Source organism: Janibacter terrae NBRC 107853, assembly GCF_001591405.1.
GTDB classification, from domain to species: Bacteria; Actinomycetota; Actinomycetes; order Actinomycetales; family Dermatophilaceae; genus Janibacter; species Janibacter terrae.
The window spans coordinates 456040-673184 of sequence record NZ_BCUV01000006.1 but is presented as its reverse complement, the minus strand read 5'-3'; the positions used below and the strand labels follow the sequence as shown (position 1 = coordinate 673184).

Below are 217145 nucleotides of genomic sequence, written 5' to 3'. Positions count from 1 at the left end.
TCTGGTCACCCGCCCACCTCTGGCAGAATCGGACATCGCGCTCATGGACACCGCCCCTGCCACAGGGGGAGTGCCCGGGACGAGGCCTTGGCCCCGACCCGACGGCACGCGGCGGTGGGTGCGACTCCTCATACATCACTGACGAGGGCGGACGGCCTGTGGCGTCCGCAGGAAAGCGACAGCGCCATGCAGCGTTTCGACGAGATCGACAAGGCGTCCCTGCGGGACGACATCCCCGAGTTCCGGGCCGGTGACACCCTCAAGGTGCACGTGAAGGTCATCGAGGGCAGCCGCTCCCGTGTCCAGGTCTTCCAGGGCGTCGTGATCCGTCGTCACGGCGGCGGCATCGGTGAGACCTTCACCGTCCGCAAGGTCTCCTTCGGTGTCGGCGTGGAGCGGACCTTCCCGATCCACACCCCGGTCATCGAGAAGATCGAGGTCGCCACCCGCGGTGACGTCCGCCGCGCCAAGCTCTACTACCTGCGCAACCTCCGCGGCAAGGCCGCTCGCATCCGCGAGCGTCGCGACACCCCCGCGAGCTGATCTGCCGCAGATCGCGACCCGCGCGGGTCGTAGGCTGACCCCGATGTCGACCGATCCCGCCCCGGACGCAGCTGCGTCGACCCCCGCCGGTGACCCGGCGGGGGTCGATGTGCGTCCGGCCCGGCGGCTGATGCTCGAGATCGCGGTCGCGGTCCTGCTCGTCATGCTGGTGCGGGCCTTCGTCATGCAGTCCTTCCACGTCCCGAGCTCCTCGATGGAGCCGACGATCGCCCCCGGCGACCGGGTCGTGGTCACCAAGATCGGTGCCTCGCGCGTCGAGCGCGGCGACGTCATCGTCTTCGACGGCACGGACACCTTCGCGGCCGCCGACCGCACCCCCTTCGTCTCCGACGGGTTCGTCGGGCGCACGCTCTCCGCGGTCGCCTCCACCCTCTCGATCGACCTGGGCGAGCAGGACTTCCTCAAGCGCGTCGCCGGGGTCGGCGGCGACCGGGTCGCGTGCACCCCGGAGCGGGGGCTCGTGGTCAACGGCGAGGTCGTGCCCGAGCCGTACCTGGCGCCGGGGACGAGGGCGTGCGGGACCCCCTTCGACGTCGAGGTCCCCCCGGGTCGGCTCTTCGTGCTCGGCGACAACCGGGGCGACTCGGTCGACTCGCGCAGCCACCTCGGCGACCCCGGCGGTGGCATGGTGCCGGTCGACGACGTCGTCGGGCACGTCGCCTGGCGCTACTGGCCGATGGACCGCATCGGCGGCACCGGGTCCTGAGCGACCCGACCCCGACATGGCCGGGGTGCTTGGCGCCGATGGGTCGCCCGAGCAGCGATACTGGAGAGCGATGTCGCCCGAGCGGTTTGGGCGCGGAGTAGAGATGAGACCTGTGGCACACGATCCTGACTCGGCCCATGCGGAGGCCGAGGACGCCGAGCGCGAGAGCGCCCGCACCGACCGCGAACGTCGCGGTGCCGGCGCCCGACTCGGGGCCGCGGTCCGTGAGGTCGTGGTGGTCCTGGCGATGGCCCTGGCCCTGTCCTTCGTCGTCAAGACCTTCTTCGTGCAGGCCTTCTTCATCCCGAGCCAGTCGATGGAGGACACCCTGCTCGTCGGCGACCGGATCGTCGTCTCCAAGCTCACGCCCGGGCCCTTCGAGATCAAGCGCGGTGACATCGTCGTCTTCGAGGACCCGGGTGACTGGCTGAGCCCCACGCCCGAGGCCAACCGCGGGGCGGTGCTCAACGGCCTGCGCGACGCCCTGATGTTCGTCGGGCTGCTGCCCGACACCTCCGAGGGCCACCTCATCAAGCGCGTCATCGGCATGCCGGGCGACCACGTCCAGTGCTGCGACGCCGAGGGGCGCCTCCTCGTCAACGGCGAGCCGATCGAGGAGGCGACGTACCTCAAGCAGGGCGCCGAGCCGAGCCAGCAGGAGTTCGACATCACCGTCCCGAGCGGTCGTCTGTGGGTCATGGGCGACAACCGCGGCGACTCCTCCGACTCCCGCTTCCACGACCCCAGCGGCGACGGGCGGACCGGGTCGGTGCCCGAGGACCTCGTCGTCGGCAAGGCGGTGGTCACCGTGTGGCCCTTCGACCGGATGGGTGGGCTGTCCGGTCACCACGACGTCTTCTCCCAGGTCCCTGAGGCGGGGAGCAACCGCTCGCTCGGCCCGCCGCCGGGCGAGCCGCACACGTCGTGACCGCACCCGGCCGCGCACCCCGGTCCGGGCGGCCCAGCCTGCGCGTCGAGCGTGAGCTGCAGCGCGCGGGTCACCGCGTGCTCGCGGGCATGGACGAGGTCGGTCGCGGTGCGCTCGCGGGCCCGGTGAGCGTCGGCGTCGTCGTCATCGACGAGACCTGCCGCAGCGCCCCCGCCGGCGTGCGCGACTCCAAGCTGCTGACCCCTGCAGCGCGGGGCGCGATGGTCCCCCGGCTGCAGCGGTGGGCGCTGGCGCACGCGGTGGGCCACGCCCTGCCGGCCGAGATCGACCAGGTCGGGATCATCGCGGCCCTGCGCCTGGCCGGACGCCGCGCCCTGGCGCAGCTGCCCGTCGTGCCCGACCTCGTCCTGCTCGACGGCAACCACGACTGGCTGACCGACCCCGAGGAGGTCGGGCTGCTCGCCGAGATCGCCGGTGGGGCGTCGACGCCGCCGGTGCGCACGATGATCAAGGCCGACCTGCGGTGCAGCTCGGTCGCGGCCGCGAGCGTGCTCGCCAAGGTCGAGCGGGACGCCCGCATGGTCGAGCTGGACCGCGAGCACCCGCAGTACGGGTGGGCCGACAACAAGGGGTACTCCGCGTCGGCGCACCTCGACGCGCTGACGGCCCACGGGGCCTGCGTGCAGCACCGCCGCTCGTGGGCGCTGCCGGGGGTGGGCGTCATCGCGCCCCGCCTCGTGGGAGATGATGATGGGGCCTGCGGCGACGACGCGCTCGTGGCCGGCACGACGAGCGGAGGGAGGCCCCGGTGAGCTCGGAGGACCTGGAGAAGTACGAGACCGAGATGGAGCTCGCGCTCTACCGCGAGTACCGCGACGTGGTGCACCTCTTCAGCCACGTCGTCGAGACCGAGCGTCGCTTCTACCTCGCCAACAGCGTCGACGTGAAGGTCCGCGGCGAGGGGGCCGAGGTCTACTTCGAGGTGACGATGCAGGACGCGTGGGTGTGGGACATCTACCGTCCGGCGCGCTTCGCCAAGCAGGTGCGTGTCGTGACCTTCAAGGACGTCAACGTCGAGGAGCTGGCCAAGTCGGAGCTGGCGATGCCGCAGGACGGCTTCTAGCCGTATCCGCAGACCCCTCTCGCCCCGCGCGTCGATCCACAGGTCGGTGAGGACCGCGGCGAAGGGGGACCACCCACCGTTGACTGGCGGTGGAGGTGGTCGTCATGACCCAGCAGAGACCCGCACGTGTGCGCGTGGGAGCAGCGGGCGAGGAGTTCGCAGAGGAGTACCTGACCGGCCGGGGGATGCAGGTCCTGGACCGCAACTGGCGCTGTCGCGAGGGGGAGATCGACCTCGTCCTGCGCGACGGCGACGTGATCGTCGTGTGCGAGGTGAAGACCCGCCGCACGACCACCTACGGGTACCCGGTCGAGGCGATCACCCGGGCCAAGCTGGGACGCCTGCGCCGGCTCGCCGGGCGGTGGCTCGCCGAGCACGAGGTCGACCACCACGGGGTCCGCCTGGACGTCGTGGGGCTGCTCGGAGAGCAGGGTCGCTACGAGGTGCAGCACATCCCGGGGGTCGGGCGATGAGCATCGCCGTGACGCGCGGCGTGGCGCTGCGCGGGGTCACCGGGCACCTCGTCGAGATCGAGTGCCATGCCGGGCAGGGGCTGCCGACCTTCGACGTGGGCGGCCTGCCCGACCGGGCGCTGCGCCAGGCGCCGCAGCGGGTGCGCTCTGCGGCCATCTCCGCCGGCGTCTCGCTCAACACGGCCCACCTGTCGGTGAACCTCTCCCCGGCATCGATCCCCAAGCACGGCACCGGGTTCGACCTCGGCATCGCCGTCGTCGCGCTCGCCGCCTGCGGCGAGCTGCCGGCAGCGAGCGCTCGGCCGGTCGTGCACCTGGCCGAGCTCGGGCTCGACGGTCGCCTGCGGCACGTCGCCGGGGTCCTGCCCGCGGTGCTGGCCGCCCAGGCTGCCGGGTGCGAGCAGGTCGTCGTGGCACCCGAGGACGTCGCCGAGGCCCGGCTGGTCGAGGGCATGCGGGTCTCCACCGCCGCGACCCTCGAGGACCTCGTCATGGCCTACCGCCGGTTGCCCCGCGGAGGCGTCCTGCCGCTCGCGGAGGACCCGCCCGTCCCGGAGTCGACGGAGCGCGAGCGACCGATCGACCTCGCCGACGTGTCCGGGCAGCACGAGGCGCGCACCGCGCTGCTCCTCGCCGCGGCCGGTGGTCACCACCTCCTGCTCAACGGACCGCCCGGCTCGGGCAAGACGATGCTCGCCGAGCGGCTGGTGACGATCCTGCCGCCCCTCACCCGCGACCAGGCGCTCGAGACGCTCGCGATCAGGTCGCTCGTCGGGGCCGTGCCGGACTCGGGGATCGACCTCGTCCCGCCCTTCGTCGCCCCGCACCACTCGGCGAGCGTCGCCGCCCTCGTCGGTGGTGGGTCCGGGGCCGTCCTGCCGGGCGCGGTGTCCCAGGCGCACCACGGCGTCCTCTTCCTCGACGAGGCCGCCGAGTTCGGTGGGGCGGTCCTCCAAGCACTGCGCCAACCCCTGGAGTCCGGTGAGGTCGTCATCGCCCGCGCCCGGGAACGTGTCTCGTACCCGGCGCGCGTGCAGCTCGTGCTCGCCGCCAACCCCTGCCCCTGCGGGGAGGGGCACGGCAAGGGGCTCAGCTGCCGCTGCCGACCCACCGAGCGACGCGCCTATGCCGCACGCCTCAGCGGGCCGCTGCTCGACCGGGTCGACATCCAGGTGCAGGTGCCCAAGGTGAGCCTGGCCGACCTCAACGAGGCCGCGCCCGACACGAGCGCGGCCGTCGCCACCCGCGTCGTCGAGGCGCGCTCGGCGCAGGCACGCCGCTGGTCGACCCACGGGTGGGTGCTCAACAGCCAGGTGCCCGGACCGGTGCTGCGGCGGCGCCCCTTCCGCCTGTCGTCCCAGACGACCTCCACCCTGGACCGGGCTCTGGACCTGGGGCAGGTCACGCTCCGCGGCTACGACCGCGTCCTGCGGCTGGCGTGGACCTCGGCCGACCTCAACGGCCGGACCACACCGAGCCGCGTCGACGTCGGGCTGGCGCTGATGTACCGCACGCAGGGCGCGGTGGCGGCATGAGCCGGACGGGAGGCAGCGCCCCGACGCGGGCGGAGACGGCTCGAGCCCACGCCCAGGTCGGCACGGACGAGCGGCGTGCGCGCATCGCCTGGTCACGGGTGCTGGAGAGCCGGCGGGAGCGGCCGAGCGACTCGCGACCGGCGCTCTTCGACGACATCTGGTCGCTGGGCCACGTCGAGGCGTGGCACCGGCTCGTCGACGGTGACCTGCCCCGCTGCGCCAGCGCTCGGGTGCACGTCGCCGGTGTCGACGTCGACGCCGAGCTCGACCGGGTGGCGAGGACCCGGTCCCGGGTGGTCGTCCCCGGGGACGCGGACTGGCCAGCGGCCCTGTCCGACACCGACATCCAGCCGCACCTGCTGCACGTGCGGGGCGGGGGCTGCCTCGCCGACCTCACCCGCAGGGCCGTGGCCGTCGTCGGGTCGCGTGCCAGCACCGGCTACGGCGAGGCGGTCTCGCGCGAGCTGGGGGCCGGCCTCGCCGGTCGTGGCTGGACGGTCGTGTCGGGGGCGGCGTTCGGCATCGACGCCGCCGCCCACCAGGGATCGCTCGCGGTCGACGGTCCGTGCGTCGCCGTGCTCCCGTGCGGGCCCGAGCGGGTCTACCCCGAGGGCAACCGCCGGCTCGTCGAGGCGGTCGCCGAGGGCGGCGCGGTCGTCACCGAGCTGGCGACGGGGACCGTGGCCATGCGACACCGCTTCCTCGCTCGCAACCGGATCATCGCGGCGCTGTCCTCGGTGACCGTCGTCGTCGAGGCGGGGCTGCGGTCGGGCTCGCTCAACACCGCCAACTGGGCGCAGCACCTCGGGCGACAGGTCGGGGCAGTGCCCGGCCCCGTCACGCAGATGTCCTCGGCGGGGTGCCACGAGTCGATCCGCAAGGGCCAGGCCGGGATCGTCACCGACACCGATGACGTCCTCGCCCTGGCCCGCCCCATCGGCGAGGGGCTCGACGAGGAGGAGGTCGAGCTGCTCGGCCCGGCCCGCGCGCTCGACGTCCTGACGTCGACGCAGCGCCGGGTCCACGACCTGCTCCAGGTGCGCCGGGCCACCCGGGCCGACGAGATCGCGACCGAGCTCGTGGTGCCCCTCGAGGAGGTCTTCGCCGACCTCGCGGCCATGGAGCTCGACGCGTGGGCCGTCCAGGACGGCGTCGGCGGCTGGCGGCGCGGCCCCGGACCCGAGCGCGGGGGGTGAGGGCGCGGGCTGCCGCAGCCTCCGCGCCGGCGCCGCCCCGTCGTGGCACCGTGGGGGAGTGAGCCCGACACCGACACCCCAGCCGACCCCCTCGTGGGTGGCCGACGCGGTCGAGGCCTTCGTCGCGCACCTCGAGCGCGAGCGCGACCGGTCGGGGCACACCGTGCGGGCCTACGCCGGCGACGTGCGGGGCTGCCTGGCCTGGTGCGCCGCCGACGGGGCGGGCGCACCGGCCGACGTCACGCTGGCCCAGCTGCGGGCCTGGCTCGGCACCCTCGCGGCCGAGGGGGCCGCCCGGTCGACGCTGTCGCGGCGCTCGGCGGCCGTCCGCACCTTCTTCGCCTGGGCCCGGCGCACCGGTCGCGTCGACGTCGACCCGGCGCTGCGACTCGCCTCGCCGAAGCGGCAGCGCACCCTGCCCGACGTGCTCAGCCGGGAGAGCGCCACCGCGGTCCTCGACATCGCCGCGGTGGCCGCGGACGACGACGACCCGATCCATCTGCGCAACCGAGCCGTACTGGAGCTGCTGTACGCGACCGGCATCCGGGTCAGCGAGCTCACGGGCCTCGACGTCGACGACGCCGACCGGGACCGGCGCGTCGTCCGCGTGCTCGGCAAGGGCCGCAAGGAGCGGGTCGTGCCCTTCGGGCTCCCCGCCGACGAGGCGCTGGGCGAGTGGCTCGTGCGCGGCCGTCCCCGGGTGGCGACGGCCGCGTCCGGGCCGGCGCTCTTCCTCGGCCGCCGGGGTCGCAGGGTCGACCCCCGGCAGGTGCGCGAGGTCGTCCACGCGCTGCTCGCGCACGTGCCCGACGCCCCCGACGTGGGCCCGCACGGCCTGCGCCACTCCGCGGCCACCCACCTCCTCGAGGGCGGCGCCGACCTGCGGATGGTGCAGGAGCTGCTCGGCCACTCGTCCCTGGCGACGACGCAGATCTACACCCACGTCTCCCTCGACCGGCTGCGGCGCAGCTACGAGCAGGCCCACCCGCGCGCCTGAGCGATCACCTGGCGTCGAGGGGGAGGAGCACGACCCGGCGGGCGCCGAAGAAGGTCATCGGGTCGAGGTAGTCGTCCCCGCGCCTGGCGCCCAGGTGCAGGCAGGCGGCAGGCACGCAGTGGCCCGGCTCCACGCCGAGCCGCCCGAGGCCCTGACCGCGACGGACCCGCTGGCCCACCCTCAGGGCCGAGTCGACGGGCTCGTAGGTGCTGCGCACGCCGTCGGCGTGGGTGACGCTCACCGTCCCGCGCCCGGCGATCCGTCCGCGGTGCGACACGACGCCGTCCGTCACCGCGGTGACCCGGTCGCCACGGCGCGCGGCCAGGTCGATGCCGCGATGGCCCGCCCCCCACCGCTGCGCAGGGGCATCGAAGGCAGCGACGACCGCTGGTCGCGCACCACCCCCCACCGGCCAGGACCACCGGGCAGCCGCCGGGGGCGGGGGAGGTCCGACGAGGGCTCCGGCGAGGGCCAGGGCGACGAGGGGGACGGTGCTCATGGTCCGAGGGTGGCCCCCTTCGCCCGACGCGCGCGGGGCCGGGCGCGGGCTGGGGACGGGCGCGCGGGCCGCGACCGGTCTGTGGATCAGGCGGTGTGGGCGACGAGGCGCCGGCAGGCCTCCTCGAGCACCGGCTCCTGCTTGCAGAACGCGAAGCGCACGAGGGAGGCGGTCGGGCCAGGGTCGTCGCAGAAGACGGACACCGGCACGGCGGCCACGCCCGCGGCGGCAGGCAGCCCCAGGCACCACGTGGCCGCGTCGGTGACGCCGAGCGGCGCGGCGTCGGCGACGACGAAGTAGGTGCCGTCGCTGGGCCGCACGTCGAAGCCCGCCTCGCGCAGGCCGCCCACGAGCAGGTCGCGGCGCGACCGGAGCGAGAGCGTCAGCTCGTCGAGGAGCGCGGGGCCGAGGTCGAGGGCGTGGGCGACCGCGTGCTGCAGGGGGGAGGCCGTCGTGAAGGTGAGGAACTGCTTGACGACGCGCGCCGCCCGCACGAGGGGCGCCGGGCCGCTCACCCAGCCGACCTTCCACCCGGTGACGGAGAAGAACTTGCCCGCCGAGCCGATCGTGAGCGTCCGCTCGGCCATGCCCGGCAGGGTCGCGATCGGCACGTGCGGGACGTCGTAGGTCAGGTGCTCGTACACCTCGTCGCTGATGACGACCACGTCGTGGCGCCGGGCGAGCTCGGCGACGACCTCGAGCTCGGCGCGGGTGAAGACCTTGCCGGTCGGGTTGTGCGGGGAGTTGAGCAGGACCGCACGGGTCCGGTCGGAGAAGGCGGCGGCCAGCCCGGCCGGGTCGAAGGAGAGGTCCGGGACGTCCAGCGGGACCGCCCGCTTGACCCCGCCGGCGAGGGCGATGCCCGCCGAGTAGCAGTCGTACGAGGGCTCGAAGGTCACGACCTCGTCGCCCGGCTCGACCAGCCCGAGCAGGCACGCGACGATCGCCTCGGTCGCGCCCGAGGTCACGAGCACCTCGCTGCCCGGATCGGGGCGGAGGGAGTGGTGCCGCTCCTGGTGGCGGGCGATCGCCTCCCGCAGGGCAGGGATCCCGATCGAGGGCGGGTACTGGTTGTGGCCGGCGGCGATCGCCGCGCGGGCAGCCTCGAGGACCTGGGGAGGGCCGTCGGTGTCGGGGAAGCCCTGCCCGAGGTTGACCGCGTCGTGCTCGAGGGCGAGCGCCGACATCGTCGCGAAGATCGTCTCGGCGTGCGGGCGCATCCGGGCCACGAGGGGGTCGCTCATGCACCCGACCCTAGGGGAGCGGGCGATTTCTCCCCTTCGTCCGGCGGCCGTAGGATGGGGGGCACATCCAGTCTGTCTGGATGAATTCGCGTGTTCCTCACCGTGTGACGAGATCTCTCTCCGAACCCGGGGCGCACCACGGCAGTCCCCTCCGACCACCCGGTCGGATCGGGCGGGGTGGGTCGGGACACCAGGCACACAACTGACAACCCTTCGACGAGAGGACTTCGGCATGGCCGTCGTCACCATGCGCCAGCTCCTGGAGAGCGGCGTCCACTTCGGGCACCAGACCCGACGCTGGAACCCCAAGATGAAGCGCTTCATCATGACCGAGCGCAACGGCATCTACATCATCGACCTGCAGCAGTCGCTGACCTACATCAACGACGCCTACGAGTTCGTCAAGCAGACGGTGTCCCACGGCGGGACCATCCTGTTCGTCGGCACCAAGAAGCAGGCGCAGGAGCCGATCGCCGAGCAGGCGACGCGCGTCGGGATGCCCTACGTCAACCACCGCTGGCTCGGTGGCATGCTCACCAACTTCCAGACGATCTCCAAGCGCCTCACGCGTCTGAAGGAGCTCGAGGAGCTCGACTTCGACACCGTGGCCGGCTCCGGCTACACCAAGAAGGAGCTCCTCATCCTTCGCCGTGAGAAGGACAAGCTGGAGAAGACCCTCGGTGGCATCCGCAACATGGCCAAGGTCCCCTCGGCCGTGTGGATCGTCGACACCAAGAAGGAGCACCTCGCCGTCGACGAGGCGCGCAAGCTGGGCCTGCCGGTCATCGCGATCCTCGACACCAACTGCGACCCCGACGAGGTCGACTACAAGATCCCCGGCAACGACGACGCCATCCGCTCCGTCACCCTGCTGACCCGCGTCGTCGCCGACGCGGTCGCCGACGGCCTGATGTCGCGTGGTGGCGGCAACGCCAACGCCGGTGCTGCCGCCGAGGCCGAGCCGATGGCCGAGTGGGAGCGTGAGCTCCTGGCCGGTGAGGCCGCGACCGCTGAGGCCCCCGCCGAGGCGGCCCCCGCCGAGGCCGCGACCGAGACCGCGATCGCCGAGGCCCCCGCCGAGACCGCGACCGAGGGCGTCGACGCCCCGGCCGCCACCGAGGCGCCGGCCGTGGACGTGCCGTCCGCCGAGCCGACCCCCGAGGCCTGAGCACCACCTCACCGACCACCGTCACACCTCACATAGGAGAACGGGACACACATGGCGAACTACACCGCCGCTGACATCAAGGAGCTGCGCGAGCGCACCGGCGCCGGCATGCTCGACGTGAAGAAGGCGCTCGACGAGGCCGATGGCGACAAGTCCAAGGCGCAGGAGCTGCTCCGGATCAAGGGCCTGAAGGGCGTCACCAAGCGCGAGGGTCGCACGACCTCCAACGGGCTCGTCGTCGCCCAGGCCGAGGCCGGCGTCGGCACCCTCGTCGAGGTCCTCTGCGAGACCGACTTCGTCGCCAAGGGCGAGAAGTTCGGCGCCCTCGCGGACGAGGTCCTCGCCGCGGCCGTCGCGGCCAAGGCCACCGACGCGGACAGCCTCCTGGCTGCCCCCGCCGGCGACAAGACCGTCAAGGACCTCCTCGACGACGCCAACGCCACCATCGGCGAGAAGATCGAGGTCAAGCGGGTCGCCCGCGTCGAGGCCCCCCGGGTCTCGGCCTACCTGCACAAGACCAGCCCCGACCTGCCGGCCCAGATCGGTGTCCTGGTGGGCACCGAGGGCGGCGACGACAAGGTGGCGCGGGACGTCGCGATGCACATCGCGGCCTTCAGCCCCACCGTCCTCACCCGCGACGAGATCGACGCCGACGTCGTCGCCAACGAGCGTCGCATCGCCGAGGAGACGGCCAAGGAGGAGGGCAAGCCCGAGGCGGCCCTGCCCAAGATCGTCGAGGGTCGCGTGGGGGGCTTCTTCAAGGAGAACGTCCTGCTCGACCAGCCCTTCGCCAAGGACTCCAAGAAGTCCGTCGGCAAGGTCCTCGAGGAGGCCGGCGCGAGCGCCACGCAGTTCGCGCGCTTCCGCGTCGGTTCCTGACCGCGCAGCACCCCATGAAGGGGGCCGCACCCGATCACCGGGTGCGGCCCCCTTCGTCGTGGGTGGTCATGGGCACCATCTCGACTGTGGAAGGATCGGGTGACCCAGCACGCGATCCACCAGGGAGCAGCACGTGACCGACCAGACGACCCCCCCGGCCTATCGCAGGGTCCTCCTCAAGCTCTCGGGTGAGGTCTTCGGAGGCGGCAAGGTGGGCGTGGCCCCGGACGTCGTCCGCGGGGTGGCCGACCAGATCGCCGCGGCGGTGCACGAGGGCGTCCAGGTCGCCATCGTCGTGGGTGGCGGCAACTTCTTCCGCGGCGCCCAGCTCCAGGAGCAGGGCATGGACCGCACCCGCGCCGACTACATGGGGATGCTCGGCACGGTCATGAACTGCCTCGCGCTGCAGGACTTCCTCGAGGACGCCGGCGTCGACACCCGCGTCCAGACGGCCATCACCATGGGCCAGGTGGCCGAGCCGTACATCCCGCGTCGCGCGATCCGCCACCTCGAGAAGGGGCGCGTCGTGATCTTCGGCGCCGGCGCCGGCATGCCCTTCTTCTCCACCGACACGGTGAGCGCCCAGCGCGCCCTCGAGATCAAGTGCGATGTCGTGCTGATGTCCAAGAACGGCGTCGACGGCGTCTACGACTCCGACCCGCGCACCAACCCCGAGGCCCGCAAGCTCCACTCGGTGACCTTCGAGCAGGCGCTGCAGCAGGACCTCAAGGTCGTCGACGCGGCTGCCTTCAGCCTCTGCCGCGAGAACGGCCTGCCGATGGTCGTCTTCGGCATGGAGGGCGAGGGCAATGTCACCCGGGCGCTGCTCGGCGAGCCCATCGGCACCTTCGTCCACGCCTGAGTGACAGACTGACCCCCAGACCCAACTCGCGGCGAGAGCCGCAGCCGTGACGGCCGTGAGGCCGAGGAGGAGAGCCATGATCGAGGACGCACTGCTCGAGGCCGAGGACAAGATGGACAAGGCCGTCGAGGTGGCGAAGGAGAACTTCGCCGGGATCCGCACCGGCCGGGTCAACCCCGGCCTCTTCAGCAAGGTGACGGTCGACTACTACGGCTCGCCGACCCCTCTGCAGCAGCTGGCCTCCTTCCAGTCGCCCGAGGCCCGCACGCTGCTCATCAGCCCCTTCGACAAGTCGTCGCTGCAGGCCATCGAGAGCGCGCTGCGCGAGTCCGACCTCGGCGCCAACCCGAGCAACGACGGCAACGTCATCCGCGTGACGATGCCCGAGCTGACCGCAGAGCGCCGCAAGGAGTACATCAAGCTGGCGCACACGCAGGGTGAGGACGCCAAGGTCTCCATCCGCCACATCCGTCGCGCCGCCAAGGACACGATCGACAAGCTCGTCAAGGACGGCGAGGTCGGCGAGGACGACGGCACCCGCGGTGAGAAGGAGCTCGACGCCCTCACGAAGAAGTACGTCGACAACGTGGACACGATCCTCAAGGCCAAGGAAGCAGAGCTCTCCGAGGTCTGACATGTCCGAGCCCGAGTTCGCGTCCCGCCGGGCGATCCGGGCGGCCGCGCCCGCGCCCGCCGGGCCCTCGAGCCGGGCGGGCCGCAACCTGCCGGTCGCCATCGCGACGGGGGTCGCCCTGGCCGGCCTCGTCGTCGCCTCGCTCGTGGCGCACCCCGTCGTCTTCGTCGTCCTCATCTGCCTCGCCATGGTCGTGGCGGTGTGGGAGATGCGTCAGGCCCTGAGCGAAGGGGGGCTGTACGCCCCCTTCGTCCCGGTCGCCGTCGGCGCGGTGAGCATGACGGTCGCGGCCTACCTGCGCGGTGCCGAGGGCCTCGTCTTCGCCGCGTCGCTCACCCTCGTGGCCACCCTCGTCTGGCGCGTCGCGGACGGGCTGGGCGGCGCCCTGCCGGACGTCGGCGCCGGTGCGCTGATCCTGCTCTACCCGTGCCTGCTCGCGGGTTTCGCGGCGATGATGCTCGCCGAGCCGCAGGGCCAGTGGCGCATCTTCGTCTTCATCATCGTCACGGTCTTCTCCGACATCGGCGGCTATGCCTTCGGGGTGGTCCTCGGCAAGCACCCGATGGCACCACGGCTCTCGCCCAAGAAGTCCTGGGAGGGCTTCGCCGGCTCGGTCCTGTCCTGCGCGGTCGTGGGCGCGATCGTCATCCCGCTCACCCTCGACGGCCAGTGGTGGCAGGGCGCGGTCCTCGGCGTGCTCGTCGCCCCGGTCGCGACGATCGGTGACCTCATCGAGTCCAGCCTCAAGCGCAACCTCGGGATCAAGGACATGTCCAACATCATCCCGGGGCACGGGGGCCTGATGGACCGCCTCGACTCGCTCGTCCTGGTCGTCCCGCTCGCGTGGGTGGCGCTGCGCATCATCGCCCCGGTGTGACCCCCGGGGTCGCCGACGACCCCGCCGCGGGCGGCTTTGGCGTCAGCGCGCTCCTGACCTGAGACACTGGGGGTGATGACCGACCTGCCCACGCCCTCGACCACCCGCCCGGTGCCCGGCCAGCTGACGATGACCGCGCCCCGGCGCGGCAAGCCGCCGCGCCACCTCGCCGACCTCGACCTCGCCGGTCGCGTCGAGTGGGCCAAGGAGCTCGGCCTGCCGGGCTTCCGCGCCAAGCAGCTGTCGACGCACTACTTCACCCACCACACCGACGACCCCGAGCAGATGTCGGACCTGCCCAAGGCGGCCCGCGAGGAGCTCGTCACGGCGATGCTCCCGCGCCTGCTCACCCCGGTGCGCACCATCACGGCCGACCGGGGCGCGACGTTGAAGTCCGTGTGGCGCCTGCACGACGGCGCGCTCGTGGAGTCCGTCCTCATGCGCTACCCGCGCCGCGCGACGATCTGCGTCTCCAGCCAGGCCGGCTGCGGCATGAACTGCCCCTTCTGCGCCACCGGCCAGGAGGGCCTGACGCGCAACATGTCGACCGGCGAGATCGTCGACCAGGTCGTCGCCGCCAACCGCCTGCTCGCGCAGGCCGGTGACCTGGCGCTCGGGGACGACACGGGCGTCGCGCTGGGCGCCGAGGCCGACGACGAAGGGGAGTCCCTCCCTTCGTCGGGGGGCCGGCGCGTCACCAACGTCGTCTTCATGGGCATGGGGGAGGCCCTGGCCAACTACACGGCGGCGATCGGCGCGATCCGCCGCATGGTCGACCCCTCGCCCGAGGGGCTCGGGATGAGCGCGCGGGGGATCACGATGTCCTCCGTCGGGCTGGTGACGGGCATCGACCGGCTCACCGAGGAGGGCATCCCGGTGACCCTCGCGCTGTCGCTGCACGCGCCCGACGACGAGCTGCGCGACGAGCTGGTGCCGATCAACACCCGCTTCAAGGTCGACGAGGCGATCGACGCGGCCCACCGCTACTACCTGAGGACCGGGCGCCGGGTGAGCATCGAGTACGCGCTCATCAAGGACGTCAACGACCAGGCCTGGCGGGCGGACCTGCTCGGCAAGAAGCTCACCCAGCGCGGCAGGGGCTGGGTGCACGTCAACCCGATCCCGCTCAACCCGACCCCCGGCTCGAGGTGGACCGCCTCGCGGCCCGGCGTCGAGCAGCAGTTCGTCGAGCGGCTGCGCGCCCACGGCATCCCGACGACCGTGCGCGACACCCGGGGCAGCGACATCGACGGGGCCTGCGGGCAGCTCGCCGCGGCCACCTCGGGCGCAGCGTGAGCGCGGCCGTCCCGGGCGGCCTCGGCCGCGAGGTCGTCCTGACCCTGAGCGGTCCCGACCGGCGAGGCATCGTCCACGCGGTGACCGGGGCGATGGTGGGCCTGGACCTCAACATCCTCGACAGCCAGCAGTTCGGCGACGACTCGACCGGCGAGTTCCACCTGCGGATGCACCTGCAGGGGCAGGGCCCGATCGACACGGAGCGCCTGGAGGTCGCGCGCGGGCGGCTGGCGGCCGAGCTCGGAGCCGACGTCGACATCCACGACCCGCACGAGCCGCACCGCCTGCTCATCATGGTGAGCCGCCAGGGCCACGTGCTCAACGACCTGCTCTTCCGGGTGCGCACCGGTCAGCTCAACGTCGTCGTCCCCGCGGTCGTCTCCAACCACGAGGACTTCCGGGCGGAGGTCGAGTGGCACGGCATCCCCTTCCACCACGTCCCGGTGACCGCAGCGACCAAACCGCAGGCCGAGGCCAGGCTCCGCGAGATCATCGCGGCCGAGCGGGTCGAGACCGTGGCGCTGGCGCGCTACATGCAGGTGCTCTCCGAGCGGATGTGCGCGGACTTCCCCGGGCGGGTCATCAACATCCACCACTCGCTGCTGCCCTCGTTCAAGGGCGCGCGTCCCTACTCCCAGGCGCACGACCGCGGCGTCAAGGTCATCGGCGCGACCGCGCACTACGTGACGGCCGACCTCGACGAGGGACCGATCATCGAGCAGGACTTCCGCCGCGTCGACCACCGGATGAGCCCCGCGCAGCTCGCGGCCACCGGCGCGGAGCTCGAGGCGATGGCCTTCGGCCGCGCCCTGCGCTGGCACGTCGAGCGACGGGTGGTCCTGCGCGGGCGGCGCACGATCGTCTTCGACTGACCCCGGGGCGGACCCCCTTCGTCAGGCCAGGACGATCGCGGCGGCCTCCTCGGGGGTCGCCACGAGGTGGAGGACGTCGGCGAGCGGGCGCCCCGTGGCCAGGGCCCGCAGGGCCGGCCACACCGGCACGGTCTCGGTCCAGTGCTCGAGACCGACGAGCACGAGCGGGGGCAGGGCGTCGCCCGGCGGCGCGTAGTACAGCGGCGTGCACGCCTGGAAGACCTCCTGCACGGTGCCGGCCGCGCCCGGCAGGACGACGAGGCCGCCGGTGCTCCGCGCGAGCAGCACGTCCTCGCGCAGCGCGTTGGAGAAGTACTTGGCGATGCCCCCGCAGAAGACATTGGGCGGCTCGTGCCCGTAGAACCACGTCGGGATGCCGAAGCTGCGCGCCCCGCCGTCCGCGACGTCGAGGTCCGCCCGTACCGACAGCGCCAGGCTCGCCCAGGCGTCGATCGACGGGCGGAAGGAGGGCACCTGCGTCAGGCGCTCCAGGGCGGCCTCCACGGCCTCGGGCGAGGGGGCGATCGCCCCGAGGTTGGCCGCCTCCATCGCGCCCGGGCCGCCGCCGGTGAGCACCGCCCGGCCGGCGCCCGCGAGGGCCTGGCCGAGTCGGGCCGCGTCCGCGTAGTCGCTGCTGCCGCGCCCGAGGGCGTGCCCGCCCATCACGCCGACGACGTCGAGCCCGTGGAGGGCCTCGACAAGGGCGTCGTTCACCGCGTCGTCGTGCACGGCCCGCAGGAGGGTGGCGTAGGCGTCGTGCTGCGTGCGGGTCTCCCGGCTCCACGCGTACGCCCGCGCGTCGACCGTGCTCGGGTAGCCGTCGACCTCGAGCCCGCCGTACAGGTCGAAGGGGGAGTACAGCCGGGCGCGGAAGGTCTCGACCGGGCACGTCGGGTCGGGCGGGATGATCACCGCGCCGCGGGCGACGAGGCTCTGCGCCAGCGCGTCGGGGACCGTACCGCCGAGGACGACGAGCCCGCGGACGTCGCTGCGGGAGAGCGGCTCGGCGTGCGGCTCCAGGTCGAGGCCCTGCAGCCGCCAGCCGGCGAGCGACTCGCCGGTGGCGGTCAGCCGGCGCAGCTCGTCGGCGTCGTGGACCTCGTGGTAGGTCGGGTCGCTGCGGCGGCGACCGAGCAGGTCGCGCAGGGGGTGCAGCCGGATCTCTCTCGTCACGCGGCCAACCTAGCCTCAGAGGTGGTTCTCGGCCTCCGTCAGCACCGAGCGCAGGCGCGACTCGATCTCGTCGAACTCGGGCTGGCCGATGGTGAGCGGCGGGGCGAGCTGGACCACCGGGTCGCCGCGGTCGTCGGCGCGGCAGTACAGGCCCGCGTCGAAGAGCGCCTTGGACAGGAACCCGCGCAGCATCGACTCGGACTCGGCGGCGTCGAAGGTCTCGCGCGTCGCCTTGTCCTTGACCAGCTCGATCCCGTAGAAGTACCCCTCGCCGCGGACGTCCCCGACGAGGGGGAGGTCGAGCAGCTTCTCCAGCGTGGCGCGGAAGGCGGGGGCATTCGTCTTGACGTGCTCGTTGAGGCCCTCGCGCTCGAAGATGTCGAGGTTGGCCAGCGCCACCGCCGAGCTCACCGGGTGCCCACCGAAGGTGTAGCCGTGGGTGAAGCTCGTCGCCCCCTTCTTGTAGGGCTCGAAGAGGCGGTCGCTCGCGATCATCGCTCCGATGGGGGAGTAGCCGGAGGTCATCCCCTTCGCGCAGGTGATGATGTCGGGGACGTACCCGAAGTCCTGGCACGCGAACATCGAGCCGATCCGGCCGAAGGCGCAGATGACCTCGTCGGAGACGAGCAGGACGTCGTACTCGTCGCAGATCTCGCGGACCCGCTCGAAGTAGCCCGGGGGCGGCGGGAAGCAGCCGCCGGCGTTCTGCACCGGCTCGAGGAAGACGGCCGCGACCGTGTCCGGGCCCTCGAACTCGATGGCCTCGGCGATCCGGTCGGCGGCCCAGCGGCCGAAGGCCTTGGGGTCCTCGCGCAGCTCGTCCGAGGCGCGGTAGATGTTGGTGTTGGGGACCTTGTGGGCGCCGGGGACCAGCGGCTCGAAGTCCTCCTTGAGCGGCGGCAGCCCGGTGATCGACAGGGCGCCGTGCGGGGTGCCGTGGTAGGCGATCGCGCGCGAGATGACCTTGTGCTTCTTCGGCTTGCCGGTGAGCTTGAAGTACTGCTTGGCCAGCTTCCACGCGGACTCGACGGCCTCGCCGCCACCGGTGGTGAAGAAGACGCGGTTGAGGTCGCCGGGGGCGCCCTGGGCAAGCCGCTCGGCGAGCTCGATCGCGGCGGGGTGCGCGTAGGACCAGATGGGGAAGAAGGCGAGCTTCTCCGCCTGCCGCATCGCGGTCTCGGCGAGCTCGGTGCGGCCGTGCCCGACCTGGACGACGAAGAGGCCGGACAGGCCGTCGATGTACTCGCGGCCGGCGTCGTCCCAGATCTTGTGGCCCTCGCCGCGCACGATCGTCGGGATGTGCCCGCCCTGCTCGTAGACGGAGTGGCGGGTGAAGTGCATCCACAGGTGGTCGCGGGCCGCCTGCTGCATGTCGGTGCCGAGGGCGGTGGTGGGCGGTCGGGTCATCTGGTCCCCCAGTTGTAGTGCTGCTTGTTGAGCTTGAGATAGACGAAGGTCTCGGTCGAGCGCACGCCCGGCAGGGTGCGGATGCGCTCGGTGAGCAGGACGAGCAGCTCCTCGTCGTCCTCGCAGACGATCTCGGCGAGGACGTCGAAGCTGCCCGCCGTGGTGACCACGTAGGACACCTCGTGCATGTCCGTCAGGGCGTCGGCGACGGGTCGCAGGTCGCCCTCGACGGTGATCCCGATCATCGCCTGCCGGTGGAAGCCCACCTGGAGCGGATCGGTGACCGCGACGATCTGCATGACCTCTGCGTCGAGCAGACGCTGGACGCGCTGGCGCACGGCGGCCTCGGAGAGACCCACGGAACGCCCGATCGTCGCGTAGGACTGACGGCCGTCCTCCTGCAGGTGCTCGATGATCTGCTTGCTCATCTCGTCGAGCTGGACGGCGGCGGACATGTCGCCATCGTGACGCGATCCAGGACGGATGGCAAGCCGAGAGCGACGAAATCCGTGTCTATGTGAGCCATGGGCTGATGTTTTCCGAATTGATGTCGCCGAGACCTGTCGATATCGACACGACAAGCACTATGGTCGGGGTCACATTCCCGATCGGAAGGACCCTGTCGTGACCCAGCCCCGGACCCTGCGCAACTTCGTCGGTGGCGCGTACGTCGACGCCTCGGGCGACGCGAGCACCGAGCTGGTCAACCCGGCCACCGGCCAGGTCGTCGCCCACGCGCCCGTCTCGACGCAGGCCGATGTCGACGCCGCGTACGCGAGTGCCGAGTCCGCCTTCGCGCGGTGGGGCGAGACGACGCCGGGGGAGCGCCAGACAGCGCTGCTGAAGTTCGCCGACGCCCTCGAGGCGCGCGCCGAGGACCTCATCCGGCTCGAAGGGGAGAACACCGGCAAGCCGCACGCCCTCACCGCCTCCGAGGAGGTGCCCGTGATGTGCGACCAGATCCGCTTCTTCGCCGGTGCCGCCCGGGTGCTCGAGGGGAGGGCCTCGGCCGAGTACATGCAGGGGCACACGAGCTGGATCCGTCGCGAGCCGATCGGTGTCGTCGGCCAGGTCACCCCGTGGAACTACCCGATGATGATGGCCGCGTGGAAGATCGCCCCCGCCCTGGCCGCCGGCAACACGGTCGTCCTCAAGCCGAGCGACACCACGCCCGAGACGACCTTGCTCATGGCCGAGATCGCCGCCGAGTTCCTGCCGGCCGGCACCTTCAACGTCATCACGGGCGACCGCGACACCGGCCGCGCCCTCGTCGAGCACCTGACCCCCGGGCTCGTCGCGATCACCGGCTCGGTCCGCGCGGGCCTCGAGGTCGCCGCCTCCGCGGCCAAGAACCTCAAGCGCGCCCACCTCGAGCTCGGGGGCAAGGCGCCCGTCGTCGTCTTCGACGACGCCGACATCGAGGCCGCGGTCGAGGGCATCGCCACGGCCGGCTACTTCAACGCCGGCCAGGACTGCACCGCCGCGACCCGGGTCCTCGCCGCCCCCGGCATCCACGACGACTTCGTCGCCGCGCTCGCCGAGTACGCCCGCGACAACGCCAAGGTCGGCATGCCCGACGACGACGACGCGCTGCTCGGCCCGGTCAACAACAAGGACCAGCTGGCCAAGGTCGCCGGCTTCATCGACCGGCTGCCCGACCACGCCCACCTCGCGCAGGGCGGCGAGCGGCTGAGCGCGATGGGCGAGGGCTTCTTCTACGCGCCGACCGTCGTCTCCGGGCTCCACCAGGACGACGAGGCGATCCAGGACGAGATCTTCGGTCCGGTCATCACGGTCCAGCGGTTCACCGACGAGGACCAGGCCGTCGCCTGGGCCAACGGCGTGGAGTACGGCCTCGCCTCCTCGGTGTGGACCAAGGACTTCGGGCGGGCGATGCGCATGAGCAAGCGCCTGGACTTCGGCTGCGTGTGGATCAACACCCACATCCCGCTCGTCGCCGAGATGCCGCACGGCGGGTTCAAGCACTCGGGCTACGGCAAGGACCTGTCCATGTACGGCTTCGAGGACTACACCCGCATCAAGCACGTCATGGCCAACATCGAGAGCTGACGCTCACCCCCTTCGTCCCTCCTCACGGAAGCGAGGTCCGCGATGGACCCCTTTCGGCAGCCAGCCGATCCCGAAATCGCTGCTCTCGTGCGCGCCGCGCAGGCCTCGGCCCGTGGCCGTCGCCGGCACGGACCGAGCCGGCGGGACGTCCTGGGCCTCGCGGCGCTGGGGATCGGCGGCAGCGCGCTCGCCGCGTGCGCCCCGCCGGAGCCCCCGACCGCGGGCGTGGCCGCGGTCGAGCTCCCGCAGGACCGCTCGGACACCGAGAAGACCGTCGGGTGGGCCAACTGGACGGCCTACCTCGACATGGACGACGCCGGCAAGACGTACCCGACGCTGACCGCCTTCGAGAAGCAGACCGGCATCAAGGTCAGCTACACCGAGGACATCGACGACAACGACACGTACTTCAACAAGATCGCCCCGCAGCTGCGGGCCAAGCAGGACATCAACCGCGACATCTTCACCTTCACCGACTGGATGGCCAACCGGATCATCCGGGAGGGGCTGTGCCAGCCGCTGGAGCTGATCCAGATGGCCAATGCCGGCAACCTGCTCGCCCCGCTGCGCGAGGTCTCCTTCGACCCGGGACGCCAGCACTCGCTCACCTGGCAGTCCGGCTTCGCCGGGATCGGCTACCACAAGAAGAAGGTGGGTCGGGAGCTGAAGTCGCTCGAGGACCTGTGGGCCGACGACCTCAAGGGCCGCATCTCGGTGCTCAGCGAGTTCCGCGACACGCTCGGCCTGATCATGCAGCAGCAGGGGGTCGACCCCTCCGGTGACTTCACCCGGGAACAGTTCGAGGCCGCGATCGGCGAGCTCGACAAGCGCGTGAACGACGGCTACATCCGCCGGATCAAGGGCAACAGCTACCTCAACGACCTCAAGAGCGGCAACGCCGTCGCGGGCATCGTGTGGTCCGGCGACCTGTTCATCCTGCGCGCCGAGACCGAGGACGAGGACTGGGAGTTCGTCATCCCCGAGAGCGGCGGGATGCTCTGGAGCGACAACCTCATGGTCCCGATCACGAGCCACCACCGCCGCAACGCGCAGCGCGTCATGGACTACTACTACGAGCCGAAGGTGGCCGCCGAGGTCGCCGCCTGGGTCAACTACATCTGCCCCGTGGAGGGTGCCCGCGAGGAGATGGAGAAGATCGACCCGGATCTCGCGGAGTCGCCCTTCATCTTCCCCGGTGAGGACTACATCGCCGAGCACGACATCGTCGGCTTCCGGGCGCTCTCGGCCCAGGAGGACGCGGACTACTCGGCCCTGTGGGCGAAGGCGGTGGGCAACTGATGGGCATCTTCTCGCGCACCTCGTCCGGCGGTTTCCGGGAGGCGAAGGGGGACCTGCGCCTGGACGCGGTGACCAAGACCTTCGGGGACTTCACCGCCGTCGACGACCTGCACCTGCAGGTGCCGCAGGGCTCCTTCTTCGCCCTGCTCGGTCCCTCCGGGTGCGGCAAGACGACGACGCTGCGGATGGTCGCGGGTCTCGAGCAGCCGACCGGCGGCCGGGTGCTCATCGGCGACACCGACCTCACCGGTTCGCGCCCCTACGAGCGGCCGGTCAACACCGTCTTCCAGAGCTACGCGCTCTTCCCGCACCTGAGCGTCCGCGACAACGTGGCCTTCGGCCCCAGGCGACGCGGCCTCTCGGACGCGCCGCAGCTCGCCGAGGACGCCCTCGAGCTCGTCCAGATGGGGCACCTGGCGGGGCGTCGCCCCGGGCAGCTCTCCGGTGGTCAGCAGCAACGCGTCGCCCTCGCCCGGGCCATCGTCAACCGGCCGGAGGTGCTGCTGCTCGACGAGCCGCTCGGTGCCCTCGACCTCAAGCTGCGCCGCCAGATGCAGGTGGAGCTCAAGCGGATCCAGACCGAGGTCGGGCTGACCTTCATCCACGTCACCCACGACCAGGAGGAGGCCATGACGATGGCCGACACGGTCGCGGTGATGAACAAGGGGCACATCGAGCAGATGGGCGCTCCCGAGGCCCTGTACGACCTGCCCGGCACGGCCTTCGTCGCCGGGTTCGTCGGCCAGTCCAACCTCGTCCCGGCGACGATCACCGGCAGCGACGGCGACCACCTCGTGGCCGACGCGGCGGGCACGACGGTGCGGGTGCCGCGCTCGCGCGCCGCGGTCACCGAGGGCAAGGTGCTCTTCGGCGTGCGGCCCGAGAAGGTGCGGCTGCACCCCCTTCGTCACGGGGGTACGGGGGGCGAGGTGCGGGCGACGGTCGCCGACGTCTCCTTCACCGGTGTCGCGACGCAGTACCTCGTCACCGTGCCCTCGGGCGGCCAGTGGCAGGTCTACGAGCAGAACCTCGACGTCGAGCCGCAGGCCACCCGCCCGGGCGACGAGGTGTCGATCTCGTGGGACCCGGCGCACGCCTTCGTCGTCGCCGCCGACGGGCTCCCCGAGGGAGCGCAGGACAAGGCCTTCATCGCCACGGGGGAGGCGTCGTGACCACCACCACGGCGACGCGGGGGGTGGAACCCGACCCAGACGTCGTCGTCGCCCGCCGCTCGCAGCGGTACGCCTACCTGCTCCTGCTGCCCGGCATCCTCTGGCTCGTCGTCTTCTTCGTCGTGCCCGTCGTGCAGCTGTTCACCGTCTCGCTGCAGAGCGACTACCCCGGAGCCCCGGGCTACTACTACCGCGACGTCAACGTCGGCAACTACGTCGACGCGCTCACCGAGTTCTGGCCGCACATGGTCCGCTCGCTCGTCTTCGGGGCGCTCGCGACCTTCTTCGCCTTCGTCCTAGCCTACCCGCTCGCCTACGCCATGGCCTTCAAGGCGGGGGCGTGGCGACCGGTCATGCTCATCTGCGTCATCGCCCCCTTCTTCACCTCCTTCATCCTGCGCACGATCGCGTGGCGCCAGATCCTCGCCGACGACGGCATCGTCGCCAACGTGCTCACCACCCTGCACATGTTGCCGGGCGGGCGGATCACCGAGACCTGGGTGGCGGTCGTCGCGGGCCTGACCTACAACTTCCTGCCGTTCATGGTCCTGCCGATCTACGCCTCGCTCGAGCGCGCCGACGCCCGGGTCATCGAGGCCGGTGGGGACCTCTACGGCAACGGCCTGACGACCTTCGCGCGGGTGACGCTCCCGATCTCCATGCCGGGCGTGCTCGCGGGGACGCTGCTCACCTTCATCCCCGCCTCCGGCGACTACGTCAACGCCGAGCTCCTCGGGTCCGACCGCAGCACCAAGATGGTCGGCAACGTCATCGAGAGCCAGTTCTTCCGGGTGCCGGGCGGCTACGACACGGCCGCGGCGCTGAGTTTCACGCTCATGGCGATGATCCTCGTGCTCGTCTTCCTCTACGTGCGCCGCTTCGGCACCGAGGAGCTGGTCTGAGATGCGCTCCGTGACCCGCTGGGTCGGCGACCGCTTCGCGATGATCGCAGCGATCCTCGTGCTCTTCTACCTCTTCCTGCCGGTGCTCTACACCTTCATCTTCAGCTTCAACGACTACCGCAAGTCCAACATCACGTGGAACTCCAACGCCGGGCCGACGCTCAAGCACTGGCAGAACCCCTGCGGCGCGCCCGGCATCTGCGACTCGCTCGTCACCTCGCTCCAGGTGGGGCTGCTCGCGACCTTCGTCGCGACCGTCCTGGGGACGATGATCGCCTTCGCCCTCGTGCGGCACCGGTTCCGCGGGAGGTCCGCCGGCAACCTGCTCGTCTTCGTGCCGATGGCCACGCCCGAGATCGTCCTCGGCGCGAGCCTGCTGACGATCTTCGTCCAGGGCTTCTCCCGGATCGGCCTGCAGCTGGGCTTCTGGACGATCGTCATCGCGCACATCATGTTCTGCCTGAGCTTCGTCGTCGTCACCGTGCGCGCGCGCCTGGAGAGCCTCGACCCCCGGATGGAGGAGGCCGCCCAGGACCTCTACGCCGGGACGGCCGGGACCTTCTGGCGGGTGACGCTGCCGCTCGTCATGCCGGGCGTCGTCGGCGCCGCGATGCTCGCCTTCAGCCTGAGCTTCGACGACTTCATCATCACCAACTTCGTCTCGGGCGACACGAGCACCTTCCCCAAGTTCGTCTACGTCAGCTACCTGCGCGGCATCCCCGCCCAGGCCAATGTCATCGGCTTCTCACTCTTCGTCATCGCCGTCCTGCTCGTCGTGGTCGGTCAGCGCGTGGTGAGCAGCCGCACCTCGAAGTGAGTCAGGAGAGTCGGATGCGCGTGCTGATGATCGGCGCCGGGGGCGTCGGTGACGCCGCGGCCAAGATCGCCGCCGAGCGGGACTTCTACGAGCTGTGGGTGGTCGCGGACTACTCGCTCGAGCGGGCGCAGGCCAGCGTCGCGGCCGCCGAGGCACGAAGGGAGGGGCGCCCGGGCCGTCATGGAACCGCAGTCTTCGTCGCCGCCCAGGTGGACGCGTCGGACGCCGCAGCGGTCACCGCCCTGGCGCGGCAGCACCGTGCCACCCATGTCTTCAACGCGGTCGACCCGCGCTTCGTCATGCCGATCTTCGAGGGCGCGCTCGCGGCCGGCGCTGACTACCTCGACATGGCGATGTCGCTGTCGACGCCGCACCCGGAGCGGCCGCACGAGCTGCCGGGCGTCAAGCTCGGGGACCTGCAGCTGGCCAGGGCGGGGGAGTGGGAGGCCGCGGACCGGCTCGCGCTGCTCGGCATCGGCGTGGAGCCGGGGCTGTCCGACGTCTTCGCCCGGTACGCGGCCGACGAGCTCTTCGACGAGATCGACGAGCTCGGCACCCGCGACGGGGCCGACCTCGTCGTCCACGACGAGCACGGCAACGAGGTCTTCGCCCCCGGCTTCTCGATGTGGACGATCATCGAGGAGTGCCTCAACCCGCCCGTCGTGTGGGAGAGCGAGCGGGCCGGCGGGGACGTGGAGGCGGGCTTCGCGACGATGCCGCCCTTCGCCGAGCCGGAGGTCTTCGACTTCCCCGAGGGGATCGGGCCGGTCGAGTGCGTGCACGTCGAGCACGAGGAGGTGCTCCTCATGCCGCGGTGGGTCGACGCGCGGCGGGTGACCTTCAAGTACGGGCTCGGCGAGCAGATGATCTCGATGCTGAGGAACCTCCACGAGCTCGGCCTGGACTCGACCGAGCCGGTCGACGTCAAGGGCGTGCGGGTCAGCCCGCGCGACGTCGTCGCGGCCGTGCTGCCGGACCCGTCGACGATCGGTCCGCGGATGGTCGGCAGGACGTGCGCCGGCCTGCTCGTCACCGGCACCAAGGACGGCGAGCCGCGGGCGGTGTACCTCTACCACGTCGCCGACAACGAGGTCTCGATGCGTGAGTACGACGCCCAGGCGGTCGTGTGGCAGACCGCGCTCAACCCGGTCATCGCACTGGAGCTGCTCGGGAGCGGGGTGTGGTCCGGCTCGGGGGCCAAGGGCCCGGAGGCCTTCGACGCCCGCCCCTTCCTGGAGCTGCTCGCCGCGCCGGCGCCGTACGGCTACGGCTCGCCGTGGGGGATGGAGGAGCGCGACCCGGCGGCCCCCAACCGCGCGGGAAGACCTGCATTGCCCTAGGGCAATGCACTCTCTCGACGTCGAGACGCTGCATTGCCCTAGGGCAATGCAGCGTCTCAGTGGAGCTGGAGCTCCCGGTCGGGTCGCGGGCGGGGGTGCTGGGCGCCGGGGATGGGGACCGACCAGGCGGCCGTGAGCGGCCGGATCGAGTGGACCGGGCGGGGCAGCGGCGCGCGCAGCCAGACCGCGGCGGGCACGGGCACGGGCTGGGGGCGTTGGGCCGGCTCGGGCTCGGGGCGCCGGATCTCGTGGCTCCAGCCGAAGGGGAGGCCCCGCCGCGCGAGCGCCCGGTCGCCGTCGACGAGCAGGCGCAGGACGAGCCCGCCGGCGAGCAGACCGGCGACGAGGTCCGTGGGCCAGTGGAACCCGAGGTAGAAGGCGACGATGATCGCGTTGAGCGCGATGAGCCCGACGAGCCAGGTCAGACGGCGCCGCAGACGGTGGTCGGGACCGGCGTAGGTGAGCACCAGGTAGGCGGCCGCCCCGTAGATCAGCACGGCCTCGGCGGCGTGCCCCGAGGGGTAGGCGATGCCGTACCACCCGTGGGCGAGCGGCCCCCCCTGCCAGAACCCCCCTTCGCCGGCCGCGGGCGCGGTGCGCCCGAGCAGCACCTTCATCCCCCCGATGCCGACGTAGAACCCGGCCTCTGCCGCCGCGACGACGGCGAGAGGGTGCCACGTGCGGTGGCGCCAGGCGAGACGGATCGCCACTGCCGCGAGGACCGGCAGGCAGACCGCCTGACCGGCGACGGCGTTGGGCACCTTGTCGAGGAAGGTCGCCCAGTTGGGGGTGTAGTGCTTGGCCCAGTAGCCCTGGAACATCTCGTCGTAGGGCTGCAGGGGACCGGCCGCCAGGAGGGTGAACACGACGAGCGCACCGGCGAGAACCGGTGCGCTGGTCAGTCGGGGGAGGCGGGCCACCCTTCAGGTCTAGTCGACGAGGCTGGGTACCGCCTGAATGAACACACCTTTGTGAGGGATCCCACAGGCGGGATCAGCCCAGCTCGGCCCGCACCGCCTCGACGAAACGGTCGACGTCACCCTCCGTCGTGTCCCACGCGCACATCCACCGGACCTGCCCGCTCGCCTCGTCCCAGAAGTAGAACCGGAAGCTCTCCATGAGCCGCTCGCTGGACTCCCGCGGCAGGATCGGGAAGACGGCGTTGGCCTCGACCTCGTGCGGCAGCTCCAGGCCCTCGATGCCCGCGACGCCGTCAGCGAGTCGCCGAGCCATCGCGTTGGCGTGCTCGGCGTTGCGCCGCCACAGGTCACCCTCGAAGAGCGCGAGCAGCTGGGCGGAGACGAACCGCATCTTGCTCGCGAGCTGCATCGACTGCTTGCGCAGGAAGGTGGTGCCGTGGACCCGCTCGGGGGAGAGGACGACGACGGCCTCGGCGAGCATCGCGCCGCACTTGGTCCCGCCGAGGGAGAGGATGTCGACGCCCGCGTCGGTCGTCAGCTCCCGCAGCCCGACGCCGAGCGCGGCCGCTGCGTTGGACAGGCGGGAGCCGTCCAGGTGCAGGACCCAGCCGAGGTCGTGGACGAGGTCGGCGATCGCCCGGATCTCGGCGGGGGTGTAGACCGTCCCCACCTCGGTCGAGTTGGTGATCGAGACGACCCCCACCTGGGCGAAGTGCTCGTCCTCGACCCGGGCCGGGTAGGCGCGGATGAGCTCGGGCGTCAGCTTGCCGTCCGGGGTGTCGATGACGTTGACCTTGAACCCGCCGACCCGCTCGGGGGCGGCGGCCTCGTCGACGTGGATGTGGGCGCTGCTCGTCGTGAGCACCGAGGACCAGCGCGGCGTGCAGGCCTGCAGCGCCAGGACATTGGCCCCCGTGCCGTTGAAGACCGGGAAGACCCCGACCCCGGTCCCGAAGACCTCACCGAGCACCTCGGTGAGCCGTGCGGTGTAGACGTCCTCGCCGTAGGCGACCTGGTGTCCGCCGTTGGCCGCGACGAGCGCCGCGAGGACCTCGGGGTGGATGCCGGCGTAGTTGTCGCTGGCGAAGCCCCGGGTCGACGGGTCGTGGAGCGGTGCGAAGGGGGTGGCGGTGCCGGTCTGGGTGCTCGTGTCGGTCACGCGGAGATCCTCTCAACCGCGGCGGCGTCCTCGGCGCGCGGGTCGCGGCTGCCGGTGATCCCGCGGGTCGACTCGATGACGGGCGCCAGCTTCTTGCGCAGCGCCTCGTAGAAGACGTTGAGCGGGAACTCGTCCTGCTGGACGAGGTCGGTCAGGCCCCTGGGCGGGCCGTCGAGGGGGAGGTGCTCGGCCCCCTTCGCCCACACCGAGGCGGGGTGCGGCGCGACGTAGCCGGCGATGAAGTCGTGCGCGGCCATCCAGTGCCCGACGCGGGAGCGGTCGATGCCCTCGCGGTAGAGCGCCTCGACCTCGTCGGCGAGGGCGAGCACCGCGGCGGGCACCTGCGACCAGTCGAGGGTCAGCGTGTTGTCCGTCCACCGCAGGACGCCGCGCTTGTGCAGCCAGGCGAAGAGCAGCTGACCGCCGAGGCCGTCGTAGTTGCGCACCCGGTCGCCCGTGACGGGGAAGCGGAAGAGCCGGTCGAAGAGGATCGCCAGCTGGACGGAGCGGGCGTACGGGTGACCCTGCTCCGCCAGCCGCACGCTCTGCCGGAAGGTGCCCAGGTCGCAGCGCAGCTCTTCGAGCGCGTACATCCAGAAGGGCATCCGCTGCTTGATCATGAAGGGGTCGAAGGGGAGGTCCCCGTGGCTGTGCGTGCGGTCGTGGATGAGGTCCCACATCGCGAAGGTCGCCTGCGCGACGTCCTGCGAGGCGAGCAGCCGCTCGCCCTCCGGCGGCAGGTCGAGCCCGAGCACCTCGGCCGACGCGGCGCTGACGCGACGGAAGCGGGCGGCCTCGCGGTCGCAGAAGATCGCGCCCCAGCTGAAGCTCGGGACCTCGCGCACCGAGACGGTCTCGGGGAAGAGCACGGCCGAGTTGGTGTCGTAGCCGGGGGTGAAGTCGAGGAAGCGGACCGGCAGGAACATCGGGTTGTCGTAGGTCGCCTCGACGTCGGCGAGCCACTGCGGCCACATGACGTCCAGGAGGACGGCCTCGAAGACGCGGTCGAGGTTGCCGTTCTGCGTGTACATCGGGAAGACGACGAGGTGCTCGGCGCCGTCGACGCGGTGCCGGTCGGGGCGGAAGGCGAGCAGCGAGTCGAGGAAGTCGGGCACGCCGAAGCCGCCGTCGACCCAGCGCTGCAGGTCCACGGGCAGTGCGGCCAGGTAGTCCGCGTCGTGCGGGAACCGCGGCGCCAGCTCGGCGATCCGCACGATCATCGCGGCGACGAGCGCGGTGGCACGCCCGCGGTCGGCGTCCGCGCGCAGTGACCCGTCCTCGGCCTGCATGAGGCGCAGCTCCTCGACCGCTGCCTTGAGCCCGAGCCAGGCCGTGCTCGTGGCCACCGACCCTCCGAGGCTCGGCGCCAGGGCGCCTGGCACCTCGGGGAGCGTGTGGCCGGCCCGGTTCCCCGCCCAGGTCACGACATTGACCCAGAGCTCCTCGTGGTCGAGCTCGCCGATCGAGTCGTCCCCGACGAGGTCGGAGTCGGCGAGGACGACGACGCGCCCCCGCCCGTGCTCGACGGTGACGGCCAGCGGCTGGCCGGCGGGGTGCGCGGTCGCCGAGGTGCGGGCGAGGACCCGGGCGCCGGGGGCGCGGGAGACGTCGATCGTGCCGGCGCGGTAGAAGCACAGCTCGCCGATGCCGGCCATGACGCCCTGCCCGGGACCCGTGCCCATCTCGCCGAGGACCCAGGTCGCGTTGCCGAGGTGGCGGCGGCCGCCGTCGGCGCGCTCGTGCACGAGCGTGGAGACGACCGCCAGGCCGAAGGGGGCGAGCAGCTCGTTCAGGTTGTTGCCGTGGGCGTCGTGGTCGCACTCGGCGAGGACGACGAGGCCGCCCCCCTTCGTCACGTGGTCGGTGACGGCGGAGATCTCGGCGGGGGTGAGGACCGGTGGGAGGTCGCCGGCGACCCGTTCACTGGCGGCGGCTGCGGGGTGGGCGATGACGAGGACGTCGACACCCTCGAGGGCCGCGCCCGTCAGCTCGCCGTGGGTGTGCGCGAGGACCTCGGTGCCGCGCTCGCGCAGGACCGCTGCGGCCCGGGCGAGGCTCGCGTCACCGGGGTTGGCGGGGTTCATCCGGGCGGCGACGTCGGCGTCGAGGGACCACGCGCTGCTGTGCGCCTGGTCGAGCAGGACCCGGGCGAAGGGGGTGGTGGCAGTCATGGCGCTCTCCGGGGGCGAGGACGGGAAGTTCATCGGTACAAGCGTGTCAAAGCCGGAGGATTTTCGCCAGTCGCTCGACGGGGCCGTTGGTCGTAACGTAACCCCATGGCAACCGTGACGCAGAAGTCAGCCCTCGAGTACGCCCCCACCCAGCTGTGGATCGCCGGTGCGTGGCGCGACGCCGGCGACGGGGCCACCTTCGCCGTCTCCGACCCCGCCACCGCCGCGACCCTCGTCGAGGTCGCCGACGCGACCGTCGCCGACGGGCGGGCCGCGCTCGACGCCGCCGTGGCCGCGCAGGCCGAGTGGGCGGCGACCGACCCGCGGGTGCGCTCGGAGATCCTGCGCTCGGCCTTCGAGCTGCTCACCGAGCGGGCCGACACCTTCGCCATGCTGATGACCCTCGAGATGGGCAAGCCGTTGGCCGAGGCGCGCGGCGAGGTCACCTACGGGGCCGAGTTCTTCCGGTGGTTCGCCGAGGAGGCCGTGCGCATCCACGGCCGCTACGCCGTCGCGCCCTCGGGCGGAACCCGCCTGATGACGATGAAGCAGCCCGTCGGCCCGGTCTTCGCCATCACCCCGTGGAACTTCCCGCTCGCCATGGGCACGCGCAAGATCGGCCCCGCGATCGCCGCCGGCTGCACGACCGTCGTCAAGCCCGCCCACGAGACGCCGCTCACGATGCTCGCGCTCGCCCGCCTGCTCGACGAGGTCGGCCTGCCCGCCGGCGTGCTCAACGTCGTGCCGACGACCTCTTCCGGCGAGGTGAGCGAGCCGATCATCCGGGACCCGCGCCTGCGCAAGCTGACCTTCACCGGCTCCACCCCGGTCGGCAAGAAGCTCGTCGAGCAGTCCTCCGCGCAGCTCCTGCGCACGTCGATGGAGCTCGGGGGCAACGCCCCCTTCGTCGTCTTCGAGGACGCCGACCTCGAGCGCGCCGTCGAGGGCGCGATGCTCGCCAAGATGCGCAACATCGGCGAGGCGTGCACGGCCGCCAACCGGTTCATCGTCCACGAGTCGGTCGCCGAGGACTTCGCCGCCGCGCTCGCCGACCGGATGGGCGCGCTGACCATGGGCAAGGGCACGACGAAGGGGGTCGACGTCGGCCCCCTCATCACGGAGAAGGCACGCACGGGCGTCGCCGAGCTCGTCGACGACGCGCTCGCGCAGGGCGCCCGCGCGCTCGTCGGCGGCGAGGTCCCCTCCGGCAAGGGGTGGTTCTACCCGCCGACGGTCCTCACCGATGTCCCCGCGGAAGCGCGCGTGCTCACCGAGGAGATCTTCGGACCGGTCGCGCCGATCACGACCTTCCGCACCGAGGAGGAGGCGGTCCGCCTGGCCAACTCGACCGAGTACGGCCTCGTCGCGTACGTCTTCACCGAGCACACCGCGCGGACCATTCGGGTGGCCGAGGCGCTGGAGTTCGGCATGGTCGGCATCAACCAGGGCATCGTCTCCAACCCGTCCGCCCCCTTCGGCGGGGTCAAGCACTCCGGCTTCGGGCGCGAAGGGGGCTTCGAGGGCATCGAGGAGTACCTCGAGACCAAGTACGTCGGCCTGGCCCTCTGACATGACCGGCGTCCTGCGATGACCCGGACCTGGCGCACCCGGCTGCAGCTGGTCGGGGGAGTGCTGCTGATCCTGCTCGCGCTGTGGATCGTCGTCCAGGGCGGCGCCGAGGGCACGAAGGGGGCGCCGCCGTCGACCCCGCCGTCGACCCCGGCGGCGACCTCGACCCCCGACTCGGGCCTGGAGACGGTCGCGGAGTCCGCGCTGCCGCCGCAGGGTCGCGAGACGCTGGAGCTGGTCCGCTCAGGCGGGCCCTTCCCGTACGCCCGCGACGGGATCACCTTCTCCAACCGGGAGGGGATCCTCCCGTCGCAGCGCCGTGGCTACTACCGCGAGTACACGGTGCCCACGCCCGGCGAGGACGACCGCGGCGCCCGCCGCATCGTCGGCGGCGAGCGGGGCGACCGGTACTACACGGACGACCACTACGACAGCTTCCGCCAGATCGAGGAGGGCCGATGATCCACATCGAGGCCGCGGGGGTCGACGGGCTGCTCGCCCGCGCCGTCGCCGGGACCGACCACGTGCACCTCGTCGACGGGGGAGCCGACCGTGAGGAGATCTACGACCGGTTCGCCGAGAGCCTGCTCTTCCCGGAGCACTTCGGGCGCAACCTCGACGCGCTCATGGACTGCCTGCGCGACGTCGCCGACAGGCACGACCACCCGTGGACGCTCGTGTGGCGACCGGACCACCACGACGCCCCCGACCCGCACCTGGCGACGGAGAGCACCGGCACCGACGCCGGGGTACTCGCGGTCCTCGCCGACCTCGACGCCGAGTACCCCGACCTGAGCATCGTCGTCGCCGACCGGTGACGAGCTGCACTGCCGCAGAGCAGTGCGGCGAGGACGCCCCACATGAGTGCCGTGGTCACGCTGCCATGATGGCCCCGTGACGACTCCCACCGACACCTGCATCACCCTCTCGCGCGTCATGTCGCAGGCCGAGGCCAACCTCCTGGGCAATGTGCACGGCGGCAACATCATGAAGATGGTCGACGACACCGCCGGTGTCTCCGCCAACCGCTTCGCGCAGGGCCCGGCGGTGACGGCCGCGATGGACGAGATGGCCTTCCACAACCCGGTCCGCGTCGGCGACGTCCTGCACGTCAGCGCGCAGGTCAACTGGGCGGGCACCTCGTCGATGGAGGTCGGCGTGCGGGCGGAGGTCGACCGCTGGGACGCCGTCACCGACCGCGTCCACGTCGCGAGCGCCTACCTCGTCTTCGTCGCCGTCGATGCCGAAGGGGGGACCCGTCACGTCCCGATGCTGACGATCGAGACGCCCGAGGAGCGGCGCCGGTTCCGCGAGGCGGAGATCCGCCGGGCCAACCGGCTCGCCCGGCGCCAGGCCATCGACTCCAGCCGCCGGGCGGGGACCGGCGCATGACCCGCACGCGCGTCACCCTCATCGGCTCGACCGGGTCGATCGGCACGCAGGGGCTGCAGGTCATCGAGGCCCACCCGGGGCGCTTCGAGGTGACGGCCATCGCGGGCGGGGCCAACATCGGGCTGCTCGCCACGCAGGCCGCGCGTCATCTCCCTTCGCTCGTGGGCGCTGCGGCCGGGAGCCGCGAGGAGCTCACCGCCGCCATCGCGGTCGCCGCGCAGGAGGCCGGCGTCACCGGCTACGCGCCCGAGGTCGTCGTGGGGGAGGAAGCGGCCACCGAGGTCGCCGGCGCCCCCACCGACGTCGTGCTCAACGGCATCACCGGGGCGATCGGCCTGCGGCCGACCCTGGCGGCCCTGCGATCGGGTGCCCGCCTCGCCCTGGCCAACAAGGAGTCGCTGATCATCGGCGGCCCGATCGTGCGGGACGTCGCGGCGCCCGACCAGATCGTGCCCGTCGACTCCGAGCACTCGGCGATCGCGCAGGCGCTGCGGGCCGGCCGGGCCGAGGAGGTCCGCAGGCTCGTCGTCACCGCGAGCGGCGGGCCCTTCCGCAGGATGGACCGGGCCGCGCTGCGCGAGGTGACGCCGGCGCAGGCGCTCAAGCACCCCAACTTCGCGATGGGGCGGGTCATCACGACCAACAGCGCGACGCTCGTCAACAAGGGCCTCGAGCTCATCGAGGCCCACCTGCTCTTCGACGTGCCGATGGACCGGATCGAGGCGGTCGTCCACCCGCAGCAGATCATCCACTCGATGGTGGAGTTCCACGACGGCGCGGTCATCGCCCAGCTCGGGCTGCCGACGATGCTCGCCCCGATCGCCCTGGGGCTCTCGTGGCCCGAGCGGCTCACCGACGTCGAGACACCCGTCGACTGGACGCAGGCGCAGGACTGGCGCTTCGAGCCCCTCGACGACGAGGCCTTCCCCGCCGTGCGGCTGGCCCAGCAGGTCGGCGCGGCCGGCGGGACCCACCCGGCCGTGTACAACGCGGCCAACGAGGTGGGGGTCGACGCCTTCCACGAGGGGGCCTGCCGGTTCACCGACATCGTCGACACGATCGGCGAGGTCGTGGGGCGCCACGACGACAGCCGCTTCGACGCCCACACGGTCGAGGGCGTGCTCGCCGCGGACGCCTGGGCGCGTGCCGAAGCCAGGTCGGTCCTGCGGCTGGCGTGAGACGATCAGGGCATGCTCTACGTCCTGGGGATCGTCCTTGCCGTGCTCGGCATCGGCCTGTCGATCGCGCTGCACGAGATCGGCCACCTCGTCCCCGCCAAGAAGTTCGGTGTCCGCGTGCCGCAGTACATGGTCGGCTTCGGCCCGACCGTCTGGTCGCGACGCCGCGGCGAGACCGAGTACGGCGTCAAGGCGATCCCCCTCGGTGGCTACATCCGGATGATCGGCATGTTCCCGCCGGCCAAGGGGCAGGCGCCCGGGACGATGCGCACCGCGAGCACGGGGCGTGTGAGCCAGCTCGTCGACGAGGCGCGCCAGCAGAGCTTCGAGGAGGTCCAGCCCGGCGACGACGGCCGCATGTTCTACCAGCTGCCGATCTGGAAGCGGGTCGTCATCATGATGGGCGGCCCGGTGATGAACCTCGTCATCGCGCTCGTGCTCTTCACCGGCATCTTCACCCTCAACGGCGTGGCCGTCACGACGACGACGATCTCGTCGGTCAACGAGTGCGTCGACATCCAGCAGTCCGGACGGAGCGCCGCGAGCGAGTGCACCTCCGACATGCCCGTCGCTCCGGCCAACGCCGCCGGCGTCAAGCCCGGCGACACGATCACCGCGATCAACGGCACCCCGGTGAGCACGTGGGACGACGTGCGCGGCTCGATCCGCGCCAACCTCGACAAGCCCCTCGCGGTGACCGTCGACCGCGACGGCACGAGCCGGACCCTCACGGCCGACCCGATCGTCCTCGACCTGCCCGTGTACACGCCGGACGGTCGCGTCGAGCGGGACGCGAAGGGGGAGATCGTCACCGAGCGCGCCGGGTTCCTCGGGGCCACCGGCAGCCAGGAGATGCAGAAGCAGCCGATCACCGCGGTGCCCGGTCTCTTCGGCGGCATGCTCGGCGACACCTACGGCCTGCTCGTGAAGATCCCGCAGAAGCTCGTCGGCGTGGCCGAGGCGGCCTTCGCCGGGGGCGAGCGCGACCCCGAGGGGCCGATGTCCGTCGTCGGCGTCGGCCGCGTAGCCGGCGAGGTCGCGAGCTCCGACATCTTCGGTGACGCCCGGGACAAGTCGATCCTGCTGCTCAGCCTGCTCGGCTCGCTCAACCTCGTCCTCTTCGCCTTCAACACCATCCCGCTGCTGCCGCTCGACGGCGGCCACGTCGCCGGCGCCCTGTGGGAGGCGGTCAAGAAGGGCTGGGCGAGGGTACGCGGTCTGCCCGACCCCGGTCCGGTCGACGTGGCCAAGGCGCTCCCGCTCGCGTACGGCGTCGCCATCGCCTTCATCGCGATGACCTTGCTGCTCGTCTACGCGGACCTCGTCAACCCGATCCGCCTGACCTAGCGGGTCCCACAGGGGACACCCAGAGACCAGGTCGCATAATGGGTGCATGAGCGTCTCCCTCGGCATGCCCAAGGCCCCGGCCCCCGTGCTCGCCCCCCGCCGCCCGACCCGCCAGATCAAGGTCGGCTCGGTCGGCGTCGGCAGCGAGTCGCCGATCTCGGTGCAGTCGATGACGACGACGCTGACGTCCGACGTCAACACGACCCTGCAGCAGATCGCCGAGCTGACGGCCGCGGGCTGCGACATCGTGCGCGTGGCCTGCCCCAGCCAGGACGACGCCGACGCGCTCGCCGAGATCGCCCGGCACAGCCAGATCCCGGTCATCGCCGACATCCACTTCCAGCCGAAGTACGTCTTCCAGGCCATCGAGGCCGGGTGCGCCGCCGTGCGGGTCAACCCGGGCAACATCCGCAAGTTCGACGACCAGGTCAAGGAGATCGCCAGGGCGGCCAAGGACCACGGCACCTCGATCCGCATCGGCGTCAACGCCGGCAGCCTCGACAAGCGGCTGCTCGAGAAGTACGGCCGGGCCACCCCCGAGGCGCTCGTCGAGTCGGCGGTCTGGGAGGCGGGCCTCTTCGAGGAGCACGACTTCCACGACTTCAAGATCTCGGTCAAGCACAACGACCCGGTGACGATGGTGCGCGCCTACGAGCTGCTCGCCGAGGCCGGTGACTGGCCGCTGCACCTCGGCGTCACCGAGGCCGGCCCCGCCTTCCAGGGCACGATCAAGTCCGCGACCGCCTTCGGTGCGTTGCTCTCCCGGGGCATCGGCGACACCATCCGCGTCTCCCTCTCGGCCCCCCCGGTCGAGGAGGTCAAGGTCGGCCAGCAGATCCTGCAGTCCCTGGGCCTGCGCCCGCGCAAGCTCGAGATCGTCTCCTGCCCGAGCTGCGGCCGCGCGCAGGTCGACGTCTACAAGCTCGCCGACGAGGTGACCGCCGGCCTCGAGGGCATGACGGTCCCCCTGCGGGTGGCCGTCATGGGCTGCGTCGTCAACGGCCCGGGGGAGGCCCGTGAGGCCGACCTGGGCGTCGCCTCCGGCAACGGCAAGGGCCAGATCTTCGTCAAGGGCGAGGTCATCAAGACCGTCCCCGAGAGCCAGATCGTCGAGACCCTCATCGAGGAGGCCATGCGCATCGCCGAGGAGATGGGCGAGCCCCTCGACGGCGAGGAGTCGGGCGCGACCGTGACGGTCAGCTGACCTCTCCGCCACGCACGGCGCCCGCGGGATCACTAGGCTGACGAGGTGCTGCGCACCCGCCAACCCACCCGGCTCCTCGGCCCCGACGACGTCGATGCGGCCCTGGACCTGTGCGCGCGGGACCCCGCGTCCCACGTCTTCGTGGCCAGCCGCATCCTCGACGGTGGCCTCGGCTCCGGCTCGACCTCCGCGTACGGCTGGTTCGACGAAGGGCGTCTGTCCGCCCTCGTGTGGAGCGTCGCCAATGTCGTGCCCGTCGGCACGAGCGCGCAGAGCTGGCCCGCGCTGGCCGCCCACGTGCGCAAGGTGCGGCGCCGCTGCGCCTCCTTCCTCGGACCGCGCGACGAGGTGGCCGGCCTGTGGCGCGAGGCCGGTGCGGCCTTCCCCCAGCCCCGCGCCATCCGGGGCGAGCAGCCGCTCATGGCGACGCGGACACCCCCTTCGTCCCTCGGCGTGGAGCTGGACCCTCGGGTGCGGCCGGCCCGCGTCGACGAGGTCGACCTCGTGCTGCCCGCAGCCGAGCACATGTTCACCCAGGAGATCGGCTACCGGCCCTACACGGGCAGCCCCGCGTTCTACCGCGACTCGATCTGGCGCCTGGTCCGCGCGGGCCGGACCTATGTCGTCGTCGAGGGCGGACGGGTGATCTTCAAGGCCGACGTCGGCTCGGTGGCGCTCGGGGCCAGCCAGATCCAGGGCGTGTGGCTCGCGCCCGAGCTGCGCGGGCAGGGGCTCGCCGCCCCCATGATGGCTGCCGCCCTCGAGCAGGCGATGAGCGACCACGCGCCCCTGGGCACGCTCTACGTCAACGACTACAACGCCCCGGCGATCGCCACCTACCGACGGATCGGCATGGAGCGGATCGGGACCTTCTCGACGATCCTCTTCTGAGGCGGCGGTCAGAGGGTGAAGACGATCTTGCCCATGATCTCGCCGGACTCCATCGCGGCGAACCCGTCGCGGGCCTGCTCGAGCGGCAGCTCGGAGTGGATGAGCGGACGCGAGCCGGTGGACTCCAGCAGCTGCACGAGCTGACCCAGCTCGTCACGGGTGCCCATGGTGGAGCCGATGACGCTCAGCTGCAGGAAGAAGATGCGGGTCAGCTCCGCGTCGTCGGGCCGCGGCCCGCTCGTCGTGCCCGAGATGACGATGCGGCCACCCGGACGCAGCGAGCGGATCGAGTGCGACCACGTCGCCCGCCCGACCGTCTCCATGACCGCATCGACCTTGACCGGTAGCCGCTCGCCTGACGCGAAGACCTCGTGGGCGCCGATCTGCAGGGCGTGCGCCCGCTTGGCCTCGTCGCGCGAGGTGGCGTACACGCGCAGCCCGGCCGCGCGGGCGAGGATGATCAGCGCCGTCGCGACGCCACCACCGCTGCCCTGGACCAGCACGCTCTCACCGGGGCGCAGACCGCCACGGACGAAGAGCATGCGGTAGGCGGTCAGCCATGCCGTGGGCAGGCAGGCGGCCTCGGTCATCGACAGCCCGGCCGGCTTCGGCACGAGGTTGCGACGCGGGACGACGACGGTGTCGGCGAAGGTGCCCTGATGGCGCTCGGAGAGCAGCGAGCGGCGCGGGTCGGTCGTCTCGTCGGCGCCGGTGAAGTGCGGGTCGTTGATGATCGCGTGGACGACGACCTCGTTGCCGTCCTCGTCGGTGCCCGCGGCGTCGCAGCCGAGGATCATCGGCAGCGCGTCCTCCTTCAGCCCCACCCCGCGCAGCGACCACAGGTCGTGGTGGTTGAGCGCGGCCGCCTTGACGGCGACCCGCGTCCAGCCCTCGGGGACCTGCGGGTCGGGGCGCTCGCCGACCACCAGTCCGGACAGCGGGTCGGCGGTGCTGAAGCTCTCGGCGTACACGGCGCGCATCGGTGCGCTCCTCTCGGGTCGGGTCGCTCGTCCCCACTCTGTCACTGCGGGTGGTCGGGGTCCACGGGGGTGCAGGTCGCGCAGCGACCGTGAGCCCCCGTGCGTCGGGATAGCGTGGTGGCCACGATCCTCGTCGAGCACAGGAGGCGCCATGGGCACCATCGCCGACAACGTCATCGCGACCCTGCGGGCCAACGGCGTCACCCGCGCCTACGGGGTGCCGGGTGACTCCCTCAACGGGTTCACCGAGGCGATGCGACGGGACGGGGGGATGGACTGGCGGCTGGTGCGCCACGAGGAGGCCGGCGCCTTCGCCGCGGCCGCCGACGCCGAGCTGACCGGGGAGCTCGCGGTCGTCCTCGGCTCCTGCGGCCCGGGCAACCTCCACCTCGTCAACGGACTCTTCGACGCCCACCGCAGCCGGGTCCCGGTCCTGGCGATCGCCGCGCAGATCCCGAGCGCCGAGATCGGCAGCGGGTACTTCCAGGAGACCCACCCGCAGCACCTCTTCCAGGAGTGCAGCGTCTGGTGCGAGATGGTCTCCGAGCCCTCGCAGATGCCCCGGATGCTCGAGACCGCGATGCGCGCGGCGATCCAGGAGCGCGGGGTCGCCGTGCTCGTGGTCCCCGGCGACGTCGCCCAGGCCGAGGCCACCGACGAGCGCGTGACGGTCCTCGAGCGCGCCCGCGCGCAGGTCGTCCCCGACGCGGCCCAGCTGCAGCGCGCCGCCGACCTCCTCGGGGGCTCCCGGCGCACGACCCTGCTCGTCGGCGCCGGCGCGGCCGGCGCCAAGGACGACGTCCTCGCACTCGCGGACCTGCTCGCGGCCCCGGTGGTGCACACCCTTCGCTCCAAGCAGGACATCGAGGGGGACAACCCCTTCGACGTCGGGCTCACCGGGCTCCTCGGGTTCGCCTCGGGGTACCGGGCGATGGAGGAGGCCGAGACCGTGCTCATGCTCGGGACGGACTTCCCGTACCGGCAGTTCTACCCGCAGGGCGCGCGGTTCATCCAGGTCGACCTGCGCGGCGAGCGCCTCGGTCGCCGCGTCCCGCTCGAGCTGGGTCTCGTCGGGGACGTCGGCGACACGGTCCGCGCGCTGCTGCCGCTGCTCGACCGCGCCACCGACCGACGCCACCTCGAGGACTCGCTCGAGCACTACGGCAGGACCCGCGACAGGCTCGACGAGCTCGCCGAGCCGCCCAGGAAGGGGCTCTTCGGCAAGAGGTCCCAGCCGATCCACCCCCAGTACCTCGCCCGGCTCGTCGACGAGATCGCCGCGGACGACGCGGTCTTCATCCCCGACGTCGGCTCGCCCGTCGTCTACGCGGCCCGGTACCTCCAGTGCCGAGGCGACCGCCGGCTCATCGGTTCCTTCATCCACGGGTCGATGGCCAACGCGGTGCCGCACGCGATCGGCGCGCAGCTGGCCTGCCCTGGGCGCCAGGTCGTCACCCTGAGCGGCGACGGGGGCCTGGCGATGATGCTCGGCGAGCTGCTCACGGTGCGCCAGCACGACCTGCCGATCAAGATCGTCGTGCTTAACAACTCCTCGCTCAACTTCGTCGAGCTCGAGATGAAGGCCGCCGGGCTCCCCGGCTTCGGGACCGACCTGGACAACCCCGACTTCGCCCAGGTCGCGCAGGCCTGCGGGATCAGGGGCTGGCGGGTCACCGAGACGAGCGACCTCGAGACCAGCCTGCGCGAGGCCTTCGCGCACGACGGTCCCGCGCTCGTCGACGTGGTCACCGAGCGGCAGGAGCTGACGATCCCGCCGGCGATCTCCGCCGAGCAGGTCAAGGGCTTCACCCTGTACGCGCTGCGGACCGTCATGTCCGGGCGTGGCGACGAGCTGCTCGACCTCTCCCGTGCCAACCTGCGTCAGATCTTCTGAGGGGGCCCGGGTCCATGGGCACGCTGCAGTGGTCGCCGACCACGGAGGCCGACCTCGACGCGCTCGTGCGGCTGGGCACGGCCTGCCTCGCGAGGGACGGCGGGTTGCCCGACCTCGCGGACCGCGACCACCTGCGCGACAGCCTCGTCACCGACGTCGCGATCTGCGGGCGGGACGAGCTCGGTGACGTCGTCGCCGCGGCGGCGATCGGCCTGAGTGCCGCGGACGGACGCACGGCGACCGGGCTCGTCGACCCGGCGGTGATGGGGCAGGGGATCGGGGGCGAGCTCGCCGAGTGGGTCCTGGCCCACTCGGTCGGGCCGGTCCGGTTCGTCCTCGACTCGGTGAGCCCCGAGGCCGAGACGCTCCTCGCCGACCTCGGGCTGCACCGGGTCTTCGCGGAGACGATCATGCGCCACAGCCTGCGCAGCATCCCCGTCGTGCGTCGACCCGACGACGTCGTGACGCTGCCCTTCACCGACGACACCTCCGAGGCCTTCCGGCACGCGTACGCGGCGTCCTTCGCCGACCAGCCCGGGTACGACGAGGGCAGCTCGCGGGCCTGGGGCCGCTGGCTGCGCGAGCAGCGGGGGTTCCAGCCCGAGGACTCCCGTGTCGCCATGGACCGAGCGGGCCACGTCGCCGGCTTCGTCACCCTCTCCGACGGGTGGATCGAGGAGGTCGGCGTCGTGCCCGAGTGGCGCGGCAAGGGCCTGGGTGCCCACCTCGTCGCGCGCTCCCTGACCGCCGTGCAGCGCCGCGGGGCCGAGGTGGTCTGGTTGGCCGTCGGCTGCCAGAACCCGGCGCGCGCCCTGTACGAACGCCTCGGCTTCCGTCACCGCGGCACCCGCGCCCTCTACGAGCAACCCGCGATCCCGGAGGACTCATGACCGACACCGACCCGCACCAGGTCCCTGACGCCGTGGTCGAGGCCGTGCGCGGCGCCCGCCGCGTCCTCGTGCTCTCCGGGGCCGGGATGAGCGCCGAGTCCGGCGTGCCGACCTTCCGCGACGCGCAGACCGGGCTGTGGGAGGCCTTCGACCCGAGCCAGCTGGCGACGGCCGAGGCCTTCCGGCTGGATCCTCCCTTCGTCTGGGCCTGGTACGCGTGGCGGATGCGGCTCGTGCGCGACGTCGAGCCCAACGCCGGCCACCGCGCGCTCGCCGAGCTCGCCGGGCTGCGCGAGGTGACGATCTCGACGCAGAACGTCGACGACCTGCACGAGCGCGCCGGGTCGCCGGTGGCGGCGCACCTCCACGGCTCGCTGCTCGCCCTGCGGTGCGCGGACTGCGAGAGCCCGTACCCGGGGGAGCCGGCGCTGCCGTCGGAGCCGACCGAGCGGATCGACCCGCCGACCTGCCCCGAGTGCGCAGGGGACGTGCGTCCCGGCGTCGTGTGGTTCGGCGAGCTGCTGCCGCCCGAGGCGGTCGAGGCGACCGAGGCGGCGATCGAGGCCCTCGAGCCGGGCGACGTCGTCCTCGTCGTCGGCACCTCGGGCATCGTCTACCCGGCCGCGGGCTACCCCGCCATGGCGCGGGCCGAGGGGGCGACCGTCATCGAGATCAACCCGCTCGAGACCGAGATCAGCGACATGTGCCACCACCACGTGCGCGGCCCGGCCGCGCAGGTCCTGGCGCAGATCGTCAGCGCGATCCGCTGACCGGTGTGCACCCGAGGTCGTCCTCGTGCACCTCGTGGCGGATCCGGCCACCGGATGCACCAGGACGACCTCGCGTGCTCGGCCGCGAGGCCCACAGCACCCCGCCGACGACGAGGACGCCGCCGAGCAGCTCGAGCGGAGCGGGCACCTCGTCCAGGAGCAGCCAGGCCAGACCGAGCCCGGTGACCGGGACGAGCATCGAGAACGGCGCGACCGTCCCCGAGGGGTGGCGCGCCATGAGCCAGGTCCAGATGCCCGAACCGACGACCGTCGCGAGGAGCGTCGTGTAGACCATGCCGAGCCAGGCCGGGATCGCCGCCGCGGTCATCGAGTCGGCGAGGGCCGCGCCGATGCGCTCGGGGCCCTCGACGGCCAGCGACACCGCGAGCAGGGGGAGCGGCGGGATCACCGTCATCCACATCGTCAGGTGGAGCGGCTCGGGGGCGGCGGCCAGGCGGGAGGCGAGGTTGCCGAAGGCCCAGCCCAGGCCGGCGAGCAGGGTGAGGACGAAGGGGAGGAGCCCCGCCTGCGCGTCGAGGCGCTGCGACCCGACGACGGCCATGCCGAGCGCGGCGACGCCGACCCCGGCCGCCGCGCGGGCAGAGAGGCGCTCGCCGAGAAGTGCCGCGCCGAGGACGACGGTGAAGGGCGCGGAGCTCTGCAGCACGAGGGACGCGAGGCCGGCCGGCATGCCGACGTCCATCGCGAGGTAGAGGAAGGCGAACTGCAGGATGCCGAAGCCGATGCCGTACCCGACGAGCCAGCGCGTGGGGACCTGCGGGCGGGGGACGAGGGCGATGGTCGGGATCGCCAGCAGCAGGAAGCGCAGCGCCGAGCAGAAGAAGGGCGGGAAGATCTCGAGCGAGGCGTGGATGGCGATGAAGTTGGCGCCCCAGAGGACGGCGACGACGACGGCGAGGAGGCGGTGGCGGACGGGCACGAGTTGATGGTGCGCTGACCCGACCATGCAGGACAAGCGAATCATTGTGCACGGTCCACGTAGGCTCCCTGCATGGATATCCGGCACCTCGAGCTGCTGCGGGACCTGCGCGAGCGCGGGAGCCTGGCGGCCGTTGCCGCGGCCACGCACCGCACTCCGTCGGCGCTGTCGCAGCAGCTGCGCACCGCGCAGCGATCTGCCGGCGTGCCGCTCGTGGAACCGGACGGTCGCGGGCTGCGGCTCACCGAGGCGGGGGCGCTGCTCGCGGACGGCGCCGACGAGGTGAGCGCGGCCATGGCCCGGGTCGCCGCGCGGCTCGAGGAGCACCGGGGCGCGCCCGTGGGGAGCGTGCGGATCGCCGGTCTGCCGAGCGGTCTGACGGCCCTGCTGCCCGGGGCACTGACGATGCTGGCCGCCAGCTCGGTGAGCATCGAGATCGACGACCTGGACCTCGCCGAGCACGACTACGCCGCCGCGGCCGCGGACGCCGACATCGTCGTGGCCCACTCCCTGACGGGAGAGGTCCCCGCCGGGGGCGAGGGTCTGCGCAGCACCGTCCTCGTGCGTGAGCCGCTCGACGTCGCCGTGCCAGCGGACCACGCGCTCGCCGGACGGTCCGAGCTGCGACCGCGCGACGTCGTCGACGAGACGTGGATCGCCGTCCCCGAGCACTACCCCTTCGACACCGTGCTCGAGCGGATCGAAGCAGCCTGTGGACGCCGCATCGACCGGCGCCTGCGCGTCCGCGACAACCAGCTCGTCGCCGCCCTGGTCGCCTCCGGGCTGGGCCTGGCGCTCCTGCCGCGGTACACGACCCGCACGACCGACGAGCTCGCCCTCGTCCCGCTCACCGGGGTGCGGTCCGCCCGGTGGATCGTCGCGCTGTCCCGGCCCGACCGGGCCGAGCGGGCCGCGGTCCGGCTCGTCACCGCCCGGTTGGTCTCTGCCGGGGCGGCGCTCGTGGGTGAGCGGATACCCTGATCGGGCACACCCCTTCGTCCCACCAGGAGCAGCTCTCGTGGTCACCCGCATGTCGTCCTTCTTCCTGCGTACCCTCCGGGAGGACCCGGCGGACGCGGAGCTGCCGGGCCACAAGCTGCTCGTCCGGGCCGGCTACATCCGCCGCGCGGCGCCGGGCGTCTACACGTGGCTGCCGCTCGGTCTGCGGGTCCTGCGCAAGGTCGAGGCGATCGTCCGCGAGGAGATGGAGGCCATCGGCGGCCAGGAGCTCTCCTTCCCGGCGCTGCTGCCCAAGGAGCCGTACGAGGCGACCAACCGCTGGACCGAGTACGGCGACAACCTCTTCCGGCTCGTCGACCGCAAGGACGCGCAGATGCTCCTCGGCCCGACGCACGAGGAGATGTTCTGCCTCGCGGTCAAGGACATGTACACCTCGTACAAGGACCTGCCGCTCACCCTCTTCCAGATCCAGACGAAGTACCGCGACGAGGCCCGCCCGCGCGCCGGCGTGCTGCGCGGGCGCGAGTTCATCATGAAGGACAGCTACTCCTTCGACATCGACCAGGCCGGGCTGCAGAAGGCCTATGACGCCCACCGTGACGCGTACATCAAGATCTTCGACCGGCTCGGGTTCGAGTACGTCATCGTCCACGCCGACTCCGGCGCCATGGGCGGCAGTGCGAGCGAGGAGTTCCTCGCGGTGAGCCCGAACGGCGAGGACACCTTCGTGCGGGACGCCTCCGGCTACGCGGCCAACGTCGAGGCCGTCGAGGTCCCGCAAGCGCCGCCCGTCGAGGTGACCGTCGGTCCCGCCCACGTCGAGGACACCCCCGACACCCCCACCATCGAGACGCTCGTCGCGGCGCTCAACGCGAACCACCCCCGGACCGACGGGCGCGCGTGGACGGCCGCGGACACGCTCAAGAACGTCATCGTCATGCTGGTCCACCCCGCCGACGCCGAGCACGACGAGCCGTGGCGCGAGCCGCTGGCGATCGGTGTCCCCGGCGACCGGGAGGTCGACGCCAAGCGGCTCGAGGCGCAGGTCTCCCCGGCGGAGGTCGAGGCCTTCGAGGAGAAGGACTTCGCCGACCACCCGACGCTCGCCAAGGGCTACATCGGGCCCGGCGTGCTCGGCTCCGAGCGCCCGAGCGGCATCCGGTACCTCCTCGACCCGTCGATCGCCGAGGGCTCCGCCTGGGTCACCGGCGCGGACGAGCACGGCAGGCACGTCATCGACCTGGTCCACGGTCGCGACTTCACCGCCGACGGCACGATCCAGGCCGCCGAGATCCGGGAGGGCGACCCGAGCCCCACGGGCACGGGGACACTGACCCTCGCGCGGGGCGTCGAGATGGGCCACATCTTCCAGCTCGGCACCAAGTACGCCGAGGCGCTGGGGCTGAAGGTCCTCGACGAGAACGGCAAGCTCGTCACCGTCACGATGGGCTCGTACGGCGTCGGCGTCACGCGCGCCGTCGGTGTCATCGCCGAGGACAACCACGACGAGTCCGGTCTCGTGTGGCCACGGGCGCTGGCCCCCTTCGACGTGCACGTGGTCGCTGCGGGCAAGACGGACGAGATCTTCACCACGGCCGCCGACCTGTCCGCCCGGCTCGAGGCGAAGGGGGTCAGCGTCCTGTACGACGACCGCGCCGGCAAGGTGAGCCCCGGCGTGAAGTTCAAGGACGCCGAGCTCGTCGGGGTCCCGACGATCCTCGTCGTCGGCAAGGGGCTGGCCGAGGGCGTCGTCGAGATCAAGGACCGCCGCAGCGGTGAGCGCCGCGAGGTGCCGGTGGGGGAGGCCGTCGAGGCCGTGCTCGCCGAGGTGCGTGGCGGCGCGTGAGCGTCGACGAGATGCGCCACCCGCTCACCGTGCGTGAGCGGCCCGAGGCCGGGCCCGTCGAGGCGGTGATCTTCGACTGGGGCGGCACGCTCACCCCGTGGCACACGATCGACCTGGGCCAGCAGTGGCGCGTCTTCGCGCGGGAGGTCCACGGCATCCCGATCGAGTCCGACGAGGTGCCGCAGGAGGACCTCGACCGCGCACACGAGCTCGCCGAGCGGATCCACGCCGTCGAGGCCGATGCCTGGCAGCAGGTGCGCGACGAGCAGCGTGGCGCGCACCTCGACGACATCCTGCGCAAGGCCGGCATCGACCCACAGCACGACCGGCACCACGTCGCGCTCGCGGCCTACCGTCGCTTCTGGGAGCCGCACACCCACACCGACCCGCAGGTGCGGCCGCTCTGGGAGGGGCTGCGCGCTCGGGGTCTCAAGGTCGGGGTGCTGTCCAACACCATCTGGAGCGGGGACTACCACCGCGAGATCTTCGAGCGTGACGGTGTGCTCGACCTCATCGACGGCGACGTCTACTCGTCGGAGATCCAGGTGGTCAAGCCGCACCGGGAGGCCTTCGAGGCCGCGGCCGCGGCCGTCGGCGTGCCGATGGCCAATGCCGTCTACGTCGGCGACCGGCTCTTTGAGGACGTGCTCGGCTCCCAGGAGGTCGGGATGCGCGCGATCTGGGTGCCGCACAGCGACATCCCGGCCGACCAGCAGGTGACCGTCGACGTCGAGCCCGATGGCGTCGCGCACGAGCTGATCGACGTCCTCGAGATCGTCGACGGCTGGCTCGCCCCCTAGGGGTGCTGCTCGGGCGGGGGCACCCGACGCCGGTGCCACCAGCGCCAGGCGCCGGTGCTCCACACCGCCCCCACGACGAGCACCGGCTGGAAGACGAGCCGGACCGCCCGTGAGGTGTCGCTCGTCAGCCCGAAGGCGTCGCGGTGCTCGGTGAGCTGCGCGATGTTGCCGGGGAAGACCGCGACGAAGAGCGCTGCCGTCACCAGGCCGACCACGGCTCGAGCGGGATGGCGCCAGACGAGGAGCAAGGCCGCGCCGACAGCGATCTCGACGACACCCGAGACGAGGACGACGAGGTCGGCGTCAGCGGGGAACCACGGCGGCACCTGGGCCCGGAACTCGGTGCGGGCAAAGGTCAGGTGGGCCACGCCCGCGAGGACGAGGAAGGAACCGAGCAGCGCCTGCCCGACGGCACGCAGTGGTGAGGACATGTCTCAGACTCCCACGGCACCGAGGAGGCGGCTGGCGGCGAGCCAGGTCGCGCCGGCGAGGACCAGGGCGAAGCTCGCGACCCACAGCACCGCAGGCACGCCCGTCGTTCGGGCGAGCGAGCCCGGGTCGCTGCGGGGCTCGATGCCGCCGAGCATCGTCGCCAGGTGGCGCCAGGCTCCCACGAGGAGCAGCAGGCCCACACCGACGAGGACCTGCTGCTGCAGGGCATCGTCGCGCCACCACCACAGGGCGGCGCACGCCGCGAGCACCGCGACGACGACGAGTCCGGTGAGCGCCGAGCGCACCCGGGTCAGGGTGGTGAGCAGCCCCACGAGCAGGAGGGTGAGCGTCGGGGCCGCCCACCCGGCCGTCGCGAGCCCCACGAGCAGGGCGCCGACGATCCCCGGAGCCGGGTAGCCGGCCCAGGTCGTCGCGACCACGCCCGCACCGCTGGCGGGGCCCACGGTCACGGCGTGGCCGGACATGTCCGAGCGCAGGACGAAGCCGGTGAAGCGTCGCCCGCACGCCACGCCCACGAGGGCGTGACCGAGCTCGTGGACGAGGGTGACGACGAGCCGCAGCACCCGCCACGCCGGCCACCACGTCGCCGCGACGCAGCCGAACGCGAGGACGGCGACGAGGGTCCACCCGGCGAGCTCGGGTGCGGGGCTCGCGGGGGAGAGGCGGTCGAGGAGGTGCTGCACGGGGTGACCGTATGCGGGCAACCTGTGCGTGGGAGGGTGAGCCCATGTCGCACGTGCTGATCCTCGGAGGGACCGCCGAGGCGAGGGATCTCGCCGCTCGCCTGGACGCCCAGGGGGTGCCCCTCACCTCCTCCCTCGCCGGCCGGGTGTCGCAGCCCCGACTGCCGGTCGGGCCCGTGCGGATCGGCGGGTTCGGTGGGGTCGCTGGCTTGACCGACTGGCTCCGTGAGCACGAGGTGAGCGCGGTCGTCGACGCCACCCACCCCTTCGCCGCGACGATGGGCGCCCATGCGGCACAGGCTTGCTCGTCGCTCGGCCTGCCCCTCCTCCGACTGGCGCGGCCGGGCTGGGCCGCACACCCCGACGCCGCGTCCTGGACCTGGGTCGAGGACCACGTGGCTGCCCGGGAGGCGGCGGACGAGGTGGGCGGGATCCCCTTCGTCACGACGGGGCGGCAGACCCTGCACCACCACATCGACGCCTGGGCCGACCGGCCGGTGCTCGTCCGGCTCGTCGAGCCTGCGGAGCGGCCACTGCCGGCGGCCTGGACCGTGCTGCGCTCGCGGGGGCCCTTCGCCGTCGCCGACGAGGAGGCGATCATGCGCGAGCACGGCGTCACCGTGCTGCTCACCAAGGACTCGGGTGGTCGCTACACCGAGGCCAAGCTCGACGCGTCCCGACACGTCGGGGTGCCGGTCGTCGTCGTGTCGCGCCCGGCGCGGGCGCCGGGCGTCGCGGAGGCGAGCGATGCCGACGCCGCCACGACGTGGGTCCTGGGCCAGATCAGCGACTGACCCGCCTCAGCGGCGGGCGAGCAAGCGGGCCCCGACGACCGCGACCAGCGTGACGACACCCACCCGGCGGGCGAGGAGCACGGCGCGCGGCAGGTCCGCGACGGTGGGCGCCGGCCCCGAGCCCATGACGACCCGGTCCTCGGCGCCGCTCGCGTAGACCGTCCGCCCACCGAGGCACAGGCCCAGGGCCGCGGCGAAGCCGGCCTCGACCGGACCGGCATTGGGGCTGGGGTGGTCGCGCCCGTCCCGCACCGCCGTGCGCACCACCTCACCGGCACGAAGGGGGGAGGCCGCAGCGGTCGCGAGGACGGTGGCCCGGGCGGGGACCCAGCCCAGCAGGTCGTCGAGTCGGGCTGCGGCCCAACCAAATCGGGCATAGCGGGCCGTGCGGTGGCCGTGCATCGCGTCGAGGGTGTTGGCCGTCCGGTGGAGGACGACGCCGAGCGGGCCGAGCGCGGCGCCCCAGACGAGCGTGCCCACGACGGCGTCGGAGGTGTTCTCCGCGACGGACTCGACGGCGGCCCGGGCGACCTCGTCGGCGGTGAGGTCGTCGGTGACCCGACCGACGAGGTTGCGGACCCGGGTGCGCGCTCCGGGGAGGTCGTCGGAGGCGAGCAGGTCGTGCACCGCCAGCCCTTCGCGACCCAGGCTCGTGCCACCGAGTGCCGCCCAGGTCAGGGCCGCGGTCGCAAGGGCACGCGCCGGCCCGGGCAGGCGCGTGGCGGCGACCCCCAGGGCGAGCGGCGGCGCGAGCACGAACGCCTCGGTGAGGACACCGGCGGCCCGGGAGTCGCGATGGGTGCGCGTCTCGACCCAGCCGGCCCACGTGCCGAAGAGCGCGACGGGGTGCCCTCGTCGTGGGTCGCCGAGCGCCCGGTCGGCCGCCCACCCGAGGAGGAGGCCGATGGCGACGGGGTCGCTCACCCGGCCCCCTTGATCGTCAGCACCTGCCCCGAGACCACGAGGTCGACCCGGTCGGCGGACGCGGCAAGGCGCTGGTTGAGCCAGCCGAGACGGTCGGCGAAGATCCGCCCGGAGCGGTGCTCCGAGACCAGCCCCCAGCCGACCTCGTTGGTCACGGCCACGACGAAGGGGGCTGCGCGCCAGGCCGCCTCGAGGTCGTCCACCCGCTGCTCGAGCGTGGGGCCCCAGTGGTGCTCGGGTGCCTCCCAGGCCTCGATCTCGTCGAGCTGGGCGGTCAGCCAGGTGCCGAGGCAGTCGAGCAGGACCGGGTCCTCGGCCTCCCACAGGCCACTCGCCGCGTCCGTGCTCTCGACGGTCGACCAGGTCGCCGGTCGCCGCTGCCGGTGCGCGGCCACGCGAGCCGCCCAGTCGGCGTCGTCGCGCTGCGGGCCGGCCGCGAGATAGGTGACGGGCGTGCCCTCGGGCACGTGCGGGGGCAGCAGGAGGGCCTCGGCGTGCCGGGACTTGCCCGAGCGGACGCCACCGGTGACGAGGACGCGCATGCTCACCACGCCACCGTCAGCAGCACGAGCAGCACGGTGAGAGCCACCTCGACACCGGCCCCGATGACGTCGCCACCCACACCGCCGAAGGTGCGAACAGCCTTGTCCCGGAGCGAGATCGCCGCCCAGACGGCCACGGGCGCGGCCACTGCCGCCACGAGCACGGCCCGCGCTACCATCCACAAGGGGGCCGCGGAGCTCCCGTCACCCAGACCCGCCAGCAGCAGGGCGACCGGCAGCACCGATGCCACGACGAGCGCACCGACGGCGAGCACCACGAGCGCGGCGCCGACGAGGGGCACGGTGCCGACGAAGGCCGCCCCGAGCCTCGAGCCCGGCGCGGCCTGCTGCCCGCGACCGCAGACGGCGGGGGCAGCCGCCCGGGACGCCACGACGGCGGCCCCGACGACGAGGGCCCCGCGCCAGCCGGACCCGAGCAGAGCGGCGATCGCCCCGGCCTGCACGAGCAGCACGACGACGAGCGCGACCGCCCCCATCGGGCCGACGTCGCCGCGCCGCATGATCTCGAGCGCCCGCTCGCGGTCCCAGCCGGCGCCGAGGCCGTCGACCGTGTCGGCCAGGCCGTCGAGGTGCATGCCCCGTGAGCCGTGGGCGAGCACGCCGAGCGCGAGGCCCGCGGCGACGAGCGGTGGCACGCCGATCTCGACGGTGAGTCCGACGAGGACGACCTGGAGCGCGAGGGGGAGGACCGCGAGCGGCGCGAGGAGCAGCGCGGTGCGCGCGGTGTCGGGGGTGATCGTCACCCGGCCACTCGGCGACCGGGTGAAGGTCCCGACGGCCAGGCGCAGCCCCTCGGACGCGCTCACGGCGAGGTGGGGGCCGGTGAGTCGAGGGCGCCGACGACGTCACCGACGACCGTGATGGCCGGGGGAGCGAAGCCCCCTTCGTCGGCCGCGGAGGCGATCTGCGACAGGGGCGCCCGCACCGAGCGCTGCTGCGGGGTGGCCCCGTCGGCGATGCACGCGGCGGGGGTGTCGGGGGACAGGCCGGCCGCGACGAGCGCCTCGGCGATCGCCCCGAGGGTGGCGACCCCCATGAGGATGACGATCGTCAGACGCGAGGTGGCCAGCGCCGCCCAGTCGACCTCGCTGCGCGGGTCGTCGGGGGCGACGTGCCCGGAGACGACCGCGACGCCCTGGGACAGGCCGCGGTGGGTCACCGGGATGCCGGCGAGGGCCGGCACGGAGAAGGCGGAGGAGACGCCCGGCACGGCCTCGACGGGCACGCCGGCGGCGACGCAGTGGTTCCACTCCTCGCCGCCGCGGCCGAAGAGGTAACCGTCACCGCCCTTGAGCCGCACCACGGTCCGGCCGGCGCGGGCGTGCTCGACGAGCAGTTCGTTGATCCGCTCCTGGGGGGTGAACTTGCCGCGGGGGATCTTGCCGACGTGGACGATCTCGGCCTGCGGGGCGATCTCGTCGAGCGCCGCGACCGGACCGAGGCGGTCGGTGACGACGATGTCGGCCGCCGCAAGCGCGTCGTGTCCGGCGACGGTGAGCAGGCCGGGGTCGCCCGGCCCTCCGCCGACGAGGATGACCCGCCCGGTGGCGGTGGTGGCGTCGGTCATGCGGTCCTCCGGTGGTGCAGGTGGGTCAGCTCTCTCAGCAACCCGTCGATGGTGTGGGGGTCACGGACGGCGATCCGCACCCATGCGGTGTCGAGCCCCGGGAACGTATCGCCTCGCCGCACGGCCCACCCGGCATCGCGCAGCGCCTCGCGGACACCCGTGCCGACCCGGGCCAGGACGAAGGGGGCGTCCCCGCCGGCGGTCGGGATGCCCAGCGTGTGCAGCCCCCGCGTGAGGTGGGCCCGCCACCCGGCGATCTCCTCGGCGGCCCGGTCGGCCTCGACGAGTGCGGCTTGGGTGGCGGTCTCGATCATGACGCGCAGCGCGAGGGAGCCCACGGACCAGTGCGGTTGGTGCTCGGCCAGGGCCGCGACGAGCTCGGCGTCTCCGACGACGTAGCCGGCGCGGATGCCGGCGACGGCCCAGGTCTTGGTCAGCGAGCGCACGACGAGCAGGCCGGTGAGGTCGCCCCCCAGGAGCGTCTCGCGCTCGCCGGGGACGGAGTCGATGAAGGCCTCGTCGACGAGGACCACCCGGCCGGGCCGCACGAGCGAGCGCAGCGTAGCTGCCGGGTGGAGCACGCCCGTCGGGTTGGTCGGGTTGCCGACGACGACGAGGTCGGCGTCGCCGATCTGCCCGAGCGCCTGGGCCGTGAGCGCAAAGTCGTCCTCCGGCCGCAGCAGGACGCGCCGCACCTCGTGCCCCGCGGCGCGCAGCGCGGCCTCGGGCTCGGTGAACTGCGGGTGCACGACGACCGCGTCGCGCGGTGTCAGCGCCCGCGCGAGCAGCGTGAAGGCCTCGGCCCCACCACTCGTCGGCAGCACCTGGTCGCGGGCCACACCGTGCCGCGCGGCGATCGCATCCCGAGCACGGGTGGGGTCGGGGTAGGCCGCGACGGTCGACAGCTCCTCGGCGAGGGCCTGCGCGAGCCACCCCGGCGGCTGGGTGAGCCGCACGTTGACGGCGAGGTCCACCAGCTCGCTCGACACCTCGGCGTCCCCGTGATGACGAAGGGGGTCTGCCAAGGACGTGGATCGGGCTGGGGTGGCGCGACTCAAGGGCTGAGCCGGTTGCGGGGCGTCAGGTGAGTGCTCCGCGGACGTGGGGTGCACGGGCGAAGCCCCCAGCGCCACCCCACCCGATCCACGGACGCCCCGAGGGACTTCGTCCGAGGTGACCGTGCGGGCTTGGCCCCAGCCACGAGCGGCCTCGACGAAGGACCCCGCCACGGAGGGCGAGCCGGCCCAGTGCGTGTGCAGGTAGGAGGCGACGAGGGTCGCGCGACCGGTGCCGGCGGGGTCGAGGGCGAAGCCCTCGGTGCGGCCACCGAGGTCCCATGCCGCACTCGTGCCGAAGGGGGGATCGGTCACCGTGCGGTGGAACTCGTGGCCGGCGACCCGGGTCCCGGCCGGGCCGAGGACGGAGTCGACGAGCGAGGTCGCCTCGCGGTAGCCGAGGGTGAGGCGGCGGCCCATCGCGGCCCGGGCGGGCAGGGCGCCGACCATCGGGTGGTCGTCGAGGGTCTCGGCGAGGTAGAGCATGCCGGCGCACTCGGCGATCGTCGGCATGCCGGCCGCGATGGCGGTGCGGATCTGGTGCACGAGAGGGCGGTTGGTCGCCAGGGTGCGCGCGTGCACCTCGGGGAAGCCGCCGCCGAGGTAGAGCCCGCTCGTGTCCTCCGGCAGCGCGGCGTCGCGGGCCGGGTCGAGCTCGACGACCCGGGCGCCGGCGGCCTCGAGCAGCTCGACCGTCTCGGGGTAGCGGAAGGTGAAGGCGCGGCCCCCGGCGACGGCCACGACGACCTCCCGTCGGGACGAATGCACAGCACGCTCCTCGGGGAGCGGGGACTGGAGCGAAGGAAGGGCGGCGCCAGGGGCCCACGGCTCGAGATCGAGGTCGGGGGCCGTGCGGGAGGCCGCGAGCAGCGCGTCGAGGTCGAGGTGCTCCTCGGCGACGGCGGCGATGTGGTCGAGGGTCGCTGCGGCCTCGCCGCGCTCGGCGGCGGGGACGAGCCCGAGGTGGCGCGAGGGCACGTGCATCGCGGCGTCGCGGGGCAGCACGCCCCACACGGGGACGCCGACGGCCTCGACCGCCCGGCGGGCCTCCTCGCCGTGGCGCGGGGTGCCGGCCTTGTTGAGCACGACACCCACGACGTCGAGCTCGGGGTCGATCGTCGCGAGGCCGTGCACGGTGGCGGCGACGGTCCGTGAGGTCGAGCTGATGTCGACGACGAGGACGACGGGCGTGCGCGTCAGGGTGGCGACGTGCGCGCTGGAGGCGAAGCCGTCGCCCCCGAGCCGTCCGTCCATGAGGCCCATGACGCCCTCGAGGACCGCGACGTCCGCGAGGGTCGGGTGGGTGGCGCCGCGGGCGAGGAGGGGAGCGACCCTCCCTTCGCCCACGAGCCACGGGTCGAGGGTGCGGCTCGGGCGGCCGGTCGCCAGGGCGTGGTAGCCGGGGTCGATGTAGTCCGGGCCGACCTTGGCCGGCGCGACGGTCAGACCGCGGCGGGCGAGGGCGGCCATGATCCCCACGGCGATCGTCGTCTTGCCGTGGCCCGACGCTGGCGCCGCGACGAGCACCCGGGGGAGGGTCGTCACCACTCGATGCCCTTCTGGCCCTTCTGCCCCTGGTCGAAGGGGTGCTTGACCTTGGTCATCTCGGTCGCGACGTCGGCGATCTCGAGCAGGCGCGGGTGCGGGTCGCGGCCGGTGATGATCACGTGCTGGTAGCCGGGCCGGTTGGTCAGCGTGTCGATGACGTCGTCGAGCTCGACCCAACCCCACTTCATGACATAGGTGAACTCGTCGAGGATGTAAACGGTGTGCGTCTCGGCGGCGAGTCGCCGCTTGATCTCCGCCCAGCCCTCACGGGCGTCGGCCGCGTGGTCCTCCTCGGTCCCCGCCTTGCGCGACCAGGACCAGCCGGAGCCCATCTTGTGCCACTCGACGGGGCCCCCTTCGCCGGTCTCCTCGTGGACCCGGCCGAGGGTCGTGTAGACCTCCTCCTCGCCGATGCGCCACTTCGCGGACTTGACGAACTGGAAGACGCCGATCGACCAGCCCTGGTTCCACCCGCGCAGGCCGAGGCCGAAGGCCGCCGTCGACTTGCCCTTGCCGACGCCGCCGTGGACGACGACGAGCGGGCGGTTGCGGCGCTGCCGCGTGGTCAGCCCGTCCTTCGGGGTGACGGGGGTCTGTCCCTGGGCCATCAGGCGGCGCTCCTTCGGGAGGCGGTGCGGTCGGTGACGATCTCGACGAGGCCGCTCGCGGCGACCTGCTCGAGGGCGATGTGCTCGGCGCCCATGCGGTGGGCGAGGTCGGCGGCCAGGCCCATGCGGAAGCGGCCCGACTCGCAGTCGACGACGACGGTCTCCGCCGTGTGCCCCCAGGCGTCGGCGATGGCCTGGGCCCGGGCGAGGGCATCGGGGCCCGCGGTGGCCCGGCCATCAGTGACGAGGACGACGAGGGCGCGCTGGTTGCGGTCGCGGATGCGCTCTCTCGCAACGACCCTGGCGATCTCGGTCAGGCCCTCGGCGAGCGGGGTCCGTCCGCCGTGCGGCATCTCGGCGAGGCGCGCGGCGGCGGCGTCGACGGACGAGGTGGGCGGCAGCGCCAGCTCCGCGCCGGTCCCGCGGAAGGTCACCAGACCCACCCGGTCGCGCCGCTGGTAGGCGTCGAGCAGGAGCGAGAGGACGGCGGTCTTGACCTCGCCCATCCGCTTGCGCGCGGCCATCGAGCCGGAGGCGTCGACGGCGAGGAGGACGAGGTTGGCCTCGCGGCCGCGGGTCATGGCGTGGCGCAGGTCGTCGCCGGTCACCCGGGCGGGCCCGGTGCGGGCCGCGCGGCGGGCGGCGGAGGCACGAAGGGTGGCGGTCAGGTGCACCGGCGACCCGGCGGGCTCGTGCCCGGCCGGGTGGGTGCCGACGACCCGCCCGCGGGGGGTGAGCGCGGGGGAGCGGCGACCGCTCGGGCCGGCGCCGACGCCGGTGAGCTCGAGGCGACGGGCCCGGTAGGGCTCGGTGGCCGCGGCGGTGCCGGTGGGGGTCGGCTGGGCACCCGCAGGGGGCGAAGGGGGTGCCTCGGGGTCCTCCGCCGACTCGTCCGGGGAGTCGGGGGTCGGGTCGGCGGACGACTGGGGCCCGGTCGGGGGCTGGTCGTCGGACGACGTCGAGCTCGGGGCCGGGCCCGAGGGGTCGGCGTCGGGCGCCTCGCCCGGGCCCTCGTCGGGCTGGTCGCCGCCGTCGGGCTCTTCCTCGCCGCCGCCCGGCGGGTCGTCCTCGGGCTCGTCGTCGAGCAGCCGGTCGAGCAGGTCCTCGTCGAGACCCGGCGCGTCGAAGGGAGCACGACGGCGGCGGTGGGGCAGGGAGAGCAGCGCCGCGGCCCGGATGTCCTCGCGGGTCACGTGGTCGCGCCCCTCCCACGCGGCGTGCGCCGCGGCGGTGCGGGCGGTGACGATGTCGGCGCGCATGCCGTCGACGTCGAATCCGGCGCACACCCGCGCGATGGTCCGCAGGGTCCGCTCGTCGAGCGCGACCCGGCGCACCGCCTCGCGGGCGGCGGCCAGGCGCGCGGTGAGCTCGGCCTCGGCGTCGGTGAAGCGGGCCGCGAAGCCTGCCGGGTCGAGGTCGGCCTCGAGCCGGCGACGCACGACCTCGGCGCGCACGTGCGGGTCGCGGCTCGCGGCGACGTGGACGGTCAGGCCGAAGCGGTCGAGCAGCTGCGGGCGCAGCTCGCCCTCCTCGGGGTTCATCGTGCCGACGAGGGTGATCCGCGCCGGGTGCGAGATCGAGACACCGTCGCGCTCGACGGTGTTGCGCCCCATCGCGGCAGCGTCGAGCAGCACGTCGACGAGGTGGTCGTGCAGGAGGTTGACCTCGTCGACGTAGAGGATGCCGCGGTGCGCGTCGGCGAGCAGACCGGGCTGGTAGGCGGCCTCGCCGTCGCCCAGGGCTCGGCGCAGGTCGAGGGAGCCGACGACGCGGTCCTCGGTCGCACCGACGGGCAGCTCGACGAGGCGGGCCGGGCGGGTCGTGGCCGCGCCCTCGTGGGGGCCGTCGGGGCAGTCCTCGTCGCGGTCGGGGTCGCAGCCGAAGCGGCACTCGCTCGCCACCCGCTGCTCGGGCAGGACCGAGGCGAGGGCGCGGACGGCGGTCGACTTGGCGGTGCCCTTCTCACCCCGGACGAGGACCCCGCCGATCTCGGGCGAGATCGCGCTCAGCAGCAGCGCCGACGTCAGCTCGTCGGCACCGACGAGCGCGGTGAAGGGGAAGGTGGGGGTCCGGGACCCGGTGCGGCTCACAGTGGCGGCCTCCTGGCGAGTGTCCACGCTCGCCGTCCGACGACATCGACGCGGGTTCGCGACGACGGGCACCGACCGAGTGTCTGGCTCGGGCCGCGTGGGCCGTGACAGTGGCGGGACCGCTCCGGAGTTGCACCGGATTCCTCGGGGGAGTGCCTAGGCGCGATCCTCTCACAGGAGGGCAAGGCCCTAGGGTGGGCGTCCGTGATCGAGGTCGTGGGTATCGGGGACGACGGGTGGTCCGGTCTGGACGAGGCCCGACGCGCCCTCATCAGCGGTGCCGCGACCCTCGTCGGGGGCGGCCGTCACCTCGACCTCGTCGCCCCCCACGCACCCGAGGCGCAGCTCGTGCCCTGGCCCAGCCCCCTTCGCCCGGCGTTGCCCGCCCTCGTCGAGGCGCACCCCGACGCCGTCGTCCTCGCCAGCGGTGACCCGCTGCGTTCCGGCATCGCCACGACCCTCGTCGAGCTCGTCGGCGGCGACCGCGTGCGCGTCCACCCCGCCATCGGCAGCGATGCCCTCGCCCGGGCCCGTCAGGGGTGGTCCGCCGAGGAGACCGTCGTCGTCACGACCGTCGGGCGCGACCTGCGCGCGGTCCTGCCCCACCTGGCCCCCGGCGCGCGACTCGTCGTCCTCCTCTCCGGGGGCGGCGACCCGGCTCGGCTCGGCGCACTGCTCACCGAGCACGGTTGGGGCGCAAGCATGCTCACCGCCCGCTGGCACCTTGGCAGCCCCGACGAGGGCGCTCGCTCCGAGCGCGCCGACGGCTTCGCCGAGGCCACCCCCGACCTCGTGCTCGCCTGCCTCGACGTGCGCGCCGACGACCCCGCGGCGACTGCCGCGACCGCCGGACCGGTCCCGGGGCGCCCCGAGGACTTCATCGACCACGACGGCCAGCTGACCAAGCGCGACGTGCGCGCGAGCGGTCTGGCCCGACTGCGGCCCACACCCGGCGCGCACCTGTGGGACCTCGGCGCCGGCAACGGCTCCGTGGCCCTCGAGTGGTGCCTCGCCGCCGACCGCGCGACCGTCACCTGCGTCGAGCGCGACGCGACCCGCGCCCAGCGCATCCGCGACAACGCCGCTGCCCTCGGCCTCGCTGCTCGGGTCGACGTCGTCGTCGGCGACACCGGCAGCACCGACCTGGCAATGCTGCCGACGCCCGACGCGATCTTCGTCGGCGGCGGGCTCGACCCCGACCTGCTCGACCGTGCCTGGTCCTCCCTTCGCCCCGGCGGACGCCTCGTCGCGCACGCCGTGACGCTCGAGGGGGACGCCGCGCTCATCGGCCGGCACGCCCGCACCGGCGGCGAGCTCACCCGCCTGTCCGTGGAGCGGGCCGTCCCGCTCGGGCGCTTCCTGTCGTGGACCCCCGCCCGCACCGTCACCCAGCTCGCCGCGATCCGCACCGACTCCGAGGACCCGACATGACCGTTCACTTCATCGGCGCCGGCCCCGGTGCCGCCGACCTGCTGACGATCCGCGCGACCCGACTGCTCGCGGCGAGCCCGGTCTGCCTCTACGCCGGGACCTACCTCGACGCCGCCGTCCTCGAGCACTGCCCCGACGGCGCGCGGCTCGTCGACACCCAGGACCTCGACCTCGACGGGATCACCGCCGAGCTCGTCGCCGCGCACGAGCGGGGCGAGGACGTCGCCCGGCTGTGCTCCGGCGACCCGAGCGTCTACTCCGCGATCGCCGAGCAGACCCGCCGGCTCGACGCCGCCGGCGTGCCGTGGGACATCACGCCCGGCATCGCCGCCTACGCCGCGACCGCCGCCCGGCTCGGCCGCGAGCTCACCGTGCCCGAGGTCGCCCAGTCGGTCGTGCTCACCCGCGCCCAGCGGGACTCGACGGCCATGCCGTCGGGGGAATCGCTCGAGGCCTTCGCCGCGACCGGTGCGACCCTCGTGCTGCACCTGGCGATCCGCCGCGCCCGCGAGCTCGCCGACCGGCTCGCCGAGCACTACGGCGCCGACTGCCCCGTCGCCGTGGCCTACCGGGTCGAGCAGCCCGAGGAGATCGTCCTGCGCGGCACCCTCGCCGACATCGCCGACCAGGTCGAGGCGCACGACCTGCGGCAGGCCGCGATCATCGTCGTCGGGTGGGCCCTGCGGGCCGAGGGCTTCGTCGAGTCGCACCTCTACTCCTGCCGCCGCGCGGCCGAGCGCGAGGAGCGGACGGCAGCAGACATCCCGGGCGGGCTTCGCTAGTCTCGGCCCCAGCCATCGCCTCCACCTGGAGGAACCCGGTGAGAGTCCGGGACGGTCGCGCCACTGTGAGCGGGTCTTCCGCGAGTCAGGAACTCCGGGGCGAGGGCTGCAGCGGCCGGACGCGTCATCCGGCCAGAGAGAGAGTGCGCTGATGCACATCGCCGAGGGCTTCCTGCCACCGGTCCACGCCGCCGCGTGGACTGCTGTCGCCGCTCCCTTCGTCATCCACGGCACCCGCAGTGCCGCCCGCATCGTGCGGGACAACCCGAGTGCCCGCCTGCTGCTCGGCGCCGCCGGCGCCTTCACCTTCGTCATGTCGGCGATCAAGCTGCCGTCGGTCACCGGCTCGAGCTCGCACCCGACGGGCACCGGCGTCGGCGCGATCATCTTCCGTCCGCCGGTCATGGCCCTGCTCGGCACGATCGTGCTGCTCTTCCAGGCGCTGCTGCTCGCCCATGGCGGGCTGACGACGCTCGGCGCCAACGTCGTCTCCATGGCGGTCGTCGGGCCCTGGGTCGGCTACGGGCTCTTCCGGCTGCTGGCCGCGGCCCCCTTCGTCGTGCGGGTCTTCGTCGGCATCGCGATGGCCAACCTCGCCACCTACGTCACGACCGCCACCCAGCTCGCCCTGGCCTACCCCGAGGGCGGTTTCGTCGAGGCGTGGGGTCGCTTCCTCGGGATCTTCGCCGTGACCCAGGTGCCGCTCGCCGTCGTCGAGGGGCTCGTCGGCGTGCTGCTCCTCAACGCGCTCATCACGTGGGCGCGGCCCGAACTGGAGGACCTCCAGGTCGTGCCCGCCGACACCGTCGAGACCACGGAGGCCGCTCGTGCGTGAGTCCACCCAGACCCTCGGTCGGCGCGGCGTCGCGCTCGTCGTCGCCGCCATCGTCCTCGTCCTCGTCGTCGCGCTCTACCTCGGCGGCCGGGCCGCAGCGGGCGACGAGGAGGCCTTCGGCGGGTCCGACGCCGCCGCGACCGCCCAGCTCGAGGAGGCCGGCCACGAGCCGTGGTTCGAGCCGCTCATGCCCCCCGCCGGCGGCGAGATCGAGTCCGGGCTCTTCGCCCTGCAGGCGGGCCTCGGCGGTCTCGCGCTCGGCTACGTCTTCGGTCGGCTCAAGGGACGGCGCACCCGGACCGAGACGGTCGACCCCAGCGCATGAGGCCCACCCTCGACGACGCGGCGTGGTCCTCCCGGTGGCGGTCCCGCTCGACGCTGGAGAAGTCCCTCCTCTGCCTGGGCCTGCTCCTCGTCGCCGCGACGACGACCTCGCTGGTCGTCGCCGGCCTCGTCGGGGTGTGTGCCGTCGGCCTCGCGGCCCTCGCCCGGGTCCCGGTCGGCGTCTGGCTGCGGGCGATGCTCGGGCCGGCGGTCTTCGTCGGCATCGGAGCAGTGACGATCGCGGTGACCCTCGGTCCCGGTGACCTGTGGTCCCTCGGTCCGATCGGCGTGGGCGAAGGGAGTGTCTCCCGGGCCGTGCTCGTCGCCGCCCGGGCGCTCGCGGCCACGAGCGCGATGGTCCTGCTGGCGGCGACCACCCCGATGGTCGACCTGCTCGCCGGGCTGCGCCGGGCGCGGGTGCCGGAGGTGGCGGTCGACATCGCCGCCGTCACCTACCGGATGATCTTCGCCCTGCTCGACGCCGCGTCGGCGATCCGTGCCGCGCAGGCCGGGCGGTTGGGCTACGCGAGCGGTCGGGCCGCGCGACGGTCGGTCGGTCAGCTGTGCGCCGCGGTGCTCGTCGCCGCGTGGGACAAGGCCCGCCGGCTCGAGGACGGACTGGCCGGTCGTGGGGGAGTCGCCGCCGTGCCGCTCGTCCCTGCCCGGTCCGTGTCGACCCCCTTCGTCCTGGCGGCCGGGGGCCTCGTCCTCGGGCTCGCCGGGCTGTCGCTGCGGGCGGGGCTGGCATGACGCACCGCCTCGGCTCCTGGACCCCGCCCGACGACGCGGCCACCGTCCTCGCACTGCGCGGGGTGCACGCGGGCTACCCGGGCGCACCGGGCGTCCTCGACTGCGTCAGCCTGACGATCGGCACCGGCCGGCGCATCGCGATCCTCGGGGCCAACGGCTCCGGCAAGACGACGCTGCTGCGCGTGCTGTCCGGTGCCCACGAGCCGGCCGAGGGGGCCGTCGTCTCCGGCGGCGAGGTGCTGCGGCACACCCGACGCGGTCTCACCGCCCACCGGCAGCGGGTGCAGCTGGTCCTGCAGGACCCGGACGACCAGCTCTTCAGCGCCGACGTGCGCAGCGACATCGGCTACGGGCCGACCAACCTGGGGCTGCCCGCGGCCGAGGTCTCCGCCCGGGTCGACGAGGCGCTCGCGGTGCTCTCGCTCGAGGCACTCGCCGAGCGCCCGGTGCACCGGCTCTCCTTCGGTCAGCGCAAGCGGGTCGCGGTGGCCGGTGCGCTCGCGATGCACCCCCGGGTGCTGCTGCTCGACGAGCCGACGGCGGGGCTCGACCCGGCCGGGGTCGAGGAGATGCTCGCCGCTGTCGCGGCGCTCGAGGCGCACGGCACGACCGTCGTGCTGTCGACCCACGACGTCGACCTCGCGTGGAGCTGGGCCGACGAGGTGGCGCTCGTCGTCGACCACGTCGTCCACCAGGGCGAGGTGACCGACGCACTGACCGACGGTGCGCTCGTCGAGGCGGCCCGGCTGCGCCCGCCGTGGTCGGTGCAGCTGCTGCGCGAGATGGGGATCGACCCCTCCGCCGCCGGCTGGCCCCGCACGCCCGCCGATGTGGCGGTGGCACTCGCGTCGTCCCATTTGTCCCAAGATTCTCGGGTCACCCGATAAACCGCCACTTCGCAGGAGTTACGAACTCTTGCGAAGCGGCAGTTTCTCTTGCTGAGTGGTGGGTCAGCCCTGGCGGGAGGCGAGGATCTGCTCGCGCAGGATGTCGGCGTGGCCCGCGTGCTGGGCGAGCTCGCGCAGCACGTGCAGCAGGACCCAGCGAAGGGGGAGCGGCCCCCGTCGGTTGCCGGTCACCACGTCGTCGAGGTCGAGCCCGGCGATCGCCGCCCGGCTGTCCTCGCACGCCCGGCGGTGCGCGGCCCGGACCGAGGCGATGGTGTCGTGCGGGCTCAGCTCGAAGGACTCGTCAGGGGTCGCGGGGATCCCGATCTCGGTGCGCGAGCGGCCGCGGACCCCTTCGTCGAACCACACCCGCTCGACGAAGGTCACGTGCTTGAGCAGCCCGAGCAGGGTCGTGCGCGAGGGCACGAGGCCGCGTCGCGCCTCGTCCTCGGTCAGGTCGTCGAGGCACCGGCCGAGCACCGCCCGGTGCTCGTCGACGAACTCGAGCAGCTGCTCGCGGGCCGGCGCGGCGAAGGAGACCTCGTGCTCGAAGGGGTGCGGGTTCACCCCTCGACCGTAGCCCCGGCTCAGCCCTCGGCGTAGACCTCGGCGGCGCCGTCGACCTCGCCCGCCCGCCGCGGCTCCGGGCCGACGACCTCGAAGAGCATCGCGGTGAACTGGCCGTCGCGCTCGACCCGCTCGCGCCGCAGCCGCAGCCGCCGGGGGAGCAGGGGAGCGCCCGCCCCCAGGACGACGGGCGTCTGGTGGACCCACACCTTGTCGAGCAGCCCCGCGTCGGCGAACTGCCCGGCGAGGTCACCGCCCCCGACGATCCACACGTCCTTGCCGTCGGCCGCTTCCGTCGCGGCCGCGTGCACCTCGCGCACGTCACCCGCGTGGGCCCGCACGCCGTCGGGCAGGTCGAGGTCGCGGTGCGTGACGATCCACGACGGCTGCTCGTAGGGCCACGCGAAGTCCTGCCCGTCGTGGGTCAGCTCGCGGTGGACCCACGCATAGGTGTTGGCACCGCACACGACCGCGCCGACCGTCGGGAGGAACTGGTCGAAGTCGAGGCTGTCGCCGTCGCCGTACCTCCCGCCGGGGTCCTTGTCGTGGGCCGGCGTCGCGAAGAGCCACGACAGGCTCTCCTCGTCGTCGGCGATGTAGCCGTCCAGACTCGTCGCGGTGCAGTAGATCGTCGCCATCGACCCAGCGTGGCAGGTGCCACCGACAGCCGTCAGCGGATCCAGGCGATGCGGCTGAGGTCCAGGTGGGCGGTGCGCCCCGGGCGCACGGTGAGGGTCACCTCGACGCGCCGCGCCCCGGTGAGGTCGGCGCTCCGCGGGGCGGCGAAGGGGGTGATGCTCCGCCCCGGGCGCAGCGAGAAGGTCCGCCGCCGGTGGCTCTGCACGTCCCGTCGCGAGGGCGTCCAGGTCCACGTGGCGGAGCGGCCCGACGCGGCGCCGGGGAAGGTGACGGTGACCGCCGCGACGTCGGCGAGGGAGTCGACCTCGAGCTCGAGGCGCACGCCCTGCACCGGGTCGACGTCGGCGAGGGAGATGGCGAGCCCTCCGGTGGCTCGGCGCCACGGGAGCGGCGAGCCCGCCGCGGTGACGGTGGCGGCGGCGCTCCCTTCGTCAGGGGTCGGTGGGGTGACCTCGACGGCGGCCCGCGAGGAGCTCACGGCGGAGACGTCGCGCGAGCCCAGCGGCACGTTGTCGAACCGCGTGGGCTGCGGCGGGGTGGCCGGCGGCGCCTCGTCGCGCGTGACCTCGGGGTGCCGGCTGCCGGCGGCGAGGAGCTGCTCGACGCGGGCGGTGCGCCGCTGCGACCCGCCCGGGTGGCCCACGACGAGGACCCAGCGGTCGGCGAGCGGCTCGACATGCAGGGCCTCGAGCCCGGCCCGCTCGAGCATCGACTGGAGTCGCTCGGCGGTGAAGATCGACAGGTGGCCCCAGACCTGCTCGAGCCGGCCGAGCAGGGGCACGGTGAAGAGCAGGTCGGCGTCCTCGGGCAGCGCCCGGCCGAGGGTCTCAAGAGCGAGCTCGGGGTCGGGGACGTGCTCGACCACCTCGGAGCAGATGACGAGCGAGGCGTCGTCGAGGTCACCGGGCTCGAGGGTGTAGAGGTCCTTCTCGACGATCGAGCGGGCCCGGTCCTCGTGGCCGAGCGCGTCGAGCAGCCGTCCGGTGCGCCGCACGCAGCTGGCCTCGAGGTCCATGGCCCGGTACGACGCGGCACCGGCCGCCAGGGCGCGGGCGGCGACGAACCCGGCGCCGCACCCCACCTCGACGAGCTCCTCGCCGGGCAGGACGACGTCGGCGATCCGCTCGAGCCGGGCCCGGTTGTAGGCGTCCTCCTGGACGCGGCGCACCTTGTCGCTCACGACGTCGCTGCCGACCTCGGGCGGCGCGTAGTCGCGGCGGCCGCGTTCGAGCTCGCTGGCGACCCGGTCGGCGAGCGGGGCGCGGGGGCCCTCGGCACGGCGGACGAGGTCCCAGTCAGGGCTGGTGGGCATCGTGGAGGCGCTCACGGCTGGCACGCTAGCAGCGGTTCCCGCCCGGGTTAGGCTGCCTCGGCCCTGCTCCGGACACCCACCGAGGACCCCGATGAACCGCGTCCCCCGCATCCTGTGGACCGTCGCCACCGCGAGGCGGCGCGGCCCGGTCGCCCCCGGCGAGGTCGCCGTCCTGCCGCTGCGGGTGCTGCCCAACGACATCGACTTCGCGTGGCACATGAACAACGGCGTCTACTTCACGATGGCCGACCTCGGGCGCATCGACCTGGCGATCCGCTCCGGGTGGGGCCTGGCGCAGGTGCGCCGGCGAGTGGCGCCGGTCGTCATGCAGGAGACAATGACCTTCCGCAGCTCGCTGCAGCCGCTGCAGGCCTACGAGCTGCACACCGTGATCGCCGGGTGGGACCGCGTCAGCGTCTTCTTCGAGCAGCGCTTCGTCACCGACGGCCAGGTGAGCGCGCAAGCGCTGGTGCGCATGCGCTTCCTCCAGCGTGGCCGCGGCGTCGACACCGACCGGCTGTGGCCGATGCTCGGCATCGACCCGCCGCCGAGCCGGGTGCCGGAGTGGGCGAAGGGGTGGGGAGACGGCACCCGGCTGCCGTCACCGCGCGAGGACGCGCCGGCAGGGCCACCGCCCTTCTGGGGGTGAGCACAAGAGGTCGCCCTGGTGCATCTCGTGGCGTTGACCGCCCAGATCGCCCTCAGCGGGACCTCTTGTGCACGGGGAGTCAGCCGACCGAGCGCGGCGTCCACACCCGGCCGTCGTCGGTGACCCGGGTCGTCGAGGCGCCGATGACGACGAGACAGCCCATGTCGACGGCCTCGACGTCGAGCTCGCCGAGCGTCGTCACCCACGACGACTCCTCGTCGCGGCCCACGTGACGGGCCACGACGACGACCCGGTCCGGGCCGACGGCGTCGACGAGCAGGTCGAGGGCCGCTCCGAGGGTGTCCGGCCGCGAGCGGGAGCGCGGGTTGTAGAGGGCGACCGAGATGTCGTTCGTCGCCAGCGCGGTCAGCCGTGCCGCGAGGACCTCCCACGGCTTGAGGTTGTCGCTGAGGTTGACCAGGGCATGGTCGCCGCCGAGGACGGCGCCGACGAGGGCGCTCGCCGCGTGCGCTGCGGTGACGCCCGGCACGACCTCGACCGGCACGTCGGCGTAGCCGGGGTCGTCGGACAGGGCCGCCTCGCGCGACTCGAAGAGCGCCGTCGCCATGCCGAAGACGCCAGCGTCACCGCCCGAGACGAGTGCGACGTCCGCCCCCTCGCGGGCCAGGTCGAGCGCCAGGCGCCCGCGGTCGAGCTCGACCGAGTTGCCGGAGGCATGGCGGGTCAGGCCCTCGCGCTGCGGCACCCGCGCGATGTAGGGCGCGTAGCCGACCACGTGGTCGACCCGGGCGAGCACCTCGCTCGCCTGCGGCGTGAGCCAGTGGTTCGGCCCCGGCCCCAGCCCGACGACGTGCACCGTGCCCACCTCCCGCTGATCGAGGTGGGAGGCCGCCCGCGGCCGACCCTCGAGATCAGGGGACTCCGTACCACCCGTCAGCCGCGCGAAGTCCGCGGCCCGCCCGGCGGCATCGTCACGCAGCCCCTCGCCGGGGACGACGACGAGCGACATGTAGGGCACCCGGCCCTCGTCGACTTCGGCAGCCGGCATGACGAGCTCGCCCGGGTAGGACGCGCGCTCGACGTAGACGGCACGCTCGAGCATCCCTGCCTGGCGCAGGGCCTCGCGGACACCGGCGAAGGTGCGGCCGAGCTTCATGATGATCGCCGCATCGGTGTCGGCGAGACGCCGAGCCAGCTCGGGTACGGGCAAGGTGCCGGGCAGGACGGTGAGGGTGTCCTCGTGACGGCACAGGCCGGTCGCGACCGCGGCGGTGGCGGCGGACAGCGAGGTGATCCCGGGGACGACCTCGGTGGCGTAGCGCGGACTCAGCCGGTCATGGACGTACATGAAGGAGCCGAAGAAGAGCGGGTCGCCGATGGCGAGGACGACGACGCTGCGGCCGGCAGCAAGGTGGGTCTCGAGCCGGTCGCAGCACTCGTCGTAGAAGTCGGCGAGGGCCCCGTAGTAGCCGCGAGGGTGGTCGGTGAAGCCGGTCGTCACCGGGTAGCGCAGCTCTTCCTCGATGGCGCCCTCGGGGATGAGGTCGGCGGCGATGGAGCGCGCGAGCGACTGCTTGCCGGTGCCCGCGTGGTAGGCGATGACATCGGCGTCACGGATGAGCCGGGCGGCTTTGAGAGTGATGAGCTCGGGGTCGCCGGGGCCGATGCCGACGCCGTAGAAGCGGCCGCCGCTCATGCCAGCTCGTCCCGGTGGGCGAGGGCGTTGAGCGCGGCAGCGGCCATCGCGGACCCGCCGCGGCGGCCGTGGACGACGAGCCAGGGGACCGGGCCGCCGGGCAGGTCGTGCTCGGCGAGGGCGACCTTGGACTCCGCGGACCCGACGAAGCCGACGGGCATCCCGATGATCGCGGCGGGACGCGGGGCGCCGTCGTGGAGCAGCTCGAGCAGGTGGAAGAGGGCGGTCGGCGCATTGCCGATCGCGACGACGGCACCCTCGAGCCGCTCGCCCCAGAGGGAGACGGCGGCGGCCGCGCGGGTCGTGCCCCACTGGGCGGCGAGGTCGGGCACCTGCGGCTCGCGCAGGGTGCAGACCACCTCGTTGTCGGCGGGCAGGCGGCGGCGGGTGACGCCCTGCGCGAGCATGTTGCTGTCGGTGAGGATCGGCGCCCCGGCGACGAGCGCAGCGTGGGCGGAAGCGGCGACCTCGGGGTGGCCGGCGATCTCGCTCGTGATGCCGACGTCACCAGCGGCGTGGATGATCCGCACGGCAGCACCGTGGAGGTCGGCGGGCAGACCGCTGAGGTCGGCCTCGTCGCGGATCATCCCGAAGGAGCGGCGGTAGATCTCCTGCCCGTCGGTGACGTAGTCGTACCGGCGAGGCGGTTGGCGAAGGGGGTTCATCAAGCCTTCTCGTGTTGTGCCGCAACGACATCCGCTGCGTTGGTGGGGTTGAGGGCGGTCGCGTGGGCGCGGGCGGGGTGGCCGCACGAGCGCTCGCAGCCGATGACGTGCACATCCGGTCCGGCGACGTCGACGAAGGGGGCGGCCTCCCGGGCGAGGTCGCGCGTGCGGGTCGTCGTCCGCCCGCACGAGGGGGCTCCGGCGCAGGCGGTGAGGACGGTCCAGGGGGAGTCGGCGGCCGTGGCGAAGCCGGCCGCCGCGAGCTCCTCGGCCCGCCCCGCCCCACCCGGCACGACGACCGAGCGCCAGGGCGTGACGACGATCCGCTGGTCGAGGTGTGAGGAGCCCTGCGACGACCCTCGAGACCCGGCGACCTCTCGAAGCCCCTCCACCATCGCCGGAGTCAGCAGCCCCAGCGGCACGAGCGCCACGAGGTCGTCTCCCGCCGGCCCCGGCGCCGGCGGGTCGCCCGCCACCACCTCGAGGGGGGCGACCCCCGTCAGCAGGTCGGCCCGGGCGTCGTCAGGCAGGTCGCGCAGGTTCCACGTGCGGGTGTCGGTCCGGGCGGCGAGGAAGCGCCGGGCGACGTCGAGCGCAGCCCGCGTGGCCTCGTCGCGGGGGACGCTGATCGCCCGGTCAGCGGCGAGGATGGTGGCTTCGAGGCTCGTTCCTCGCACCTCAGCCAGCGGGGAGGTGACGATCGCGACGTCCCAGGGCTCCCCGAGGACAGCACCGCCGGGCTCGGCGACGGCGAGCAGGAAGCGCCCCGGCAGCTCCGCCAGCCCGGGGTCCGCGAGCAGCCCCTCGTCGAGGGCGGTCACGAGGTCGTCGAGTCCGGCATGTGGATCGGCGACGATGTTGCGCGCCTTGTCGTGCGGCCCGGAGGGGACGAGCCCGAGGTCGTCGATCGCCGTGATGAGCGCGCCAGGGAGCGGGTCGGGCAGGCCGCGCAACTGCAGGCTCCCGCGTGAGGTGAGCGTGATGTCGGGGTTGCCGAACCGGCCTGCGAGAGAAGAGATCTCGAGCAGGGTGGCGGCGTCCACCCGGCCTCCCGGCACCCGCAGGCGCACCATCGCCCCGTCCGCCGAGACGAAGGGGGTGAGCAGCCCCGGGCAGCGGTCGGCCCCGCTGCGGGAGGGCGTCGGTGTGCTCACGGCAGGGCAGCCTACGCGGCGGTGTACTCACAGCGCTGCCGCGCGACTCCGGGCCCCCGGTAGGCTGCCCGCAACCGAGCAGCGCGGAACCCGGTGCAAGTCCGGGACGGTCCCGCCACTGTGAGCGAAACCCCCTTCGCGAGTCAGACACGCCCTGTCGGCCGGCTCGCACGAGACCGTGCGAGTCCCTCCCTTCGACCGCGGGGCGCGGACCCCCGCCAAGGAGTCAGACGTGACCACCGTCGCCCTGCTGTCCACCTCCGACACCGACCTGCTGAGCGCGCGCAGCGCTGGCGTCGACTACGTCGTCGGCAACCCGGCCCGCCTCACCGACGAGCAGATCGCCGAGCGCGTCGCCGGTGCCGACATCGTCGTCGTGCGCTACCTCGGCTCCCCGCAGGGGCTGTGGGAGGGCTTCGCCGACCTGCGCTCGGCCAGGGCCCCGCTCGTCGTCCTCGGCGGCACCCAGGAGCCCGACGCCGCGCTCATGGAGCTGTCGACGGTCCCGCCCGGCACCGCCGCGGAGGCCCACCGCTACCTGGCCGAAGGGGGACCGGCCAACCTCGCGCAGCTGCACGCCTTCCTCGGCGACACCCTCCTGCTCACCGGCGAGGGCTTCGAGGCGCCGCAGGCGCTGCCCCAGTGGGGCGTCCTCGACCGCGACGAGCCCGCCGCCCTCGACACCTCCGGCAGCGACACCCGTCGTCCCCGCGTCGGCGTCCTCATCTACCGGGCCCAGTACGCCGCCGGCAACACCGACTACGCGCACGCGCTCGCCGACGCGATCGACGCGGCCGGCGGCCAGGGCGTCGTCATCCACTCCGCCTCGCTGCGCGACGCCCCCGACGGTCTGCTCGAGCACCTCGGCACCCTCGACGCGCTCGTCACGACGGTCCTCGCGGCCGGCGGCACCAAGCCCGCCACCGCCGGCGCCGGCGAGGACGACGAGGCTTGGGACGTGGAGAAGCTCGCCGCCCTCGACATCCCGATCCTCCAGGGTCTGTGCCTCACCTGGGGCCGCGCCGACTGGGAGGAGTCCGACGACGGCATGAGCCCGCTCGACGTCGCGACCCAGGTCGCCGTCCCCGAGTTCGACGGCCGCCTCATCACGGTCGCCTTCTCCTTCAAGGAGTTCGACGACGAGGGCCTGCCGCACTACGTCGCCGACCCCGAGCGCGCCGCCCGCGTCGCCGGCATCGCGGTCAACCACGCGCGCCTGCGCTCGACGCCCGTCGCCGAGCGCAAGATCGCCGTCGTCCTCTCGGCCTACCCGACGAAGCACTCCCGCCTGGGCAATGCCGTCGGCCTCGACACCCCGGTCTCGACGATCCGCCTGCTGCGCGCGATGCGCGAGGCAGGCTACGACCTCGGTGACGGCTTCGTCGGGATGGACCCGCTCCCTCCGGTCGAGGGCGAGGCCGCCGACACGACGTCGGGCAATGCCCTCATCCACGAGCTCATCGCCGCCGGTGGGCAGGACGAGGAGTGGCTCACCCAGGAGCAGGTCGAGGGCGCGCAGGTGCGCATCCCGGCCGCGCGCTACCGGGAGTGGTTCGACGCCTTCCCTGCCGACCTGCGCGAGGCGATGACCGAGCACTGGGGCGAGGCGCCCGGCGAGGTCTTCGTCCGGGACGTGGGTCGAGGTGCGACGGAGGAGCCTCGAGACCAGGAGATCGTCACCGCGGCCCTCGTCCGCGGCAATGTCGCCCTGCTCGTCCAGCCGCCGCGCGGCTTCGGGGAGAACCCGATCGCGATCTACCACGACCCCGACCTGCCGCCGACCCACCACTACCTCGCGACCTACCGGTGGATCGAGGAGGAGTTCGGCGCGCACGCGGTCGTCCACGTCGGCAAGCACGGCAACCTCGAGTGGCTCTCCGGCAAGAACCTCGCGATGTCCGCGTCGTGCGGCACCGACGCGGCCCTCGGCGACCTGCCGCTCGTCTACCCCTTCCTCGTCAACGACCCCGGCGAGGGCACGCAGGCCAAGCGCCGCGCCCACGCGACGATCGTCGACCACCTCGTCCCGCCGATGGCCCGCGCCGAGTCCTACGGCGACATCGCCCGGCTCGAGCAGCTGCTCGACGAGTACGGCAACGTCTCGGTCATGGACCCGGCCAAGGCGCCGGCCCTGCGCGGGGAGATCTGGCAGCTCATCCACGCCGCGCAGATGCACGTCGACCTCGGTCTCGAGGACGTCGACCTCGACGACGCAGACGGCTTCGACGACCTCGTCATGCACGTCGACGGGTGGCTCTGCGAGATCAAGGACGTGCAGATCCGCGACGGCCTGCACGTGCTCGGCCAGGCACCGCAGGGGGAGGAGCTGGTCAACCTCGTGCTCGCCGTCCTGCGTGCCGCCCAGGTCTTCTCCGGGCAGGTCGGGTCGGTCCCCGGCCTGCGCGCCGCGCTCGGCCTCGTCGAGGACGCCTCCTCGACCGAGACCGACGAGGTCGAAGGGAGGGCCCGTCGCCTCGTCGAGGCGCTCGCCGCCCGTGGCTGGCAGGCCCGCGCCGCAACGGATCTGGTCGCCGAGCTCGAGCCGGGCCTGTCGGCGGAGGCGGCCGCCGGGGTGGCCGCGGTGCTCGAGTTCGCCGCCACCCAGGTCGTGCCGCGCCTCGCCGCGACCGAGCGCGAGCTGCCGATGGTCCTGCACGCCCTCGACGGCGGGTACGTGCCCGCGGGGCCGAGCGGGTCCCCCCTTCGTGGCCTGGTCAACGTGCTGCCGACCGGGCGCAACTTCTACTCGGTCGACCCCAAGGCGATCCCGTCGCGGCTGGCCTACCAGACCGGCACCGCGATGGCCGACTCCCTGCTCGAGCGCTACCGCGAGGAGACCGGCGAGCTGCCGACCTCCGTCGGGCTGTCGATGTGGGGCACCTCCGCGATGCGCACCTCCGGCGACGACATCGGCGAGGTGCTCGCCCTGCTCGGCGTCACGCCGGTGTGGGACGAGCAGTCGCGCCGCGTGGTCGGCCTCGAGCCGATACCGCTGGCCGAGCTCGGCCGCCCGCGGATCGACGTCACCGTGCGCATCTCGGGATTCTTCCGCGACGCGTTCCCGCACGTCATCGCGCTCATCGACGACGCGGTCGCCCTCGTCGCCGGCCTGGACGAGCGCGAGGAGGACAACCACGTCCGCGCCCACGCGAGCGCCGACCTCGCCGACCACGGTGACGAGCGCCGTTCCCGCACGAGGATCTTCGGCTCCAAGCCCGGGTCCTACGGCGCGGGCATCCTGCAGGTCGTGGAGTCCGGCAGCTGGCGCAGCGATGACGACCTCGCGCAGGTCTACACGGCCTGGGGCGGCTACGCCTACGGCCGCGACCTCGACGGCCGGCCCGCTGCGGAGGACATGGAGCGCACCTACCGCCGCATCCAGGTCGCCGCGAAGAACGTCGACAACCGCGAGTCCGACATCCTCGACTCCGACGACTACTTCCAGTACCACGGCGGCATGGTCGCGACCGTGCGCGCGCTCACCGGGAGCGAGCCGAAGGCCTACGTCGGCGACTCGACCTCGCCCGACGCGGTGCGCACCCGGACGCTGCAGGAGGAGACCAACCGCGTCTTCCGCTCGCGCGTGGTCAACCCCAGGTGGATCTCGGCGATGCAGCGCCACGGGTACAAGGGCGCCTTCGAGCTGGCGGCCACGGTCGACTACCTCTTCGGCTTCGACGCGACCGCCGGCGTCGTCCACGACTGGATGTACGACCGCATCGCCCAGGACTACGTCCTCGACGAGACCAACCAGGAGTTCATGCGCCGGGCCAACCCCTGGGCCCTGCGCGGCATCGTCGAGAAGCTCACCGAGGCCGCCGACCGCGGCCTGTGGGAGGAGCCGGACCCGCAGGTCGTGGCCGCGATGCAGCAGGTCTACCTCGACGTCGAGGGCGACATGGAGGACGAGTGAGCGACGCAGGGGAGTCCCCCCGCTACGCCCGGCCCGTCCCGACCATCGGCGACGCCAGCAGTGCCGCGCAGCGGCGCGAGGACCCCGCCGGGTGGGCGATGGGCGAGACCGTGACGCAGGCCCTGGCCGCGGTCGTCGCCGGGAGGCGCGACATCCGCCGGTTCCGGCCCGACGCCGTGCCGGAGCACCTCGTCACCGCGGTGCTCGAGGCCGGCCACCGCGCGCCGAGCGTCGGCCACTCCCAGCCCTGGCGGTTCCTCGTCGTCACCGACCCCACGACCCGCGACCGCGCCGCGGCGCTGGCTGACCGGGCGCGGGTCGAGCAGGCCGCGCACCTGGCCTCGGAGCGCGCAGCGCGCATGCTCGACCTCAAGCTGGAGGGCCTGCGCGAGGCGCCCGTCGGCGTCGTCGTCGCGTGCGACCGGCGCACTCCCGCGGTGGGGGTGCTCGGGCGCGCGACCTTCCCCGACGCCGACCTGTGGTCCTGCGCCGCGGCGATCGAGAACATGTGGCTCACCGCCCGCGCCCACGGGCTCGGGATGGGCTGGGTAACACTCTTCGACCCGGACGAGCTCGCCGGCCTGCTCGGCCTGCCCGAGGACGTCGTCACGCTCGGGTGGCTGTGCCTCGGCTGGCCCGACGAGCGGCCTCCGTCGCCGGGTCTCGAGCGCGCCGCGTGGTCGCGGAAGGCACCTCTCGAGGAGGTCGTCCTGCGCGACCGCTGGCCTGCTGACGAGTCGGCCCCGCAGCAGCCGGTCTCGCACCTGCGCGGACCCGAGCCGGAGCGCCTCGTCGGGGCCACCGACGCGGCCGACGAGCTGCTCTCGCCCCCGGACTCGCTCGGTGTCCTCGACCGCACGCTCAACCGGGTGCTGGCCGTCGGCGCCCAGGACATCACCGGTGGCACGCTGGTGCTCGCCGGCGCGGACCACCCCGTGACCGAGCTCGGGGTCAGTGCCTTCCCGGGCTCGACGACCGCGGACGTGCTGTCCGCCACGGTGGCCGGGACGTCTCTGGGCGCGGCCACGGCCAAGGGCGCCGGTCTGGCCGTCATCGCCGTGGACGCCGGTGTGGCGCAGCCTGTCCCGGACGCGCGCGCCGCGCGTGCGAGGGGGGAGCGGGGCGACCTGGCGACCACCGACGCGATGTCTCCGGCCGACGTCGAGGCCCTCGTGGCTGCCGGTCACGGCATCGGTCGTGAGGCCTCGCGCGGGGGTCTCGTCTGCCTCGGCGAGGTCGGCGTCGGCAACACGACCGTCGCCGCCGCCCTGGCCTGCGCCCTCCTCGACCTCGAGCCCCAGGACGCGGTCGGCCTCGGCTCGGGGTCCGACGCGGACATGGTCGCGCGCAAGCGCGAGGTCGTCGCGGCGGCACTCGCCCGGACGAAGGGGGAGTCGGACCCCCTTCGCCTCCTCGCGGCCGTGGGTGGTCCGGAGATCGCGCTGCTCACGGGGGTCGTGCTCGGAGCCGCGGCCGCCGGTGCGCCGGTCGTCCTCGACGGCCTCGCGGGGTCCCTGCCGGGCGTCGTCGCGAGCCGCATCGAGCCGGCGGTGCAGGCCTACCTGCTCGCCGGCCAGGTCTCCCGCGAGCGTGCCCACGCGCTCGTGCTGCGCGAGCTCGGCCTCGAGCCGCTGCTCGACCTGCGCCTGCGTGCCGGCGAGGGTGTCGGCGCCTGCCTCGCGGCGTCGATGGTCCTGCAGGGCCTGGCCGTCCGCCGCGCCGCGGCCCGCACCCGGTGACCCTCAGGCGGGCGTCAGCGCGTAGACGTCCATGACCCAGCCGTGCTGCGCGCGCAGCCGCGCGCGCAGCTCGACGATCTCGTCGATGACATCGGCCAGGCGCCCGGACCGCAGCGCCTGCTGGGGCATGCCGACGTAGGCGCCCCAGTGGATGACGGTGTCCGGGTGCGTGGCCGCGAGCTCGCGGCAGTGCAGGTGCCCGTCGAGCATGACGACGACGGTCCCGAGCTCCAGCCCCGCGTCGTCGGCACGTGCCCAGTCCTCGACGAGCCGCCGGCCGGTCGTGACGTGGACCGGCTCGCCGACGCGGTGCAGCACGATCCCGTGCGCAGCGGCCAGGGTCTGGAACGCCGAGATCCCCGGCAGCACCCGGACCGTCGTCGGGATCCGCCCGCCGATCGCGTCGACCACGCGGATCGTGCTGTCGTAGAAGGCGGGGTCTCCCCACACGAGGAAGCCCACGACCGCGTCCTCCGGCAGCCCCTCGATGATCCGCACGTACGCGTCGGTCCGCGCGGCGTGCCAGTCGCGCACCCCTCGCGCGTACTCGGCGGGGTCGCGCTCGGCGTCGGGTCCGCGCTGCGGGTCGGGCACGGTGACGAGCTCGTAGGCGTGGTCGGCAGGGATGTAGCGCTCGCAGATCGCGCGGCGCACCGCGACCAGCTCGTCCTTGGCGCCACCCTTGTCGGCGACGAGGAAGACGTCGACCTCGCCCAGCGCGGCGGCGGCCTCGGCGGTCACGTGCTCGGGGGACCCGGCGCCGATGCCGATGACGTGGATGCGACGGGCAGCGCTGGGGCTCAACGGGAGTCCTTCGTCAGGGCGAGCAGGGCGTCGATGTTGACGTGGGTCTCGAGGGCGTCGGCGAGGGTGTCGATCATCCGCTCCCGCCGTGAGGCGAAGGGGGTCCCGCCCGCCTCCGCGGACCAGGCCGCGCCGCTCGCCCGCGCGACGTCGGCCAGGAGGGCGCGCCGGAAGCCGTCGCCCTCGAGCGTCCCGTGCCAGATCGACCCACGCACCGGGCCCACCGCGTGGCCGCCGGGGAAGTCCTCGCCGCCGGTCGGCTCGACGACGCCGTGGTGGATCTCGTACCCCTCCACCGGCACGCCCCGCCACGACCCGCTCGGTCTCGCGAGCACCTTGTCGTGGTGGAAGACGACGCGTCCGGGGAGCAGTCCGAGGCCGGGGACCGTTGGGGGAGAGGGGGATTCGCTCCCTTCGTCGTCGTCGTCGTCGGACTCGACGTCGTCGACGACCTCGTCGAGCAGCATCTGGTACCCGCCGCAGATCCCGAGGACCGGTGCACCGCGGCGCGCGCGGTCCACCACCACCTCGGCCAAGCCGGACCGGCGCAACCACGCGAGGTCGGACACCGTGGCCCGCGAGCCCGGCAGCACGACGAGGTCGGCCTCTCGCACGTGGTCCGTGTCCACCGTGACGCGCACGTCGACACCCGGCTCGGCGGCCAGCGCGTCGACGTCGGTGCCGTTGGACGTGCGTGGCAGTCGGACGACGGCCACGGACAGGCGGCGGTCGGCCGGGACGTCGTCCTCGGCCTCGCCCCAGGCGCCCATCGACAGCGAGTCCTCGGAGTCGAGCCACACGTCGGTGAGCCACGGCAGCACCCCGAGGGAGGGCATCCCGGTGCGGCGGGTGACCTCGTCGAGCCCCGGCTCGAGGACCGACGCGTCGCCGCGGAACTTGTTGATCAGGTAGGCGCGCAGCAACGGCCGGTCCTCGTCCGCGACGAGCGCCCACGTCCCGTACAGGGCCGCGAGCACGCCGCCACGGTCGATGTCGCCGACGAGCACGGTGGGCAGCGAGAACCGTTGGGCCAGACCGAGGTTGACGTAGTCGCCCGCGCGTAGGTTGACCTCGGCCGGGGAGCCCGCGCCCTCGCAGACGATGACGTCGTGCGCCGCGGCCAGCTCCTCGTACGCGGCGAACGCGGCGTCTGCCAGGTGCCCCCGCCCGGTGGCGTACTCACCCGCGCGCAGCTCGCCCGCCGGCCGCCCCCGCACGACGACGTGGGCGCGCCGGTCGCTGCCCGGCTTGAGCAGCACCGGGTTCATCGCCGACGTCGCCTCGACCCCGGCGGCCTGCGCCTGCAGGTACTGGGCGCGGCCGATCTCGGACCCGTCGCGGCAGACCATCGAGTGGTTGGACATGTTCTGCGCCTTGTACGGGGCGACGGACACGCCCCGCCGGGCGAGGACGCGGCACAGTCCCGTCACGACGAGGGACTTGCCCGCGTCGGAGGAGGTACCGGTGATGAGGAGTCCGCTCACGAGCCGCAACTCTACGGAGCACCGATAGCGTGGCCTCGTGAGCCCCACGCGCGTGCACCTCGTCCGTCACGGGGAGTCCACATGGAACCGTGACGGCCTCGTCCAGGGTGCCCACCGGGGGCCCGGCCAGTCCGTGCTCACCGACGCGGGACGCGCCGACGCCGCCCGGGCCGGGCTCGCCCTGGGCGCGGTGCTGGGTCCGCCCCGCTCGGAGCGCGCCCTCGCCCTGTGGTCCAGCGACCTCATGCGTGCCCTGCAGACCGCCGAGATCATCTCGGTGGCCCTGCGCCCCGCCGGGTGGCACGCCTCGGTCCGCAACGAGGCCGGCCTGCGCGAGCAGGCCCTCGGCCGGCTCGAGGGGGAGCGCAGCGACCTCCTGCGTGCCGAGGAGGTCCCGCAGGACCGCCACATCAGCGAGGTCCGCTGGGGCGGGGGCGAGTCCATGCAGGACGTCTTCGAGCGGGTCGGCGAGTGGTTCGCCCCCGCCCTCATCGAGCAGCCCGAGCACCTCGTCGTCGTCAGCCACGAGCACACGATCCGGGCCGCTCTGGCGTGGTTGCGGTCGCACTCGCACCGCGACATCGACTGGGACGAGCCGATCGATCCCGGGTCCGTCACGAGCGTCGACGTCGTCGACTGATCACAGCAGTCGGCGCAGCGCCTCGGGGTCGGTCACCGGCGCGTCGCAGACGAAGCCGCGGCACACGTACGCGGTCGCCCGCCCGTCGACGAGTGGTCGGTCCGCGAGCAGCGGCTCGCCGGGGGCATCGGGCTCGCCGCTGACGATGACGAGCCCCGGTGCGGGGGAGGCCTCCGCCACGGCACGAAGGGGGCCGCCCGGGCCCTCGCCGACGATCGCCACCTGGAGCGGTCCGGCGAGCATCGCCTCGGCCACCGCCAGCGCCCAGCCGGCGAAGCGCGGGTCGTGGGTGATGATCCGCGACTGCGCGGCGACGGCCTCCTCGGCGAGCGCTCGGTGGTCGGTGCGATCGGTGAGGGCCGAGTGGGTGAGCAGGGCGCCCGCGATGGCCGAGACCCCCGCCGGCTCGGCGTTGTCGGTGCGCCCGCGCGGACGGGTGATGAGGGCCTCGCCGTCATGGGCCGTGTCGTGCCAGCCGTCCTCGTCGTGGAAGAGGCTCGTCGCGAGCTCCAGGACCTCGCCGGCGCGCGTCAGCCAGGTCGTCTCGCCGGTGGCGCGGTGGAGCGAGAGCAGCCCCTCGGCGAGGTTGCCGTGGTCGTCGAGCACTGCCGGCGCCGGGCCGACCACGCCACCGAGCGAGGTGCGGCGCAGGCGCCCGTCGACGAGGTGGTGCTCCAGGACGAGCCGCGCCGCGGCAGCGGCGGCCTCGACGAGGTCGGGGCGGCGCAGGGTGACGCCGGCGTCGGCGAGGGCGGCGATGGCCAGGCCGTTCCAGCTCGTGACCACCTTGGCGTCGAGCGCGGGCTGGGGGCGCTCGTCGCGGGCCGTGAGGAGGCGGACTCGAACCGACTCCCACCACCCCGCGTCGGCTGAGTCCTCGACGTCGTGGAGCAGCTGCAGCGTCGAGGTCCCGTGCTCGAAGGTCCCCTCGGGGGTCACCTCAAGCAGCTCGGCGGCCCGGCGCCCGTCCTCCTCGCCGAGGACCTCGACGAGCTGCGCCGGGGTCCACACGTAGGTGGCGCCCTCGACGGACCGGCCGTCGACGATCGTGTCGGCGTCGAGGGCCGAGGCGAACCCCCCTTCGTCCGTGCGCAGGTCGCGCACGAGGAAGTCTGCGGTCGACCCGGCCACCCGACCCGCGAGCTCGTCGCCCGTCGCGCGGTGCCAGTGCGTGTACACGCGCAGCAGCTGGGCGTTGTCGTAGAGCATCTTCTCGAAGTGGGGCACGACCCACTCCGCGTCGACGCTGTACCGCGCGAAGCCGCCCGCGAGCTGGTCGTGGATGCCGCCGCGGGCCATCGCCTCGAGGGTCCGCTCGGCCATGGCGAGCGCGTCGGCGTCACCGGTGCGCGCGTGGTGCCGCAGCAGGTGCTCGAGGGTCATCGACGGGGGGAACTTCGGCGCCCCGCCGAAACCCGCCCGGGCGTCGTCGAAGACCTTGCGCAGCGTGTGGACCGCCAGCGCGACCTGCTCGTCCTCGATCGGTGAGCCCGGACCCGGGTCGGCGATGCCGGCCAGCTGCGCGGCGATGCTCGTCGCGCTCGCGGTGAGCCGCTCACGGTCCTCCCGCCACGCGGTGCCGGCGGCATCGAGCAGCTGCAGCAGCTGCGGCCTGGGCAGGTAGGTCCCGGCGAAGAAGGGCTCGCCGTCCGGCGTGATGAGCACGGTCATCGGCCACCCGCCGTGACCCGTCATCGCCTGCGTGGCGAGCATGTAGACCGCGTCGACGTCGGGCCGCTCCTCGCGGTCGACCTTGACGCTCACCCACCCGGCGGACAGGGCCGCGGCCACCCCTTCGTCCTCGAAGCTCTCGTGCGCCATGACGTGGCACCAGTGGCAGGCCGCGTACCCGACGCTCAGGAAGATCGGGACGTCCCGTCGCCGCGCCTCCGCGAAGGCCTCCTCGCCCCACTCCCACCAGTCGACGGGGTTGTCGGCGTGCTGGCGCAGGTAGGGGGAGAGGCTGGCGGCGAGTCGGTGGCCCATGCCCCCACCGTCTCACCCCCAGGAAGGCCGGGGCAGCCCTGTGGATGACCATCCACCTCGGACCGCGATCCGGAGCACCATCGACGTATGGACACACGTCTCGCAGTGGCGCTCGAGCGTACCCACGGGACCACCACCTCCACCGCCCTGCTGGCCCAGGGTGTCAGCAGCAGGGAGATCACCGCGGCGGTGCGCTCGGGGCAGCTCGTGAGGGTCCGTCGCGGGGCCTTCGTCGACGGGGACCTGTGGCGGTCGGCCACACCTTGGGACCGGCACGGTCTCCGCGCGCTCGCTGTCTACCGCAGCCGCCCCGACGACGTCAGCGCCCTGAGCCACCACAGCGCCCTCGCCATCCGGCTGATCGCGGTGCACGGCGTCGACGACCGGGTGCACCTGGTGCACACCGATGGTCGCAGGGGGCGCACCGATGCCGTCCTGCGCGTGCACCGGCAGGTACCCGCAGAGCTCATCGAGGTGCATCGGTCGGTGCGGACGGTGACCCCGGCCACCGCCTGCCTCCAGGTAGCGGTGCAGTTCGGGGCCGAGGCCGGGCTGGTGAGCGCCGACAACGCTCTCCACCGCGCGGTGATGACCCGGGAGGACCTTGTCGGCGCGATGACGCTGCTTCGACCGGACAGGTGGTCCCGAGAGCCGGCTCGGGTCGTGGCGCTGGCCGACCCACGGATCGAGTCGGCCGCCGAGTCGCGGGCGCGGTGGGCCTTCCACCTCGCCGGCATCCCGCAGCCGACGCCGCAGGTCGAGCTGCGTGACGAGCGGGGCGAGGTCTGGGCGCGGCTCGACTTCCTGATGGAGCTCGAGGGCGTCATCATCGAGGTCGACGGGATGGGCAAGTACCAGGACCCTCGAGCCCTACGGGCCGAGAAGGTCCGGGAGGACCGGCTGCGGGAGCTCGGGTACGAGGTCGTGAGGCTCGTCTGGGCGGATCTCTCGGACCCGATGGTGGTGCTGCGCAAGGTGACGGCAGCCGTGGACCGGGCGCGCCGTCGTCGGTCTGTCCCCGGGTTGACGTCGTTGGTCCCACCCGTGTGACGAAATTGCGTGACACAGGTGCGCGTCAGGACGACAGGGACCGCGACCCGGCCCCCCTTCGCTCAGTCGCCGAGCGCCTTGACGAGCGCGACCGCCCGGGACACTCGTTCGGCGTGGCCGTCCTCGAGCGCCCGGACGGCGCCCACCAGCTCGCGCAGCGCGCTCACTGAGCGCACGAGTCCCTCGTCCAGGCCGGCCACGTCGCAGACGACCTCCACGCGGCGTCGCACGGACCAGCGCAGCGACGCGCCCGTGCCCATCTCCGACCAGCGGTTGCAGAGCAGCGGAGCGACCTCCCAGGCAGGGTGCCCGACGACCGGCTCGGGGTCGATCGCGACCCAGTCGGTGCCGTCGGACAGCACGTTGCCGTAGTGCAGGTCGCCGTGGAGGAGCCGGTGCCCGTCGAGCGTCGAGAGCGCGCGAAGGGAGCCCCGCGCCTGCTCGACGTACCTGCGCGGCAGCCCCGCGGCCGCCGGCCGCGACAGGACCTCCCGGACCCACGGCTCGAGCTGCGGCAGCTGCGGCAGGGGAGCGACGTGCAGGTCCGCGTAGAGACCCGCGACGACCGCCACGGCTTCCTCGTCCCACACCCCCGTGAGGTCCTCGGTCGTGAGGCGTTCGAGCAGCAGGACCGAACGGCGCGGGTCGGCCCGCAGCAGCCGCACGGCCCCGCGACCGTCCCACGTCCGCAGCGCCAGGTGCTCGACGTCGGCGTCCGTGTGCGGCCAGCCGAGCTTGAGCACGGCGCGCCCCTCGGGCCCGCGCACGGGCAGCACGAGCGCGCAGCGGCCGGTCATCGCCGGCCCGTCGACGGTCAGGTCCCACGCGTCGAGCACGTCGGCGACCAGGTGGGGGAGGGCGGCCACCCAGTCGGCGCCCGAGGGACCTCCGTCGGCCCCGAGCGAGGAGACGTGCGTGACGAAGGCCGACGGGACGAGCGCCGCCGCGTCCGCGACCCTCACGTCGTGGGCTGGGCGTCGCCGTAGAGCTCGGGGACCGGCCGGCCGAACCGCGGTCGGGAGATCCGCTCGGCCGCGACCATCCACTGCACGAGCTCGAGGGCCGCGTCGCGGTCGTCGGCGAGCCCGTCGAAGCCCGCGGCGTGGACGGCGAGCAGCCGCTCGCACGCGTCCTTGCCCCACTCCAGCGCCTTGGACCCGGTGAGGCCGGCGGGGCGCTCGTAGCCGAGGGTGACCTCGGCCGCCTGCTCACCGGCCGCAGTGGTCTGCCGGATCTCCAGGCGCTGCAGGGCCCGGGCTGCGGTCAGCGCGTCCTCGGCGACCGCGCCGGTGGCCTTGGCGGCGATGACGTCGAGGGCGTAGACCGCGGCCCGGGTGCCCGCGAGGACATCCGCGGCGACGGAGCCCGCGGTCCACGGCTGCGTGCCGGCCGGCGTCCACAGCCCGCTCCTCCGGCCGAGGGGGGTGGCGATGCGGTGGGTCGCCGTGAGCTGCCCGACGAGCCGCAGCATCCCGGGCGCGCACTCGCGCACCGCCGCCTCGAAGGCCGCGGCCGTCTCGCCGTCGGACGTCGGCGCGGTCGCGTCGTCGAGCACGGTGGCCGGGACCTGGGCCCCCTCGAGCGCCGTCCGCAGCCGCTCGGCGCGGGCCGCGGCGTGCTCGGCGTCGGAGTCACGCAGGGTCCCGAGGACCGCGAGCAGCGCGGACTCGGCGGGGACCGGCTCCCGCCGCGGGACGAAGGGGAGGTCCGGCGCGTCGTCCTCGAGCCGAACCCCGCAGCCGGTCAGGACGGCGGCGGCGAGTGTCGCGGCACCGGCGAGCACGAGACGACGGCTGGGCGGGACGGGCACCGGTCGATCTTCGCATGTCTCGCGGGGCGCGGATCATGACTAGAGTGTCGGGCCAGCACGTCAACTCCACACGGAAGGCGCTCTCCCATGGCTCTCGACCAGGACATCCACACCCAGGTGTCCGGCGCGTTGGGTGGTGACTTCAGCGTGGCCGGGGTGGTCGTGACACCCGCTGGCAAGCGCCGGGTCGCCCGGATCACCGTCGAGCGGACGGTCGTCGACGCGGTCGGGGACACGCCGGTGGAGCAGCTCACCCTCGACGAGATCGCCGATGCGACCCGTCTGGTGAGCGATGCCCTGGACAGCTCCGACGTCATGGGCAGCCAGCCGTACACCCTCGAGGTGAGCACCCCCGGCACGGACCGACCGCTCACCGAGCCGATGCACTTCCGCCGCACCGTCGGCCGCCTCGTGGAGCTCACGCTCGCCGAGGGCAGGGGCGAGGGCACGGTCACCGGCCGCGTCCTCGCGACGACGGCCGACGGCGTCGAGCTGCACCTCGCCGGCACCAAGCGGCAGGCGCCCCGCACCGAGCACTTCCCCTTCGCCGACATCACCAAGGGCGTCGCCCAGGTGGAGTTCACCCGACCGAGCGCGCCCGACGGCGACGACGACAAGGACTGACATGGACATCGACATCCACGCCCTCAAGGCCCTCGAGCGCGAGCGGGAGATCCCCTTCGACATCCTCGTCGACGCCATCGAGGCGGCGCTCCTCGGCGCGTACCACCGCACCGAGGGCGCGTACAAGAACGCGCGCGCCGAGCTCGGTCGCAAGGACGGGCACGTCGTCGTGTGGGCCCGCGAGGAGCACGTCCTCGAGGAGGAGGTCCCGGTCGAGGCGGTCGAGGGCGAGCCCGCCCCCGTCGACGACGAGGGCAACCCCCTCATGCGTACCCGCACCCGGCGCGAGCTGGGGCCCGAGTTCGACGACACCCCCGACAACTTCGGTCGGGTCGCGGCCGCCACCGCTCGTCAGGTCATCACCCAGCGCATGCGCGACCTCGAGGACGAGGCGATCATGGGCGACTTCCGCGGCCGCGAGGGCGACATCGTCGCCGGGGTCATCCAGCAGAGCTCCAACCCGCGCAACGTCCTGGTCGACTTCGGCACGGTGGAGGGCGTCCTCCCTTCGGCCGAGCAGGTCCCCGGCGAGGTCTACAAGCACGGCGACCGCATCCGCGTCTACGTCGTCTCGGTGAAGCGCGGCATGCGTGGACCCGAGATCGGTCTCTCGCGCACCCACCCCAACCTCGTGCGCAAGCTCTTCGCCATGGAGGTCCCGGAGATCGCCGACGGGTCCGTCGAGATCGCGGCGCTGGCCCGCGAGGCCGGCCACCGCACCAAGATCGCCGTGCACTCCAAGATCCCCGGCCTCAACGCCAAGGGGGCGTGCATCGGCGCCATGGGTGCCCGCGTCCGCGCGGTCATGGCCCACCTGCAGGGCGAGAAGATCGACATCGTCGACTACTCGGAGGACCCGCAGAAGTTCATCGCCGCTGCCCTCTCGCCCTCCAAGGTGCAGTCGGTGACGATCGTCGACCCGAGGCTGCGCTCGGCGCGCGTCGTCGTCCCCGACTACCAGCTCTCCCTGGCCATCGGCAAGGAGGGCCAGAACGCCCGGCTGGCGGCCAAGCTCACCGGCTGGCGCATCGACATCCGTCCCGACACCGCGGCCGACCCGAGCGGGGACGCCTCCGCCCCCGGTCCGTCGGCCGGGTGACGGACGGGACGCGGCAGGGGCTAGACTGATGGAGGTCGATCGGTCTGGACTCCAGTCCGGCCCACCCGTCGCGGGTCCCATCCGGACCTGCATCGGGTGTCGAGGACGGGATAGCCGGTCGACCCTGCTGCGCATCGTCGTGGAGACGGATGACCTGGGTCGCACCACGGTCGTGCCGGACCCGCGTCGGCGGCTGCCGGGTCGTGGGGCATGGCTCCACGCCGACATCGCCTGCTTGGACCTCGCCGTCCGGCGGCGGGCCTTCTCCCGCGCCTTCCGGCGCCGGGTGGATGGCTCCGACGCCGTCCGCCGCTGGCTCGAGCACCTGGGCAGCAACCTGTCATGACCAACACAGTTCAGCACCGAGAGCGGGTTTGACGCTGATGAGCACCCGATGAGTACTCAGCAATGAGCATTCACCTCAACTGACGACGGTCCGCGCCTCCTTCCGGTACGGACCAGAGAAGGAGAAACGTGGCCAAGGTCCGTGTCCACGAGCTCGCGAAGGAGCTCGGGGTTTCCAGCAAGACCCTCCTCGCCCACCTGGGTGACATGGGGGAGTTCGTGAAGTCTGCGAGCTCGACGATCGAGGCGCCTGTCGTGCGCCGGGTGAAGAACAACCCCCCGCCGACCGAGGGTGGCGCCAAGAAGGCGGCCGCCAAGCCCGCGGCGAAGCCCGGCCCCAAGGCTCCCGCCCCCACCACCCCTGAGCAGGCTGCCCCCAAGGCACCGGCGGCGACGCCGGGTCCCAAGGCGCCCACCCCCGGTCCCGCACCCGCGGCGCCTGCCCCCGCGACACCCGCGCCGGCTGCTCCGACCCCTGCCGCTCCGGCGGCTCCCCAGGCACCTGCGGCCAGGGCCGCGGAGGCTCCCGCCGCTGCAGCTCCGGCGGCCCCGACCGCCGAGCAGCCCGCGACGCAGGACAAGCCGGCCGCGGCGACCCCCGGTCCCAAGGCCCCGGCTCCCGGCCCGCGTCCCGCGCCGGCCAAGCCGGCCGGTCGTCCGGGTCCGCGTCCCGGCAACAACCCCTTCGCCTCCAGCCAGGGCATGGGCACCCGTCGCGAAGGGGGTGGCTCCGGCGCCCCGCGCCCGGGCAACAACCCCTTCGCCTCCAGCCAGGGCATGCCGCGCCCCGGCCAGCGTCCCGGCGGCCAGCGTCCCGGTGGGCAGCGCCCCGCCGCGGGTGCCGGTGCCGGTGGCCCTCGTCCGGCCGGTGCCGGTGCGGGTGCCGCTGGTCCCCGTCCCGGTGGTCCGCGTCCGTCGCCCGGCATGATGCCGGCCAGCTCGGCCGTCCCGCGGCCGGGTGAGCGTCCCGGTGGACGTGGTGGCGCCGGTGGTCGCGGTCGTCCCGGGGCCGGTGGCCCCGGCGCCCGTCCCGGCGGCGGCGGTCCCGGTGGGTACCGCGGTGGCCCCGGTGGCCGTGGCGGCACCCAGGGTGCCTTCGGTCGCGGTGGCGGCCGGAGCAAGCAGCGCAAGTCCAAGCGCGCGAAGCGGGCCGAGTTCGAGCAGATGTCCGCGCCGTCGATCGGCGGTGTGGTCGTCCCCCGTGGTGACGGCACGACCGTCATCCGCATCCGTCAGGGTGCCTCGATGAGCGACTTCGCCGACAAGATCAACGCCAACCCGGCGTCGCTCGTCACCGTGCTGTTCAACCTCGGCGAGATGGCCACGGCGACCCAGTCCCTGGACGAGGTCACCTTCCAGCTGCTCGGGGCCGAGCTCGGCTACGACATCCAGATGGTCTCGCCCGAGGAGGAGGAGCGCGCGCTCTTCGACGCCTACAACGTCAACCTCGACATCGGCCTCGAGCACGAGGACGACGAGGACCTGGTGGCTCGTCCGCCGGTCATCACCGTCATGGGTCACGTCGACCACGGCAAGACGCGTCTGCTCGACGCGATCCGCCAGGCCGACGTGGGCTCGGGGGAGACCGGTGGCATCACCCAGCACATCGGTGCCTACCAGATCCGCACCGAGCACGAGGGCGTCGAGCGGGCGCTGACCTTCATCGACACCCCGGGTCACGAGGCGTTCACCGCCATGCGTGCCCGTGGTGCCAAGGTCACCGACATCGCGGTCCTCGTGGTCGCTGCCGACGACGGCGTCATGCCGCAGACCATCGAGGCGCTCAACCACGCCCAGGCTGCGGACGTGCCGATCGTCGTCGCGGTCAACAAGATCGACGTCGAGGGCGCCGACCCGGCCAAGATCCGCGGTCAGCTCACCGAGTACAACCTCGTGGCCGAGGAGTACGGCGGCGACACGATGTTCGTCGACGTCTCCGCCAAGCAGGGTCAGAACATCGACTCCCTGCTCGACGCCGTCCTGCTCACGGTCGACGCCGAGCTGGACATGCGGGCCAACCCCGAGCGCGATGCCCGCGGTGTCGCGATCGAGGCCAACCTCGACAAGGGCCGCGGTGCGACCGCGACCGTCCTCGTCCAGTCCGGCACGCTGCGCGTCGGTGACGCGATCGTCACCGGCTCGGCCTTCGGTCGCGTCCGCGCCATGCTCGACGAGCACGGCAACAACCTCGACGAGGCGGGCCCGTCCCGTCCCGTGCAGGTGCTCGGGCTGTCGTCCGTGCCCCGCGCCGGTGACACCTTCGTGGTGGCCCCGGACGACCGCACCGCGCGCCAGATCGCCGAGAAGCGTGAGGCGGCGGACCGTCAGGCCAGCCTGGCCAAGGCCCGCAAGCGGATCAGCCTCGAGGACCTCGACCAGGTCATCGCGGCCGGCAAGATCGACACCCTCAACCTCATCCTCAAGGGTGACGTGTCCGGTTCCGTCGAGGCCCTGGAGGATGCGCTCCTGCAGATCGACGTCGGCGACGACGTGGACCTGCGGATCATCGACCGTGGCGTCGGCGCGATCACGCTGAACAACATCAACCTGGCCATGGCCTCGGACGCGATCATCATCGGCTTCAACGTCCGCGCCGAGGGCCAGAACGCCGAGGTCGCCGAGCGCGAGGGCGTGGAGATCCGCTACTACGGCGTGATCTACCAGGCCATCGAGGAGATCGAGCAGGCGCTCAAGGGCATGCTCAAGCCGGAGTACGAGGAGGTCGAGCTCGGCTCGGCGGAGATCCGCGAGATCTTCCGCTCCAGCAAGTTCGGCAACATCGCCGGTTCCATCGTCCGCAGCGGCGTCATCAAGCGCGGCTCCAAGGCGCGGATCACCCGCAACGGCGTGGTCGTCACCGAGGGCCTCGAGCTCACCGGTCTGCGTCGCTTCAAGGACGACGTCACCGAGGTCCGCGAGGGCTTCGAGTGCGGCATCAACCTCGGCAGCTTCAACGACGTGCAGGACGGTGACCTCATCACCACGTACGAGATGCAGGAGAAGCCCCGCAGCTGATCCTCGCCCGTGCGAGCGAAGGGGGGAGGCCCGGCGAGAGCCGGACCTCCCCCCTTCGTCGTGCCCGCTGGGAGCAGGGGAGTCCTCCCCACCGACATGCCCGCCCCAATGCCGCGACGGGCCGGGCCCGGACACTAGGGTGTGCCTGACCGCATGACATCTATCAGGGGAGCGACATGACGACGCCACCTCCTCCGCCCGGCAGCGGGGGCAACCAGCCCTACGACCCCACGGGGAGCAACCCGTACCCCTCCTCCGAGGGCTCCGGCTCCACCCCCTCCGGCTCCACCCCGGCGGGCTCCTTCCCGGGCGCCACCCCGCCCCCGCCCCCCGGCGCACCGAGCTACGGCTCGCCGTCCGGCGGCATGCCCCCGCAGGCGCCCCCGCCGGGCGGTGGCTTCCCGCAGCAGGGCCAGAGCAACAACGGCAAGATCATGTCGATCATCTCGATCGTCACCGGCGTCATCGGCCTGTGCTGCTGCTCGTGGTTCGTCTTCTCCATCGCGGCCGTCGTCCTCGGCTACCTCGGTGGCAAGGAGTTCGACAAGACCGGCGAGAAGAAGACCCTCGCGCAGGTCGGCCTCGGTCTCGGTGTCCTGGGCATCGTCCTGGGCATCATCGTGTGGATCCTCACCGCCACAGGTGTGATCGACGCGAACTTCTACAGCGACCTCTCCTGAGAGATCGCTCGGTGACGCCCTCGGCCCTCTCGGGCCGGGGGCGTCCGTGTCTCCCGGGCACACCGACCGCGTCACGACCTCGAGGAGGACCATGAGCACGCCCCCTCCGCCCCCCGGCTACGGGACCCTGCCGCCGCCTCCCGGCGGGCACGGACCGCCGCCCCCGATGCCCTACCCGCAGGGCGGCCCCCCGCGGGGTGGCGGCTCGACCAGGACGCTCGGGATCATCGCGCTCGTCGCGGGCATCATCGCGCTCCCGGCCTCGTGCTGCTGGTTCCTCGGGTGGATCCCGGCGCTCACCGCGATCGCCTGCGGTGGCGTCGGCCTGACCCAGCTGCGGCACGAGCCCGGCAGCGACGCCAAGCCGTACCTGGTGAGCGGGCTCGTCCTCGGTCTCCTCGCCCTCGCCCTCGTGGCGCTCTGGTTCTTCCTGGGCATCGCCTCCTCCCTCGTGGACAACCAGTACTACTGATCGACCGTGGTTCGCATACCGTGGACCCGTCCCCACCCAGCCCCTCACGGAGGTGTGCCATGGCCGACCCGGCCCGCGCCCGCAAGATCGCCGACCGCATCCAGGAGCTCATCGCGGCCAACCTGCAGCAGGTCGTCAAGGACCCCGACCTCGGGTTCGTGACGATCACCGACGTGCGGGTGACCGGCGACCTGCAGCACGCCTCCGTCTTCTACACCGTCTTCGGTGACGACGCGCAGCGAGAGCGCAGCGCGGAGGTCCTCGAGGCCAACCGCGGCAAGCTGCGTTCCTTCGTCGGCAAGCAGCTGGGCATCCGGCTGACCCCGACGCTCGAGATCATCCCGGACGCGGTCCCCGAGAACGCCTCCCACATCGACGACCTGCTGCGCTCCGCGCGCGAGCGTGACGCGGACCTCGCGCGTTCCCGCAGCGACGCCCGCCCCGCCGGCGAGGCCGACCCCTACCGCTCCAAGGACGGCGAAGGGGAGGACACGCCCCCTCCGTCCCGGGCGTGAGCGAGGGCCTGGTCGTCGTCGACAAGCCGTCCGGCTGGTCGAGCCACGACGTCGTCGCGCGGTGCCGGCGGCTGTACCGGACCAAGAAGGTCGGCCACGCGGGCACCCTCGACCCGATGGCCACCGGTGTCCTCGTCCTCGGGGTCGGTCGCGGCACCAAGCTGCTCACCTTCCTCGTCGGCGCGGACAAGGAGTACACGGCGACCATCCGCCTCGGCCAGGCGACGGTCACGGATGACGCCGAAGGGGAGGTCACGAGCGTCGGCGAGGTGGCCGGCATCGACCGGGCCGCCCTCGACGCGGCGGTCGCGCGCCTCACCGGCGACATCGAGCAGGTCCCGAGCTCGGTGAGCGCGATCAAGGTCAAGGGGGAGCGCTCCTACGCCCGCGTGCGCGCCGGCGAGGACGTGCAGCTCCCGGCCCGCCCGGTGACGGTCTCGCGCTTCGACGTCCTCGACGTGCGCCAGGGCGAGGCCGACGGTCACCCGGTGCTCGACGTCGACGTCGTCGTCGAGGTCTCCTCGGGGACCTACGTGCGCGCGCTGGCCCGCGACCTCGGTGAGGATCTCGGCAGCCGGGGCCACCTCACGGCCCTGCGGCGCACCCGCGTCGGCGGGCTCACGCTGGAGCACGGCCACTCGCTCGACGCGCTGACGGCGCTGCGCGAGGCGGGCGGCGACGAGGCGATCATGCCGCTCACCCCCCTGGAGGAGGCGGCCCGCGCGGCACTCGTGGCGCGTGAGCTCACCGAGGGCGAGGCCCGCGCCCTCGGCTACGGGCAACGCATCGAGAGCGCCGAGCCGGGCCGCTCGCAGCCCGTCGCGGCCTTCTCCCCGGCGGGCGTCCTCGTGGCCGTCCTGGACGAGAGTCGCGCCACAGCGCGTGCCCACGTCGTCTTCGCGCCGGCCAGTTCGTAGAGTGTCGCCCGTGCAGCAATGGTCATCCCCGAGTGCCACCCCGCCGCAGCTGCGGCCGTGCGTGGCGACCTTCGGCAACTTCGACGGTGTGCACCGCGGGCACCGCGCGATCCTCGACGAGCTGGCCCGGCAGGCGCGCGCGCGTGACGTGCCGGCCGTGGCGGTGACGTTCGACCCGCACCCGGTGGAGGTCATGCACCCCGAGCGGGCCCCGCAGATCATCTCCCCCGGGGTCCTGCGCGACGACCTGCTCGAGCAGGCGGGCGTCGACGGGTTGCTCGTGCTGCCGTACACGCTCGAGTTCGCCCGCACGAGCGCCGTGGACTACATCGTCGACACCTTCGTCACCGGGCTGCACGCCGAGGCCCTCGTCGTCGGCGCGGACACCCGCGGCTTCGGTGCCGGGTACACCGGTGACGTGGAGCTCCTGCGCGAGCTGGGGGAGCAGCACGGCTTCGAGGTCGTCGTCATCGAGGACCAGGGGGACACCGCGCGGTGGTCCTCCTCGGCGGTGCGCAACCACCTCGCCATCGGCGAGGTCGAGGACGCCGCCGCGATCCTCGGTCGGCCGCACCGCGTGACCGGCACCGTCGTCCACGGCCACCACCGCGGACGCGAGCTCGGCTACCCGACCGCCAACCTCGGCACCGACAGCCTCGGGCTCATCCCCGCCGACGGTGTCTACGCCGGGTGGCTCACCCGGCTCGACCTCGACACCGACGGCCCCGACGGCACCGACCGGCGCCTGCCCGCGGCGATCTCGGTCGGGACCAACCCGACCTTCGACGGGCAGGTGCGCGTCGTCGAGTCCTACGTCCTCGACCGCACGGACCTCGACCTCTACGGCGAGCAGGTCGCGGTCGACTTCGTCGGGCACGTGCGCCCGACCCTGCGCTTCGACACCATCGACGAGCTCCTCGAGGCCATGGCCGACGACGTCCGGCAGACCCGGGCGGTCCTCGGCCTGCCGCCGTCCGCATCCGCCTAGTCCGTGCACCGGCTGCTGCGGTCCGACCTCGTCCTCGTCGCGGCCGCCCTCACCGCCTCCGGGCTCGGTGCGCTGCTCGTCCACTCGGCGACCCGGGCGGAGGCCGGGTCGGTCTACCTCGTGCGGCACCTGCTCAACCTGGGCATCGGGCTCGTCCTGGCGCTCCTGGTGCTCCGGCTCGACCGCGCGGTGCTGCGGGCGCTCGCCCCCTTCGTCTACGCCGTGGGCATCCTCGGGCTGGCGCTCGTGCTCACCCCGCTGGGGTCCGAGATCAACGGCTCGCGCTCGTGGATCCAGCTGCCCGGCGGGTTCTCGATCCAGCCGAGCGAGCTGGCCAAGGTCGGGTTGTGCGTCGCCCTGCCCATGCTGCTCGCACCGGCCGCCGAGCGCCGCCAGCGGCCACGTCCCCGTGAGGTCCTGCTCGCCGGCGTCGTCACCGCCGTCCCGGTGCTGCTCGTCATGGCCCAGCCCGACCTCGGGTCCGCGCTGGTCCTCGTGGCCCTCGCGCTCGGGGTGCTCGTCGTCTCCGGCGCCGCGTGGCCCTGGCTCGTCGGTGTCCTCGTCGCCGTCGTGACGGCGGTGACCGCTGCCTTCACCACGCCGCTCCTCAGCCCGTACCAGCGCGACCGGCTCACCGCCTTCCTCGACCCGTCGGCCGACCCGCTCGGGATCGGCTACCAGACGCAGCAGGTGCGGGCCGCGATCGCCGGTGGCGGCTGGGGCGGACAGGGGCTGCACGCCGGCGAGCTCACCGGGTCCGGCGCGATCCCTTTCCAGGAGACCGACTTCGTCTTCTCCGTCGCGGGGGAGGAGCTCGGCTTCGTCGGCGCGGCCTTCGTCGTCGTCCTGCTCGGGCTCGTCGTCGGCCGCGTCGCCCTCGCCGGGACCCGGACCGATGACCCCTTCGTCCGGCTCGTCTGCTGGGCGGTGTCGGCCTGGTTCGCCGTGCAGTCGGTGGAGAACATCGGGATGAACCTCGGGCTGCTGCCCGTCACCGGCCTGCCGCTGCCCTTCCTCTCGTACGGCGGGTCCTCGATGTTCGCCTGCTGGGCCGCGATGGGGCTCGTGGTCGCGGTGAGCCACGAGGGCCACCGGGGCGTTCATTACCGATCGGTCACCTTGTGGACCACCCGGTGACAGCCGAGCCCTCCGTGGGGGATGATGCGCGCATCACCCGCAGCCCACGAAGGAGTGGACTCACGTGCCCGACCCTCGCCCCACCCGCGCCTCCGACGAGGTCTTCGACGCCAGCGTCTTCGAGGACCGTGCTCCATCCGTCGGCCACCTGCTCCGGCAGCGCATCGCCGACACGCCCGACAACATCGCCTACTCCTACCCCGCCGGCATCGCCTGGGACGAGCTGACCTGGGCCCAGCTGGGGGAACGGGTGTGGACCCTGGCCGCCGGACTCGTCGACCTCGGGATCCAGCCCGAGGACCGGGTCGCGCTGGCCTCGAGCACCCGCATCGAGTGGGTCCTCGCGGACTACGCGATCATGGCCGCCGGTGCCGCCACGACGACGATCTACCCGACGTCGATCAGCGACGACGTCGCCTTCATCACCGATGACTCCGGGTCCAAGGTCGTCGTCGCCGAGGACGCCGAGCAGGTGGCCAAGCTGCGCGAGGTCCGCGACGCGATCCCAGGGGTCACGACGGTCGTCGTCATGGACACCGAGGGCGTCGACCTCGACGACTGGGTCGTCTCCCTCGAGGACGTCGAGGAGCGCGGCCGCGCGCTCCTCGCCTCGGAGCCGGGGGTCGTCGACTCCCGCATCGACGGCACCGGGCCGAGCTCGCTCGCCACGATCATCTACACCTCCGGCACCACCGGGCGGCCCAAGGGCGTGCGCCTGCGGCACGCGACGTGGACCTACCAGGGCGCGGCCACCCGGGCGACCGGGATGCTCTCCGAGGACGACGTCCACTACCTGTGGCTGCCCCTGTCGCACGTCTTCGCCAAGGTGCTGCTGCTCATCAGCACCGACGTCGGCATGCAGACGGCCGTCGACGGCCGGATCGACAAGATCGTCGACAACCTCGGTGAGGTCCGCCCGACCTTCATGGCCGCGGCCCCGCGCATCTTCGAGAAGGTCTACGGCCGCATCTCGCTCGGGATGGAGGAGGAAGGGGGAGCGAAGGCCAAGATCTTCGCCTTCGCCTCCGAGGCCGCCCGGGAGTACTCGCGGACGCTGTCCGACAACCGCCGGCCCGGGCTGCTCCTGGGCCTGAAGCACACGATCGGCGACAAGCTCGTCTTCGGCAAGGTGCGTGAGCGCTTCGGCGGCCGCGTCCGGTTCTTCATCTCCGGCTCCGCGGCCCTCAACCAGGACATCGCCCACTGGTTCAACGGCGCCGGCCTGCCGATCCTCGAGGGCTACGGCCTCACCGAGACCTCGGCGGCCGCGACGGTCAACCGGCCCTACGCCCTGCGGGTCGGCTCCGTCGGCTGGCCCACGCCGCAGACGGACATCAAGATCGCCGAGGACGGGGAGATCCTCATCCGCGGCGAGCACGTCATGGAGGGCTACCACAACAACCCCGAGGCCACCGCCGAGGTGCTCTCCGAGGACGGGTGGTTCCACTCCGGGGACATCGGCGAGATCGACGCCGACGGGTTCGTCAAGGTCACCGACCGCAAGAAGGACCTGTTCAAGACGAGCAACGGCAAGTACGTGGCGCCCTCGCTCATCGAGTCGACCTTCAAGGGGCTGTGCCCCTACGTCGGACAGCTGCTCGTCCACGGTGAGAGCCGGCAGTTCGTCACGGCTCTCATCACCCTCGACGAGGAGGCCATCAAGCCGTGGGCCGAGGCCAACGGGCTCGAGGGCGCGAGCTACACCGAGATCGTCTCCTCGCTGCAGGCGCGCGAGATGGTCCAGGGCTACGTCGACCAGCTCAACGCCGGGCTCAACCGGCACGAGCAGATCAAGAAGTTCCACATCCTGGGCCGGGACCTCACCGTCGAGGACGGCGAGCTGACCCCCAGCCTGAAGCTGCGCCGCAAGGTCGTCGCGGAGAAGTTCAAGGGCGACATCGAGGAGATGTACCCGAGCTGACAGCGGGGTCCGGTGCGCGGCGTTTGGGTACCCCGCGCACCGGACCTACCCTTGTCCCATGTCCGGTGAGTCGATCTTCCCTGCCCTCGAGCCCCTGCTCGAGCAGGTCAGCAAGCCCATCCAGTACGTCGGGGGCGAGCTCAACTCGACCGTCAAGGACTGGGACGTCGGTGGCCACGGGCCCCAGGGCCAGGACCTGACGGTGCGCTGGGCCCTCATGTACCCCGACGCGTACGAGGTCGGCGTGCCCAACCAGGGCGTCATGATCCTCTACGAGGTGCTCAACGAGCGTCCCGACGCGCTGGCTGAGCGCACCTACGCCGTGTGGCCCGACATGGAGGCCCTGCTCCGCGAGGCAGGCCTGCCGCAGTTCACCGTCGACGGGCATCGCCCCGTGGGTGACTTCGACGTCCTCGGCCTGAGCCTGTCCACCGAACTCGGCTACACCAACGTGCTCACGGCGCTCGACCTCGCCGGCATCCCGCTGCACGCCGCCGACCGCACCGACGAGCACCCGATCGTCGTCATGGGCGGCCACGCCTCCTTCAACCCCGAGCCGGTCGCCGACTTCATCGACGCCGCCATCATCGGTGACGGCGAGGAGGCGGTGCTCACCGCGACCGACATCATCGGGGAGTGGAAGGCCCAGGGCCGCCCGGGCGGCCGCATCGAGGTCCTGAGGCGCCTCGCCGCGACCGGTGGCGTCTACGTCCCGGCCTTCTACGACGTCCACTACCTGCCCGACGGGCGCATCCAGCGCGTCGTGCCCGCCGAGTCCGGCGTGCCCTGGCGCGTGGACAAGCACACCGTCATGGACCTCGACGCGTGGCCCTACCCCAAGAAGCCGCTCGTCCCGCTCGCCGAGTCCGTCCACGAGCGGATGAGCGTCGAGATCTTTCGCGGCTGCACCCGCGGCTGCCGCTTCTGCCAGGCCGGCATGATCACCCGCCCCGTGCGCGAGCGCTCGATCACCGGCATCGGCGAGATGGTCGAGGCGGGCCTGGCGGCGACCGGCTTCGAGGAGGTCGGCCTGCTCTCCCTGAGCAGCGCCGACCACAGCGAGATCGGGGACATCGCCAAGGGCCTGGCCGACCGCTACGAGGGCACCAACACGGGCCTGTCGCTGCCGAGCACCCGCGTCGACGCCTTCAACATCGACCTGGCCAACGAGCTGACCCGCAACGGTCGCCGCTCCGGGCTGACCTTCGCCCCCGAGGGCGGCTCCGAGCGGATCCGCAAGGTCATCAACAAGATGGTGACCGAGGAGGACCTCATCCGCACCGTCTCGGCGGCGTACGGCGCCGGCTGGCGGCAGGTCAAGCTCTACTTCATGTGCGGCCTGCCGACCGAGACCGACGACGACGTCCTCCAGATCGCCGAGGTCGCCAAGCGGGTCATCGAGACCGGGCGCCAGGTCGCCGGCCACAACGACATCCGCTGCACCGTCTCCATCGGCGGCTTCGTGCCCAAGCCGCACACCCCCTTCCAGTGGGCCGGCCAGCTCGGCGCGGAGGAGACCGACGCGCGCCTGCACAAGCTGCGTGAGGCGATCCGCTCCGACAAGCGCTACGGCCGCTCGATCGGCTTCCGCTACCACGACGGCAAGCCGGGCATCGTCGAGGGACTGCTCTCGCGCGGCGACCGCCGCGTGGGCCGGGTCATCGAGCAGGTCTGGCGCGAGGGTGGCCGCTTCGACGGCTGGAGCGAGCACTTCTCCTACGACCGCTGGATGACCGCGGCGCAGACCGCGCTGGCGGGCACCGGCGTCGACGTCGCCTGGTACACCACCCGCGAGCGCGAGGAGGCCGAGGTCCTGCCCTGGGACCACATCGACTCCGGCCTCGACAAGGAGTGGCTGTGGCAGGACTGGCTCGACGCGGTCGACGAGACCGAGGTCGAGGACTGCCGCTGGACCCCGTGCTTCGACTGCGGCGTCTGCCCGCAGATGGGTACCGACATCGAGATCGGCCCCACCGGCAAGACACTGCTCCCGCTCACCGTGCTCGGGGCCGGCAAGCAGGACATGGTGAGCGGCTGACCCGCCTCTGGCGCACGCGTCGGCCCGTCCGTGGCAGGCTGAGCGGGTCACCACGGTCCAGCGGGGGAGCAGGGACATGTCGATCGAGCTCGGGGCGGTCATCGTCGGGGTCGTGGCCGTGGCGTACGGCCTCGGGTTCGCCGTCGTGCCGGATGACGGATGGAGCCCGTCGGCCCGGTCGCGGTACGTCCTGGGCGGGGCCGGACTCGTCGCCCTCCTCTTCTTCGTCCTCGTCGTCGTGCCCTGGTTCATCGGCCGGGGCTGAGCCCGCAGCGCGGACCCGTCGACGGCACGGCGGGACGAAGGGGGACAATCGCGCCATGACCGCGACCTCCTCCGAGCTGACCCGGGCCCTGCGTCACGCCGGCATCGCCGACGCCCGCGACGACGCGCTCACCGTGGGCATGTACGCCACGGACGCCGGCCTCTACCGGGTGCCGCCGCGTGCGGTCGTCTTCCCGCGGCACACCGACGAGATCGACGCCACCCTCGAGGTGGCCCGCGGGCTCGGGGTGCCGATCACCGCCCGAGGCGCGGGCACCTCGTGCGCCGGCAACGCGGTGGGGCCGGGCATCGTCATCGACACCGCCCGTCACCTGGGCCGGGTGCTCGAGGTCGACCGGGACAGCGCCACCGCCCTCGTCGAGGCGGGCACGGTGCACGCCACGCTGCAGGCCCGCGCTCGTGAGGTCGGCCTGCGCTTCGGTCCCGACCCCAGCAGCCACACCCGGTGCACGATCGGCGGGATGATCGGCAACAACGCCTGCGGCAACCGGGCGCTCGGGTACGGCCGCACGAGCGACAACGTCGTGGCCATGGACCTGCTCACCGCCGCGGGCCGACGGCTGTCCGCGACCACCTCGGTGGCGGGGGGCCCCCCTTCGCTCACGGGTGACGACGCCCTCGTCGGCGAGCTGACGCGCCTGGCCGACGACCACCTCGAGACCCTGCGCACGGAGTTCGCCACCTTCGGCCGGCAGGTCTCCGGCTACGCGCTCGAGCACCTCGCGCCAGAGCGCGGCCGCGACATCGGCCGCATGCTCGTCGGCTCCGAGGGCACGCTGGCGATCGTGACGCAGGCGCGCGTGCGCCTCGTCACCGACCCGCCGGCCACCTGCCTCGCGGTCCTGGGCTTCGAGGACATCTACGCCGCCGGTGACGTCGCCCACCTGCTCAAGGGCCTGGGTGCCGTCGCGGCCGAGGGGATCGACTCGCGCATCGTCGACGTCGTGCGCACCCGACGCGGGCCGCGCGCCGTGCCCGACCTGCCACGGGGGGCCGCGTGGATGCTCGTCGAGGTGCCCGGTGAGGACGCCGCGACGGCCCGCGCCGCCGCGGAGCGGGTCTGCCGCGAGATCGCGAGCACCGACTCCCTGGTCGTCACCGACCCCGCCCACGCCCGGGCGCTGTGGAAGATCCGCGAGGACGGTGCCGGTCTCTCGGCGCGCTCGCAGCGGGACCGGCCGGCCCACGCCGGCTGGGAGGACGCCGCGGTCCCGCCGGCGCGGCTCGGTGACTACCTGCGTGCCTTCGACGCGTTGCTCGAGGAGCACGACGTCCAGGGCCTGCCGTACGGCCACTTCGGCGACGGCTGCCTGCACATCCGGCTCGACATCGACCTCACCGCCCCCGACGCGACCGAGCGCTACCGCCGCCTCGTCGAGGAGGCCGCCGACCTCGTCGCGGCCCACGGCGGCTCGCTCTCCGGTGAGCACGGGGACGGGCGGGCCCGCTCGGCCCTGCTGCCGCGCATGTACCGCCCGGAGACGATGGCCCTCTTCGGGGCCGTCAAGCACGCCTTCGACCCCGACAACCTGCTCAACCCCGGCGTGCTCGTCGACCCCGCGCCCGTCGAGGCCGACCTGCGCATCCCCGCCGCCCGCCGCGTCGCCGTGCCGCTGGCCTTCGGCTACCCCGAGGACGACGGTGACTTCAGCCAGGCCGTGCACCGCTGCACCGGCGTCGGCAAGTGCCGCGCCGCGGGCACCTCGAGCACCGTCATGTGCCCGAGCTACCTCGCGACAGGGGAGGAGAAGGACTCCACCCGCGGCCGCGCCCGCGCCCTGCAGGAGATGCTCAACGGCACGACGATCACCGGCGGGTGGGCCGCGCCGGAGGTCCACGACGCCCTCGACCTGTGTCTGTCGTGCAAGGGCTGCTCGAGCGACTGCCCGACCGGTGTCGACATGGCGACCTACAAGTCCGAGGCGCTGCACCAGACCTACCGGGGCCGGTTGCGTCCGCGCAGCCACTACTCGCTGGGTCGCCTGCCGCAGATGGCCCGACTGGCCTCGCGGGCACCGCGGCTCGTCAACGCGATGACCTCGTTGCCGGGGCTGAGGCGGATCACCCTGCCCGCGGCGGGGGTCGACCCGCGCCGGAGCATCCCGAGCTTCGCGCGGCAGACCTTCCGCACGTGGGCGCAGGGCGAAGGGATGATCGCCTCCGCCGCGCAGGCCGCCGGCACCGACCACCCGGTCGCGATCTTCGTCGACTCCTTCACCGACCACTTCTCGCCCCAGGTCGGGCGGTCCACGGTGGCGCTGCTGCGGGAGGCGGGGTTCACCCCCTTCGTCCCGGCGGAGGCGCTGTGCTGCGGCCTGACCTTCATCTCCACCGGCCAGCTCGACGCGGCGAAGAAGACCCTCACCGACGCCGCCCGCGTCCTCGCCCCCGTCGTCGCCGCCGGGATCCCGGTCCTCGGCATCGAGCCGAGCTGCACCGCAGCCCTGCGCCACGACCTGCCGCGGCTCGTCGACTCCGGCGCGGCGCGGCAGGTGGCCGGGGGAGTGCGCACAGTCGCCGAGCTGCTCGCCGTGGCCATCGACGAGGGCCGCTGGGCCGCCCCCGACCTCACCGGCACCGAGGTCGTCGCGCAGCCGCACTGCCACCACCACGCGGTGATGAGCTGGGCCGCCGACGAGGCGCTGCTCGCCCGCACCGGCGCGACGGTGACGCGCCTCGGCGGCTGCTGCGGCCTCGCCGGCAACTTCGGCGTCGAGCTCGGCCACTACGAGGTGTCGGTCAAGGTCGCCGAGCAGCAGCTGCTGCCGGCCATCGAGGCGGCCTCGCCCGACGCGGTCGTGCTCGCCGACGGCTTCTCCTGCCAGACGCAGATCGCCGACCTGTCCGAGCGCACGGGCGTGCACCTGGTCGAGCTGCTCGCGCGCGGCACCTAGGCTTGACCCCCATGGCCAAGCAACGCACCCCCGACGGTCCGCCACCACCCCCGGCGGTCCAGAAGCTGCGCATCCAGTACGCCCGGCGCGGGCGGCTGCGCTACTCCTCGACCCGTGACTTCGGGCGGGCGCTCGAGCGGGCCCTGCGTCGCTCGGGTGTGCCGATGGCCTACTCCGCGGGGTTCCACCCGCACCCGAAGATCTCCTACGCCAACGGTGCGCCGACCGGTGCGGCGAGCGAGGCGGAGTACTTCGAGATCTCGGTGACCGAGCGGGTCGACCCCGCCGCGGTGGCGCGCGCGCTCGACGAGGCGCTGCCCGACGGGCTGGACATCGTGTCCGTCGTCGAGGCGCAGCCGGGGGCCCTCGCCGACCGGCTCGAGGCGAGCCACTGGCGGCTCACCTTCCCCGGCGTCGCCCCGGCCGACCTCGAGCGCGCCGTGGCCGGATTCCTCGCGGAGGAGTCGGTCGAGGTCTCGCGGATGTTCAAACGGGGCATGAAGTCCTTCGACGCGCGCGGACCCGTGCTGTCGGCGCGGACCGACGTCGATGCGCAGGGCTGTGCGATACTGACGATGGTCGTGCGGCACACCACACCTGCCGTTCGCCCCGACGACGTCCTCAGCGCGATCACCGCTGCCACATCGTTCGCGCCGCCGCGATCGCCCCAGGCGACCCGGCTGGCGCAGGGCCTGTGGAGCAGCGAGACCGAGAGCGTGGCCGACCCACTGGCCACCGACTGAGCCGCCGCCGGCCCCGAGGGGGTGCCGCGCTCAGCGCGAGCTCCCACGAGGCAACACGGACCTTTCCGCGGGCGAGTGCCCGCCACGCCGCACAGCGGTCGGACTGCACCCCCAGGGTGCCGGTGTCGGGGTCGGGCCCTCGTGCAGGAGGTGCCACATGGCCACCGACGACATGCCGTTCGACGAGACCGTCGAGACCACCGAGGAAGAGACCCTGCTGAGCGCCCCGGAGGCGGCTCCCGAGCCGGCTGCGGTCGTGCCGAGCTTCGGTCTGCTCTTCCAGCCGCCGGCGCCCGTCGCCGCCCCGACCCGACGCCGGGCTCCCGAGCCGGAGCCCGAGGACGTCGACGAGGACGAGGACGAGGACGAGCAGGACACCGAGGACCAAGGCCGGAGGGACACCTCCGACTCCACGGATTCAACGGACTCCACGGACTCCACGGATTCCTCCGACGCCGACGACGACGGCCGGGGCGAAGGGGGCCGACGTCGCCGCCGTCGTGGCGGCCGTGGCCGCAACAACCGCTCGGGCGAGGGCTCCGACGCGAGCGACTCCTCGGGTGATGACGCCCAGGACGAGGCCGGGGACGTGTCCGACGCCTCCGACGACGTGGACGACTCTGCCAGGGACGAGCGCACCAGGGGCCGTGGCCGCGGTCGTGGTCGTGGCCGCGGCAAGCCCCAGCAGGACGACTCCACCGACGGCGACGACTCCGACGAGTCCGACGACAGCGCCTCCGAGGACGACTCCTCGGACGACTCCGACGACGACGGCTCGGGCAGCTCCCGCCGGCGTCGTCGCCGTCGTCGCGGGGGCGGTGGCAACGGTGGCCAGGAGGACCCGCCCGGCACCGTGACCAAGGTCCGCGACTCCCGGCGCGACGAGCCGCAGGCCATCAAGGGCAGCACGCGCCTGGAGGCCAAGAAGCAGCGTCGCCGAGAGGGCCGCGAGGCCGGTCGTCGCCGCACGATCATCACCGAGGCCGAGTTCCTCGCCCGCCGAGAGAGCGTCGAGCGGGTCATGGTCGTGCGCCAGCAGGGCGATCGCACGCAGATCGGTGTCCTCGAGGACGGGGTGCTCGCCGAGCACTACGTCTCCCGCGAGACCACCTCGACGATGGTCGGCAACGTCTACCTCGGCCGTGTGCAGAACGTGCTGCCGAGCATGGAGGCGGCCTTCATCGACATCGGCAAGGGCCGCAACGCGGTGCTCTACGCCGGAGAGGTCAACTGGGAGGCCCAGGGCGTCGGCAACGGCCAGGCCCGCCGCATCGAGAACGCGCTGAGCTCCGGCGACTCCGTCCTCGTCCAGGTCACCAAGGACCCGGTCGGCCACAAGGGCGCGCGCCTCACCTCGCAGATCTCGCTGCCCGGCCGCTACGTCGTCTACGTGCCCGAGGGCAGCATGACGGGCATCTCGCGCAAGCTGCCCGACACCGAGCGCGCCCGCCTCAAGGGCATCCTCAAGCAGGTCGTGCCGGACAGCGCCGGCGTCATCGTGCGCACCGCCGCCGAGGGGGCCTCGGAGGCCGAGCTGACCGCCGACGTCGAGCGCCTCACCAAGGCGTGGGACAAGGTCGCCGACAAGGCCGAGGCCAAGAAGGGCAAGAAGGGTTCCGCCGGCGGCGCCCCCGTCCTCCTGCACGCCGAGCCCGACATGACCGTGCGCGTCATCCGCGACATCTTCAACGAGGACTTCGCGCGGATGGTCGTCTCCGGTGAGGACGCCTGGCGCGAGATCAAGGGCTACGTCGACGACGTGGCGCCCGACCTGTCCGAGCGCCTCGAGCAGTGGACCGGTGAGGGCGACGTCTTCGCCGCGCACCGCATCGACGAGGCGATCGCCAAGGCGATGGACCGCAAGGTCTGGCTGCCCTCCGGCGGTTCGCTCGTCATCGACCGCACCGAGGCGATGACCGTCGTCGACGTCAACACCGGCAAGTTCACCGGCTCAGGGGGCAACCTCGAGGAGACGGTCACCAAGAACAACCTCGAGGCCGCCGAGGAGATCGTCCGCCAGCTGCGCCTGCGCGACATCGGCGGCATCATCGTCGTCGACTTCATCGACATGGTCCTGGAGTCCAACCGCGACCTCGTCGTGCGCCGGCTCCTCGAGTGCCTCGGCCGGGACCGCACCAAGCACCAGGTCGCCGAGGTCACCTCGCTCGGCCTGGTCCAGATGACCCGCAAGCGGGTCGGCGCCGGTCTCATCGAGGTCTTCTCGCAGGAGTGCGAGCACTGCCACGGCCGCGGGATCATCGTCCACAGCGAGCCGGTCGCGCACGACCCGGGCGGTCACGCCGGGGGCAACCACGGTGGCGGCAGCGGCGGCTCGTCGCGTCGCGGTCGCTCGAAGGGGGAGAAGGACTCCTCCGTGCAGCGGCACGAGCCGGTCGAGGAGCCGACCGACGCCCACGGCCGCACCCCGGCCCAGATCGCGGCGGCCGCCCACGCCGCGGCGATCAAGAACATCGCCGGTGAGCCCGGCGAGGACGACGTCGCGGAGCTCGCGCCCGAGCAGTCGGCGCCCGAGGTCCAGGCCGAGCAGGCCGAGCAGGCCGAGCAGCCCGAGCCGAAGCGTCGCCGCGGTGGCCGCCGCGCCGCCTCCAGCGCCGGGGCACCCGTGGCCCTCGAGCCGGTGGACCTCACCGGTGCCGGCTCCTCGAGCCCGGACGAGCAGTCCTCGGCTCCCGAGGTGCTCGCCGTCGAGCCCGTCGACGACGTGCAGCCCGTGCCGGCCGTCGAGCCCGAGCCCGAGCCCGAGCCCGCCGACGAGCCCGCCGACGAGCCGAAGCGCCGCCGCGGTGGCCGCCGTGCAGCCTCCAGCGCCGGTGCGCCCGTTGCGCTGCAGCCCGTCGACCTGACCGCCCCGGTCGATTCGGCGCCGATCACCAAGATCGCGGGGGAGAGCGGCGAGCCGCCGACCACCCCGGTCGCCGACCCTGAGCCGGCCGCCCCGGCCCGTCGCAAGCGCAAGCGGGTCACCTCGGAGGCCGGGCCGCCCAAGGCCTGACCCGCCCCGCGCGCGGACCCGGGTGCCCCCCTTCGCCGGTTTGTCGGTCGGAGGGGGGCACGGGTAGTCTTGACCCTTGGTGCGCCCACCGAGCGGACGCTCCGCGCTTGCGCGTGGGGACTGTTGGCCGGTCAGACAGAGCGAGTGCGCCATGACGAAAGTGAGTTCCACTGATGTACGCGATCGTTCGCGCGGGTGGCCGCCAGGAGAAGGTCTCCGTCGGCGACACCATCCTCATCAACTCGATCAAGGGTGAGGCCGGCGACAGCATCGACCTCCAGCCGATCCTCGTCGTCGACGGGTCCACCGTGACCAGCGACGCCGACAAGCTGGCCAAGGTCAGCGTCACGGCCGAGATCCTGGGTGCCGCCAAGGGCCCCAAGATCACGATCATGAAGTACAAGAACAAGACCGGCTACCGCAAGCGCCAGGGTCACCGCCAGCCGCTCACGCAGCTGAAGATCACCGACATCAAGGCCTGAGCCTTCTTCTTCAACAGTTAGGAACCCACTGACATGTCTTCCAAGAAGGGTGTGTCCTCGTCCAAGAACGGACGCGACTCCAACTCCCAGCGCCTCGGCGTCAAGCGGTACGGCGGCGAGATCGTCGGCACCGGCCAGATCATCGTGCGCCAGCGCGGCACCCACTTCCACCCCGGTGACAACGTCGGCCGTGGCGGCGACGACACGCTGTTCGCCCTCGCGGACGGCGCGGTGACCTTCGGCGCCAAGCGCGGCCGCAAGGTCGTCAGCGTCCTGCCGGTGGACTCCGCCAGCTGACGCGGTACCACGCATGAGCGAAGGGGGCGGGTCACCTGGACCGGCCCCCTTCGCCGTACCTGCACCACCACGAGACATCAAGAAGAGGTGAGGTCGTGACGACCTTCGTCGATCGCGTCACCCTGCACGTCGAGGCCGGCAAGGGCGGCCACGGCGTCGCCTCCGTGCACCGCGAGAAGTTCAAGCCGCTCGGCGGACCCGACGGCGGCAACGGCGGCAACGGCGGCGACGTCGTGCTGCTCGTCGACCCGCAGGTCACGACCCTCCTCGACTACCACCGCAGTCCCCACCGGCGCGCCACCAACGGCGCGCCCGGAGCCGGCGACGAGAAGAACGGCGCGAACGGCGAGGACCTCGTCCTGCCCGTGCCCGCGGGCACGGTCGTCACCGACCGCCACGGCGACGTCCTCGCCGACCTCGTCACCCCCGGCACGCGCTTCGTCGCGGCGCAGGGCGGTCGCGGCGGACTGGGCAACAAGGCCCTGTCGAGCCAGCGGCGCCGCGCGCCCGGCTTCGCCCTGCTCGGCGAGCCGGGGGAGTCCACGGAGGTCGTCCTGGAGCTGAAGTCGCTCGCCGACGTCGCGCTCATCGGCTTCCCGAGCGCCGGCAAGTCCTCGCTCGTCTCGGTCCTCTCGGCGGCCCGCCCGAAGATCGCCGACTACCCCTTCACCACCCTCGTGCCCAACCTCGGTGTCGTCACCGCCGGCGACGCGCGCTTCACCGTCGCCGACGTCCCGGGCCTGATCCCCGGCGCGAGCGAGGGGAAGGGGCTGGGCCTGGAGTTCCTCCGCCACGTCGAGCGCTGCTCCGTCCTCGTCCACGTCATCGACTGCGCGACCCTCGAGCCCGGTCGCGACCCGATGAGCGACCTCGAGGCGATCGAGGCCGAGCTGTCGGCGTACGTCGCCGACGACACCCTCGGCGGCAAGCCGCTGTCCGAGCGCACCCGCATCGTCGTGCTCAACAAGTCCGACGTGCCGGACGCCCTCGACCTCGCCGAGATGGTCAAGAGCGACCTGCAGGAGCGCGGCCTGGAGGTCTTCATCGTCTCCGCCGTCGCGCACACCGGGCTCAAGGAGCTGACCTTCGCGATGGCCCGCTACGTGCAGGCCGCCCGCGCCGAGATCGCGGTCGAGCTCGTCCCCCAGCGGGTCGTGCTGCGCCCCAAGGGCGTCGACGACGCGGGCTTCGTCGTGCGCCGCGAGAGCACCGCCGACGGCGAGGTCTTCCGGGTGCTCGGCGACAAGATCACCCGCTGGGTGCACCAGACCGACTTCTCCAACGACGAGGCCGTCGGCTACCTCGCCGACCGGCTGAACCGGGCCGGGGTCGAGGAGCAGCTGACCAAGGTCGGCGCGGTCGGCGGCTCGACCGTGCTCATCGGCCCCGAGGAGGACGCGGTCGTCTTCGACTGGGAGCCGACCCTCGTCGGTGGCGCCGAGCTGCTCGGCCACCGCGGCCAGGACCTGCGCTTCGACGACAACTCGCGTCGCACGACCAAGGAGCGCCGCGAGGAGTTCCACGCGCGCAAGGACGCCCAGACCGCCGCCCGCGAGGGGCTGTGGACCGAGCGCAAGGCGGGCCACTGGACCGAGGACGACTGATGGCCGGTGGCCGTCGGGCCGTCGCCGATGCGCGCCGCGTCGTCGTCAAGGTCGGGTCCTCGTCCCTGACGAGCGCCGCCGGCGGGGAGCTCGACGTCGCCCGGCTCACCGCCCTGGTCAACGCGCTGTCGGTGCGCCGCAGCGCAGGGACCGAGATCGTCCTCGTCTCCTCGGGTGCCATCGCCGCGGGGATCGGTCCCCTGGGCATGGAGACCCGTCCGCGTGACCTGGCCCGCCAGCAGGCGGCCGCGAGCGTGGGCCAGGGCGTGCTGCTCTCGGCCTACGACGCAGCCTTCGGCAGGCACGGCCACACCATCGGGCAGGTGCTGCTCACCGTCGACGACGTCACCCGGCGCACCCACTACACCAACGCCAAGCGCACCCTGGACTCCCTGCTCGACCTCGGCGTCATCCCGATCGTCAACGAGAACGACACCGTCGCCACGGACGAGATCCGCTTCGGCGACAACGACCGCCTCGCGGCGCTCGTCGCCCACCTCGTGCGCGCCGACGCGCTCGTGCTGCTCACGGACGTCGACGCCCTCTACACGGCGGCCCCCGGCACGGCCGGCGCCGAGCGGGTCCCGGTCGTCGGCGACGCCGCCGAGCTGGCGGAGATCTCGATCGGCGGCACCGGCTCGGCCGTCGGCTCCGGCGGCATGACGACCAAGGTCGAGGCCGCGACGATCGCCGGCGCCGCCGGCATCCCCACCGTGCTCACCTCGTCCGACCGTGTCGTGGACGCGCTCGCGGGGGCGGACGTCGGCACGTGGTTCGTGCCGCAGGAGCGCAGCCGCGGCTCGCGCGCGCTCTGGCTGGCGCACGCCACCACCCCCCGCGGCTCGGTCCAGATCGACGCCGGTGCCGTGACCGCGCTGCGCGACCGCGGCCGCTCGCTGCTGCCTGCCGGGATCACCGGCGTCAGCGGGTCCTTCGTCGACGGCGACCCCGTCGACGTCATCGGTCCCGACGGCGTCGTCATCGCCCGCGGGCTCGTCAACTACACCTCCGGCGAGCTGCCTCACCTCATGGGGCGCAGCACCAAGGACCTCGAGCAGGAGATCGGCCCGCGGTACGAGCGCGAGGTCATCCACCGGGACCACCTCGCGCTGCTCTGACGCGGCTCAGCGCACCCGGGTGACCTCGAACTGCAGCTGCGGGTGGGCGTAGGCCTCCTGCGCCTGGACGAGCTGCAGCTCGCGCTGGCCGGACTCGTGGGTGAGCTGCAGCAGGTCGAAGACGGAGGAGACGGTGCGCCCGAGCGACTCCTGCAGCGAGCGGGTACGCAGCCAGTGGCTCGTGAAGAGCGCGGCGGTCACGTCGCCGGAGCCGTTGGCCTTGAGCGGCAGGTGCGGGGTCTGCACGATCCACGCCTCGTCGTCGTGGGCGGCGATCATCTCGATCGTCCCCTCGGGGCGGTCGGGTCGCAGGACCGAGGTGACGAGCACGGTGCTCGGGCCCATCGCGCGGGCGGCGTCGATCGAGGCGAGCGTCTCCTCGAGGGTCCGCGGCTCGGTACCGGTGAGGAAGCCGAGCTCGAACTGGTTGGGCGTGATGAGGTCGGCGTGCGGGACGACCTGCTCGCGCAGCAGCACCGGGATCGACTCGTGGACGAAGCACCCGGACGCGGCATTGCCCATGACCGGGTCGCACGCGTAGATGGCCCCGGGGTTGGCCGCCTTGACCTGCTCCACCGCCCCCAGGATCGTCGCGCCGATGCCCTCGCCGCCCTGGTAGCCCGAGAGGACCGCGTCGACCTGCGCGAAGGCGTCGCGCTCGCCGATGCCCGTCACGACGTCGGCGACGTCCGCGGGGTCCATGAGCGGGCCGCGCCAGGCGCCGTAGCCGGTGTGGTTGGAGAAGTTCACCGTGTGCACGGGCCACACCTCGACCCCGAGGCGCTGCATCGGGAAGACGGAGGCGGAGTTGCCGACGTGGCCGTAGGCGACGTGGGACTGGATGGAGAGGATCGTGGTCACCACGGCATCCTGCCACTGCCCGTCCCCCGGACCGCATCGGACGGGGCGCCGCCGGGCTCCTAGTCTGGAGGCATGACCGACAGCACCGCCGTGGTCCGGGAGCTCGCGGAGCGCGCCCGGGTCGCCTCGCGCCGCCTCGCCCTGCTGACCCGCGCCGAGAAGGACTCCGCCCTCCTCGCGCTCGCCGACGCCGTGGACGCGGCCTCGGAGCGCATCGTCGCCGCCAACGCCGAGGACCTGCGACGCGGACGCGAAGGGGGGATGGCCCCCGGCCTGCTCGACCGGCTGTCCCTCGACGCGGCCCGCGTGGCCGCGGTCGCGCAGGCACTGCGGGACCTCGCGGCCCTGCCCGACCCTGTCGGCGAGGTCGTGCGCGGCTCGACCCTGGCCAACGGCCTGCAGATCCGTCAGGTGCGGGTGCCGATGGGTGTCATCGGGATGATCTACGAGGCCCGGCCCAATGTCACGGTGGACGCCGCCGGCCTGGGGCTGAAGTCCGGCAACGCGATGATCCTGCGCGGCGGCTCGGCCGCTGCGAGCACCAACCGGGCCCTCGCCGACTCCCTTCGCTCGGCGCTGGCCGACCACGGGCTGCCGCAGGACGCCGTGCAGCTCCTCGAGGGCGACCACGACGCGGTCCGGGCGCTGATGACCGCGCGCGGGCTCGTCGACCTGCTCATCCCGCGCGGGGGAGCAGGCCTGATCCAGACCGTCGTCCTCGAGTCCACCGTGCCCGTCATCGAGACCGGCGTCGGCAACTGCCACGTCTACGTCGACGCGGCCGCCGACCTCGGCAAGGCCCTGGCGATCACCCTCAACGCCAAGACGCACCGGCCGAGCGTGTGCAACGCCGCCGAGTCCCTGCTCGTCCACCGCGAGATCGCCGGCGAGTTCCTCCCCAAGGCGCTCGCCGACCTCGCCGGCGCCGGCGTCGTCCTGCACGGTGACGCGGCGACGCGCGAGCTCGCCCCGGCTGGCGTCGACGTGCTGGCGGCGACCGACGAGGACTTCGCGCAGGAGTACCTCGCGCTGGAGATGTCGGTCGCGGTCGTCGACGACGTCGACGCGGCGATGGAGCACGTGCGGCGCCACGGCTCCGGCCACACCGAGGCGATCGTCACCGAGGACCGGGCCGCCGCCCGCCGCTGGACCGCCGAGGTGGACGCCGCGGCGGTGCTCGTCAACGCGTCGACGCGGTTCACCGACGGTGGCGAGTTCGGCTTCGGTGCGGAGATCGGCATCTCGACGCAGAAGCTGCACGCCCGCGGGCCGATGGCCCTGCCCGAGCTGACGACGACCAAGTGGGTCGTCGAGGGTGACGGCCAGGTCCGCGGCTGACCCTGCAGTCACCTGACGCAGGTCGAGGGCCCCCTCCACTCCCGTGGAAGGGGCCCCTCGACCGCTGTCCGTGCACGCACCCTCTCGGGCCCTGCGGCGACTGCAGCACGTCGTCGGGGCAGGGGCCACGACGACGTGGTGACACGTGGACCAGGAGGCGCCGACGCCGCTCGCGTCGCCGATGACCCCCACGGTGGCGCCGTGATGGTCGTGCGTGCGTCGTTATCCCTGTGGTCCTGACGGCCGTCGTGCGGCCGCGGTGTGAGGACTGTTCTACGCGTCTTCGGGCACCCGGGGCAACAGGAGAGCGGATCCATCGCCGAGCGGACACCGCCCACAGGCGTGTCCACAGGCGCAGGGCGCTCCCCACGTCCTCGCCCACAGGGCTGTGGACGACGCCCGTGGACAACCCACCGCTCGGCTGCGGCGCCCCCGCGGCCTTGTAGCATGGCCCCATGCTGAGCACCCTTGCCTCCCTCGCCGCCGAGAGCGAGCACCACGTCGAGCTGCCGATCCCGCCCTCCGCGTACGGCCTGATCGCCCTCCTCTTCTTCGCCATCATGCTGGGCGCCCTCTTCGCCTTCCGCCAGGCCGCCACCAAGGTCGCCACCGCGGACAACACCGTGGTGCACGAGGACCACGGGCACCACGGCGCCGGGGACCACCACTGAGCAAGCGCCTCGGCGTGATGGGTGGGACCTTCGACCCGATCCACCACGGGCACCTCGTCGCTGCGAGCGAGGTGCAGTCCCTCTTCGACCTCGACGAGGTCGTCTTCGTGCCCACGGGGGAGCCCTGGCAGAAGGCGGACAAGCAGGTCAGCCCGGCCGAGCACCGCTACCTCATGACGGTCGTCGCGACGGCGTCCAACCCGCGCTTCACCGTCAGCCGCGTGGACATCGACCGCAAGGGCCCGACGTTCACCAGCGACACCCTGCGCGACCTGCGGGCCCAGCGCCCCGACGACGAGCTCTTCTTCATCACCGGCGCCGACGCCCTCGCGCAGATCCTGTCGTGGAAGGACGTCGACGAGCTGTGGGGCCTCGCCCACTTCATCGGCGTCACCCGGCCCGGCTACGTGCTCAGCGAGTCGGGCCTGCCGCAGGACAACGTGACGCTCCAGGAGGTGCCCGCCATGGCGATCTCCTCCACGGACTGCCGCGAGCGGGTCGCCGACGGCGAACCCGTCTGGTACCTCGTCCCCGACGGCGTCGTCCAGTACATCAACAAGTACGAGCTCTACACCGACCCCCGGGAGTGACCCAGACCGTGGCAGCCACCCAGCACGCCCTCGACCTCGCGAAGATCGCCGCCCGCGCGGCGGCCGACAAGCTCGCGACCACCATCACCGGGCTCGACGTGTCCGGCCAGATGCCCCTCACCGACATCTTCGTCATCGTCTCGGCGGACAACGAGCGCCAGGTCCAGGCGGTCTCCGAGGCGATCGAGGACACCCTGCGCGAGGAGGCCGGCGTCAAGACGCTGCGCCGAGAGGGCCACGGCCCCGGGCGCTGGGTCCTCCTCGACTTCGGCGACATCGTCGTGCACGCCCAGCACGACGACGAGCTGGACTTCTACGACCTCGAGCGCCTGTGGCGCGACTGCCCCCACCTGGACCTCGGGGTGGTGGGCTCCCAGCAGACCGCCGGCGAGCAGTGACCGAGGCCACCCGCCGCGTCTCCGCGGAGGCCGTAGGGGGGACGAAGGGGGACCCCCGTCGCCTCGTCGTCCTGCGGCACGGCCAGACCGGCTCCAACCTCAAGGGCATCTGGCAGGGACAGCTCGACCACGAGCTGACCGACCTGGGCCGTGAGCAGGCCCGCGCTGCGGCGGCGGCGATCGCCTCCCTTCGTCCCACGCGGGTCGTCTCCTCCGACCTCGTGCGGGCCCGGGACACGGCCGAGGAGGTCGCCGCGGCCTGCGGTGGCCTCCCGGTGAGCACCGACGAGCGCTGGCGCGAGATCCACGCCGGTGGCTGGCAGGGCCTCACGGCCGCCCAGGTGTACTCGCAGTACCCGCAGGACGCCGACAAGCTCATCTCCGGCGAGGACTTCAAGCGGGGCGGTCACGGCGAGTCGCTCGCCGACGTCGGCGAGCGCACGCGCGCTGCCCTCGACGACCTGCTCGCGTCCATGGACGCGGCCGAGTGCGTCGTCATCGCCACCCACGGGGTCACCGGTCGCTCGCTCGTCGCCGAGCTCGTCGGTCTGGACCAGACCACCGCGTGGCGGGTGCTCGGCGGCTTCGGCAACTGCCACTGGGCGAGCCTCGAGGAGGGGCGCGCCGGCTGGCGGATCACCCAGTGGAACGCGTCCGCGGCCGGCCTCTGACCCCTCCGGCGCCGCCGATTTGGTGAGGAAGGGGGGCATGTGGGTATGCTTCCGCAGTCCCCTTCACGGGGAACCCACTCGGGGCTGTAGCGCAGTTGGTAGCGCACCTCCATGGCATGGAGGGGGTCAGGGGTTCGAATCCCCTCAGCTCCACCCAGTGGCACGAAGGCCCGGACCGTCAGGTCCGGGCCTTCGGACGTTCCCGTACCGTGACGCCATGCGCGAGCCGACCCTCCAACCCGTGGGTGCAGGGGTGGTCACGGCACTCGTCGGGTTCACGAGCGCGTTCGTCATCGTCCTCGCGGGTCTGGAGGCGGTCGGCGCCAGCCGGGCGCAGGCGGCCAGCGGGCTCATGGCCCTCACGGTGCTCATGGCCCTGGGCTCGATCGTCCTGTCGCTCTCCACGCGGCTGCCGGTGACCATCGCGTGGTCGACGCCGGGGGCCGCACTGCTCGCCTCCACCGGCGCGGTCGCCGGTGGGTGGTCGGCAGCGGTCGGCGCCTTCGTCGTCACCGGTGCCCTCGTCGTGCTCACCGGGCTCGTCCCGGCGCTCGGTGCCCTCATCGCCAGGATCCCTGCCTCCGTCGCCCAGGCGATGCTCGCGGGCATCGTCCTGCAGCTGTGCCTCGGGGCGGTGACCGGGATGGCGGCCAACCCATGGGCGGTCGGACCCGTCGTCCTGGTCTGGCTGCTCACGCTGCGCCTCCTGCCCCGCTGGGCCTCGCCGCTCGCCTTCGTCGCGGCCGCGGTCGTCATCGGGGTCCACCTCGCGCGCTCGGGCACGCCCCTCGAGGCGTCGGCGCTCGTGCCGCGGCTGGAGCTGACGACGCCGACCTTCACCATCGGCGGGCTCGTCGGCATCGCCCTGCCGCTGTACCTCGTGACGATGGCCTCGCAGAACGTCCCGGGCCTGGCGGTGATGCGTGGCTACGGCTACGAGGTCCCGTGGCAGCGCGCGATGCTCGTCACCGGGGCCGGCACGCTGCTCGGCGCCCCGGCCGGCGGCCACGGGATCAACCTGGCCGCGATCAGCGCCGCGCTCGCGGCCGGCCCGGAGGCGGGGGAGGACCGCTCCCGACGCTGGATCGCCAGCGTGACCTCCGGCACGCTCCTCCTCCCGATCGGCATCGCCTCGGCCGCCCTGGCCACCCTCGTCGCGCTGGCCCCCGGGGGCGTCGTCCCGGCGGTGGCCGGGCTCGCCCTGGTGGGCACCCTCGCCGGCTCGCTGCGGGCGGCCCTCGCCGACCCGGCGGACCACGTCCCCGCCGTCACCACCTTCGTCGTCGCGGCCTCCGGTGTCGCCGTCGCCGGGATCAGCGCCGCCTTCTGGGCCATCGTCGTCGGGGTCGGGATGAGGCTCCTGCTGGTGAGGGTCCGCGTGCAGGCATGATGGGCCGATGAGCACCATCCACACGATCGGCCACTCGACCCGGCCCGTCGAGGAGTTCATCGAGATGCTGACCGCCCGGGGCGTGACCCGGGTCGTCGACATCCGCACGGTGCCCAAGTCGCGTCGCAACCCGCAGTACTGGGGGGACGCACTCGCGGACTCCCTGGCCGGGGTCGGGCTCGGGTACTCCTACGTCGCCGAGCTCGGCGGGCTGCGCAAGCGCCGTCCCGACTCACCCAACGGCGCCTGGCGCAATGCCTCCTTCCAGGGCTACGCGGATCACATGCTCACCGAGGAGTTCGAGCGGGGGCTGGAGACGCTGCTGGCGCTCGCGGAGGAGGACTCCTGCGCGATCATGTGCGCCGAGGCGGTGCCGTGGCGCTGTCACCGGCGACTCGTCGCCGACGCCCTCGTGGCGCGCGGTCACACCGCCCTGGAGATCATCTCGGCCGCAGCGCCCAAGGCGCACGAGCTGACCCCCTTCGCCGTCGTCGACGGCACGACCGTGACCTACCCGCCGACGGGCGACGAGGACGCGGACGAGGGCTGAGCGTCAGCGCGCCTGCCCGTGGTACTCGTGGTTGGGCACCAGGCCGATCGCGCTGGACACGCGGTTGGTCATGTTGAACATCCCGATGACCTGGACGGCCTCGAGGATCTCGTGCTCGTCGAGGCCGGCGGCCCGCAGCGGCTCCATGTCGCCCTCCTCCACCGACCCGGGCGAGACCGTGAGCAGCTCGGCATACTCCGCGATCGTCCGCTGGCGCTCGGTCAGCTCCGCCTGGCGCCAGTTGACCGCGACGAGGTCGGCCATGACCGGGTCACCGGAGTGCTCGCGCAGGGCCGCGCCGTGGGAGACGGCGCAGTAGGTGCACTGGTTGATCCACGTCCTCGACGTCCGGGACACGGAGGCAGGAGATCCGGCGCTGCTGCTCACCCATGGGGGCACCGTACCGGCTGCCGGTGGAGCAGGATGGGGGGACATGTCACCGCACGGAGGAGTCGTCATGGAGTCGATGTCACTGACTGCGCTCGCGCAGGAGCACCTGGCCAAGGCCCGGGAGGGATCGGCCGGGCGCAGCGCCGTGACGGTCCACGGCCGCCACGACTACGTCCTGCGCCAGACCCTCATCGCCCTGCTGCAGGGCCAGGAGCTCGGCGAGCACGAGAGCCCGCCGGAGGCGACGCTGCAGGTGCTGCAGGGCAGGGTGCGCCTGGCCGCGGGCGAGGAGACGTGGGAGGGCGGCGCCGGTGAGCTGCTCGTCGTACCCGGCGTGCGCCACGACCTGCAGGCCCTCGAGGACGCGGTCGTGCTGCTCAGCGTTGGGACGGCGGGCTAGGCACGTCCGACCCCCCGGGCCTCAGCCCAGGTGCGCCAGGGCGGCCACGACGAGCGCCCGCACACCGACGTCGAGGGTCGGGCGGATCACGGGCGCGAAGGCGGGGGAGTGGTTGGCCGGGATGTCCTCGTCGACCCGGCCGGCCGCCTCCGCCGCGGCGTACCGCTCCGGGTCGATGCCACCGATGGCCCAGTAGGTGTACGGGACGCCGAGCGCGGTCGGGATGTCGCTGAAGTCCTCGCTCGCGGACTGCAGCGGCAGCTCGCGCGAGTCCGCGCCGAAGTGCTCGTCGAAGGCCGCGCGCACCCTCGCCGTCGTCGCCTCGTCGTTGACCGTCGCCGGGAAGCGGTCGTACAGCTCCAGCTGCGGCTCGTGGGGGCTGCCCGAGGCCTGGCACTCGGCCCGCACGATGCGTTCGATCGCTTCGAGCACGCGCCGGCGGGTCCCGTCGGAGTAGGTCCGCGTGTTGACCTCGAGCACGGCGTGGTCGCCGATGACATTGCTCTTGGTGCCGGCGTGGATCGAGCCCACGGTGACGACCGCCGGGTCGGTCGGGCCGATCTCGCGGGAGACGATCGTCTGCAGCCGCAGCACGATCATCGCGGCGAGGACGACGGGGTCGACGGCGGTCTGCGGCATGGACCCGTGCGACCCGCGGCCGTGGACGGTGATCCGGATGCTGTCGGCGGCCGAGAGCACCGGTCCGGGGCGCGTGGCCACCGTGCCGGCGGGGAAGGCGAGCACGTGCTGCGCCATCGCGACGTCCACCGGCCCGACGACCTCGGCCAGACCGTCCTCGACCATGCGTCCGGCTCCGTCGCCCCGCTCCTCGCCCGGCTGGAAGAGGGCGATCACCGTGCCGCTCCACGCGCCCTCGGGGGCGGAGGCGAGCAGGTCCGCCGCCTCGAGCAGGCACGTGACGTGCACGTCGTGGCCGCAGGCGTGTGCGACCGGGACCTCTTCCCCCTTCGTGTCCCGGGTGGTGACGGTGCTCGCGTAGTCCAGCCGGGTGGCCTCGGGCACGGGGAGTGCGTCCATGTCGGCGCGCAGCAGCACGCGCCCGCCCTCGCCCCGGGTGAGGACGCCGACGACCCCGGTCCCGCCGATCCCGGTGCGCACGTCGTACCCGGACCCCGTGAGGCGCTGCGCGACGAGCGCGGCCGTCTCGCTCTCCTCGTGCGACAGCTCGGGGTGGGAGTGGAGGTGGCGGTAGAGCTCCTCGCGGCGTTCTCGCGTCTCGTCGAGCCGGGCCAGGACGTCGGTGGTGCGCTCGTCGTCGCTCATGGTCCACACTCTCGCAGAGGGATGGTCGACTGTCAGGGGGCACGGATGAGGCGCAGGTGGCGCTGGTTGGTCGGCGGCGTGGTGCTGCTCGTGGTCCTCGTGGTCGCCGGCCCCAACATCTGGGTGGCCCGGGCGAGCGAGGACCACGTGTACACGGCCGAGGACGCACCGCACCGCTCGGTGGCGATCGTCCTCGGGGCCGGGCTGGACGCGGAGGGTGAGCCCACCCCCTTCCTCGCCGCGCGGCTGGACATCGCCCGTGACCTCTACCTCGACGGCACGGTGGACGCGGTCCTCGTGAGCGGCGACAACCGCACGCACTCCTACGACGAGCCCACCGCGATGCGTGACCACCTCGTCGACGCCGGGGTGCCGCGGGAGCGGGTCGTGCGGGACTTCGCCGGTCGCGACACCTATGACACGTGCGTGCGGGCCCGGCGGATCTTCGAGGTGCCCGACGCGGTCATCGTCTCGCAGGGCTACCACGTGCCCCGGGCCGTCGCGGTCTGCCGGGCCGTCGGCCTGGCCACCGTCGGTGTCGGCGACGAGACGATGCGCCGGTACTCCGGACCGTGGCGGTCGGGGCAGCAGCGCGAGTACCTCGCCAACGTCAAGGCGGCCCTCGACGTCGTCACCGGCCGCGACCCCGTGCTCGGCCCCGTCGAGCCCGGGATCACCGAGGCGCTGGAGCAGGCGGCGGTGGACGACAAGTAGTCTGGCTCCCGACCTCAACACCCCGGGAGACCTGCACTGATGAGCGAGACGCCGTACCGCTACACCGCGGAGATGGCCGGCCGGATCGAGACCGGCTGGCAGGACCGTTGGGAGGAGCTCGGGACCTTCCGCGCGCCCAACCCGGCCGGTCCGTGGGCCGAGCCCGAGCGGGTGCGGCAGCTCGACGGCCACATGCTCGTCCTCGACATGTTCCCCTACCCCTCCGGCGCGGGGCTGCACGTCGGCCACCCCCTGGGGTACATCGCGACGGACGTCTACGCCCGCTACCAGCGGATGCTCGGCAAGAACGTCCTGCACTGCCTCGGCTACGACGCCTTCGGCCTGCCGGCGGAGCAGTTCGCCGTGCAGACCGGGCAGCACCCGCGGGTGACGACTGAGGCCAACATGGACGTCATGCGACGCCAGCTGCGGCGCCTCGGCCTCGGCCACGACGACCGCCGCGCCTTCGCGACGATCGACCCGGACTACTACCGCTGGACGCAGTGGATCTTCCTGCAGATCTTCAATGCCTGGTACGACGAGGACGCCGAGCGGCCCGACGGCGGGCGTGGGCGCGCCCGGCCGATCAGCGAGCTCGTCGAGTCCTTCGCCTCCGGTGCCCGCGAGCTGCCGAAGGGGGAGACCCGCGCCTGGGCGGACCTGTCGCCCAAGGAGCGCTCCGACGTCCTCGACGGCTACCGCCTGGCCTACTCCGCCGAGGCACCGGTCAACTGGGCGCCCGGTCTGGGCTCGGTCGTGGCCAACGAGGAGGTCACCGCCGACGGTCGCTCCGAGCGGGGCAACTACCCGGTCTTCAAGACCAACCTGCGCCAGTGGATGATGCGCATCACCGCCTACGCCGACCGCCTGGCCGACGACCTCGACCGCGTCGAGTGGCCGGCCAAGGTCAAGGCCATGCAGCGCAACTGGATCGGCCGCAGCGAGGGCGCGCAGGTCACCTTCACCGCGACCGGCGCGGACGGCTCCGAGCACCCGGTCGAGGTCTTCACGACCCGGCCGGACACGCTCTTCGGTGCCACCTTCATGGTCCTGGCGCCCGAGCACCCGCTCGTGGACTCCCTCGTCCCGCAGGGCGGTTGGCCCGAGGGGACCAAGTCCATGTGGACGGGCGGGGCGGAGACCCCCTTCGCCGCGGTCTCGGGGTACCGGGCCGCCGCGGGCCGCAAGAGCGACGTCGAGCGCCAGATCGAGACCAAGGACAAGACCGGCGTCTTCACCGGCGGCTGGGCGACCAACCCGGTGAGCGGCGAGCGCATCCCGGTCTTCGTCGCCGACTACGTCCTCATGGGCTACGGCACCGGCGCGATCATGGCCGTGCCGTCCGGCGACCAGCGTGACTTCGAGTACGCGACCGCCTTCGACCTGCCGATCATCCCCACGGTCACCGCGCCCGAGGGGCACGAGGGCGCATGGGCCGGCGACGGCACGATCATCAACTCCACGAGCGCGTCGGTCTCGCTCGACGGCCTGTCCGTCGCCGAGGGCAAGGCCGCGATCACCGCGTGGCTGGAGGAGCAGGGCGTCGGCCGCGGCACGGTCAACTACAAGCTGCGCGACTGGCTCTTCTCCCGCCAGCGCTACTGGGGCGAGCCCTTCCCGATCCTCTTCGACGAGGACGGCGTCGCGCACGCCGTGCCCGAGTCGATGCTGCCGGTCGAGCTGCCCGAGGTCGACGACTACAGCCCCCGGACCTTCGACCCCGACGACGCCGGCAGCACGCCCGAGCCGCCGCTCGGGCGCGCGACGGAGTGGGTCGAGGTCGAGCTCGACCTCGGCGACGGACCCAGGCGGTACCGCCGCGAGACCAACACGATGCCCAACTGGGCCGGGTCGTGCTGGTACTACCTGCGCTATCTCGACCCCGCCAACGACGAGGCGCTCGTCGACCCGGCCAACGAGGCCTACTGGGTCGGGCCGCGCGAGACGCCGGTCCCCGGCGCACCCGCCGGCACGCGCGACCCGGGCGGCGTCGACCTCTACATCGGCGGCGTCGAGCACGCCGTGCTGCACCTGCTCTACGCGCGTTTCTGGCACAAGGTCCTCTTCGACCTGGGCCACGTGAGCAGCGAGGAGCCCTTCCGTCGGTACTTCTCGCAGGGCTACATCCAGGCCCACGCCTACCGCGACCACCGCGGCCAGCCGGTGCCGGCCGCCGAGGTCGAGGAGGACGCGAGCGTCGCGACGGGGTTCACCTGGCAGGGCCGACCGGTCACGCAGGAGTACGGCAAGATCGGCAAGTCGCTGAAGAACGCCGTCAGCCCCGACGAGATGTACGAGCAGTTCGGCGCCGACACCTTCCGCGTCTACGAGATGTCGCTCGGCCCGCTCGACCAGTCGAAGCCCTGGGAGACGCGCGCGGTCGTCGGCAGCCAGCGGTTCCTGCAGCGGCTGTGGCGCAACGTCGTCGACGAGGAGAACGGTGAGGTGCACGTCACCGACGACGCCCTCGACGCGGACACCGAGCGCCTGCTGCACCAGACGATCGCCGCCGTCACCGAGGACTACGCGACCCTGGGCTTCAACACCGCCATCGCACGCCTCATCGAGCTCAACAACGCGCTGACCAAGTTGGCCTCCGTGCCGCGCGCAGCGATCGAGCCGCTCGTGCTCATGGCCGCGCCGGTCGCCCCCCATCTCGCCGAGGAGCTGTGGTCGCGGCTGGGGCACTCCGCCTCCCTCAGCGCGGAGCCCTTCCCTGTGGCCGACCCGAGCAAGATGGTCGAGTCGAGCGTCACCTGCGTCATCCAGGTCAAGGGCAAGGTGCGCGACCGCGTCGAGGTCCCGGCCGACATCTCCGAGGACGAGCTGCGCGAGCTGGCGCTGGGGCGCGACAAGATCAAGGCGACGACGGAGGGCGGCATCCGCACGGTCATCGTGCGGGCACCCAAGCTCGTCAACGTCGTCCCGCTCTAGTCCCGCCGGCGGACCGGGTGCTCGGAGAGGATCGAGACCCGGTTGAAGGCATTCATCGTCACGGCCGCCCACTCGACCGCGGCGAAGGTCTCGTCGCCGAGCAGGCGCCGGGCGGCGACGAGGGCCTCGCCGCGCTGCTGCGGGTCGGGCAGGGTGGTCGTCACCTCGGCGACGTCGAGCACGGCGCACTCGACGCTGTCGAAGAGCGTGGACTCGCGCCAGGCCGGCAGCAGCGCGAGGCGCTGCTGGCTCGCGCCGGCATCGAGCGCCTTGCGCGTGTGCAGGTCGAGGCAGAACGCGCAGCCGTTGATCTGCGAGATGCGCACGTTCATCAGCTCGAGGGTCTCGCGCTCGAGGCCGGCAGCCTCCGCGGCGGCGGAGACCTTGAGCGCGAGGGCGTTGAGGGACTTCCACGCCTCCGGCAGGGACGCGTCGAGGTAGGGCAGTCGCTCGCTGGTGGACATGGGGCGAGGCTAGCCGCGGACGGACGCTCGTGCCCGTGACGGGTCTCGATACGCTTCGACCCGTGAGCACCGTCGTCGTCACCGACTCCACCTCGGGCCTGTCGGCCGCGGAGCGGACCGAGCACGGCATCCGCGTCGTGCCGCTCGTGCTCGTCGTCGACGGCCGGGAGCGGATCGAGGGCGACGAGGTCGACTCGCGCGCGGTCGTCGACGCCCTGCGGCGCAAGGCCGAGATCAGCACCTCGCGCCCTGCTCCCGCGACCTTCCTGCGTGCCTACGAGGCGGCGGCGAAGGGGGGAGCCACCCAGATCGTCTCCGTCCACCTGAGCGGTGACCTGTCGGGGACGATCGAGGCGGCCCGCTCGGCCGCCCCCGAGTCGCCGGTGCCGGTGCACGTCGTCGACTCGCGACTCATCGGCATGGCCCTGGGCTTCGCCGCGATCGGCGCGGCGCGGGACGGGGCGCGCGGCCTGCCGGTCGAGGAGGTCGTGGCCCGGCTGGAGCAGTGCTGCGCCGCGTCGACCGTGCGCATGGTCGTGCACAGCCTGGAGCAGCTGCGCCGGGGCGGACGGATCGGTGGTGCCCGGGCGCTGCTCGGCTCGGCGCTGGCCCTCAAGCCGGTGCTCCACATCGCCGACGGCCACGTCGAGCCGCTCGAGCGGGTCCGCACGGCCGGCAAGGCGATCGCGCGCCTGCAGGCCCTGACCCTCCAGGACTGCCGCGACCTGCCCGAGTGGGCGGGAGGTGTCGACGTCGCCGTGCACCACCTGGACGCCGAGGAGCGGGCGAGCGCGCTCGCCACGGCCCTGCGCGAGGAGCTGGACGTGCGCGTCTCCCTCTCACCCCTCACCCCGGTCATCGGCGCGCACGTCGGGCTCGGCACCATCGGCGTCGGCGTGACCCCCCGGCAGCGCGACTGAGCGGGCCGCAGGTCGTCCCCAGCCCCGGAGGCGCCGGTCTGACGGTCCACAGGAGCGCGCGACGCGACCGCGGCGGGGACGGGCCTGCCTAGCGTCGTCGGCATGAGCCCACGCACGAGCGAGCCCTCCGAGCGCGTCGCCCGGATCCTCGAGGAGGACCGCGAGCCGCGGCCCCTCGAGCTGCCCTCCACGCTGGCGCGGGGACGCTACGGGGTGAGCCGGCAGGCGGTGATCGGGGTGGCGCTCGTCGTCGCGGTCGCCGTGGCCATGCTCGTCGGTCGGTACGTCATGGCGCGCGAGGACGCGGCACCCCAGCCCGCCGTCGTGCAGGAGGAGGGCGCGGCGGCGGCGCCGGACGGGACGGAGCCGCCCTTCGCTCCGGCCACGGGTCCGGCGACGACGGTGACCGTGCACGTCGTCGGCCGGGTCGAGCGCCCCGGCGTGGTCACCCTGCCGGGGGGCTCTCGAGTCGGCGAGGCCCTCGACGAGGCGGGCGGCACCACCGGCCGCGCGGACCTCACGAGCGTCAACCTCGCCCGACCACTCGTGGACGGCGAGCAGGTGGTCGTGCCGGGGCGGGGGGAGACCCCGGCCGCTGCGCCTGCTCCGGCGGGTGCCCCGGCGGCGGGCGCTCCGCCCCCCGGTGGCGCAGCTGCTCCCGGGGCGGCCGCGGCACCGGTCGACCTCAACACCGCCGACCTCGCCACCCTCGAGACGCTGCCGGGCGTCGGGCCGGTGCTCGCGCAGCGCATCCTCGAGTGGCGCACCGAGCACGGGCGGTTCACCGCGGTCGAGGAGCTCGGCGAGGTGAGCGGGATCGGCGACAAGATCTACGCCCAGCTCTCGACCAGGGTCACGGTCTGAGCTCGTGGCCGAGGAGCCCGCGGGCGCACCGCTGCTCGACCTGCGGTTGCTGCTGCCGTGCCTCGCCGCGTGGGCCCTCGGCGCGTGGGCGTTGTCGTGGTCCGGGGCGGTGCGTGCCCAGGTCGCGACGCTCGCGCTCCTGCTCGTGCTGGGCCTGTGGGTGGGGGGTGTGCGCTACCGGGGCCGGCACGCCCGGGCGTCGTGGCGACGCGACGGGCCGGCGGTGCTCGGTCTCGCCCTCGTCGCCGCGGGGCTCGTCCTCGGGTCGTCGGCCGTGCACGAGGCGACCCGTCGGGTGGGCCCCGTGGACCGCCTCGTCGCCGAGCGCGCGATGGTGCGGGCGGAGGGCGTCGTGCTCACCGAGCCGATCGTCCGCGCCGGCCGTGCCTCGGGAGACGAAGGGAGCCCCGCCCCCGACCAGGTCCTGCTGCGGGTGCGGCTGGAATCGGTCACCGCCCGCGGGGTGACGACGCGGGTGCGCGCACCGGTCCTCGTCCGGGCGGGGCAGCCCTGGGGCGAGGTCGGCTGGCACGACCGGATCGCCCTGACGGGCCGGCTCGCCCCCGCCGAGCCCGCCGACCCGGAGATCGCCGTGCTCAGCCCCCGCGGCCCACCCCGGCCGCTGGGCGAGCGCTCCCCGGTGCGGGCTGCCGCCGAGCACCTGCGGTCGGGGATGCGCGAGGCGATGGAGCCGCTGCCGGCCGACGCCCGCGGCCTGCTGCCGGCGCTCGTCATCGGCGACACCTCGATGACCCCCCAGGACCTCACCGACGACATGCTCCTCGTCGGCATGTCGCACCTGAGCGCGGTCAGCGGGGCGATAGTTCCACAGGGGTTGTACTGACGTCGAGGAGGGGCGTGGCCGGCGCCGTGGCGGCTGGCGTCAGCGTTCGGTGATCGGGGTCAGGCGTGCTGCCCACCAGCGGAGCATCCGGGCCCGCTGAAGGTACTCCTGGCGGGGAATGCCCTGCTTGTGCTTGGTTTCGTCCAGGGTTTCCTCGAGGAGCTCGAGCTCGTCGGTGATGAGGGTCCGCAGGTAGGAGGTGCGGTTGCGGCAGGTGGTGGAGCAGTAGAGCGTGAGATGGCCGGTGCCGACGTAGTCGACGGGGCCGGCGCACTCCGGGTTCATGCACGGCGCGGTCGCCCCGACGGGATGAGCGTCCATCTCGAGAGCCATCCGCGCGGCCCGGACTCGGACGTCGTCCACGTGCTCGCCGAGCAGGGGTGTGATGCCGGAGGGGTAGCGCGCCATGACCGTAACTCTAGGACTCGCAGCCCACGCCGTCGCCGTCACGGTCCAGGTGGTCGCCGTAGCCGGGCTGGCCACGGTAGACGGGCGCGGCGCCCGCGGCCTTCGCGGCGCTGCAGTTGTCGTAGTAGGCGGCCGGCGGTGCCGCCGGCGGAGGCGGCGGGGGCGCCTGCGTGGTCGTCTTCGGGGCTTGGGTCGTCAGGGGCTGCGGCGCCCGGGCGGTCGACGACGAGGTCGGCTTCGGCTTCGGTGAGCTCGACGTCGTGCGGCTGGGCTGCGTCGACGACTTGGACGAGCTCGAGCTCTTCGTCGTGGTGGTCGTGCTCGTCGTCGTCGACCTGGTCGTCGTGCTCGAGGTGCGGGTCGTCGTGGTCGTGCTGGTCGACACCAGCGGCCGGCGCTGGTCCGTGTCCTCCTCGTCGCCGAACACACTGCCGATGGCGCCGAAGCAGCAGCAGATCAGGATGACGAACCCGACGATGCCGCCGCCGATCGCCAGGAGCTTGTTCTGGGCCTTGCTGCGACGACGCTGGGTCGTGGTGATGCGAGCCATGATCTTCCTCCCCGAAGATGCCTAGCGGGTCGGCAGTGGCGTGCCCCCACAGCCGGAGAGTATCCGGTTCAGAGCTTCCTTTTCGGGCGGGGTGACCCACAGGTTGTGCTTCTTCTTCACGGCCACCTGGCGGGCGGCATAGTCGCACCGGTAGGGCTTGCGGGGTGGGAGCCAGGTCGCGGCGTCCCCGTCGCCCTTCTGCGCGTTCGTCGGCCCGTCGACCGCGAGCAGGTTCAGGGGGTCGTTCGCGAAGTTCTGCCGCTGCTCCGGCGTGAGCTGTTGCGCGCCGGTCTGCCAGGCGTTGGACAGCGCGACAACGTGGTCGATCTGCACCGCGCTCGAGGTGGCTTGGCCACGGACGAAGGGGATACTGCGGCCGGTGTAGGGGTCGCGGAGGGTGCCGGAGAGGGCCACGCAGTCGTTGGTGCCGGGCTTGATGACGACGTCGGTGAGGTCGCGCCGGAGGATGTCGTTGCGGGTGTCGCAGCCGTTGTGGCCGTACTGCTCGGTGACGTCGTCGGACCAGGCTTGCCCGAACATGGCGCGGTCGTACCTGGTCTTCGGGGCCCGGCCCTTCACCGGCAGCTGCGCGAGCACGGTCAGCGTGGCGGACGTGCCCGACGGTGTGGTGGTGGGCTTCGGCGTGTTGCTGGTCCTCGAGGGCTCGGGTGTGGCCGTGGCGGTGACCGTCTCGGTCTTGGTGACGGGCGGCTCTTCCACGACGACCACGACTTCTTCGTGCGTGGCGGTGACCGTGGTGGTGATCGCCTCGGGCTCGCTCCCGGCCGGGACGGCGCACCCGCTGAGCGCGAGCATCGCGACTGCCGCCCCCACGATCCCCTTCGTCATGCGGTCAGGATGCCACTGCGCGGTGACAGTCCCAGTCGTTGGGTGGCGGGTCGCCGGGTCCGGTCCACTTGCGGAGGCTGTAGCGGCGCACCGCGCGGCCGTTGATGACCGTGTCGGCGCCGGTGTTGCCGGGGATCCACAGGCGCCACCCTTCGTCGGCGAGCTCGCAGGCCCAGGCTTCGGGGTCGTCGCCGGGGTGGAGGTCGCGGAGGGTGTAGCGCCACATGAGGCGGGATCGTGGCACGCAGGTACGACAAGAGCGCCCCCTTCACCGTGGTGGCGAAGGGGGCGCTCAGTGGTGTGAGTAGGGGCGCAGCACCCCCGCCATCGGGGGGGAGGCGACGGGGGTGCTGCTGGCGGTCGGGTCCCCTCTGCCTGTGCTCGACCGCCGCGACCCGTTCGAAGGGCAGGGTCGCGGCACAGCGTAGGGCACCGGTGTCAGGGTGTGTCGTCGGGCTCGCCCGGGTCGGCCGGCGGCAGCGGCGTGGGCAGGGCGGACCCGTCGAGCTTGGCTCGCATGATCCACGACGCGGCCGTGGTGAGTGCGGTCTTGGCGAGGGTGACGCCGATGACGGCCCACGCCTCACCGCTGGTGATGTCGGCGTCGGGGAGCCACGCGAGGAGCGCGGCGGCGAGCGCAACGAGGACGTCGGTGGCGAGCCCCTGCAGGAGGGTGCGCCACGCCCGGTTGCGGGCGTCGGTCTTGAGGGCGTGCCGGGAGGCGCGAGTGGGGGCGGTCATGACGTGGCTCCGATCTTGGGCGGGTATCCGTAGTTGAGGGCGACGGGCTCGAAGTCGAGGCCGCCCTTGACGCAGCCGAGTTCCTGCTCGATGAGCCGGACCGCGTCCCCCTCGTACTCGCGGCGCACGTAGGCGAGGGTGACGTGGGGCTTGTACTCGGGGTGGGTGTCGATGTGCGGCAGGAGCGAGAGGCGGGCGTGCGCGTCGCGCAGCTGCTCGGTGAGTGCGAGGTGGGCGACGATGCAGGAGTAGGGCTCGTCGTCGAAGGGGGAGGGGAAGACGCCGACGTGGGCGGTCTCGATCGTGCCCGGATCCCACCCGTCGAGGGCCTCGTCGATGTCCTCGCGGATGGTGTGGGCGTTGTCGAGGAGGCCGTAGAGCAGGGTGACGTGCCCTTCGTCCTGCGCGCCGCTGATCCATCGCCGGTCCGGGTGCGGCGAGGAGTAGAGCCACGTCGCGGGCAGGAGACGGCTGATGGGCGGGCTGGTGACGTCGAGCATGACGCAGCCGAGCGCTGAGACGGTGATGCCGCGGCGCTGCAGGGCCTTGAGCTCGTAGGCGTTCATGCGGAGGCTCCGATCTTCTTGGGCAGGAGGCGCAGGGCGCCGTACAGCGCGAGGAAGGCGCCGGCGGCGAGCAGGCCGAGGGCCTGGACGATCACGGCGTCGTGGTCCGGCACCGAGAGGTAGTCGGCGACGTGGTCGAAGAGGCCGCGCTTCACGACTCGGTCCGGTCGATGAGCCGGTCGACCTTGTCCTCGATGTCGTCGAGTTGGTCGTCGGTGAGGCCCTGCCGGCGGGCGACGGCGCGAGCGACCGCGAGTGCCTTCTGCGAGTCGCGGGCCGCGGCGCCGGCGCGGGTGTAGCCCCAGATGAGGATCTGGTTGCGGGTGCGGGGCTTGGTCTCGCCGGGGATGCTGACGGACTCGGACCAGTGGGCGGTGATGCCGTCGCGGACGGCGGCGGCGATGTCGGAGAGGGAGGCCATGTCGGTGTCGTCTTCCTGTGAGGTGGTGGTGGTCGTGCCGCCGAGGTGGCGGAGCAGGGTGTCGATGGGGAAGTTGCCGGGGTCGCCGTGGTCGTTCTCGGGCGCGTGCTGGTGGCCGCAGATGCCGCGGAAGGTCATCCACCTGGTGTGGGACATCCGCACCCCGTTGGACAGCCCGTAGGACGAGGGGATGCGGCCGGCGTTGTAGTCCTTCCACGTCACGTCGGAGGTGTGCGGGATGCCGTACTGGCGCATGATCGGTCGCAGGTAGTCGGCGAGGGCGGCGAGCACCTGGTCGTCGGCGTTGGGCCAGAAGTACAGGCCGCTGCGGGACTCGTCGCAGGTGCCCATGAGCTCGAACTGCAGGACGCCGGTGGTGTTGGTTTGCACCCCGCCCGCGCGGTTCGCCAGGGCCTTGCCGAACTGGCCGAAGGGGATGTGCTCGCGGACCTCGATGCCGACGCCGGGCAGCGGCTTGATCGTGGCGTGCGGCGCGGACCCGCCGCCGCCGTAGGACGGCCAGCCCCACCCTTCGGTGGTGTGCAGCAGGACCATGCGTGGCGCGTCCTGCTCCCCGGACGAGTACCGCTGCGTGGTGCGGTCGACGGTGACGCTCATGGGTGGACTCCTTCGGGCAAGACGAAACCCCCGGACCGGGATGGCGCGGGGGCGAAGGGCGAACGGGGGTCAGGCGTCGAGCGTGGGAGGCATGGGCGGCGCGGGCTGCTCCCGGTGGATGTGCCAGCGGTCGACGAGGCCTTGGTACCAGTCGGCCCACGCGGTGCGGATGGTGCGGACCTCGCGTCGCAGGGCCTGCACCTCGGTGTCGAGTGCGTCGAGTCGGGCCCGGTCGGCGTCGCGGTCGGCACGGTGCTTCCTGCGGTCCTCGTCGGCCTCGCGTCGCACCCGGGTCAGGTCCTCACCGAGAGAGCGCTGCACGATGTCGAGGGCGTCGGTCATGGACTGCGCGGCCTGCGCGGTCGCGGCCTGGCTGCGGGGCACGGCGGAGCGGCGCTTGTCCCAGCGCACGATCAGCCATGACGCGCCGGAGCCGAGAGCGACGAGGAGCCCGGTCAGGGCGGTGATCTGCCCGCCGTCCATCACAGGTCTCCGTGGGTGCGGATGGCGGTGCGGGTCGTGGACTCCTCGCGCAGGGTCGCCACGAATCTCACGGCGTGCGCGCCGGCGACGAAGAGGGTGACGGCGTAGGAGATCGCGGCGCCGGGGTGGATGACGGCGACGGCGAGCGAGTAGGCGCCCCACGAGGTGATGGCGGCGACGAGCCCGACGCGCTCGATCATCCAGCCGCGCATCAGGTCCTCACCGTCGTCGAAGACGCCGGCGATGACGAGCGTGTTGCCGACGACGCCGGACGCGCCGACGAGCCACGCGACGGTCGAGGGCAGGTCCCGCATGGTCGGCGAGATGGTGATGGGCGCCCCGAGCTCGGCTGCTAGGAGGGCCGCGCACGCGATCAGGCCAGCGGCGGCCATGAGGACCTCGTAGGGGTGTGCCAGGACGTGGTCGATCTTCCGTGGCGGGTGGGAGCCCCGATAGATGCGGTTGGGCATGTCGCTCCTCATCGTCGGCGCTCCTGGTGCAGCAGGCGCCGTGAGCAGGAATGCTCAGGCGGCGGCCTGGGTGGGGTGGGAGGGTGGTGCTTGGCCGCCCCGGGTCCTGCACGACTCGGGGCGGTCCTGTCAGGTCAGGGCGTCTTCGACGGCGGCGCGGAGGGTGTCGGGGTCGGCGCCGGACTCGACGGCTGAGCGGGTCAGGTCGGCGAGCTGCTCGGGTGCGGCGGTCACGCGGGCGCGGCGTTCCTGTTCGGTGAGCACGTCGCGGCGGAGGGTGTCGAGGTCGTCGTCGGTGAGGGCGGTCAGGTCGGGCATGGGGTGTCCTCTCGGGTCAGGCTGGGGTGCCGGGCAGGGTGGTGGGCCACGCGTCGGGGGTCGCGTAGGCGACGGTCAGGGTGACGAAGGCTCCCGAGGCGGTGATGCCGTAGAAGCGGACCTGCCCGGTGGTGAGGACGAGGGCCTTGGCGAGCGACGTCGGGCCGATGTGGTAGGCGGCGGCGGCGTGCCACTTGGGCCGGAAACCGACGGGGAGGGTGTCGGCGTCGATGTCCCCGGTGCCAGCGGGCAGGCTCCCGTAGTACTGGACGAAGACGGTCGAGCCGACCCTTTGCACCTTCGTGCCGCCGGTCAGGGCGCGCCAGCCGGTGTCGCGCTGCTCGGCCGCGCCTATCGCTGTGCGTGCGGCGGCGGCGTCCGTGGCGGTCATCACGGCACGGCCCGTGGTCGTGGCGTCGCTGACCTGCGCGGCCGCGACGGTCGGGGCGGGTGCCATGACGGTCGCCTTCGACACGGTCCCTGCGGCGGCCGTCGACCCGGCCGTGGTCAGGTGGATGCCGTCGGACGTCATCGCGGGCGTGAGCGTCTCGTCATCCGTGGACACGGCCGCGCTGACCTCGGACACCGACCGGGCCGCGAGAGGACGCCCGCGCAGCCACGTGTTGTAGTCGCGGCGCACGGTCTCCATCGCCCCGGTGACGCCATCGCGGGGGGTGATAGTGCCCAGGTGCAGCGGCGCGCCCAACACGAGCTTGGCGGCGTCGGCGACCTTGCCCGCGTTGGTCTGCAGCGTCGCGAGAGTCGCGCCGCCGAAGATGTCGTTGGAGCCGAGGACGAGGACGGCCGCGTCGGGCCTGCCCGCGCCGGGGTACATCGACCACTTGTAGGCGGTCGAGTCACCCCACGCGGACAGCGCATCACCGGACGCGCTGTAGTGCGAGACGAGGACGCCGTTGGTGCGTCCCCAGATCGCGGGCCACGAGTCGGCCACGCCACGGGTGGAGCCGACACCGGAGGCGATGGAGTCGCCGATGACGGCGAGGGTGGGCGTTGCGGCGGGCACCTCGGCCTCCACCCACCAGTGCAGCGGCACCGACGACGACGCGGTGACGGCGGCGGCGTTGTTGCCCGCGTCGGTCTGCGTCGTGGTGTGCCCGACCGCGAAGGTCTGCTGGACCGTGGACGTGCCCGAGACGGACCATGCGGCGCCGATGAGCGTGGACGACGACGCGGGGATGGGGGTGCTGATCCACTCCGAGACCCACTCGCCGGCCGATGCGCCCGCGCTGCCGTTGGAGACCTTCGTCGGTGCGGACGCCCACGTGCCGGCGGTCGCACCCGCAGCGCCGACCCACACGCCAGACACGGTGACCGTGCCGGAGGGGGAGCCGAAGCGCGGGTTGACGTTGGTCGCGTGCAGGCGCCAGCGGGAGACGGCCACGCCGGGGTGCACGGGCAAGCGCACCCCACCCGTGGTGCCCGTCTGCGTGGCCGCGCCCTGCCCGACCGTCAGAGCCAGCGGCACCCGCCGCCACCCGGCAGGGGAGCCGCCAGACCCCGCGGCCGCGATCTGCGGCTGCAGGGCCTCCACGGCCGCGCCCTGATCCATGCGGGACCATGCCGTCCACGACACCGACCCCTTGAAGCGAGACCACTGCTCGCTCGCGAGACCGATGGCGGTCGCGACCTGCAGGATCGCCGACGACGCGAGCACCGTGGTGTCGATGCGCCACGACACTCCCGCCCGGGGGGTGTTGGCGACGCCGTGCACGGCCCACGCCATGCGCGAGCCCATCGACGTCCAGGTGTCGGCGTTGTCCCCGGAGATCGACGCGACGGGCACCGCGGCAGCCTTGGCCTCGCCAGCGGTCTGCGCGACACGACCGATCGCCGCGTCCGTCGAGTCAGCCGAGGCCATCCCATTGTTGATGACCGCGCCCGGGTCGCCGGAGTCGAAGACCTGCAGGCCCTGCGGTGTGGTCCGGTCTGCCATCAGGAAGCCTCCAAGGTCCATGCGGGGGTGTGCCCGGCGTCGTCAGGTGTCAGTGCGGACGGCAGCGCCCAGCCGATCTCGCGGCCGGACAGGCTCATCGACAGGCCCGAGCCCACAGAGAAGTCCTCGTCGATGCCGGTGGTGAGCATCACCACGCGCACCCCGGTCCGGTCGGCGTCCTCGATGGTGATGACGTCGCCGAGCTCCACGCGCAGGTCCGGGGCGACCGAGACGTCCGTGGGGCACGGCTGCTGCTCACCCATCTGGTAGCGCAGGAAGGTGTGCAGGAGGGTGCGGCGGTCCCCGTTCTGCACCCACCAGCCCGCGTCGTGCTCGTACATCTGCACCGTCGCGTAGTCGCCGGGCACCGTGTCGACGATGGTCTCCCGCTCGAGGCGGTAGACCCGCGCCTTCGCCTTCACGTCCGGCAGCGGGAGGCCGCGGTAGCGCTTGGGGACGCTGGTCAGTTCCTCGGGGACCATCGTCACGACCGACTGCGACGGGTCGAGCGTGGCCCACGGGGCGACGCGCACCTCCCACGCGCGCGGCCCGTCGACCGTCATGGACGTGTCCAGGAACGCGGCGGGCACGTTGGTCGAGTCGGCCGTGTCGCTGATCTGCATCCCGCCGATGACGGTGTTGCGGAGGATGTCGAGGCGGTTCGTCGTGGTCGTCACCCGGTGCGGGGACGCGTCGAGCGAGATCCAGTCCTCGTCGTCGGGGATCTCCACCGTCGTGATGTCCTCCTCGCCCGCGGAGAGGGTCTGCGCGCGTCCCTGCCACACCCGCCACTGCGCGTACCGGCCGCGCTGGATCTTCGGGTGCTGGTGCAGCACGCGCACCTGCCGGGCGACGTGCATCCCGTCGTCCTCCCAGTCCACGTCCAGCAGCGCGTCACGAGAGGACAGGGTCAGCACGGACCCGACCGCCTCGAGCACGCCACGGGCCGCGATCTGCAGGCGGCCGTCCATGTCGATCCACACCTGCCCGCACGTCGCGCGCGCCCACGACGAGAGCAGGTCCACGGCGGTCGAGTCCCACACCTGCGGGGCCGCGTCCCACCGCTCAGGGGTCTCACCGACGCGCTGCACCGCGTTGGTCGGCGACGTCGGGACGTCCAGGAGCATCCACTGCGTGCCCGGGTTGGCGAGCACCTGCACCCACCCGAGGATGCCGGTCCCGTACACCCGCACCCGCGAGAAGGTCAGTGACGCGTAGGTCGGGTCAGACGGGGGCGTGGCCGTGGCCTGAGCGCCCGTGTCCGTGCGGACCGTGATGCCCATCGTGCCGCCGGCCGTGGTCGTCACCCGCAGCCCCACCCGGGTCGCCGCCCCCTTCGCGAGGGTGCCGCGCTCCGTGATCGTGCCGCCGTCGACCGTCCCGAAACGGATCGATCCGCCCGAGTCCGTCAGCACGTAGGCGCCGTAGCCAGCCTCCGACGTGACCTGCACTCGCATCGACGTGCCCGCCGCCTGCGTGTGCAGCGCCATCGTCAGCTCGGGGATGCTCGTCGTGCCCGTCGTGTCCCAGATCGCGGAGGCGTCCTTGATGGCCTGCCACTGCGACGTCCACGCGATCGTGGGCCCGCCGTCGCCCGCCGAGTTGGTGGACGACTGCAGCGACCCGCGCTCGGGCCACAGCGACCCGACCATCGGTGCGGAGAAGATCGCTTCCCACCGCATCTGCGGGGTGGCGTACCACCCGGCGGCGCGGGCGGCCCGGTCCAGCAGCCACTCAGCGCACGCGCGGGGGCGGCGGTACTCGCCGCCGTCGGCCAGCGGCGGGTGAATGTCCAGCATCGGACCGGACGAGACGACCACGCCCAGCTTGTCGACCTGGTCCCGCACGGGGATCGTCACCGAGCGCGACGAGAAGGACCCGGTGGCGCGCTCCGTGATCCCGGTCAGGCGGCGCCACGACTGGCCCTCGCCGTCGGTGATGTCGATGGTGACCGGGGTGCCCGAGCGCGGGGGGAAGTCGCCCTGGCGGCCCCACGGCTCGGGGCTGAGCGACGAGGCGACCGCGTCCCGCAAGATCGTGATGGACCCCGACGTGGACATGCCGCCGCCGTGACCCGAGGGGTGCCCGTCGATCATCGAGTGCGACAGGCGCATCGACTCCACGAGCACGGGAGGGCCGCCGTTGAAGCGGGCGACCACATCGAAGTGCCGGACGTCGCGGTCCGGCCAGTTCCCGGGCCGCATCAGGGAGCGCCGATCTCGGTCACGGTGAACGCGACGGACGCGCGGCGACCGTGCGCGAAGCCCGGGTCAGGGACAGCCCACGTCGTGTCCAGGGACTCGTCGGTGACGACGACCGTGGACGCGCCACCGCCGATGGACCAGTCCACGGGCCCGGACGTCCACGTCACCTGCGCGCGCGCCGCGACGCTGGCGTTGGTCGTGAAGAGGCGGACCGCGACAGCGTTGGACGGCACCTCGGCGGGCGTGAACGTCTTGTGCGACCGGCGCAGCACGTCCACGCCGGTCACGGTGTTGCCCGCGAACTGACTGATCGCGACCCGGTTGGAGTCGAGGAACTGTCCGTTGACGCGCGCGGACGTGCCAGCCACCCACGCGGCGACCGTCACCGGCAGCCCCTGCACGACCGGGGCCGCACCCGAGATCATCGACTGCGCGACGTTCGACTGCACCACCGTCGCCGCCGCGTACCCGCCACCATCCAGTGGGTAGCGGCCAGCCATCGACACCGAGAACTGCGCGGCCACCGTGTCCTGCCACAGGCTCGAGCGCGGAGTCAGAAGGTTCGTCACCTGCGCCCACGGCTCCACCCACACATACGGCGGGCGCAGACCCGCGAGCACCTCACCGAGGGCCGCGACGTCCTTCACCAGCTCGTCCGGGCCACCGATCGACCACGACCGCGGGGCGGTGCGACGCGGCGACAGCTGCGCCAGGACACGCCCAGACAGGGTCTCCGACAGGCTCACCCGCGGCTGCGACGTGCGCTTGTGCTCGCCGACGTGCAGCAGGATCGGGTGCAGGCTTCCGACGTGCCCGATCCAGTAGAGGCCGCACAGGTCATCCGCCATTGAGTGCTCCTGTCCGTGCCGAGCCGTGCCGGCGGTTCGCAACCGAATTGGCGCGGGCCAGCTTCACGCCGTCGATCTCGATCTCGACCGGGCGTCGCGCCACTCGCGCGATGAGAGCCGCGTCCTGGGGGTGCAGACGCGCGATGACCTGCGAGTTGCTCGACCGGCCGGACGCGCCGCCGTAGGACTGCGCGGGTGTGACGTAGGTGCGGCCCAGGTGCTTGCTGGGGGAGCGCACGAACGCGCCCCGGCCGTTGAGCGACCCGGAGCTCGTGCCGCCTTCGGCGGTGCGGCCGTTCAGGCCACCTGAGCTCGTGCCGCCCTCGGCGCCGCTGGCGCGGAGCGCCTCCCACTCGGCCTGCTTGCGCAGGTAGTACGCCGAGTGGTGCCACACGCCACCAGCGGCCATCTGAGTGATCTGGTCGAGCGGCACGACGGCCTTGCCGAAGCGCCGCGCGGTCTCCGCGAGGATCGCCTCCGCGCGGCCCCGCAAGTCCGGCCGCTCTGGAATATAGGACTCCCACTTGGAGCGGGTGTCCTCGGCCATGAGGATCCCGCGCGTGGACGTCGGGTAGATCCCGGGCCGCACGGACCCGCCGGGGCGCATCCCGCCGGCCGCCATCGGCTCGACACCTACGATGCCGCCCGCGGCCTTGAGGCCGACGTTGCGGTGCTGCGTAGTGACCGTGACTGTCTTCGGCTGGATCGCGTTCATCGCGGCCTGCACGCCCGCCAGGGCCGCCAGGGCCGCGCCCGTGTTCGCCTCGATCGTGACCGTCCGTGAGGGCGGCACCTCGTAGATTTTGTTCTTGAACTGGACGACCCGGCCGCCGGCGGCGGTCGACCCGAGCTCGGTGACGGTGACCCACTTGCCGTCGACCTCGGCGATGGACGTACGGAATTGGTCGACGCGGCCCTTCGCCGCCCACGAGGACCCGGCCTCCGTGACGGTCACCGTCTTGCCGGTGGTGTCGCGGATCATTTCGTTGAAGGCCATGACGCGCGCCTTCGCTGGCGTCGCGCCGTGCTCCGTGACAGCCACGTCCTTGCCCTTGGGCAAGCCGAACAGAGTGCTCGTGAAGTCCAGGACCTTGCTTCGGGCCTCGGTCGAACCGGTCTCCTTGACCTGTGCCTGCGCGACCTGCCCGTCGATGTCCTTGATCTTGCGCTGCAGCTCCTGCGTGTCCGCGGACGCCTTCGTCGTGTCGACCTTGACCTTCGCGGCGACGTCGACGCCCTCGAGCTTGAACAGTTCGTCGGCGAGCGCCTTGGCTTCCTTCTTCGGGATACCGAGCGCGGTCGCGTACTCCATCCACCGCTTGCGGCCCTGCGACAGGATGCCCTGCGCCTTGTCGACGTCGCCCGTGGCGGTGAAGACAGCCGCAGCCCACTCCTGCGTGGAGTTCGCCAGATCGTCCAGCGCCGCCTCGTTCGCGCGGCCGGCCTCCGTCGAGATGTCGAGGGTGTGCCCGTTCTCCTCGATGGACTTGCCGACCGCGTCAAGGGCCGCCTGGTACTCGCGCGCGGACCCGCGCTCTCCAAGCGTCGCGTCGCCGAGGCCCTTGATGGCCTTCGTGAGCTCCTCGGCGTCCTCCGCGGCCTGGTCCATGTCGGCGCCCAGGGCGTCCACGTCGTCACCGAGCCCGGCCGTGTCGTCGCCGGTCAGCTTCGCCTGGTTGCCGGCGGCTGCCTGCGCCTCCGTGAGCAGCGGCAGCTTCGACCGGAGCTCGTCCGTCGACACGCCAGCAGCGTTGGCCTTCGCCGCGAACTGCCCGAACAGCTCCTCCGCGACGTCACCGCGGCCCTGGGACACCAGCCCGGAGAGGACCGTGTCGAGCTGCGTCAGGGTCTTGTTGGACTCGTCGACGGTCGTCTGCATGTCCGCGGCACCGAACGAGATGGCCTTGAAGACGCCGTCGAATCCGCTGGACGTGGAGTCCATCCAGTCGGGGTTGAAGGCCACGCGCAGGGCATCGTCGAAGGACGAGACGTTGTCCTGCATGTAGCCCATCTCGGCAGCGTTCGCCGCGATGGAGTTGTTGAAGACGGCCACCGCGTCGTCGGCGTCCAGGACGTTCTTCGTCAGCTCCTCGACGCCGACGGCGCTGCCCTTGTCCTGCAGGAGCGACCCGACGGTGCCGACGGCCGCGGAGATCGCCAGGGTGGTAGCGAACCCGCGGGCGGCCTTGGCTGCCCCGTCCAGGCCCCGCTCGACCTTGGGGGTGAGCATCCCGATCTCGTCGAGGCGGTTGCGGAAGTCGTGGGTGGCGCCGACGGCCTTGACCGCTGCTCCACCGAGCAGCCCCACGCCGGCTGTCACACCGGCGACGCCAGTGATGGTGGACTGAACGGGCTCGGGCAGGCTCACGAAGGCGTTGGCGAGGCCGGCGACCTTCTCGGCGCCGGCCGCGAACATCGGCCCGATCACGGAGCCGGCGTCGATCGCGGCGTCCCGCATCGTGTTCTTGGCGATCTGCAGCCGCGACTCGGTCGTGGCGTACCGCTTGCCGGCCTCCTCGGCCAGGGCCGCGTTCTCCTCCCACGCGGTCGCGCCGAGCTTGAGGGACTCGGTGACCAGGTCGGACGCGCCGGCCGCGCGGAGCAGCACCTGAGCGTTCTGGGTGCCGCCGAGGCCGACCGCGTCGAGCGCCGCTGCCGCGTCGCCGCCGGACTCTCCGATGCGGCCCAGGCCCGTCACGAACAGGTTCGTGGCCTCGATGGGGTCCTTGCGCCACGCGGTGGCGAACTCGGACGCGGACACGCCCGCGATCTCCGCGAAGGCGTCCAGCTCCTCGCCGCCGGAGATGACGGCGGAGTTCATCTCGAGCAGCGCGCGGGACATGGCGCCGCCGCCGAGCTCGGCCTCGATGCCCACAGAGGACAGGGCGTTGGACAGGGCGAGGATGTCGGCTTCGGTCGCGCCGATCTGCTTGCCTGCGCCGGACAGCCGCAGCGCCATCGACATGATGTCGGCCTCGGTCGAGGCGCCGTCGTTGCCGAGCGCGACCAGCGTGGCGCCCAGCCGCTCGTAGCCCTGCACGCCTTCGCGGGACGTGGTGCCCATCACGTTGGAGAACTTGGCGAGGGACGTGGCGGCTTCGTCGGCGGTCAGGTTCGTGGACTCGCCGAGCGCGACCGCGGTCTCGGTGAATCCGAGGATGTCCTCGCGGGCCACGCCGAGCTGGCCGGCGGCCTCGGCGACGGCGGCGAGCTCCTCGTGGGTGGCGGGCAGCTCCTTGGCCAGCCCGCGCAGGCCTTCCTCGAGCTGGGCCATCTGCTCGGGGGTGCCGTCCGTGGTCTTGGTGACGCCCGCCCACGCGGACTCCCACCCGATCGCGGCCTTCGTCGCGAGCCCCAGGCCGCCGGCGACGACAGCCCCACCGAGCATGGCCTTGGACGAGAGGTCGTCCCACGCGGCCCGGTTGGCGTGGATGGACGTCGTCAGCCGGTCCAGGCCACCGCCGGACCCGGACATGCCCCGCTCGGCGGCGGTGACGCCCTTGACGGCCTTCTCGTACCCGTGGACGGCTTGCTCGCCCTGCTTGAATCCGGCGACGGCCTTGGTCGCGTCGACTTCGAGGCGGGTGCGGATGACCTGCGTCACGGGCCCTCCCTTCCGGGGGTGGTTCGGTCAGGCGTGGAAGGGCGGTACGTGGATCGGGTATGTCATCGCGTGCTCGAGGACCTTGTCGGGCGTGACGTACTGGCGGTGCCCAGGAGGTGCCGGCCGGTCACCGCGGCGCTTGTCCTCCCGCTCCAGGGCCGCGCACCCTTGGCAGGTGGCGCCGTGGACGTGGAGGTGGCCGGCCGCGTCGGGGTCCATCGCGTAGGTGCGGGGCGTGCCGCAGGAGGGGCACAGGTCGTCTTCGTAGGCCTGCAAGGCGAGGAGGAGGAGCCGGTCGCGGCGCCGCCACTTCGCTCCGGGGCGCCGCTGCCCGCGCAGGACGGACAGCGGCTGCCCGATGGAGCGGGCTGCTCTCAGCTCTTGGAGGAGGTGTCTCCAGCGGGGGAGGCAGAGGGCGGCTGCGAGAAATCCGGCTCCACCCCGGCGGCGGTCGCATCGTTGAGGGCGTCGATGATCGCCTCCCACTGCAGGGCGCCGATCTTCTCGGCCATGACGCCCCACTGCTCGAGGGTCAGCACCTGCCCGGGGGCGTCCGGGTGGACGCGGGGGTCGAGCTTGTAGACCTGCGCGCAGTGCGCGATCGCGGACTGGTTGTACTCGTCGAGCTCGCCGTTGCCGGCCTTCGCGTCGGCGGCGGCCTGCCGGCGGGTCGCGCGGGTCAGGCCCTCCACGCGCACGTAGACGAACGTGGACTTGGCCTGCTCCTCCAGGTCGACCAGGCGGGCGCGGGCCTCTTCCAGCTCGGGGGACTCCGTGGTGGCCGCGCGACGCTTCGCGGGACGGCCCTCGGCCTTGGCGTCGACCTGCTCACGCTCCAGGACGAGGATCTCGCGGAGCTGCTCCTGGATCTGCTGGCCGAGGGCGCGGTTCTGGGCGATGGCGACGGTCTTGGTGGGGTTGACGACGCCGGCGATGAACGCGTCGAAGTCGAACTGGTCGAGGTCGGCGGGCTTGGGCTTGGCGGCCTGGGGGGTGGTGGTGTCGGGCACGACGGATCTCCTTGGTGAGGGTGGGGCACGGGGCGGGCACGAAGGGAAGATGCTTGGACCGGTGGCTGCCGCCGTGCCCAACGGCAGCCACCGGCGTTCAAGGGAGCGGTCAGACGCCGCCGGCGACGATGGCCTTGTCCCGGGCGGGGGAGCCGGTGGAGCGGAACTGGGCGTAGAACTCGAGCTCGCCCTCACCGCCGGGCACCAGGCCCTCCTTGATGGACAGGCGCACCGGGTACGCGGAGTAGATGTCGCCGGTGACGAGCTCCTGCTTGCCGGAGATGCCGAACCGTTCGATCAGGACGTACTCCTCGCCCTCGGTGAGCGCGGCGTAGGCGATGGACACGGCGGCGATGGGGTCCTGCGGGTCGTACACGAACCGGGTCTGGTCGAACTCGGTCTTCTTCGTGCCGGGGATGTCGTACTCGTACTCCTCGCAGGCGCGGCGGCCGGTGCCGGTGGACTCGCTGGTGGAGCGGCCGTACCCGTCGCCCTGCAGGACGCAGGAGACGTTGACGGCGCCGACCGCGTTGACCTCGGTCTGGGTGATCGCGGCGAGGTTGGCGATGCCGGCGCGGGGCACGATGGTCAGGGACAGCTTGCCGGCTGCGGTGATGCCGGAGGGGACGTTGAGGACCATGGTCAGTTCTCCTTCGTGGCGGAGGTGATGGCGGCGACCTTGTCGGCCTTGGTCGTGGCACCGGTCAGGTCCACGCCGCGCTCGGCGGCGGCAGCGTCGAGCTCCTCGTGCGTGGACTTCTCGCTGATGACGGTCTGGCCGGCGAGGTCGGTGCGGGCCTTGCCCGGCGCGGGGTGCGAGGCGCGGGGGCGGCCGTGCTTGTCGACGACCGGTTCCCCCTCGAGGACCTTGGCGTGGATGTTGCTGGCGTGCGCGCGGGTGGCGTTGTACTCGGCCCCGGTGCTGGGGTCCTTGACGCGCACCACCTCGAGCGGGTGCTTGGTGTCGCTCATGCGTGGGCCCTCCTCAGGGCGAGATTCGGATGGGTGGGGTCAGGACGCCTGGGTGGCGTACTGGATGGGCACGTACCAGCGCGGAGGGCTGGGGTCTTGGTCCAGCCGCAGCGGGCCGGGGTCGTAGTCGTCGAAGGCGGTGAAGCCTTCGTGGAGGGGCGCGGTGAGTTCGCGGCCGTCGACGGTGGTGAGGGTGAGACCGTCGAGGAGGGGGCGGGCGTGGTCGATGCCCCACCGGGTCTTGGCGGGGGTGCCGCCGGCGAACGTGAGGATGGGCCGCCATCGGGTGAGGGTGGTGGCGGCGACGGCGCGGGTGTGGTTGCGGCCGCCGGGGGAGGTCTGGAGGAACAGGTAGGCGTGGGCGGTGCCGTCGGGGTCGATGCGGGCGTCGCCGACGTGGTTCTCCCACACGTCGAGCCCGACCTCGTTGACGCGCACCGGGGGCCCGTCGCCCGGTGCTGGGTGGCGCCACCGTGTGACGGGCTCGAGGGCGCGGACGAGGGCGTCGTGGAGTTCGCGGCTTGAGGTCACGTGAGGCCACCTCCCGCGATGCGTTCGAGGGCAGCGGTCCACCCGGGCACGTGCCGGTCGGTGGCGGGCGCGAGGAACGGTTGCGCGGCCGCGCGGGAGGTGCCCTGCTCGACGTACATCGCGTAGCTGGCGGTGAACCCCACGGAGGCGGTCATGACGCCGTGGCGGCCGTCGCCGGCGTACTCGGTGCCGCCGCTGGCCCGCAGGTTGCCGGTGTCCACGGGCGCGAGGGTCTTCGCGTCCCGCTCGATCGCTGCGGCGGTCCGCCTGGTGGCAGCGGCAGCGCGGGCGCCGACGGTCGCGGACGCCAGACGCATCGCGGCCTGGTACTCGAGGATGCCGGTCGTGGTCGCCACGATGGACCCCTCCTCAGCTGGTGGGTGGCTGCTGGTTGTGGGTGCAGACAAGGTCGCGGGTGAACCGCTCGGAGCCGTGCTGCACGTCCTCCACGACGAGGTCCAGGCCGGTCAGGTGCGGGTCGTTGATGGCGGTGACGATCGTGACGACGTGGCCCTGCTCGAGGTCGGGGAGCGTGGTCAGGTCAGGGTCGTGGAGCTGCACGAGGTAGCGGCGGGTGGTGGAGGCCTGGCCGGCCTGCTCGGCGTCTTGGTCGGACTGGATGGCTTGCACGCGGCAGGGCCACCCGTCCTCCTCGGGGCCGTCGGGGGGCGGCAGGAGGACGAAGGGGGCGGACGGGGCGTAGGTGCCGGTGGTGTCGTCCCACGCGCCGGGGGTGGCGTGGGCGGGGTCGGTGATGACGCAGGCGGCGTTCATGCCGCCGGAGGCGACGGGCTGGTGATGGCGGGACCACCCGGTGGGCACGACGCGAGTGCCGGGGAAGGGCATGGCTACAGGCCCCACACGGTGTCGTTCGTGTGCTCGGGACGTCGCCCGTCACGCACCACCGGCGCCAGGTCGAACCCATCGAAGCCCCCCAGGTCGGGGTCCTCGTCGCGGGCCCGGGCGCGCAGCGCGGCGGCCTGCTCCCGCAGCTCCCGCGCGACGGCCACGCCGTCGGTCTGCAGGTCCTGCGTGCGGATCTTCTTGCCGACGAGCACCTCGGACACGGCGATCGCGTCGAGGCAGCGGGCCGCGGCGAGCAGGACTGACCCGCCCTCCGCGGTGAGCGCGGCCTGGAGCTGCGAGTCGGGCAGGAGCTGGTCGGTCGGGTCGAGGTCGGCGATCAGGAAGCGGACGTCGTCGATGTCAGCCACGGCGAGGCTCCTCTCGTGGTGGAAGGGGTTGGCGCGCAGGAACGTTCATGGCAGGGCGGAAAGGAAGCGCCCCGAACGGACCTTCACGAGTCGGTGATGTCCAGTCGGGCGGGGGTCCCGTGTTGACGCGCCACCCCCACCCCCCGACCGGTCAGGCCGAGGGGCGAGAGAAGCGCGTCAGCTGGACTGCGGCCCGTACTGCTCGCGGAGCTCGTCACGGGACTTGCCCTTGACGTCCTCCTCCTTGGCGCCGCGGTGCTCGACGGCCCACGCCGCCCACACCTCAGTCGACGCGTTGCCGGCAGGCACGTCCACCTGGCCCTGGTCCTCGAGCTGCGCGCGCAGGGACGCGTTCTCGGCCTCGAGGTCCGCCACGCGCGCGGTGAGCTCGTCGACGTTGGTGGACTGCTCGTGGACCTCGGGCGCCGGGGCCTCCTTCGTGCCCTCGGGGAGCAGGTCGGAGTCGATCCAGTGCGAGGGCACCGGGTCGGTGAAGCCATCGATCGGGTGGCCCTCGGCGTCGACGACGTGAACGAACTTCACGGTCTTCGCCATGCTCACCACCCGGCCTTGGCCAGCGTCGTGCCCGTGCCGTCGGACGCGAAGGTGAACTTCGGGTCGCCGGGGGCACCGCCGGTGATGTGACGCACCCGGTAGTAGATGGTGTCGTCGTCGAACGACCCACCCTCGACCGGGACGTCGCCACCGCTGGTGGACACGCCCTGGTCCTTCTTGACCCGCAGGTCCGGCGTCTCCTCGCCCGCGAGGAACGCGGTGAAGAGCGCCGGGCGGGCGGCGGTCGGCTTCGGCAGGATGAACCACGCCGTGCCCGGCAGGTTGTCCATGACCGTCCACGACGTGCCCGCCAGCGGGTTGGCCTCGACGACCTCCACGCCACCGGTGGTGGTGCGGATCTGCTGCGCGCCGAAGATGCGCCGTGCCGTGAACTCGAGCGCGGGGCCGACGACGACGTGCAGTTCGCCCGGGTAGAGCAGGTTGCCGTCGGTGTCGCGCTGGGTGCGCAGCGCGGTCAGGCCGGCCTGCACGTTCTCCGCGGTGAGCGCGCCGGTCCAGATGTTGCGGTTGGCGGGCTTGAAGAACGCCGTGCTCGGGGCGCCGGTGACGGGGTTGGCCAGCGCGGAGAGCGTGGCGTAGTCCTCGGTGGCGCGGGCCTTCGCGGCGAACCCGGAGGGGATGCGCTGCAGCTCGTTGAGGCGGTCGTTCTTGCGGGCCTCGAAGGTGTAGCCGTACTGCTCGCCGTACTTCTCGACCCGGATCTCGGACTCCGCGGACGACTGGGAGGCCTCCGGGTAGTTCGTGTGCTCCGGGACGCGGGAGAGGACGCCGCGGCCACCGATGAGGTCGACGAGCTTCTTCGGGCGGAAGTCGTTGACGGTGGTGCGCGAGCTGATCTTCGACCACTGCACGGGCATCCGCTCGTACTCGGCCATGAGGGCGCGGTCGAAGACCTCCCCGGAGGCGGAGACGAACAGGTCGCTCGTGGTGAGGGCCTCGTTGACGGCCGTGCGGGCGCGGTGGTCGCCGTTCCAGGCGAGCCCGAGGAGCCGCGCGGTGTCGTCGATGTCGGACTCGGACAGGCCGAGGCGCCGCAGGGGGGTGGCGAGGTCGGCGATGCCGAAGGACTCGGCCAGGGCCTTGATGTGGTTGGTCATGGTGGTCCTCCTCAGACCTGGGCGGGACGGACGACGGCGACGCCGGAGGTCCCGGCGCGCTGACCGGTCTCGCCGACCTTGGGGACGGTGTAGCCCCACGGTGCGCCGGTTCCGGTGGTGGACAGCACCGGGGCGGTCGCGCCGGCGCGTGCGGTCAGGTAGACCGGGGTGAACGGGCCGGCGATGGCGCCGCCGACCTCGTACGTGTAGGAGCGGGCGTCGGTGATGACGGACGCGTTGCCGGCGGCGTTGCCGCCCTCGCCGATGTTGGTGGCGGCGACGCCGTTGATTGCGCCGACACGGACGGGGTCACCGGACTTGGTGCCGGCGACGACCGGGAGGGACAGCTCGGCGGCGGGGCGCATGTACTCGTTCTTCATGGGTCAGCCCTCCTGGGTGGCGGGGATGCGGAACGCGGACAGGACGCTCCGGGTGGACTCGGTGGCGGTGATCTTGTCGCCGGTGGACTCGGTGGCGCCGAAGCCGGTGATGCGGCCGGCGCCCTGGGCGGCGGCGCGGTCAGCGACGGCGGACTCGACGGCGGTACGCAGGGCGTCCTCGTCGAGCTCGTCGGCCTGGAGGGCGTCGGCGGTGATGCCGCGACGCTCGAGCGCGTTGAGGGTGTCGTGTCCCTCGACGCTGTTGACGACGCGGTCGATGGCCTCGCGGCGCTCGAACGCGGCGACGCGGGCCTCGGCGGCCTCGGCGCGGGCGGTGGCGGTGTCGCGCTCGGACTCGAGCGTGGGCACCCGCTCGGCGTCCTGACGGAGGGCCGCGAGCTGCGACTCCTCGATCTGGGTGGTAGCCATGTTCATCTCCTCAGATTCGGTGGCTGTGGACTGTCCGGCGGGTGCCGGGACATCTGTGGGGGCGCCGTTGTCGGCGCCCACGGGCACGTAGCTGGTGGAGACGCGAACCTCGACGGGCTCACCGGTCAGGGACGCGGTGCCGTCGTCGGCGAGCTCGTAGGGCTGCTGGTAGGTGCGCATCTGCTCGTCGTCCTCGACCTCGAAGTAGACGAGGCCGGCGTCGGGGTCGAAGTCGCGGACCCACGTCCACGTCTCGTCGCCGCCGTGCGCGGCCTTGACGGCGCCGTGCAGCGCGTCGCGGGTGTCGTTGGCGCGGGCCTCGCGGACCTGCGCGCGAGCGGACTCGACCGCGGCCAGGATCCGCCCGCCGCGGCCGGCGCGGGTGACGAGATCCACGGACACGCCCTCGATGAGCTGGGTGACGATCGTGCCCTTGCGGCCTTCGGCCTCACCGACGGTGGTGTCGGCGGCGGCGCGGATGCTCATGCCGACGGCTTCCATGAACACCGGGTCGGTGACGAGGTCGCGGTAGGGGCCGATGACCTTCGCTTCGGCGACGAGGGCCGTGGTCGCCGGGTCGTAGGTGGCGTCCTCGTCGAGGACCATCGCGAGGTCGCGCACGGACCGCTCGGGGCGGTCGTGACGCTCGGACTCGGAGGGGTGGTCGAAGAAAATGTGGGTGCCGGCGGGGAAGACCTGCTCGTTGGCGGCGTTCTCGAGGACCTGAGGGGAGTAGTAGCCCGAGGAGCCCCATCCGGCGTCGATCAGCTGGAGCCTGATGCGTCCGGGGGTGGGGGACTCGGTGACGGTCAGGGTGGACGCCTCGGTGATGCGCTTGGGCATGGCGGTCGCCTCCTCGGCGTGGGATCGTGTTGGGCATGACTGTCGAAGAGGGACCCGCCCAGCGGGATGGCTGGTCGGCGCGGACTTGGCTGCTGTTGATCCTGGGGTTCTGGGTGCTGCGTGCCGTCGCAGTAGCTGCAGGTCAGGACAACGTCGGCGCCGCGTTCCTGCTGCTCGCGATCGTGTGCGTGGCGGGCCTGGTGTGGCGGCTGTTGCGTGGGCGCTGACGACCGCAACGAAGGCGACGCACCCCGCGAGTGCCCCGGCCACGACTGGCGAGTCGTCGAGTCCGTGCTCACGGACAATGGGGCCTACGTCGAGCAGGTGTGCCGGCTCTGCGAGACCGTCACGATGGTGACGCCACGCGAGCTCGGCGGCTGGGTCTAAGACGCGAGGTCCCGCACCGGCGTCGGCACAATGCTCGGCCTCCACCCGTCGGTGTCGCGACGCTTCGCCAGATCCGCCCACCCGACCCTCCCGGAGTCGAGCAGCTGCAGCCGCTGCGCGCCCATGATCTGCACACGCTGCGACTGGGGCAGCCCGTCGAACCACGCCCGCGCGTCCGGCAGGATCGGCTCCGGCTCGGGGATGTCGAAGCCGAGGTCCTTCCACGACGCTGCGACCGGGAGCCGGTCGCACCTGCCTTGCTGGTGGTCCAGGGGGCCGGCCACGGCCGGCGGGTGCTGCGTGCCGTGCATCGACAGGCAGGACGGGCAGGTGCGCTGGTCGAGGGTGGCGATCCATTGCCAGCCGGTGACGACGCCCTGACCGGCGAGGCGGTCCTGCTGCGCGCGGGATGCTGCACGGTGCGCGTCGAGCAGCTCGGTGCGGGCGATGACCTTCGCCCGGTCCAGCCCGCCGTCGAACGCGCCGTGCACGCGGGCGACCATCTCGCGGGCCGCGGTCTCCGGGTGGTCACCCACGGCGACGCCCTTGACGAGGGTGGAGCGCATCGCGGCCTCGGCCTGCGCGGACAGCGGCCGCGACCGGGCGACGACCTCGCTCGAGGTGCGGTCCACGATCACGTGGATCGCGTCCTTGTCGACCAGGTCGAACCCGGACGCGACCACCGCGGTCCCACCAGCCTGCGGCGGGAACTGCGACGCGGTCAGGCGCCGCTGCCACTCCGTGACGTCCTCGAGGAGCACGTCCACGTCCTGCACGACCCGCACCGGCACGAGGCCTTGCAGGTCCTTGAGGAGCTCACGCGTCGCGTCGCGAGCACGCAGCGCCCGGCGAGCACGACGCACCTTCGATGCGGGCGGCCACTTCCCGTCCTTGCTGGCGGCGACGAGGTCCGCGATCGCTGCCTCCCACTCAGCGGCGACCTCGTTCCATGCCCTCGACCAGGCGAGGGTGAGGTCTTGGGTGACCTGGTCGACGTGCGTGCCGACACCGGTCCGCATCCCGTCGAGCAGGACGAGGGTCTCCTCGTTGATTGCCACGACAATCAACCTTGGGGGTTGCCGGCGCCGTCATAGCCCGGGTCCTGCGAGGCCAGCGCGGTGCCCGCGGACGGAGGCACGAAGTTCCCGTCGTCGTCCTTCACGAGCTCCAGCTCCCCGTCCACGTCGTCGATGCCGAGCGCGACGAGCACCAGACGCGCGATCGTCAGCGGGTCGACAACGTCAAGGCCGTCGGCGATCTCCAGGGACTCCATGACGGTCTTGACGTCGACCTTCTCCAGCGACGGCCAGTCCACGGTGACGTCGTGCTGCTGGTCGCCTGCCAGGTCGATGACCTCACGCTGCGACCCGGGGTCGCGCAGGATCGTGCCGCGAAGGGGGCCGCCGGGCGCGCGGACCGCTTCGCGGATGACGTGCCCGAGGACAGTGCGGATCAGGTCGGAGTCGACAGCGCGGCGCAGCATCCGCTCCAGCTCGAGGGGACGGTCGAGGGTCTCCGCGGTGGCGCGGGCACCGGTGACGCCCGGGTCGGACAGGAGCATGGTGACGGGCAGGTCGAGAGCGGCCGCGACCATCCCGGCCAAGGGCTTGGACGAGCCGGCGTCGATGGTCGCGCCCGACTTGGACACGGCCTCGAACGTCTGGCCCTCGCCGGTGACGGCGACTTGGCCGACACCGGTGCCGTCGGTGGGGACGCTCGCGAACTTCTCGCGGACCTGCGCGGCCCCACGGCGGGTCTTCGCGGTCGCACGGAACGCGACGGTCGCGAGGGCCTTGTGGAGTTTCGCCCAGTCCTGCAGGAAGTCCTTGTACCCGGCGGCCCAGGGCAGGGCGGCGAGGACGTCGGGGATGCCCCACCGGGACTCGCTCGGGCGGTTGACGGCGGTGTGGACGACGGGCTTGTCCCACTCGACGGGGTGCCCGTCGATCGACCTGGCGCGGGTGGCTGGGCGGAAGTTCACGTCGGGGTAGTACACCGTCCGTGCCTCGGTCACGGTGCTCGTGGTGCCGAGGGCGTTCTGCGTGACGCGCTTGGCCGTGTAGGTCCGCTTGTACAGCCACGGCGTGGCCGCGTCCTCCGGGTCGGTGATGATGTCGGTGACCTGCGACGGCGGGATGACCCGCACCCGCACGCGGCCGGTGCGGGGGTCGGTCGGCAGCGCGTGGAACGTGTTGCCGTCGGTGTTGCGGGCGCGCTCACGTTCGGCGCAGGCCTGCACGCTGGTGAAGGTCTCGGCGTTCTCCGGGTCGTCCCAGAAGGCCTGGACGACGGCGTTGAGGTCCTGCCCGTCATCGCTGCTGGGCGCGGACACGGACGGGGAACCGAGGTACGCGATGCGCAGGTTCACGCCGCGCTTGATGAGGGGGTCGGCGGCCACGTTGATGCGGGCGACGGCGGCGACCTGCATGATCGACGCGCGGTCGATGACGTCTGTGCCGTCGCCGGCGGTGAGGCGCGCCCAGCCGCGGTCCTCGGCGGACAGGAGGCGTTGCGCGTCGAGGGCGGCCTCTTCGAGGGATTCGACGAGGTGCTCGAGTTGGGCGAGTTCGTGGCGGGGGAGGGTCACGGTGTCGGTCACGTCGCCCCCTTCGAGGTTGCTAGTAGCTGGGTGCCCAGTCGAGGGCGTCGTCGGTGTCGTCGAGCAGCTCGGTCCAGTCGTGGGTGTCGCCGTCACCCAAGAGGGGCACGAGCAGGAGGCGGTGTACGGCTTGGGACATGGCGTCGACGGTGTCGTCGTTCGCGCCGGCGGGGAACTCCCGCGCTTCCTCCGTCAGGGCGGTGACCCACGCGGTGCCGTCGACCTTGAGCGGGTCGGGCAGGACCACGTTCTGTGACTCCACGAACGGGGTGACCGCGGCCGCGCGAGCGTACTTCGACCCTTCGGGTTCGACGGGGATGAGGCCACCGACCCGCGAGCGGAGCGCGTTCAAGATGGCGGGCCCGTTGGCCTTGTCCTCCACGAGCTTCGCGATCGCCTGCGGCCACCGCGCGGACAGGTCGAGCATCATCTGCACGGACTCGGTGAAGCCGGCCCGGCGACGGACCTGGTCGAGGAGGTACGCGTGGACGCCGCGGCGGAGCCAGACCTGCCCTACGACGTAGTCGCTGGCCTTGGTGTCCTTGAACGTGAAGTCCCAGGACTGCACGAGCTCGAGGTTGGGGTCGCGCCCGACCTCGGGCACGATCCGGGACCCGTCCTCGCGTTCGACCCACATGGGCAGCTCGTAGCGGGCCCAGGCGTCGACGGGGAAGAGGTTGCCCTCGTCGGGTGTCGGGTTGCCCTGGTAGAGGCTGGCCCAGGTGCGGGAGCCGACGCGGACCTTGACTGCGGCCCACTGCGCGAGGGTGCGGCCACGGGCTGAGGCCATGAACTCGTCGAGCTCACGGTCGAGGGGGTCGGTGTCGGGGTCGACGCACTGGGCGGGGATGTTGACCACGCGCCAGAGGTGTCCGTCTTCGGCTGCGAGGAGTCGGCCGGCGAGGTCGTCGTGGTGCCAGCGGGTCAGGATGAGGACGACTGGGGCACCGGGCGCGAGGCGGGTGGACGCGACGTCGGTCCACCAGTCCCAGGCTCGGTCGCGGTAGACCTTCGAGTCGGCCTGCTCGCGGTTGCTGATCGGGTCGTCGATGACCATGAGGTCAGCGGGCCGGCCGGTGAGGCCGGAGCCGATGCCTACCGAGAGGACGCCGCCGGTGTGGCTGTCGAGGGTCCAGTCGCTGACGGCGCCGTTGTCGGGCGCGATGGTCAGGCCGAGGTCGGGGTGTTCGGTGATGCGGCGGCGGATGGCGCGGCCGTTGCGGTTGGCGAGGGACTGCGCGTAGGACGCGGTGACGATCCGCAGGTCGGGGTTCTGGGTGAGTGCCCAGACGGGGAAGTCGCCGGCGGCGCGGGTGCTCTTGCCCTCCTGTGGGGGCATGGTGATGATGAGCCGGCCGTCGGGGGTGTCGAGGAGCCGCGCGAGTTCGGTGTCGATGAGGTCGAGTGCGGGGGTTTGGACGGTGCGGGGGTCGAGGTGTTGGGCGAGGTCGCCGGGGGTGGCCCAGGCACGGGTGGGGGGCTCGAACAGGCGGGCGGCGAACTCGAAGGCGCTGTCGGTGGTGCCGTGGACGATGTTTGTCATGATGCCTCCTCACCGGAGGGGGCGCTGATGAAGGGGAGTTCTCATGGTCGACGCTGAGGGGCACGAGCAGTGGGTCCGGTCAGTCTGGGAGAAGACGCAGGCCATGGGCCTGTCCGGCCCTCACCGCCACGTGTGGAGCCGTATCGCTGTCCTGCTACAGCACGCTGACGTCGTCTGGGCTGACGGCGATCTCACGGAGGAAGGGATGCGTACGTCTGGCCAGGTCATCGTCTTCACGGAGCGCCACGTCGCGGTGGCCACGCTCACGAACGAGTTCCGCTGGCAGGACTACACGGAAGGGGCTCCGAGCGGCAGCACTGACGTGAAGGTGATCTCGCGAGGCGACCTGGAGCAGATATCTGTGCTGTCGGATGCCGAGGGAGATGACCCGCGCGCGAACGCCCCGTACGTGTGGATCAGCCAGGACTTCCTCGATGGCGAGCCCTGGCCGCGGTTCAATGCCCCGATCAAGCTCCGTTATCGCGGGGGGATGGTCGTGACGGTCAACGGCCGCTTGTCCGAGAAGTTCAGCACCAGCGAGGGACCGAAGTTCATGGCGTCGCTGCTGGAGGACCTCACGACGTAGCGAGAGCGACCCGGCCTGCCTGAGGGCATGACGAATCGCTGAGCCCATTATGCACTCGCCCGCGCGGCCACGTCCACACCGGCCGCGTGGGCGAGTCGCCACTCCGCCCACGCCACCCGGAACGCCAAGCACTCGACGCACTCCGTCGGGTAGCCCTGGTCGTCGATGTCCCAGTGGCGGGCCTTCGTGACCTCGTGCTCAGCGCACCACGCCACGTGCTGCCCCAGCACGTCCAGGCTGCCGTGGTCCGGTTCGCCGGTGCGGTCCCACGTCTCGCCGCAACCGGTGCAGGTGGCGAGCTCGTCGTCTATGCGGATGCGGAGGGTGTCGGTGTCCCAGCAGTGGGGGCACGGCACGCCGTGGGGCCGGTAGGCGGGGGTGTCGTGCTGGGTGAGGAGCCGCGCGGTGGCCCACCAGGAGCGGACGCGGCGGTGGGGTTCGTGTCCGAGGGCGCCGGACAGGCGGGACAGGACGGCGGGGAGGGGGCCGGTGTTGTCGACGCCGTGGTCGTCGGCGAGGGCGCGTGCTTGGCGGTCGATGCGGGTGAGGGCGTCGGTGGCGCCGAGGTGGGCGGCGGGCTTGGACGCGTACCCGCCCTTGGCGGCGTCGGTGTCGGAGAGGCCGGTCGTTCCGGTAACGCCGGCGAGCTGCTCGAGGAGCGGGGGCTCGGTGACATGGTGCAGTTCCTGGCGGGTGGCGCCGGTCGGCTCCCAACGTGGGTAGAGGCGGGGGTTGCCGGTTGAGGGGATGGGTCGCATGACCGGTCGGGTGACGACGCTGGTGGTGGTGTGGGTGCGGATCAGTTCGCGGATGTGGTCGGCGGCGAGCATGGGTGGACGAGTCGAGTGCTGGTGCATGGGTCAGGCTCCTTCGGGCGTGGGGGTGTCGGTGGGGGCGAGGCGGTGGTGGCCGATGTGCCAGACGTCGCCGCGCCCCGTCATCTGCAGGCGCGTCGCGGGCCCGCAGGGGCAGTCGTCGCTGCGGTCGTGGGGCGTGAGCGGCGGGCGGCCGGTCATGACGCGTCTCCGGCGAGGAGCCGCAGCTGCGCGGGCACGACCTGCGGCACGAGCTCGGCCTGCTCGGGCGTGAGGTTGAGCGCGTCGAGGATCGCGCGGATCGCGCCGGCGATCGCGGCGCCCTGGGACTCCGCGATGCGCACTCGCCGCTCGTCAATGCCAGCCTTCAACGCGGCGGCGGCGTAGGCGGCGAGCTTGTCCTGGGCTTCGGTGAGGAGCCGGTAGGCGACGTGCGGGCCGGCCTCGCGGGTCTTCTTGTCGATGGGGCCCTCGGCGCCGAACCCGTCCTCGTGCTTCGTCACGCCCCACACGAGGTCGTCGTCGGTGACGTCCTCGACCCTGGCGCGCCAGTACGTGACGATCCCGGCCTGGTAGTGGACGAGCTCGAGGAGCGCGTCAGCGGGATGGATGTCCGTGCGGGCGGCGAACCGGTGCGCGTCGGCGCGGGCCTGCGCTTCCTGCTCACGCTTGGCGGCAGCCTGCAGCGCCTGGGGGGACTTCGCGCCGTGGATCGCGCAGACTTCCTGCCCCGGCGCGGCGTTGCGTTTGCACTGCTCGCGGGACTGCTTGGAGGTGGCGGTGCACTGGGCCATTTCAGGGTCCTTCCATGAGGTCGGGGGCGGTCGAGAACGTCCTTGGGGTGCGCCGTGGCAGGTGCCCTCCGTCACGGGTCAGGGCGGGTGCTGGCGGGCGCGCACGGGCCGGGGCGGGTGTGTGTGCGTCGCGCGTGGTTGCTCGCGGCTGGAGCGCGGGACGGGGTGCGGGAGGGGGCGCTGGTGGGGTCGTCTGCGCTTCGATGACGGCGACGGCCGACAGGACGGCGACGGTCAGGGTTGTGCCGTCTGGGGGCAGGTCCCGTCCGAGGTGTTCGGGGGCGTGCCAGCCGCGGCAGGTGGGGCAGGACTGGGCGTGCCAGGTGGCGCGGGCGGCGAGCTCGTCGGTGTCGGTGTGGGCGGGCAGGGTGGCGCGTTCGGCGGCCCAGCGGGGGCAGTCGCTCACGACGACGCGCCCTTCTCGACCTCGTCCAGGATCCGGTTCAGGTCGTTGGCGAGCGACCGGAGGAGCTCGCTCAGCTCGGTGCTGGCGACCTGCGCGGAGAGGTTGACCTTCTGCCGGGCGTAGTCGCGGAGGGGGCGGAGGGCCGCGCGGATGGTGGCCGCGTCGTGCTCGGGCGTGACGATCAGGTCGTCGGGGTCGAGGGCGCGGACCATCACCGCGACGTGATCCCGGGTCGAGGCCGTGACGCCGCAGCGCCTGATCCACGCCTCGTGCATCACGTCGGCGGCGCGGTCGGTGATCGGCTGGGGGTTGGGCACGGGCCGGCGGCAGGTCGCGCACCGGGACATGAGTACCGGGGGGCCGTCGAGGGGGTACCGGAGATCGGTGGTGGGGGGCTGCTCGTGGGTGCAGTCGGTGGTGTCGGGTGTGGGGTGTCTGTCCCCCGGGTGGTTGAGCGTGTCCCGGGGGACGGTCGGACTGTGTCCGTCCCCCGTAGGGGAGGGGGACGGGACACAGTCGTCCGGGACCCGGTCCGGGGGGACAGTCGGGGGGACGGTGGGGGGACAGTCGGTCGCGTTGTTGTGCACAGGGTTTTCCACAGGGATCAGTCCTCGTCTCGGTCGTCGGTGAAGGGGGTCACGAGGTAGTGGAAAGAGCCACCTCGGGGTGCGTCTTCGAGTCGGATGTGGCCTTCGGCGACGAGTGCGGCGATGGCGTCGTCGATGGAGTCCTTCTTGCCGCGAACCCCGGTGCGGATCGCGTTGCCGGAGACGCCGTTGGACTTGGCGAGGAAGTCGCTGACGCGGACCATGAGGGTGGTGGGCCGGAAGTGGCCGTCGTCGTCGACGGACTGGGTGGGGTGATCGAGCCAGGCGCGGATAGGGGCGTTTTCGCGGAGGTCGGTGGCGTCCATGTGGAGCTCGGCGACGGTGGTGCCGTTGGGGCCGATGTCGCCGTGGCGGTCTTTGTCGATGACGAGCTTGGCGTGGCCGTGGGCTTGCTTGCCGAAGGACTTGACGGTGAGGAGCTTGTAGGCGGCGCCGGTGATGCCGGCGAGCTTGTGTTGGCCGCCGATGGCGTAGCGGCCGCGGGAATCGCTGTTCTTGACGACGTGGTCGATCTGGAGGACGGCGGGGCCGTGGGCGGCGAGGCGGTGGGGGATGAGCGCGAGCCAGCGGGCGACGTCTTCGTTGTCCATGAGGGAGAGGCCGTGGAGGGTCATCGCTTCGGTGATTCCGTCGACGACGGCGAGGGTGGTGCCGGAGGCGTGGGCGTCGAGGCGGGTGGCTGCTGCTGGGTCGAGGGCGACGTGGGGGCGGATGTAGCGGACGTGGCGGGTGATGAGGTGGTCGGGGCATTTGAGTGAGCGGAGGCGGGCGATGAGGGTCTGTGGTCGGTCTTCGAAGTCGACGTACAGCACGTCGTGGCCGTTGGTGATCTCTTGGGCGACGGCGACGAGCGCGAACCATGACTTGCCGGAGCCTGGCTCGCCGCTGATGGAGTGGATGGCGCCGGGGTAGAGGAGGTTCTTGCCGTCGCGGCGGGTGACGAGGGTGGCGGTGGGGCCGGCCATGTCGCCGTGGGCGATGAGGTCGGCGAGGTCGATGGGCGCCCAGGGGTCGTCGGGGGTGTCGGCGTCGACGCCTGGGATGCGTGGTGGTAGGTGGGCGAGCTCGGTGGTGGTGCGGGTGGTGAGGTCGTCGAGGTCGAGGTCGCCGGGGGTCAGGGCGGTGGCGCGGAGGCGGTCGGCGAGCTTGAGGACTCGGCGTCGGGTGGCGTGCTCGGCGACGATGCGGGCGTGGTAGCCGGCGGTTTCGGGGACGGGGGCGTTGGTGAGGAGCTCGGCGAGGTAGGCGCGTCCGCCGGCGCGGTCGAGCTGTTGGGTGCGCTGGAGGTGGTCGCCGATGGTGATGGTGTCGACGGGTTCGCCGCGTGACCAGAGGTGCTCGATGGCGTCGTGGATGAGCTCGTGGCTGGGTCGGTAGTGGTCGTGGGCGGCGATGGTGGTGGTGACGTCGGTGAGGGCGGTGTGGTTGCCGGTGAGGAGGGCGCCGAGGACGGCGCGTTCGGCGTCTTGGTTGTTGGGTGGGGTGAGGTCGCGCGTGGTCCCGTTGTCGGGGACGGGGGTGAGGTGTCGGCGGTCGCTCACGGTGGTCATGGCTCCTGCTGGGGGTGTGGCGGGCGTGGGTGGTTGTGGTGCTGGCTGCCTCTCGGCGACCCGGGCCGGGTGGTGGGGTCCGGGTCGCCTGGGGGCGGTCAGGTCTCGGGTCGGGGCTCGTGCTTGAAGCAGCCGGGCCACTCGGGCTCTACGGCCGTGAACGTGTCGACGAAGGTGCACGTGTAGTCGCGGACGGTGCGGCCCTCGTAGGCGAGGTCGAGGTGCACGCAGGTCTCGCAGCGGGGCTTCTCGCTGTAGGTGAGCCCGTCGGTGGGGGCGAGGGGAATCCGGGTGACGGGGTGGATGCCGGTGGCGATAGCGGTGTTGGGACGGAGCGCCTTCTTGGGCCGCTTTGGTCGCTCGGTCTTCGTGTCGTCGGTCATGGCTTCCTCTTCTCGGTGATCTGCTCGAGCAGCTGCTGGGCGCGGGCCTTCTCAGGTCCGTCGGGTGCGTGGTCGATGTAGTGCCGCAGGGCGGCGCGTTCGGCGGACTTCATGGAGGCGTGGACGGCGAGGCGCAGGTCGCTGCAGGTGCACTCGACGTGGGCGCGGGCGCATGGCATCCGGGTGACGGAGAGCGCGTGCCCGGGCAGCGGGGCGAGGAGAGGGCGCTTGAGCGTGCTCATGCGGCATTCCTGCGGCCTCGGTCGCGCACGCGTGCGGGCAGGCCGTCGCGGGTGGGCTGGTCGTGGCCTTGGGCGATGGCGTTGCGGCGGAAGGCGGCGCGCAGCTCGTTGGCGAGGTCGGGGTCGTCGTCGTTGAGGCGGGCCAGGGCTCGGCTGATGGCGGCGTTGGTGACGTGGAGTCGGTGCGCGGCCTGGGCGAGGGTGAGGCCCCAGTCGACGGCGCAGTCTCGGAGGGCGTCGGCGTTGGTGGCGCCGGTTCCGCGGCCGGACTTGCGGTCGCGTGCGTCGCGGTCGTCGACGTGGGGGGTCGCGGTGGGGTCGTCGATGGTCTCGTCGTCCCACGCCAGCGGCGGCACCCATCTGGCTGCTTCGGCGCGCTTCTTCGCCCGGGTGGCCGCGAGGCGTTCACCCTTCGTCGCGGTGGGGGCCGGGGTGTCCCACAGCTGCTCGTACAGGTCGGTGACGGCGCGGCGGGTGCCCATGACGATGTTGCCGCCGTGGATGGCGTTGTCGAGGCGCTGCCGGTCGAGGCCGGTCTGGCGGGCGATGGCGTTGATACCCCACCCGAGGGTGTGCAGGGCCTGCAGTCGGCGGGCGGTGCCGGTGGAGTCGGTGCGGGCGCCGTCGGCGAGGAGGGTGGTGTCGCGGGGGTTGAGCGCGAGGATCTTGCTGGCGGTGTCGGTGCGGACTCGCTGCGATGGCGGGCGTTGCCCGGGGATGCCGTAGACAAGCTTGGACAGGACGCCGCCGTTGATGCCGGTGTGGTGGGTGATCTGCTTGAGCCCGATGCCGGCGGTCATGAGGGTGGCGATGTGCTCGCGGACGGGGTCGGCGTCGGTGAAGTTGGATCGGCCGTAGGCGTTGCGGCGCACCCGGCCGCGTTCGTAGTCGGCGGATGCCTGGCTGCAGGGGGTGCAGCGGCAGTGGTCGAGGGTGTAGGCCACGTAGGTGCCGTGCTGGTGGCGGGGCTGGCCGTGCTCGTCGGGGTGGGTGCAGGGCTTGGGGTTGCGGTCGATCTGAGCGATTCGGGCGAGGCGTGCCTGGTTGCGCGCCGCGGCGGCGAGGCGGGTGCGGTGCGCTTCGCAGGAGTGCAGGCGCAGGGCGTAGGCGGCGACTGCTTCGCTCTTGTAGGGCCCGCCGGTCCATCCGCAGTCGCAGGACGCGACGTGCTTCGTGCTCATGCGGCACCTGCTGGGGTGTGGCAGGGGCAGGCGCAGCAACCGGGCACGGCGACGAGCAGGGGCGCCTGCGGGCAGTCGTGGTGCCAGCCGGACTCGCAGAGGCCGTAGACGCGGGCGGGGAGGTCTGCGTCCCAGGGCTGTTCGACGGCGCCTGCGGTGCCCTTGCGTGACGACCATCCGGGGGCGTGGCCGGGCAGGAGGGGTGCCTGGGTGCTCATGCTGCGATCCCTGGTCGGGCCACCTTGGCGAGGGCTCGGGTGTGGGTGGCGGGCAGTTCGTCGATGGCGTGGCCGACGAGGCGGGCGCCGATCGCGGCGAGCACGAGCGCGTCGGCTTCGTCGTTACTGGTGACGTCGACGTGTGGGTATCGGCGGGCGACGGCCAGGAGGACGGCGTCCTTGGACGCGTTGCCCTTGCCGGTGGCGTAGGTCTTCAGCTGCCCGGCGCCGACCTCGACGACGTCGATACCGGCGCCGACCAGGCGGGCGACGAGCATCCACCACAGCCCGTTGAGCATGGACGTGCCCGTGTTGGCCTTGGACAGGGCGGGGGTTTCGATGACGGCGAGCTCGGTGCCGTGGTCGATCGCCTTCCCGACGATGATGTCGACGAGCCGCTCGAGCCGCTGGCGGCGTGCGGTGAGGGTCGCGCCGGCGGCACCCTTCGTCGTGATCGTCTCGGTGGGGATGACGAGGTGGTCGTCGGTGTCGAGGAGCGCGAGGCCGGTGCCGGTCAGGGACGGGTCGATGCCGAGGATGCGGGTCATGCCGTCATCTCACGGACTGTGGTGATGCCGAGCTTCGCGGCGAGGCCCTTGGCGGCGCGGCGGGCGTTGGAGCGCGACACGTAGTTCTCGGAGTGCATGACGGTCTCGCCGTTGCGACCGGCCAGGCGCAGGAAGTGAGGGGCGCCGTTCCACGACATGTCGGGGTCCGTCTGCACGATCTCGAGGCGCAGACCGTGGCGGGGGTCGGTGCCCTCGGGTGGGGTCCAGCCGGCGGCCGTGAGCGCAGCCCGCACCTGTTCGGGGACGTTCACGGTGACCGTCGCGTCGCCGTCGAAGGTGAAGTCGTCGGCGACGACGCGGACGCGCAGGCTCGCTGGCGCGCCCGGGTCGGGCACGTGGATCGAGAAGCCGGCCTCCATCGCGTGGGTGACATCGACGCCGTCGATGGTCAGCGCGGGGCTGCTGTGCTGCGGGTGGCGGTAGGTGACGTGGCTGGTGGTCGGGGTGCTCATCGGGGTCCTCCGGGGTGGCGCTCGTGGATGGTCAGGGTGGTGACGTCGTGGTGGGCGAGGACGCCGGTGTCGAGCTCGACGGCCCGCACGATGTCGCGGGAGACGGTGACGACGCGCCACAGGCGCCCCGCGGGGGTGCGGACGATGTCGCCCGGGCGTGGACCGGTGGCGGGCACCTCGTGCGCGGCGGTCACGGGAGGAGCCCGAGGGCGCGGGCGGCGACGCCGATGACCGCGAGGAAGGTGGTGGCCGCGGCGATCCCGGCGGCTGCGGCGGCGATGAGCCCGAGCGTGGAGCCCGGGTTGTCCTCGGCTCGGGGCTGTGTGGGGTGGTGCATCTCGGTCGTCTCCTCGTGAGTGAGTGGGTGGGTGGTGTGCCCCGGACCCGTGGCGGGTGTCGTGTCCTGCACCGTCGTGGGGTCCGGGTGCTCGAGGGGTGGCCGGTCAGGCGTTGGCCTTGCGTGCGGCCCAGACGAGGTCGATGACGACGGGGTAGGACTTGCCGGCGGGGTCGATGACGTCCATCGCGTCGTCGAAGGACCACCCGAACGGGCTGGCCTTGCCGCGGGCCGCGGTGACGATGCGACGCCCCTCCTCGTGACCGGGGATGCCCTCGCCCTCCCACGAGGCAAGCAACCGGAGGCTGTTCCACGCATCAGCGCGTGCGGCGTCTAGCGCCGCGGCGCGGGGCGTGTCAGAACGGGGGCTCGTCGTAGGAGACATCGCCACCACCTCCCCAACCCTGCTGCGGCGCGGAAGCGGCCTGCTGCTTGGCGGCCGGAGGGCGAGCCTGCTGCGCGGGGGGCCGCGACTGCTGACCGCCGCCCCACGCGTCGCCCTGCTCACGCGGCGCACGCGGCACCACGCCCACGACCGCGCCCTTGATCTCGAACGCGACCCGTTCGGTTCCGTCGTTGCCCTGGAAGGTGCGCTGGGTCAGCCGACCGGACGCGGTGACCTTCGACCCCTTGGTCAGGACCTTGGCCAGCTCGAGCGCGTCGTCGCCCCACACGGCCGCACCGACCCACATGGTCTCGCCGGCGTCCTCCCACTCGCCCTGGTCGTTCTTGCGGCGCGGGGTGTCTGCGATGCGCAGGTTCAGGACGGGCTTGCCGTCGCTGCCGGTGCCCTTGTTGGGCTCGGCGATGTTGCCGGTGATCGTGAAGTGGTTGCTCATGCTGCGGTGTCCTCTCGGGGAGCGGGGAGCTGGTCCGGTGACCAGTCCGCGGGTGGGTTCTGGATGGGCCATTCACGGGCCACGTCGTCGGGCTTGCCCTGCTTGCGCAGGTACCGGCCGAAGGACTCGGCCTGGCCGCGCTTCTCCATGACCTGCCACGCGTGCAGGTCCTTCGCGGCGCGCTGCACGAGGTGGGGGTGCCGCTGGGCGATGACCCACGCGATGCGTCCTGCGGCCAGGGCGTCGGCGGTCGCGCCGTGGGCCTCTTGCTCGGTGAGGGCGATCCCGTAGTGGGCGGCGACGTCGACGAGCTTGCGGGAGCCCTTGCGGTAGGTGTCGACGGCCTTGTCGAGGACGAACGTGTCGACGACGCACCCTTCGGTGGCGAGGTCCTCGAGGGACGCGACGTGGTCGCGGTGCCCGTGACGCATGGACTCGGCCCACAGCATGGTGAGGTCGTAGGTGACGTTGTGGCCGACGATGGGCACCCATTGCCCGGCGAGGCGGATGAGGGTGTCCGCGATGGCGTGGACGCCGGCGGCCGCGGCCATGCCGTTGTGGCTGGCGAACTCCGTGGAGATGCCGTGCACGTCGGTGGCGCCCTGCGGGATGGGGATGCCGGGGTCGAGGAGCCACTCGTGGGTGATCGGCTTCTGGCCGGGGATGACGTGAATGATGGCGGCGGTGACGATGCGGTCGCGGTGCGGGTCGACGCCGGTTGATTCCAGATCGAACAAGGCCAGCGGCCCGGTGTGCCAGCTCATGCCGCCACCGCCCCGGACTCGATGGCGGACCGCAGCTCGGCCAGCTGCTCACCGGTCAGATCGGCGACGGGCTGTGCGAACTGCTGCTCGGCGAGCTCCGCGAGCTGGCTGGTGGTGATGCCCTTGGCGCCCGCTGCGGCCACCACGTCCTGCCACGAGGACCCGCCTGGCTCGGGCTCGATCTCGCCGTCGATGGGGGCGGGGTCGAGGTCGGCGTCGGCCTCGGTGGTGGCCTTGATGTCCTTCGCGCGGCCCGTGATGAGGTCCTTGAGGTCCTCGTCGAGGTGCCCGGAGGCGCCGGCTGCGCGCCACACGTTCTGGCAGTCCTCCACGCTGACCGCGTCGGCGAGCATCTGCTCGTAGTCCGGCCGCTCCGCGGGCGCCTGCTCGAGCTGCAGCGCGTCGCTGCTGCCAGCCTCGAGCTCGGCCGCTCCTGCCGGGGCGGCCGCTGCCATGACCTCGTTGAGTCGCTGCTTGGTGATGGCCAGGTCGAGGACGGGCACCACGTACTGCTTCGTCTCGCCGTTGCTGACGCTGGTGCGCTGCTGCAGCACGAGGTTCGCGGGCACGTAGTCCCCGACGAAGTTCGACAGCTCGACCATGTTCGGCAGTTCGGCCGCGGCGTTCCACCCGTGAGTCTCCAGGCGCCACACGCCGAGGGACTCGAGGTCGCGGAGCATGACGGACAGGCGCGTGGTGGGCTTCGCGTTGGCGTGCGCCGGGTCGTCAGGGTCGCACGGGGTGTCGGTGAGGACGTTGGTGTAGCCGTCGCACCGGTGGGTGCAGCCACCGCCGGACCACGTCTCCATCCACTGGGAGATGCCGCCCTTGACGGCGATGACGGGGATGGATCGCGCGTCGGTGATGACCTCGTACTCGGTCTTCGACCCGTTCTTCCACTCGCCGGCCGTGCCGCCGTAGAGCGTGGCGAGGGCTTCGATGTGGTCGCGGTTGCCGGAGGTGAACCGGAACCGGTCGAGCTTGTCCGGGCGGGTCTTGCCCGATCGGGTCGCGACCTTCTGGCCGATGCGGATGCGCCCATGCTCGGCGTGCCGGCGCTGGATGGTGAGGATGGGCATGGTCAGGCCGCCTTCGTCGTCTCGGTGGTGGTCTTCGGGGTGGCGGCCTTGCGGGTGCGCTTCGGCTTCGCCTTGCCCGTGGGGGTGATGGGGCGGTGATCGCCCCGGGCCACATCTGCGCCGGTGGAGTGCATCCACTTCGCGAGAGAGAGGCAGCCCTGGAACGCGTTCCACTCGGCGTCACCCGACGGCAGCGGGATGAGCTCGTAGGTGCGGCGCCGCAGGTTCAGCACGGCGGTGCCGACGATCCCCTTCGGCATCGCGACGATGTCCCCGTCGGGGGTCCACGCCTCCCGTGCCCGCCGGAGCGCGGTCAGCTGCAGGGCGTACTCCCCGTATACCGACGTGGCGGCTCGGGTCGCGCTGCTCTTGTAGTCGATGAGCCAGAGGCCGCGCTTCGCCGGGTCGTCGACGCGGTTCGTCGGCATGCCCGGGATGTGCCCGTCGAGCGGCAGGCGCACGAGGAGGTCGAGGGTGCCGGCGTACCCGAGTCCGGGGTAGGCGACGGTCAGCTCGGTCGCTTCGACGTCGCGCTGCAGGTCGACGTCGAAATCGGTGAAGAACTTGAGGAGCTGCTCGACGAACGGGGCGCAGTCCTCGTCGCCGTCCTCGTAGGCCAGGTCGACGCCCAGGACGTGGGCCTCGGCGAGGGCATGGACTCGGGAGCCCATGTCGGCGGCCTTGTCGCGGGCGACGGTGACCGATCGGGACAGGTCCTTGCGGACGGTCTCGGGGTCCTCGGTGCGCAGCCGGTGGGTGAGGATGGGCAGCTGCTCGATGGCCTCCTCGGCGACGATCTTCGCGGCCCAGGGGACGAGGGCGGGCTTGGCGCAGCCGACGGAGAGAGCGTTGGTGACGGAGATGAGCTGCTGCCCGGTCTGGGGGTGGTTGTAGTAGCGGCCCTGGGCGGTGGCTTCGGCGTGGCGGGGGCTGGTCATGACGGGTCCTTGGGGTCGTCGAGCCATCCGGCTCGGTGGGCGATGAGGGCGAAGACGCATCCGGTGATGAAGAGGGCCACGTCAGACCGCCTCGGGCAGCGCGTCGTGAGTGCAGTGGCGGCAGCACATGCCGGCCTGCTCGCACTCGCCCTGGTGCCGGCCGCAGGAGCGGCACGGGATCTCGGGGTCGTAGAGCTCGGGGTCGAGGTAGGGGTCCACGTCAGGCCTCCTCGTTCGAGAGTCCGCAGATCGGGCAGCGGCTGTTGTAGTGCGGGGAGTCCTGGTGGACGTGGCCCGCGACGTGGCGGGCGAAGAGGCCGAGGCCAGCCATGACGGTCATTGCGGCCAGGACGGCGAGCAGGGTGTCCACGTCAGGCACCGCCCTTCGGGGTGTCGCAGCCCAGGAGGACGATGAACCGGCCCCGCCCGTCGAGGGCGTCGTCGAGACCGACCTCGCGGACGGCCGCGCCGTAGGGCAGCCCGTCGACGGGGTGGACGGGCACGACGAGGAACGTGTCGTCGAGCTCCGCGGCGCTCGGCGCGACGCAGGTCCAGTCGCGCTGGGCGGCGTAGGCGCGAGCGAGGTGCATGGGGGACGGGTCCCGGTCTTCGTCGGCCAGGAGCGTGACGCTGGTGGTGTCGAGGACGGCGCCCTCGTTGACCCACGTGCCGGGCCGGTCCGGTCCGGGCGTCACGGTCGCGGTGGGGGCGTGGGCTGCAGCGGGCGAGCAGGCCAGGAGCGCGGCGACCGCGAGGGTGAAGGTGGCGGTGGTGCCCATGTCAGATCCCGTCCGCGTGGCCGGCGCAGTAGCCGTCGACGGCGTAGGCCGTGCAGGTCCCGACGAGGCAGATCTCGGGCTCCGCGGCGGCCTCCTGCAGCTCCTCGAGGACGCCCTCGGCTTGGGGCACGGTCAGCTCCCACACGGTGGTGGCGTGGGCGGTGAGTGACCCGGACAGGCGGTTCATGACGCGGTGGTGCTCAGCGACGGTCTCCGTGCTGGCGTGGGGGTGGCGGACCGCGGTCTGCAGGCGGGCGAGGAGGATCAGGTCGGCCATGTGGCGGCGGGTGAGGTCGCGGGCGAGCTGGCGGGCGGCTTCGTCGGTGAGGCGGATGGTCACGAGGAAGTCGTCGTCGTCGGTGACGGTGCGCTCGACGGCGAAGGGGGCGTTGAGGGTGACGCGGTCGGTGGGGTTGACGCCCGGGCGGATGCCGGCGCGGGGGGAAGTCGGGCCGGTCACCTGCCCGGGCGTCGCCTCCGGGGCCGGAGGGGTCTGTCGGCGGTCACGCAGGGCTTTGGCGTGCCGCTTGGCCTTGATGTGGTCGGGGATCCACTCGGCGTCGTGCGCGGCGTCGTGGCACTGCTCGTCGGGGCAGCGGGTCAGCCAGCCGCGGCAGGTGGGGCAGGAGTCGCCGTCCACGTGCATGTCGTCGTGGCAGTAGTTCCAGGCGTGGGCGCCGTGCGTGATGTCGGCGGTGATGCTGGTGGTGGTGTCGCTCATCTGAGAGACTTCCTTTCGATCTGGAGGGCCGGTTCTGACTTGGCGGTTGGGCCGGCCCTTCGGCATGTCGTGGGTGGGTCAGGCGGTGCGCTTCGCGGCGGCTTGGCGCTGGAGGCCGTGGACGATGTCGACGACCCGGGGGGGCGGAGGTCCGTGCCGCTTGAGCAAGCGCTCCGCGTACTGCTTCGGGGTCTCGCCCGGACGCATCCCGTCCGTGAGGGCGCTCATCAGGACGCCTTCTTCATGTGCTGGTTGTCGATCGACCCGCTGCTGGGGGACACACGGACCTCGAAGAGGACGGTGGTGGGGACCCCGAGGGCCTCCGCGATCTTGTCGCCGAGCTCTGCCGTGCAGGAGGAGCGTCGGCCCGAGAGGAGGTGGGAGATGAATCCTTTGGAGCAGCCGGCGTAGCGGGCTAGTCGCGCCAGGCTGAACTGGTCCTGCTCCATGAGTGCGCGGAGGGTGTCCGCGCTCTTGAGCTTCATGTAGGCCCCCTTCGGCCATCGGTTTCTGCGTGTCATCACTGTCCCTTGCTAGACGGTTATCTGTCAAGTAGTACGGGACGATGATGCGTCTACTGCTAGACGGTTGTCAAGCAAATGACAGCCGTGTGGTTCCTTAGGGCCTGTAAACACGCGGGATTTGTGCCGACGAACTAGTAGACGCGGGGCTACTGTCGGCGTGTCATGTGGTGGTAGACGGAAGGTTGGCGGGCGTGGTTGAGGATCGGCAGTCCAGGACGGAGAGTTCTGGCGTGCCCACGATCAGCGAGCTCATCGAGCGACAACGCCGCGATTCCGGCCTCTCCTACCGGGAGATGGCGGAGCGTGCGGCGCGTGCTGGCCTGCACATCAAGTTCCAGACCATCGCGAACCTCGCGACCACCCCTCCGAAGGAGTGGCCGAAGAGGGCCGAGACGATCCGGGCGCTCGCGGAGGGGCTCGACGTACCTGAGCGGCTCGTCGTCCTCGCGTTCGCGTGCTCGTTCGGTCTGGACGTCCAGCGTGATGAGTCGACGCTCGGACTGATGTTGCCGGCCGGGACGCGTCATCTCGATGAGGGCGTGCAGAGGGCAGTCGCCGCGATGGTGCGGTCGATCGTCGATGCTCGAGAGGACGTGGGGAACGATGACCGTTCCGCCGCCACCACACAGGCCCCGGGGAGCGGGGTGCCAACCAAGGATCAGCTGGCGGAGCTCCGCGCCCGGCAGGAAGACGCCGACGGGGAGTCCGTGGAGCACATCACGCGGCAGGCCGCGGACCGAGACGAGGGGGAGGGCTGATGGCAGCGACATACGAAGTGGTTCCGTACCTAGTCAAAGTCCGGGTGAAGGGCGACACGAGTGACGCTCTCCGCTGGAACGACTTTGATGCGGCCGGAACGTCTGTTCTCGACTACATCGCGCAAGCGGGACTTGCGCATCAGGGCGAGGCGAGGGTGGCCAGTGCACTAGATGACGCCGCTCTTCGGGTTGTCGGCGTGCAGCGAGAGGGCGACCGAGTCGTGGTGCTCACCGCCTCCTCTGGGCAGCGGGGCATCAAGCAGACGTGGGAGCGCCACGAGGACGGCAGTCGGAAGACGGACACCATCCATGAGGACGACTGGATGTATACCGAGTTCCGGCATGTCTTCTACTCTCCCGGCGCTGACTCTAAAGTCGGGGTCCTATTGGCTGAGCGGGCGATGGGGCGAGGGGCACTCACGCGGCTGCGGCTCATGCTCCACGCCTCGCTGAGGCATGCGCATCCTGACCTCGAGCTCGACATCAATCCGGCGATGTCCCCGGAGGCCATGGAGCGTTGGGCGAAGGAATCCGTGGTGAAGGGTCTGGTCCTAGAGCTGGTCAACCCGCAGACGGGTGAGACCCAGGCGGCCCCCACCATCGGCGGCAAGACGTTCTCTTCTGCCATCGAGATCAAGGCTCCCCGTCGCCAAGCTTGGGCTCTTTCGCTCTTCGGTGGGGTGAACGCGTCTCCGAGGGCTGTGCTGATGCAAGTCGTGCCGCACATGCCGGGGGTCACAGCCGACACGGCCGGTGCAGTCGCTGACCAGATGCTCGAGGAAGGCTGGCGAGTTTCGTTCGAACTGGCCCACGACAAGCGCAGGCGCAAGATGCGTGTAGCCACGAAGGCCGGCGTCACTCTTACGTTCCCTGCCGCGTTGGACTCGACCGGCGCAGAGATTGCAGAGAGTCGCGCCCCCAGCCACGACGAGTTCACCCGGGCATGTCGCAAGGCACTGGAGGAGATGGGCGAAGACGGGTTTCAAGTCGGGGACGTGAAGGGCTGTTCATGGGACTCTGCTTGGTGGGATACTCCGAACAGGGATCCACGATGGGCAAAGGCGGTGTGGGGTGTTCCCGAGTCAGAGCCCGCTGAGAGTTCCAGTTGACCAGTTCAGTGACGCTCCCACCCACTCAGGCGGGCGACGTCGGGTCCGCTGGGGCCAGTTCGGCTTGCTGATGCCAGGCGTGGTGGTGGGTCTGCTCGCTGCAGGGACAGGGATACGACTGGGGCTCGTCGCAGGACCTCTGCTTACTGCGACGTCGATCCTCACGGGCTTCACGTTCTCCATGGCGGTCGTGTTCTGGAACAAGACCATCGACGCCCGCAGAGACCCACGCTTCAGCACCAGTGCCGTTGCCTTGAACGAGATCGACACGATGCGTGTGCACTTGATCTACACGGTTGGGGTGGGTGTCGCGACCGTGCTGATCACGACCCTCTATCTTCTTTTCGGAGGGCTGGACCCGGCCCCCGGGACCTTCCTGAGTGTGGTCGCAGCTGCTGGTACGTCGGCCGCTGCAGGTCTAGTCGTCTACCTGATCACTCTGGTCGTGGCGTCCCTCTACCGATTCAATCGGGCCGCATTCCTTCTTCGACGCTGACCGCTGTCACCGGTGGGTGTCAGCATCCACGGCATGCACCTCCCACACCCGTGGCGGCGCCTGCGCGACCTGCACCACGTCGTCGTCTCCTGGCGAGACGACCTCCCCGAGCCCTTGCTCGGCGCCTCCGAGGGGGACCGGATCTGGCTCCGCTCGAACCTGAAGCAGGTGGAGCGCCGGTGTGTCCTCGCGCACGAGCTCGAGCATCACGACCGCGGCCACGAAGGATGTCAGCCGGAGCCGGTCGAGGCCGCGGTGCGCGCCGCGGCCGCGCGGTGGCTCCTGCCCGACCCTCACGGTCTGGCGGACGCCCTTGTCTGGGCCCACGGCGATATCGAGGCTGCAGCGGACGAGCTCTTCGTCACTCCGCGGGTGCTGCGGCACCGACTGGATGCTCGGCATCTACACCCGGCAGAACGGGCCATCATCGTGCGCCGGATCAACGAGCTGGAGGCGGGCGCGTGAGCGAGCTGGAGGAGCAGCTGCTGGATGTCTGGCGGCGGTGGCCCCACGATCACGAGCGGGATCGGCGGGTGAACGCCTACCTGTCGTTGGGCCTGTCGGAGACGCGGGCGGTGCAGGTCGTCAACCGTCTCCTGTCGGAACCGGCGGCATATCAGTACGATCCGGTGACCGTCGCAAGGCTGCGGCGGCTCAGAGACTCGAGGGTGAGGCGGGCAGCATGAAGCGTGTCAGGGGAGTGGCTGCGGTGGCAGTCGGAGCAGCGCTGGGGCTGGGCGGGTGCGGCATCGCACCGACCACGCCGACCACGCCGGAGACGACGACCGTGACCAGTAGCAGCACGAGCAGCGTTTCATCCGCGAGCGAGGCCTCGCCCAAGCCGTGGGCGAGTGTGGTGTCCGAGCAGGACTCAGACCTGTCGACGTTGATCGACGAGTTCGAGCGGGACTGCGCTTCACCCGCCCTCGACCTGGCGGCGATGTCCTGCGTGATGCAGATCGAGACAGCGAAGTTGAAGGGACAGATCCTCCGGAAGGAGTTCAAGGAGCTCGGGGACCCGCCGTCGGAGGTGTCGACCCTGGTCGACGAGACGTTGACGGCCGCGGACAACCTTGGCTCCATCAAGGTGTCGTCGGCGTGCAACGTAGAGAGCATCACTGCGGAGTCGTACTCCACGGACTGTGCTGGCGCTTCGGTCAGTGCCAAGCGAATGGGGAACGCGCTGCTGGACAAGTACGCGGCCTGGGACCCCTACGGGGCCTGACCTTCGGTCACCAGGTTGGGGTGACGGGGACGAACTCCGGCCGGAACGACTTCGTCGCCGGCGACGGATGCACCACCACCCGCACCGCGGCCCGCAGCAACGTCCGCTTCTGCTCGAGCGACGCCGCGCCCCACCACGCGCGCGGGTCGCGCACCGCCGAGGGGTCGATCCCCGCGGGCGTCGACAACGCCTTTGCCTTCGCGCGTGCCGCGCGGATCTGTGGCAGCAGCCGAGCCTCGATCTTCGCCAGCGCCGCGGGCGACACTTCGCCCTCCGCTCCCGCGATCGTGAACCCCTCCAGCCGGCGCTCGAGCGCATCCGCCTCGGCCCGGGCAGCCTCGGCCTCCGGTGACGGTGCGTCGATCGTCGACGCGTCGATGCCTTCGAGCAGCGCGAGGGTCACGTCGGTGACGTGCTGGTCGAGGGGCGCCTGTGCCCGCGCGATCTTCATGCAGTCGCGGCACGTGTAGTTCGGGCGGGCGCGCTTGGGGTTCAGGCGGCGCATCGGGCCACCGCACAGCCCGCACACGGCGATCCCGGACAGCAGGTGCACCGCGGTCGAGTCTGCAGTGAGGCGGCGGTTGCGGCCGGGAGCGTTGAGCAGCTCGCTGATGCGGTCGTGGTCCTCCCGGGAGATCAGGGCTGGCCAGGCGGCATCGCCGACGACCTCGCCCCGGTGTACGCGCAGGCCCGCGTTGGTGGGGGACAGGGCGATCCGACGGACGGTGACGGGCAGCCACGCGTCCGGGCGTGTGCGGTTGCGTGCCGGCCGAGGGATCGCGATGCCGCGTTCGGTGAGGTCCGCGGCGATGGTGCGCAGGGAGTGGCCGGCGATGACGCGGCGCGCGATCTCCTGCACGATCGGGGCCTGCTCCTCGTCAGGGACCTGCCGTAGGAGCGCCCCGGTCTGCGGGTCGTACTCGCGCCGATACCCGTAGGGGAGTTTGCCGTGGGGGCGGCCGGTGACGGCCCGGGCGCGGGTCGAACGTTGGATCCGCTCCGAGGTCCGCGCGGACTCGTCCTGGGCGAGCAGCGCGTCGAGGCCGGTGCGGAAGCGCGCATCCCTCGTCGTCAGGTCGTAGAGGGTGCCGGAGTAGCCCCATCGGACCGAGTGCTCCGCGCAGAGGTCGGCGAGCACGGCGTACTCGGTGAGCTGGCGGGTGGCGCGGCTCGCTTCCCACGTCAGGAGGGCGTCAATGTTGCCGGAGGAGACGGCGGCGGTCAGGTCGTCCCATCCTCGGCGGGCGCCGGTGGATCGCGCGTAGCGTGACGCGGACCCGGTCTCACGGATGACGTCGACCACTTCCCACCCTTCGCGGTCAGCCCACTGGCAGCACTCGGCGATCTGCTCGTCGAGGGACCGGCCTTCACGGTCGATGCTGACGCGGGCGTAGATGAGCGTCTTCATGGCGTCGAACGTACTTCCGACCTGTGACAACGTTGGCTCCCTGTGTGGCTCATCCGTGGGTGACGTTTGCTGGGGCGATAGTTCCACAGGGGTTGTACTGACGTCGAGGAGGGGCGTGGCCGGCGCCGTGGCGGCTGGCGTCAGCGTTCGGTGATCGGGGTCAGGCGTGCTGCCCACCAGCGGAGCATCCGGGCCCGCTGAAGGTACTCCTGGCGGGGAATGCCCTGCTTGTGCTTGGTTTCGTCCAGGGTTTCCTCGAGGAGCTCGAGCTCGTCGGTGATGAGGGTCCGCAGGTAGGAGGTGCGGTTGCGGCAGGTGGTGGAGCAGTAGAGCGTGAGATGGCCGGTGCCGACGTAGTCGACGGGGCCGGCGCACTCCGGGTTCATGCACGGCGCGGTCGCCCCGACGGGATGAGCGTCCATCTCGAGAGCCATCCGCGCGGCCCGGACTCGGACGTCGTCCACGTGCTCGCCGAGCAGGGGTGTGATGCCGGAGGGGTAGCGCGCCATGACCGTAACTCTAGGACTCGCAGCCCACGCCGTCGCCGTCACGGTCCAGGTGGTCGCCGTAGCCGGGCTGGCCACGGTAGACGGGCGCGGCGCCCGCGGCCTTCGCGGCGCTGCAGTTGTCGTAGTAGGCGGCCGGCGGTGCCGCCGGCGGAGGCGGCGGGGGCGCCTGCGTGGTCGTCTTCGGGGCTTGGGTCGTCAGGGGCTGCGGCGCCCGGGCGGTCGACGACGAGGTCGGCTTCGGCTTCGGTGAGCTCGACGTCGTGCGGCTGGGCTGCGTCGACGACTTGGACGAGCTCGAGCTCTTCGTCGTGGTGGTCGTGCTCGTCGTCGTCGACCTGGTCGTCGTGCTCGAGGTGCGGGTCGTCGTGGTCGTGCTGGTCGACACCAGCGGCCGGCGCTGGTCCGTGTCCTCCTCGTCGCCGAACACACTGCCGATGGCGCCGAAGCAGCAGCAGATCAGGATGACGAACCCGACGATGCCGCCGCCGATCGCCAGGAGCTTGTTCTGGGCCTTGCTGCGACGACGCTGGGTCGTGGTGATGCGAGCCATGATCTTCCTCCCCGAAGATGCCTAGCGGGTCGGCAGTGGCGTGCCCCCACAGCCGGAGAGTATCCGGTTCAGAGCTTCCTTTTCGGGCGGGGTGACCCACAGGTTGTGCTTCTTCTTCACGGCCACCTGGCGGGCGGCATAGTCGCACCGGTAGGGCTTGCGGGGTGGGAGCCAGGTCGCGGCGTCCCCGTCGCCCTTCTGCGCGTTCGTCGGCCCGTCGACCGCGAGCAGGTTCAGGGGGTCGTTCGCGAAGTTCTGCCGCTGCTCCGGCGTGAGCTGTTGCGCGCCGGTCTGCCAGGCGTTGGACAGCGCGACAACGTGGTCGATCTGCACCGCGCTCGAGGTGGCTTGGCCACGGACGAAGGGGATACTGCGGCCGGTGTAGGGGTCGCGGAGGGTGCCGGAGAGGGCCACGCAGTCGTTGGTGCCGGGCTTGATGACGACGTCGGTGAGGTCGCGCCGGAGGATGTCGTTGCGGGTGTCGCAGCCGTTGTGGCCGTACTGCTCGGTGACGTCGTCGGACCAGGCTTGCCCGAACATGGCGCGGTCGTACCTGGTCTTCGGGGCCCGGCCCTTCACCGGCAGCTGCGCGAGCACGGTCAGCGTGGCGGACGTGCCCGACGGTGTGGTGGTGGGCTTCGGCGTGTTGCTGGTCCTCGAGGGCTCGGGTGTGGCCGTGGCGGTGACCGTCTCGGTCTTGGTGACGGGCGGCTCTTCCACGACGACCACGACTTCTTCGTGCGTGGCGGTGACCGTGGTGGTGATCGCCTCGGGCTCGCTCCCGGCCGGGACGGCGCACCCGCTGAGCGCGAGCATCGCGACTGCCGCCCCCACGATCCCCTTCGTCATGCGGTCAGGATGCCACTGCGCGGTGACAGTCCCAGTCGTTGGGTGGCGGGTCGCCGGGTCCGGTCCACTTGCGGAGGCTGTAGCGGCGCACCGCGCGGCCGTTGATGACCGTGTCGGCGCCGGTGTTGCCGGGGATCCACAGGCGCCACCCTTCGTCGGCGAGCTCGCAGGCCCAGGCTTCGGGGTCGTCGCCGGGGTGGAGGTCGCGGAGGGTGTAGCGCCACATGAGGCGGGATCGTGGCACGCAGGTACGACAAGAGCGCCCCCTTCACCGTGGTGGCGAAGGGGGCGCTCAGTGGTGTGAGTAGGGGCGCAGCACCCCCGCCATCGGGGGGGAGGCGACGGGGGTGCTGCTGGCGGTCGGGTCCCCTCTGCCTGTGCTCGACCGCCGCGACCCGTTCGAAGGGCAGGGTCGCGGCACAGCGTAGGGCACCGGTGTCAGGGTGTGTCGTCGGGCTCGCCCGGGTCGGCCGGCGGCAGCGGCGTGGGCAGGGCGGACCCGTCGAGCTTGGCTCGCATGATCCACGACGCGGCCGTGGTGAGTGCGGTCTTGGCGAGGGTGACGCCGATGACGGCCCACGCCTCACCGCTGGTGATGTCGGCGTCGGGGAGCCACGCGAGGAGCGCGGCGGCGAGCGCAACGAGGACGTCGGTGGCGAGCCCCTGCAGGAGGGTGCGCCACGCCCGGTTGCGGGCGTCGGTCTTGAGGGCGTGCCGGGAGGCGCGAGTGGGGGCGGTCATGACGTGGCTCCGATCTTGGGCGGGTATCCGTAGTTGAGGGCGACGGGCTCGAAGTCGAGGCCGCCCTTGACGCAGCCGAGTTCCTGCTCGATGAGCCGGACCGCGTCCCCCTCGTACTCGCGGCGCACGTAGGCGAGGGTGACGTGGGGCTTGTACTCGGGGTGGGTGTCGATGTGCGGCAGGAGCGAGAGGCGGGCGTGCGCGTCGCGCAGCTGCTCGGTGAGTGCGAGGTGGGCGACGATGCAGGAGTAGGGCTCGTCGTCGAAGGGGGAGGGGAAGACGCCGACGTGGGCGGTCTCGATCGTGCCCGGATCCCACCCGTCGAGGGCCTCGTCGATGTCCTCGCGGATGGTGTGGGCGTTGTCGAGGAGGCCGTAGAGCAGGGTGACGTGCCCTTCGTCCTGCGCGCCGCTGATCCATCGCCGGTCCGGGTGCGGCGAGGAGTAGAGCCACGTCGCGGGCAGGAGACGGCTGATGGGCGGGCTGGTGACGTCGAGCATGACGCAGCCGAGCGCTGAGACGGTGATGCCGCGGCGCTGCAGGGCCTTGAGCTCGTAGGCGTTCATGCGGAGGCTCCGATCTTCTTGGGCAGGAGGCGCAGGGCGCCGTACAGCGCGAGGAAGGCGCCGGCGGCGAGCAGGCCGAGGGCCTGGACGATCACGGCGTCGTGGTCCGGCACCGAGAGGTAGTCGGCGACGTGGTCGAAGAGGCCGCGCTTCACGACTCGGTCCGGTCGATGAGCCGGTCGACCTTGTCCTCGATGTCGTCGAGTTGGTCGTCGGTGAGGCCCTGCCGGCGGGCGACGGCGCGAGCGACCGCGAGTGCCTTCTGCGAGTCGCGGGCCGCGGCGCCGGCGCGGGTGTAGCCCCAGATGAGGATCTGGTTGCGGGTGCGGGGCTTGGTCTCGCCGGGGATGCTGACGGACTCGGACCAGTGGGCGGTGATGCCGTCGCGGACGGCGGCGGCGATGTCGGAGAGGGAGGCCATGTCGGTGTCGTCTTCCTGTGAGGTGGTGGTGGTCGTGCCGCCGAGGTGGCGGAGCAGGGTGTCGATGGGGAAGTTGCCGGGGTCGCCGTGGTCGTTCTCGGGCGCGTGCTGGTGGCCGCAGATGCCGCGGAAGGTCATCCACCTGGTGTGGGACATCCGCACCCCGTTGGACAGCCCGTAGGACGAGGGGATGCGGCCGGCGTTGTAGTCCTTCCACGTCACGTCGGAGGTGTGCGGGATGCCGTACTGGCGCATGATCGGTCGCAGGTAGTCGGCGAGGGCGGCGAGCACCTGGTCGTCGGCGTTGGGCCAGAAGTACAGGCCGCTGCGGGACTCGTCGCAGGTGCCCATGAGCTCGAACTGCAGGACGCCGGTGGTGTTGGTTTGCACCCCGCCCGCGCGGTTCGCCAGGGCCTTGCCGAACTGGCCGAAGGGGATGTGCTCGCGGACCTCGATGCCGACGCCGGGCAGCGGCTTGATCGTGGCGTGCGGCGCGGACCCGCCGCCGCCGTAGGACGGCCAGCCCCACCCTTCGGTGGTGTGCAGCAGGACCATGCGTGGCGCGTCCTGCTCCCCGGACGAGTACCGCTGCGTGGTGCGGTCGACGGTGACGCTCATGGGTGGACTCCTTCGGGCAAGACGAAACCCCCGGACCGGGATGGCGCGGGGGCGAAGGGCGAACGGGGGTCAGGCGTCGAGCGTGGGAGGCATGGGCGGCGCGGGCTGCTCCCGGTGGATGTGCCAGCGGTCGACGAGGCCTTGGTACCAGTCGGCCCACGCGGTGCGGATGGTGCGGACCTCGCGTCGCAGGGCCTGCACCTCGGTGTCGAGTGCGTCGAGTCGGGCCCGGTCGGCGTCGCGGTCGGCACGGTGCTTCCTGCGGTCCTCGTCGGCCTCGCGTCGCACCCGGGTCAGGTCCTCACCGAGAGAGCGCTGCACGATGTCGAGGGCGTCGGTCATGGACTGCGCGGCCTGCGCGGTCGCGGCCTGGCTGCGGGGCACGGCGGAGCGGCGCTTGTCCCAGCGCACGATCAGCCATGACGCGCCGGAGCCGAGAGCGACGAGGAGCCCGGTCAGGGCGGTGATCTGCCCGCCGTCCATCACAGGTCTCCGTGGGTGCGGATGGCGGTGCGGGTCGTGGACTCCTCGCGCAGGGTCGCCACGAATCTCACGGCGTGCGCGCCGGCGACGAAGAGGGTGACGGCGTAGGAGATCGCGGCGCCGGGGTGGATGACGGCGACGGCGAGCGAGTAGGCGCCCCACGAGGTGATGGCGGCGACGAGCCCGACGCGCTCGATCATCCAGCCGCGCATCAGGTCCTCACCGTCGTCGAAGACGCCGGCGATGACGAGCGTGTTGCCGACGACGCCGGACGCGCCGACGAGCCACGCGACGGTCGAGGGCAGGTCCCGCATGGTCGGCGAGATGGTGATGGGCGCCCCGAGCTCGGCTGCTAGGAGGGCCGCGCACGCGATCAGGCCAGCGGCGGCCATGAGGACCTCGTAGGGGTGTGCCAGGACGTGGTCGATCTTCCGTGGCGGGTGGGAGCCCCGATAGATGCGGTTGGGCATGTCGCTCCTCATCGTCGGCGCTCCTGGTGCAGCAGGCGCCGTGAGCAGGAATGCTCAGGCGGCGGCCTGGGTGGGGTGGGAGGGTGGTGCTTGGCCGCCCCGGGTCCTGCACGACTCGGGGCGGTCCTGTCAGGTCAGGGCGTCTTCGACGGCGGCGCGGAGGGTGTCGGGGTCGGCGCCGGACTCGACGGCTGAGCGGGTCAGGTCGGCGAGCTGCTCGGGTGCGGCGGTCACGCGGGCGCGGCGTTCCTGTTCGGTGAGCACGTCGCGGCGGAGGGTGTCGAGGTCGTCGTCGGTGAGGGCGGTCAGGTCGGGCATGGGGTGTCCTCTCGGGTCAGGCTGGGGTGCCGGGCAGGGTGGTGGGCCACGCGTCGGGGGTCGCGTAGGCGACGGTCAGGGTGACGAAGGCTCCCGAGGCGGTGATGCCGTAGAAGCGGACCTGCCCGGTGGTGAGGACGAGGGCCTTGGCGAGCGACGTCGGGCCGATGTGGTAGGCGGCGGCGGCGTGCCACTTGGGCCGGAAACCGACGGGGAGGGTGTCGGCGTCGATGTCCCCGGTGCCAGCGGGCAGGCTCCCGTAGTACTGGACGAAGACGGTCGAGCCGACCCTTTGCACCTTCGTGCCGCCGGTCAGGGCGCGCCAGCCGGTGTCGCGCTGCTCGGCCGCGCCTATCGCTGTGCGTGCGGCGGCGGCGTCCGTGGCGGTCATCACGGCACGGCCCGTGGTCGTGGCGTCGCTGACCTGCGCGGCCGCGACGGTCGGGGCGGGTGCCATGACGGTCGCCTTCGACACGGTCCCTGCGGCGGCCGTCGACCCGGCCGTGGTCAGGTGGATGCCGTCGGACGTCATCGCGGGCGTGAGCGTCTCGTCATCCGTGGACACGGCCGCGCTGACCTCGGACACCGACCGGGCCGCGAGAGGACGCCCGCGCAGCCACGTGTTGTAGTCGCGGCGCACGGTCTCCATCGCCCCGGTGACGCCATCGCGGGGGGTGATAGTGCCCAGGTGCAGCGGCGCGCCCAACACGAGCTTGGCGGCGTCGGCGACCTTGCCCGCGTTGGTCTGCAGCGTCGCGAGAGTCGCGCCGCCGAAGATGTCGTTGGAGCCGAGGACGAGGACGGCCGCGTCGGGCCTGCCCGCGCCGGGGTACATCGACCACTTGTAGGCGGTCGAGTCACCCCACGCGGACAGCGCATCACCGGACGCGCTGTAGTGCGAGACGAGGACGCCGTTGGTGCGTCCCCAGATCGCGGGCCACGAGTCGGCCACGCCACGGGTGGAGCCGACACCGGAGGCGATGGAGTCGCCGATGACGGCGAGGGTGGGCGTTGCGGCGGGCACCTCGGCCTCCACCCACCAGTGCAGCGGCACCGACGACGACGCGGTGACGGCGGCGGCGTTGTTGCCCGCGTCGGTCTGCGTCGTGGTGTGCCCGACCGCGAAGGTCTGCTGGACCGTGGACGTGCCCGAGACGGACCATGCGGCGCCGATGAGCGTGGACGACGACGCGGGGATGGGGGTGCTGATCCACTCCGAGACCCACTCGCCGGCCGATGCGCCCGCGCTGCCGTTGGAGACCTTCGTCGGTGCGGACGCCCACGTGCCGGCGGTCGCACCCGCAGCGCCGACCCACACGCCAGACACGGTGACCGTGCCGGAGGGGGAGCCGAAGCGCGGGTTGACGTTGGTCGCGTGCAGGCGCCAGCGGGAGACGGCCACGCCGGGGTGCACGGGCAAGCGCACCCCACCCGTGGTGCCCGTCTGCGTGGCCGCGCCCTGCCCGACCGTCAGAGCCAGCGGCACCCGCCGCCACCCGGCAGGGGAGCCGCCAGACCCCGCGGCCGCGATCTGCGGCTGCAGGGCCTCCACGGCCGCGCCCTGATCCATGCGGGACCATGCCGTCCACGACACCGACCCCTTGAAGCGAGACCACTGCTCGCTCGCGAGACCGATGGCGGTCGCGACCTGCAGGATCGCCGACGACGCGAGCACCGTGGTGTCGATGCGCCACGACACTCCCGCCCGGGGGGTGTTGGCGACGCCGTGCACGGCCCACGCCATGCGCGAGCCCATCGACGTCCAGGTGTCGGCGTTGTCCCCGGAGATCGACGCGACGGGCACCGCGGCAGCCTTGGCCTCGCCAGCGGTCTGCGCGACACGACCGATCGCCGCGTCCGTCGAGTCAGCCGAGGCCATCCCATTGTTGATGACCGCGCCCGGGTCGCCGGAGTCGAAGACCTGCAGGCCCTGCGGTGTGGTCCGGTCTGCCATCAGGAAGCCTCCAAGGTCCATGCGGGGGTGTGCCCGGCGTCGTCAGGTGTCAGTGCGGACGGCAGCGCCCAGCCGATCTCGCGGCCGGACAGGCTCATCGACAGGCCCGAGCCCACAGAGAAGTCCTCGTCGATGCCGGTGGTGAGCATCACCACGCGCACCCCGGTCCGGTCGGCGTCCTCGATGGTGATGACGTCGCCGAGCTCCACGCGCAGGTCCGGGGCGACCGAGACGTCCGTGGGGCACGGCTGCTGCTCACCCATCTGGTAGCGCAGGAAGGTGTGCAGGAGGGTGCGGCGGTCCCCGTTCTGCACCCACCAGCCCGCGTCGTGCTCGTACATCTGCACCGTCGCGTAGTCGCCGGGCACCGTGTCGACGATGGTCTCCCGCTCGAGGCGGTAGACCCGCGCCTTCGCCTTCACGTCCGGCAGCGGGAGGCCGCGGTAGCGCTTGGGGACGCTGGTCAGTTCCTCGGGGACCATCGTCACGACCGACTGCGACGGGTCGAGCGTGGCCCACGGGGCGACGCGCACCTCCCACGCGCGCGGCCCGTCGACCGTCATGGACGTGTCCAGGAACGCGGCGGGCACGTTGGTCGAGTCGGCCGTGTCGCTGATCTGCATCCCGCCGATGACGGTGTTGCGGAGGATGTCGAGGCGGTTCGTCGTGGTCGTCACCCGGTGCGGGGACGCGTCGAGCGAGATCCAGTCCTCGTCGTCGGGGATCTCCACCGTCGTGATGTCCTCCTCGCCCGCGGAGAGGGTCTGCGCGCGTCCCTGCCACACCCGCCACTGCGCGTACCGGCCGCGCTGGATCTTCGGGTGCTGGTGCAGCACGCGCACCTGCCGGGCGACGTGCATCCCGTCGTCCTCCCAGTCCACGTCCAGCAGCGCGTCACGAGAGGACAGGGTCAGCACGGACCCGACCGCCTCGAGCACGCCACGGGCCGCGATCTGCAGGCGGCCGTCCATGTCGATCCACACCTGCCCGCACGTCGCGCGCGCCCACGACGAGAGCAGGTCCACGGCGGTCGAGTCCCACACCTGCGGGGCCGCGTCCCACCGCTCAGGGGTCTCACCGACGCGCTGCACCGCGTTGGTCGGCGACGTCGGGACGTCCAGGAGCATCCACTGCGTGCCCGGGTTGGCGAGCACCTGCACCCACCCGAGGATGCCGGTCCCGTACACCCGCACCCGCGAGAAGGTCAGTGACGCGTAGGTCGGGTCAGACGGGGGCGTGGCCGTGGCCTGAGCGCCCGTGTCCGTGCGGACCGTGATGCCCATCGTGCCGCCGGCCGTGGTCGTCACCCGCAGCCCCACCCGGGTCGCCGCCCCCTTCGCGAGGGTGCCGCGCTCCGTGATCGTGCCGCCGTCGACCGTCCCGAAACGGATCGATCCGCCCGAGTCCGTCAGCACGTAGGCGCCGTAGCCAGCCTCCGACGTGACCTGCACTCGCATCGACGTGCCCGCCGCCTGCGTGTGCAGCGCCATCGTCAGCTCGGGGATGCTCGTCGTGCCCGTCGTGTCCCAGATCGCGGAGGCGTCCTTGATGGCCTGCCACTGCGACGTCCACGCGATCGTGGGCCCGCCGTCGCCCGCCGAGTTGGTGGACGACTGCAGCGACCCGCGCTCGGGCCACAGCGACCCGACCATCGGTGCGGAGAAGATCGCTTCCCACCGCATCTGCGGGGTGGCGTACCACCCGGCGGCGCGGGCGGCCCGGTCCAGCAGCCACTCAGCGCACGCGCGGGGGCGGCGGTACTCGCCGCCGTCGGCCAGCGGCGGGTGAATGTCCAGCATCGGACCGGACGAGACGACCACGCCCAGCTTGTCGACCTGGTCCCGCACGGGGATCGTCACCGAGCGCGACGAGAAGGACCCGGTGGCGCGCTCCGTGATCCCGGTCAGGCGGCGCCACGACTGGCCCTCGCCGTCGGTGATGTCGATGGTGACCGGGGTGCCCGAGCGCGGGGGGAAGTCGCCCTGGCGGCCCCACGGCTCGGGGCTGAGCGACGAGGCGACCGCGTCCCGCAAGATCGTGATGGACCCCGACGTGGACATGCCGCCGCCGTGACCCGAGGGGTGCCCGTCGATCATCGAGTGCGACAGGCGCATCGACTCCACGAGCACGGGAGGGCCGCCGTTGAAGCGGGCGACCACATCGAAGTGCCGGACGTCGCGGTCCGGCCAGTTCCCGGGCCGCATCAGGGAGCGCCGATCTCGGTCACGGTGAACGCGACGGACGCGCGGCGACCGTGCGCGAAGCCCGGGTCAGGGACAGCCCACGTCGTGTCCAGGGACTCGTCGGTGACGACGACCGTGGACGCGCCACCGCCGATGGACCAGTCCACGGGCCCGGACGTCCACGTCACCTGCGCGCGCGCCGCGACGCTGGCGTTGGTCGTGAAGAGGCGGACCGCGACAGCGTTGGACGGCACCTCGGCGGGCGTGAACGTCTTGTGCGACCGGCGCAGCACGTCCACGCCGGTCACGGTGTTGCCCGCGAACTGACTGATCGCGACCCGGTTGGAGTCGAGGAACTGTCCGTTGACGCGCGCGGACGTGCCAGCCACCCACGCGGCGACCGTCACCGGCAGCCCCTGCACGACCGGGGCCGCACCCGAGATCATCGACTGCGCGACGTTCGACTGCACCACCGTCGCCGCCGCGTACCCGCCACCATCCAGTGGGTAGCGGCCAGCCATCGACACCGAGAACTGCGCGGCCACCGTGTCCTGCCACAGGCTCGAGCGCGGAGTCAGAAGGTTCGTCACCTGCGCCCACGGCTCCACCCACACATACGGCGGGCGCAGACCCGCGAGCACCTCACCGAGGGCCGCGACGTCCTTCACCAGCTCGTCCGGGCCACCGATCGACCACGACCGCGGGGCGGTGCGACGCGGCGACAGCTGCGCCAGGACACGCCCAGACAGGGTCTCCGACAGGCTCACCCGCGGCTGCGACGTGCGCTTGTGCTCGCCGACGTGCAGCAGGATCGGGTGCAGGCTTCCGACGTGCCCGATCCAGTAGAGGCCGCACAGGTCATCCGCCATTGAGTGCTCCTGTCCGTGCCGAGCCGTGCCGGCGGTTCGCAACCGAATTGGCGCGGGCCAGCTTCACGCCGTCGATCTCGATCTCGACCGGGCGTCGCGCCACTCGCGCGATGAGAGCCGCGTCCTGGGGGTGCAGACGCGCGATGACCTGCGAGTTGCTCGACCGGCCGGACGCGCCGCCGTAGGACTGCGCGGGTGTGACGTAGGTGCGGCCCAGGTGCTTGCTGGGGGAGCGCACGAACGCGCCCCGGCCGTTGAGCGACCCGGAGCTCGTGCCGCCTTCGGCGGTGCGGCCGTTCAGGCCACCTGAGCTCGTGCCGCCCTCGGCGCCGCTGGCGCGGAGCGCCTCCCACTCGGCCTGCTTGCGCAGGTAGTACGCCGAGTGGTGCCACACGCCACCAGCGGCCATCTGAGTGATCTGGTCGAGCGGCACGACGGCCTTGCCGAAGCGCCGCGCGGTCTCCGCGAGGATCGCCTCCGCGCGGCCCCGCAAGTCCGGCCGCTCTGGAATATAGGACTCCCACTTGGAGCGGGTGTCCTCGGCCATGAGGATCCCGCGCGTGGACGTCGGGTAGATCCCGGGCCGCACGGACCCGCCGGGGCGCATCCCGCCGGCCGCCATCGGCTCGACACCTACGATGCCGCCCGCGGCCTTGAGGCCGACGTTGCGGTGCTGCGTAGTGACCGTGACTGTCTTCGGCTGGATCGCGTTCATCGCGGCCTGCACGCCCGCCAGGGCCGCCAGGGCCGCGCCCGTGTTCGCCTCGATCGTGACCGTCCGTGAGGGCGGCACCTCGTAGATTTTGTTCTTGAACTGGACGACCCGGCCGCCGGCGGCGGTCGACCCGAGCTCGGTGACGGTGACCCACTTGCCGTCGACCTCGGCGATGGACGTACGGAATTGGTCGACGCGGCCCTTCGCCGCCCACGAGGACCCGGCCTCCGTGACGGTCACCGTCTTGCCGGTGGTGTCGCGGATCATTTCGTTGAAGGCCATGACGCGCGCCTTCGCTGGCGTCGCGCCGTGCTCCGTGACAGCCACGTCCTTGCCCTTGGGCAAGCCGAACAGAGTGCTCGTGAAGTCCAGGACCTTGCTTCGGGCCTCGGTCGAACCGGTCTCCTTGACCTGTGCCTGCGCGACCTGCCCGTCGATGTCCTTGATCTTGCGCTGCAGCTCCTGCGTGTCCGCGGACGCCTTCGTCGTGTCGACCTTGACCTTCGCGGCGACGTCGACGCCCTCGAGCTTGAACAGTTCGTCGGCGAGCGCCTTGGCTTCCTTCTTCGGGATACCGAGCGCGGTCGCGTACTCCATCCACCGCTTGCGGCCCTGCGACAGGATGCCCTGCGCCTTGTCGACGTCGCCCGTGGCGGTGAAGACAGCCGCAGCCCACTCCTGCGTGGAGTTCGCCAGATCGTCCAGCGCCGCCTCGTTCGCGCGGCCGGCCTCCGTCGAGATGTCGAGGGTGTGCCCGTTCTCCTCGATGGACTTGCCGACCGCGTCAAGGGCCGCCTGGTACTCGCGCGCGGACCCGCGCTCTCCAAGCGTCGCGTCGCCGAGGCCCTTGATGGCCTTCGTGAGCTCCTCGGCGTCCTCCGCGGCCTGGTCCATGTCGGCGCCCAGGGCGTCCACGTCGTCACCGAGCCCGGCCGTGTCGTCGCCGGTCAGCTTCGCCTGGTTGCCGGCGGCTGCCTGCGCCTCCGTGAGCAGCGGCAGCTTCGACCGGAGCTCGTCCGTCGACACGCCAGCAGCGTTGGCCTTCGCCGCGAACTGCCCGAACAGCTCCTCCGCGACGTCACCGCGGCCCTGGGACACCAGCCCGGAGAGGACCGTGTCGAGCTGCGTCAGGGTCTTGTTGGACTCGTCGACGGTCGTCTGCATGTCCGCGGCACCGAACGAGATGGCCTTGAAGACGCCGTCGAATCCGCTGGACGTGGAGTCCATCCAGTCGGGGTTGAAGGCCACGCGCAGGGCATCGTCGAAGGACGAGACGTTGTCCTGCATGTAGCCCATCTCGGCAGCGTTCGCCGCGATGGAGTTGTTGAAGACGGCCACCGCGTCGTCGGCGTCCAGGACGTTCTTCGTCAGCTCCTCGACGCCGACGGCGCTGCCCTTGTCCTGCAGGAGCGACCCGACGGTGCCGACGGCCGCGGAGATCGCCAGGGTGGTAGCGAACCCGCGGGCGGCCTTGGCTGCCCCGTCCAGGCCCCGCTCGACCTTGGGGGTGAGCATCCCGATCTCGTCGAGGCGGTTGCGGAAGTCGTGGGTGGCGCCGACGGCCTTGACCGCTGCTCCACCGAGCAGCCCCACGCCGGCTGTCACACCGGCGACGCCAGTGATGGTGGACTGAACGGGCTCGGGCAGGCTCACGAAGGCGTTGGCGAGGCCGGCGACCTTCTCGGCGCCGGCCGCGAACATCGGCCCGATCACGGAGCCGGCGTCGATCGCGGCGTCCCGCATCGTGTTCTTGGCGATCTGCAGCCGCGACTCGGTCGTGGCGTACCGCTTGCCGGCCTCCTCGGCCAGGGCCGCGTTCTCCTCCCACGCGGTCGCGCCGAGCTTGAGGGACTCGGTGACCAGGTCGGACGCGCCGGCCGCGCGGAGCAGCACCTGAGCGTTCTGGGTGCCGCCGAGGCCGACCGCGTCGAGCGCCGCTGCCGCGTCGCCGCCGGACTCTCCGATGCGGCCCAGGCCCGTCACGAACAGGTTCGTGGCCTCGATGGGGTCCTTGCGCCACGCGGTGGCGAACTCGGACGCGGACACGCCCGCGATCTCCGCGAAGGCGTCCAGCTCCTCGCCGCCGGAGATGACGGCGGAGTTCATCTCGAGCAGCGCGCGGGACATGGCGCCGCCGCCGAGCTCGGCCTCGATGCCCACAGAGGACAGGGCGTTGGACAGGGCGAGGATGTCGGCTTCGGTCGCGCCGATCTGCTTGCCTGCGCCGGACAGCCGCAGCGCCATCGACATGATGTCGGCCTCGGTCGAGGCGCCGTCGTTGCCGAGCGCGACCAGCGTGGCGCCCAGCCGCTCGTAGCCCTGCACGCCTTCGCGGGACGTGGTGCCCATCACGTTGGAGAACTTGGCGAGGGACGTGGCGGCTTCGTCGGCGGTCAGGTTCGTGGACTCGCCGAGCGCGACCGCGGTCTCGGTGAATCCGAGGATGTCCTCGCGGGCCACGCCGAGCTGGCCGGCGGCCTCGGCGACGGCGGCGAGCTCCTCGTGGGTGGCGGGCAGCTCCTTGGCCAGCCCGCGCAGGCCTTCCTCGAGCTGGGCCATCTGCTCGGGGGTGCCGTCCGTGGTCTTGGTGACGCCCGCCCACGCGGACTCCCACCCGATCGCGGCCTTCGTCGCGAGCCCCAGGCCGCCGGCGACGACAGCCCCACCGAGCATGGCCTTGGACGAGAGGTCGTCCCACGCGGCCCGGTTGGCGTGGATGGACGTCGTCAGCCGGTCCAGGCCACCGCCGGACCCGGACATGCCCCGCTCGGCGGCGGTGACGCCCTTGACGGCCTTCTCGTACCCGTGGACGGCTTGCTCGCCCTGCTTGAATCCGGCGACGGCCTTGGTCGCGTCGACTTCGAGGCGGGTGCGGATGACCTGCGTCACGGGCCCTCCCTTCCGGGGGTGGTTCGGTCAGGCGTGGAAGGGCGGTACGTGGATCGGGTATGTCATCGCGTGCTCGAGGACCTTGTCGGGCGTGACGTACTGGCGGTGCCCAGGAGGTGCCGGCCGGTCACCGCGGCGCTTGTCCTCCCGCTCCAGGGCCGCGCACCCTTGGCAGGTGGCGCCGTGGACGTGGAGGTGGCCGGCCGCGTCGGGGTCCATCGCGTAGGTGCGGGGCGTGCCGCAGGAGGGGCACAGGTCGTCTTCGTAGGCCTGCAAGGCGAGGAGGAGGAGCCGGTCGCGGCGCCGCCACTTCGCTCCGGGGCGCCGCTGCCCGCGCAGGACGGACAGCGGCTGCCCGATGGAGCGGGCTGCTCTCAGCTCTTGGAGGAGGTGTCTCCAGCGGGGGAGGCAGAGGGCGGCTGCGAGAAATCCGGCTCCACCCCGGCGGCGGTCGCATCGTTGAGGGCGTCGATGATCGCCTCCCACTGCAGGGCGCCGATCTTCTCGGCCATGACGCCCCACTGCTCGAGGGTCAGCACCTGCCCGGGGGCGTCCGGGTGGACGCGGGGGTCGAGCTTGTAGACCTGCGCGCAGTGCGCGATCGCGGACTGGTTGTACTCGTCGAGCTCGCCGTTGCCGGCCTTCGCGTCGGCGGCGGCCTGCCGGCGGGTCGCGCGGGTCAGGCCCTCCACGCGCACGTAGACGAACGTGGACTTGGCCTGCTCCTCCAGGTCGACCAGGCGGGCGCGGGCCTCTTCCAGCTCGGGGGACTCCGTGGTGGCCGCGCGACGCTTCGCGGGACGGCCCTCGGCCTTGGCGTCGACCTGCTCACGCTCCAGGACGAGGATCTCGCGGAGCTGCTCCTGGATCTGCTGGCCGAGGGCGCGGTTCTGGGCGATGGCGACGGTCTTGGTGGGGTTGACGACGCCGGCGATGAACGCGTCGAAGTCGAACTGGTCGAGGTCGGCGGGCTTGGGCTTGGCGGCCTGGGGGGTGGTGGTGTCGGGCACGACGGATCTCCTTGGTGAGGGTGGGGCACGGGGCGGGCACGAAGGGAAGATGCTTGGACCGGTGGCTGCCGCCGTGCCCAACGGCAGCCACCGGCGTTCAAGGGAGCGGTCAGACGCCGCCGGCGACGATGGCCTTGTCCCGGGCGGGGGAGCCGGTGGAGCGGAACTGGGCGTAGAACTCGAGCTCGCCCTCACCGCCGGGCACCAGGCCCTCCTTGATGGACAGGCGCACCGGGTACGCGGAGTAGATGTCGCCGGTGACGAGCTCCTGCTTGCCGGAGATGCCGAACCGTTCGATCAGGACGTACTCCTCGCCCTCGGTGAGCGCGGCGTAGGCGATGGACACGGCGGCGATGGGGTCCTGCGGGTCGTACACGAACCGGGTCTGGTCGAACTCGGTCTTCTTCGTGCCGGGGATGTCGTACTCGTACTCCTCGCAGGCGCGGCGGCCGGTGCCGGTGGACTCGCTGGTGGAGCGGCCGTACCCGTCGCCCTGCAGGACGCAGGAGACGTTGACGGCGCCGACCGCGTTGACCTCGGTCTGGGTGATCGCGGCGAGGTTGGCGATGCCGGCGCGGGGCACGATGGTCAGGGACAGCTTGCCGGCTGCGGTGATGCCGGAGGGGACGTTGAGGACCATGGTCAGTTCTCCTTCGTGGCGGAGGTGATGGCGGCGACCTTGTCGGCCTTGGTCGTGGCACCGGTCAGGTCCACGCCGCGCTCGGCGGCGGCAGCGTCGAGCTCCTCGTGCGTGGACTTCTCGCTGATGACGGTCTGGCCGGCGAGGTCGGTGCGGGCCTTGCCCGGCGCGGGGTGCGAGGCGCGGGGGCGGCCGTGCTTGTCGACGACCGGTTCCCCCTCGAGGACCTTGGCGTGGATGTTGCTGGCGTGCGCGCGGGTGGCGTTGTACTCGGCCCCGGTGCTGGGGTCCTTGACGCGCACCACCTCGAGCGGGTGCTTGGTGTCGCTCATGCGTGGGCCCTCCTCAGGGCGAGATTCGGATGGGTGGGGTCAGGACGCCTGGGTGGCGTACTGGATGGGCACGTACCAGCGCGGAGGGCTGGGGTCTTGGTCCAGCCGCAGCGGGCCGGGGTCGTAGTCGTCGAAGGCGGTGAAGCCTTCGTGGAGGGGCGCGGTGAGTTCGCGGCCGTCGACGGTGGTGAGGGTGAGACCGTCGAGGAGGGGGCGGGCGTGGTCGATGCCCCACCGGGTCTTGGCGGGGGTGCCGCCGGCGAACGTGAGGATGGGCCGCCATCGGGTGAGGGTGGTGGCGGCGACGGCGCGGGTGTGGTTGCGGCCGCCGGGGGAGGTCTGGAGGAACAGGTAGGCGTGGGCGGTGCCGTCGGGGTCGATGCGGGCGTCGCCGACGTGGTTCTCCCACACGTCGAGCCCGACCTCGTTGACGCGCACCGGGGGCCCGTCGCCCGGTGCTGGGTGGCGCCACCGTGTGACGGGCTCGAGGGCGCGGACGAGGGCGTCGTGGAGTTCGCGGCTTGAGGTCACGTGAGGCCACCTCCCGCGATGCGTTCGAGGGCAGCGGTCCACCCGGGCACGTGCCGGTCGGTGGCGGGCGCGAGGAACGGTTGCGCGGCCGCGCGGGAGGTGCCCTGCTCGACGTACATCGCGTAGCTGGCGGTGAACCCCACGGAGGCGGTCATGACGCCGTGGCGGCCGTCGCCGGCGTACTCGGTGCCGCCGCTGGCCCGCAGGTTGCCGGTGTCCACGGGCGCGAGGGTCTTCGCGTCCCGCTCGATCGCTGCGGCGGTCCGCCTGGTGGCAGCGGCAGCGCGGGCGCCGACGGTCGCGGACGCCAGACGCATCGCGGCCTGGTACTCGAGGATGCCGGTCGTGGTCGCCACGATGGACCCCTCCTCAGCTGGTGGGTGGCTGCTGGTTGTGGGTGCAGACAAGGTCGCGGGTGAACCGCTCGGAGCCGTGCTGCACGTCCTCCACGACGAGGTCCAGGCCGGTCAGGTGCGGGTCGTTGATGGCGGTGACGATCGTGACGACGTGGCCCTGCTCGAGGTCGGGGAGCGTGGTCAGGTCAGGGTCGTGGAGCTGCACGAGGTAGCGGCGGGTGGTGGAGGCCTGGCCGGCCTGCTCGGCGTCTTGGTCGGACTGGATGGCTTGCACGCGGCAGGGCCACCCGTCCTCCTCGGGGCCGTCGGGGGGCGGCAGGAGGACGAAGGGGGCGGACGGGGCGTAGGTGCCGGTGGTGTCGTCCCACGCGCCGGGGGTGGCGTGGGCGGGGTCGGTGATGACGCAGGCGGCGTTCATGCCGCCGGAGGCGACGGGCTGGTGATGGCGGGACCACCCGGTGGGCACGACGCGAGTGCCGGGGAAGGGCATGGCTACAGGCCCCACACGGTGTCGTTCGTGTGCTCGGGACGTCGCCCGTCACGCACCACCGGCGCCAGGTCGAACCCATCGAAGCCCCCCAGGTCGGGGTCCTCGTCGCGGGCCCGGGCGCGCAGCGCGGCGGCCTGCTCCCGCAGCTCCCGCGCGACGGCCACGCCGTCGGTCTGCAGGTCCTGCGTGCGGATCTTCTTGCCGACGAGCACCTCGGACACGGCGATCGCGTCGAGGCAGCGGGCCGCGGCGAGCAGGACTGACCCGCCCTCCGCGGTGAGCGCGGCCTGGAGCTGCGAGTCGGGCAGGAGCTGGTCGGTCGGGTCGAGGTCGGCGATCAGGAAGCGGACGTCGTCGATGTCAGCCACGGCGAGGCTCCTCTCGTGGTGGAAGGGGTTGGCGCGCAGGAACGTTCATGGCAGGGCGGAAAGGAAGCGCCCCGAACGGACCTTCACGAGTCGGTGATGTCCAGTCGGGCGGGGGTCCCGTGTTGACGCGCCACCCCCACCCCCCGACCGGTCAGGCCGAGGGGCGAGAGAAGCGCGTCAGCTGGACTGCGGCCCGTACTGCTCGCGGAGCTCGTCACGGGACTTGCCCTTGACGTCCTCCTCCTTGGCGCCGCGGTGCTCGACGGCCCACGCCGCCCACACCTCAGTCGACGCGTTGCCGGCAGGCACGTCCACCTGGCCCTGGTCCTCGAGCTGCGCGCGCAGGGACGCGTTCTCGGCCTCGAGGTCCGCCACGCGCGCGGTGAGCTCGTCGACGTTGGTGGACTGCTCGTGGACCTCGGGCGCCGGGGCCTCCTTCGTGCCCTCGGGGAGCAGGTCGGAGTCGATCCAGTGCGAGGGCACCGGGTCGGTGAAGCCATCGATCGGGTGGCCCTCGGCGTCGACGACGTGAACGAACTTCACGGTCTTCGCCATGCTCACCACCCGGCCTTGGCCAGCGTCGTGCCCGTGCCGTCGGACGCGAAGGTGAACTTCGGGTCGCCGGGGGCACCGCCGGTGATGTGACGCACCCGGTAGTAGATGGTGTCGTCGTCGAACGACCCACCCTCGACCGGGACGTCGCCACCGCTGGTGGACACGCCCTGGTCCTTCTTGACCCGCAGGTCCGGCGTCTCCTCGCCCGCGAGGAACGCGGTGAAGAGCGCCGGGCGGGCGGCGGTCGGCTTCGGCAGGATGAACCACGCCGTGCCCGGCAGGTTGTCCATGACCGTCCACGACGTGCCCGCCAGCGGGTTGGCCTCGACGACCTCCACGCCACCGGTGGTGGTGCGGATCTGCTGCGCGCCGAAGATGCGCCGTGCCGTGAACTCGAGCGCGGGGCCGACGACGACGTGCAGTTCGCCCGGGTAGAGCAGGTTGCCGTCGGTGTCGCGCTGGGTGCGCAGCGCGGTCAGGCCGGCCTGCACGTTCTCCGCGGTGAGCGCGCCGGTCCAGATGTTGCGGTTGGCGGGCTTGAAGAACGCCGTGCTCGGGGCGCCGGTGACGGGGTTGGCCAGCGCGGAGAGCGTGGCGTAGTCCTCGGTGGCGCGGGCCTTCGCGGCGAACCCGGAGGGGATGCGCTGCAGCTCGTTGAGGCGGTCGTTCTTGCGGGCCTCGAAGGTGTAGCCGTACTGCTCGCCGTACTTCTCGACCCGGATCTCGGACTCCGCGGACGACTGGGAGGCCTCCGGGTAGTTCGTGTGCTCCGGGACGCGGGAGAGGACGCCGCGGCCACCGATGAGGTCGACGAGCTTCTTCGGGCGGAAGTCGTTGACGGTGGTGCGCGAGCTGATCTTCGACCACTGCACGGGCATCCGCTCGTACTCGGCCATGAGGGCGCGGTCGAAGACCTCCCCGGAGGCGGAGACGAACAGGTCGCTCGTGGTGAGGGCCTCGTTGACGGCCGTGCGGGCGCGGTGGTCGCCGTTCCAGGCGAGCCCGAGGAGCCGCGCGGTGTCGTCGATGTCGGACTCGGACAGGCCGAGGCGCCGCAGGGGGGTGGCGAGGTCGGCGATGCCGAAGGACTCGGCCAGGGCCTTGATGTGGTTGGTCATGGTGGTCCTCCTCAGACCTGGGCGGGACGGACGACGGCGACGCCGGAGGTCCCGGCGCGCTGACCGGTCTCGCCGACCTTGGGGACGGTGTAGCCCCACGGTGCGCCGGTTCCGGTGGTGGACAGCACCGGGGCGGTCGCGCCGGCGCGTGCGGTCAGGTAGACCGGGGTGAACGGGCCGGCGATGGCGCCGCCGACCTCGTACGTGTAGGAGCGGGCGTCGGTGATGACGGACGCGTTGCCGGCGGCGTTGCCGCCCTCGCCGATGTTGGTGGCGGCGACGCCGTTGATTGCGCCGACACGGACGGGGTCACCGGACTTGGTGCCGGCGACGACCGGGAGGGACAGCTCGGCGGCGGGGCGCATGTACTCGTTCTTCATGGGTCAGCCCTCCTGGGTGGCGGGGATGCGGAACGCGGACAGGACGCTCCGGGTGGACTCGGTGGCGGTGATCTTGTCGCCGGTGGACTCGGTGGCGCCGAAGCCGGTGATGCGGCCGGCGCCCTGGGCGGCGGCGCGGTCAGCGACGGCGGACTCGACGGCGGTACGCAGGGCGTCCTCGTCGAGCTCGTCGGCCTGGAGGGCGTCGGCGGTGATGCCGCGACGCTCGAGCGCGTTGAGGGTGTCGTGTCCCTCGACGCTGTTGACGACGCGGTCGATGGCCTCGCGGCGCTCGAACGCGGCGACGCGGGCCTCGGCGGCCTCGGCGCGGGCGGTGGCGGTGTCGCGCTCGGACTCGAGCGTGGGCACCCGCTCGGCGTCCTGACGGAGGGCCGCGAGCTGCGACTCCTCGATCTGGGTGGTAGCCATGTTCATCTCCTCAGATTCGGTGGCTGTGGACTGTCCGGCGGGTGCCGGGACATCTGTGGGGGCGCCGTTGTCGGCGCCCACGGGCACGTAGCTGGTGGAGACGCGAACCTCGACGGGCTCACCGGTCAGGGACGCGGTGCCGTCGTCGGCGAGCTCGTAGGGCTGCTGGTAGGTGCGCATCTGCTCGTCGTCCTCGACCTCGAAGTAGACGAGGCCGGCGTCGGGGTCGAAGTCGCGGACCCACGTCCACGTCTCGTCGCCGCCGTGCGCGGCCTTGACGGCGCCGTGCAGCGCGTCGCGGGTGTCGTTGGCGCGGGCCTCGCGGACCTGCGCGCGAGCGGACTCGACCGCGGCCAGGATCCGCCCGCCGCGGCCGGCGCGGGTGACGAGATCCACGGACACGCCCTCGATGAGCTGGGTGACGATCGTGCCCTTGCGGCCTTCGGCCTCACCGACGGTGGTGTCGGCGGCGGCGCGGATGCTCATGCCGACGGCTTCCATGAACACCGGGTCGGTGACGAGGTCGCGGTAGGGGCCGATGACCTTCGCTTCGGCGACGAGGGCCGTGGTCGCCGGGTCGTAGGTGGCGTCCTCGTCGAGGACCATCGCGAGGTCGCGCACGGACCGCTCGGGGCGGTCGTGACGCTCGGACTCGGAGGGGTGGTCGAAGAAAATGTGGGTGCCGGCGGGGAAGACCTGCTCGTTGGCGGCGTTCTCGAGGACCTGAGGGGAGTAGTAGCCCGAGGAGCCCCATCCGGCGTCGATCAGCTGGAGCCTGATGCGTCCGGGGGTGGGGGACTCGGTGACGGTCAGGGTGGACGCCTCGGTGATGCGCTTGGGCATGGCGGTCGCCTCCTCGGCGTGGGATCGTGTTGGGCATGACTGTCGAAGAGGGACCCGCCCAGCGGGATGGCTGGTCGGCGCGGACTTGGCTGCTGTTGATCCTGGGGTTCTGGGTGCTGCGTGCCGTCGCAGTAGCTGCAGGTCAGGACAACGTCGGCGCCGCGTTCCTGCTGCTCGCGATCGTGTGCGTGGCGGGCCTGGTGTGGCGGCTGTTGCGTGGGCGCTGACGACCGCAACGAAGGCGACGCACCCCGCGAGTGCCCCGGCCACGACTGGCGAGTCGTCGAGTCCGTGCTCACGGACAATGGGGCCTACGTCGAGCAGGTGTGCCGGCTCTGCGAGACCGTCACGATGGTGACGCCACGCGAGCTCGGCGGCTGGGTCTAAGACGCGAGGTCCCGCACCGGCGTCGGCACAATGCTCGGCCTCCACCCGTCGGTGTCGCGACGCTTCGCCAGATCCGCCCACCCGACCCTCCCGGAGTCGAGCAGCTGCAGCCGCTGCGCGCCCATGATCTGCACACGCTGCGACTGGGGCAGCCCGTCGAACCACGCCCGCGCGTCCGGCAGGATCGGCTCCGGCTCGGGGATGTCGAAGCCGAGGTCCTTCCACGACGCTGCGACCGGGAGCCGGTCGCACCTGCCTTGCTGGTGGTCCAGGGGGCCGGCCACGGCCGGCGGGTGCTGCGTGCCGTGCATCGACAGGCAGGACGGGCAGGTGCGCTGGTCGAGGGTGGCGATCCATTGCCAGCCGGTGACGACGCCCTGACCGGCGAGGCGGTCCTGCTGCGCGCGGGATGCTGCACGGTGCGCGTCGAGCAGCTCGGTGCGGGCGATGACCTTCGCCCGGTCCAGCCCGCCGTCGAACGCGCCGTGCACGCGGGCGACCATCTCGCGGGCCGCGGTCTCCGGGTGGTCACCCACGGCGACGCCCTTGACGAGGGTGGAGCGCATCGCGGCCTCGGCCTGCGCGGACAGCGGCCGCGACCGGGCGACGACCTCGCTCGAGGTGCGGTCCACGATCACGTGGATCGCGTCCTTGTCGACCAGGTCGAACCCGGACGCGACCACCGCGGTCCCACCAGCCTGCGGCGGGAACTGCGACGCGGTCAGGCGCCGCTGCCACTCCGTGACGTCCTCGAGGAGCACGTCCACGTCCTGCACGACCCGCACCGGCACGAGGCCTTGCAGGTCCTTGAGGAGCTCACGCGTCGCGTCGCGAGCACGCAGCGCCCGGCGAGCACGACGCACCTTCGATGCGGGCGGCCACTTCCCGTCCTTGCTGGCGGCGACGAGGTCCGCGATCGCTGCCTCCCACTCAGCGGCGACCTCGTTCCATGCCCTCGACCAGGCGAGGGTGAGGTCTTGGGTGACCTGGTCGACGTGCGTGCCGACACCGGTCCGCATCCCGTCGAGCAGGACGAGGGTCTCCTCGTTGATTGCCACGACAATCAACCTTGGGGGTTGCCGGCGCCGTCATAGCCCGGGTCCTGCGAGGCCAGCGCGGTGCCCGCGGACGGAGGCACGAAGTTCCCGTCGTCGTCCTTCACGAGCTCCAGCTCCCCGTCCACGTCGTCGATGCCGAGCGCGACGAGCACCAGACGCGCGATCGTCAGCGGGTCGACAACGTCAAGGCCGTCGGCGATCTCCAGGGACTCCATGACGGTCTTGACGTCGACCTTCTCCAGCGACGGCCAGTCCACGGTGACGTCGTGCTGCTGGTCGCCTGCCAGGTCGATGACCTCACGCTGCGACCCGGGGTCGCGCAGGATCGTGCCGCGAAGGGGGCCGCCGGGCGCGCGGACCGCTTCGCGGATGACGTGCCCGAGGACAGTGCGGATCAGGTCGGAGTCGACAGCGCGGCGCAGCATCCGCTCCAGCTCGAGGGGACGGTCGAGGGTCTCCGCGGTGGCGCGGGCACCGGTGACGCCCGGGTCGGACAGGAGCATGGTGACGGGCAGGTCGAGAGCGGCCGCGACCATCCCGGCCAAGGGCTTGGACGAGCCGGCGTCGATGGTCGCGCCCGACTTGGACACGGCCTCGAACGTCTGGCCCTCGCCGGTGACGGCGACTTGGCCGACACCGGTGCCGTCGGTGGGGACGCTCGCGAACTTCTCGCGGACCTGCGCGGCCCCACGGCGGGTCTTCGCGGTCGCACGGAACGCGACGGTCGCGAGGGCCTTGTGGAGTTTCGCCCAGTCCTGCAGGAAGTCCTTGTACCCGGCGGCCCAGGGCAGGGCGGCGAGGACGTCGGGGATGCCCCACCGGGACTCGCTCGGGCGGTTGACGGCGGTGTGGACGACGGGCTTGTCCCACTCGACGGGGTGCCCGTCGATCGACCTGGCGCGGGTGGCTGGGCGGAAGTTCACGTCGGGGTAGTACACCGTCCGTGCCTCGGTCACGGTGCTCGTGGTGCCGAGGGCGTTCTGCGTGACGCGCTTGGCCGTGTAGGTCCGCTTGTACAGCCACGGCGTGGCCGCGTCCTCCGGGTCGGTGATGATGTCGGTGACCTGCGACGGCGGGATGACCCGCACCCGCACGCGGCCGGTGCGGGGGTCGGTCGGCAGCGCGTGGAACGTGTTGCCGTCGGTGTTGCGGGCGCGCTCACGTTCGGCGCAGGCCTGCACGCTGGTGAAGGTCTCGGCGTTCTCCGGGTCGTCCCAGAAGGCCTGGACGACGGCGTTGAGGTCCTGCCCGTCATCGCTGCTGGGCGCGGACACGGACGGGGAACCGAGGTACGCGATGCGCAGGTTCACGCCGCGCTTGATGAGGGGGTCGGCGGCCACGTTGATGCGGGCGACGGCGGCGACCTGCATGATCGACGCGCGGTCGATGACGTCTGTGCCGTCGCCGGCGGTGAGGCGCGCCCAGCCGCGGTCCTCGGCGGACAGGAGGCGTTGCGCGTCGAGGGCGGCCTCTTCGAGGGATTCGACGAGGTGCTCGAGTTGGGCGAGTTCGTGGCGGGGGAGGGTCACGGTGTCGGTCACGTCGCCCCCTTCGAGGTTGCTAGTAGCTGGGTGCCCAGTCGAGGGCGTCGTCGGTGTCGTCGAGCAGCTCGGTCCAGTCGTGGGTGTCGCCGTCACCCAAGAGGGGCACGAGCAGGAGGCGGTGTACGGCTTGGGACATGGCGTCGACGGTGTCGTCGTTCGCGCCGGCGGGGAACTCCCGCGCTTCCTCCGTCAGGGCGGTGACCCACGCGGTGCCGTCGACCTTGAGCGGGTCGGGCAGGACCACGTTCTGTGACTCCACGAACGGGGTGACCGCGGCCGCGCGAGCGTACTTCGACCCTTCGGGTTCGACGGGGATGAGGCCACCGACCCGCGAGCGGAGCGCGTTCAAGATGGCGGGCCCGTTGGCCTTGTCCTCCACGAGCTTCGCGATCGCCTGCGGCCACCGCGCGGACAGGTCGAGCATCATCTGCACGGACTCGGTGAAGCCGGCCCGGCGACGGACCTGGTCGAGGAGGTACGCGTGGACGCCGCGGCGGAGCCAGACCTGCCCTACGACGTAGTCGCTGGCCTTGGTGTCCTTGAACGTGAAGTCCCAGGACTGCACGAGCTCGAGGTTGGGGTCGCGCCCGACCTCGGGCACGATCCGGGACCCGTCCTCGCGTTCGACCCACATGGGCAGCTCGTAGCGGGCCCAGGCGTCGACGGGGAAGAGGTTGCCCTCGTCGGGTGTCGGGTTGCCCTGGTAGAGGCTGGCCCAGGTGCGGGAGCCGACGCGGACCTTGACTGCGGCCCACTGCGCGAGGGTGCGGCCACGGGCTGAGGCCATGAACTCGTCGAGCTCACGGTCGAGGGGGTCGGTGTCGGGGTCGACGCACTGGGCGGGGATGTTGACCACGCGCCAGAGGTGTCCGTCTTCGGCTGCGAGGAGTCGGCCGGCGAGGTCGTCGTGGTGCCAGCGGGTCAGGATGAGGACGACTGGGGCACCGGGCGCGAGGCGGGTGGACGCGACGTCGGTCCACCAGTCCCAGGCTCGGTCGCGGTAGACCTTCGAGTCGGCCTGCTCGCGGTTGCTGATCGGGTCGTCGATGACCATGAGGTCAGCGGGCCGGCCGGTGAGGCCGGAGCCGATGCCTACCGAGAGGACGCCGCCGGTGTGGCTGTCGAGGGTCCAGTCGCTGACGGCGCCGTTGTCGGGCGCGATGGTCAGGCCGAGGTCGGGGTGTTCGGTGATGCGGCGGCGGATGGCGCGGCCGTTGCGGTTGGCGAGGGACTGCGCGTAGGACGCGGTGACGATCCGCAGGTCGGGGTTCTGGGTGAGTGCCCAGACGGGGAAGTCGCCGGCGGCGCGGGTGCTCTTGCCCTCCTGTGGGGGCATGGTGATGATGAGCCGGCCGTCGGGGGTGTCGAGGAGCCGCGCGAGTTCGGTGTCGATGAGGTCGAGTGCGGGGGTTTGGACGGTGCGGGGGTCGAGGTGTTGGGCGAGGTCGCCGGGGGTGGCCCAGGCACGGGTGGGGGGCTCGAACAGGCGGGCGGCGAACTCGAAGGCGCTGTCGGTGGTGCCGTGGACGATGTTTGTCATGATGCCTCCTCACCGGAGGGGGCGCTGATGAAGGGGAGTTCTCATGGTCGACGCTGAGGGGCACGAGCAGTGGGTCCGGTCAGTCTGGGAGAAGACGCAGGCCATGGGCCTGTCCGGCCCTCACCGCCACGTGTGGAGCCGTATCGCTGTCCTGCTACAGCACGCTGACGTCGTCTGGGCTGACGGCGATCTCACGGAGGAAGGGATGCGTACGTCTGGCCAGGTCATCGTCTTCACGGAGCGCCACGTCGCGGTGGCCACGCTCACGAACGAGTTCCGCTGGCAGGACTACACGGAAGGGGCTCCGAGCGGCAGCACTGACGTGAAGGTGATCTCGCGAGGCGACCTGGAGCAGATATCTGTGCTGTCGGATGCCGAGGGAGATGACCCGCGCGCGAACGCCCCGTACGTGTGGATCAGCCAGGACTTCCTCGATGGCGAGCCCTGGCCGCGGTTCAATGCCCCGATCAAGCTCCGTTATCGCGGGGGGATGGTCGTGACGGTCAACGGCCGCTTGTCCGAGAAGTTCAGCACCAGCGAGGGACCGAAGTTCATGGCGTCGCTGCTGGAGGACCTCACGACGTAGCGAGAGCGACCCGGCCTGCCTGAGGGCATGACGAATCGCTGAGCCCATTATGCACTCGCCCGCGCGGCCACGTCCACACCGGCCGCGTGGGCGAGTCGCCACTCCGCCCACGCCACCCGGAACGCCAAGCACTCGACGCACTCCGTCGGGTAGCCCTGGTCGTCGATGTCCCAGTGGCGGGCCTTCGTGACCTCGTGCTCAGCGCACCACGCCACGTGCTGCCCCAGCACGTCCAGGCTGCCGTGGTCCGGTTCGCCGGTGCGGTCCCACGTCTCGCCGCAACCGGTGCAGGTGGCGAGCTCGTCGTCTATGCGGATGCGGAGGGTGTCGGTGTCCCAGCAGTGGGGGCACGGCACGCCGTGGGGCCGGTAGGCGGGGGTGTCGTGCTGGGTGAGGAGCCGCGCGGTGGCCCACCAGGAGCGGACGCGGCGGTGGGGTTCGTGTCCGAGGGCGCCGGACAGGCGGGACAGGACGGCGGGGAGGGGGCCGGTGTTGTCGACGCCGTGGTCGTCGGCGAGGGCGCGTGCTTGGCGGTCGATGCGGGTGAGGGCGTCGGTGGCGCCGAGGTGGGCGGCGGGCTTGGACGCGTACCCGCCCTTGGCGGCGTCGGTGTCGGAGAGGCCGGTCGTTCCGGTAACGCCGGCGAGCTGCTCGAGGAGCGGGGGCTCGGTGACATGGTGCAGTTCCTGGCGGGTGGCGCCGGTCGGCTCCCAACGTGGGTAGAGGCGGGGGTTGCCGGTTGAGGGGATGGGTCGCATGACCGGTCGGGTGACGACGCTGGTGGTGGTGTGGGTGCGGATCAGTTCGCGGATGTGGTCGGCGGCGAGCATGGGTGGACGAGTCGAGTGCTGGTGCATGGGTCAGGCTCCTTCGGGCGTGGGGGTGTCGGTGGGGGCGAGGCGGTGGTGGCCGATGTGCCAGACGTCGCCGCGCCCCGTCATCTGCAGGCGCGTCGCGGGCCCGCAGGGGCAGTCGTCGCTGCGGTCGTGGGGCGTGAGCGGCGGGCGGCCGGTCATGACGCGTCTCCGGCGAGGAGCCGCAGCTGCGCGGGCACGACCTGCGGCACGAGCTCGGCCTGCTCGGGCGTGAGGTTGAGCGCGTCGAGGATCGCGCGGATCGCGCCGGCGATCGCGGCGCCCTGGGACTCCGCGATGCGCACTCGCCGCTCGTCAATGCCAGCCTTCAACGCGGCGGCGGCGTAGGCGGCGAGCTTGTCCTGGGCTTCGGTGAGGAGCCGGTAGGCGACGTGCGGGCCGGCCTCGCGGGTCTTCTTGTCGATGGGGCCCTCGGCGCCGAACCCGTCCTCGTGCTTCGTCACGCCCCACACGAGGTCGTCGTCGGTGACGTCCTCGACCCTGGCGCGCCAGTACGTGACGATCCCGGCCTGGTAGTGGACGAGCTCGAGGAGCGCGTCAGCGGGATGGATGTCCGTGCGGGCGGCGAACCGGTGCGCGTCGGCGCGGGCCTGCGCTTCCTGCTCACGCTTGGCGGCAGCCTGCAGCGCCTGGGGGGACTTCGCGCCGTGGATCGCGCAGACTTCCTGCCCCGGCGCGGCGTTGCGTTTGCACTGCTCGCGGGACTGCTTGGAGGTGGCGGTGCACTGGGCCATTTCAGGGTCCTTCCATGAGGTCGGGGGCGGTCGAGAACGTCCTTGGGGTGCGCCGTGGCAGGTGCCCTCCGTCACGGGTCAGGGCGGGTGCTGGCGGGCGCGCACGGGCCGGGGCGGGTGTGTGTGCGTCGCGCGTGGTTGCTCGCGGCTGGAGCGCGGGACGGGGTGCGGGAGGGGGCGCTGGTGGGGTCGTCTGCGCTTCGATGACGGCGACGGCCGACAGGACGGCGACGGTCAGGGTTGTGCCGTCTGGGGGCAGGTCCCGTCCGAGGTGTTCGGGGGCGTGCCAGCCGCGGCAGGTGGGGCAGGACTGGGCGTGCCAGGTGGCGCGGGCGGCGAGCTCGTCGGTGTCGGTGTGGGCGGGCAGGGTGGCGCGTTCGGCGGCCCAGCGGGGGCAGTCGCTCACGACGACGCGCCCTTCTCGACCTCGTCCAGGATCCGGTTCAGGTCGTTGGCGAGCGACCGGAGGAGCTCGCTCAGCTCGGTGCTGGCGACCTGCGCGGAGAGGTTGACCTTCTGCCGGGCGTAGTCGCGGAGGGGGCGGAGGGCCGCGCGGATGGTGGCCGCGTCGTGCTCGGGCGTGACGATCAGGTCGTCGGGGTCGAGGGCGCGGACCATCACCGCGACGTGATCCCGGGTCGAGGCCGTGACGCCGCAGCGCCTGATCCACGCCTCGTGCATCACGTCGGCGGCGCGGTCGGTGATCGGCTGGGGGTTGGGCACGGGCCGGCGGCAGGTCGCGCACCGGGACATGAGTACCGGGGGGCCGTCGAGGGGGTACCGGAGATCGGTGGTGGGGGGCTGCTCGTGGGTGCAGTCGGTGGTGTCGGGTGTGGGGTGTCTGTCCCCCGGGTGGTTGAGCGTGTCCCGGGGGACGGTCGGACTGTGTCCGTCCCCCGTAGGGGAGGGGGACGGGACACAGTCGTCCGGGACCCGGTCCGGGGGGACAGTCGGGGGGACGGTGGGGGGACAGTCGGTCGCGTTGTTGTGCACAGGGTTTTCCACAGGGATCAGTCCTCGTCTCGGTCGTCGGTGAAGGGGGTCACGAGGTAGTGGAAAGAGCCACCTCGGGGTGCGTCTTCGAGTCGGATGTGGCCTTCGGCGACGAGTGCGGCGATGGCGTCGTCGATGGAGTCCTTCTTGCCGCGAACCCCGGTGCGGATCGCGTTGCCGGAGACGCCGTTGGACTTGGCGAGGAAGTCGCTGACGCGGACCATGAGGGTGGTGGGCCGGAAGTGGCCGTCGTCGTCGACGGACTGGGTGGGGTGATCGAGCCAGGCGCGGATAGGGGCGTTTTCGCGGAGGTCGGTGGCGTCCATGTGGAGCTCGGCGACGGTGGTGCCGTTGGGGCCGATGTCGCCGTGGCGGTCTTTGTCGATGACGAGCTTGGCGTGGCCGTGGGCTTGCTTGCCGAAGGACTTGACGGTGAGGAGCTTGTAGGCGGCGCCGGTGATGCCGGCGAGCTTGTGTTGGCCGCCGATGGCGTAGCGGCCGCGGGAATCGCTGTTCTTGACGACGTGGTCGATCTGGAGGACGGCGGGGCCGTGGGCGGCGAGGCGGTGGGGGATGAGCGCGAGCCAGCGGGCGACGTCTTCGTTGTCCATGAGGGAGAGGCCGTGGAGGGTCATCGCTTCGGTGATTCCGTCGACGACGGCGAGGGTGGTGCCGGAGGCGTGGGCGTCGAGGCGGGTGGCTGCTGCTGGGTCGAGGGCGACGTGGGGGCGGATGTAGCGGACGTGGCGGGTGATGAGGTGGTCGGGGCATTTGAGTGAGCGGAGGCGGGCGATGAGGGTCTGTGGTCGGTCTTCGAAGTCGACGTACAGCACGTCGTGGCCGTTGGTGATCTCTTGGGCGACGGCGACGAGCGCGAACCATGACTTGCCGGAGCCTGGCTCGCCGCTGATGGAGTGGATGGCGCCGGGGTAGAGGAGGTTCTTGCCGTCGCGGCGGGTGACGAGGGTGGCGGTGGGGCCGGCCATGTCGCCGTGGGCGATGAGGTCGGCGAGGTCGATGGGCGCCCAGGGGTCGTCGGGGGTGTCGGCGTCGACGCCTGGGATGCGTGGTGGTAGGTGGGCGAGCTCGGTGGTGGTGCGGGTGGTGAGGTCGTCGAGGTCGAGGTCGCCGGGGGTCAGGGCGGTGGCGCGGAGGCGGTCGGCGAGCTTGAGGACTCGGCGTCGGGTGGCGTGCTCGGCGACGATGCGGGCGTGGTAGCCGGCGGTTTCGGGGACGGGGGCGTTGGTGAGGAGCTCGGCGAGGTAGGCGCGTCCGCCGGCGCGGTCGAGCTGTTGGGTGCGCTGGAGGTGGTCGCCGATGGTGATGGTGTCGACGGGTTCGCCGCGTGACCAGAGGTGCTCGATGGCGTCGTGGATGAGCTCGTGGCTGGGTCGGTAGTGGTCGTGGGCGGCGATGGTGGTGGTGACGTCGGTGAGGGCGGTGTGGTTGCCGGTGAGGAGGGCGCCGAGGACGGCGCGTTCGGCGTCTTGGTTGTTGGGTGGGGTGAGGTCGCGCGTGGTCCCGTTGTCGGGGACGGGGGTGAGGTGTCGGCGGTCGCTCACGGTGGTCATGGCTCCTGCTGGGGGTGTGGCGGGCGTGGGTGGTTGTGGTGCTGGCTGCCTCTCGGCGACCCGGGCCGGGTGGTGGGGTCCGGGTCGCCTGGGGGCGGTCAGGTCTCGGGTCGGGGCTCGTGCTTGAAGCAGCCGGGCCACTCGGGCTCTACGGCCGTGAACGTGTCGACGAAGGTGCACGTGTAGTCGCGGACGGTGCGGCCCTCGTAGGCGAGGTCGAGGTGCACGCAGGTCTCGCAGCGGGGCTTCTCGCTGTAGGTGAGCCCGTCGGTGGGGGCGAGGGGAATCCGGGTGACGGGGTGGATGCCGGTGGCGATAGCGGTGTTGGGACGGAGCGCCTTCTTGGGCCGCTTTGGTCGCTCGGTCTTCGTGTCGTCGGTCATGGCTTCCTCTTCTCGGTGATCTGCTCGAGCAGCTGCTGGGCGCGGGCCTTCTCAGGTCCGTCGGGTGCGTGGTCGATGTAGTGCCGCAGGGCGGCGCGTTCGGCGGACTTCATGGAGGCGTGGACGGCGAGGCGCAGGTCGCTGCAGGTGCACTCGACGTGGGCGCGGGCGCATGGCATCCGGGTGACGGAGAGCGCGTGCCCGGGCAGCGGGGCGAGGAGAGGGCGCTTGAGCGTGCTCATGCGGCATTCCTGCGGCCTCGGTCGCGCACGCGTGCGGGCAGGCCGTCGCGGGTGGGCTGGTCGTGGCCTTGGGCGATGGCGTTGCGGCGGAAGGCGGCGCGCAGCTCGTTGGCGAGGTCGGGGTCGTCGTCGTTGAGGCGGGCCAGGGCTCGGCTGATGGCGGCGTTGGTGACGTGGAGTCGGTGCGCGGCCTGGGCGAGGGTGAGGCCCCAGTCGACGGCGCAGTCTCGGAGGGCGTCGGCGTTGGTGGCGCCGGTTCCGCGGCCGGACTTGCGGTCGCGTGCGTCGCGGTCGTCGACGTGGGGGGTCGCGGTGGGGTCGTCGATGGTCTCGTCGTCCCACGCCAGCGGCGGCACCCATCTGGCTGCTTCGGCGCGCTTCTTCGCCCGGGTGGCCGCGAGGCGTTCACCCTTCGTCGCGGTGGGGGCCGGGGTGTCCCACAGCTGCTCGTACAGGTCGGTGACGGCGCGGCGGGTGCCCATGACGATGTTGCCGCCGTGGATGGCGTTGTCGAGGCGCTGCCGGTCGAGGCCGGTCTGGCGGGCGATGGCGTTGATACCCCACCCGAGGGTGTGCAGGGCCTGCAGTCGGCGGGCGGTGCCGGTGGAGTCGGTGCGGGCGCCGTCGGCGAGGAGGGTGGTGTCGCGGGGGTTGAGCGCGAGGATCTTGCTGGCGGTGTCGGTGCGGACTCGCTGCGATGGCGGGCGTTGCCCGGGGATGCCGTAGACAAGCTTGGACAGGACGCCGCCGTTGATGCCGGTGTGGTGGGTGATCTGCTTGAGCCCGATGCCGGCGGTCATGAGGGTGGCGATGTGCTCGCGGACGGGGTCGGCGTCGGTGAAGTTGGATCGGCCGTAGGCGTTGCGGCGCACCCGGCCGCGTTCGTAGTCGGCGGATGCCTGGCTGCAGGGGGTGCAGCGGCAGTGGTCGAGGGTGTAGGCCACGTAGGTGCCGTGCTGGTGGCGGGGCTGGCCGTGCTCGTCGGGGTGGGTGCAGGGCTTGGGGTTGCGGTCGATCTGAGCGATTCGGGCGAGGCGTGCCTGGTTGCGCGCCGCGGCGGCGAGGCGGGTGCGGTGCGCTTCGCAGGAGTGCAGGCGCAGGGCGTAGGCGGCGACTGCTTCGCTCTTGTAGGGCCCGCCGGTCCATCCGCAGTCGCAGGACGCGACGTGCTTCGTGCTCATGCGGCACCTGCTGGGGTGTGGCAGGGGCAGGCGCAGCAACCGGGCACGGCGACGAGCAGGGGCGCCTGCGGGCAGTCGTGGTGCCAGCCGGACTCGCAGAGGCCGTAGACGCGGGCGGGGAGGTCTGCGTCCCAGGGCTGTTCGACGGCGCCTGCGGTGCCCTTGCGTGACGACCATCCGGGGGCGTGGCCGGGCAGGAGGGGTGCCTGGGTGCTCATGCTGCGATCCCTGGTCGGGCCACCTTGGCGAGGGCTCGGGTGTGGGTGGCGGGCAGTTCGTCGATGGCGTGGCCGACGAGGCGGGCGCCGATCGCGGCGAGCACGAGCGCGTCGGCTTCGTCGTTACTGGTGACGTCGACGTGTGGGTATCGGCGGGCGACGGCCAGGAGGACGGCGTCCTTGGACGCGTTGCCCTTGCCGGTGGCGTAGGTCTTCAGCTGCCCGGCGCCGACCTCGACGACGTCGATACCGGCGCCGACCAGGCGGGCGACGAGCATCCACCACAGCCCGTTGAGCATGGACGTGCCCGTGTTGGCCTTGGACAGGGCGGGGGTTTCGATGACGGCGAGCTCGGTGCCGTGGTCGATCGCCTTCCCGACGATGATGTCGACGAGCCGCTCGAGCCGCTGGCGGCGTGCGGTGAGGGTCGCGCCGGCGGCACCCTTCGTCGTGATCGTCTCGGTGGGGATGACGAGGTGGTCGTCGGTGTCGAGGAGCGCGAGGCCGGTGCCGGTCAGGGACGGGTCGATGCCGAGGATGCGGGTCATGCCGTCATCTCACGGACTGTGGTGATGCCGAGCTTCGCGGCGAGGCCCTTGGCGGCGCGGCGGGCGTTGGAGCGCGACACGTAGTTCTCGGAGTGCATGACGGTCTCGCCGTTGCGACCGGCCAGGCGCAGGAAGTGAGGGGCGCCGTTCCACGACATGTCGGGGTCCGTCTGCACGATCTCGAGGCGCAGACCGTGGCGGGGGTCGGTGCCCTCGGGTGGGGTCCAGCCGGCGGCCGTGAGCGCAGCCCGCACCTGTTCGGGGACGTTCACGGTGACCGTCGCGTCGCCGTCGAAGGTGAAGTCGTCGGCGACGACGCGGACGCGCAGGCTCGCTGGCGCGCCCGGGTCGGGCACGTGGATCGAGAAGCCGGCCTCCATCGCGTGGGTGACATCGACGCCGTCGATGGTCAGCGCGGGGCTGCTGTGCTGCGGGTGGCGGTAGGTGACGTGGCTGGTGGTCGGGGTGCTCATCGGGGTCCTCCGGGGTGGCGCTCGTGGATGGTCAGGGTGGTGACGTCGTGGTGGGCGAGGACGCCGGTGTCGAGCTCGACGGCCCGCACGATGTCGCGGGAGACGGTGACGACGCGCCACAGGCGCCCCGCGGGGGTGCGGACGATGTCGCCCGGGCGTGGACCGGTGGCGGGCACCTCGTGCGCGGCGGTCACGGGAGGAGCCCGAGGGCGCGGGCGGCGACGCCGATGACCGCGAGGAAGGTGGTGGCCGCGGCGATCCCGGCGGCTGCGGCGGCGATGAGCCCGAGCGTGGAGCCCGGGTTGTCCTCGGCTCGGGGCTGTGTGGGGTGGTGCATCTCGGTCGTCTCCTCGTGAGTGAGTGGGTGGGTGGTGTGCCCCGGACCCGTGGCGGGTGTCGTGTCCTGCACCGTCGTGGGGTCCGGGTGCTCGAGGGGTGGCCGGTCAGGCGTTGGCCTTGCGTGCGGCCCAGACGAGGTCGATGACGACGGGGTAGGACTTGCCGGCGGGGTCGATGACGTCCATCGCGTCGTCGAAGGACCACCCGAACGGGCTGGCCTTGCCGCGGGCCGCGGTGACGATGCGACGCCCCTCCTCGTGACCGGGGATGCCCTCGCCCTCCCACGAGGCAAGCAACCGGAGGCTGTTCCACGCATCAGCGCGTGCGGCGTCTAGCGCCGCGGCGCGGGGCGTGTCAGAACGGGGGCTCGTCGTAGGAGACATCGCCACCACCTCCCCAACCCTGCTGCGGCGCGGAAGCGGCCTGCTGCTTGGCGGCCGGAGGGCGAGCCTGCTGCGCGGGGGGCCGCGACTGCTGACCGCCGCCCCACGCGTCGCCCTGCTCACGCGGCGCACGCGGCACCACGCCCACGACCGCGCCCTTGATCTCGAACGCGACCCGTTCGGTTCCGTCGTTGCCCTGGAAGGTGCGCTGGGTCAGCCGACCGGACGCGGTGACCTTCGACCCCTTGGTCAGGACCTTGGCCAGCTCGAGCGCGTCGTCGCCCCACACGGCCGCACCGACCCACATGGTCTCGCCGGCGTCCTCCCACTCGCCCTGGTCGTTCTTGCGGCGCGGGGTGTCTGCGATGCGCAGGTTCAGGACGGGCTTGCCGTCGCTGCCGGTGCCCTTGTTGGGCTCGGCGATGTTGCCGGTGATCGTGAAGTGGTTGCTCATGCTGCGGTGTCCTCTCGGGGAGCGGGGAGCTGGTCCGGTGACCAGTCCGCGGGTGGGTTCTGGATGGGCCATTCACGGGCCACGTCGTCGGGCTTGCCCTGCTTGCGCAGGTACCGGCCGAAGGACTCGGCCTGGCCGCGCTTCTCCATGACCTGCCACGCGTGCAGGTCCTTCGCGGCGCGCTGCACGAGGTGGGGGTGCCGCTGGGCGATGACCCACGCGATGCGTCCTGCGGCCAGGGCGTCGGCGGTCGCGCCGTGGGCCTCTTGCTCGGTGAGGGCGATCCCGTAGTGGGCGGCGACGTCGACGAGCTTGCGGGAGCCCTTGCGGTAGGTGTCGACGGCCTTGTCGAGGACGAACGTGTCGACGACGCACCCTTCGGTGGCGAGGTCCTCGAGGGACGCGACGTGGTCGCGGTGCCCGTGACGCATGGACTCGGCCCACAGCATGGTGAGGTCGTAGGTGACGTTGTGGCCGACGATGGGCACCCATTGCCCGGCGAGGCGGATGAGGGTGTCCGCGATGGCGTGGACGCCGGCGGCCGCGGCCATGCCGTTGTGGCTGGCGAACTCCGTGGAGATGCCGTGCACGTCGGTGGCGCCCTGCGGGATGGGGATGCCGGGGTCGAGGAGCCACTCGTGGGTGATCGGCTTCTGGCCGGGGATGACGTGAATGATGGCGGCGGTGACGATGCGGTCGCGGTGCGGGTCGACGCCGGTTGATTCCAGATCGAACAAGGCCAGCGGCCCGGTGTGCCAGCTCATGCCGCCACCGCCCCGGACTCGATGGCGGACCGCAGCTCGGCCAGCTGCTCACCGGTCAGATCGGCGACGGGCTGTGCGAACTGCTGCTCGGCGAGCTCCGCGAGCTGGCTGGTGGTGATGCCCTTGGCGCCCGCTGCGGCCACCACGTCCTGCCACGAGGACCCGCCTGGCTCGGGCTCGATCTCGCCGTCGATGGGGGCGGGGTCGAGGTCGGCGTCGGCCTCGGTGGTGGCCTTGATGTCCTTCGCGCGGCCCGTGATGAGGTCCTTGAGGTCCTCGTCGAGGTGCCCGGAGGCGCCGGCTGCGCGCCACACGTTCTGGCAGTCCTCCACGCTGACCGCGTCGGCGAGCATCTGCTCGTAGTCCGGCCGCTCCGCGGGCGCCTGCTCGAGCTGCAGCGCGTCGCTGCTGCCAGCCTCGAGCTCGGCCGCTCCTGCCGGGGCGGCCGCTGCCATGACCTCGTTGAGTCGCTGCTTGGTGATGGCCAGGTCGAGGACGGGCACCACGTACTGCTTCGTCTCGCCGTTGCTGACGCTGGTGCGCTGCTGCAGCACGAGGTTCGCGGGCACGTAGTCCCCGACGAAGTTCGACAGCTCGACCATGTTCGGCAGTTCGGCCGCGGCGTTCCACCCGTGAGTCTCCAGGCGCCACACGCCGAGGGACTCGAGGTCGCGGAGCATGACGGACAGGCGCGTGGTGGGCTTCGCGTTGGCGTGCGCCGGGTCGTCAGGGTCGCACGGGGTGTCGGTGAGGACGTTGGTGTAGCCGTCGCACCGGTGGGTGCAGCCACCGCCGGACCACGTCTCCATCCACTGGGAGATGCCGCCCTTGACGGCGATGACGGGGATGGATCGCGCGTCGGTGATGACCTCGTACTCGGTCTTCGACCCGTTCTTCCACTCGCCGGCCGTGCCGCCGTAGAGCGTGGCGAGGGCTTCGATGTGGTCGCGGTTGCCGGAGGTGAACCGGAACCGGTCGAGCTTGTCCGGGCGGGTCTTGCCCGATCGGGTCGCGACCTTCTGGCCGATGCGGATGCGCCCATGCTCGGCGTGCCGGCGCTGGATGGTGAGGATGGGCATGGTCAGGCCGCCTTCGTCGTCTCGGTGGTGGTCTTCGGGGTGGCGGCCTTGCGGGTGCGCTTCGGCTTCGCCTTGCCCGTGGGGGTGATGGGGCGGTGATCGCCCCGGGCCACATCTGCGCCGGTGGAGTGCATCCACTTCGCGAGAGAGAGGCAGCCCTGGAACGCGTTCCACTCGGCGTCACCCGACGGCAGCGGGATGAGCTCGTAGGTGCGGCGCCGCAGGTTCAGCACGGCGGTGCCGACGATCCCCTTCGGCATCGCGACGATGTCCCCGTCGGGGGTCCACGCCTCCCGTGCCCGCCGGAGCGCGGTCAGCTGCAGGGCGTACTCCCCGTATACCGACGTGGCGGCTCGGGTCGCGCTGCTCTTGTAGTCGATGAGCCAGAGGCCGCGCTTCGCCGGGTCGTCGACGCGGTTCGTCGGCATGCCCGGGATGTGCCCGTCGAGCGGCAGGCGCACGAGGAGGTCGAGGGTGCCGGCGTACCCGAGTCCGGGGTAGGCGACGGTCAGCTCGGTCGCTTCGACGTCGCGCTGCAGGTCGACGTCGAAATCGGTGAAGAACTTGAGGAGCTGCTCGACGAACGGGGCGCAGTCCTCGTCGCCGTCCTCGTAGGCCAGGTCGACGCCCAGGACGTGGGCCTCGGCGAGGGCATGGACTCGGGAGCCCATGTCGGCGGCCTTGTCGCGGGCGACGGTGACCGATCGGGACAGGTCCTTGCGGACGGTCTCGGGGTCCTCGGTGCGCAGCCGGTGGGTGAGGATGGGCAGCTGCTCGATGGCCTCCTCGGCGACGATCTTCGCGGCCCAGGGGACGAGGGCGGGCTTGGCGCAGCCGACGGAGAGAGCGTTGGTGACGGAGATGAGCTGCTGCCCGGTCTGGGGGTGGTTGTAGTAGCGGCCCTGGGCGGTGGCTTCGGCGTGGCGGGGGCTGGTCATGACGGGTCCTTGGGGTCGTCGAGCCATCCGGCTCGGTGGGCGATGAGGGCGAAGACGCATCCGGTGATGAAGAGGGCCACGTCAGACCGCCTCGGGCAGCGCGTCGTGAGTGCAGTGGCGGCAGCACATGCCGGCCTGCTCGCACTCGCCCTGGTGCCGGCCGCAGGAGCGGCACGGGATCTCGGGGTCGTAGAGCTCGGGGTCGAGGTAGGGGTCCACGTCAGGCCTCCTCGTTCGAGAGTCCGCAGATCGGGCAGCGGCTGTTGTAGTGCGGGGAGTCCTGGTGGACGTGGCCCGCGACGTGGCGGGCGAAGAGGCCGAGGCCAGCCATGACGGTCATTGCGGCCAGGACGGCGAGCAGGGTGTCCACGTCAGGCACCGCCCTTCGGGGTGTCGCAGCCCAGGAGGACGATGAACCGGCCCCGCCCGTCGAGGGCGTCGTCGAGACCGACCTCGCGGACGGCCGCGCCGTAGGGCAGCCCGTCGACGGGGTGGACGGGCACGACGAGGAACGTGTCGTCGAGCTCCGCGGCGCTCGGCGCGACGCAGGTCCAGTCGCGCTGGGCGGCGTAGGCGCGAGCGAGGTGCATGGGGGACGGGTCCCGGTCTTCGTCGGCCAGGAGCGTGACGCTGGTGGTGTCGAGGACGGCGCCCTCGTTGACCCACGTGCCGGGCCGGTCCGGTCCGGGCGTCACGGTCGCGGTGGGGGCGTGGGCTGCAGCGGGCGAGCAGGCCAGGAGCGCGGCGACCGCGAGGGTGAAGGTGGCGGTGGTGCCCATGTCAGATCCCGTCCGCGTGGCCGGCGCAGTAGCCGTCGACGGCGTAGGCCGTGCAGGTCCCGACGAGGCAGATCTCGGGCTCCGCGGCGGCCTCCTGCAGCTCCTCGAGGACGCCCTCGGCTTGGGGCACGGTCAGCTCCCACACGGTGGTGGCGTGGGCGGTGAGTGACCCGGACAGGCGGTTCATGACGCGGTGGTGCTCAGCGACGGTCTCCGTGCTGGCGTGGGGGTGGCGGACCGCGGTCTGCAGGCGGGCGAGGAGGATCAGGTCGGCCATGTGGCGGCGGGTGAGGTCGCGGGCGAGCTGGCGGGCGGCTTCGTCGGTGAGGCGGATGGTCACGAGGAAGTCGTCGTCGTCGGTGACGGTGCGCTCGACGGCGAAGGGGGCGTTGAGGGTGACGCGGTCGGTGGGGTTGACGCCCGGGCGGATGCCGGCGCGGGGGGAAGTCGGGCCGGTCACCTGCCCGGGCGTCGCCTCCGGGGCCGGAGGGGTCTGTCGGCGGTCACGCAGGGCTTTGGCGTGCCGCTTGGCCTTGATGTGGTCGGGGATCCACTCGGCGTCGTGCGCGGCGTCGTGGCACTGCTCGTCGGGGCAGCGGGTCAGCCAGCCGCGGCAGGTGGGGCAGGAGTCGCCGTCCACGTGCATGTCGTCGTGGCAGTAGTTCCAGGCGTGGGCGCCGTGCGTGATGTCGGCGGTGATGCTGGTGGTGGTGTCGCTCATCTGAGAGACTTCCTTTCGATCTGGAGGGCCGGTTCTGACTTGGCGGTTGGGCCGGCCCTTCGGCATGTCGTGGGTGGGTCAGGCGGTGCGCTTCGCGGCGGCTTGGCGCTGGAGGCCGTGGACGATGTCGACGACCCGGGGGGGCGGAGGTCCGTGCCGCTTGAGCAAGCGCTCCGCGTACTGCTTCGGGGTCTCGCCCGGACGCATCCCGTCCGTGAGGGCGCTCATCAGGACGCCTTCTTCATGTGCTGGTTGTCGATCGACCCGCTGCTGGGGGACACACGGACCTCGAAGAGGACGGTGGTGGGGACCCCGAGGGCCTCCGCGATCTTGTCGCCGAGCTCTGCCGTGCAGGAGGAGCGTCGGCCCGAGAGGAGGTGGGAGATGAATCCTTTGGAGCAGCCGGCGTAGCGGGCTAGTCGCGCCAGGCTGAACTGGTCCTGCTCCATGAGTGCGCGGAGGGTGTCCGCGCTCTTGAGCTTCATGTAGGCCCCCTTCGGCCATCGGTTTCTGCGTGTCATCACTGTCCCTTGCTAGACGGTTATCTGTCAAGTAGTACGGGACGATGATGCGTCTACTGCTAGACGGTTGTCAAGCAAATGACAGCCGTGTGGTTCCTTAGGGCCTGTAAACACGCGGGATTTGTGCCGACGAACTAGTAGACGCGGGGCTACTGTCGGCGTGTCATGTGGTGGTAGACGGAAGGTTGGCGGGCGTGGTTGAGGATCGGCAGTCCAGGACGGAGAGTTCTGGCGTGCCCACGATCAGCGAGCTCATCGAGCGACAACGCCGCGATTCCGGCCTCTCCTACCGGGAGATGGCGGAGCGTGCGGCGCGTGCTGGCCTGCACATCAAGTTCCAGACCATCGCGAACCTCGCGACCACCCCTCCGAAGGAGTGGCCGAAGAGGGCCGAGACGATCCGGGCGCTCGCGGAGGGGCTCGACGTACCTGAGCGGCTCGTCGTCCTCGCGTTCGCGTGCTCGTTCGGTCTGGACGTCCAGCGTGATGAGTCGACGCTCGGACTGATGTTGCCGGCCGGGACGCGTCATCTCGATGAGGGCGTGCAGAGGGCAGTCGCCGCGATGGTGCGGTCGATCGTCGATGCTCGAGAGGACGTGGGGAACGATGACCGTTCCGCCGCCACCACACAGGCCCCGGGGAGCGGGGTGCCAACCAAGGATCAGCTGGCGGAGCTCCGCGCCCGGCAGGAAGACGCCGACGGGGAGTCCGTGGAGCACATCACGCGGCAGGCCGCGGACCGAGACGAGGGGGAGGGCTGATGGCAGCGACATACGAAGTGGTTCCGTACCTAGTCAAAGTCCGGGTGAAGGGCGACACGAGTGACGCTCTCCGCTGGAACGACTTTGATGCGGCCGGAACGTCTGTTCTCGACTACATCGCGCAAGCGGGACTTGCGCATCAGGGCGAGGCGAGGGTGGCCAGTGCACTAGATGACGCCGCTCTTCGGGTTGTCGGCGTGCAGCGAGAGGGCGACCGAGTCGTGGTGCTCACCGCCTCCTCTGGGCAGCGGGGCATCAAGCAGACGTGGGAGCGCCACGAGGACGGCAGTCGGAAGACGGACACCATCCATGAGGACGACTGGATGTATACCGAGTTCCGGCATGTCTTCTACTCTCCCGGCGCTGACTCTAAAGTCGGGGTCCTATTGGCTGAGCGGGCGATGGGGCGAGGGGCACTCACGCGGCTGCGGCTCATGCTCCACGCCTCGCTGAGGCATGCGCATCCTGACCTCGAGCTCGACATCAATCCGGCGATGTCCCCGGAGGCCATGGAGCGTTGGGCGAAGGAATCCGTGGTGAAGGGTCTGGTCCTAGAGCTGGTCAACCCGCAGACGGGTGAGACCCAGGCGGCCCCCACCATCGGCGGCAAGACGTTCTCTTCTGCCATCGAGATCAAGGCTCCCCGTCGCCAAGCTTGGGCTCTTTCGCTCTTCGGTGGGGTGAACGCGTCTCCGAGGGCTGTGCTGATGCAAGTCGTGCCGCACATGCCGGGGGTCACAGCCGACACGGCCGGTGCAGTCGCTGACCAGATGCTCGAGGAAGGCTGGCGAGTTTCGTTCGAACTGGCCCACGACAAGCGCAGGCGCAAGATGCGTGTAGCCACGAAGGCCGGCGTCACTCTTACGTTCCCTGCCGCGTTGGACTCGACCGGCGCAGAGATTGCAGAGAGTCGCGCCCCCAGCCACGACGAGTTCACCCGGGCATGTCGCAAGGCACTGGAGGAGATGGGCGAAGACGGGTTTCAAGTCGGGGACGTGAAGGGCTGTTCATGGGACTCTGCTTGGTGGGATACTCCGAACAGGGATCCACGATGGGCAAAGGCGGTGTGGGGTGTTCCCGAGTCAGAGCCCGCTGAGAGTTCCAGTTGACCAGTTCAGTGACGCTCCCACCCACTCAGGCGGGCGACGTCGGGTCCGCTGGGGCCAGTTCGGCTTGCTGATGCCAGGCGTGGTGGTGGGTCTGCTCGCTGCAGGGACAGGGATACGACTGGGGCTCGTCGCAGGACCTCTGCTTACTGCGACGTCGATCCTCACGGGCTTCACGTTCTCCATGGCGGTCGTGTTCTGGAACAAGACCATCGACGCCCGCAGAGACCCACGCTTCAGCACCAGTGCCGTTGCCTTGAACGAGATCGACACGATGCGTGTGCACTTGATCTACACGGTTGGGGTGGGTGTCGCGACCGTGCTGATCACGACCCTCTATCTTCTTTTCGGAGGGCTGGACCCGGCCCCCGGGACCTTCCTGAGTGTGGTCGCAGCTGCTGGTACGTCGGCCGCTGCAGGTCTAGTCGTCTACCTGATCACTCTGGTCGTGGCGTCCCTCTACCGATTCAATCGGGCCGCATTCCTTCTTCGACGCTGACCGCTGTCACCGGTGGGTGTCAGCATCCACGGCATGCACCTCCCACACCCGTGGCGGCGCCTGCGCGACCTGCACCACGTCGTCGTCTCCTGGCGAGACGACCTCCCCGAGCCCTTGCTCGGCGCCTCCGAGGGGGACCGGATCTGGCTCCGCTCGAACCTGAAGCAGGTGGAGCGCCGGTGTGTCCTCGCGCACGAGCTCGAGCATCACGACCGCGGCCACGAAGGATGTCAGCCGGAGCCGGTCGAGGCCGCGGTGCGCGCCGCGGCCGCGCGGTGGCTCCTGCCCGACCCTCACGGTCTGGCGGACGCCCTTGTCTGGGCCCACGGCGATATCGAGGCTGCAGCGGACGAGCTCTTCGTCACTCCGCGGGTGCTGCGGCACCGACTGGATGCTCGGCATCTACACCCGGCAGAACGGGCCATCATCGTGCGCCGGATCAACGAGCTGGAGGCGGGCGCGTGAGCGAGCTGGAGGAGCAGCTGCTGGATGTCTGGCGGCGGTGGCCCCACGATCACGAGCGGGATCGGCGGGTGAACGCCTACCTGTCGTTGGGCCTGTCGGAGACGCGGGCGGTGCAGGTCGTCAACCGTCTCCTGTCGGAACCGGCGGCATATCAGTACGATCCGGTGACCGTCGCAAGGCTGCGGCGGCTCAGAGACTCGAGGGTGAGGCGGGCAGCATGAAGCGTGTCAGGGGAGTGGCTGCGGTGGCAGTCGGAGCAGCGCTGGGGCTGGGCGGGTGCGGCATCGCACCGACCACGCCGACCACGCCGGAGACGACGACCGTGACCAGTAGCAGCACGAGCAGCGTTTCATCCGCGAGCGAGGCCTCGCCCAAGCCGTGGGCGAGTGTGGTGTCCGAGCAGGACTCAGACCTGTCGACGTTGATCGACGAGTTCGAGCGGGACTGCGCTTCACCCGCCCTCGACCTGGCGGCGATGTCCTGCGTGATGCAGATCGAGACAGCGAAGTTGAAGGGACAGATCCTCCGGAAGGAGTTCAAGGAGCTCGGGGACCCGCCGTCGGAGGTGTCGACCCTGGTCGACGAGACGTTGACGGCCGCGGACAACCTTGGCTCCATCAAGGTGTCGTCGGCGTGCAACGTAGAGAGCATCACTGCGGAGTCGTACTCCACGGACTGTGCTGGCGCTTCGGTCAGTGCCAAGCGAATGGGGAACGCGCTGCTGGACAAGTACGCGGCCTGGGACCCCTACGGGGCCTGACCTTCGGTCACCAGGTTGGGGTGACGGGGACGAACTCCGGCCGGAACGACTTCGTCGCCGGCGACGGATGCACCACCACCCGCACCGCGGCCCGCAGCAACGTCCGCTTCTGCTCGAGCGACGCCGCGCCCCACCACGCGCGCGGGTCGCGCACCGCCGAGGGGTCGATCCCCGCGGGCGTCGACAACGCCTTTGCCTTCGCGCGTGCCGCGCGGATCTGTGGCAGCAGCCGAGCCTCGATCTTCGCCAGCGCCGCGGGCGACACTTCGCCCTCCGCTCCCGCGATCGTGAACCCCTCCAGCCGGCGCTCGAGCGCATCCGCCTCGGCCCGGGCAGCCTCGGCCTCCGGTGACGGTGCGTCGATCGTCGACGCGTCGATGCCTTCGAGCAGCGCGAGGGTCACGTCGGTGACGTGCTGGTCGAGGGGCGCCTGTGCCCGCGCGATCTTCATGCAGTCGCGGCACGTGTAGTTCGGGCGGGCGCGCTTGGGGTTCAGGCGGCGCATCGGGCCACCGCACAGCCCGCACACGGCGATCCCGGACAGCAGGTGCACCGCGGTCGAGTCTGCAGTGAGGCGGCGGTTGCGGCCGGGAGCGTTGAGCAGCTCGCTGATGCGGTCGTGGTCCTCCCGGGAGATCAGGGCTGGCCAGGCGGCATCGCCGACGACCTCGCCCCGGTGTACGCGCAGGCCCGCGTTGGTGGGGGACAGGGCGATCCGACGGACGGTGACGGGCAGCCACGCGTCCGGGCGTGTGCGGTTGCGTGCCGGCCGAGGGATCGCGATGCCGCGTTCGGTGAGGTCCGCGGCGATGGTGCGCAGGGAGTGGCCGGCGATGACGCGGCGCGCGATCTCCTGCACGATCGGGGCCTGCTCCTCGTCAGGGACCTGCCGTAGGAGCGCCCCGGTCTGCGGGTCGTACTCGCGCCGATACCCGTAGGGGAGTTTGCCGTGGGGGCGGCCGGTGACGGCCCGGGCGCGGGTCGAACGTTGGATCCGCTCCGAGGTCCGCGCGGACTCGTCCTGGGCGAGCAGCGCGTCGAGGCCGGTGCGGAAGCGCGCATCCCTCGTCGTCAGGTCGTAGAGGGTGCCGGAGTAGCCCCATCGGACCGAGTGCTCCGCGCAGAGGTCGGCGAGCACGGCGTACTCGGTGAGCTGGCGGGTGGCGCGGCTCGCTTCCCACGTCAGGAGGGCGTCAATGTTGCCGGAGGAGACGGCGGCGGTCAGGTCGTCCCATCCTCGGCGGGCGCCGGTGGATCGCGCGTAGCGTGACGCGGACCCGGTCTCACGGATGACGTCGACCACTTCCCACCCTTCGCGGTCAGCCCACTGGCAGCACTCGGCGATCTGCTCGTCGAGGGACCGGCCTTCACGGTCGATGCTGACGCGGGCGTAGATGAGCGTCTTCATGGCGTCGAACGTACTTCCGACCTGTGACAACGTTGGCTCCCTGTGTGGCTCATCCGTGGGTGACGTTTGCTGGGTCCAATGTCGCCGTCGTGCTGGCCGCGCTCATCGGCGCCGCCCGCCTGGGCGGCTTCCCGCGCCGGTGGCGGCCCTGGGCGGCGGGTGCCGGGCTGGCCTTCTTCGTCGTGCTCGCCCGTCCGGAGCCGAGCGTCATCCGGGCGGCGACGATGGGCGCGATCGGGCTGCTCGGCATGAGCGCCTCGCGACGGGGCGCCGGCACCCCCGCCCTGTGTACCGCCGTCCTCGCGCTGCTCACCTACGACCCGTGGCTCGCGCGCTCGTACGGGTTCGTCCTCTCCACGCTCGCGACCCTCGGCCTGCTGCTCTTCGTCCGCCCATGGTCCGACGCGATCAACGCCCACCTGCCGCGACGCCTGCACCTCGTCGGGCCGGCCGTGGCGATCCCCGTCGCCGCCCAGCTCGTCTGCGGACCGGTCATCGTGCTGCTGCAGGGCGACGTCAGCCTCATCGCCGTCTTCGCCAACCTGGCCGCCGCTCCCTTCGTCGCCCCGGCCACGGTCCTCGGGGTGAGCGCCGCCGTCGTCGCCGTGGCGAGCACGACCCTGGCGAGCCTCGTCGGCTGGTGCGGTGCTCCCTTCGCCCTCGCCATCGCCTGGACCGCGCGGATCGCCGCCGACGTGCCCGGCGGGGCGCTCCCGTGGCCCGACGGGCCCCCCGGTGCGGTGCTGCTCACCGTGGTCACCGCGCTCGGCATCCTCTCCGGTCCGTGGGCGGTCCGGCGCTCGCGCGCCAGCCCGCTCGTCGCGGTGGGCCTCGTCGTCGTCATCGTCGTCGGGTCCCTCCCGGCGCGCACGCTCAGCTGGCCGCCACCTGACTGGCGGCTCGTCGCCTGCGACGTCGGGCAGGGCGACGGTCTGGTCCTCGCCTCTGGTCCGGGGCGGGCGGTCCTCGTGGACGTCGGTCCCGAGGACGGGGGCATCGACGCCTGCCTGCGGCGGCTGCGGGTGCGCACCCTCGACGCGGTGGTGCTCACGCACTTCCACGACGACCACGTCGGCGCCCTCGAGGCGGCCCTCGACGGGCGCGCGGTCGGCCGCATCCTCGTCACGCCGGTCGAGGACCCGCAGTGGGCGGCCCGGCAGGTCCGGCACATCGCGGGGGAGCATGGCGTGCCCGTGGAGGCGCTCGTCGCGGGGCGGCAGCTGACGATCGGCGAGGTGAGGGCGGACGTGTGGTGGCCGGCCCAGGTGGTCGCCGGCGGCTCGGCCGCCAACAACGCGAGCATCGTCCTCCACGTCCGGGTCGGCGAGGTCAGCATGCTGCTCCTCGGCGACATCGAGAGGGAGGTCGGCCACGCGCTGCTGCTGGCGCTGCGACGCGATCCCGCGATGGCCGCTGCTGCCGCCGACCTCGACGTCGTCAAGATGCCGCACCACGGGTCGGGCAATGTCGACGAGGACTTCATGGACGAGGTGGCCGCGCCGACGGCGATCATCAGCGTCGGTGCCGACAACACCTACGGCCACCCGACGCCCACCGCGCTGCAGTGGGCCGCCCGCCACGGGACGCGGGTGCTGCGGACCGACGAGGACGGCGATGTCGCCGTCGTCGACGGCGCCGCGACGGTCACCGCTCGCTGACCTGCGACGCGGCCTGCGCCGCAGATGAAAGCACCTTCATCCGGGCCTCATCCGCTGTTCACCCTCGCTTGGTGTGATCTGGGCATGACGACGATGACGATGACCCAGACCGCCCCCACCGCCCTGACCGCGACCGACCTGACCACCACCGGGACGAGGGCCCCCGACGAGGTGACCCTGGCCCTCCGGCCCGGTCACCACACGGCGACCCTCGACCCGGTCCGGCTGCGTCGCGCGCTCAAGGCCTACACGACGCGCTTCGTCGCCGCGGCGATCGAGTCCTCCGCCGACGGCTACCACCTCCAGTACGGCGCGGACGTCGCGCCGCGCGCCGGCGACGTGGTCCTCGCCCGGGTCACCGAGATCGGCAAGCACACCCGGCTGGAGAGCCCCGTCTCGCGGCGCCAGCTGCTCTTCCCCGGCCAGGAGGTCCTCGTCGCCTACGGCGACCGCTACGCCCCGGACCAGTTCCTCGCCCACGTGCCGTCCTCGCTCGCCCCCGCGGACCTCGTCGCCGGCGGAGGCCTCGCCTCGAGGGTCGTCGAGATGCACGCGAGCATCGACGGGGCGACCCGCATCGAGCCGATCGGCCTGCTCGCCGACCACGCCGGGCGCGTGACCCTCGACCGCTTCGCCCCGCTGGGGTCGACCGCGACGACCGGCAGCACGAGCACGAGCACGAGCAAGGTGCCGGTCGTCGCCGTCTTCGGCTCCTCGATGAACTCCGGCAAGTCCACGGTCCTCGGCTCGATCGTCAACGGCCTGACCAATGCCGGTCTGCGCGTCGCCGCGGGCAAGTCCACCGGCACCGGCGCGGGCAACGACCCCAACCACTTCCGGGACGCCGGTGCGACGACGGTCCTGGACTTCACCGACTTCGGCCACCCCGCGACCTACCGCCTCGGGCACGAGCGCATCCGCGAGATCTTCGTCGACATGGTCGACGAGCTCGCCGCCACCGCGCCCGACGTCGTCATCATCGAGGTCGCCGACGGCGTCTACCAGGAGGAGACCCGCCGCCTGCTCGAGGACCCCGAGTTCCACGCGCGCGTCGACCGGGTCGTCTTCGCGTCCCAGGACGCGCTCGGCGCCGTCGCGGGCCTGCAGGTCCTCGACGCGGCGGGTGCCCCGACCGCTGCCGTCTCCGGCGTGGTCACCTCCTCGCCGCTCGCGACGCGCGAGGCGAGCGAGGTCCTCTCCGTGCCGGTCATCGGCACCTTCGAGCTGCGTGAGCCGGAGGTGGCCCTGGGTCTCCTCCGGGACCGGTCGGTCCGCGCGCAGGCATCATGAGCCGCACCGCGTCGCCCGAGGACACGGAGCAGCACGAGGCGCAGGCCGTCCCACCCATGCCCGCGCTGCTGCGGGGCAGCCGCCGGTTGCTCATGGCGCTGCTCGTCGCGACGGCGGTCGCCCACACTGCCTGCGCCATCGCGGCGGGGCTGCTCGTCGGCGTGCTCCTCGGCGACGTCGGCCAGCCCCCGAGCGCGGTGCTCGCCGATCTCGGGGTCCTCGTGGTCACCGTCGTGGGCCTCGGCGTCACGCGCTACGTCGAGCGGGTCGTCGCCGAGCGCCTCGGCCAGGACTACGTCCAGCAGATCCGGCGCGGTCTCGTCCAGCACGCGATGACCTCCGCCGAGGCGCCCTCCCTCGGCATCACGATCGCCCGCTCGACCAACGACCTCGCGAGCGTGCGCAACTGGGTCTCACTCGGGATCGCCCCGCTCGTCGCGCTCGGGCCGCTCGTGCTCGGCTCGGTCCTCGCGCTCGCGACGCTCGGCTGGCAGCTCGCACTCGTCGTCGCCGTGCCGCTCGTGGTGCTCGGCCTGGTGCTGGCCCGCGTCTCGGGCTCGGCCTTCGAGCGGGCGCGGGTCCTGCGGCGCCGACGCGGCTCGCTCGCGGCCCGCGTCGCCGACACCGTCACCGCCGCCCCCGGCATCGCCGCCGCCGGCGGTGTCGAGCGGGAGCTGCGCGCGATCGACACCTCGGGCTCCCGGGTCGTCGACGCGGCGGTGCATCGGGCCCGCACCTCCGGCCTGCTGCGCGCCTGCGCCCTCGTCGCCCCGCTCGCCGGGTCGGCCGGCGCGGCGACCCTCGGCGCCTTCGGCGTCGTCTCCGCCGCCTCGGTCGCCGTCGCCCTGACGATCGTCGGCATCCTCGCCGGCCCGGTCGCCGACGCCGGCCGCATCGTCGAGTACCGGCAGAACCACAAGGCCGCTCGCCGGATCGTCGCGCCCCTGCTCCTGGAGCCCGTCGACGCCCGCCCGGCGCCCGTCTTCGACCCGGACGTCTCCAGCGGTGGTCGGGTCGTCGTGCGCGGCCTGACCGTCGACGGCGTCGCGATGCCCGGACTGCTCGCCGAGCCGGGGGAGCGCATCGTCCTGCGCGGCGGCGCGCCCTGGCACGCCCGCGAGGTCTTCACCGCGCTCGCGCTGCCGGGTCGCGACGGCTGCGTCTCGGTGTGCGTCGACGGCAAGGACCTGGCGCACACCGGCCCCAGGAGCCGCCGTCGGCGCGTCGGCTACGCACCCGTCGGTGGCCGCCTCGAGCGGGGGAGCGTCTCCCGCGCCGTGCGCTACCGCCGGCCCGACCTGGACGAAGGGGAGGGCAGCGCGGCCCTGGCAGCCGTCGGCCTGGCCGACCGGGTGGCGAGCCTGCCGGAAGGTGAGCGGACCCCCCTTCGCCGTGGCGGTGAACCGCTCACGCGCCAGGAGATCGCTCGACTGTGGGTCGCCCGCGCGACCATCGGCACGCCGGCACTGCTCCTGCTCGAGCACGTCGACGACGACCTGGGTCCGCAGGGCCGGGAGATGCTGCGGGGGATCCTCCAGGACTACCCGGGGGTGGTGATCATGGCCTCCGACCGGCCGGAGGCGCTGCTCACCGACTGGCGGGAGTGGGCGGTGCCGGTCAGCTGACGGCCGAGGGCGTGGCCGCGGCGGCCGAGGCGACGAGCGCCTCGAGGGTCGTCGCGACCGCGGGGACCTTCAGCAGGTCCTCGGTCGTCACGACGTGGATCCGGCGTCGGCTCTTCGGGTCGAGCGGGCGGATGACGACGTCGTCGTTGGACGTCGCCGCGCGGATGAGGTCGGGGATGAGCGCGACACCCAGACCCGCGGCGACGAAGCCCTGGACAGCGACGTAGTCCTCGGTCTCGAAGGCCACCTTGGGCGCGAACCCCGCGTCGTGCGCGATCTTCAGCAGGTGGCCCCGGCAGCGCGCGCAGCCGGCGATCCAGTCCTCATCGGTGAGATCGGTCATCGAGACCGTCTCCTTCACGGCCAGCGGGTGGTCGCGGGGGAGAGCGACCCGGACCTCCTCGTCGATGAGGGGGTGCACGACGAAGCCCTCGGGGTCCTCGCCCCGGGCCAGGTCGCTGCCCTCGTAGCTGAAGGCCACCGCGAGGTCGACGTCGCCGGCGCGCAGCGCGGCGATCGACTCGGGCGGCTCGGCCTCGGCGAACTGCACCGACAGGTCCGGGTGCTCGGCCCGCACCGCGGCCAGCGCGCGGGGGACGAGGGTGACCGACGACGAGGGGAAGGCCATGAGCCGCACCCGGCCGGAGCGCAGCCCGGCGATCGCGGCGACCTCCTCCTCGGCGGCGTCGAGCGCCGCGAGGACCGGCGTCGCGTGGCGCGCGAGCACCGCACCGGCCTCGGTGAGCCGCACGGAGCGGCCGACCTTCTCCACGAGGACGGTCCCGGTCCGTTGCTCGAGGCGCTTGACCATCTGGGAGACCGCCGGCTGCGAGTAGCCGAGAGCGAGGGCGGCGGCGGTGAAGCTGCCCTCCTCGGCGATGGCCCGCATCACGCGGAGCCCGGCGGCGTCGATCATGGGGCCATGGTAGGTCGTCCGGCTCGGCCGGTGCCGCTCCCGCTCACCCGAGGGCGCCGAGCACCTCATACTGGTGCGGTGATCGAGGACATCGCCCGGGTGCTGTCGGCCGGTCCGGCCCTCGTGCTCACCGGCGCCGGCATGTCGACCGACTCCGGCATCCCGGACTACCGCGGGCCGGACGGCACGCGGCGGGTGTCGCCCATGCACTACTCCGAGTTCGTCGGGAGCAGCGAGGCGCGCCAGCGGTACTGGGCCCGCAGCTATGTCGGCTGGCGGCGGTTCCACGCGGCGCGCCCCAACGACGCCCACCACCTGGTCACCCGGCTGCAGCAGATCGGGGCGGCCGGCCCCGTCATCACGCAGAACGTCGACGGCCTGCACCAGGCGGCCGACACCCGCGACGTCGTCGAGCTGCACGGCAACCTCGTCGAAGCGGTCTGCCTGACCTGCGGCACACGGGTGGACCGGCAGGTCCTCGATGCGCGGATGGCCGCCGCCAACCCCGGCTTCGACGCCGACAGCGACGAGATCCGACCCGACGGCGACGTGCGGCTGGAGTCGGTCGACGTCGGCCGTTTCGTCGCCCCGTGCTGCGAGGAGTGCGGCGCCGACACGCTCAAGCCCGACGTCGTCTTCTTCGGCGGATCGGTCGCCAAGCCGCTCGTGCAGCGCTGCTACGACCTCGTCGACGCCGCGCCGAGCCTGCTCGTGCTGGGCAGCTCGCTGCAGGTGATGTCGGGGCTGCGGTTCGTGCGGCACGCGGCCAAGCGCGGGATCCCGGTCTCGCTGATCACCCGCGGACCCACGCGGGGGGACGACCTCGTCGACCACCGCGTGGACGGGGAGCTGCGGGACTCCCTTCGCTCCCTCGTCGACGCGGTCCTCGAGCTGTCGGTCACAGGCGGCGCAGCACCGCGGTGACCTTGCCGAGGATCGTCGCGTGGTCGCCGTCGATCGGGTCGAAGGCGGGGTTGTGGGGGAGCAGCCACACGTGGCCGTCCTTGCGCTTGAAGGTCTTGACT

Annotated in this window: 249 protein-coding genes, 1 tRNA gene and 3 riboswitches (1 of these 253 running past the window's edge); of the genes, 104 read left to right on the top strand and 146 right to left on the bottom strand. The window is 72.3% G+C overall.

Annotation, left to right across the window (positions count from 1 at the left end):
- Positions 1-186: 186 nt before the first annotated feature.
- The 9 genes from rplS (at position 187) to JT1_RS08505 (ending at position 7483) form a co-directional block, all read left to right on the top strand.
- Positions 187-543 carry a 50S ribosomal protein L19 gene (gene rplS, locus JT1_RS08545; RefSeq protein ID WP_068325153.1) on the top strand — a complete coding sequence of 119 codons (357 nt, stop codon included), beginning with the start codon at positions 187-189 and terminating at the stop codon, positions 541-543.
- A gap of 43 nt (positions 544-586) precedes the next feature.
- Positions 587-1270: a signal peptidase I gene (lepB, locus tag JT1_RS08540; protein ID WP_082807549.1), complete on the top strand. Its 684-nt coding sequence runs from the start codon at positions 587-589 to the stop codon at positions 1268-1270.
- Positions 1271-1373: 103 nt separating this feature from the next.
- Positions 1374-2198 carry a signal peptidase I gene (gene lepB / locus JT1_RS08535; RefSeq protein ID WP_169701920.1) on the top strand — a complete coding sequence of 275 codons (825 nt, stop codon included), beginning with the start codon at positions 1374-1376 and terminating at the stop codon, positions 2196-2198.
- Positions 2195-2971: a ribonuclease HII gene (gene rnhB, locus JT1_RS08530; RefSeq protein WP_082807548.1), complete on the top strand. Its 777-nt coding sequence runs from the start codon at positions 2195-2197 to the stop codon at positions 2969-2971. The genes lepB (JT1_RS08535) and rnhB overlap by 4 nt, the downstream gene beginning before the upstream one ends.
- Positions 2968-3282: a DUF2469 domain-containing protein gene (locus JT1_RS08525; protein ID WP_068325151.1), complete on the top strand. Its 315-nt coding sequence runs from the start codon at positions 2968-2970 to the stop codon at positions 3280-3282. Before rnhB ends, JT1_RS08525 begins: the two co-directional genes overlap by 4 nt.
- Positions 3283-3386: 104 nt before the next feature.
- Positions 3387-3755, top strand: coding sequence for a YraN family protein (locus JT1_RS08520; RefSeq protein WP_068325503.1), 369 nt, complete (start codon positions 3387-3389; stop codon positions 3753-3755).
- Positions 3752-5290, top strand: a complete 1539-nt coding sequence (locus JT1_RS08515; protein ID WP_068325150.1) for a YifB family Mg chelatase-like AAA ATPase — start codon at positions 3752-3754, stop codon at positions 5288-5290. The genes JT1_RS08520 and JT1_RS08515 overlap by 4 nt, the downstream gene beginning before the upstream one ends.
- Positions 5287-6486 (top strand): DNA-processing protein DprA, encoded by a 1200-nt coding sequence (dprA, locus tag JT1_RS08510; RefSeq protein ID WP_068325149.1) that lies wholly within the window; start codon positions 5287-5289, stop codon positions 6484-6486. The genes JT1_RS08515 and dprA overlap by 4 nt, the downstream gene beginning before the upstream one ends.
- Positions 6487-6544: 58 nt before the next feature.
- The gene (locus JT1_RS08505; protein WP_082807547.1) at positions 6545-7483 is read left to right on the top strand and encodes a tyrosine recombinase XerC; all 939 of its coding nucleotides are present in this window, start codon (positions 6545-6547) and stop codon (positions 7481-7483) included.
- Between the two features lie 4 nt (positions 7484-7487).
- On the opposite strand, the gene JT1_RS08500 is transcribed toward JT1_RS08505, so the two are convergent.
- Positions 7488-7982 (bottom strand): murein hydrolase activator EnvC family protein, encoded by a 495-nt coding sequence (locus JT1_RS08500; RefSeq protein ID WP_068325147.1) that lies wholly within the window; start codon positions 7980-7982, stop codon positions 7488-7490.
- A gap of 86 nt (positions 7983-8068) precedes the next feature.
- The gene (locus JT1_RS08495) at positions 8069-9226 is read right to left on the bottom strand and encodes a pyridoxal phosphate-dependent aminotransferase (protein ID WP_068325146.1); all 1158 of its coding nucleotides are present in this window, start codon (positions 9224-9226) and stop codon (positions 8069-8071) included.
- 232 nt (positions 9227-9458) lie between these two features.
- Here JT1_RS08495 and rpsB point away from each other — a divergent pair, with 232 nt between their 5' ends.
- From rpsB to purU, 7 genes are all read left to right on the top strand, one after another.
- The gene (rpsB, locus tag JT1_RS08490) at positions 9459-10394 is read left to right on the top strand and encodes a 30S ribosomal protein S2 (protein WP_068325145.1); all 936 of its coding nucleotides are present in this window, start codon (positions 9459-9461) and stop codon (positions 10392-10394) included.
- Positions 10395-10445: 51 nt separating this feature from the next.
- Complete coding sequence (gene tsf, locus JT1_RS08485; protein WP_068325144.1) at positions 10446-11273, top strand: translation elongation factor Ts; 828 nt, start codon at positions 10446-10448, stop codon at positions 11271-11273.
- Positions 11274-11406: 133 nt separating this feature from the next.
- Positions 11407-12135 carry a UMP kinase gene (gene pyrH, locus JT1_RS08480; protein WP_068325143.1) on the top strand — a complete coding sequence of 243 codons (729 nt, stop codon included), beginning with the start codon at positions 11407-11409 and terminating at the stop codon, positions 12133-12135.
- 76 nt (positions 12136-12211) lie between these two features.
- Positions 12212-12769 carry a ribosome recycling factor gene (gene frr / locus JT1_RS08475; protein WP_068325142.1) on the top strand — a complete coding sequence of 186 codons (558 nt, stop codon included), beginning with the start codon at positions 12212-12214 and terminating at the stop codon, positions 12767-12769.
- Between the two features lies 1 nt (position 12770).
- Complete coding sequence (locus JT1_RS08470; RefSeq protein WP_068325141.1) at positions 12771-13646, top strand: phosphatidate cytidylyltransferase; 876 nt, start codon at positions 12771-12773, stop codon at positions 13644-13646.
- 75 nt (positions 13647-13721) lie between these two features.
- On the top strand, positions 13722-14942 hold the full coding sequence (rlmN, locus tag JT1_RS08465) for a 23S rRNA (adenine(2503)-C(2))-methyltransferase RlmN (protein ID WP_068325140.1): 1221 nt from the start codon (positions 13722-13724) through the stop codon (positions 14940-14942).
- Positions 14939-15814, top strand: coding sequence for a formyltetrahydrofolate deformylase (gene purU, locus JT1_RS08460; RefSeq protein WP_068325139.1), 876 nt, complete (start codon positions 14939-14941; stop codon positions 15812-15814). The genes rlmN and purU overlap by 4 nt, the downstream gene beginning before the upstream one ends.
- 21 nt (positions 15815-15835) lie before the next feature.
- Here the strand turns inward: purU and JT1_RS08455 are convergent, their stop codons facing one another.
- From JT1_RS08455 to JT1_RS08445, 3 genes are read right to left on the bottom strand one after another with little or no spacing between them, the layout of a single operon-like run.
- Positions 15836-16987, bottom strand: a complete 1152-nt coding sequence (locus JT1_RS08455; protein WP_255218289.1) for an SLOG cluster 4 domain-containing protein — start codon at positions 16985-16987, stop codon at positions 15836-15838.
- Positions 16988-17002: 15 nt separating this feature from the next.
- Positions 17003-18394: an aspartate aminotransferase family protein gene (locus JT1_RS08450; RefSeq protein ID WP_068325138.1), complete on the bottom strand. Its 1392-nt coding sequence runs from the start codon at positions 18392-18394 to the stop codon at positions 17003-17005.
- The gene (locus JT1_RS08445) at positions 18391-18849 is read right to left on the bottom strand and encodes an Lrp/AsnC family transcriptional regulator (RefSeq protein ID WP_068325137.1); all 459 of its coding nucleotides are present in this window, start codon (positions 18847-18849) and stop codon (positions 18391-18393) included. Before JT1_RS08445 ends, JT1_RS08450 begins: the two co-directional genes overlap by 4 nt.
- A 169-nt stretch (positions 18850-19018) precedes the next feature.
- Here JT1_RS08445 and JT1_RS08440 point away from each other — a divergent pair, with 169 nt between their 5' ends.
- The 6 genes from JT1_RS08440 to JT1_RS08415 all read left to right on the top strand — a co-directional run bounded on the left by JT1_RS08440 (position 19019) and on the right by JT1_RS08415 (position 25994).
- Positions 19019-20464, top strand: a complete 1446-nt coding sequence (locus JT1_RS08440) for a gamma-aminobutyraldehyde dehydrogenase (protein ID WP_068325136.1) — start codon at positions 19019-19021, stop codon at positions 20462-20464.
- A gap of 87 nt (positions 20465-20551) precedes the next feature.
- A complete protein-coding gene (locus JT1_RS08435) occupies positions 20552-21763 on the top strand; it encodes an ABC transporter substrate-binding protein (RefSeq protein ID WP_371836282.1) in 1212 nt (403 codons plus the stop codon).
- Positions 21763-22935 carry an ABC transporter ATP-binding protein gene (locus JT1_RS08430; protein ID WP_068325499.1) on the top strand — a complete coding sequence of 391 codons (1173 nt, stop codon included), beginning with the start codon at positions 21763-21765 and terminating at the stop codon, positions 22933-22935. The genes JT1_RS08435 and JT1_RS08430 overlap by 1 nt, the downstream gene beginning before the upstream one ends.
- Positions 22932-23837 carry an ABC transporter permease gene (locus JT1_RS08425; RefSeq protein WP_068325134.1) on the top strand — a complete coding sequence of 302 codons (906 nt, stop codon included), beginning with the start codon at positions 22932-22934 and terminating at the stop codon, positions 23835-23837. Before JT1_RS08430 ends, JT1_RS08425 begins: the two co-directional genes overlap by 4 nt.
- 1 nt (position 23838) lies before the next feature.
- Positions 23839-24654, top strand: a complete 816-nt coding sequence (locus JT1_RS08420; RefSeq protein WP_068325133.1) for an ABC transporter permease — start codon at positions 23839-23841, stop codon at positions 24652-24654.
- Positions 24655-24668: 14 nt separating this feature from the next.
- Positions 24669-25994 carry a saccharopine dehydrogenase family protein gene (locus tag JT1_RS08415; RefSeq protein ID WP_068325132.1) on the top strand — a complete coding sequence of 442 codons (1326 nt, stop codon included), beginning with the start codon at positions 24669-24671 and terminating at the stop codon, positions 25992-25994.
- 56 nt (positions 25995-26050) lie between these two features.
- Here the strand turns inward: JT1_RS08415 and JT1_RS08410 are convergent, their stop codons facing one another.
- The 3 genes from JT1_RS08410 to JT1_RS19145 all read right to left on the bottom strand — a co-directional run bounded on the left by JT1_RS08410 (position 26051) and on the right by JT1_RS19145 (position 30244).
- Complete coding sequence (locus JT1_RS08410; protein WP_068325131.1) at positions 26051-26914, bottom strand: phosphatase PAP2 family protein; 864 nt, start codon at positions 26912-26914, stop codon at positions 26051-26053.
- A 73-nt stretch (positions 26915-26987) separates the two neighbouring features.
- The gene (locus JT1_RS08405; RefSeq protein WP_068325130.1) at positions 26988-28073 is read right to left on the bottom strand and encodes a threonine aldolase family protein; all 1086 of its coding nucleotides are present in this window, start codon (positions 28071-28073) and stop codon (positions 26988-26990) included.
- Positions 28070-30244 (bottom strand): DUF6421 family protein, encoded by a 2175-nt coding sequence (locus JT1_RS19145; RefSeq protein WP_068325129.1) that lies wholly within the window; start codon positions 30242-30244, stop codon positions 28070-28072. The genes JT1_RS08405 and JT1_RS19145 overlap by 4 nt, the downstream gene beginning before the upstream one ends.
- A gap of 105 nt (positions 30245-30349) precedes the next feature.
- On the opposite strand from JT1_RS19145, the gene JT1_RS08395 reads away from it, so the two are divergent.
- The 8 genes from JT1_RS08395 to JT1_RS08360 all read left to right on the top strand — a co-directional run bounded on the left by JT1_RS08395 (position 30350) and on the right by JT1_RS08360 (position 37825).
- Complete coding sequence (locus tag JT1_RS08395) at positions 30350-31813, top strand: NAD-dependent succinate-semialdehyde dehydrogenase (RefSeq protein WP_068325128.1); 1464 nt, start codon at positions 30350-30352, stop codon at positions 31811-31813.
- 18 nt (positions 31814-31831) lie between these two features.
- Positions 31832-32275, top strand: coding sequence for a guanyl-specific ribonuclease (locus tag JT1_RS08390; protein ID WP_068325127.1), 444 nt, complete (start codon positions 31832-31834; stop codon positions 32273-32275).
- Positions 32272-32631 carry a barstar family protein gene (locus JT1_RS08385; protein WP_068325126.1) on the top strand — a complete coding sequence of 120 codons (360 nt, stop codon included), beginning with the start codon at positions 32272-32274 and terminating at the stop codon, positions 32629-32631. The genes JT1_RS08390 and JT1_RS08385 overlap by 4 nt, the downstream gene beginning before the upstream one ends.
- 76 nt (positions 32632-32707) lie before the next feature.
- Complete coding sequence (locus JT1_RS08380; protein ID WP_218005570.1) at positions 32708-33205, top strand: acyl-CoA thioesterase; 498 nt, start codon at positions 32708-32710, stop codon at positions 33203-33205.
- Positions 33202-34383, top strand: a complete 1182-nt coding sequence (gene dxr / locus JT1_RS08375) for a 1-deoxy-D-xylulose-5-phosphate reductoisomerase (RefSeq protein WP_068325125.1) — start codon at positions 33202-33204, stop codon at positions 34381-34383. Before JT1_RS08380 ends, dxr begins: the two co-directional genes overlap by 4 nt.
- 12 nt (positions 34384-34395) lie before the next feature.
- Complete coding sequence (locus JT1_RS08370; protein ID WP_068325124.1) at positions 34396-35730, top strand: M50 family metallopeptidase; 1335 nt, start codon at positions 34396-34398, stop codon at positions 35728-35730.
- Positions 35731-35776: 46 nt separating this feature from the next.
- Positions 35777-36934 carry a flavodoxin-dependent (E)-4-hydroxy-3-methylbut-2-enyl-diphosphate synthase gene (gene ispG / locus JT1_RS08365; RefSeq protein ID WP_068325123.1) on the top strand — a complete coding sequence of 386 codons (1158 nt, stop codon included), beginning with the start codon at positions 35777-35779 and terminating at the stop codon, positions 36932-36934.
- Positions 36935-36979: 45 nt separating this feature from the next.
- Complete coding sequence (locus JT1_RS08360; RefSeq protein WP_068325122.1) at positions 36980-37825, top strand: GNAT family N-acetyltransferase; 846 nt, start codon at positions 36980-36982, stop codon at positions 37823-37825.
- 8 nt (positions 37826-37833) lie between these two features.
- On the opposite strand, the gene JT1_RS08355 is transcribed toward JT1_RS08360, so the two are convergent.
- Positions 37834-38805: a zinc-binding dehydrogenase gene (locus JT1_RS08355; protein ID WP_068325121.1), complete on the bottom strand. Its 972-nt coding sequence runs from the start codon at positions 38803-38805 to the stop codon at positions 37834-37836.
- 151 nt (positions 38806-38956) lie between these two features.
- Between JT1_RS08355 and poxB the strand changes: the two genes are divergently transcribed.
- The 3 genes from poxB to JT1_RS08340 are packed head-to-tail and all read left to right on the top strand — an operon-like array spanning position 38957 to position 42359.
- Positions 38957-40699 carry a ubiquinone-dependent pyruvate dehydrogenase gene (poxB, locus tag JT1_RS08350; protein WP_068325120.1) on the top strand — a complete coding sequence of 581 codons (1743 nt, stop codon included), beginning with the start codon at positions 38957-38959 and terminating at the stop codon, positions 40697-40699.
- Positions 40700-40713: 14 nt separating this feature from the next.
- Positions 40714-41589 carry a GNAT family N-acetyltransferase gene (locus JT1_RS08345; RefSeq protein WP_068325119.1) on the top strand — a complete coding sequence of 292 codons (876 nt, stop codon included), beginning with the start codon at positions 40714-40716 and terminating at the stop codon, positions 41587-41589.
- Positions 41586-42359: an SIR2 family NAD-dependent protein deacylase gene (locus JT1_RS08340; protein WP_068325118.1), complete on the top strand. Its 774-nt coding sequence runs from the start codon at positions 41586-41588 to the stop codon at positions 42357-42359. The genes JT1_RS08345 and JT1_RS08340 overlap by 4 nt, the downstream gene beginning before the upstream one ends.
- Here the strand turns inward: JT1_RS08340 and JT1_RS08335 are convergent.
- The gene (locus tag JT1_RS08335) at positions 42343-43299 is read right to left on the bottom strand and encodes an EamA family transporter (RefSeq protein WP_082807546.1); all 957 of its coding nucleotides are present in this window, start codon (positions 43297-43299) and stop codon (positions 42343-42345) included. The genes JT1_RS08340 and JT1_RS08335 overlap by 17 nt on opposite strands.
- A gap of 72 nt (positions 43300-43371) precedes the next feature.
- On the opposite strand from JT1_RS08335, the gene JT1_RS08330 reads away from it, so the two are divergent.
- Genes JT1_RS08330 through JT1_RS08320 form a run of 3 tightly spaced genes read left to right on the top strand, consistent with a single transcriptional unit; the run spans position 43372 to position 46905 of the window.
- A complete protein-coding gene (locus tag JT1_RS08330; RefSeq protein WP_068325117.1) occupies positions 43372-44280 on the top strand; it encodes a LysR family transcriptional regulator in 909 nt (302 codons plus the stop codon).
- A 37-nt stretch (positions 44281-44317) separates the two neighbouring features.
- Positions 44318-46105 (top strand): proline--tRNA ligase, encoded by a 1788-nt coding sequence (locus tag JT1_RS08325; protein WP_218005569.1) that lies wholly within the window; start codon positions 44318-44320, stop codon positions 46103-46105.
- On the top strand, positions 46102-46905 hold the full coding sequence (locus JT1_RS08320; RefSeq protein ID WP_082807545.1) for an HAD family hydrolase: 804 nt from the start codon (positions 46102-46104) through the stop codon (positions 46903-46905). The genes JT1_RS08325 and JT1_RS08320 overlap by 4 nt, the downstream gene beginning before the upstream one ends.
- Here JT1_RS08320 and JT1_RS08315 read toward each other — a convergent pair.
- On the bottom strand, positions 46902-47336 hold the full coding sequence (locus JT1_RS08315) for a DoxX family protein (RefSeq protein ID WP_068325116.1): 435 nt from the start codon (positions 47334-47336) through the stop codon (positions 46902-46904). The genes JT1_RS08320 and JT1_RS08315 overlap by 4 nt on opposite strands.
- 3 nt (positions 47337-47339) lie before the next feature.
- Positions 47340-48041, bottom strand: a complete 702-nt coding sequence (locus JT1_RS08310) for a M50 family metallopeptidase (protein ID WP_068325115.1) — start codon at positions 48039-48041, stop codon at positions 47340-47342.
- A 44-nt stretch (positions 48042-48085) separates the two neighbouring features.
- Here JT1_RS08310 and JT1_RS08305 point away from each other — a divergent pair, with 44 nt between their 5' ends.
- The gene (locus JT1_RS08305) at positions 48086-48835 is read left to right on the top strand and encodes a cobalt-precorrin-6A reductase (protein ID WP_068325114.1); all 750 of its coding nucleotides are present in this window, start codon (positions 48086-48088) and stop codon (positions 48833-48835) included.
- Positions 48836-48841: 6 nt separating this feature from the next.
- Here the strand turns inward: JT1_RS08305 and JT1_RS08300 are convergent, their stop codons facing one another.
- The 7 genes from JT1_RS08300 to JT1_RS08270 are packed head-to-tail and all read right to left on the bottom strand — an operon-like array spanning position 48842 to position 57190.
- On the bottom strand, positions 48842-49759 hold the full coding sequence (locus JT1_RS08300; RefSeq protein WP_068325113.1) for a cobalamin biosynthesis protein CobD/CbiB: 918 nt from the start codon (positions 49757-49759) through the stop codon (positions 48842-48844).
- Positions 49756-50301: a bifunctional adenosylcobinamide kinase/adenosylcobinamide-phosphate guanylyltransferase gene (locus JT1_RS08295; protein ID WP_068325112.1), complete on the bottom strand. Its 546-nt coding sequence runs from the start codon at positions 50299-50301 to the stop codon at positions 49756-49758. The genes JT1_RS08300 and JT1_RS08295 overlap by 4 nt, the downstream gene beginning before the upstream one ends.
- Before the next feature lie 2 nt (positions 50302-50303).
- Entirely contained in the window at positions 50304-51128 is an 825-nt protein-coding gene (locus tag JT1_RS08290; protein WP_068325111.1) for an adenosylcobinamide-GDP ribazoletransferase, read from the bottom strand.
- Positions 51125-51889, bottom strand: coding sequence for a uroporphyrinogen-III C-methyltransferase (gene cobA / locus JT1_RS08285; protein ID WP_068325110.1), 765 nt, complete (start codon positions 51887-51889; stop codon positions 51125-51127). Before cobA ends, JT1_RS08290 begins: the two co-directional genes overlap by 4 nt.
- Complete coding sequence (locus tag JT1_RS08280) at positions 51886-54489, bottom strand: cobyrinic acid a,c-diamide synthase CobB (RefSeq protein ID WP_068325109.1); 2604 nt, start codon at positions 54487-54489, stop codon at positions 51886-51888. The genes cobA and JT1_RS08280 overlap by 4 nt, the downstream gene beginning before the upstream one ends.
- Positions 54486-55100, bottom strand: a complete 615-nt coding sequence (gene cobO / locus JT1_RS08275; protein WP_068325108.1) for a cob(I)yrinic acid a,c-diamide adenosyltransferase — start codon at positions 55098-55100, stop codon at positions 54486-54488. The genes JT1_RS08280 and cobO overlap by 4 nt, the downstream gene beginning before the upstream one ends.
- Positions 55100-57190, bottom strand: a complete 2091-nt coding sequence (locus JT1_RS08270) for a VWA domain-containing protein (RefSeq protein WP_169701919.1) — start codon at positions 57188-57190, stop codon at positions 55100-55102. Before JT1_RS08270 ends, cobO begins: the two co-directional genes overlap by 1 nt.
- Before the next feature lie 77 nt (positions 57191-57267).
- A riboswitch (cobalamin riboswitch) is annotated at positions 57268-57336 on the bottom strand.
- Positions 57337-57394: 58 nt separating this feature from the next.
- Here JT1_RS08270 and cbiE point away from each other — a divergent pair.
- The 6 genes from cbiE to JT1_RS08240 all read left to right on the top strand — a co-directional run bounded on the left by cbiE (position 57395) and on the right by JT1_RS08240 (position 62199).
- Positions 57395-58621: a precorrin-6y C5,15-methyltransferase (decarboxylating) subunit CbiE gene (gene cbiE, locus JT1_RS08265; protein ID WP_218005568.1), complete on the top strand. Its 1227-nt coding sequence runs from the start codon at positions 57395-57397 to the stop codon at positions 58619-58621.
- Positions 58618-59403 carry a precorrin-4 C(11)-methyltransferase gene (gene cobM, locus JT1_RS08260; RefSeq protein WP_068325106.1) on the top strand — a complete coding sequence of 262 codons (786 nt, stop codon included), beginning with the start codon at positions 58618-58620 and terminating at the stop codon, positions 59401-59403. The genes cbiE and cobM overlap by 4 nt, the downstream gene beginning before the upstream one ends.
- A 28-nt stretch (positions 59404-59431) precedes the next feature.
- A riboswitch (cobalamin riboswitch) is annotated at positions 59432-59498 on the top strand.
- A 56-nt stretch (positions 59499-59554) separates the two neighbouring features.
- Complete coding sequence (locus JT1_RS08255) at positions 59555-60238, top strand: energy-coupling factor ABC transporter permease (RefSeq protein ID WP_068325105.1); 684 nt, start codon at positions 59555-59557, stop codon at positions 60236-60238.
- Positions 60231-60563 (top strand): energy-coupling factor ABC transporter substrate-binding protein, encoded by a 333-nt coding sequence (locus tag JT1_RS08250; protein ID WP_068325104.1) that lies wholly within the window; start codon positions 60231-60233, stop codon positions 60561-60563. The genes JT1_RS08255 and JT1_RS08250 overlap by 8 nt, the downstream gene beginning before the upstream one ends.
- Complete coding sequence (gene cbiQ, locus JT1_RS08245) at positions 60560-61312, top strand: cobalt ECF transporter T component CbiQ (RefSeq protein ID WP_068325103.1); 753 nt, start codon at positions 60560-60562, stop codon at positions 61310-61312. Before JT1_RS08250 ends, cbiQ begins: the two co-directional genes overlap by 4 nt.
- Positions 61309-62199 (top strand): energy-coupling factor ABC transporter ATP-binding protein, encoded by an 891-nt coding sequence (locus tag JT1_RS08240; protein ID WP_068325102.1) that lies wholly within the window; start codon positions 61309-61311, stop codon positions 62197-62199. The genes cbiQ and JT1_RS08240 overlap by 4 nt, the downstream gene beginning before the upstream one ends.
- Before the next feature lie 63 nt (positions 62200-62262).
- Here JT1_RS08240 and JT1_RS08235 read toward each other — a convergent pair whose 3' ends face one another.
- From JT1_RS08235 to JT1_RS08225, 3 genes are all read right to left on the bottom strand, one after another.
- Positions 62263-62709 carry a DinB family protein gene (locus tag JT1_RS08235; RefSeq protein WP_245634738.1) on the bottom strand — a complete coding sequence of 149 codons (447 nt, stop codon included), beginning with the start codon at positions 62707-62709 and terminating at the stop codon, positions 62263-62265.
- Between the two features lie 77 nt (positions 62710-62786).
- Positions 62787-63404, bottom strand: coding sequence for a dihydrofolate reductase family protein (locus tag JT1_RS08230; protein ID WP_068325100.1), 618 nt, complete (start codon positions 63402-63404; stop codon positions 62787-62789).
- Positions 63405-63436: 32 nt separating this feature from the next.
- On the bottom strand, positions 63437-64732 hold the full coding sequence (locus JT1_RS08225) for a class I SAM-dependent methyltransferase (protein WP_068325099.1): 1296 nt from the start codon (positions 64730-64732) through the stop codon (positions 63437-63439).
- Between the two features lie 76 nt (positions 64733-64808).
- Here JT1_RS08225 and JT1_RS08220 point away from each other — a divergent pair, with 76 nt between their 5' ends.
- Positions 64809-65366 carry an acyl-CoA thioesterase gene (locus JT1_RS08220; RefSeq protein ID WP_068325098.1) on the top strand — a complete coding sequence of 186 codons (558 nt, stop codon included), beginning with the start codon at positions 64809-64811 and terminating at the stop codon, positions 65364-65366.
- A gap of 79 nt (positions 65367-65445) precedes the next feature.
- Here JT1_RS08220 and JT1_RS08215 read toward each other — a convergent pair whose 3' ends face one another.
- Genes JT1_RS08215 through JT1_RS08205 form a run of 3 tightly spaced genes read right to left on the bottom strand, consistent with a single transcriptional unit; the run spans position 65446 to position 68842 of the window.
- On the bottom strand, positions 65446-67023 hold the full coding sequence (locus JT1_RS08215) for a precorrin-2 C(20)-methyltransferase (RefSeq protein WP_068325097.1): 1578 nt from the start codon (positions 67021-67023) through the stop codon (positions 65446-65448).
- Positions 67020-67688, bottom strand: a complete 669-nt coding sequence (locus JT1_RS08210) for a precorrin-8X methylmutase (RefSeq protein WP_068325096.1) — start codon at positions 67686-67688, stop codon at positions 67020-67022. Before JT1_RS08210 ends, JT1_RS08215 begins: the two co-directional genes overlap by 4 nt.
- Positions 67688-68842 (bottom strand): ferredoxin-like domain-containing protein, encoded by a 1155-nt coding sequence (locus JT1_RS08205; protein ID WP_068325095.1) that lies wholly within the window; start codon positions 68840-68842, stop codon positions 67688-67690. Before JT1_RS08205 ends, JT1_RS08210 begins: the two co-directional genes overlap by 1 nt.
- 43 nt (positions 68843-68885) lie before the next feature.
- A riboswitch (cobalamin riboswitch) is annotated at positions 68886-69015 on the top strand.
- 59 nt (positions 69016-69074) lie between these two features.
- On the opposite strand from JT1_RS08205, the gene cobN reads away from it, so the two are divergent.
- Together cobN and bluB are read left to right on the top strand one after the other, a co-directional pair.
- Positions 69075-72755 carry a cobaltochelatase subunit CobN gene (gene cobN / locus JT1_RS08200; protein ID WP_068325094.1) on the top strand — a complete coding sequence of 1227 codons (3681 nt, stop codon included), beginning with the start codon at positions 69075-69077 and terminating at the stop codon, positions 72753-72755.
- Complete coding sequence (gene bluB / locus JT1_RS08195; RefSeq protein WP_068325093.1) at positions 72752-74494, top strand: 5,6-dimethylbenzimidazole synthase; 1743 nt, start codon at positions 72752-72754, stop codon at positions 74492-74494. Before cobN ends, bluB begins: the two co-directional genes overlap by 4 nt.
- 3 nt (positions 74495-74497) lie before the next feature.
- Here bluB and cobF read toward each other — a convergent pair whose 3' ends face one another.
- Positions 74498-75298, bottom strand: a complete 801-nt coding sequence (gene cobF, locus JT1_RS08190; RefSeq protein ID WP_068325092.1) for a precorrin-6A synthase (deacetylating) — start codon at positions 75296-75298, stop codon at positions 74498-74500.
- The gene (locus JT1_RS08185; RefSeq protein WP_068325091.1) at positions 75295-76782 is read right to left on the bottom strand and encodes a cobyric acid synthase; all 1488 of its coding nucleotides are present in this window, start codon (positions 76780-76782) and stop codon (positions 75295-75297) included. Before JT1_RS08185 ends, cobF begins: the two co-directional genes overlap by 4 nt.
- 37 nt (positions 76783-76819) lie before the next feature.
- Between JT1_RS08185 and JT1_RS08180 the strand changes: the two genes are divergently transcribed.
- Entirely contained in the window at positions 76820-77422 is a 603-nt protein-coding gene (locus tag JT1_RS08180; RefSeq protein ID WP_068325090.1) for a histidine phosphatase family protein, read from the top strand.
- On the opposite strand, the gene JT1_RS08175 is transcribed toward JT1_RS08180, so the two are convergent.
- Positions 77423-79408, bottom strand: coding sequence for a thioredoxin domain-containing protein (locus tag JT1_RS08175; protein ID WP_068325089.1), 1986 nt, complete (start codon positions 79406-79408; stop codon positions 77423-77425).
- Positions 79409-79495: 87 nt separating this feature from the next.
- On the opposite strand from JT1_RS08175, the gene JT1_RS08170 reads away from it, so the two are divergent.
- On the top strand, positions 79496-80458 hold the full coding sequence (locus JT1_RS08170; protein WP_169701918.1) for a type IV toxin-antitoxin system AbiEi family antitoxin domain-containing protein: 963 nt from the start codon (positions 79496-79498) through the stop codon (positions 80456-80458).
- Positions 80459-80520: 62 nt separating this feature from the next.
- On the opposite strand, the gene JT1_RS08165 is transcribed toward JT1_RS08170, so the two are convergent.
- A complete protein-coding gene (locus tag JT1_RS08165) occupies positions 80521-81420 on the bottom strand; it encodes an aminoglycoside phosphotransferase family protein (RefSeq protein WP_068325087.1) in 900 nt (299 codons plus the stop codon).
- Positions 81417-82268, bottom strand: a complete 852-nt coding sequence (locus JT1_RS08160; RefSeq protein WP_169701917.1) for a hypothetical protein — start codon at positions 82266-82268, stop codon at positions 81417-81419. The genes JT1_RS08165 and JT1_RS08160 overlap by 4 nt, the downstream gene beginning before the upstream one ends.
- Before the next feature lie 87 nt (positions 82269-82355).
- On the opposite strand from JT1_RS08160, the gene rimP reads away from it, so the two are divergent.
- The 20 genes from rimP to proB all read left to right on the top strand — a co-directional run bounded on the left by rimP (position 82356) and on the right by proB (position 106455).
- The gene (rimP, locus tag JT1_RS08155; RefSeq protein ID WP_068325085.1) at positions 82356-82892 is read left to right on the top strand and encodes a ribosome maturation factor RimP; all 537 of its coding nucleotides are present in this window, start codon (positions 82356-82358) and stop codon (positions 82890-82892) included.
- Position 82893: 1 nt separating this feature from the next.
- Positions 82894-83991 carry a transcription termination factor NusA gene (nusA, locus tag JT1_RS08150; protein WP_068325084.1) on the top strand — a complete coding sequence of 366 codons (1098 nt, stop codon included), beginning with the start codon at positions 82894-82896 and terminating at the stop codon, positions 83989-83991.
- Between the two features lie 28 nt (positions 83992-84019).
- Entirely contained in the window at positions 84020-84337 is a 318-nt protein-coding gene (locus JT1_RS08145) for a YlxR family protein (protein ID WP_068325083.1), read from the top strand.
- Positions 84338-84465: 128 nt separating this feature from the next.
- A complete protein-coding gene (infB, locus tag JT1_RS08140; RefSeq protein ID WP_068325082.1) occupies positions 84466-87351 on the top strand; it encodes a translation initiation factor IF-2 in 2886 nt (961 codons plus the stop codon).
- Positions 87352-87527: 176 nt separating this feature from the next.
- Positions 87528-88031: a DUF4190 domain-containing protein gene (locus tag JT1_RS08135; protein ID WP_068325081.1), complete on the top strand. Its 504-nt coding sequence runs from the start codon at positions 87528-87530 to the stop codon at positions 88029-88031.
- Positions 88032-88122: 91 nt separating this feature from the next.
- A complete protein-coding gene (locus tag JT1_RS08130) occupies positions 88123-88503 on the top strand; it encodes a hypothetical protein (RefSeq protein WP_082807542.1) in 381 nt (126 codons plus the stop codon).
- Between the two features lie 59 nt (positions 88504-88562).
- Positions 88563-89018: a 30S ribosome-binding factor RbfA gene (rbfA, locus tag JT1_RS08125; RefSeq protein WP_068325079.1), complete on the top strand. Its 456-nt coding sequence runs from the start codon at positions 88563-88565 to the stop codon at positions 89016-89018.
- The gene (gene truB / locus JT1_RS08120) at positions 89015-89935 is read left to right on the top strand and encodes a tRNA pseudouridine(55) synthase TruB (protein ID WP_068325078.1); all 921 of its coding nucleotides are present in this window, start codon (positions 89015-89017) and stop codon (positions 89933-89935) included. Before rbfA ends, truB begins: the two co-directional genes overlap by 4 nt.
- A 10-nt stretch (positions 89936-89945) precedes the next feature.
- Complete coding sequence (locus tag JT1_RS08115; protein ID WP_068325489.1) at positions 89946-90923, top strand: bifunctional riboflavin kinase/FAD synthetase; 978 nt, start codon at positions 89946-89948, stop codon at positions 90921-90923.
- Between the two features lie 3 nt (positions 90924-90926).
- A complete protein-coding gene (locus tag JT1_RS08110; protein ID WP_068325077.1) occupies positions 90927-92060 on the top strand; it encodes an FtsW/RodA/SpoVE family cell cycle protein in 1134 nt (377 codons plus the stop codon).
- 64 nt (positions 92061-92124) lie between these two features.
- Positions 92125-93981: an AMP-dependent synthetase/ligase gene (locus JT1_RS08105; RefSeq protein ID WP_068325076.1), complete on the top strand. Its 1857-nt coding sequence runs from the start codon at positions 92125-92127 to the stop codon at positions 93979-93981.
- Between the two features lie 58 nt (positions 93982-94039).
- Positions 94040-96019 carry a TIGR03960 family B12-binding radical SAM protein gene (locus JT1_RS08100; protein ID WP_068325075.1) on the top strand — a complete coding sequence of 660 codons (1980 nt, stop codon included), beginning with the start codon at positions 94040-94042 and terminating at the stop codon, positions 96017-96019.
- A 76-nt stretch (positions 96020-96095) separates the two neighbouring features.
- On the top strand, positions 96096-96284 hold the full coding sequence (locus tag JT1_RS18675; protein ID WP_068325074.1) for a hypothetical protein: 189 nt from the start codon (positions 96096-96098) through the stop codon (positions 96282-96284).
- Positions 96285-96339: 55 nt separating this feature from the next.
- Positions 96340-99198, top strand: a complete 2859-nt coding sequence (locus tag JT1_RS08090; RefSeq protein WP_068325073.1) for an FAD-binding and (Fe-S)-binding domain-containing protein — start codon at positions 96340-96342, stop codon at positions 99196-99198.
- A gap of 11 nt (positions 99199-99209) precedes the next feature.
- Positions 99210-99941, top strand: coding sequence for a TIGR03936 family radical SAM-associated protein (locus JT1_RS08085; RefSeq protein WP_068325072.1), 732 nt, complete (start codon positions 99210-99212; stop codon positions 99939-99941).
- A gap of 157 nt (positions 99942-100098) precedes the next feature.
- Entirely contained in the window at positions 100099-102954 is a 2856-nt protein-coding gene (locus JT1_RS08080; RefSeq protein ID WP_068325071.1) for an Rne/Rng family ribonuclease, read from the top strand.
- 173 nt (positions 102955-103127) lie between these two features.
- Positions 103128-103436 (top strand): 50S ribosomal protein L21, encoded by a 309-nt coding sequence (gene rplU / locus JT1_RS08075; RefSeq protein ID WP_068325070.1) that lies wholly within the window; start codon positions 103128-103130, stop codon positions 103434-103436.
- A gap of 33 nt (positions 103437-103469) precedes the next feature.
- Positions 103470-103733 carry a 50S ribosomal protein L27 gene (gene rpmA / locus JT1_RS08070; protein ID WP_068325069.1) on the top strand — a complete coding sequence of 88 codons (264 nt, stop codon included), beginning with the start codon at positions 103470-103472 and terminating at the stop codon, positions 103731-103733.
- A gap of 95 nt (positions 103734-103828) precedes the next feature.
- Positions 103829-105337, top strand: a complete 1509-nt coding sequence (gene obgE / locus JT1_RS08065) for a GTPase ObgE (RefSeq protein WP_068325068.1) — start codon at positions 103829-103831, stop codon at positions 105335-105337.
- A complete protein-coding gene (gene proB, locus JT1_RS08060) occupies positions 105337-106455 on the top strand; it encodes a glutamate 5-kinase (protein WP_068325067.1) in 1119 nt (372 codons plus the stop codon). The genes obgE and proB overlap by 1 nt, the downstream gene beginning before the upstream one ends.
- 6 nt (positions 106456-106461) lie before the next feature.
- On the opposite strand, the gene pdxY is transcribed toward proB, so the two are convergent.
- Entirely contained in the window at positions 106462-107316 is an 855-nt protein-coding gene (gene pdxY, locus JT1_RS08055; protein ID WP_068325066.1) for a pyridoxal kinase PdxY, read from the bottom strand.
- Between the two features lie 72 nt (positions 107317-107388).
- Here pdxY and JT1_RS08050 point away from each other — a divergent pair, with 72 nt between their 5' ends.
- From JT1_RS08050 to JT1_RS08015, 8 genes are all read left to right on the top strand, one after another.
- A complete protein-coding gene (locus tag JT1_RS08050) occupies positions 107389-108654 on the top strand; it encodes a glutamate-5-semialdehyde dehydrogenase (protein WP_068325065.1) in 1266 nt (421 codons plus the stop codon).
- A 455-nt stretch (positions 108655-109109) separates the two neighbouring features.
- Positions 109110-109325 (top strand): hypothetical protein, encoded by a 216-nt coding sequence (locus tag JT1_RS08045; RefSeq protein WP_068325064.1) that lies wholly within the window; start codon positions 109110-109112, stop codon positions 109323-109325.
- Positions 109326-109339: 14 nt separating this feature from the next.
- Positions 109340-109915 carry a nicotinate-nucleotide adenylyltransferase gene (gene nadD, locus JT1_RS08040; RefSeq protein ID WP_255218288.1) on the top strand — a complete coding sequence of 192 codons (576 nt, stop codon included), beginning with the start codon at positions 109340-109342 and terminating at the stop codon, positions 109913-109915.
- Positions 109916-109923: 8 nt separating this feature from the next.
- Positions 109924-110313 carry a ribosome silencing factor gene (gene rsfS / locus JT1_RS08035; protein ID WP_068325487.1) on the top strand — a complete coding sequence of 130 codons (390 nt, stop codon included), beginning with the start codon at positions 109924-109926 and terminating at the stop codon, positions 110311-110313.
- Complete coding sequence (locus tag JT1_RS08030) at positions 110310-110984, top strand: histidine phosphatase family protein (protein WP_068325062.1); 675 nt, start codon at positions 110310-110312, stop codon at positions 110982-110984. Before rsfS ends, JT1_RS08030 begins: the two co-directional genes overlap by 4 nt.
- An 80-nt stretch (positions 110985-111064) precedes the next feature.
- Positions 111065-111137: transfer RNA gene (locus tag JT1_RS08025), tRNA-Ala, on the top strand.
- Positions 111138-111201: 64 nt separating this feature from the next.
- On the top strand, positions 111202-112374 hold the full coding sequence (locus tag JT1_RS08020) for a benzoate/H(+) symporter BenE family transporter (protein ID WP_068325061.1): 1173 nt from the start codon (positions 111202-111204) through the stop codon (positions 112372-112374).
- 7 nt (positions 112375-112381) lie between these two features.
- Complete coding sequence (locus JT1_RS08015) at positions 112382-112924, top strand: DUF488 domain-containing protein (protein WP_068325060.1); 543 nt, start codon at positions 112382-112384, stop codon at positions 112922-112924.
- A gap of 3 nt (positions 112925-112927) precedes the next feature.
- Here JT1_RS08015 and JT1_RS08010 read toward each other — a convergent pair whose 3' ends face one another.
- On the bottom strand, positions 112928-113281 hold the full coding sequence (locus tag JT1_RS08010; RefSeq protein WP_068325059.1) for a peroxidase-related enzyme: 354 nt from the start codon (positions 113279-113281) through the stop codon (positions 112928-112930).
- A gap of 100 nt (positions 113282-113381) precedes the next feature.
- Here JT1_RS08010 and JT1_RS08005 point away from each other — a divergent pair, with 100 nt between their 5' ends.
- Complete coding sequence (locus JT1_RS08005) at positions 113382-113714, top strand: cupin domain-containing protein (RefSeq protein ID WP_068325058.1); 333 nt, start codon at positions 113382-113384, stop codon at positions 113712-113714.
- A 21-nt stretch (positions 113715-113735) separates the two neighbouring features.
- On the opposite strand, the gene JT1_RS08000 is transcribed toward JT1_RS08005, so the two are convergent.
- Positions 113736-114998, bottom strand: a complete 1263-nt coding sequence (locus tag JT1_RS08000; protein ID WP_068325057.1) for an amidohydrolase — start codon at positions 114996-114998, stop codon at positions 113736-113738.
- Between the two features lie 45 nt (positions 114999-115043).
- Here JT1_RS08000 and JT1_RS07995 point away from each other — a divergent pair, with 45 nt between their 5' ends.
- Complete coding sequence (locus tag JT1_RS07995; protein ID WP_068325056.1) at positions 115044-115712, top strand: SanA/YdcF family protein; 669 nt, start codon at positions 115044-115046, stop codon at positions 115710-115712.
- Between the two features lie 39 nt (positions 115713-115751).
- On the top strand, positions 115752-118646 hold the full coding sequence (gene leuS / locus JT1_RS07990) for a leucine--tRNA ligase (RefSeq protein ID WP_068325055.1): 2895 nt from the start codon (positions 115752-115754) through the stop codon (positions 118644-118646).
- Here leuS and JT1_RS07985 read toward each other — a convergent pair.
- Positions 118643-119110: a carboxymuconolactone decarboxylase family protein gene (locus JT1_RS07985; RefSeq protein WP_068325054.1), complete on the bottom strand. Its 468-nt coding sequence runs from the start codon at positions 119108-119110 to the stop codon at positions 118643-118645. The two genes, leuS and JT1_RS07985, sit on opposite strands and share 4 nt — an antisense overlap.
- A 62-nt stretch (positions 119111-119172) precedes the next feature.
- On the opposite strand from JT1_RS07985, the gene JT1_RS07980 reads away from it, so the two are divergent.
- The 3 genes from JT1_RS07980 (at position 119173) to JT1_RS07970 (ending at position 121738) form a co-directional block, all read left to right on the top strand.
- Complete coding sequence (locus JT1_RS07980) at positions 119173-120030, top strand: DegV family protein (RefSeq protein ID WP_068325053.1); 858 nt, start codon at positions 119173-119175, stop codon at positions 120028-120030.
- Between the two features lie 102 nt (positions 120031-120132).
- A complete protein-coding gene (locus tag JT1_RS07975; protein WP_255218287.1) occupies positions 120133-120894 on the top strand; it encodes a ComEA family DNA-binding protein in 762 nt (253 codons plus the stop codon).
- A 4-nt stretch (positions 120895-120898) separates the two neighbouring features.
- On the top strand, positions 120899-121738 hold the full coding sequence (locus JT1_RS07970) for a hypothetical protein (protein WP_068325052.1): 840 nt from the start codon (positions 120899-120901) through the stop codon (positions 121736-121738).
- Positions 121739-121777: 39 nt separating this feature from the next.
- Here the strand turns inward: JT1_RS07970 and JT1_RS07965 are convergent, their stop codons facing one another.
- The 27 genes from JT1_RS07965 to JT1_RS07840 all read right to left on the bottom strand — a co-directional run bounded on the left by JT1_RS07965 (position 121778) and on the right by JT1_RS07840 (position 142824).
- Complete coding sequence (locus JT1_RS07965) at positions 121778-122146, bottom strand: hypothetical protein (protein WP_068325051.1); 369 nt, start codon at positions 122144-122146, stop codon at positions 121778-121780.
- A 10-nt stretch (positions 122147-122156) separates the two neighbouring features.
- Complete coding sequence (locus tag JT1_RS18670; RefSeq protein ID WP_218005567.1) at positions 122157-122696, bottom strand: excalibur calcium-binding domain-containing protein; 540 nt, start codon at positions 122694-122696, stop codon at positions 122157-122159.
- 21 nt (positions 122697-122717) lie between these two features.
- The gene (locus tag JT1_RS07955; protein ID WP_068325049.1) at positions 122718-123545 is read right to left on the bottom strand and encodes an HNH endonuclease family protein; all 828 of its coding nucleotides are present in this window, start codon (positions 123543-123545) and stop codon (positions 122718-122720) included.
- A 4-nt stretch (positions 123546-123549) separates the two neighbouring features.
- Positions 123550-123771 carry a hypothetical protein gene (locus JT1_RS07950; RefSeq protein ID WP_068325048.1) on the bottom strand — a complete coding sequence of 74 codons (222 nt, stop codon included), beginning with the start codon at positions 123769-123771 and terminating at the stop codon, positions 123550-123552.
- 212 nt (positions 123772-123983) lie between these two features.
- A complete protein-coding gene (locus tag JT1_RS07945; RefSeq protein WP_068325047.1) occupies positions 123984-124286 on the bottom strand; it encodes a hypothetical protein in 303 nt (100 codons plus the stop codon).
- On the bottom strand, positions 124283-124852 hold the full coding sequence (locus tag JT1_RS07940; RefSeq protein WP_068325046.1) for a 2'-5' RNA ligase family protein: 570 nt from the start codon (positions 124850-124852) through the stop codon (positions 124283-124285). Before JT1_RS07940 ends, JT1_RS07945 begins: the two co-directional genes overlap by 4 nt.
- Positions 124849-125007: a hypothetical protein gene (locus tag JT1_RS18365; RefSeq protein ID WP_169701916.1), complete on the bottom strand. Its 159-nt coding sequence runs from the start codon at positions 125005-125007 to the stop codon at positions 124849-124851. The genes JT1_RS07940 and JT1_RS18365 overlap by 4 nt, the downstream gene beginning before the upstream one ends.
- Positions 125004-125891, bottom strand: a complete 888-nt coding sequence (locus JT1_RS07935) for a hypothetical protein (RefSeq protein ID WP_068325045.1) — start codon at positions 125889-125891, stop codon at positions 125004-125006. Before JT1_RS07935 ends, JT1_RS18365 begins: the two co-directional genes overlap by 4 nt.
- Before the next feature lie 69 nt (positions 125892-125960).
- Positions 125961-126374: a hypothetical protein gene (locus JT1_RS07930; protein ID WP_068325044.1), complete on the bottom strand. Its 414-nt coding sequence runs from the start codon at positions 126372-126374 to the stop codon at positions 125961-125963.
- Positions 126374-126844: a hypothetical protein gene (locus JT1_RS07925; protein WP_068325043.1), complete on the bottom strand. Its 471-nt coding sequence runs from the start codon at positions 126842-126844 to the stop codon at positions 126374-126376. Before JT1_RS07925 ends, JT1_RS07930 begins: the two co-directional genes overlap by 1 nt.
- 129 nt (positions 126845-126973) lie before the next feature.
- Positions 126974-127162, bottom strand: coding sequence for a hypothetical protein (locus JT1_RS07920; protein WP_068325042.1), 189 nt, complete (start codon positions 127160-127162; stop codon positions 126974-126976).
- Positions 127163-127178: 16 nt separating this feature from the next.
- A complete protein-coding gene (locus tag JT1_RS07915; protein WP_068325041.1) occupies positions 127179-129116 on the bottom strand; it encodes an SGNH/GDSL hydrolase family protein in 1938 nt (645 codons plus the stop codon).
- The gene (locus JT1_RS07910; RefSeq protein ID WP_068325040.1) at positions 129116-131320 is read right to left on the bottom strand and encodes a hypothetical protein; all 2205 of its coding nucleotides are present in this window, start codon (positions 131318-131320) and stop codon (positions 129116-129118) included. The genes JT1_RS07915 and JT1_RS07910 overlap by 1 nt, the downstream gene beginning before the upstream one ends.
- Positions 131320-132168, bottom strand: coding sequence for a hypothetical protein (locus tag JT1_RS07905; protein ID WP_068325039.1), 849 nt, complete (start codon positions 132166-132168; stop codon positions 131320-131322). Before JT1_RS07905 ends, JT1_RS07910 begins: the two co-directional genes overlap by 1 nt.
- Entirely contained in the window at positions 132158-135772 is a 3615-nt protein-coding gene (locus tag JT1_RS07900; protein WP_068325038.1) for a phage tail tape measure protein, read from the bottom strand. Before JT1_RS07900 ends, JT1_RS07905 begins: the two co-directional genes overlap by 11 nt.
- Before the next feature lie 27 nt (positions 135773-135799).
- A complete protein-coding gene (locus JT1_RS07895) occupies positions 135800-136048 on the bottom strand; it encodes a hypothetical protein (protein WP_068325037.1) in 249 nt (82 codons plus the stop codon).
- Positions 136049-136146: 98 nt separating this feature from the next.
- Complete coding sequence (locus JT1_RS07890; RefSeq protein ID WP_068325036.1) at positions 136147-136782, bottom strand: hypothetical protein; 636 nt, start codon at positions 136780-136782, stop codon at positions 136147-136149.
- 109 nt (positions 136783-136891) lie between these two features.
- Positions 136892-137422, bottom strand: coding sequence for a phage tail tube protein (locus JT1_RS07885; RefSeq protein WP_068325035.1), 531 nt, complete (start codon positions 137420-137422; stop codon positions 136892-136894).
- A 2-nt stretch (positions 137423-137424) separates the two neighbouring features.
- Positions 137425-137754, bottom strand: a complete 330-nt coding sequence (locus JT1_RS07880; RefSeq protein ID WP_068325034.1) for a hypothetical protein — start codon at positions 137752-137754, stop codon at positions 137425-137427.
- 39 nt (positions 137755-137793) lie between these two features.
- The gene (locus tag JT1_RS07875) at positions 137794-138285 is read right to left on the bottom strand and encodes a hypothetical protein (protein ID WP_068325033.1); all 492 of its coding nucleotides are present in this window, start codon (positions 138283-138285) and stop codon (positions 137794-137796) included.
- A complete protein-coding gene (locus JT1_RS07870; protein WP_255218286.1) occupies positions 138282-138641 on the bottom strand; it encodes an HK97-gp10 family putative phage morphogenesis protein in 360 nt (119 codons plus the stop codon). The genes JT1_RS07875 and JT1_RS07870 overlap by 4 nt, the downstream gene beginning before the upstream one ends.
- Positions 138642-138654: 13 nt before the next feature.
- Positions 138655-139131: a DUF6093 family protein gene (locus tag JT1_RS07865; RefSeq protein ID WP_068325032.1), complete on the bottom strand. Its 477-nt coding sequence runs from the start codon at positions 139129-139131 to the stop codon at positions 138655-138657.
- A 2-nt stretch (positions 139132-139133) separates the two neighbouring features.
- Positions 139134-139499 carry a hypothetical protein gene (locus JT1_RS07860; protein ID WP_068325031.1) on the bottom strand — a complete coding sequence of 122 codons (366 nt, stop codon included), beginning with the start codon at positions 139497-139499 and terminating at the stop codon, positions 139134-139136.
- Positions 139500-139676: 177 nt separating this feature from the next.
- The gene (locus JT1_RS07855; RefSeq protein WP_068325030.1) at positions 139677-140054 is read right to left on the bottom strand and encodes a hypothetical protein; all 378 of its coding nucleotides are present in this window, start codon (positions 140052-140054) and stop codon (positions 139677-139679) included.
- A gap of 2 nt (positions 140055-140056) precedes the next feature.
- A complete protein-coding gene (locus JT1_RS07850; protein ID WP_068325029.1) occupies positions 140057-141172 on the bottom strand; it encodes a phage major capsid protein in 1116 nt (371 codons plus the stop codon).
- An 11-nt stretch (positions 141173-141183) separates the two neighbouring features.
- Complete coding sequence (locus tag JT1_RS07845) at positions 141184-141552, bottom strand: capsid cement protein (protein WP_068325028.1); 369 nt, start codon at positions 141550-141552, stop codon at positions 141184-141186.
- Positions 141553-141555: 3 nt separating this feature from the next.
- On the bottom strand, positions 141556-142824 hold the full coding sequence (locus JT1_RS07840; protein WP_068325027.1) for a hypothetical protein: 1269 nt from the start codon (positions 142822-142824) through the stop codon (positions 141556-141558).
- Positions 142825-142859: 35 nt separating this feature from the next.
- On the opposite strand from JT1_RS07840, the gene JT1_RS07835 reads away from it, so the two are divergent.
- Both JT1_RS07835 and JT1_RS18360 read left to right on the top strand, forming a co-directional pair.
- On the top strand, positions 142860-143051 hold the full coding sequence (locus tag JT1_RS07835) for a hypothetical protein (protein ID WP_068325026.1): 192 nt from the start codon (positions 142860-142862) through the stop codon (positions 143049-143051).
- Positions 143041-143211: a 3-oxoacyl-ACP reductase gene (locus JT1_RS18360; protein ID WP_169701915.1), complete on the top strand. Its 171-nt coding sequence runs from the start codon at positions 143041-143043 to the stop codon at positions 143209-143211. The genes JT1_RS07835 and JT1_RS18360 overlap by 11 nt, the downstream gene beginning before the upstream one ends.
- Here JT1_RS18360 and JT1_RS07830 read toward each other — a convergent pair.
- From JT1_RS07830 to terL (JT1_RS07820), 3 genes are read right to left on the bottom strand one after another with little or no spacing between them, the layout of a single operon-like run.
- Positions 143208-144269 (bottom strand): phage minor head protein, encoded by a 1062-nt coding sequence (locus JT1_RS07830; RefSeq protein ID WP_068325025.1) that lies wholly within the window; start codon positions 144267-144269, stop codon positions 143208-143210. The two genes, JT1_RS18360 and JT1_RS07830, sit on opposite strands and share 4 nt — an antisense overlap.
- 5 nt (positions 144270-144274) lie before the next feature.
- The gene (locus JT1_RS07825; protein WP_068325024.1) at positions 144275-145810 is read right to left on the bottom strand and encodes a hypothetical protein; all 1536 of its coding nucleotides are present in this window, start codon (positions 145808-145810) and stop codon (positions 144275-144277) included.
- Positions 145811-145829: 19 nt separating this feature from the next.
- Positions 145830-147353 (bottom strand): phage terminase large subunit, encoded by a 1524-nt coding sequence (gene terL, locus JT1_RS07820; RefSeq protein ID WP_068325023.1) that lies wholly within the window; start codon positions 147351-147353, stop codon positions 145830-145832.
- Positions 147354-147396: 43 nt separating this feature from the next.
- On the opposite strand from terL (JT1_RS07820), the gene JT1_RS07815 reads away from it, so the two are divergent.
- Positions 147397-147939, top strand: a complete 543-nt coding sequence (locus tag JT1_RS07815; protein WP_068325022.1) for a hypothetical protein — start codon at positions 147397-147399, stop codon at positions 147937-147939.
- Between the two features lie 47 nt (positions 147940-147986).
- Here the strand turns inward: JT1_RS07815 and JT1_RS07810 are convergent, their stop codons facing one another.
- From JT1_RS07810 to JT1_RS07720, 24 genes are all read right to left on the bottom strand, one after another.
- On the bottom strand, positions 147987-148796 hold the full coding sequence (locus JT1_RS07810) for a DUF7341 domain-containing protein (protein ID WP_068325021.1): 810 nt from the start codon (positions 148794-148796) through the stop codon (positions 147987-147989).
- A 3-nt stretch (positions 148797-148799) separates the two neighbouring features.
- Positions 148800-148955, bottom strand: a complete 156-nt coding sequence (locus tag JT1_RS18355; RefSeq protein WP_169701914.1) for a hypothetical protein — start codon at positions 148953-148955, stop codon at positions 148800-148802.
- Positions 148952-149548, bottom strand: coding sequence for a hypothetical protein (locus JT1_RS07805; protein WP_068325020.1), 597 nt, complete (start codon positions 149546-149548; stop codon positions 148952-148954). Before JT1_RS07805 ends, JT1_RS18355 begins: the two co-directional genes overlap by 4 nt.
- Before the next feature lie 402 nt (positions 149549-149950).
- Positions 149951-150271 carry a hypothetical protein gene (locus JT1_RS07800; protein ID WP_169701913.1) on the bottom strand — a complete coding sequence of 107 codons (321 nt, stop codon included), beginning with the start codon at positions 150269-150271 and terminating at the stop codon, positions 149951-149953.
- Between the two features lie 287 nt (positions 150272-150558).
- Entirely contained in the window at positions 150559-152112 is a 1554-nt protein-coding gene (locus tag JT1_RS07795; protein WP_068325018.1) for a DnaB-like helicase N-terminal domain-containing protein, read from the bottom strand.
- Positions 152113-152210: 98 nt separating this feature from the next.
- On the bottom strand, positions 152211-152495 hold the full coding sequence (locus JT1_RS07790; RefSeq protein ID WP_068325017.1) for a hypothetical protein: 285 nt from the start codon (positions 152493-152495) through the stop codon (positions 152211-152213).
- Entirely contained in the window at positions 152492-152737 is a 246-nt protein-coding gene (locus JT1_RS07785) for a hypothetical protein (RefSeq protein WP_068325016.1), read from the bottom strand. Before JT1_RS07785 ends, JT1_RS07790 begins: the two co-directional genes overlap by 4 nt.
- A complete protein-coding gene (locus tag JT1_RS07780) occupies positions 152734-153918 on the bottom strand; it encodes a hypothetical protein (protein WP_068325015.1) in 1185 nt (394 codons plus the stop codon). The genes JT1_RS07785 and JT1_RS07780 overlap by 4 nt, the downstream gene beginning before the upstream one ends.
- Positions 153915-154136: a hypothetical protein gene (locus JT1_RS18350; protein WP_169701912.1), complete on the bottom strand. Its 222-nt coding sequence runs from the start codon at positions 154134-154136 to the stop codon at positions 153915-153917. The genes JT1_RS07780 and JT1_RS18350 overlap by 4 nt, the downstream gene beginning before the upstream one ends.
- Positions 154133-154684 carry a crossover junction endodeoxyribonuclease RuvC gene (locus JT1_RS07775; RefSeq protein ID WP_068325014.1) on the bottom strand — a complete coding sequence of 184 codons (552 nt, stop codon included), beginning with the start codon at positions 154682-154684 and terminating at the stop codon, positions 154133-154135. Before JT1_RS07775 ends, JT1_RS18350 begins: the two co-directional genes overlap by 4 nt.
- A complete protein-coding gene (locus JT1_RS07770; RefSeq protein ID WP_068325013.1) occupies positions 154681-155157 on the bottom strand; it encodes a YegP family protein in 477 nt (158 codons plus the stop codon). Before JT1_RS07770 ends, JT1_RS07775 begins: the two co-directional genes overlap by 4 nt.
- A complete protein-coding gene (locus JT1_RS07765; RefSeq protein ID WP_068325012.1) occupies positions 155154-155351 on the bottom strand; it encodes a hypothetical protein in 198 nt (65 codons plus the stop codon). The genes JT1_RS07770 and JT1_RS07765 overlap by 4 nt, the downstream gene beginning before the upstream one ends.
- Positions 155348-155494, bottom strand: coding sequence for a hypothetical protein (locus tag JT1_RS07760; RefSeq protein ID WP_169701911.1), 147 nt, complete (start codon positions 155492-155494; stop codon positions 155348-155350). Before JT1_RS07760 ends, JT1_RS07765 begins: the two co-directional genes overlap by 4 nt.
- Positions 155495-155600: 106 nt before the next feature.
- Positions 155601-155792, bottom strand: a complete 192-nt coding sequence (locus tag JT1_RS07755; protein ID WP_068325010.1) for a hypothetical protein — start codon at positions 155790-155792, stop codon at positions 155601-155603.
- A gap of 58 nt (positions 155793-155850) precedes the next feature.
- On the bottom strand, positions 155851-156333 hold the full coding sequence (locus JT1_RS07750) for a single-stranded DNA-binding protein (protein WP_068325009.1): 483 nt from the start codon (positions 156331-156333) through the stop codon (positions 155851-155853).
- Complete coding sequence (locus JT1_RS07745; RefSeq protein ID WP_082807538.1) at positions 156330-157097, bottom strand: exonuclease domain-containing protein; 768 nt, start codon at positions 157095-157097, stop codon at positions 156330-156332. Before JT1_RS07745 ends, JT1_RS07750 begins: the two co-directional genes overlap by 4 nt.
- Positions 157094-158176 carry a recombination directionality factor gene (locus JT1_RS07740; RefSeq protein WP_068325008.1) on the bottom strand — a complete coding sequence of 361 codons (1083 nt, stop codon included), beginning with the start codon at positions 158174-158176 and terminating at the stop codon, positions 157094-157096. Before JT1_RS07740 ends, JT1_RS07745 begins: the two co-directional genes overlap by 4 nt.
- Positions 158177-158178: 2 nt before the next feature.
- Complete coding sequence (locus JT1_RS07735) at positions 158179-159114, bottom strand: hypothetical protein (protein ID WP_068325007.1); 936 nt, start codon at positions 159112-159114, stop codon at positions 158179-158181.
- Between the two features lie 81 nt (positions 159115-159195).
- A complete protein-coding gene (locus JT1_RS18345) occupies positions 159196-159333 on the bottom strand; it encodes a hypothetical protein (RefSeq protein WP_169701910.1) in 138 nt (45 codons plus the stop codon).
- A 1-nt stretch (position 159334) separates the two neighbouring features.
- Entirely contained in the window at positions 159335-159484 is a 150-nt protein-coding gene (locus JT1_RS18340; protein WP_169701909.1) for a hypothetical protein, read from the bottom strand.
- 1 nt (position 159485) lies between these two features.
- A complete protein-coding gene (locus JT1_RS07730) occupies positions 159486-159893 on the bottom strand; it encodes a hypothetical protein (RefSeq protein ID WP_068325006.1) in 408 nt (135 codons plus the stop codon).
- A gap of 1 nt (position 159894) precedes the next feature.
- On the bottom strand, positions 159895-160614 hold the full coding sequence (locus JT1_RS07725) for a hypothetical protein (protein WP_068325005.1): 720 nt from the start codon (positions 160612-160614) through the stop codon (positions 159895-159897).
- A gap of 78 nt (positions 160615-160692) precedes the next feature.
- On the bottom strand, positions 160693-160842 hold the full coding sequence (locus JT1_RS18335; RefSeq protein ID WP_169701908.1) for a hypothetical protein: 150 nt from the start codon (positions 160840-160842) through the stop codon (positions 160693-160695).
- Complete coding sequence (locus tag JT1_RS07720; RefSeq protein ID WP_218005566.1) at positions 160842-161099, bottom strand: helix-turn-helix domain-containing protein; 258 nt, start codon at positions 161097-161099, stop codon at positions 160842-160844. The genes JT1_RS18335 and JT1_RS07720 overlap by 1 nt, the downstream gene beginning before the upstream one ends.
- Positions 161100-161368: 269 nt before the next feature.
- On the opposite strand from JT1_RS07720, the gene JT1_RS07715 reads away from it, so the two are divergent.
- From JT1_RS07715 to JT1_RS07690, 6 genes are all read left to right on the top strand, one after another.
- Positions 161369-161896, top strand: coding sequence for a hypothetical protein (locus JT1_RS07715; RefSeq protein WP_169701907.1), 528 nt, complete (start codon positions 161369-161371; stop codon positions 161894-161896).
- Positions 161896-163005, top strand: coding sequence for a hypothetical protein (locus JT1_RS07710; protein WP_068325002.1), 1110 nt, complete (start codon positions 161896-161898; stop codon positions 163003-163005). The genes JT1_RS07715 and JT1_RS07710 overlap by 1 nt, the downstream gene beginning before the upstream one ends.
- An 85-nt stretch (positions 163006-163090) precedes the next feature.
- Complete coding sequence (locus JT1_RS07705; protein WP_169701906.1) at positions 163091-163501, top strand: hypothetical protein; 411 nt, start codon at positions 163091-163093, stop codon at positions 163499-163501.
- A 33-nt stretch (positions 163502-163534) separates the two neighbouring features.
- Positions 163535-163966 carry an ImmA/IrrE family metallo-endopeptidase gene (locus tag JT1_RS18330; RefSeq protein WP_169701905.1) on the top strand — a complete coding sequence of 144 codons (432 nt, stop codon included), beginning with the start codon at positions 163535-163537 and terminating at the stop codon, positions 163964-163966.
- Positions 163963-164187: a DUF3263 domain-containing protein gene (locus tag JT1_RS18325; protein ID WP_068324999.1), complete on the top strand. Its 225-nt coding sequence runs from the start codon at positions 163963-163965 to the stop codon at positions 164185-164187. The genes JT1_RS18330 and JT1_RS18325 overlap by 4 nt, the downstream gene beginning before the upstream one ends.
- Positions 164184-164726, top strand: a complete 543-nt coding sequence (locus JT1_RS07690; protein ID WP_169701904.1) for a hypothetical protein — start codon at positions 164184-164186, stop codon at positions 164724-164726. The genes JT1_RS18325 and JT1_RS07690 overlap by 4 nt, the downstream gene beginning before the upstream one ends.
- A gap of 7 nt (positions 164727-164733) precedes the next feature.
- Here the strand turns inward: JT1_RS07690 and JT1_RS07685 are convergent, their stop codons facing one another.
- The 28 genes from JT1_RS07685 to JT1_RS07555 form a co-directional block, all read right to left on the bottom strand.
- Positions 164734-166134, bottom strand: a complete 1401-nt coding sequence (locus JT1_RS07685; RefSeq protein WP_068324997.1) for a recombinase family protein — start codon at positions 166132-166134, stop codon at positions 164734-164736.
- A gap of 140 nt (positions 166135-166274) precedes the next feature.
- The gene (locus JT1_RS07680) at positions 166275-166643 is read right to left on the bottom strand and encodes a hypothetical protein (protein ID WP_068325051.1); all 369 of its coding nucleotides are present in this window, start codon (positions 166641-166643) and stop codon (positions 166275-166277) included.
- Between the two features lie 10 nt (positions 166644-166653).
- A complete protein-coding gene (locus tag JT1_RS18665) occupies positions 166654-167193 on the bottom strand; it encodes an excalibur calcium-binding domain-containing protein (RefSeq protein ID WP_218005567.1) in 540 nt (179 codons plus the stop codon).
- 21 nt (positions 167194-167214) lie between these two features.
- On the bottom strand, positions 167215-168042 hold the full coding sequence (locus tag JT1_RS07670) for an HNH endonuclease family protein (protein WP_068325049.1): 828 nt from the start codon (positions 168040-168042) through the stop codon (positions 167215-167217).
- A gap of 4 nt (positions 168043-168046) precedes the next feature.
- A complete protein-coding gene (locus JT1_RS07665) occupies positions 168047-168268 on the bottom strand; it encodes a hypothetical protein (RefSeq protein WP_068325048.1) in 222 nt (73 codons plus the stop codon).
- 212 nt (positions 168269-168480) lie between these two features.
- Positions 168481-168783, bottom strand: a complete 303-nt coding sequence (locus JT1_RS07660; RefSeq protein ID WP_068325047.1) for a hypothetical protein — start codon at positions 168781-168783, stop codon at positions 168481-168483.
- Positions 168780-169349, bottom strand: coding sequence for a 2'-5' RNA ligase family protein (locus JT1_RS07655; RefSeq protein ID WP_068325046.1), 570 nt, complete (start codon positions 169347-169349; stop codon positions 168780-168782). Before JT1_RS07655 ends, JT1_RS07660 begins: the two co-directional genes overlap by 4 nt.
- Entirely contained in the window at positions 169346-169504 is a 159-nt protein-coding gene (locus JT1_RS18320; protein ID WP_169701916.1) for a hypothetical protein, read from the bottom strand. The genes JT1_RS07655 and JT1_RS18320 overlap by 4 nt, the downstream gene beginning before the upstream one ends.
- Positions 169501-170388 (bottom strand): hypothetical protein, encoded by an 888-nt coding sequence (locus JT1_RS07650; protein ID WP_068325045.1) that lies wholly within the window; start codon positions 170386-170388, stop codon positions 169501-169503. Before JT1_RS07650 ends, JT1_RS18320 begins: the two co-directional genes overlap by 4 nt.
- Before the next feature lie 69 nt (positions 170389-170457).
- Positions 170458-170871, bottom strand: coding sequence for a hypothetical protein (locus tag JT1_RS07645; RefSeq protein ID WP_068325044.1), 414 nt, complete (start codon positions 170869-170871; stop codon positions 170458-170460).
- Positions 170871-171341 carry a hypothetical protein gene (locus tag JT1_RS07640; RefSeq protein ID WP_068325043.1) on the bottom strand — a complete coding sequence of 157 codons (471 nt, stop codon included), beginning with the start codon at positions 171339-171341 and terminating at the stop codon, positions 170871-170873. The genes JT1_RS07645 and JT1_RS07640 overlap by 1 nt, the downstream gene beginning before the upstream one ends.
- Before the next feature lie 129 nt (positions 171342-171470).
- Entirely contained in the window at positions 171471-171659 is a 189-nt protein-coding gene (locus JT1_RS07635; protein ID WP_068325042.1) for a hypothetical protein, read from the bottom strand.
- Between the two features lie 16 nt (positions 171660-171675).
- Positions 171676-173613, bottom strand: a complete 1938-nt coding sequence (locus JT1_RS07630) for an SGNH/GDSL hydrolase family protein (RefSeq protein ID WP_068325041.1) — start codon at positions 173611-173613, stop codon at positions 171676-171678.
- Positions 173613-175817: a hypothetical protein gene (locus JT1_RS07625; protein WP_068325040.1), complete on the bottom strand. Its 2205-nt coding sequence runs from the start codon at positions 175815-175817 to the stop codon at positions 173613-173615. The genes JT1_RS07630 and JT1_RS07625 overlap by 1 nt, the downstream gene beginning before the upstream one ends.
- Positions 175817-176665 carry a hypothetical protein gene (locus JT1_RS07620; protein ID WP_068325039.1) on the bottom strand — a complete coding sequence of 283 codons (849 nt, stop codon included), beginning with the start codon at positions 176663-176665 and terminating at the stop codon, positions 175817-175819. The genes JT1_RS07625 and JT1_RS07620 overlap by 1 nt, the downstream gene beginning before the upstream one ends.
- Positions 176655-180269 (bottom strand): phage tail tape measure protein, encoded by a 3615-nt coding sequence (locus JT1_RS07615; protein WP_068325038.1) that lies wholly within the window; start codon positions 180267-180269, stop codon positions 176655-176657. Before JT1_RS07615 ends, JT1_RS07620 begins: the two co-directional genes overlap by 11 nt.
- A gap of 27 nt (positions 180270-180296) precedes the next feature.
- Positions 180297-180545, bottom strand: coding sequence for a hypothetical protein (locus JT1_RS07610; RefSeq protein WP_068325037.1), 249 nt, complete (start codon positions 180543-180545; stop codon positions 180297-180299).
- A gap of 98 nt (positions 180546-180643) precedes the next feature.
- Positions 180644-181279 (bottom strand): hypothetical protein, encoded by a 636-nt coding sequence (locus JT1_RS07605; RefSeq protein WP_068325036.1) that lies wholly within the window; start codon positions 181277-181279, stop codon positions 180644-180646.
- A gap of 109 nt (positions 181280-181388) precedes the next feature.
- Positions 181389-181919, bottom strand: coding sequence for a phage tail tube protein (locus JT1_RS07600; protein WP_068325035.1), 531 nt, complete (start codon positions 181917-181919; stop codon positions 181389-181391).
- A gap of 2 nt (positions 181920-181921) precedes the next feature.
- Positions 181922-182251: a hypothetical protein gene (locus JT1_RS07595; protein ID WP_068325034.1), complete on the bottom strand. Its 330-nt coding sequence runs from the start codon at positions 182249-182251 to the stop codon at positions 181922-181924.
- Positions 182252-182290: 39 nt separating this feature from the next.
- The gene (locus tag JT1_RS07590; RefSeq protein WP_068325033.1) at positions 182291-182782 is read right to left on the bottom strand and encodes a hypothetical protein; all 492 of its coding nucleotides are present in this window, start codon (positions 182780-182782) and stop codon (positions 182291-182293) included.
- A complete protein-coding gene (locus tag JT1_RS07585; protein WP_255218286.1) occupies positions 182779-183138 on the bottom strand; it encodes an HK97-gp10 family putative phage morphogenesis protein in 360 nt (119 codons plus the stop codon). The genes JT1_RS07590 and JT1_RS07585 overlap by 4 nt, the downstream gene beginning before the upstream one ends.
- A gap of 13 nt (positions 183139-183151) precedes the next feature.
- Positions 183152-183628 (bottom strand): DUF6093 family protein, encoded by a 477-nt coding sequence (locus JT1_RS07580; RefSeq protein WP_068325032.1) that lies wholly within the window; start codon positions 183626-183628, stop codon positions 183152-183154.
- 2 nt (positions 183629-183630) lie between these two features.
- Positions 183631-183996 (bottom strand): hypothetical protein, encoded by a 366-nt coding sequence (locus JT1_RS07575; protein WP_068325031.1) that lies wholly within the window; start codon positions 183994-183996, stop codon positions 183631-183633.
- Between the two features lie 177 nt (positions 183997-184173).
- Complete coding sequence (locus tag JT1_RS07570; RefSeq protein ID WP_068325030.1) at positions 184174-184551, bottom strand: hypothetical protein; 378 nt, start codon at positions 184549-184551, stop codon at positions 184174-184176.
- 2 nt (positions 184552-184553) lie between these two features.
- On the bottom strand, positions 184554-185669 hold the full coding sequence (locus JT1_RS07565) for a phage major capsid protein (RefSeq protein ID WP_068325029.1): 1116 nt from the start codon (positions 185667-185669) through the stop codon (positions 184554-184556).
- 11 nt (positions 185670-185680) lie between these two features.
- Positions 185681-186049 carry a capsid cement protein gene (locus tag JT1_RS07560; RefSeq protein WP_068325028.1) on the bottom strand — a complete coding sequence of 123 codons (369 nt, stop codon included), beginning with the start codon at positions 186047-186049 and terminating at the stop codon, positions 185681-185683.
- A 3-nt stretch (positions 186050-186052) separates the two neighbouring features.
- Complete coding sequence (locus tag JT1_RS07555) at positions 186053-187321, bottom strand: hypothetical protein (RefSeq protein WP_068325027.1); 1269 nt, start codon at positions 187319-187321, stop codon at positions 186053-186055.
- Positions 187322-187356: 35 nt separating this feature from the next.
- Here JT1_RS07555 and JT1_RS07550 point away from each other — a divergent pair, with 35 nt between their 5' ends.
- Both JT1_RS07550 and JT1_RS18315 read left to right on the top strand, forming a co-directional pair.
- Positions 187357-187548 (top strand): hypothetical protein, encoded by a 192-nt coding sequence (locus tag JT1_RS07550; RefSeq protein ID WP_068325026.1) that lies wholly within the window; start codon positions 187357-187359, stop codon positions 187546-187548.
- Positions 187538-187708, top strand: coding sequence for a 3-oxoacyl-ACP reductase (locus tag JT1_RS18315; protein ID WP_169701915.1), 171 nt, complete (start codon positions 187538-187540; stop codon positions 187706-187708). Before JT1_RS07550 ends, JT1_RS18315 begins: the two co-directional genes overlap by 11 nt.
- Here the strand turns inward: JT1_RS18315 and JT1_RS07545 are convergent.
- From JT1_RS07545 to terL (JT1_RS07535), 3 genes are read right to left on the bottom strand one after another with little or no spacing between them, the layout of a single operon-like run.
- The gene (locus tag JT1_RS07545; protein WP_068325025.1) at positions 187705-188766 is read right to left on the bottom strand and encodes a phage minor head protein; all 1062 of its coding nucleotides are present in this window, start codon (positions 188764-188766) and stop codon (positions 187705-187707) included. The two genes, JT1_RS18315 and JT1_RS07545, sit on opposite strands and share 4 nt — an antisense overlap.
- 5 nt (positions 188767-188771) lie before the next feature.
- Positions 188772-190307, bottom strand: a complete 1536-nt coding sequence (locus JT1_RS07540) for a hypothetical protein (protein WP_068325024.1) — start codon at positions 190305-190307, stop codon at positions 188772-188774.
- Between the two features lie 19 nt (positions 190308-190326).
- On the bottom strand, positions 190327-191850 hold the full coding sequence (gene terL / locus JT1_RS07535) for a phage terminase large subunit (protein WP_068325023.1): 1524 nt from the start codon (positions 191848-191850) through the stop codon (positions 190327-190329).
- A 43-nt stretch (positions 191851-191893) separates the two neighbouring features.
- Between terL (JT1_RS07535) and JT1_RS07530 the strand changes: the two genes are divergently transcribed.
- Positions 191894-192436 (top strand): hypothetical protein, encoded by a 543-nt coding sequence (locus tag JT1_RS07530; RefSeq protein ID WP_068325022.1) that lies wholly within the window; start codon positions 191894-191896, stop codon positions 192434-192436.
- A gap of 47 nt (positions 192437-192483) precedes the next feature.
- Here the strand turns inward: JT1_RS07530 and JT1_RS07525 are convergent, their stop codons facing one another.
- The 24 genes from JT1_RS07525 to JT1_RS07435 all read right to left on the bottom strand — a co-directional run bounded on the left by JT1_RS07525 (position 192484) and on the right by JT1_RS07435 (position 205596).
- Entirely contained in the window at positions 192484-193293 is an 810-nt protein-coding gene (locus JT1_RS07525; protein WP_068325021.1) for a DUF7341 domain-containing protein, read from the bottom strand.
- A gap of 3 nt (positions 193294-193296) precedes the next feature.
- The gene (locus JT1_RS18310) at positions 193297-193452 is read right to left on the bottom strand and encodes a hypothetical protein (protein ID WP_169701914.1); all 156 of its coding nucleotides are present in this window, start codon (positions 193450-193452) and stop codon (positions 193297-193299) included.
- The gene (locus tag JT1_RS07520; protein ID WP_068325020.1) at positions 193449-194045 is read right to left on the bottom strand and encodes a hypothetical protein; all 597 of its coding nucleotides are present in this window, start codon (positions 194043-194045) and stop codon (positions 193449-193451) included. Before JT1_RS07520 ends, JT1_RS18310 begins: the two co-directional genes overlap by 4 nt.
- A gap of 402 nt (positions 194046-194447) precedes the next feature.
- Complete coding sequence (locus JT1_RS07515) at positions 194448-194768, bottom strand: hypothetical protein (RefSeq protein ID WP_169701913.1); 321 nt, start codon at positions 194766-194768, stop codon at positions 194448-194450.
- 287 nt (positions 194769-195055) lie between these two features.
- Positions 195056-196609 carry a DnaB-like helicase N-terminal domain-containing protein gene (locus tag JT1_RS07510; RefSeq protein WP_068325018.1) on the bottom strand — a complete coding sequence of 518 codons (1554 nt, stop codon included), beginning with the start codon at positions 196607-196609 and terminating at the stop codon, positions 195056-195058.
- A gap of 98 nt (positions 196610-196707) precedes the next feature.
- Complete coding sequence (locus tag JT1_RS07505; RefSeq protein ID WP_068325017.1) at positions 196708-196992, bottom strand: hypothetical protein; 285 nt, start codon at positions 196990-196992, stop codon at positions 196708-196710.
- The gene (locus tag JT1_RS07500; protein ID WP_068325016.1) at positions 196989-197234 is read right to left on the bottom strand and encodes a hypothetical protein; all 246 of its coding nucleotides are present in this window, start codon (positions 197232-197234) and stop codon (positions 196989-196991) included. Before JT1_RS07500 ends, JT1_RS07505 begins: the two co-directional genes overlap by 4 nt.
- Entirely contained in the window at positions 197231-198415 is a 1185-nt protein-coding gene (locus tag JT1_RS07495) for a hypothetical protein (protein ID WP_068325015.1), read from the bottom strand. Before JT1_RS07495 ends, JT1_RS07500 begins: the two co-directional genes overlap by 4 nt.
- Positions 198412-198633, bottom strand: a complete 222-nt coding sequence (locus JT1_RS18305) for a hypothetical protein (RefSeq protein WP_169701912.1) — start codon at positions 198631-198633, stop codon at positions 198412-198414. The genes JT1_RS07495 and JT1_RS18305 overlap by 4 nt, the downstream gene beginning before the upstream one ends.
- The gene (locus tag JT1_RS07490; RefSeq protein WP_068325014.1) at positions 198630-199181 is read right to left on the bottom strand and encodes a crossover junction endodeoxyribonuclease RuvC; all 552 of its coding nucleotides are present in this window, start codon (positions 199179-199181) and stop codon (positions 198630-198632) included. The genes JT1_RS18305 and JT1_RS07490 overlap by 4 nt, the downstream gene beginning before the upstream one ends.
- Entirely contained in the window at positions 199178-199654 is a 477-nt protein-coding gene (locus JT1_RS07485; protein WP_068325013.1) for a YegP family protein, read from the bottom strand. Before JT1_RS07485 ends, JT1_RS07490 begins: the two co-directional genes overlap by 4 nt.
- Positions 199651-199848 carry a hypothetical protein gene (locus JT1_RS07480; protein ID WP_068325012.1) on the bottom strand — a complete coding sequence of 66 codons (198 nt, stop codon included), beginning with the start codon at positions 199846-199848 and terminating at the stop codon, positions 199651-199653. The genes JT1_RS07485 and JT1_RS07480 overlap by 4 nt, the downstream gene beginning before the upstream one ends.
- Positions 199845-199991: a hypothetical protein gene (locus tag JT1_RS07475; protein ID WP_169701911.1), complete on the bottom strand. Its 147-nt coding sequence runs from the start codon at positions 199989-199991 to the stop codon at positions 199845-199847. Before JT1_RS07475 ends, JT1_RS07480 begins: the two co-directional genes overlap by 4 nt.
- A 106-nt stretch (positions 199992-200097) precedes the next feature.
- A complete protein-coding gene (locus JT1_RS07470) occupies positions 200098-200289 on the bottom strand; it encodes a hypothetical protein (RefSeq protein WP_068325010.1) in 192 nt (63 codons plus the stop codon).
- A 58-nt stretch (positions 200290-200347) separates the two neighbouring features.
- Positions 200348-200830, bottom strand: coding sequence for a single-stranded DNA-binding protein (locus JT1_RS07465; protein ID WP_068325009.1), 483 nt, complete (start codon positions 200828-200830; stop codon positions 200348-200350).
- Positions 200827-201594, bottom strand: coding sequence for an exonuclease domain-containing protein (locus tag JT1_RS07460; protein ID WP_082807538.1), 768 nt, complete (start codon positions 201592-201594; stop codon positions 200827-200829). The genes JT1_RS07465 and JT1_RS07460 overlap by 4 nt, the downstream gene beginning before the upstream one ends.
- The gene (locus JT1_RS07455; protein WP_068325008.1) at positions 201591-202673 is read right to left on the bottom strand and encodes a recombination directionality factor; all 1083 of its coding nucleotides are present in this window, start codon (positions 202671-202673) and stop codon (positions 201591-201593) included. The genes JT1_RS07460 and JT1_RS07455 overlap by 4 nt, the downstream gene beginning before the upstream one ends.
- Before the next feature lie 2 nt (positions 202674-202675).
- Positions 202676-203611 carry a hypothetical protein gene (locus tag JT1_RS07450; protein ID WP_068325007.1) on the bottom strand — a complete coding sequence of 312 codons (936 nt, stop codon included), beginning with the start codon at positions 203609-203611 and terminating at the stop codon, positions 202676-202678.
- Positions 203612-203692: 81 nt separating this feature from the next.
- Positions 203693-203830 (bottom strand): hypothetical protein, encoded by a 138-nt coding sequence (locus JT1_RS18300; protein WP_169701910.1) that lies wholly within the window; start codon positions 203828-203830, stop codon positions 203693-203695.
- Between the two features lies 1 nt (position 203831).
- The gene (locus JT1_RS18295; RefSeq protein ID WP_169701909.1) at positions 203832-203981 is read right to left on the bottom strand and encodes a hypothetical protein; all 150 of its coding nucleotides are present in this window, start codon (positions 203979-203981) and stop codon (positions 203832-203834) included.
- Between the two features lies 1 nt (position 203982).
- A complete protein-coding gene (locus JT1_RS07445; RefSeq protein WP_068325006.1) occupies positions 203983-204390 on the bottom strand; it encodes a hypothetical protein in 408 nt (135 codons plus the stop codon).
- 1 nt (position 204391) lies between these two features.
- Positions 204392-205111, bottom strand: coding sequence for a hypothetical protein (locus JT1_RS07440; RefSeq protein ID WP_068325005.1), 720 nt, complete (start codon positions 205109-205111; stop codon positions 204392-204394).
- A 78-nt stretch (positions 205112-205189) separates the two neighbouring features.
- On the bottom strand, positions 205190-205339 hold the full coding sequence (locus tag JT1_RS18290; RefSeq protein ID WP_169701908.1) for a hypothetical protein: 150 nt from the start codon (positions 205337-205339) through the stop codon (positions 205190-205192).
- Complete coding sequence (locus tag JT1_RS07435; protein ID WP_218005566.1) at positions 205339-205596, bottom strand: helix-turn-helix domain-containing protein; 258 nt, start codon at positions 205594-205596, stop codon at positions 205339-205341. The genes JT1_RS18290 and JT1_RS07435 overlap by 1 nt, the downstream gene beginning before the upstream one ends.
- 269 nt (positions 205597-205865) lie before the next feature.
- Between JT1_RS07435 and JT1_RS07430 the strand changes: the two genes are divergently transcribed.
- The 6 genes from JT1_RS07430 (at position 205866) to JT1_RS07405 (ending at position 209223) form a co-directional block, all read left to right on the top strand.
- Positions 205866-206393: a hypothetical protein gene (locus JT1_RS07430; protein ID WP_169701907.1), complete on the top strand. Its 528-nt coding sequence runs from the start codon at positions 205866-205868 to the stop codon at positions 206391-206393.
- Entirely contained in the window at positions 206393-207502 is a 1110-nt protein-coding gene (locus tag JT1_RS07425) for a hypothetical protein (protein WP_068325002.1), read from the top strand. The genes JT1_RS07430 and JT1_RS07425 overlap by 1 nt, the downstream gene beginning before the upstream one ends.
- Positions 207503-207587: 85 nt before the next feature.
- Entirely contained in the window at positions 207588-207998 is a 411-nt protein-coding gene (locus JT1_RS07420; RefSeq protein ID WP_169701906.1) for a hypothetical protein, read from the top strand.
- Positions 207999-208031: 33 nt separating this feature from the next.
- The gene (locus tag JT1_RS18285; protein ID WP_169701905.1) at positions 208032-208463 is read left to right on the top strand and encodes an ImmA/IrrE family metallo-endopeptidase; all 432 of its coding nucleotides are present in this window, start codon (positions 208032-208034) and stop codon (positions 208461-208463) included.
- A complete protein-coding gene (locus JT1_RS18280) occupies positions 208460-208684 on the top strand; it encodes a DUF3263 domain-containing protein (RefSeq protein ID WP_068324999.1) in 225 nt (74 codons plus the stop codon). The genes JT1_RS18285 and JT1_RS18280 overlap by 4 nt, the downstream gene beginning before the upstream one ends.
- Entirely contained in the window at positions 208681-209223 is a 543-nt protein-coding gene (locus JT1_RS07405; RefSeq protein ID WP_169701904.1) for a hypothetical protein, read from the top strand. Before JT1_RS18280 ends, JT1_RS07405 begins: the two co-directional genes overlap by 4 nt.
- Before the next feature lie 7 nt (positions 209224-209230).
- Here the strand turns inward: JT1_RS07405 and JT1_RS07400 are convergent, their stop codons facing one another.
- Positions 209231-210631: a recombinase family protein gene (locus tag JT1_RS07400; RefSeq protein ID WP_068324997.1), complete on the bottom strand. Its 1401-nt coding sequence runs from the start codon at positions 210629-210631 to the stop codon at positions 209231-209233.
- A gap of 59 nt (positions 210632-210690) precedes the next feature.
- Between JT1_RS07400 and JT1_RS07395 the strand changes: the two genes are divergently transcribed.
- From JT1_RS07395 to JT1_RS07385, 3 genes are all read left to right on the top strand, one after another.
- On the top strand, positions 210691-212289 hold the full coding sequence (locus JT1_RS07395; protein ID WP_255218285.1) for a ComEC/Rec2 family competence protein: 1599 nt from the start codon (positions 210691-210693) through the stop codon (positions 212287-212289).
- 84 nt (positions 212290-212373) lie between these two features.
- Positions 212374-213579 (top strand): DUF1611 domain-containing protein, encoded by a 1206-nt coding sequence (locus JT1_RS07390; RefSeq protein WP_255218284.1) that lies wholly within the window; start codon positions 212374-212376, stop codon positions 213577-213579.
- Positions 213576-215204, top strand: coding sequence for an ABC transporter transmembrane domain-containing protein (locus tag JT1_RS07385; protein ID WP_068324996.1), 1629 nt, complete (start codon positions 213576-213578; stop codon positions 215202-215204). Before JT1_RS07390 ends, JT1_RS07385 begins: the two co-directional genes overlap by 4 nt.
- Here JT1_RS07385 and JT1_RS07380 read toward each other — a convergent pair.
- Complete coding sequence (locus tag JT1_RS07380; protein ID WP_068324995.1) at positions 215197-216120, bottom strand: LysR family transcriptional regulator; 924 nt, start codon at positions 216118-216120, stop codon at positions 215197-215199. The two genes, JT1_RS07385 and JT1_RS07380, sit on opposite strands and share 8 nt — an antisense overlap.
- Before the next feature lie 78 nt (positions 216121-216198).
- Here JT1_RS07380 and JT1_RS07375 point away from each other — a divergent pair, with 78 nt between their 5' ends.
- Positions 216199-217044, top strand: coding sequence for a Sir2 family NAD-dependent protein deacetylase (locus JT1_RS07375; RefSeq protein ID WP_068324994.1), 846 nt, complete (start codon positions 216199-216201; stop codon positions 217042-217044).
- On the opposite strand, the gene lexA is transcribed toward JT1_RS07375, so the two are convergent.
- Positions 217019-217145 carry the 3' portion of a transcriptional repressor LexA gene (gene lexA / locus JT1_RS07370; protein WP_068324993.1) on the bottom strand. The gene runs 635 nt beyond the window's last position, so 127 of the gene's 762 nt are visible here — the last part of the coding sequence; the start codon falls outside the window, past its right edge — the gene reads right to left on this strand; its stop codon occupies positions 217019-217021. The genes JT1_RS07375 and lexA overlap by 26 nt on opposite strands.

Bases quoted from the DNA above. Each gene is read 5' to 3' on its own strand.
- rplS (WP_068325153.1), top strand. From the start codon at position 187: ATGCAGCGTTTCGACGAGATCGACAAGGCGTCCCTGCGGGACGACATC.
- lepB (WP_082807549.1), top strand. From the start codon at position 587: ATGTCGACCGATCCCGCCCCGGACGCAGCTGCGTCGACCCCCGCCGGT.
- lepB (WP_169701920.1), top strand. From the start codon at position 1,374: ATGAGACCTGTGGCACACGATCCTGACTCGGCCCATGCGGAGGCCGAG.
- JT1_RS08520 (WP_068325503.1), top strand. From the start codon at position 3,387: ATGACCCAGCAGAGACCCGCACGTGTGCGCGTGGGAGCAGCGGGCGAG.
- JT1_RS08515 (WP_068325150.1), top strand. From the start codon at position 3,752: ATGAGCATCGCCGTGACGCGCGGCGTGGCGCTGCGCGGGGTCACCGGG.
- dprA (WP_068325149.1), top strand. From the start codon at position 5,287: ATGAGCCGGACGGGAGGCAGCGCCCCGACGCGGGCGGAGACGGCTCGA.
- JT1_RS08500 (WP_068325147.1), bottom strand. From the start codon at position 7,982: ATGAGCACCGTCCCCCTCGTCGCCCTGGCCCTCGCCGGAGCCCTCGTC.
- JT1_RS08495 (WP_068325146.1), bottom strand. From the start codon at position 9,226: ATGAGCGACCCCCTCGTGGCCCGGATGCGCCCGCACGCCGAGACGATC.
- rpsB (WP_068325145.1), top strand. From the start codon at position 9,459: ATGGCCGTCGTCACCATGCGCCAGCTCCTGGAGAGCGGCGTCCACTTC.
- tsf (WP_068325144.1), top strand. From the start codon at position 10,446: ATGGCGAACTACACCGCCGCTGACATCAAGGAGCTGCGCGAGCGCACC.
- frr (WP_068325142.1), top strand. From the start codon at position 12,212: ATGATCGAGGACGCACTGCTCGAGGCCGAGGACAAGATGGACAAGGCC.
- JT1_RS08470 (WP_068325141.1), top strand. From the start codon at position 12,771: ATGTCCGAGCCCGAGTTCGCGTCCCGCCGGGCGATCCGGGCGGCCGCG.
- rlmN (WP_068325140.1), top strand. From the start codon at position 13,722: ATGACCGACCTGCCCACGCCCTCGACCACCCGCCCGGTGCCCGGCCAG.
- JT1_RS08450 (WP_068325138.1), bottom strand. From the start codon at position 18,394: ATGACCCGACCGCCCACCACCGCCCTCGGCACCGACATGCAGCAGGCG.
- JT1_RS08445 (WP_068325137.1), bottom strand. From the start codon at position 18,849: ATGTCCGCCGCCGTCCAGCTCGACGAGATGAGCAAGCAGATCATCGAG.
- JT1_RS08430 (WP_068325499.1), top strand. From the start codon at position 21,763: ATGGGCATCTTCTCGCGCACCTCGTCCGGCGGTTTCCGGGAGGCGAAG.
- JT1_RS08420 (WP_068325133.1), top strand. From the start codon at position 23,839: ATGCGCTCCGTGACCCGCTGGGTCGGCGACCGCTTCGCGATGATCGCA.
- JT1_RS08415 (WP_068325132.1), top strand. From the start codon at position 24,669: ATGCGCGTGCTGATGATCGGCGCCGGGGGCGTCGGTGACGCCGCGGCC.
- JT1_RS19145 (WP_068325129.1), bottom strand. From the start codon at position 30,244: ATGACTGCCACCACCCCCTTCGCCCGGGTCCTGCTCGACCAGGCGCAC.
- JT1_RS08395 (WP_068325128.1), top strand. From the start codon at position 30,350: ATGGCAACCGTGACGCAGAAGTCAGCCCTCGAGTACGCCCCCACCCAG.
- JT1_RS08390 (WP_068325127.1), top strand. From the start codon at position 31,832: ATGACCCGGACCTGGCGCACCCGGCTGCAGCTGGTCGGGGGAGTGCTG.
- JT1_RS08385 (WP_068325126.1), top strand. From the start codon at position 32,272: ATGATCCACATCGAGGCCGCGGGGGTCGACGGGCTGCTCGCCCGCGCC.
- dxr (WP_068325125.1), top strand. From the start codon at position 33,202: ATGACCCGCACGCGCGTCACCCTCATCGGCTCGACCGGGTCGATCGGC.
- JT1_RS08370 (WP_068325124.1), top strand. From the start codon at position 34,396: ATGCTCTACGTCCTGGGGATCGTCCTTGCCGTGCTCGGCATCGGCCTG.
- ispG (WP_068325123.1), top strand. From the start codon at position 35,777: ATGAGCGTCTCCCTCGGCATGCCCAAGGCCCCGGCCCCCGTGCTCGCC.
- JT1_RS08355 (WP_068325121.1), bottom strand. From the start codon at position 38,805: ATGCGCGCCGTGTACGCCGAGAGCTTCAGCACCGCCGACCCGCTGTCC.
- poxB (WP_068325120.1), top strand. From the start codon at position 38,957: ATGGGCACCATCGCCGACAACGTCATCGCGACCCTGCGGGCCAACGGC.
- JT1_RS08345 (WP_068325119.1), top strand. From the start codon at position 40,714: ATGGGCACGCTGCAGTGGTCGCCGACCACGGAGGCCGACCTCGACGCG.
- JT1_RS08340 (WP_068325118.1), top strand. From the start codon at position 41,586: ATGACCGACACCGACCCGCACCAGGTCCCTGACGCCGTGGTCGAGGCC.
- JT1_RS08330 (WP_068325117.1), top strand. From the start codon at position 43,372: ATGGATATCCGGCACCTCGAGCTGCTGCGGGACCTGCGCGAGCGCGGG.
- JT1_RS08315 (WP_068325116.1), bottom strand. From the start codon at position 47,336: ATGTCCTCACCACTGCGTGCCGTCGGGCAGGCGCTGCTCGGTTCCTTC.
- JT1_RS08305 (WP_068325114.1), top strand. From the start codon at position 48,086: ATGTCGCACGTGCTGATCCTCGGAGGGACCGCCGAGGCGAGGGATCTC.
- JT1_RS08295 (WP_068325112.1), bottom strand. From the start codon at position 50,301: ATGCGCGTCCTCGTCACCGGTGGCGTCCGCTCGGGCAAGTCCCGGCAC.
- cobA (WP_068325110.1), bottom strand. From the start codon at position 51,889: ATGACCGACGCCACCACCGCCACCGGGCGGGTCATCCTCGTCGGCGGA.
- cobO (WP_068325108.1), bottom strand. From the start codon at position 55,100: ATGGCCCAGGGACAGACCCCCGTCACCCCGAAGGACGGGCTGACCACG.
- cobM (WP_068325106.1), top strand. From the start codon at position 58,618: ATGACCGTTCACTTCATCGGCGCCGGCCCCGGTGCCGCCGACCTGCTG.
- JT1_RS08255 (WP_068325105.1), top strand. From the start codon at position 59,555: ATGCACATCGCCGAGGGCTTCCTGCCACCGGTCCACGCCGCCGCGTGG.
- cbiQ (WP_068325103.1), top strand. From the start codon at position 60,560: ATGAGGCCCACCCTCGACGACGCGGCGTGGTCCTCCCGGTGGCGGTCC.
- JT1_RS08240 (WP_068325102.1), top strand. From the start codon at position 61,309: ATGACGCACCGCCTCGGCTCCTGGACCCCGCCCGACGACGCGGCCACC.
- JT1_RS08230 (WP_068325100.1), bottom strand. From the start codon at position 63,404: ATGGCGACGATCTACTGCACCGCGACGAGTCTGGACGGCTACATCGCC.
- JT1_RS08220 (WP_068325098.1), top strand. From the start codon at position 64,809: ATGAACCGCGTCCCCCGCATCCTGTGGACCGTCGCCACCGCGAGGCGG.
- JT1_RS08215 (WP_068325097.1), bottom strand. From the start codon at position 67,023: ATGAGCGGCGGCCGCTTCTACGGCGTCGGCATCGGCCCCGGCGACCCC.
- JT1_RS08210 (WP_068325096.1), bottom strand. From the start codon at position 67,688: ATGAACCCCCTTCGCCAACCGCCTCGCCGGTACGACTACGTCACCGAC.
- JT1_RS08175 (WP_068325089.1), bottom strand. From the start codon at position 79,408: ATGGGCCACCGACTCGCCGCCAGCCTCTCCCCCTACCTGCGCCAGCAC.
- JT1_RS08170 (WP_169701918.1), top strand. From the start codon at position 79,496: ATGGACACACGTCTCGCAGTGGCGCTCGAGCGTACCCACGGGACCACC.
- rimP (WP_068325085.1), top strand. From the start codon at position 82,356: ATGGCTCTCGACCAGGACATCCACACCCAGGTGTCCGGCGCGTTGGGT.
- nusA (WP_068325084.1), top strand. From the start codon at position 82,894: ATGGACATCGACATCCACGCCCTCAAGGCCCTCGAGCGCGAGCGGGAG.
- JT1_RS08145 (WP_068325083.1), top strand. From the start codon at position 84,020: ATGGAGGTCGATCGGTCTGGACTCCAGTCCGGCCCACCCGTCGCGGGT.
- JT1_RS08135 (WP_068325081.1), top strand. From the start codon at position 87,528: ATGACGACGCCACCTCCTCCGCCCGGCAGCGGGGGCAACCAGCCCTAC.
- JT1_RS08130 (WP_082807542.1), top strand. From the start codon at position 88,123: ATGAGCACGCCCCCTCCGCCCCCCGGCTACGGGACCCTGCCGCCGCCT.
- rbfA (WP_068325079.1), top strand. From the start codon at position 88,563: ATGGCCGACCCGGCCCGCGCCCGCAAGATCGCCGACCGCATCCAGGAG.
- JT1_RS08100 (WP_068325075.1), top strand. From the start codon at position 94,040: ATGTCCGGTGAGTCGATCTTCCCTGCCCTCGAGCCCCTGCTCGAGCAG.
- JT1_RS18675 (WP_068325074.1), top strand. From the start codon at position 96,096: ATGTCGATCGAGCTCGGGGCGGTCATCGTCGGGGTCGTGGCCGTGGCG.
- JT1_RS08090 (WP_068325073.1), top strand. From the start codon at position 96,340: ATGACCGCGACCTCCTCCGAGCTGACCCGGGCCCTGCGTCACGCCGGC.
- JT1_RS08085 (WP_068325072.1), top strand. From the start codon at position 99,210: ATGGCCAAGCAACGCACCCCCGACGGTCCGCCACCACCCCCGGCGGTC.
- JT1_RS08080 (WP_068325071.1), top strand. From the start codon at position 100,099: ATGGCCACCGACGACATGCCGTTCGACGAGACCGTCGAGACCACCGAG.
- rplU (WP_068325070.1), top strand. From the start codon at position 103,128: ATGTACGCGATCGTTCGCGCGGGTGGCCGCCAGGAGAAGGTCTCCGTC.
- rpmA (WP_068325069.1), top strand. From the start codon at position 103,470: ATGTCTTCCAAGAAGGGTGTGTCCTCGTCCAAGAACGGACGCGACTCC.
- proB (WP_068325067.1), top strand. From the start codon at position 105,337: ATGGCCGGTGGCCGTCGGGCCGTCGCCGATGCGCGCCGCGTCGTCGTC.
- JT1_RS08050 (WP_068325065.1), top strand. From the start codon at position 107,389: ATGACCGACAGCACCGCCGTGGTCCGGGAGCTCGCGGAGCGCGCCCGG.
- JT1_RS08045 (WP_068325064.1), top strand. From the start codon at position 109,110: ATGCTGAGCACCCTTGCCTCCCTCGCCGCCGAGAGCGAGCACCACGTC.
- JT1_RS08020 (WP_068325061.1), top strand. From the start codon at position 111,202: ATGCGCGAGCCGACCCTCCAACCCGTGGGTGCAGGGGTGGTCACGGCA.
- JT1_RS08015 (WP_068325060.1), top strand. From the start codon at position 112,382: ATGAGCACCATCCACACGATCGGCCACTCGACCCGGCCCGTCGAGGAG.
- JT1_RS08005 (WP_068325058.1), top strand. From the start codon at position 113,382: ATGGAGTCGATGTCACTGACTGCGCTCGCGCAGGAGCACCTGGCCAAG.
- JT1_RS08000 (WP_068325057.1), bottom strand. From the start codon at position 114,998: ATGAGCGACGACGAGCGCACCACCGACGTCCTGGCCCGGCTCGACGAG.
- JT1_RS07995 (WP_068325056.1), top strand. From the start codon at position 115,044: ATGAGGCGCAGGTGGCGCTGGTTGGTCGGCGGCGTGGTGCTGCTCGTG.
- leuS (WP_068325055.1), top strand. From the start codon at position 115,752: ATGAGCGAGACGCCGTACCGCTACACCGCGGAGATGGCCGGCCGGATC.
- JT1_RS07985 (WP_068325054.1), bottom strand. From the start codon at position 119,110: ATGTCCACCAGCGAGCGACTGCCCTACCTCGACGCGTCCCTGCCGGAG.
- JT1_RS07975 (WP_255218287.1), top strand. From the start codon at position 120,133: ATGAGCCCACGCACGAGCGAGCCCTCCGAGCGCGTCGCCCGGATCCTC.
- JT1_RS07965 (WP_068325051.1), bottom strand. From the start codon at position 122,146: ATGGCGCGCTACCCCTCCGGCATCACACCCCTGCTCGGCGAGCACGTG.
- JT1_RS18670 (WP_218005567.1), bottom strand. From the start codon at position 122,696: ATGGCTCGCATCACCACGACCCAGCGTCGTCGCAGCAAGGCCCAGAAC.
- JT1_RS07955 (WP_068325049.1), bottom strand. From the start codon at position 123,545: ATGACGAAGGGGATCGTGGGGGCGGCAGTCGCGATGCTCGCGCTCAGC.
- JT1_RS07950 (WP_068325048.1), bottom strand. From the start codon at position 123,771: ATGTGGCGCTACACCCTCCGCGACCTCCACCCCGGCGACGACCCCGAA.
- JT1_RS07945 (WP_068325047.1), bottom strand. From the start codon at position 124,286: ATGACCGCCCCCACTCGCGCCTCCCGGCACGCCCTCAAGACCGACGCC.
- JT1_RS07940 (WP_068325046.1), bottom strand. From the start codon at position 124,852: ATGAACGCCTACGAGCTCAAGGCCCTGCAGCGCCGCGGCATCACCGTC.
- JT1_RS07935 (WP_068325045.1), bottom strand. From the start codon at position 125,891: ATGAGCGTCACCGTCGACCGCACCACGCAGCGGTACTCGTCCGGGGAG.
- JT1_RS07930 (WP_068325044.1), bottom strand. From the start codon at position 126,374: ATGGACGGCGGGCAGATCACCGCCCTGACCGGGCTCCTCGTCGCTCTC.
- JT1_RS07925 (WP_068325043.1), bottom strand. From the start codon at position 126,844: ATGCCCAACCGCATCTATCGGGGCTCCCACCCGCCACGGAAGATCGAC.
- JT1_RS07920 (WP_068325042.1), bottom strand. From the start codon at position 127,162: ATGCCCGACCTGACCGCCCTCACCGACGACGACCTCGACACCCTCCGC.
- JT1_RS07915 (WP_068325041.1), bottom strand. From the start codon at position 129,116: ATGGCAGACCGGACCACACCGCAGGGCCTGCAGGTCTTCGACTCCGGC.
- JT1_RS07910 (WP_068325040.1), bottom strand. From the start codon at position 131,320: ATGCGGCCCGGGAACTGGCCGGACCGCGACGTCCGGCACTTCGATGTG.
- JT1_RS07905 (WP_068325039.1), bottom strand. From the start codon at position 132,168: ATGGCGGATGACCTGTGCGGCCTCTACTGGATCGGGCACGTCGGAAGC.
- JT1_RS07885 (WP_068325035.1), bottom strand. From the start codon at position 137,422: ATGGTCCTCAACGTCCCCTCCGGCATCACCGCAGCCGGCAAGCTGTCC.
- JT1_RS07880 (WP_068325034.1), bottom strand. From the start codon at position 137,754: ATGAGCGACACCAAGCACCCGCTCGAGGTGGTGCGCGTCAAGGACCCC.
- JT1_RS07865 (WP_068325032.1), bottom strand. From the start codon at position 139,131: ATGCCCTTCCCCGGCACTCGCGTCGTGCCCACCGGGTGGTCCCGCCAT.
- JT1_RS07855 (WP_068325030.1), bottom strand. From the start codon at position 140,054: ATGGCGAAGACCGTGAAGTTCGTTCACGTCGTCGACGCCGAGGGCCAC.
- JT1_RS07850 (WP_068325029.1), bottom strand. From the start codon at position 141,172: ATGACCAACCACATCAAGGCCCTGGCCGAGTCCTTCGGCATCGCCGAC.
- JT1_RS07845 (WP_068325028.1), bottom strand. From the start codon at position 141,552: ATGAAGAACGAGTACATGCGCCCCGCCGCCGAGCTGTCCCTCCCGGTC.
- JT1_RS07840 (WP_068325027.1), bottom strand. From the start codon at position 142,824: ATGCCCAAGCGCATCACCGAGGCGTCCACCCTGACCGTCACCGAGTCC.
- JT1_RS07835 (WP_068325026.1), top strand. From the start codon at position 142,860: ATGACTGTCGAAGAGGGACCCGCCCAGCGGGATGGCTGGTCGGCGCGG.
- terL (WP_068325023.1), bottom strand. From the start codon at position 147,353: ATGACAAACATCGTCCACGGCACCACCGACAGCGCCTTCGAGTTCGCC.
- JT1_RS07815 (WP_068325022.1), top strand. From the start codon at position 147,397: ATGGTCGACGCTGAGGGGCACGAGCAGTGGGTCCGGTCAGTCTGGGAG.
- JT1_RS07810 (WP_068325021.1), bottom strand. From the start codon at position 148,796: ATGCACCAGCACTCGACTCGTCCACCCATGCTCGCCGCCGACCACATC.
- JT1_RS18355 (WP_169701914.1), bottom strand. From the start codon at position 148,955: ATGACCGGCCGCCCGCCGCTCACGCCCCACGACCGCAGCGACGACTGC.
- JT1_RS07805 (WP_068325020.1), bottom strand. From the start codon at position 149,548: ATGGCCCAGTGCACCGCCACCTCCAAGCAGTCCCGCGAGCAGTGCAAA.
- JT1_RS07795 (WP_068325018.1), bottom strand. From the start codon at position 152,112: ATGACCACCGTGAGCGACCGCCGACACCTCACCCCCGTCCCCGACAAC.
- JT1_RS07790 (WP_068325017.1), bottom strand. From the start codon at position 152,495: ATGACCGACGACACGAAGACCGAGCGACCAAAGCGGCCCAAGAAGGCG.
- JT1_RS07785 (WP_068325016.1), bottom strand. From the start codon at position 152,737: ATGAGCACGCTCAAGCGCCCTCTCCTCGCCCCGCTGCCCGGGCACGCG.
- JT1_RS07780 (WP_068325015.1), bottom strand. From the start codon at position 153,918: ATGAGCACGAAGCACGTCGCGTCCTGCGACTGCGGATGGACCGGCGGG.
- JT1_RS18350 (WP_169701912.1), bottom strand. From the start codon at position 154,136: ATGAGCACCCAGGCACCCCTCCTGCCCGGCCACGCCCCCGGATGGTCG.
- JT1_RS07775 (WP_068325014.1), bottom strand. From the start codon at position 154,684: ATGACCCGCATCCTCGGCATCGACCCGTCCCTGACCGGCACCGGCCTC.
- JT1_RS07770 (WP_068325013.1), bottom strand. From the start codon at position 155,157: ATGAGCACCCCGACCACCAGCCACGTCACCTACCGCCACCCGCAGCAC.
- JT1_RS07760 (WP_169701911.1), bottom strand. From the start codon at position 155,494: ATGCACCACCCCACACAGCCCCGAGCCGAGGACAACCCGGGCTCCACG.
- JT1_RS07750 (WP_068325009.1), bottom strand. From the start codon at position 156,333: ATGAGCAACCACTTCACGATCACCGGCAACATCGCCGAGCCCAACAAG.
- JT1_RS07745 (WP_082807538.1), bottom strand. From the start codon at position 157,097: ATGAGCTGGCACACCGGGCCGCTGGCCTTGTTCGATCTGGAATCAACC.
- JT1_RS07740 (WP_068325008.1), bottom strand. From the start codon at position 158,176: ATGCCCATCCTCACCATCCAGCGCCGGCACGCCGAGCATGGGCGCATC.
- JT1_RS07735 (WP_068325007.1), bottom strand. From the start codon at position 159,114: ATGACCAGCCCCCGCCACGCCGAAGCCACCGCCCAGGGCCGCTACTAC.
- JT1_RS07730 (WP_068325006.1), bottom strand. From the start codon at position 159,893: ATGGGCACCACCGCCACCTTCACCCTCGCGGTCGCCGCGCTCCTGGCC.
- JT1_RS07725 (WP_068325005.1), bottom strand. From the start codon at position 160,614: ATGAGCGACACCACCACCAGCATCACCGCCGACATCACGCACGGCGCC.
- JT1_RS18335 (WP_169701908.1), bottom strand. From the start codon at position 160,842: ATGAGCGCCCTCACGGACGGGATGCGTCCGGGCGAGACCCCGAAGCAG.
- JT1_RS07720 (WP_218005566.1), bottom strand. From the start codon at position 161,099: ATGAAGCTCAAGAGCGCGGACACCCTCCGCGCACTCATGGAGCAGGAC.
- JT1_RS07710 (WP_068325002.1), top strand. From the start codon at position 161,896: ATGGCAGCGACATACGAAGTGGTTCCGTACCTAGTCAAAGTCCGGGTG.
- JT1_RS18330 (WP_169701905.1), top strand. From the start codon at position 163,535: ATGCACCTCCCACACCCGTGGCGGCGCCTGCGCGACCTGCACCACGTC.
- JT1_RS07690 (WP_169701904.1), top strand. From the start codon at position 164,184: ATGAAGCGTGTCAGGGGAGTGGCTGCGGTGGCAGTCGGAGCAGCGCTG.
- JT1_RS07685 (WP_068324997.1), bottom strand. From the start codon at position 166,134: ATGAAGACGCTCATCTACGCCCGCGTCAGCATCGACCGTGAAGGCCGG.
- JT1_RS07680 (WP_068325051.1), bottom strand. From the start codon at position 166,643: ATGGCGCGCTACCCCTCCGGCATCACACCCCTGCTCGGCGAGCACGTG.
- JT1_RS18665 (WP_218005567.1), bottom strand. From the start codon at position 167,193: ATGGCTCGCATCACCACGACCCAGCGTCGTCGCAGCAAGGCCCAGAAC.
- JT1_RS07670 (WP_068325049.1), bottom strand. From the start codon at position 168,042: ATGACGAAGGGGATCGTGGGGGCGGCAGTCGCGATGCTCGCGCTCAGC.
- JT1_RS07665 (WP_068325048.1), bottom strand. From the start codon at position 168,268: ATGTGGCGCTACACCCTCCGCGACCTCCACCCCGGCGACGACCCCGAA.
- JT1_RS07660 (WP_068325047.1), bottom strand. From the start codon at position 168,783: ATGACCGCCCCCACTCGCGCCTCCCGGCACGCCCTCAAGACCGACGCC.
- JT1_RS07655 (WP_068325046.1), bottom strand. From the start codon at position 169,349: ATGAACGCCTACGAGCTCAAGGCCCTGCAGCGCCGCGGCATCACCGTC.
- JT1_RS07650 (WP_068325045.1), bottom strand. From the start codon at position 170,388: ATGAGCGTCACCGTCGACCGCACCACGCAGCGGTACTCGTCCGGGGAG.
- JT1_RS07645 (WP_068325044.1), bottom strand. From the start codon at position 170,871: ATGGACGGCGGGCAGATCACCGCCCTGACCGGGCTCCTCGTCGCTCTC.
- JT1_RS07640 (WP_068325043.1), bottom strand. From the start codon at position 171,341: ATGCCCAACCGCATCTATCGGGGCTCCCACCCGCCACGGAAGATCGAC.
- JT1_RS07635 (WP_068325042.1), bottom strand. From the start codon at position 171,659: ATGCCCGACCTGACCGCCCTCACCGACGACGACCTCGACACCCTCCGC.
- JT1_RS07630 (WP_068325041.1), bottom strand. From the start codon at position 173,613: ATGGCAGACCGGACCACACCGCAGGGCCTGCAGGTCTTCGACTCCGGC.
- JT1_RS07625 (WP_068325040.1), bottom strand. From the start codon at position 175,817: ATGCGGCCCGGGAACTGGCCGGACCGCGACGTCCGGCACTTCGATGTG.
- JT1_RS07620 (WP_068325039.1), bottom strand. From the start codon at position 176,665: ATGGCGGATGACCTGTGCGGCCTCTACTGGATCGGGCACGTCGGAAGC.
- JT1_RS07600 (WP_068325035.1), bottom strand. From the start codon at position 181,919: ATGGTCCTCAACGTCCCCTCCGGCATCACCGCAGCCGGCAAGCTGTCC.
- JT1_RS07595 (WP_068325034.1), bottom strand. From the start codon at position 182,251: ATGAGCGACACCAAGCACCCGCTCGAGGTGGTGCGCGTCAAGGACCCC.
- JT1_RS07580 (WP_068325032.1), bottom strand. From the start codon at position 183,628: ATGCCCTTCCCCGGCACTCGCGTCGTGCCCACCGGGTGGTCCCGCCAT.
- JT1_RS07570 (WP_068325030.1), bottom strand. From the start codon at position 184,551: ATGGCGAAGACCGTGAAGTTCGTTCACGTCGTCGACGCCGAGGGCCAC.
- JT1_RS07565 (WP_068325029.1), bottom strand. From the start codon at position 185,669: ATGACCAACCACATCAAGGCCCTGGCCGAGTCCTTCGGCATCGCCGAC.
- JT1_RS07560 (WP_068325028.1), bottom strand. From the start codon at position 186,049: ATGAAGAACGAGTACATGCGCCCCGCCGCCGAGCTGTCCCTCCCGGTC.
- JT1_RS07555 (WP_068325027.1), bottom strand. From the start codon at position 187,321: ATGCCCAAGCGCATCACCGAGGCGTCCACCCTGACCGTCACCGAGTCC.
- JT1_RS07550 (WP_068325026.1), top strand. From the start codon at position 187,357: ATGACTGTCGAAGAGGGACCCGCCCAGCGGGATGGCTGGTCGGCGCGG.
- terL (WP_068325023.1), bottom strand. From the start codon at position 191,850: ATGACAAACATCGTCCACGGCACCACCGACAGCGCCTTCGAGTTCGCC.
- JT1_RS07530 (WP_068325022.1), top strand. From the start codon at position 191,894: ATGGTCGACGCTGAGGGGCACGAGCAGTGGGTCCGGTCAGTCTGGGAG.
- JT1_RS07525 (WP_068325021.1), bottom strand. From the start codon at position 193,293: ATGCACCAGCACTCGACTCGTCCACCCATGCTCGCCGCCGACCACATC.
- JT1_RS18310 (WP_169701914.1), bottom strand. From the start codon at position 193,452: ATGACCGGCCGCCCGCCGCTCACGCCCCACGACCGCAGCGACGACTGC.
- JT1_RS07520 (WP_068325020.1), bottom strand. From the start codon at position 194,045: ATGGCCCAGTGCACCGCCACCTCCAAGCAGTCCCGCGAGCAGTGCAAA.
- JT1_RS07510 (WP_068325018.1), bottom strand. From the start codon at position 196,609: ATGACCACCGTGAGCGACCGCCGACACCTCACCCCCGTCCCCGACAAC.
- JT1_RS07505 (WP_068325017.1), bottom strand. From the start codon at position 196,992: ATGACCGACGACACGAAGACCGAGCGACCAAAGCGGCCCAAGAAGGCG.
- JT1_RS07500 (WP_068325016.1), bottom strand. From the start codon at position 197,234: ATGAGCACGCTCAAGCGCCCTCTCCTCGCCCCGCTGCCCGGGCACGCG.
- JT1_RS07495 (WP_068325015.1), bottom strand. From the start codon at position 198,415: ATGAGCACGAAGCACGTCGCGTCCTGCGACTGCGGATGGACCGGCGGG.
- JT1_RS18305 (WP_169701912.1), bottom strand. From the start codon at position 198,633: ATGAGCACCCAGGCACCCCTCCTGCCCGGCCACGCCCCCGGATGGTCG.
- JT1_RS07490 (WP_068325014.1), bottom strand. From the start codon at position 199,181: ATGACCCGCATCCTCGGCATCGACCCGTCCCTGACCGGCACCGGCCTC.
- JT1_RS07485 (WP_068325013.1), bottom strand. From the start codon at position 199,654: ATGAGCACCCCGACCACCAGCCACGTCACCTACCGCCACCCGCAGCAC.
- JT1_RS07475 (WP_169701911.1), bottom strand. From the start codon at position 199,991: ATGCACCACCCCACACAGCCCCGAGCCGAGGACAACCCGGGCTCCACG.
- JT1_RS07465 (WP_068325009.1), bottom strand. From the start codon at position 200,830: ATGAGCAACCACTTCACGATCACCGGCAACATCGCCGAGCCCAACAAG.
- JT1_RS07460 (WP_082807538.1), bottom strand. From the start codon at position 201,594: ATGAGCTGGCACACCGGGCCGCTGGCCTTGTTCGATCTGGAATCAACC.
- JT1_RS07455 (WP_068325008.1), bottom strand. From the start codon at position 202,673: ATGCCCATCCTCACCATCCAGCGCCGGCACGCCGAGCATGGGCGCATC.
- JT1_RS07450 (WP_068325007.1), bottom strand. From the start codon at position 203,611: ATGACCAGCCCCCGCCACGCCGAAGCCACCGCCCAGGGCCGCTACTAC.
- JT1_RS07445 (WP_068325006.1), bottom strand. From the start codon at position 204,390: ATGGGCACCACCGCCACCTTCACCCTCGCGGTCGCCGCGCTCCTGGCC.
- JT1_RS07440 (WP_068325005.1), bottom strand. From the start codon at position 205,111: ATGAGCGACACCACCACCAGCATCACCGCCGACATCACGCACGGCGCC.
- JT1_RS18290 (WP_169701908.1), bottom strand. From the start codon at position 205,339: ATGAGCGCCCTCACGGACGGGATGCGTCCGGGCGAGACCCCGAAGCAG.
- JT1_RS07435 (WP_218005566.1), bottom strand. From the start codon at position 205,596: ATGAAGCTCAAGAGCGCGGACACCCTCCGCGCACTCATGGAGCAGGAC.
- JT1_RS07425 (WP_068325002.1), top strand. From the start codon at position 206,393: ATGGCAGCGACATACGAAGTGGTTCCGTACCTAGTCAAAGTCCGGGTG.
- JT1_RS18285 (WP_169701905.1), top strand. From the start codon at position 208,032: ATGCACCTCCCACACCCGTGGCGGCGCCTGCGCGACCTGCACCACGTC.
- JT1_RS07405 (WP_169701904.1), top strand. From the start codon at position 208,681: ATGAAGCGTGTCAGGGGAGTGGCTGCGGTGGCAGTCGGAGCAGCGCTG.
- JT1_RS07400 (WP_068324997.1), bottom strand. From the start codon at position 210,631: ATGAAGACGCTCATCTACGCCCGCGTCAGCATCGACCGTGAAGGCCGG.
- JT1_RS07390 (WP_255218284.1), top strand. From the start codon at position 212,374: ATGACGACGATGACGATGACCCAGACCGCCCCCACCGCCCTGACCGCG.
- JT1_RS07385 (WP_068324996.1), top strand. From the start codon at position 213,576: ATGAGCCGCACCGCGTCGCCCGAGGACACGGAGCAGCACGAGGCGCAG.
- JT1_RS07380 (WP_068324995.1), bottom strand. From the start codon at position 216,120: ATGATCGACGCCGCCGGGCTCCGCGTGATGCGGGCCATCGCCGAGGAG.